The organism is Mesorhizobium sp. P2_E9 (assembly GCF_056403815.1).
The window spans coordinates 1-228,150 of record NZ_JBFUET010000010.1; the positions used below are offsets into that span (position 1 = coordinate 1).

Annotated in this window: 203 protein-coding genes and 3 pseudogenes (1 of these 206 only partly in view); 89 read left to right on the plus strand and 117 right to left on the minus strand. The window is 62.5% G+C overall.

Features of this window, described 5'->3' with window-relative positions; translation table 11 throughout:
• The 4 genes from AC1D05_RS19090 to AC1D05_RS19105 form a co-directional block, all read left to right on the plus strand.
• On the plus strand, positions 1-432 hold a 432-nt coding region (locus AC1D05_RS19090), incomplete at its 5' end, for an aminotransferase class I/II-fold pyridoxal phosphate-dependent enzyme (RefSeq protein ID WP_477442933.1).
• A gap of 119 nt (positions 433-551) precedes the next feature.
• On the plus strand, positions 552-986 hold the full coding sequence (locus AC1D05_RS19095; RefSeq protein ID WP_127280177.1) for a DUF2267 domain-containing protein: 435 nt from the start codon (positions 552-554) through the stop codon (positions 984-986).
• Positions 987-989: 3 nt separating this feature from the next.
• Positions 990-1,676, plus strand: coding sequence for a phosphoribosyltransferase (locus AC1D05_RS19100; RefSeq protein WP_477442935.1), 687 nt, complete (start codon positions 990-992; stop codon positions 1,674-1,676).
• A 19-nt stretch (positions 1,677-1,695) separates the two neighbouring features.
• Positions 1,696-2,142 (plus strand): pyridoxamine 5'-phosphate oxidase family protein, encoded by a 447-nt coding sequence (locus tag AC1D05_RS19105; RefSeq protein ID WP_477442937.1) that lies wholly within the window; start codon positions 1,696-1,698, stop codon positions 2,140-2,142.
• Positions 2,143-2,219: 77 nt separating this feature from the next.
• On the opposite strand, the gene AC1D05_RS19110 is transcribed toward AC1D05_RS19105, so the two are convergent.
• Positions 2,220-3,056, minus strand: coding sequence for a universal stress protein (locus tag AC1D05_RS19110; RefSeq protein WP_477442939.1), 837 nt, complete (start codon positions 3,054-3,056; stop codon positions 2,220-2,222).
• A gap of 175 nt (positions 3,057-3,231) precedes the next feature.
• Between AC1D05_RS19110 and AC1D05_RS19115 the strand changes: the two genes are divergently transcribed.
• The gene (locus AC1D05_RS19115) at positions 3,232-3,630 is read left to right on the plus strand and encodes a c-type cytochrome (RefSeq protein ID WP_477442941.1); all 399 of its coding nucleotides are present in this window, start codon (positions 3,232-3,234) and stop codon (positions 3,628-3,630) included.
• 49 nt (positions 3,631-3,679) lie between these two features.
• Positions 3,680-5,233: a bifunctional aminoglycoside phosphotransferase/ATP-binding protein gene (locus tag AC1D05_RS19120; RefSeq protein WP_477442943.1), complete on the plus strand. Its 1,554-nt coding sequence runs from the start codon at positions 3,680-3,682 to the stop codon at positions 5,231-5,233.
• Positions 5,234-5,253: 20 nt separating this feature from the next.
• Here AC1D05_RS19120 and AC1D05_RS19125 read toward each other — a convergent pair whose 3' ends face one another.
• Entirely contained in the window at positions 5,254-7,935 is a 2,682-nt protein-coding gene (locus AC1D05_RS19125) for a bifunctional acetate--CoA ligase family protein/GNAT family N-acetyltransferase (protein ID WP_477442945.1), read from the minus strand.
• A gap of 166 nt (positions 7,936-8,101) precedes the next feature.
• On the opposite strand from AC1D05_RS19125, the gene AC1D05_RS19130 reads away from it, so the two are divergent.
• The 5 genes from AC1D05_RS19130 (at position 8,102) to AC1D05_RS19150 (ending at position 12,795) form a co-directional block, all read left to right on the plus strand.
• The gene (locus tag AC1D05_RS19130; protein ID WP_477442947.1) at positions 8,102-9,955 is read left to right on the plus strand and encodes a heavy metal translocating P-type ATPase; all 1,854 of its coding nucleotides are present in this window, start codon (positions 8,102-8,104) and stop codon (positions 9,953-9,955) included.
• A 28-nt stretch (positions 9,956-9,983) separates the two neighbouring features.
• The gene (trxC, locus tag AC1D05_RS19135) at positions 9,984-10,433 is read left to right on the plus strand and encodes a thioredoxin TrxC (protein WP_477442949.1); all 450 of its coding nucleotides are present in this window, start codon (positions 9,984-9,986) and stop codon (positions 10,431-10,433) included.
• Between the two features lie 13 nt (positions 10,434-10,446).
• Positions 10,447-11,700, plus strand: a complete 1,254-nt coding sequence (locus AC1D05_RS19140) for an MgtC/SapB family protein (protein ID WP_477443336.1) — start codon at positions 10,447-10,449, stop codon at positions 11,698-11,700.
• An 85-nt stretch (positions 11,701-11,785) separates the two neighbouring features.
• Entirely contained in the window at positions 11,786-12,172 is a 387-nt protein-coding gene (locus tag AC1D05_RS19145; RefSeq protein WP_477442951.1) for a hypothetical protein, read from the plus strand.
• A 32-nt stretch (positions 12,173-12,204) separates the two neighbouring features.
• Positions 12,205-12,795 (plus strand): NAD(P)H-dependent oxidoreductase, encoded by a 591-nt coding sequence (locus AC1D05_RS19150; RefSeq protein ID WP_477442953.1) that lies wholly within the window; start codon positions 12,205-12,207, stop codon positions 12,793-12,795.
• Positions 12,796-12,809: 14 nt separating this feature from the next.
• Here AC1D05_RS19150 and AC1D05_RS19155 read toward each other — a convergent pair whose 3' ends face one another.
• Together AC1D05_RS19155 and AC1D05_RS19160 are read right to left on the minus strand one after the other, a co-directional pair.
• Entirely contained in the window at positions 12,810-13,793 is a 984-nt protein-coding gene (locus AC1D05_RS19155; protein WP_477442955.1) for a zinc-dependent alcohol dehydrogenase family protein, read from the minus strand.
• Between the two features lie 149 nt (positions 13,794-13,942).
• On the minus strand, positions 13,943-14,431 hold the full coding sequence (locus AC1D05_RS19160) for a plastocyanin/azurin family copper-binding protein (protein ID WP_477442957.1): 489 nt from the start codon (positions 14,429-14,431) through the stop codon (positions 13,943-13,945).
• 258 nt (positions 14,432-14,689) lie between these two features.
• Here AC1D05_RS19160 and AC1D05_RS19165 point away from each other — a divergent pair, with 258 nt between their 5' ends.
• The 6 genes from AC1D05_RS19165 to arcC all read left to right on the plus strand — a co-directional run bounded on the left by AC1D05_RS19165 (position 14,690) and on the right by arcC (position 20,487).
• Entirely contained in the window at positions 14,690-14,968 is a 279-nt protein-coding gene (locus tag AC1D05_RS19165) for a PepSY domain-containing protein (RefSeq protein ID WP_056587822.1), read from the plus strand.
• Complete coding sequence (locus AC1D05_RS19170; protein ID WP_477442959.1) at positions 14,946-15,542, plus strand: cytochrome b/b6 domain-containing protein; 597 nt, start codon at positions 14,946-14,948, stop codon at positions 15,540-15,542. Before AC1D05_RS19165 ends, AC1D05_RS19170 begins: the two co-directional genes overlap by 23 nt.
• Before the next feature lie 272 nt (positions 15,543-15,814).
• Positions 15,815-17,281, plus strand: coding sequence for an arginine-ornithine antiporter (arcD, locus tag AC1D05_RS19175; RefSeq protein WP_477442961.1), 1,467 nt, complete (start codon positions 15,815-15,817; stop codon positions 17,279-17,281).
• 14 nt (positions 17,282-17,295) lie between these two features.
• Positions 17,296-18,510, plus strand: a complete 1,215-nt coding sequence (locus tag AC1D05_RS19180) for an arginine deiminase (protein ID WP_477442963.1) — start codon at positions 17,296-17,298, stop codon at positions 18,508-18,510.
• A gap of 17 nt (positions 18,511-18,527) precedes the next feature.
• Positions 18,528-19,529, plus strand: a complete 1,002-nt coding sequence (gene argF, locus AC1D05_RS19185; protein ID WP_477442965.1) for an ornithine carbamoyltransferase — start codon at positions 18,528-18,530, stop codon at positions 19,527-19,529.
• A gap of 1 nt (position 19,530) precedes the next feature.
• Entirely contained in the window at positions 19,531-20,487 is a 957-nt protein-coding gene (gene arcC, locus AC1D05_RS19190) for a carbamate kinase (protein WP_477442967.1), read from the plus strand.
• A 10-nt stretch (positions 20,488-20,497) separates the two neighbouring features.
• Here the strand turns inward: arcC and AC1D05_RS19195 are convergent, their stop codons facing one another.
• The 4 genes from AC1D05_RS19195 to AC1D05_RS19210 all read right to left on the minus strand — a co-directional run bounded on the left by AC1D05_RS19195 (position 20,498) and on the right by AC1D05_RS19210 (position 23,285).
• On the minus strand, positions 20,498-21,904 hold the full coding sequence (locus AC1D05_RS19195) for a protein kinase domain-containing protein (protein ID WP_477442969.1): 1,407 nt from the start codon (positions 21,902-21,904) through the stop codon (positions 20,498-20,500).
• Between the two features lie 13 nt (positions 21,905-21,917).
• Positions 21,918-22,661, minus strand: coding sequence for a metallophosphoesterase family protein (locus AC1D05_RS19200; protein WP_477442971.1), 744 nt, complete (start codon positions 22,659-22,661; stop codon positions 21,918-21,920).
• 88 nt (positions 22,662-22,749) lie between these two features.
• On the minus strand, positions 22,750-22,998 hold the full coding sequence (locus tag AC1D05_RS19205) for a hypothetical protein (protein ID WP_477442973.1): 249 nt from the start codon (positions 22,996-22,998) through the stop codon (positions 22,750-22,752).
• Between the two features lie 125 nt (positions 22,999-23,123).
• On the minus strand, positions 23,124-23,285 hold the full coding sequence (locus AC1D05_RS19210) for a hypothetical protein (RefSeq protein WP_477442975.1): 162 nt from the start codon (positions 23,283-23,285) through the stop codon (positions 23,124-23,126).
• Between the two features lie 213 nt (positions 23,286-23,498).
• Here AC1D05_RS19210 and AC1D05_RS19215 point away from each other — a divergent pair, with 213 nt between their 5' ends.
• Positions 23,499-24,143 carry a helix-turn-helix domain-containing protein gene (locus tag AC1D05_RS19215; protein WP_477442977.1) on the plus strand — a complete coding sequence of 215 codons (645 nt, stop codon included), beginning with the start codon at positions 23,499-23,501 and terminating at the stop codon, positions 24,141-24,143.
• A gap of 105 nt (positions 24,144-24,248) precedes the next feature.
• A complete protein-coding gene (locus AC1D05_RS19220; protein WP_477442979.1) occupies positions 24,249-24,770 on the plus strand; it encodes an N-acetyltransferase family protein in 522 nt (173 codons plus the stop codon).
• A gap of 61 nt (positions 24,771-24,831) precedes the next feature.
• On the opposite strand, the gene AC1D05_RS19225 is transcribed toward AC1D05_RS19220, so the two are convergent.
• The 5 genes from AC1D05_RS19225 to AC1D05_RS19245 form a co-directional block, all read right to left on the minus strand.
• Positions 24,832-26,037, minus strand: coding sequence for an acetate/propionate family kinase (locus AC1D05_RS19225; protein ID WP_477442981.1), 1,206 nt, complete (start codon positions 26,035-26,037; stop codon positions 24,832-24,834).
• A 51-nt stretch (positions 26,038-26,088) separates the two neighbouring features.
• Positions 26,089-28,512 carry a phosphoketolase family protein gene (locus AC1D05_RS19230; RefSeq protein WP_477442983.1) on the minus strand — a complete coding sequence of 808 codons (2,424 nt, stop codon included), beginning with the start codon at positions 28,510-28,512 and terminating at the stop codon, positions 26,089-26,091.
• 276 nt (positions 28,513-28,788) lie between these two features.
• On the minus strand, positions 28,789-28,920 hold the full coding sequence (gene cydX / locus AC1D05_RS19235; protein ID WP_477442985.1) for a cytochrome bd-I oxidase subunit CydX: 132 nt from the start codon (positions 28,918-28,920) through the stop codon (positions 28,789-28,791).
• 24 nt (positions 28,921-28,944) lie between these two features.
• A complete protein-coding gene (gene cydB / locus AC1D05_RS19240) occupies positions 28,945-30,102 on the minus strand; it encodes a cytochrome d ubiquinol oxidase subunit II (RefSeq protein ID WP_477442987.1) in 1,158 nt (385 codons plus the stop codon).
• A gap of 22 nt (positions 30,103-30,124) precedes the next feature.
• A complete protein-coding gene (locus tag AC1D05_RS19245; RefSeq protein WP_477442989.1) occupies positions 30,125-31,699 on the minus strand; it encodes a cytochrome ubiquinol oxidase subunit I in 1,575 nt (524 codons plus the stop codon).
• Between the two features lie 101 nt (positions 31,700-31,800).
• Between AC1D05_RS19245 and AC1D05_RS19250 the strand changes: the two genes are divergently transcribed.
• The 3 genes from AC1D05_RS19250 (at position 31,801) to AC1D05_RS19260 (ending at position 37,442) form a co-directional block, all read left to right on the plus strand.
• A complete protein-coding gene (locus AC1D05_RS19250) occupies positions 31,801-33,456 on the plus strand; it encodes an ATP-binding cassette domain-containing protein (RefSeq protein WP_477442991.1) in 1,656 nt (551 codons plus the stop codon).
• Positions 33,453-35,081: an ATP-binding cassette domain-containing protein gene (locus AC1D05_RS19255; protein WP_477442993.1), complete on the plus strand. Its 1,629-nt coding sequence runs from the start codon at positions 33,453-33,455 to the stop codon at positions 35,079-35,081. The genes AC1D05_RS19250 and AC1D05_RS19255 overlap by 4 nt, the downstream gene beginning before the upstream one ends.
• 1,614 nt (positions 35,082-36,695) lie before the next feature.
• Positions 36,696-37,442: an SDR family oxidoreductase gene (locus AC1D05_RS19260; RefSeq protein WP_477442995.1), complete on the plus strand. Its 747-nt coding sequence runs from the start codon at positions 36,696-36,698 to the stop codon at positions 37,440-37,442.
• Between the two features lie 134 nt (positions 37,443-37,576).
• Here the strand turns inward: AC1D05_RS19260 and AC1D05_RS19265 are convergent, their stop codons facing one another.
• From AC1D05_RS19265 to AC1D05_RS19275, 3 genes and pseudogenes are all read right to left on the minus strand, one after another.
• Positions 37,577-38,479, minus strand: coding sequence for a LysR family transcriptional regulator (locus tag AC1D05_RS19265; protein ID WP_477442997.1), 903 nt, complete (start codon positions 38,477-38,479; stop codon positions 37,577-37,579).
• 951 nt (positions 38,480-39,430) lie between these two features.
• Positions 39,431-39,679, minus strand: a pseudogene (locus tag AC1D05_RS19270) (rhodanese-like domain-containing protein); the annotation flags it as partial.
• 153 nt (positions 39,680-39,832) lie between these two features.
• Positions 39,833-40,168 carry an ArsR/SmtB family transcription factor gene (locus AC1D05_RS19275; RefSeq protein ID WP_477442999.1) on the minus strand — a complete coding sequence of 112 codons (336 nt, stop codon included), beginning with the start codon at positions 40,166-40,168 and terminating at the stop codon, positions 39,833-39,835.
• 123 nt (positions 40,169-40,291) lie between these two features.
• On the opposite strand from AC1D05_RS19275, the gene AC1D05_RS19280 reads away from it, so the two are divergent.
• From AC1D05_RS19280 to AC1D05_RS19320, 9 genes are all read left to right on the plus strand, one after another.
• Positions 40,292-41,584 carry an NAD(P)/FAD-dependent oxidoreductase gene (locus AC1D05_RS19280; RefSeq protein WP_477443001.1) on the plus strand — a complete coding sequence of 431 codons (1,293 nt, stop codon included), beginning with the start codon at positions 40,292-40,294 and terminating at the stop codon, positions 41,582-41,584.
• A gap of 28 nt (positions 41,585-41,612) precedes the next feature.
• Positions 41,613-41,816 carry a YgaP family membrane protein gene (locus AC1D05_RS19285; RefSeq protein WP_127293701.1) on the plus strand — a complete coding sequence of 68 codons (204 nt, stop codon included), beginning with the start codon at positions 41,613-41,615 and terminating at the stop codon, positions 41,814-41,816.
• A gap of 88 nt (positions 41,817-41,904) precedes the next feature.
• Entirely contained in the window at positions 41,905-42,915 is a 1,011-nt protein-coding gene (locus AC1D05_RS19290) for an efflux RND transporter periplasmic adaptor subunit (RefSeq protein WP_477443003.1), read from the plus strand.
• A complete protein-coding gene (locus AC1D05_RS19295; RefSeq protein ID WP_477443005.1) occupies positions 42,912-46,178 on the plus strand; it encodes an efflux RND transporter permease subunit in 3,267 nt (1,088 codons plus the stop codon). The genes AC1D05_RS19290 and AC1D05_RS19295 overlap by 4 nt, the downstream gene beginning before the upstream one ends.
• Positions 46,179-46,196: 18 nt before the next feature.
• On the plus strand, positions 46,197-46,943 hold the full coding sequence (locus AC1D05_RS19300) for an LssY C-terminal domain-containing protein (RefSeq protein WP_477443007.1): 747 nt from the start codon (positions 46,197-46,199) through the stop codon (positions 46,941-46,943).
• Between the two features lie 1,222 nt (positions 46,944-48,165).
• A complete protein-coding gene (locus AC1D05_RS19305; RefSeq protein ID WP_477443337.1) occupies positions 48,166-49,032 on the plus strand; it encodes an ABC transporter substrate-binding protein in 867 nt (288 codons plus the stop codon).
• A gap of 68 nt (positions 49,033-49,100) precedes the next feature.
• Positions 49,101-49,760, plus strand: coding sequence for a L,D-transpeptidase (locus tag AC1D05_RS19310; protein WP_477443339.1), 660 nt, complete (start codon positions 49,101-49,103; stop codon positions 49,758-49,760).
• 130 nt (positions 49,761-49,890) lie between these two features.
• Entirely contained in the window at positions 49,891-50,109 is a 219-nt protein-coding gene (locus AC1D05_RS19315; protein WP_477443009.1) for a hypothetical protein, read from the plus strand.
• A gap of 136 nt (positions 50,110-50,245) precedes the next feature.
• Positions 50,246-52,090: a mechanosensitive ion channel family protein gene (locus AC1D05_RS19320; RefSeq protein ID WP_477443011.1), complete on the plus strand. Its 1,845-nt coding sequence runs from the start codon at positions 50,246-50,248 to the stop codon at positions 52,088-52,090.
• A gap of 459 nt (positions 52,091-52,549) precedes the next feature.
• Here AC1D05_RS19320 and AC1D05_RS19325 read toward each other — a convergent pair whose 3' ends face one another.
• The 4 genes from AC1D05_RS19325 to AC1D05_RS19340 all read right to left on the minus strand — a co-directional run bounded on the left by AC1D05_RS19325 (position 52,550) and on the right by AC1D05_RS19340 (position 56,506).
• Entirely contained in the window at positions 52,550-53,299 is a 750-nt protein-coding gene (locus AC1D05_RS19325) for a carbonic anhydrase (protein ID WP_477443013.1), read from the minus strand.
• Between the two features lie 83 nt (positions 53,300-53,382).
• Positions 53,383-54,171 carry a hypothetical protein gene (locus AC1D05_RS19330; RefSeq protein ID WP_477443015.1) on the minus strand — a complete coding sequence of 263 codons (789 nt, stop codon included), beginning with the start codon at positions 54,169-54,171 and terminating at the stop codon, positions 53,383-53,385.
• A gap of 63 nt (positions 54,172-54,234) precedes the next feature.
• Entirely contained in the window at positions 54,235-54,822 is a 588-nt protein-coding gene (locus tag AC1D05_RS19335) for a DUF502 domain-containing protein (RefSeq protein WP_477443017.1), read from the minus strand.
• Positions 54,823-54,898: 76 nt separating this feature from the next.
• On the minus strand, positions 54,899-56,506 hold the full coding sequence (locus tag AC1D05_RS19340; RefSeq protein WP_477443019.1) for a DUF3604 domain-containing protein: 1,608 nt from the start codon (positions 56,504-56,506) through the stop codon (positions 54,899-54,901).
• 9 nt (positions 56,507-56,515) lie between these two features.
• Here AC1D05_RS19340 and AC1D05_RS19345 point away from each other — a divergent pair.
• Positions 56,516-56,599 (plus strand): annotated as a pseudogene (locus tag AC1D05_RS19345) (DUF3604 domain-containing protein); the annotation flags it as partial.
• 338 nt (positions 56,600-56,937) lie between these two features.
• Here AC1D05_RS19345 and AC1D05_RS19350 read toward each other — a convergent pair.
• Together AC1D05_RS19350 and AC1D05_RS19355 are read right to left on the minus strand one after the other, a co-directional pair.
• Complete coding sequence (locus AC1D05_RS19350; protein WP_477443021.1) at positions 56,938-58,224, minus strand: type II toxin-antitoxin system HipA family toxin; 1,287 nt, start codon at positions 58,222-58,224, stop codon at positions 56,938-56,940.
• Positions 58,221-58,553 carry a hypothetical protein gene (locus AC1D05_RS19355; RefSeq protein ID WP_477443023.1) on the minus strand — a complete coding sequence of 111 codons (333 nt, stop codon included), beginning with the start codon at positions 58,551-58,553 and terminating at the stop codon, positions 58,221-58,223. Before AC1D05_RS19355 ends, AC1D05_RS19350 begins: the two co-directional genes overlap by 4 nt.
• Before the next feature lie 594 nt (positions 58,554-59,147).
• On the opposite strand from AC1D05_RS19355, the gene AC1D05_RS19360 reads away from it, so the two are divergent.
• Positions 59,148-59,921, plus strand: coding sequence for an HAD-IIA family hydrolase (locus AC1D05_RS19360; protein ID WP_477443025.1), 774 nt, complete (start codon positions 59,148-59,150; stop codon positions 59,919-59,921).
• A 119-nt stretch (positions 59,922-60,040) separates the two neighbouring features.
• Here AC1D05_RS19360 and AC1D05_RS19365 read toward each other — a convergent pair whose 3' ends face one another.
• The 4 genes and pseudogenes from AC1D05_RS19365 to AC1D05_RS19380 form a co-directional block, all read right to left on the minus strand.
• Entirely contained in the window at positions 60,041-60,730 is a 690-nt protein-coding gene (locus tag AC1D05_RS19365; RefSeq protein WP_477443027.1) for a substrate-binding domain-containing protein, read from the minus strand.
• 13 nt (positions 60,731-60,743) lie between these two features.
• Positions 60,744-61,562, minus strand: a pseudogene (locus AC1D05_RS19370) (tyrosine-type recombinase/integrase); the annotation flags it as partial.
• 293 nt (positions 61,563-61,855) lie between these two features.
• Complete coding sequence (guaA, locus tag AC1D05_RS19375) at positions 61,856-63,418, minus strand: glutamine-hydrolyzing GMP synthase (RefSeq protein ID WP_477443029.1); 1,563 nt, start codon at positions 63,416-63,418, stop codon at positions 61,856-61,858.
• Positions 63,419-63,474: 56 nt separating this feature from the next.
• Complete coding sequence (locus tag AC1D05_RS19380) at positions 63,475-63,957, minus strand: MarR family winged helix-turn-helix transcriptional regulator (RefSeq protein WP_477443031.1); 483 nt, start codon at positions 63,955-63,957, stop codon at positions 63,475-63,477.
• An 84-nt stretch (positions 63,958-64,041) separates the two neighbouring features.
• Between AC1D05_RS19380 and AC1D05_RS19385 the strand changes: the two genes are divergently transcribed.
• Positions 64,042-64,359: a hypothetical protein gene (locus tag AC1D05_RS19385; RefSeq protein ID WP_477443033.1), complete on the plus strand. Its 318-nt coding sequence runs from the start codon at positions 64,042-64,044 to the stop codon at positions 64,357-64,359.
• A gap of 13 nt (positions 64,360-64,372) precedes the next feature.
• On the opposite strand, the gene AC1D05_RS19390 is transcribed toward AC1D05_RS19385, so the two are convergent.
• From AC1D05_RS19390 to AC1D05_RS19400, 3 genes are all read right to left on the minus strand, one after another.
• A complete protein-coding gene (locus tag AC1D05_RS19390) occupies positions 64,373-65,011 on the minus strand; it encodes a 5'-methylthioadenosine/S-adenosylhomocysteine nucleosidase (protein WP_477443035.1) in 639 nt (212 codons plus the stop codon).
• Positions 65,012-65,158: 147 nt separating this feature from the next.
• On the minus strand, positions 65,159-65,617 hold the full coding sequence (locus tag AC1D05_RS19395; protein ID WP_023686843.1) for a PaaI family thioesterase: 459 nt from the start codon (positions 65,615-65,617) through the stop codon (positions 65,159-65,161).
• Between the two features lie 130 nt (positions 65,618-65,747).
• The gene (locus AC1D05_RS19400) at positions 65,748-67,037 is read right to left on the minus strand and encodes an RsmB/NOP family class I SAM-dependent RNA methyltransferase (protein WP_477443037.1); all 1,290 of its coding nucleotides are present in this window, start codon (positions 67,035-67,037) and stop codon (positions 65,748-65,750) included.
• A gap of 302 nt (positions 67,038-67,339) precedes the next feature.
• Here AC1D05_RS19400 and AC1D05_RS19405 point away from each other — a divergent pair, with 302 nt between their 5' ends.
• A complete protein-coding gene (locus AC1D05_RS19405; RefSeq protein WP_477443039.1) occupies positions 67,340-68,017 on the plus strand; it encodes an MIP family channel protein in 678 nt (225 codons plus the stop codon).
• Between the two features lie 70 nt (positions 68,018-68,087).
• On the opposite strand, the gene katG is transcribed toward AC1D05_RS19405, so the two are convergent.
• Positions 68,088-70,277 (minus strand): catalase/peroxidase HPI, encoded by a 2,190-nt coding sequence (gene katG / locus AC1D05_RS19410; RefSeq protein WP_477443041.1) that lies wholly within the window; start codon positions 70,275-70,277, stop codon positions 68,088-68,090.
• 149 nt (positions 70,278-70,426) lie between these two features.
• Between katG and AC1D05_RS19415 the strand changes: the two genes are divergently transcribed.
• On the plus strand, positions 70,427-71,335 hold the full coding sequence (locus AC1D05_RS19415) for a hydrogen peroxide-inducible genes activator (protein ID WP_477443043.1): 909 nt from the start codon (positions 70,427-70,429) through the stop codon (positions 71,333-71,335).
• Positions 71,336-71,344: 9 nt separating this feature from the next.
• Here the strand turns inward: AC1D05_RS19415 and AC1D05_RS19420 are convergent, their stop codons facing one another.
• From AC1D05_RS19420 to AC1D05_RS19435, 4 genes are read right to left on the minus strand one after another with little or no spacing between them, the layout of a single operon-like run.
• Positions 71,345-72,097 carry an amino acid ABC transporter ATP-binding protein gene (locus tag AC1D05_RS19420; RefSeq protein ID WP_477443341.1) on the minus strand — a complete coding sequence of 251 codons (753 nt, stop codon included), beginning with the start codon at positions 72,095-72,097 and terminating at the stop codon, positions 71,345-71,347.
• Between the two features lie 50 nt (positions 72,098-72,147).
• On the minus strand, positions 72,148-73,089 hold the full coding sequence (locus AC1D05_RS19425) for an amino acid ABC transporter permease (protein ID WP_477443343.1): 942 nt from the start codon (positions 73,087-73,089) through the stop codon (positions 72,148-72,150).
• A 58-nt stretch (positions 73,090-73,147) separates the two neighbouring features.
• A complete protein-coding gene (locus tag AC1D05_RS19430; protein ID WP_477443045.1) occupies positions 73,148-74,005 on the minus strand; it encodes an ABC transporter substrate-binding protein in 858 nt (285 codons plus the stop codon).
• A gap of 31 nt (positions 74,006-74,036) precedes the next feature.
• The gene (locus tag AC1D05_RS19435; protein ID WP_477443047.1) at positions 74,037-75,050 is read right to left on the minus strand and encodes an isopenicillin N synthase family dioxygenase; all 1,014 of its coding nucleotides are present in this window, start codon (positions 75,048-75,050) and stop codon (positions 74,037-74,039) included.
• Positions 75,051-75,153: 103 nt separating this feature from the next.
• Between AC1D05_RS19435 and AC1D05_RS19440 the strand changes: the two genes are divergently transcribed.
• Positions 75,154-76,098 carry a nucleoside hydrolase gene (locus AC1D05_RS19440; RefSeq protein WP_477443049.1) on the plus strand — a complete coding sequence of 315 codons (945 nt, stop codon included), beginning with the start codon at positions 75,154-75,156 and terminating at the stop codon, positions 76,096-76,098.
• 103 nt (positions 76,099-76,201) lie between these two features.
• Positions 76,202-76,888, plus strand: coding sequence for a TetR/AcrR family transcriptional regulator (locus tag AC1D05_RS19445; RefSeq protein WP_477443345.1), 687 nt, complete (start codon positions 76,202-76,204; stop codon positions 76,886-76,888).
• A 65-nt stretch (positions 76,889-76,953) separates the two neighbouring features.
• On the opposite strand, the gene AC1D05_RS19450 is transcribed toward AC1D05_RS19445, so the two are convergent.
• Both AC1D05_RS19450 and AC1D05_RS19455 read right to left on the minus strand, forming a co-directional pair.
• Entirely contained in the window at positions 76,954-77,475 is a 522-nt protein-coding gene (locus AC1D05_RS19450) for a hypothetical protein (RefSeq protein ID WP_477443051.1), read from the minus strand.
• 24 nt (positions 77,476-77,499) lie between these two features.
• Positions 77,500-78,336, minus strand: coding sequence for a class I SAM-dependent methyltransferase (locus AC1D05_RS19455; protein WP_477443053.1), 837 nt, complete (start codon positions 78,334-78,336; stop codon positions 77,500-77,502).
• Between the two features lie 80 nt (positions 78,337-78,416).
• Between AC1D05_RS19455 and AC1D05_RS19460 the strand changes: the two genes are divergently transcribed.
• Positions 78,417-79,325 carry a LysR family transcriptional regulator gene (locus AC1D05_RS19460; RefSeq protein ID WP_477443055.1) on the plus strand — a complete coding sequence of 303 codons (909 nt, stop codon included), beginning with the start codon at positions 78,417-78,419 and terminating at the stop codon, positions 79,323-79,325.
• Positions 79,326-79,370: 45 nt separating this feature from the next.
• Here AC1D05_RS19460 and AC1D05_RS19465 read toward each other — a convergent pair whose 3' ends face one another.
• The 5 genes from AC1D05_RS19465 to hisS form a co-directional block, all read right to left on the minus strand.
• Positions 79,371-80,474: a calcium:cation antiporter gene (locus tag AC1D05_RS19465; protein WP_477443057.1), complete on the minus strand. Its 1,104-nt coding sequence runs from the start codon at positions 80,472-80,474 to the stop codon at positions 79,371-79,373.
• Between the two features lie 214 nt (positions 80,475-80,688).
• A complete protein-coding gene (locus AC1D05_RS19470) occupies positions 80,689-82,461 on the minus strand; it encodes an AMP-binding protein (protein ID WP_477443059.1) in 1,773 nt (590 codons plus the stop codon).
• 189 nt (positions 82,462-82,650) lie between these two features.
• Positions 82,651-83,352: an ATP phosphoribosyltransferase gene (gene hisG, locus AC1D05_RS19475; protein WP_477443061.1), complete on the minus strand. Its 702-nt coding sequence runs from the start codon at positions 83,350-83,352 to the stop codon at positions 82,651-82,653.
• A complete protein-coding gene (locus AC1D05_RS19480) occupies positions 83,349-84,470 on the minus strand; it encodes an ATP phosphoribosyltransferase regulatory subunit (RefSeq protein WP_477443063.1) in 1,122 nt (373 codons plus the stop codon). Before AC1D05_RS19480 ends, hisG begins: the two co-directional genes overlap by 4 nt.
• 11 nt (positions 84,471-84,481) lie before the next feature.
• Positions 84,482-85,975 (minus strand): histidine--tRNA ligase, encoded by a 1,494-nt coding sequence (gene hisS / locus AC1D05_RS19485; RefSeq protein WP_477443065.1) that lies wholly within the window; start codon positions 85,973-85,975, stop codon positions 84,482-84,484.
• Positions 85,976-86,223: 248 nt separating this feature from the next.
• Here hisS and AC1D05_RS19490 point away from each other — a divergent pair, with 248 nt between their 5' ends.
• Together AC1D05_RS19490 and AC1D05_RS19495 are read left to right on the plus strand one after the other, a co-directional pair.
• Positions 86,224-86,475, plus strand: a complete 252-nt coding sequence (locus tag AC1D05_RS19490) for a hypothetical protein (RefSeq protein WP_477443067.1) — start codon at positions 86,224-86,226, stop codon at positions 86,473-86,475.
• A gap of 49 nt (positions 86,476-86,524) precedes the next feature.
• On the plus strand, positions 86,525-86,914 hold the full coding sequence (locus AC1D05_RS19495) for a hypothetical protein (RefSeq protein ID WP_477443069.1): 390 nt from the start codon (positions 86,525-86,527) through the stop codon (positions 86,912-86,914).
• Positions 86,915-86,999: 85 nt separating this feature from the next.
• On the opposite strand, the gene AC1D05_RS19500 is transcribed toward AC1D05_RS19495, so the two are convergent.
• A complete protein-coding gene (locus AC1D05_RS19500) occupies positions 87,000-87,638 on the minus strand; it encodes a DNA-3-methyladenine glycosylase I (RefSeq protein ID WP_477443071.1) in 639 nt (212 codons plus the stop codon).
• 215 nt (positions 87,639-87,853) lie between these two features.
• Between AC1D05_RS19500 and AC1D05_RS19505 the strand changes: the two genes are divergently transcribed.
• Positions 87,854-88,597, plus strand: a complete 744-nt coding sequence (locus AC1D05_RS19505) for a L,D-transpeptidase (RefSeq protein ID WP_477443073.1) — start codon at positions 87,854-87,856, stop codon at positions 88,595-88,597.
• A gap of 261 nt (positions 88,598-88,858) precedes the next feature.
• The gene (locus AC1D05_RS19510; protein ID WP_477443075.1) at positions 88,859-89,779 is read left to right on the plus strand and encodes a bifunctional 5,10-methylenetetrahydrofolate dehydrogenase/5,10-methenyltetrahydrofolate cyclohydrolase; all 921 of its coding nucleotides are present in this window, start codon (positions 88,859-88,861) and stop codon (positions 89,777-89,779) included.
• A gap of 9 nt (positions 89,780-89,788) precedes the next feature.
• Here AC1D05_RS19510 and AC1D05_RS19515 read toward each other — a convergent pair whose 3' ends face one another.
• The 5 genes from AC1D05_RS19515 to AC1D05_RS19535 form a co-directional block, all read right to left on the minus strand.
• Complete coding sequence (locus tag AC1D05_RS19515; protein ID WP_477443367.1) at positions 89,789-90,853, minus strand: hypothetical protein; 1,065 nt, start codon at positions 90,851-90,853, stop codon at positions 89,789-89,791.
• Positions 90,825-92,123 (minus strand): glycolate oxidase subunit GlcF, encoded by a 1,299-nt coding sequence (gene glcF, locus AC1D05_RS19520; protein WP_477443077.1) that lies wholly within the window; start codon positions 92,121-92,123, stop codon positions 90,825-90,827. Before glcF ends, AC1D05_RS19515 begins: the two co-directional genes overlap by 29 nt.
• 10 nt (positions 92,124-92,133) lie before the next feature.
• A complete protein-coding gene (gene glcE / locus AC1D05_RS19525) occupies positions 92,134-93,336 on the minus strand; it encodes a glycolate oxidase subunit GlcE (protein ID WP_477443079.1) in 1,203 nt (400 codons plus the stop codon).
• Between the two features lie 67 nt (positions 93,337-93,403).
• The gene (locus AC1D05_RS19530; protein ID WP_477443081.1) at positions 93,404-94,900 is read right to left on the minus strand and encodes an FAD-linked oxidase C-terminal domain-containing protein; all 1,497 of its coding nucleotides are present in this window, start codon (positions 94,898-94,900) and stop codon (positions 93,404-93,406) included.
• Positions 94,901-95,025: 125 nt separating this feature from the next.
• On the minus strand, positions 95,026-96,348 hold the full coding sequence (locus AC1D05_RS19535) for a DUF3422 family protein (RefSeq protein WP_477443082.1): 1,323 nt from the start codon (positions 96,346-96,348) through the stop codon (positions 95,026-95,028).
• Positions 96,349-96,558: 210 nt separating this feature from the next.
• Between AC1D05_RS19535 and AC1D05_RS19540 the strand changes: the two genes are divergently transcribed.
• The 3 genes from AC1D05_RS19540 to AC1D05_RS19550 all read left to right on the plus strand — a co-directional run bounded on the left by AC1D05_RS19540 (position 96,559) and on the right by AC1D05_RS19550 (position 99,381).
• Positions 96,559-97,362 carry an FCD domain-containing protein gene (locus AC1D05_RS19540; RefSeq protein WP_477443084.1) on the plus strand — a complete coding sequence of 268 codons (804 nt, stop codon included), beginning with the start codon at positions 96,559-96,561 and terminating at the stop codon, positions 97,360-97,362.
• 77 nt (positions 97,363-97,439) lie between these two features.
• Positions 97,440-98,576, plus strand: a complete 1,137-nt coding sequence (locus AC1D05_RS19545) for an alpha-hydroxy acid oxidase (RefSeq protein WP_477443086.1) — start codon at positions 97,440-97,442, stop codon at positions 98,574-98,576.
• A gap of 37 nt (positions 98,577-98,613) precedes the next feature.
• Positions 98,614-99,381 carry a metallophosphoesterase gene (locus tag AC1D05_RS19550; protein WP_477443088.1) on the plus strand — a complete coding sequence of 256 codons (768 nt, stop codon included), beginning with the start codon at positions 98,614-98,616 and terminating at the stop codon, positions 99,379-99,381.
• 169 nt (positions 99,382-99,550) lie between these two features.
• Here AC1D05_RS19550 and AC1D05_RS19555 read toward each other — a convergent pair whose 3' ends face one another.
• Both AC1D05_RS19555 and AC1D05_RS19560 read right to left on the minus strand, forming a co-directional pair.
• Positions 99,551-99,682, minus strand: coding sequence for a hypothetical protein (locus AC1D05_RS19555; RefSeq protein WP_257784452.1), 132 nt, complete (start codon positions 99,680-99,682; stop codon positions 99,551-99,553).
• A 289-nt stretch (positions 99,683-99,971) separates the two neighbouring features.
• Complete coding sequence (locus AC1D05_RS19560) at positions 99,972-100,670, minus strand: type 1 glutamine amidotransferase (protein ID WP_477443090.1); 699 nt, start codon at positions 100,668-100,670, stop codon at positions 99,972-99,974.
• A gap of 88 nt (positions 100,671-100,758) precedes the next feature.
• On the opposite strand from AC1D05_RS19560, the gene AC1D05_RS19565 reads away from it, so the two are divergent.
• From AC1D05_RS19565 to AC1D05_RS19580, 4 genes are all read left to right on the plus strand, one after another.
• Entirely contained in the window at positions 100,759-101,406 is a 648-nt protein-coding gene (locus tag AC1D05_RS19565) for a hypothetical protein (RefSeq protein WP_477443091.1), read from the plus strand.
• A 31-nt stretch (positions 101,407-101,437) separates the two neighbouring features.
• Entirely contained in the window at positions 101,438-102,172 is a 735-nt protein-coding gene (locus tag AC1D05_RS19570) for a 16S rRNA (uracil(1498)-N(3))-methyltransferase (RefSeq protein WP_477443346.1), read from the plus strand.
• Between the two features lie 143 nt (positions 102,173-102,315).
• Entirely contained in the window at positions 102,316-103,689 is a 1,374-nt protein-coding gene (locus AC1D05_RS19575) for a glutamate--cysteine ligase (protein WP_477443093.1), read from the plus strand.
• 89 nt (positions 103,690-103,778) lie between these two features.
• Positions 103,779-104,687: a DUF937 domain-containing protein gene (locus tag AC1D05_RS19580; RefSeq protein WP_477443095.1), complete on the plus strand. Its 909-nt coding sequence runs from the start codon at positions 103,779-103,781 to the stop codon at positions 104,685-104,687.
• Positions 104,688-104,843: 156 nt separating this feature from the next.
• Here AC1D05_RS19580 and AC1D05_RS19585 read toward each other — a convergent pair whose 3' ends face one another.
• Positions 104,844-105,134, minus strand: coding sequence for a DUF1127 domain-containing protein (locus tag AC1D05_RS19585; protein WP_172233599.1), 291 nt, complete (start codon positions 105,132-105,134; stop codon positions 104,844-104,846).
• A 178-nt stretch (positions 105,135-105,312) separates the two neighbouring features.
• Between AC1D05_RS19585 and AC1D05_RS19590 the strand changes: the two genes are divergently transcribed.
• Positions 105,313-106,269, plus strand: coding sequence for a LysR substrate-binding domain-containing protein (locus AC1D05_RS19590; protein ID WP_477443348.1), 957 nt, complete (start codon positions 105,313-105,315; stop codon positions 106,267-106,269).
• 6 nt (positions 106,270-106,275) lie between these two features.
• Here the strand turns inward: AC1D05_RS19590 and AC1D05_RS19595 are convergent, their stop codons facing one another.
• Positions 106,276-108,486 carry a bifunctional diguanylate cyclase/phosphodiesterase gene (locus AC1D05_RS19595; protein WP_477443097.1) on the minus strand — a complete coding sequence of 737 codons (2,211 nt, stop codon included), beginning with the start codon at positions 108,484-108,486 and terminating at the stop codon, positions 106,276-106,278.
• A 119-nt stretch (positions 108,487-108,605) separates the two neighbouring features.
• Here AC1D05_RS19595 and xseA point away from each other — a divergent pair, with 119 nt between their 5' ends.
• A complete protein-coding gene (gene xseA, locus AC1D05_RS19600) occupies positions 108,606-110,171 on the plus strand; it encodes an exodeoxyribonuclease VII large subunit (protein ID WP_477443099.1) in 1,566 nt (521 codons plus the stop codon).
• An 8-nt stretch (positions 110,172-110,179) separates the two neighbouring features.
• Positions 110,180-111,316, plus strand: coding sequence for a DmpA family aminopeptidase (locus AC1D05_RS19605; RefSeq protein WP_477443101.1), 1,137 nt, complete (start codon positions 110,180-110,182; stop codon positions 111,314-111,316).
• Positions 111,317-111,370: 54 nt separating this feature from the next.
• Here the strand turns inward: AC1D05_RS19605 and AC1D05_RS19610 are convergent, their stop codons facing one another.
• Together AC1D05_RS19610 and AC1D05_RS19615 are read right to left on the minus strand one after the other, a co-directional pair.
• Positions 111,371-111,622 (minus strand): hypothetical protein, encoded by a 252-nt coding sequence (locus AC1D05_RS19610; RefSeq protein ID WP_477443103.1) that lies wholly within the window; start codon positions 111,620-111,622, stop codon positions 111,371-111,373.
• 398 nt (positions 111,623-112,020) lie between these two features.
• Positions 112,021-112,710 (minus strand): SDR family NAD(P)-dependent oxidoreductase, encoded by a 690-nt coding sequence (locus tag AC1D05_RS19615; RefSeq protein WP_477443105.1) that lies wholly within the window; start codon positions 112,708-112,710, stop codon positions 112,021-112,023.
• Between the two features lie 62 nt (positions 112,711-112,772).
• On the opposite strand from AC1D05_RS19615, the gene AC1D05_RS19620 reads away from it, so the two are divergent.
• Positions 112,773-112,922: a hypothetical protein gene (locus tag AC1D05_RS19620; RefSeq protein WP_477443106.1), complete on the plus strand. Its 150-nt coding sequence runs from the start codon at positions 112,773-112,775 to the stop codon at positions 112,920-112,922.
• Positions 112,923-113,005: 83 nt separating this feature from the next.
• Here the strand turns inward: AC1D05_RS19620 and AC1D05_RS19625 are convergent, their stop codons facing one another.
• The 7 genes from AC1D05_RS19625 to AC1D05_RS19655 all read right to left on the minus strand — a co-directional run bounded on the left by AC1D05_RS19625 (position 113,006) and on the right by AC1D05_RS19655 (position 120,906).
• Positions 113,006-114,025 (minus strand): isopenicillin N synthase family dioxygenase, encoded by a 1,020-nt coding sequence (locus tag AC1D05_RS19625; protein ID WP_477443108.1) that lies wholly within the window; start codon positions 114,023-114,025, stop codon positions 113,006-113,008.
• Between the two features lie 359 nt (positions 114,026-114,384).
• Positions 114,385-115,014 (minus strand): FMN-binding negative transcriptional regulator, encoded by a 630-nt coding sequence (locus AC1D05_RS19630; RefSeq protein WP_477443110.1) that lies wholly within the window; start codon positions 115,012-115,014, stop codon positions 114,385-114,387.
• A 65-nt stretch (positions 115,015-115,079) separates the two neighbouring features.
• The gene (locus tag AC1D05_RS19635) at positions 115,080-115,961 is read right to left on the minus strand and encodes a branched-chain amino acid ABC transporter permease (RefSeq protein ID WP_140774912.1); all 882 of its coding nucleotides are present in this window, start codon (positions 115,959-115,961) and stop codon (positions 115,080-115,082) included.
• A 5-nt stretch (positions 115,962-115,966) separates the two neighbouring features.
• The gene (locus tag AC1D05_RS19640; RefSeq protein ID WP_477443112.1) at positions 115,967-116,671 is read right to left on the minus strand and encodes an ABC transporter ATP-binding protein; all 705 of its coding nucleotides are present in this window, start codon (positions 116,669-116,671) and stop codon (positions 115,967-115,969) included.
• A gap of 4 nt (positions 116,672-116,675) precedes the next feature.
• On the minus strand, positions 116,676-117,842 hold the full coding sequence (locus AC1D05_RS19645) for an ABC transporter substrate-binding protein (protein WP_477443113.1): 1,167 nt from the start codon (positions 117,840-117,842) through the stop codon (positions 116,676-116,678).
• Between the two features lie 35 nt (positions 117,843-117,877).
• Positions 117,878-119,725 (minus strand): branched-chain amino acid ABC transporter ATP-binding protein/permease, encoded by a 1,848-nt coding sequence (locus AC1D05_RS19650; RefSeq protein ID WP_477443115.1) that lies wholly within the window; start codon positions 119,723-119,725, stop codon positions 117,878-117,880.
• Between the two features lie 14 nt (positions 119,726-119,739).
• A complete protein-coding gene (locus AC1D05_RS19655) occupies positions 119,740-120,906 on the minus strand; it encodes an NAD(P)/FAD-dependent oxidoreductase (protein WP_477443117.1) in 1,167 nt (388 codons plus the stop codon).
• Positions 120,907-121,051: 145 nt separating this feature from the next.
• Between AC1D05_RS19655 and AC1D05_RS19660 the strand changes: the two genes are divergently transcribed.
• The 5 genes from AC1D05_RS19660 to AC1D05_RS19680 are packed head-to-tail and all read left to right on the plus strand — an operon-like array spanning position 121,052 to position 126,063.
• Positions 121,052-121,990: a MurR/RpiR family transcriptional regulator gene (locus tag AC1D05_RS19660; RefSeq protein WP_477443118.1), complete on the plus strand. Its 939-nt coding sequence runs from the start codon at positions 121,052-121,054 to the stop codon at positions 121,988-121,990.
• On the plus strand, positions 121,987-122,649 hold the full coding sequence (locus AC1D05_RS19665; RefSeq protein WP_477443120.1) for a cysteine hydrolase family protein: 663 nt from the start codon (positions 121,987-121,989) through the stop codon (positions 122,647-122,649). The genes AC1D05_RS19660 and AC1D05_RS19665 overlap by 4 nt, the downstream gene beginning before the upstream one ends.
• Positions 122,646-123,968 carry a type I glutamate--ammonia ligase gene (locus AC1D05_RS19670; protein WP_477443122.1) on the plus strand — a complete coding sequence of 441 codons (1,323 nt, stop codon included), beginning with the start codon at positions 122,646-122,648 and terminating at the stop codon, positions 123,966-123,968. The genes AC1D05_RS19665 and AC1D05_RS19670 overlap by 4 nt, the downstream gene beginning before the upstream one ends.
• Entirely contained in the window at positions 123,968-124,750 is a 783-nt protein-coding gene (locus AC1D05_RS19675; RefSeq protein ID WP_477443124.1) for an N-formylglutamate amidohydrolase, read from the plus strand. The genes AC1D05_RS19670 and AC1D05_RS19675 overlap by 1 nt, the downstream gene beginning before the upstream one ends.
• Complete coding sequence (locus AC1D05_RS19680) at positions 124,747-126,063, plus strand: aspartate aminotransferase family protein (protein ID WP_477443126.1); 1,317 nt, start codon at positions 124,747-124,749, stop codon at positions 126,061-126,063. Before AC1D05_RS19675 ends, AC1D05_RS19680 begins: the two co-directional genes overlap by 4 nt.
• 244 nt (positions 126,064-126,307) lie before the next feature.
• Here AC1D05_RS19680 and AC1D05_RS19685 read toward each other — a convergent pair whose 3' ends face one another.
• On the minus strand, positions 126,308-127,747 hold the full coding sequence (locus AC1D05_RS19685) for an FAD-binding oxidoreductase (RefSeq protein WP_477443128.1): 1,440 nt from the start codon (positions 127,745-127,747) through the stop codon (positions 126,308-126,310).
• Positions 127,748-128,027: 280 nt separating this feature from the next.
• Between AC1D05_RS19685 and AC1D05_RS19690 the strand changes: the two genes are divergently transcribed.
• Together AC1D05_RS19690 and AC1D05_RS19695 are read left to right on the plus strand one after the other, a co-directional pair.
• Complete coding sequence (locus tag AC1D05_RS19690) at positions 128,028-128,504, plus strand: carboxymuconolactone decarboxylase family protein (protein ID WP_477443130.1); 477 nt, start codon at positions 128,028-128,030, stop codon at positions 128,502-128,504.
• Positions 128,504-129,361: a sigma-70 family RNA polymerase sigma factor gene (locus AC1D05_RS19695; RefSeq protein WP_477443131.1), complete on the plus strand. Its 858-nt coding sequence runs from the start codon at positions 128,504-128,506 to the stop codon at positions 129,359-129,361. Before AC1D05_RS19690 ends, AC1D05_RS19695 begins: the two co-directional genes overlap by 1 nt.
• Positions 129,362-129,374: 13 nt before the next feature.
• Here the strand turns inward: AC1D05_RS19695 and uxuA are convergent, their stop codons facing one another.
• Entirely contained in the window at positions 129,375-130,559 is a 1,185-nt protein-coding gene (uxuA, locus tag AC1D05_RS19700; RefSeq protein ID WP_477443133.1) for a mannonate dehydratase, read from the minus strand.
• A 104-nt stretch (positions 130,560-130,663) separates the two neighbouring features.
• On the opposite strand from uxuA, the gene AC1D05_RS19705 reads away from it, so the two are divergent.
• Positions 130,664-131,449, plus strand: a complete 786-nt coding sequence (locus tag AC1D05_RS19705) for an SDR family NAD(P)-dependent oxidoreductase (RefSeq protein WP_477443135.1) — start codon at positions 130,664-130,666, stop codon at positions 131,447-131,449.
• A 105-nt stretch (positions 131,450-131,554) separates the two neighbouring features.
• On the opposite strand, the gene AC1D05_RS19710 is transcribed toward AC1D05_RS19705, so the two are convergent.
• From AC1D05_RS19710 to cyoA, 8 genes are all read right to left on the minus strand, one after another.
• Complete coding sequence (locus AC1D05_RS19710; protein WP_477443137.1) at positions 131,555-132,817, minus strand: DUF763 domain-containing protein; 1,263 nt, start codon at positions 132,815-132,817, stop codon at positions 131,555-131,557.
• A 132-nt stretch (positions 132,818-132,949) separates the two neighbouring features.
• Positions 132,950-133,486: a response regulator transcription factor gene (locus AC1D05_RS19715; RefSeq protein ID WP_477443139.1), complete on the minus strand. Its 537-nt coding sequence runs from the start codon at positions 133,484-133,486 to the stop codon at positions 132,950-132,952.
• Positions 133,476-134,825 carry an ATP-binding protein gene (locus AC1D05_RS19720; protein ID WP_477443141.1) on the minus strand — a complete coding sequence of 450 codons (1,350 nt, stop codon included), beginning with the start codon at positions 134,823-134,825 and terminating at the stop codon, positions 133,476-133,478. The genes AC1D05_RS19715 and AC1D05_RS19720 overlap by 11 nt, the downstream gene beginning before the upstream one ends.
• A complete protein-coding gene (locus tag AC1D05_RS19725; protein WP_477443142.1) occupies positions 134,822-135,634 on the minus strand; it encodes an SURF1 family protein in 813 nt (270 codons plus the stop codon). Before AC1D05_RS19725 ends, AC1D05_RS19720 begins: the two co-directional genes overlap by 4 nt.
• Positions 135,631-136,008 carry a cytochrome o ubiquinol oxidase subunit IV gene (gene cyoD / locus AC1D05_RS19730; RefSeq protein WP_477443144.1) on the minus strand — a complete coding sequence of 126 codons (378 nt, stop codon included), beginning with the start codon at positions 136,006-136,008 and terminating at the stop codon, positions 135,631-135,633. Before cyoD ends, AC1D05_RS19725 begins: the two co-directional genes overlap by 4 nt.
• On the minus strand, positions 136,005-136,631 hold the full coding sequence (gene cyoC / locus AC1D05_RS19735) for a cytochrome o ubiquinol oxidase subunit III (RefSeq protein WP_477443146.1): 627 nt from the start codon (positions 136,629-136,631) through the stop codon (positions 136,005-136,007). The genes cyoD and cyoC overlap by 4 nt, the downstream gene beginning before the upstream one ends.
• 9 nt (positions 136,632-136,640) lie before the next feature.
• Positions 136,641-138,638, minus strand: a complete 1,998-nt coding sequence (gene cyoB / locus AC1D05_RS19740; RefSeq protein WP_477443147.1) for a cytochrome o ubiquinol oxidase subunit I — start codon at positions 138,636-138,638, stop codon at positions 136,641-136,643.
• A 10-nt stretch (positions 138,639-138,648) separates the two neighbouring features.
• A complete protein-coding gene (gene cyoA / locus AC1D05_RS19745; RefSeq protein ID WP_477443149.1) occupies positions 138,649-139,830 on the minus strand; it encodes a ubiquinol oxidase subunit II in 1,182 nt (393 codons plus the stop codon).
• Positions 139,831-140,029: 199 nt separating this feature from the next.
• Here cyoA and AC1D05_RS19750 point away from each other — a divergent pair, with 199 nt between their 5' ends.
• Positions 140,030-141,346 (plus strand): MFS transporter, encoded by a 1,317-nt coding sequence (locus tag AC1D05_RS19750; RefSeq protein ID WP_477443151.1) that lies wholly within the window; start codon positions 140,030-140,032, stop codon positions 141,344-141,346.
• Positions 141,347-141,362: 16 nt separating this feature from the next.
• On the opposite strand, the gene AC1D05_RS19755 is transcribed toward AC1D05_RS19750, so the two are convergent.
• The 5 genes from AC1D05_RS19755 to AC1D05_RS19775 all read right to left on the minus strand — a co-directional run bounded on the left by AC1D05_RS19755 (position 141,363) and on the right by AC1D05_RS19775 (position 146,413).
• Positions 141,363-142,382: an NADP-dependent oxidoreductase gene (locus tag AC1D05_RS19755; RefSeq protein WP_477443153.1), complete on the minus strand. Its 1,020-nt coding sequence runs from the start codon at positions 142,380-142,382 to the stop codon at positions 141,363-141,365.
• 68 nt (positions 142,383-142,450) lie between these two features.
• A complete protein-coding gene (locus AC1D05_RS19760; protein ID WP_477443155.1) occupies positions 142,451-143,632 on the minus strand; it encodes a hypothetical protein in 1,182 nt (393 codons plus the stop codon).
• Positions 143,633-143,683: 51 nt separating this feature from the next.
• Positions 143,684-144,694: a succinylglutamate desuccinylase/aspartoacylase family protein gene (locus AC1D05_RS19765; protein WP_477443157.1), complete on the minus strand. Its 1,011-nt coding sequence runs from the start codon at positions 144,692-144,694 to the stop codon at positions 143,684-143,686.
• 3 nt (positions 144,695-144,697) lie between these two features.
• Positions 144,698-145,042, minus strand: coding sequence for a RidA family protein (locus AC1D05_RS19770; RefSeq protein ID WP_095198060.1), 345 nt, complete (start codon positions 145,040-145,042; stop codon positions 144,698-144,700).
• 45 nt (positions 145,043-145,087) lie between these two features.
• Complete coding sequence (locus tag AC1D05_RS19775) at positions 145,088-146,413, minus strand: alanine racemase (protein ID WP_477443159.1); 1,326 nt, start codon at positions 146,411-146,413, stop codon at positions 145,088-145,090.
• A 78-nt stretch (positions 146,414-146,491) separates the two neighbouring features.
• Between AC1D05_RS19775 and AC1D05_RS19780 the strand changes: the two genes are divergently transcribed.
• Positions 146,492-147,433 (plus strand): amidohydrolase family protein, encoded by a 942-nt coding sequence (locus tag AC1D05_RS19780; protein ID WP_477443160.1) that lies wholly within the window; start codon positions 146,492-146,494, stop codon positions 147,431-147,433.
• Here the strand turns inward: AC1D05_RS19780 and AC1D05_RS19785 are convergent.
• Genes AC1D05_RS19785 through AC1D05_RS19800 form a run of 4 tightly spaced genes read right to left on the minus strand, consistent with a single transcriptional unit; the run spans position 147,407 to position 151,916 of the window.
• The gene (locus AC1D05_RS19785; RefSeq protein WP_477443162.1) at positions 147,407-148,378 is read right to left on the minus strand and encodes an ABC transporter permease; all 972 of its coding nucleotides are present in this window, start codon (positions 148,376-148,378) and stop codon (positions 147,407-147,409) included. The genes AC1D05_RS19780 and AC1D05_RS19785 overlap by 27 nt on opposite strands.
• Positions 148,375-149,340, minus strand: a complete 966-nt coding sequence (locus AC1D05_RS19790; RefSeq protein ID WP_477443164.1) for an ABC transporter permease — start codon at positions 149,338-149,340, stop codon at positions 148,375-148,377. The genes AC1D05_RS19785 and AC1D05_RS19790 overlap by 4 nt, the downstream gene beginning before the upstream one ends.
• Positions 149,337-150,836, minus strand: a complete 1,500-nt coding sequence (locus AC1D05_RS19795) for a sugar ABC transporter ATP-binding protein (RefSeq protein WP_477443166.1) — start codon at positions 150,834-150,836, stop codon at positions 149,337-149,339. Before AC1D05_RS19795 ends, AC1D05_RS19790 begins: the two co-directional genes overlap by 4 nt.
• 27 nt (positions 150,837-150,863) lie before the next feature.
• Positions 150,864-151,916 (minus strand): substrate-binding domain-containing protein, encoded by a 1,053-nt coding sequence (locus AC1D05_RS19800; RefSeq protein WP_477443167.1) that lies wholly within the window; start codon positions 151,914-151,916, stop codon positions 150,864-150,866.
• A 235-nt stretch (positions 151,917-152,151) separates the two neighbouring features.
• Between AC1D05_RS19800 and AC1D05_RS19805 the strand changes: the two genes are divergently transcribed.
• Complete coding sequence (locus AC1D05_RS19805) at positions 152,152-152,952, plus strand: IclR family transcriptional regulator (protein ID WP_477443169.1); 801 nt, start codon at positions 152,152-152,154, stop codon at positions 152,950-152,952.
• Positions 152,953-152,997: 45 nt separating this feature from the next.
• Here the strand turns inward: AC1D05_RS19805 and AC1D05_RS19810 are convergent, their stop codons facing one another.
• Positions 152,998-154,527: an MDR family MFS transporter gene (locus tag AC1D05_RS19810; protein WP_477443171.1), complete on the minus strand. Its 1,530-nt coding sequence runs from the start codon at positions 154,525-154,527 to the stop codon at positions 152,998-153,000.
• Positions 154,528-154,644: 117 nt separating this feature from the next.
• On the opposite strand from AC1D05_RS19810, the gene AC1D05_RS19815 reads away from it, so the two are divergent.
• Entirely contained in the window at positions 154,645-155,271 is a 627-nt protein-coding gene (locus AC1D05_RS19815; RefSeq protein ID WP_477443172.1) for a MarR family winged helix-turn-helix transcriptional regulator, read from the plus strand.
• Positions 155,272-155,612: 341 nt separating this feature from the next.
• Here the strand turns inward: AC1D05_RS19815 and AC1D05_RS19820 are convergent, their stop codons facing one another.
• Entirely contained in the window at positions 155,613-156,740 is a 1,128-nt protein-coding gene (locus AC1D05_RS19820; RefSeq protein ID WP_477443174.1) for a serine hydrolase domain-containing protein, read from the minus strand.
• A 112-nt stretch (positions 156,741-156,852) separates the two neighbouring features.
• Positions 156,853-157,893 (minus strand): proline racemase family protein, encoded by a 1,041-nt coding sequence (locus tag AC1D05_RS19825; RefSeq protein WP_477443176.1) that lies wholly within the window; start codon positions 157,891-157,893, stop codon positions 156,853-156,855.
• A 107-nt stretch (positions 157,894-158,000) separates the two neighbouring features.
• Here AC1D05_RS19825 and AC1D05_RS19830 point away from each other — a divergent pair, with 107 nt between their 5' ends.
• Positions 158,001-158,963 (plus strand): dihydrodipicolinate synthase family protein, encoded by a 963-nt coding sequence (locus tag AC1D05_RS19830; protein ID WP_477443178.1) that lies wholly within the window; start codon positions 158,001-158,003, stop codon positions 158,961-158,963.
• Positions 158,964-159,011: 48 nt separating this feature from the next.
• Here AC1D05_RS19830 and pldH read toward each other — a convergent pair whose 3' ends face one another.
• The 7 genes from pldH to AC1D05_RS19865 form a co-directional block, all read right to left on the minus strand.
• Entirely contained in the window at positions 159,012-159,758 is a 747-nt protein-coding gene (gene pldH / locus AC1D05_RS19835; protein ID WP_477443180.1) for a pyridoxal 4-dehydrogenase, SDR-type, read from the minus strand.
• 38 nt (positions 159,759-159,796) lie between these two features.
• The gene (ppaT, locus tag AC1D05_RS19840) at positions 159,797-160,975 is read right to left on the minus strand and encodes a pyridoxamine--pyruvate transaminase (RefSeq protein WP_477443350.1); all 1,179 of its coding nucleotides are present in this window, start codon (positions 160,973-160,975) and stop codon (positions 159,797-159,799) included.
• Positions 160,976-161,000: 25 nt separating this feature from the next.
• Positions 161,001-161,807 (minus strand): 4-pyridoxolactonase, encoded by an 807-nt coding sequence (gene pldA, locus AC1D05_RS19845; RefSeq protein ID WP_477443182.1) that lies wholly within the window; start codon positions 161,805-161,807, stop codon positions 161,001-161,003.
• Positions 161,808-161,855: 48 nt separating this feature from the next.
• On the minus strand, positions 161,856-162,791 hold the full coding sequence (locus tag AC1D05_RS19850; protein WP_172233674.1) for a putative B6 ABC transporter permease subunit 1: 936 nt from the start codon (positions 162,789-162,791) through the stop codon (positions 161,856-161,858).
• Positions 162,792-162,793: 2 nt separating this feature from the next.
• The gene (locus AC1D05_RS19855; RefSeq protein ID WP_477443184.1) at positions 162,794-163,891 is read right to left on the minus strand and encodes a putative B6 ABC transporter permease subunit 2; all 1,098 of its coding nucleotides are present in this window, start codon (positions 163,889-163,891) and stop codon (positions 162,794-162,796) included.
• Positions 163,888-165,456 carry a putative B6 ABC transporter ATP-binding protein gene (locus tag AC1D05_RS19860; protein WP_477443186.1) on the minus strand — a complete coding sequence of 523 codons (1,569 nt, stop codon included), beginning with the start codon at positions 165,454-165,456 and terminating at the stop codon, positions 163,888-163,890. The genes AC1D05_RS19855 and AC1D05_RS19860 overlap by 4 nt, the downstream gene beginning before the upstream one ends.
• A 78-nt stretch (positions 165,457-165,534) precedes the next feature.
• Positions 165,535-166,512, minus strand: coding sequence for a putative B6 ABC transporter substrate-binding protein (locus AC1D05_RS19865; protein ID WP_477443187.1), 978 nt, complete (start codon positions 166,510-166,512; stop codon positions 165,535-165,537).
• 151 nt (positions 166,513-166,663) lie between these two features.
• Here AC1D05_RS19865 and AC1D05_RS19870 point away from each other — a divergent pair, with 151 nt between their 5' ends.
• Positions 166,664-167,089 carry a hypothetical protein gene (locus AC1D05_RS19870; RefSeq protein WP_477443189.1) on the plus strand — a complete coding sequence of 142 codons (426 nt, stop codon included), beginning with the start codon at positions 166,664-166,666 and terminating at the stop codon, positions 167,087-167,089.
• Between the two features lie 38 nt (positions 167,090-167,127).
• Here the strand turns inward: AC1D05_RS19870 and AC1D05_RS19875 are convergent, their stop codons facing one another.
• From AC1D05_RS19875 to AC1D05_RS19920, 10 genes are all read right to left on the minus strand, one after another.
• Positions 167,128-168,138 (minus strand): ABC transporter substrate-binding protein, encoded by a 1,011-nt coding sequence (locus AC1D05_RS19875; protein ID WP_477443191.1) that lies wholly within the window; start codon positions 168,136-168,138, stop codon positions 167,128-167,130.
• A gap of 35 nt (positions 168,139-168,173) precedes the next feature.
• Entirely contained in the window at positions 168,174-169,001 is an 828-nt protein-coding gene (locus tag AC1D05_RS19880; RefSeq protein WP_477443193.1) for an ABC transporter permease, read from the minus strand.
• The gene (locus tag AC1D05_RS19885) at positions 168,998-169,831 is read right to left on the minus strand and encodes an ABC transporter ATP-binding protein (protein WP_477443195.1); all 834 of its coding nucleotides are present in this window, start codon (positions 169,829-169,831) and stop codon (positions 168,998-169,000) included. Before AC1D05_RS19885 ends, AC1D05_RS19880 begins: the two co-directional genes overlap by 4 nt.
• A 2-nt stretch (positions 169,832-169,833) precedes the next feature.
• A complete protein-coding gene (gene fhmpcd1 / locus AC1D05_RS19890; RefSeq protein WP_477443197.1) occupies positions 169,834-170,763 on the minus strand; it encodes a 5-formyl-3-hydroxy-2-methylpyridine 4-carboxylate 5-dehydrogenase in 930 nt (309 codons plus the stop codon).
• Positions 170,760-172,391, minus strand: a complete 1,632-nt coding sequence (locus AC1D05_RS19895) for a GMC family oxidoreductase (RefSeq protein ID WP_477443352.1) — start codon at positions 172,389-172,391, stop codon at positions 170,760-170,762. The genes fhmpcd1 and AC1D05_RS19895 overlap by 4 nt, the downstream gene beginning before the upstream one ends.
• Before the next feature lie 110 nt (positions 172,392-172,501).
• Complete coding sequence (locus AC1D05_RS19900) at positions 172,502-173,224, minus strand: class II aldolase/adducin family protein (RefSeq protein WP_477443198.1); 723 nt, start codon at positions 173,222-173,224, stop codon at positions 172,502-172,504.
• A 70-nt stretch (positions 173,225-173,294) separates the two neighbouring features.
• Positions 173,295-173,753 carry a YbhB/YbcL family Raf kinase inhibitor-like protein gene (locus AC1D05_RS19905; RefSeq protein ID WP_172233707.1) on the minus strand — a complete coding sequence of 153 codons (459 nt, stop codon included), beginning with the start codon at positions 173,751-173,753 and terminating at the stop codon, positions 173,295-173,297.
• A 31-nt stretch (positions 173,754-173,784) separates the two neighbouring features.
• Positions 173,785-174,375 (minus strand): amino acid synthesis family protein, encoded by a 591-nt coding sequence (locus AC1D05_RS19910; protein ID WP_477443200.1) that lies wholly within the window; start codon positions 174,373-174,375, stop codon positions 173,785-173,787.
• 67 nt (positions 174,376-174,442) lie between these two features.
• Positions 174,443-175,582: an FAD-dependent oxidoreductase gene (locus tag AC1D05_RS19915; RefSeq protein WP_477443202.1), complete on the minus strand. Its 1,140-nt coding sequence runs from the start codon at positions 175,580-175,582 to the stop codon at positions 174,443-174,445.
• A 41-nt stretch (positions 175,583-175,623) separates the two neighbouring features.
• Positions 175,624-176,460 (minus strand): 2-(acetamidomethylene)succinate hydrolase, encoded by an 837-nt coding sequence (locus tag AC1D05_RS19920; RefSeq protein ID WP_477443204.1) that lies wholly within the window; start codon positions 176,458-176,460, stop codon positions 175,624-175,626.
• A gap of 65 nt (positions 176,461-176,525) precedes the next feature.
• Here AC1D05_RS19920 and AC1D05_RS19925 point away from each other — a divergent pair, with 65 nt between their 5' ends.
• Both AC1D05_RS19925 and AC1D05_RS19930 read left to right on the plus strand, forming a co-directional pair.
• Entirely contained in the window at positions 176,526-177,314 is a 789-nt protein-coding gene (locus AC1D05_RS19925; protein ID WP_477443206.1) for a GntR family transcriptional regulator, read from the plus strand.
• 158 nt (positions 177,315-177,472) lie between these two features.
• Complete coding sequence (locus AC1D05_RS19930) at positions 177,473-179,017, plus strand: GMC family oxidoreductase (RefSeq protein WP_477443354.1); 1,545 nt, start codon at positions 177,473-177,475, stop codon at positions 179,015-179,017.
• Positions 179,018-179,099: 82 nt separating this feature from the next.
• Here AC1D05_RS19930 and AC1D05_RS19935 read toward each other — a convergent pair whose 3' ends face one another.
• Positions 179,100-180,101, minus strand: a complete 1,002-nt coding sequence (locus tag AC1D05_RS19935; protein ID WP_477443208.1) for a bile acid:sodium symporter family protein — start codon at positions 180,099-180,101, stop codon at positions 179,100-179,102.
• A gap of 92 nt (positions 180,102-180,193) precedes the next feature.
• Between AC1D05_RS19935 and AC1D05_RS19940 the strand changes: the two genes are divergently transcribed.
• Both AC1D05_RS19940 and AC1D05_RS19945 read left to right on the plus strand, forming a co-directional pair.
• Positions 180,194-181,036, plus strand: a complete 843-nt coding sequence (locus AC1D05_RS19940; protein ID WP_477443210.1) for a LysR substrate-binding domain-containing protein — start codon at positions 180,194-180,196, stop codon at positions 181,034-181,036.
• A 398-nt stretch (positions 181,037-181,434) separates the two neighbouring features.
• Positions 181,435-181,890 (plus strand): hypothetical protein, encoded by a 456-nt coding sequence (locus AC1D05_RS19945; protein WP_477443212.1) that lies wholly within the window; start codon positions 181,435-181,437, stop codon positions 181,888-181,890.
• 39 nt (positions 181,891-181,929) lie between these two features.
• Here AC1D05_RS19945 and AC1D05_RS19950 read toward each other — a convergent pair whose 3' ends face one another.
• Both AC1D05_RS19950 and AC1D05_RS19955 read right to left on the minus strand, forming a co-directional pair.
• Complete coding sequence (locus tag AC1D05_RS19950; protein ID WP_477443214.1) at positions 181,930-182,544, minus strand: Crp/Fnr family transcriptional regulator; 615 nt, start codon at positions 182,542-182,544, stop codon at positions 181,930-181,932.
• Positions 182,545-183,163: 619 nt separating this feature from the next.
• Positions 183,164-183,940 (minus strand): hypothetical protein, encoded by a 777-nt coding sequence (locus tag AC1D05_RS19955; protein ID WP_477443215.1) that lies wholly within the window; start codon positions 183,938-183,940, stop codon positions 183,164-183,166.
• Between the two features lie 297 nt (positions 183,941-184,237).
• Between AC1D05_RS19955 and AC1D05_RS19960 the strand changes: the two genes are divergently transcribed.
• The 10 genes from AC1D05_RS19960 to AC1D05_RS20005 all read left to right on the plus strand — a co-directional run bounded on the left by AC1D05_RS19960 (position 184,238) and on the right by AC1D05_RS20005 (position 204,051).
• Positions 184,238-186,334 carry a GumC family protein gene (locus AC1D05_RS19960; RefSeq protein WP_477443217.1) on the plus strand — a complete coding sequence of 699 codons (2,097 nt, stop codon included), beginning with the start codon at positions 184,238-184,240 and terminating at the stop codon, positions 186,332-186,334.
• Between the two features lie 3 nt (positions 186,335-186,337).
• Positions 186,338-186,925 carry a transcription termination/antitermination protein NusG gene (nusG, locus tag AC1D05_RS19965; protein ID WP_477443219.1) on the plus strand — a complete coding sequence of 196 codons (588 nt, stop codon included), beginning with the start codon at positions 186,338-186,340 and terminating at the stop codon, positions 186,923-186,925.
• Positions 186,926-187,322: 397 nt separating this feature from the next.
• Positions 187,323-188,951 carry a hypothetical protein gene (locus AC1D05_RS19970; protein WP_477443221.1) on the plus strand — a complete coding sequence of 543 codons (1,629 nt, stop codon included), beginning with the start codon at positions 187,323-187,325 and terminating at the stop codon, positions 188,949-188,951.
• Between the two features lie 205 nt (positions 188,952-189,156).
• Positions 189,157-190,380, plus strand: coding sequence for a glycosyltransferase (locus AC1D05_RS19975; protein WP_477443222.1), 1,224 nt, complete (start codon positions 189,157-189,159; stop codon positions 190,378-190,380).
• A gap of 216 nt (positions 190,381-190,596) precedes the next feature.
• A complete protein-coding gene (locus tag AC1D05_RS19980; RefSeq protein ID WP_477443224.1) occupies positions 190,597-191,868 on the plus strand; it encodes a polysaccharide biosynthesis/export family protein in 1,272 nt (423 codons plus the stop codon).
• Between the two features lie 186 nt (positions 191,869-192,054).
• A complete protein-coding gene (locus AC1D05_RS19985) occupies positions 192,055-194,130 on the plus strand; it encodes a type I secretion system permease/ATPase (RefSeq protein ID WP_477443226.1) in 2,076 nt (691 codons plus the stop codon).
• Between the two features lie 27 nt (positions 194,131-194,157).
• Positions 194,158-195,477, plus strand: coding sequence for an HlyD family type I secretion periplasmic adaptor subunit (locus AC1D05_RS19990; RefSeq protein WP_477443228.1), 1,320 nt, complete (start codon positions 194,158-194,160; stop codon positions 195,475-195,477).
• A 67-nt stretch (positions 195,478-195,544) separates the two neighbouring features.
• Positions 195,545-196,423, plus strand: a complete 879-nt coding sequence (locus AC1D05_RS19995; protein ID WP_477443230.1) for a sulfotransferase family protein — start codon at positions 195,545-195,547, stop codon at positions 196,421-196,423.
• A 122-nt stretch (positions 196,424-196,545) separates the two neighbouring features.
• Positions 196,546-198,051 carry a lipopolysaccharide biosynthesis protein gene (locus AC1D05_RS20000; RefSeq protein ID WP_477443232.1) on the plus strand — a complete coding sequence of 502 codons (1,506 nt, stop codon included), beginning with the start codon at positions 196,546-196,548 and terminating at the stop codon, positions 198,049-198,051.
• A gap of 189 nt (positions 198,052-198,240) precedes the next feature.
• Positions 198,241-204,051 (plus strand): metallophosphoesterase, encoded by a 5,811-nt coding sequence (locus tag AC1D05_RS20005; protein ID WP_477443234.1) that lies wholly within the window; start codon positions 198,241-198,243, stop codon positions 204,049-204,051.
• A gap of 761 nt (positions 204,052-204,812) precedes the next feature.
• Here AC1D05_RS20005 and AC1D05_RS20010 read toward each other — a convergent pair.
• From AC1D05_RS20010 to AC1D05_RS20045, 8 genes are all read right to left on the minus strand, one after another.
• Positions 204,813-205,808: a nucleotidyltransferase family protein gene (locus AC1D05_RS20010; RefSeq protein ID WP_477443235.1), complete on the minus strand. Its 996-nt coding sequence runs from the start codon at positions 205,806-205,808 to the stop codon at positions 204,813-204,815.
• Positions 205,805-206,956, minus strand: a complete 1,152-nt coding sequence (locus AC1D05_RS20015) for a PqqD family peptide modification chaperone (protein ID WP_477443356.1) — start codon at positions 206,954-206,956, stop codon at positions 205,805-205,807. Before AC1D05_RS20015 ends, AC1D05_RS20010 begins: the two co-directional genes overlap by 4 nt.
• Before the next feature lie 35 nt (positions 206,957-206,991).
• The gene (locus AC1D05_RS20020) at positions 206,992-208,446 is read right to left on the minus strand and encodes a cation:proton antiporter (protein WP_477443237.1); all 1,455 of its coding nucleotides are present in this window, start codon (positions 208,444-208,446) and stop codon (positions 206,992-206,994) included.
• 72 nt (positions 208,447-208,518) lie between these two features.
• Entirely contained in the window at positions 208,519-209,085 is a 567-nt protein-coding gene (locus AC1D05_RS20025) for an adenylyl-sulfate kinase (RefSeq protein WP_477443239.1), read from the minus strand.
• Between the two features lie 10 nt (positions 209,086-209,095).
• Positions 209,096-211,276 carry a pyruvate kinase gene (locus tag AC1D05_RS20030; protein WP_477443241.1) on the minus strand — a complete coding sequence of 727 codons (2,181 nt, stop codon included), beginning with the start codon at positions 211,274-211,276 and terminating at the stop codon, positions 209,096-209,098.
• A gap of 157 nt (positions 211,277-211,433) precedes the next feature.
• Positions 211,434-212,471, minus strand: coding sequence for a hypothetical protein (locus AC1D05_RS20035; protein WP_477443242.1), 1,038 nt, complete (start codon positions 212,469-212,471; stop codon positions 211,434-211,436).
• Entirely contained in the window at positions 212,468-213,301 is an 834-nt protein-coding gene (locus AC1D05_RS20040; RefSeq protein ID WP_477443244.1) for a hypothetical protein, read from the minus strand. Before AC1D05_RS20040 ends, AC1D05_RS20035 begins: the two co-directional genes overlap by 4 nt.
• 5 nt (positions 213,302-213,306) lie before the next feature.
• Positions 213,307-214,656: an O-antigen ligase family protein gene (locus AC1D05_RS20045; RefSeq protein WP_477443246.1), complete on the minus strand. Its 1,350-nt coding sequence runs from the start codon at positions 214,654-214,656 to the stop codon at positions 213,307-213,309.
• A 404-nt stretch (positions 214,657-215,060) separates the two neighbouring features.
• Here AC1D05_RS20045 and AC1D05_RS20050 point away from each other — a divergent pair, with 404 nt between their 5' ends.
• A complete protein-coding gene (locus tag AC1D05_RS20050) occupies positions 215,061-215,309 on the plus strand; it encodes a hypothetical protein (RefSeq protein WP_477443248.1) in 249 nt (82 codons plus the stop codon).
• Positions 215,310-215,523: 214 nt separating this feature from the next.
• Here AC1D05_RS20050 and AC1D05_RS20055 read toward each other — a convergent pair whose 3' ends face one another.
• Positions 215,524-216,279, minus strand: coding sequence for a sugar transferase (locus AC1D05_RS20055; RefSeq protein WP_477443250.1), 756 nt, complete (start codon positions 216,277-216,279; stop codon positions 215,524-215,526).
• A 538-nt stretch (positions 216,280-216,817) separates the two neighbouring features.
• Here AC1D05_RS20055 and AC1D05_RS20060 point away from each other — a divergent pair.
• The gene (locus AC1D05_RS20060; RefSeq protein WP_477443252.1) at positions 216,818-217,834 is read left to right on the plus strand and encodes a hypothetical protein; all 1,017 of its coding nucleotides are present in this window, start codon (positions 216,818-216,820) and stop codon (positions 217,832-217,834) included.
• Between the two features lie 109 nt (positions 217,835-217,943).
• On the opposite strand, the gene AC1D05_RS20065 is transcribed toward AC1D05_RS20060, so the two are convergent.
• Entirely contained in the window at positions 217,944-218,702 is a 759-nt protein-coding gene (locus AC1D05_RS20065) for a LuxR C-terminal-related transcriptional regulator (protein WP_477443358.1), read from the minus strand.
• A gap of 933 nt (positions 218,703-219,635) precedes the next feature.
• Here AC1D05_RS20065 and AC1D05_RS20070 point away from each other — a divergent pair.
• Together AC1D05_RS20070 and AC1D05_RS20075 are read left to right on the plus strand one after the other, a co-directional pair.
• Complete coding sequence (locus AC1D05_RS20070; protein WP_477443359.1) at positions 219,636-219,998, plus strand: hypothetical protein; 363 nt, start codon at positions 219,636-219,638, stop codon at positions 219,996-219,998.
• Entirely contained in the window at positions 219,926-220,153 is a 228-nt protein-coding gene (locus tag AC1D05_RS20075) for a hypothetical protein (RefSeq protein ID WP_477443254.1), read from the plus strand. The genes AC1D05_RS20070 and AC1D05_RS20075 overlap by 73 nt, the downstream gene beginning before the upstream one ends.
• Positions 220,154-220,211: 58 nt before the next feature.
• Here AC1D05_RS20075 and AC1D05_RS20080 read toward each other — a convergent pair whose 3' ends face one another.
• From AC1D05_RS20080 to AC1D05_RS20100, 5 genes are all read right to left on the minus strand, one after another.
• Positions 220,212-221,411 (minus strand): mandelate racemase/muconate lactonizing enzyme family protein, encoded by a 1,200-nt coding sequence (locus AC1D05_RS20080; RefSeq protein WP_477443256.1) that lies wholly within the window; start codon positions 221,409-221,411, stop codon positions 220,212-220,214.
• Between the two features lie 9 nt (positions 221,412-221,420).
• Positions 221,421-221,747 (minus strand): NIPSNAP family protein, encoded by a 327-nt coding sequence (locus tag AC1D05_RS20085; protein ID WP_477443258.1) that lies wholly within the window; start codon positions 221,745-221,747, stop codon positions 221,421-221,423.
• A gap of 104 nt (positions 221,748-221,851) precedes the next feature.
• The gene (locus AC1D05_RS20090) at positions 221,852-223,210 is read right to left on the minus strand and encodes a mandelate racemase/muconate lactonizing enzyme family protein (RefSeq protein WP_477443260.1); all 1,359 of its coding nucleotides are present in this window, start codon (positions 223,208-223,210) and stop codon (positions 221,852-221,854) included.
• A 53-nt stretch (positions 223,211-223,263) separates the two neighbouring features.
• Positions 223,264-224,430 (minus strand): mandelate racemase/muconate lactonizing enzyme family protein, encoded by a 1,167-nt coding sequence (locus AC1D05_RS20095; protein ID WP_477443262.1) that lies wholly within the window; start codon positions 224,428-224,430, stop codon positions 223,264-223,266.
• A gap of 47 nt (positions 224,431-224,477) precedes the next feature.
• Positions 224,478-225,188 (minus strand): GntR family transcriptional regulator, encoded by a 711-nt coding sequence (locus tag AC1D05_RS20100; RefSeq protein ID WP_477443361.1) that lies wholly within the window; start codon positions 225,186-225,188, stop codon positions 224,478-224,480.
• A 214-nt stretch (positions 225,189-225,402) separates the two neighbouring features.
• Here AC1D05_RS20100 and AC1D05_RS20105 point away from each other — a divergent pair, with 214 nt between their 5' ends.
• The 3 genes from AC1D05_RS20105 to AC1D05_RS20115 form a co-directional block, all read left to right on the plus strand.
• A complete protein-coding gene (locus AC1D05_RS20105) occupies positions 225,403-226,884 on the plus strand; it encodes an ABC transporter substrate-binding protein (RefSeq protein WP_477443263.1) in 1,482 nt (493 codons plus the stop codon).
• A 77-nt stretch (positions 226,885-226,961) separates the two neighbouring features.
• Entirely contained in the window at positions 226,962-227,909 is a 948-nt protein-coding gene (locus AC1D05_RS20110) for a carbohydrate ABC transporter permease (protein WP_477443265.1), read from the plus strand.
• Positions 227,906-228,150 carry the beginning of a carbohydrate ABC transporter permease gene (locus AC1D05_RS20115; RefSeq protein WP_477443267.1) on the plus strand. Its footprint extends 646 nt past the window's final position, so only the first 245 of its 891 coding nucleotides appear in the window; it begins with the start codon at positions 227,906-227,908; the stop codon falls past the right edge of the window. The genes AC1D05_RS20110 and AC1D05_RS20115 overlap by 4 nt, the downstream gene beginning before the upstream one ends.

The following is a 228,150-nucleotide window of genomic DNA, read 5'->3' on the forward strand; positions in this document are numbered from 1 at the left end:
CCGCCCGCAGCGGCCACCACCTCGATCCGCCATCTGAAGCGCTCGCAGGCCGAGCGCGACGCGCAGCAGCAGCAAGCGAGCCGGACCAAGCAGATCCTGTCGGCGGCCGGCCTGCCGGTGATGGAGTCGCCAACCCATATCGTGCCGCTGCTGGTCGGCGACCCCGAGCTCTGCAAGATGGCCAGCGATCGCCTGCTTGGCGTGCACGGCATCTACATCCAGCCGATCAACTACCCGACCGTGCCACGCGGCACGGAGCGGCTGCGCATCACGCCGACGCCGTTCCATTCGGACACGCTGATCGCGAGACTGCAGGACGCGCTGGTCGAGACATGGGATGCGCTCGGTATTCCCTACGGTTCCGCCGGCCGGCCCGCTGTCGCGAAGAGCGATCGGATCGTGCCCTTGCTGGTGCAGAAATCCGGCGGCTGAAAGCCGCCGCCTGCCCAAACGGCCTCCATCTCCTTTGCCTATGAGCAGTTTGATCCTGCTCAATGCTCAAAGCCCTTCGATGCCTGAGAATGGGGTTCAAATCTTCGAGGAGCATCGCCATGGGTCATATTTCTCACACGTCCTTCGCTGACTTCACGCACGCTGGCCAGCAGGCGCAACAGTGGGTCAAGGAGCTCGCCAAGGACCTCTGCTGGAGCGAGCCGAGCGCGTGCCGTCTCCTGAGGTCTGTCCTGCACACAGTGCGGGATTGGCTGTCGCCGGCGGAAATGGCCGACCTCTCGGCGCAACTGCCTGTTTTGGTCCGCGGCATCTATTTCGAAGGCTGGAATCCTGCGGTGCCTGCGCATGAGCGCACGAAGCGCGACTTTATTATCAGCGTCAGAAACAGTTTCGGCTATGATGAGGAGATCGACTTCGATGTCGCGATCAGTGCCGTGTTCAAGCTTCTCGACCGTCACATTTCGCATGGTGAGATCGTACAGGTGAGAAACTCGATGAAGAAGTCGCTGCGAAAACTGTGGCCGGTGGATTGACCGATGTTCCGCGACCGGGAAGAGGCTGGAGTGAAGCTTGGCCTGGAACTTAGCAGGCTTCAACTGCACCAGCCCATCGTGCTGGCATTGCCGCGTGGCGGCGTGCCCGTCGCAGTGGAAGTGGCCAGGGCCCTCAACGCTCCTCTTGACCTGCTTATCGTCCGCAAGGTCAGCGCCCCGGGCAATCCCGAGCTGGCTGTTGCCGCAATCGTCGACGGCGACCCTGGCGACGTCGTCTTGAACCGTGAGATTGTCGAAACCTATGCGCTCGACGAAAGCGAACTACGTGTCTTGATTGCAAATGAGCGGCCAGAACTCGAACGCCGGCGCGCTGCCTATCGCGGGAAGACCAAACCGATCTCGATTGCGGGAAAGACCGCGATCATCGTCGATGACGGGGCCGCGACCGGTACGACCATGAAAATCGCGATCCGCGCCCTTAAACGCCGGTCACCGAGGGAAATCATCGTGGCAGTGCCCGTTTCACCGCAAGAGACGGTCGCCGCGCTGGAGCAGGAAGCGGACCGTGTGGTCTGCCTTAGTCAGCCAGGACAGTTCCGGGCCTTGGGCCACCACTATCTGCGATTCCCGCAGCTCTCCGACAACGACGTTGTCTCCGCTATGGACGAGGCTGCCCAACTGTACAAAACTGGCCAGCGGCACGTCTCCGGCCTAGTTCAAAAGCCGTGAAGAACAGGAGATCGCACTGATGCAGATCCGCACGCTTTCTGCTTTGGAATGTACCAAATTGCTGACGGCCAATCGCGTTGGCCACCTGGCATGCGCGAAGGACGGGCAACCCTACATCGTGCCCTTCCACTACGCCCATTCGGACGCTCATCTTTACGCGTTTTCAATGCCGGGGAAAAAGATCGAATGGATGCGGGCCAATCCGCTGGTGTCCGTCCAGGTCGATGAACATGGCCAGGGGCGAGGATGGAGAAGCGTCGTTGCCGACGGCCGATACGAAGAACTGCCTGACCGGATCGGCCACAAGCTTGAGCGGGATCATGCCTGGTCGGTCTTGAGCAAGCACTCCGACTGGTGGGAACCCGGTGCACTCAAGCCCATCGTTCCTCCCACAGCCGACAGTGCACCGCACGTTTTCTTTCGGATCCTGATCGAGCAGGTGTCCGGACGGGAAGCGAGCGAGTAGTCGCCCCATCAAGTCTCGCGAGAAATGAAAAGGGCCGGCGCAATCTGCGCCGGCCCTTTTTTCCAACCGTTGAATTCCTATCGCGCCATCAAGACCGGCAGCAATTGACCCTCAAGCATCGACTTGGTGACCCCGCCGAAAATCCGCTCGCGCAAACGGGAATGACCATAGGCGCCCATGACTATCAGCTCGGCCGCAACGTCGCCGGCATGCTGGCGAAGGACGTCGGCAACCGAATGGTTCGCGCTTGGCAGCCGCTCGACCGTAACCCTGACGCCATGCCGGGCAAGATAGGCCGCGGCATCTGCACCCGGCTCCTCGCCATGATGGAATTCGTTTTCAATGGGATCGACGATGACAAGGCGCACATCTTCGGCGCCTTTCAGCATATCTAGCGACTCGCGGACGGCGCGCGATGACTCAAGACGGGCGTCCCATGCAACGAGGATGCGTTTCGGCGTCAGCGTCGGGTGCGAGCCCTCGGGGACGAGCAGAATGGGCTTTCCTGACGAAAACAGCGTGCCCTCGATGACTTTGTCCTTGAGCGTATGGCTTGCCAGCAGGTCCGGTCCGAGAATGGTCAGATCGGCGTAGCGGGCACGCCTTCCGATGACGTCGTCCGCCCATCCCATGTCGGGATAGTCGTCGCTCAGATCGGCCGATACGGCGGTCTGGGAGAGAAAGCCAGCGACGTCAGAAATTCTCTTCTCCAGCCTTTTCAGTTCGGCCTGGCGTTCCTCCAGCCATGCCGGTGAGACGACAGCGGCATACTCGCCGCCGGAGGGCGGTGCGGCCAGCTCGAGGACGAGCACGGAGAGATGGGCGCCGACCTGTTCGCACAGCGAGGCGGCTAGCTTTAGATCGCCTTCACCCTGGCTCGGCCCGGTAACCGTAAGCAATGTCCTGAAAGTCACGGCGGCAACTCCTGATTTCGATTGAAGGGTCAGTCGTGGTTTCAGTCATTAGCGAGGGCGGTCGGCGCGTTCATTGCGTTGAATCAAACACCGTGACTGCGGCAGCATTTGATCCGCATCAACGCACTGCCAAAGCAAGGCTTTAGATTTCAGCCGAACAATCGGGGAAACACACATGAGATTCCTGATCACAGTGGCTCTGGCAGGATTGGCCTTCAACGCGGCCGGCGCCCAGGAACTCGGCGACGGCAAGGCCGAATACATGAACTCATGCGCCGTCTGCCATGGTCCCGAAGGCAAGGGCGATGGCCCGTTGGGCGACGAGCTGTTGAAGCGGCCGAGCGACCTGACACGCCTCTCCAGGCGCAATGGCGGCGAATTCCCTTACTGGCGCGTTTATGCCGTGATCGACGGTCGCGCCATGGTGCCGGCGCATGGCGAGCGCGACATGCCAGTGTGGGGCAGCCAATTCCTGCCTGCCGACGTGAAGAAATATGGCCCGAACGCAGGCGAAATCGTCACCAGGGAACGCATCCATGAGTTGGCAGGTTATGTCCAGACATTGCAGCAATGAGCGCAGATCGCGGAAACGAATTTCGCAAGACACACTGGGTAGGCCGGCCATGATCGTCGACGACCAGCAAGCCGCTGCCGCGTTTCTGCTTGATCCTGCTACCCATGGCGCTATTGGGCCCGTCGAGGCGATCGAGACTCACATTTCACGTATTTTCCTTGTTGGCCAACGCGCCTACAAGATGAAGCGGGCGGTCAAGCTGCCTTATGTCGATTTCTCGACGCCGGCACTGAGGCTGGCCGCTTGTGAGAAAGAGATAGAACTCAACTCGAAAACCGCTCCCGGCCTCTATCTGAGGGTGCGTCGCATCACGCGGGAAGCCGACGACAAATTGGCTCTTGACGGCACCGGCCAAATGCTCGACGCGGCGATCGAGATGATCCGCTTCGACCAGTCGAAGCTTCTCGATCGAATGGCAACCGCGGGAGAATTGACGCCGGTGCTCATGACCGCCGTAGCACGGATGATCGTAGGATATCATCGCGCAGCTCCGGAGGTCCACAATGGCACTGGCTCGTTCAATTTGATGGGCGTGCTCGACATCAACGAGGCCGGCTTTGGCACCAGCCATGTTTTTACGAAACGGGAGATCGAGACCTTTGCCGGGGCCTTCCGCACCGCGCTTGCCCGGCATGCCGGATTGCTCGACCGCAGGGAGGCCGCGGGCAAGATCCGCCGGTGCCATGGCGATCTGCACCTGCGCAACATCTGCCTTTTCGATGGCGAGCCTCGCCTCTTCGATTGCATCGAATTCAATGACCAGATCGCCAGCATCGATGTTCTGTACGACCTTGCCTTCTTGTTGATGGACCTCTGGCATCGCGGCTTCCCCCAGCTCGCCAATCTCGTGATGAACCGCTATCTCGACGAGGCCGACGATGAAGACGGTTTCATCCTACTGCCGTTTTTCATGGCCGTGCGTGCTGCCGTTCGCGCCCATGTAACCGCAACGCAGGTCGAGGAAGGGAGCGCCGACAGCGACAAGCTGATTGCCGAGGCGAGATCCTATTTCGAACTGGCCCTGACATTTCTCCAGGGGACAGAACCGCGGCTCGTTGCCATCGGCGGCCTCAGTGGTTCCGGCAAGACGACCATTGCCGAGGCGCTCGCTGCCTATGTTGGAGCGCCGCCCGGCGCACGCATTGTCGAAAGCGACCGAATCCGCAAGGCGATGCACGGCGTGGCCGCCGAGACCAGGCTGCCGGACAAGGCCTATCGACCTGAGGTGTCCGAACGGGTCTACAACGAAATGGCATGGCGCGCCGGCCTGATCCTCTCCGAGGGGGGTTCGGTTGTCGCTGATGCGGTTTTCGACAGACCGGCCGATCGTGAGCGGATTGAAAAGGCAGCGCGCGACCGAGGTATCGCATTCTCCGGCTTCTGGCTGGAGGCGGATCCACTCATCCTTTGGCAGCGGGTCAATGAACGCAAGGGCGGCCCCTCGGACGCCACGGTCGATATCCTGTCGCGTCAATTGCAGAGCAATGCCAGCCAGGCCAGTTGGCGCCGGACCGACTCCGATCGACAGCTCGTCGACATCGTCGCCGAATTGAGAAGATGTTGCGCGCACGATGCTTCCGAGATCCTGCGCACAGCGTCCTGACTGGGTGCGTACGATCGATATCAACCGAGTTCGAACTTGGCCTCGACAAGGCCGGGCTCGTTCGGAAGATGCGTGATCGAGAAGCCAAACTCGCGGCACATGGCCAGCATCTTGCTGTTTTCGCTCAGCACGATGCCTTCGATGCAGCGTATGCCATCCGCTTTTGCATAGTCGACGATCTGGCTGAGCAATTCCCAACCCAGGCCATGCCCCTGCAAGTCCGTCCGCACCAGCAAAGCGTATTCTGCTCCGACGTGGTCGGGGTCGCAGGATAGCCGGCTGATGCCCGCCAGCGCGCCAGTGCTCGTGTCCAATGCGACGAAAGCCATGTTGCGGTCGTAGTCGAGCTGGGTAAGCCGCTTCAACATCTGGTCGGTGAAGCTTTTGCGCGGCGACAGGAAACGCAGGCGCAGATCATCGGGCGAAATCCTGGTGAGGAAATCCGGATAGAGCGCGATGTCGGCCGGCTTGATCGGCCGGATATGGTAACGCACGCCGTCGGCCGAAAACTCTTTTTCCCAACCCGACGGATAGGGCCTGATGGTAAGCGCCCGATTCGGACCCGGCTCCTCCACGCGTTCCGGCTCGATCTCGATACGGGCATCGAGCGCAATCACGCCGGCGGAATCGGCGAGCAACGGATTGATGTCCATTGAAACAAGGCACGGAAAGTCGACGATCATCTGTGACAGGCCGTTCAGCGCCGTGATGATCGCCTGCCGATCGGCCGGCTTGCGATCGCGGAATCCGGCCAGCAGGCGGCCGATCCGCGTTTGGTCGATCAAATCACCGGCAAGAACGTCGTCGAGCGGCGGCAATGCAATCGCTGTATCGTCCATCACCTCGACGGAGACGCCGCCGGCTCCAAACAGGATGGCCGGCCCGAAGATCGGATCCCGGCTCATGCCGAGGATGAGTTCCTGCGCCTGTTTCCGCACCACCATTGGCTGAATGGCATAGCCTTCAATGTCGGCTTGCGGTGCGTGTATGCACACGCGCGCCTCGATTGTGCGTGCGGCCTCTCCTGCGGCAGCTGCATCGGCAATGTTGAGCACCACACCGCCAATGTCCGACTTGTGCGAGATCGCCTTGGACAACAGTTTGACGGCGACCTGCTCGGACGTCTTGAGGAGCCGGCTGGCGGCCGCCTCCGCTTCGGCAGGAGATCTGGCTACGATCGTCTCGGGCACCGGGATGCCGTAGGCGGAAATTGCTGCCTTGGCTTCGGGCTCGGTCAGCATTCGCCGCCCTTCCCCCGCGACCTGCCTGAATATGGCGAGCACGGCTTCCCGGTGGCTCGTGATGTCCTCGCCGCGGCTCGACGGGGTGCGCATCAATGCCCGCTGGGCACGCGACCATTCGCTGAGGTAGGAGACCGCCGTTGCGGCATCCGCTGGCGTCTCGAAGCTGGCAATGCCTGCATCCTGAAGAACACGTCGCCCTTCGCGCGCCGTGTGTTCGCCAAGCCAGCAGGTCAGGACAGGTTTGCCGCCAATCTTGCCGTCCTGCGCGAGCGCCGCCGTCGCGCTCGCCGCGGCAAGCGGCGAGCCGAGCCCAGTCGGGCAGTTCATGACCAGGACGACGTCGGTCCCGGCATCGGCCGCGACGGCCTCGATAGCGGCTTGATAGCGCTCTGGCGGGGCGTCGCCGATAATGTCGACCGGATTGGCGCGGGACCATGTGCTCGGCAGGACGGCATCCAGGCGGGCGATTGTTTCCGGCGACAATTCGGCCAGTTCCCCGTTGCCTTCGACGAGTTGATCGACGGCAAGCACGCCGGCGCCGCCGCCATTGGTGACGATGCCGACGCGGGCTCGTTCTAGCGGAACGAAACGAGCGGTCGTTTCGACCGCATCGAACAACTCAGTGAGACCTTTGACACGCAGTATGCCTGCCCGCAGCAGCGCCGCATCGACAACACGGTCGGCCCCCGATAGCGCGCCGGTATGGGTCGCGGCCGCTTTGGCCGATTGCTCGTGCCGACCCGATTTTATCGCGATCACCGGCTTGATCCTCGCCGCCGCACGAGCGGCCGAGATGAACTTGCGCGGATTGGGAATGGTTTCGAGATACATGACGATGGCGCGGGTGTGCGCATCGCCCGCCAGCATGTCGAGACAATCTCCGACGTCGACATCCGCCATGTCGCCGAGCGAGACGATTTGGGAGAACCCGACATTGTTGTCGGCCGCCCAATCGATCAACGATGTGGCGATGGCGCCGGATTGGGACAGCAGCGCGATGTTGCCGGGCTTGGCGGCCATATGCGCAAATCCGGCATTGAGCTTCATCGGCGGGATCATCAGCCCGACCGTGTTCGGCCCGATGATGCGGAAGAGAGTGGGCTTGGCCGCATCGAGCATCGCCTGGCGCAGGCCGTTTTCGCGCGTCAGTCCGGCGGTGATCACGACCGCCGCCCGCGTGCCCTTTTCAGCAAGGTCGCGTACGATGCCGGGGACTGTCTCAGGCGGCGTGACGATGACGCCAAGGTCTGGGACGTCAGGCAGATCGGCCGCTTTGGCATAGCATTGCCGATCGGCGACCTCGGAGTATTTCGGGTTGACCGGCCAAATGTCGCCCTCGAAGCCACCGCTGACGATGTTGTCGAAAACGACACGGCCGACGGAGCCTTCGCGCACCGATGCACCGAAGACAGCAACGGACTTCGGGGCGAACACATGTTCGAGATTTCGGATCGTCACCCCTCATGCCTCCTGTTCGTAGCGATGATCGCCCGTCGATCCTGCCCGTTCGTTGCGTTGGATCAAAGCGTTCTCCGGTTCTCGCTATTAGCTGTTGCCCGAGTTCGACGCGCCCCGTCAGCGCTGGCGAAAATTGGCGAGCATCGATCAAATCGAAAGGCATCGCATGAACGAGTCCACCTTGCGACGCGCATTGCTGGCCATTGCCATACTGGGTCTCGCCGTTGGGATCGGAGTTTGGCGAACCGGGCTCGGCCCGCTTGAAGCCAACACGATCTGGACGGTGGCGACCTTACCCGTGGTGGTGGCTCTCGCCATCTCCATCCTGCGCGATTTCTGGATCGGGCGTTTCGGTGTCGATGCGATTGCGCTGGTGTCGATGTCCGCCGCGCTGCTGCTCGGCCAGCCCTTGGCGGCAGTGGTGGTCGCGATCATGTATGCAGGCGGCACCGCGCTCGAGGATTTCGCTCGTGGCCGCGCGGAACGGAACCTCAAGGCATTGACCGACCGATCGCCGCGTGTCGCCCATCGGACGTCAACGCGAGGGACAGAGACCATCTCTGTCGAAGACGTGGCTGTCGGTGATGAGCTGTTGGTTCGTGCCGGCGAACTGCTTCCCGTTGACGGCATCCTGCTCGATGCTTCGGCCTCTCTCGACGAGTCGGCGGTGAGCGGAGAACCCCTGCCGGAACGACGCAGCGCAGGGGATGTGCTGCGCAGCGGCACCGTCAACGCCGGCGAGACCTTCAACATGCGGGCTTCTGCTCTCTCGGAACAAAGCACTTATGCCGCGATCGTGCGCATGGTGGCTGCAGCGCAGACCGCTAAATCCCCGTTCATTCGCATGGCCGACCGCTTTGCCCTGTTCCTTCTGCCGGTCACTTTGCTGGTCGCTGGTACCGCGTGGTACATCTCCGGAGATCCAATCCGTGCGCTGGCCGTGCTGGTCGTCGCGACACCTTGCCCGCTCATCCTCGCCGCGCCCGTTGCCTTCATCGGTGGCGTATCGCGTGCCGCGCGTGCTGGCATCCTCATGAAAGGCAGCGCGGCTCTGGAGGCGCTTGCGCAAGTTCGGACCGCGATCTTCGACAAGACGGGAACCTTGACCATCGGCGGCGCCGAGCTCATCGAAATCGAAGCTGCACCCGGCCGTGACGCCAACCATCTGCTGCAGTTGTTGGCATCCCTGGAACAAGCCTCGCACCATGTACTCGCCGACTCGATCATCCGGGCGGCGCGCGGCAGGCAGTTGGTGCTTTCGCATCCGCGTGATGTCCGCGAGCATCGCGGTGCGGGCCTGAAGGCCCGGGTCGACAACATGGCGATCGTGGCGGGATCGCGAGCTCTCGTGCTCGCCGACAAGCCGCTGCCCGGCTGGGCGAAAAACGGCGAAGAAAAATACCGGGACGAGCCCGTACTCAGGGTATTTGTAGCACTCGGCGGACGGCTTGCCGGTGTCTTCACTTTCGGCGACGCCCTGCGTCTTGATGCGCATGATACACTCGGCAGACTGCGCTCTGCCGGCATAACGCGCATGGTCATGCTCACGGGCGACGACGGCGCCGCAGCCAAGCGCATCTCCGCCTTGCTCGACCTCGACGCTCTGGTCGCCGATGCGACGCCTGCCGAAAAAGTCGCGACGGTCACAGCCGAGAAAGCCTCGGCACCGACGATGATGGTCGGCGACGGCATCAACGATGCCCCAGCGCTTGCGGCTGCAACGGTCGGCGTCGCGATGGGCGCACGTGGTGCCACCGCTTCCTCCGAGGCGGCGGACGTCATCGTGCTGACCGACAGGCTGCAGCCGGTTGCCGATGCGGTGCGGATTGCACGGCGAACGCGATCGATCGCCTTGCAGAGCATCATCGCCGGGCTGGTGCTGTCCGGGCTGGCAATGATCGCAGCGGCCATGGGGCAGATCACGCCGGTTGCCGGAGCGCTGCTTCAGGAAGGGATCGACGTGGCGGTTATCCTCAACGCGTTGCGCACCCTTGGCGATGGGCATCTGTGGCGCGCATAGTGGTCGAGAACAAAATCGGTGAATGGCTATGGCACAGCAAGATCTGGTGGTTTGCAGCAAGTGCGGTGGGGTCAACCGCCTGCCGCCGGGCCGCAATGCCATGGAGGCGAAATGCGGAAAGTGCGGGAACCGGCTGTTTTCGGGGCATCCTGAAGATGTCGATGCCGCGATCTTCAATAATCAGATCGCGCGCAGCAGCCTGCCCGTTGTCGTCGACATCTGGGCACCGTGGTGTGGCCCCTGCAAGATGATGGCGCCGGCTTACGAAGCCGCGGCAAATGAACTTGAGCCGCATGTTCGCCTGATCAAACTCAATTCCGACAATGAGCAGGCCGTCGCGGCCAGGCTGGGCATTCGCAGCATCCCGACCATGATCCTCTTTCATGGCGGGCGCGAAATCGCGCGCACATCCGGCGCAATGACGGCAGGCCAGATTGTCAGGTGGGTGCGTGACCGTCTGCCAATGGTCGCCGCCTGAAGTCGTCGCGCCGATGGATCCGCTCATCGCCCGGCTTGGACTTGCCCTCGCAATAGGTCTTCTTGTCGGCTTGGAGCGTGGTTGGCAGGAGCGGGATGCGCCCGATCGCAGTCGCACCGCTGGCATCCGGACATTCGGCATATCCGGCCTGCTTGGTGGCGTGCTCGCGGCGCTGGCGAGTGCACTAGGCTCCGTATCGGTGCTGGTCGGCGGCTTCATCGCCTTTGCGGCAATCTTTGCCTGGTACAAGGCGCGCGAGGCTGCCCATGACGAGGATTTCAGTGTCACGAGCGTGATCGCGGGCCTGGGCGTTTTTGCCCTTGGCGCGCTTTCCGTCGCCGGCGATTATCGTGCTGCTGCTGCCGGTGGGGCGGCACTGGCGGCAATCCTGGCCAGCCGCGAGGTCCTGCACGGTCTTTTGAAGCGGCTGACCTGGGTCGAACTCCGGTCGGCGCTGATCCTGGCTGTGATGACGGCGATTGTTCTGCCCCTGCTGCCAAACCGGACTATGGACCCGTGGGGCGGTTTCAACCCTTGGGAAGTCTGGTTCCTGACGGTGCTGATGGCCTCGATTTCGTTCGCCGGCTATGTGAGTGTTCGCATTCTGGGAAATACGCGTGGTCTGCTGGTCAGCTCGCTCGCCGGTGCGATCGTCTCTTCCACCGCCGTGACCTTGGCGCTTGCCCGCAACGCCGCCTCGGCGAGCAATCCGCTACCGCTCGCCGGCGCGGCATCCCTGGCTGCAATGGTTTCGGTGCTCCGCGTCTGCGCCGTGGTTCTGATCATAGAGCCAGGCGTGTTTGCTTCGGTCGCTATCGCGGCGATGGCAGCCGCGCTCGCCTTCGCTGTCTGCGGCGCATTGCTGATGACTCGCGACAGCGGGAATGGAGAAGGCAGCGCTATTGCGCGCAATCCATTCGAGTTGGGTCCCCTGCTGCTGTTCGCACTGCTCTTCGCGGTTGTCGCCACCGCAAGCGCTGCATTGGCAGCCCAATTCGGCGGCCGCGGCTTGCTGGTTACTTCGGCGCTGGCAGGCACGTTCGATGTCGACGTCTCGGTGCTCAGTGCCTTGCGACTGGTCAAGCATTCGGTCCCTGTCGAGACTATCGGCCAGGCGGTGCTGGCGGCACTGGCGGCAAATGCGATCGGTCGCCTGTCATTGGCGGTATTTGCCGGGCCGATCGGGTTCTGGTTGCCGCTGGCCGGCGCAACCTTCGCCGCTGCGACCGCCGGCTACGGCGCCACGTTGTTGCTTGGTCCTGGGTAGAAGCGCGGCGATCGAGCCTTCCTTGATGCGGATCAAGGGCCAGTTCCCGCCACCGATCTATGAGACTCCGTGAAAGGAGTTCGCCATGACCAGTTTGAAGGACCTCACCCCGAAATTCCGCAATGTCCGGCTGCTGCTTGCGCGTGAAAAGGGCCACCCGGAAGGCGACCGCGAAGAAGGCTACGACGTGCTGGCTCCGTTGACCGGCGAAGGCAAGATCGATGCGGAAGAGTGGAAATCGCACAGGGCCTCTTGTCGCGTGCGCCGCTTTCGTACCGGCGAGGAGGATTTGATCGGCCGGCTGAGGCGCAAGCCCGGCGGACAGTGGTTCTTCGACTACGCCGACGGCGATCGCGACGACGAGATCGGCTTTCATCTCGGCGACGAACGGTTTGTGACCGGCGAATACGTGTCGATCGAGCGCAACGGCGCCATGCACACCTATCAGGTGGCGAGGGTGGAGCGGCCCTGACGAGAAAACGTCAGGCTCACTGGGAGTAGACCATGTCGCGACGCATCCTGATTGTGGTCGGCCATCCCGACCCGTCCCCGGACCGCCTCTGCCGCGGTCTCGCCAGGGCCTATGGCGAGGGCGCGGAGAAGGCGGGGCACGCCGTCCGCCGGGTCGATCTGGCGGCGATCGATTTTCCGATGCTGCGGACAATGCAGGAGTTCGAGCACGGTTCGATTCCCGATGAGCTGAAGGACGCAGCCGAAGCGATCGTCTGGGCGGAGCACATTGTCTTTGTCTTTCCGCTGTGGCTTGGGACCATGCCGGCCATGCTCAAGGCATTCCTGGAACAGGTCATGCGGCCGGGAACGGCCTTTGCCTATCCGGACAAGGGTACCGGCTTCACCAAGACATTGCTTCGCGGCCGCTCCGCGCGCGTTGTGGTGACGATGGGCATGCCTTCCGTTCTTTACCGGCTGTGGTTTCTTGGACACGGCATCGCCGGCATGAAGCGAAGCATCCTGCATTTTGTCGGCATCAACCCGGTGCGCGAGACCTTGTTCGGCATGGTCGCCGGCGCCAGCGATGCGACCCGCGCGAAGTGGATCCGACAAATGCGCGATCTGGGAGAACGGGCCAGATAATCCTCAACTGTCAATCACGGCACGAGAACGGCGGCGCCACTCAATCTGCCTTGCCTCAGATCGTCCAATGCCTGATTGGCCAGTTCCAGCGGATAGACCTTGGTGTGCGTGCGCGCCTGCGCGCGCTTGGCGATGGGAAAGAACTCTTCGGCGTCGCGGCGCGTCAGGTTTGCGATCGACACCAGTTCGCGCTCTTCCCAGAGCAATTCGTAGGCCATCGCCGGAATCTCACTCATGTGAATGCCGCCGCAAACCACCCGGCCACCCTTGCGGACGGCACCAAGCGCGATCGGCACCAGGTCGCCCACAGGAGCGAAGATGATCGCGGCATCGAGCTGCCTGGGCGGAAGTTGATCCGAACCGCCCGCCCAGGTTGCTCCGAGCGAGCGCGCGAAATCCTGTGCTTGCTCGTCACCGGGCCGGGTGACAGCGAAAATCTCACGGCCTTGCCAGATCGCGATCTGAGCGACGATATGCGCGGCGGCGCCGAAGCCGTAAATTCCGAGCCGCTTGCCGTCACCGGCCTTCTTCAGGCATCGCCAGCCGATCAGGCCGGCGCAGAGCAACGGCGCCAGCGATACGGGATCGGCATCCTGGTCCAGATCGAAGGCGAATTGCGCGTCGGCAATGACATGGCTGGCAAAGCCGCCATCGCGTGTGTAGCCCGTGAAATCTGGCTCATCGCAAAGATTTTCATGTCCTGTGGCGCAGTAGGGACAATGCCCGCAAGTGTGCCCAAGCCATGGCACACCGACTCTCCGCCCGATCCTGGAACGCGCCACGCCCTTGCCCACGGAATCGACGATGCCGACGATTTCGTGACCGGGAATCAGCGGCAATTTTGGATGACGCAGATCGCCATCAATGACATGCAGATCGGTCCGACAGACAGCGCATGCCTCGACCTTCAACCTGATCTCGCCCACCCCCGGTATGGGGTCGGATCTGTCGACCAGTTTCAAGGGAGTGCCGATGCTTTCGAGCACCATTGCTCTCATGACGCGCTCCATGTTGCCCCGGAAACAAACGAAGCGGATTACGATCCACTCCTCCGCTATAACGACATCAGGCGATGGGATGCGATCCCGCCAAGCTTTCGAAAACTGCGACACGTCACAGGCTTCTTAGCGCTGCCTTGTTCTGGGGTTTATGGATCGACGGTGAACTCGGCCCACATACCGGCTCCAAAGTGACCTGGCACGTTACAGATAAGCAGGTATTTTCCGGCCTTCAGTTCGACAGTCAACGTGCCCGATTTACCGGGATCAAGCTCCGAAACTTCGCCCTTGTCGCCGGCTTTGTCTTCGTCGACCCGGTTCTCGGCCTCAACGTAAGGAAGTGGCTTGCCGGGATCGGCAAGGTACATCACGATCATTTCGTGAACGGTGTCCTTGGAGTCATTCTTCACATTGAATGTGACCTCCCCGGCCTTCACCGCTGCGGGGGAAGCCTTCATGCCCATGGTGGCCTTGGAGAGATCGAGTCCTGGCGTTGCGTAAGTAAGACCCATCGGCATCTCCGTACTCGCGCCCTTGTCCCACAGCGAGATCTGAACAAGCTCAGCAGCGCCAGCATTGCCCGCCATCAGCATTGCGGCCGCAAGCCCGAGCGCCGCTCTCCTCGATATGCCTTTCATGGTGATCCTCTTTCAGGACGGCAGCAGAAGCGCTCTACATCCTGATGGTCATCCTGCTCGCTGCATTACCCGCCGTCCTTGCGCCAGATCAAACCGGCCGGCGCGAGCCCTATCTGCGGCCCCGACCCAACTGTCAGCCAGTTGTCAGGTTGAACGGGCTATTTCGACCAATGACGGTGAAATCGCCGTCTGACAGGACCTATCGAAATCCCACCCGCAGGCGCAACATCGACGCCCAACCTCCCGAATGGAGCCATCATGTATCGCACACTCGTCCTCGCCGCTCTCGCTGGCATGATTGCAGGACCGGCGCTCGCCGCCGGCGGCAGCTGCAGCACCGCCCCGAAATCACAGTTCAAGCCCAAGGCAACGCTCGAGGCGCAATTGACCGGCGAAGGTCTCACCGTCCGCCAGATCAAGGTCGAGAAGGGTTGTTACGAGGTCTATGCGGTCGACAAGGCCGGCAAGAAAGTGAATCTGGCCTACAATGCCGAGACCCTTGAAAAGCTCGACAATGCCGAAGCCGGCGAAAATTGATCCGAACGTTTCGATAGCCACGGACGCGCAGCCATCTCAAGAGATGGTGCGCGTCTGGGACCGGGTCGTGAGGAGTTTCCACTGGGCGCTTGTGCTCAGCTTCGTCACGGCCTGGCTCACCTCCCATTCCTCCGAGGACATTCACCATTGGGCCGGCTACACCGCTGCCGCGCTAGTCGCAATGCGGCTCTTGTGGGGCGTTCTGGGCACGCCCTATGCGCGGTTCTCTCAATTCGTGCGCGACCCGGCGACGGTGCTGCGCTATCTCTCGGCAATACTGAGCGGTCGCGAAGCCCGGTACATCGGCCACAACCCGGCCGGCGGCGCAATGGTGGTCGTGCTGATCGCGGCGATGGGGTCAACCGCACTGACCGGCTGGCTGATGACGACGGACGCTTATTTCGGCGTGTCGTGGGTCGAAACGGCGCACAGTCTGAGCGCGCACGGCTTACTTGTGCTGGTCCTTTTCCATATAGGCGGCATCGCGCTGGCAAGCTTTCGCCATCGCGAAAACCTGGTACGGGCCATGATCACGGGGCGAAAACGCAAAGCCGAGCCGGCGGACATCGCCTGACGACCTACCAATAGACCAAATCCGATTTGCGCCCTGGCCGATTTCGGGGGCGCAAGTCGGTCGCTCCTTGTTCAAAATGGCCCTGGAAGCGCGCAATGCGACATGGGCGGAGCGGACAAAATAAGAGCAGGCATTGGTGCGGCGACCCAGAAACCGGAACACCAACACCACTCGTTTTATTCAGCAACCGCTTATTGACCCGCATCAAAGCTGTCAGTCCTGTCTTCCTGTCTATTGCCTCCCATCAGAGCCTTCAAATTGGGGAGAGCATCATGACTACGGCTGATTTCAACATCCCGGTTCCGAAAGTCGTGACCGCGGTGCCAACGAAACTTCGATTGGGGTCCCTGACCGCATTGGTGATCGGCTCGATGGTCGGCTCCGGCGTGTTCAGCCTGCCGCAGAATATGGCGGCTGGTGCTGGTCCCCTCGCAATCCTGATTGGCTGGGCGATCACCGCGGTCGGCATGCTGGCGCTGGTTTTCGTCTATCAATCGCTTGCGACCCGCAAGCCCGAGCTCGATGCCGGGCCCTATGCCTACGCCAAGGCCGGCTTCGGCCCCTTCATCGGCTTCAACAGCGCCTGGGGCTACTGGATCAGCGCCTGGGTCGGCAACGTCTCCTACGCGGTGATCGTGTTCAGCGCCCTGTCCTATTTCTTTCCGGCTTTTGGCGATGGAAATACCTGGCAGGCGGTGCTCGGCGCATCGATCCTGCTCTGGCTGATCCATGTCCTGGTTCTCGCCGGCATCCGGCAGGCTGCCGTCGTGAACCTCATCGTCACGGTTGCAAAGATTGCTCCGATCGTCCTTTTCGTCGGGGTTGTTGCCGTCGCCTTCAAACTGCAGGTCTGGTCTCTCGACTTCACGGGTCTCGGCAACGCCAGTCTCGGTTCGATCACCGCGCAGGTGAAAAGCACCATGCTGGTGACGCTCTGGGTGTTCATCGGCATCGAGGGCGCCAGCGTCTTTTCCGGCCGTGCGGAGCGCCGCAAGGACATCGCCACGGCGACGGTTCTCGGCTTCTTCACCTGCCTCGCGCTCTATGCCCTGGTGTCGCTGCTGTCGCTCGGCATCCTGAGCCAGCCCGAACTTGCCGCATTGAAGAACCCTTCAATGGCCGGTGTGCTGGAGGCCGTTGTCGGCCCCTGGGGCGCCATCCTCATCAACATCGCGCTCGTGGTGTCGGTGGTCGGCGCCTTCCTGAGCTGGACGCTGCTTGCGGCCGAAATTCCGCATGCCGCCGCAAAGGACGGCACGATGCCCAAATTCTTCGGCCATGAAAGCGAGCGCGGCGTGCCGTCGATCTCGCTTCTGATCACCAATCTGCTCGTCCAGGCCTTCCTGGTGATCACGCTCTTCGCCCAAAGCACCTACCAAGCGCTGTTTTACATTGCGTCGGCCGCAATCCTGGTTCCTTACATCTTTTCCGGAGCCTACGCGGCCAAGCTCGCGTTGACCGGAGAGAGTTACGAGAGTGGCGAGCAGCGCGTCGGGCCGCTTTTTGCCGGGTTGCTGGCGACGGTCTATGGGCTGTGGCTCGTCTACGCGGCCGGGCCTGCCTACCTGTTCATGTGCGCGATCCTCTATGCGCCTGGCATCATCTTCTATATCTGGGCGCGCCGCGAAACCAATCAGCGCGTGTTCCATCCTGCCGAAGCGGCTCTCGCCGGAACCCTCATCGCTGTCGCCATCCTCGCCGTCTACGAGATGTGGACCGGCGCCGTCAGCGCGCTGTGAGAGGATTTGGTTCGATGACGAAGCTGGGTGTCCATTCGGAAGTCGGCCGTCTGCGCGAGGTGATGGTCCATCGTCCTGACCTCAGCCTGCGCAGGCTGACACCGGAAAACTGCAAGGCGCTGCTCTTCGATGACGTGCTGTGGGTCAAGCGAGCCCGCCAGGAACACGATGTCTTTGTCGATGCGTTGCGCGAACGCGGCGTGCTGGTGCATTCCTTCGGTGAGCTCCTGGCTGAGACAATGAGCCTGGCCAAGGCCCGCGACTGGCTTCTCGACCGCCGGGTCCACCCCGGCGTCGTCGGGCTCGACATGGTCGACGAGATGCGTCGATGGCTCAACGAGATGCCGGCGGAGCAATTGTCGTCTTACCTTGTCGGCGGTATTGCCCGGGCCGAGCTTCCGTTCGAACCCAGGGGTCTGACCGGAAGGACGCTCGCGCCCCAGGATTTCGTGCTGCCGCCGCTGCCAAACCAGCTGTTCACCCGCGACAGCTCCTGCTGGATCTACGGCTCAGTCTCGGTCAATCCCATGTACTGGCCCGCGCGGCGCCCGGAAGCGGCCAATGTCGAAGCCGTTTATCGCTTCCATCCCCGCTTTCGCGACAGCGGCATACCTTTCGTGTCGCCGGACCTGGGAACAGGCACCAGCCTGGAAGGCGGCGATGTCATGCCGATCGGGGGTGGAACGGTTCTCGTCGGCATGGGCGAGCGCACTACGCCGCAAGCGGTAGGCGACCTCGCGCGCAACCTGTTTGCGGCCGGTGAGGCGACGCGCGTGATTGCCGCCTTGATGCCCCGCGACCGCAGTTTCATGCATCTCGACACCGTCTTCACCTTCTGCGATCGCGACCTCGTCACCTTGTATCCGCCCGTGGTCGACCGGTTGCGCACTTTCTCGCTGCGGCCGGGCGACGGAGAGGTGTCGGTCGAGGTCACCGATGAGGCAAAACCGTTCACGGCCGTGGTTGCTGAAGCCCTTGGACTGAAATCGCTGCGCATCATCACCACCGGCGGCGACCGATACGAGGCCGAGCGCGAACAATGGGATGACGGCAACAACGTTGTTGCGGTCGAACCCGGCGTGGTCATCGGCTACGACCGCAACGTCTACACCAACACGCTGCTGCGCCGCGCCGGGATTGAAGTCATCACGGTCGAAGGCGCCGAACTCAGCCGCGGTCGCGGCGGCGGGCACTGCATGACTTGTCCGATTGTCCGCGACCCGATCTGACACGAAAGGAATTTTCCATGTCGATCAATCTTCACGGCCGCTCCGTCCTGACCCTGGACGATCTCACGGCCGACGAGATCCGCTTTCTTTTGAAGCTGGCGGCCGATCTCAAGGCGGCCAAGCTCGCCGGGCACGAGATCCCGCGTCTTGTCAGAAAGAACATTGCGCTGATCTTCGAGAAGGATTCGACGCGCACACGCACGGGGTTCGAGGTGGCAGCCTATGACCAGGGAGCTCACGTCACCTATTTCGGCCCCAGTGGCAGCCATATCGGCCATAAGGAATCCATGAAGGACACCGCCCGCGTGCTCGGCCGCATGTATGACGCGATCGAGTATCGCGGCTTTGGCCAGCACCAGGCCGAGTTGCTGGCCGCGCATGCCGGCGTGCCGGTCTACAATGGTCTTACCGACGAGGCGCATCCGACGCAGATCCTCGCCGATTTCATGACCATGCGAGAATTCACGCACAAGCACCTTTCGGATATGACCGTCACCTTCGTCGGTGAGGGTCGGGACAATGTCGCGCTGTCGCTGGCACTTGGAGCAGCCAAGGTCGGCATCGACATGCGCATCGCTTCACCGAAGGAACTCTGGCCGAACGAGGAGTTCTGCGCCCATATTCGCGACCTGGCGGAGCGCAGCGGCGGCCGCTTCCGCCTCGACGAGGATGTGGCGGGCTGCGTCCAGGATGCTGATTTCATTTACACCGATGTCTGGATGTCGATGGGCGAGGACAAATCCGGCTGGACCGAACGTATCCGCCTTTTGACGCCCTACCGGGTCACGAGCGAAGTGATGGCTGCCGCCGGCAACCCCCACGTCAAATTCATGCATTGCCTGCCGGCATTCCACGACACCGATACAGAGATCGGCGCCTTCGTTGCGAAGGAATACGGCATCGACTGCATGGAGGTCACCGACGAGGTGTTCGAGTCGGCTGCGTCCATCGTCTTCGACCAGGCCGAAAACCGGATGCACACGATCAAAGCCCTTCTCGTCGCCACGATCGGCAACTGAGATGCTCATCGTCGTTGCGTTGGGCGGAAACGCACTGCTGCGCCGTGGAGAACCGATGACGGCCGGGAACCAGCGCGCCAACATCGTGCGTGCCGCGGCTGTATTGGCGAATCTGGTCAACGCAGGGCACTCGATTGTAGTCACTCACGGCAACGGTCCGCAGGTGGGACTTCTAGCGTTGCAGGCAGCGACAACTTCGGATGGACGCACATTTCCACTCGACGTGCTTGGCGCCGAGAGCGCCGGCATGATCGGCTACGTGATCGAGCAGGAACTCGGCAACCTCCTCAAAGAGAGGCTTTTCGCGACCCTGCTGACACAGGTGAAGGTGGATCCGCAAGATCCGGCTTTCGCTCACCCGACAAAGCCGATCGGCCCCGTCTACGATGAGGCAACAGCACGCAGACTTGCCAGCGAGCGCGGCTGGCAGATCGCGCCTGACGGTGACAAATGGCGCCGCGTCGTGCCCTCGCCCAAGCCGCTCGTGATCCTGGAAGCTTCGGTGATCTCCTTTCTGGTCGAGCGCGGCGTAATTGTCATCTGCACCGGCGGCGGCGGGGTTCCGGTGATTGCCCGTGACGACGGCAGTCTTTGCGGCGTGGAGGCCGTCATCGACAAGGATCTGGCAAGCTCGCTTCTTGCTCGCCAGTTGAAAGCCGACATGCTGCTCATGTTGACGGATGTCGACGCTGTCTATGTCGACTATGGAACAGCAGCTCCTCGGGCGCTTCGGCGCGTGACCCCCAAGGAGCTATCGGGCCAGAATTTTCCGGCCGGCTCCATGGGGCCGAAGGTCAGTGCTGCAATCGAGTTCACTGAAGCAACGGGTAAACCTACCGCAATCGGCAAGCTCGATGACGCCGTCGAAATTGTCAGGGGGGAACGCGGTACCTGGGTCGACGCGGGCGCTCCTGAGGCCCGATGCGCCGATCCGAGTCAAACGCCCCCTGGATCCTGATCGAAACGCATCAAAGCGGTCGCCCCTGTTCCTCGACTGTCTTCAATCGGACCACCGAAACCGAGCAAAGAGCCTGTGCGACCACTTTGGTCGAGACGCTGCCGAGGTGGCGGCGGATTGCCGAAGATGCCCGGGCTCCAACGACGATGTGGCCGACATCATTGTGCTCGGCATAGTCGAGGATCGCATCGGCAGGGCTGACCGCTTCAAGCACATGATAACTGATGCGGTCCTCCGGCAGATGAAGTGGATGGGCCCAATCCTTCAGCGCCACGAGCCGTTTCAAATAGACCGGGCGCCCGGATTCGTCGACCGCGGGCGTCTCGCCTATGATCTCGGTCCTCAGGACCGTCACGCAGGCCAGCCAGGAATCCTCGCGCGAGGCAAGCACGCGGGCGGTTTCGTTGAGAACCTCGCCTGCCAGCGCATCGCTGCCATTGGCCAGATCGACTGCGGCGAGAACAATTGACGGTCCAGCCTGCGTCCTTGACAAAGTCGGCTTGCCGACAAGCGATCTGTCATCCGTCTTGCGAAACAGCTTCATGATCGCGGCCCATGCCCCCTCGGTCGGGGGCTTACGCCTGGCAACCACCACCTGGTCGGGGTTCCTCAGGTCTGAGAGAACGTGTGCCGCCTCGGCATATCGTCGAGACCTGTCCACTTCCATGCATTTCAGGATTATGGCTTCCAGCCATCGAGGAATGGCATCGTTGATATCTCTCGGCGGCCTTGGCGCGTGATAGAGCCTGCGCTTCATCCCCGCGAAGGTCGCCGGCCGCCCGAACGGCTCTTCGCCCGTAGCCAGCTGATAGAGGATGCAACCCAATGCGAACAAGTCACTTGCAGGATCGGACCGCTCTCCGAGCACCTGTTCCGGGGAGATATAGGCGGCCGTGCCCATCGGCACCGAGCTTTCCGCGCCGAGAAGATCGGGCAGCTCTGCATGCCGGGCAAGCCCGAAATCGAGGAGAACGGCCCCGCGCTCGGCGAGAATGACATTCTCGGGTTTGAGATCGAGATGGACGACCTTCTGCCGGTGCAGGGAAGCAAGTGCCGTCGCGATCTCGGCGCCGATCCTTGCCACCTCGTCCACGGACAGTGGCGCGTTGCTGGCGATATCCGCCAGACCGGTGCCAGCCACGAACTCCATGGCGATAAAGGGAATCTGCGACAAGCTGCCGGCTCCCGCAAAACGCGGCACATGCGGGCCCGTCAGGCGTTTCAGGATCAGCTCCTCCGCCTCAAAACCGAGAATGACGGAAACATCCCCGCCCGGGTCGAGAAACGGTATCTTCAGCACAAGCGGGAAATCATGCAATGGGTTGGTCGCCCGCCAGAGTGAGGCCATGCCGCCGGCGGGCAGCTTTTCGACCAGCTCGAAACCATCGATGACTGTCCCTGCCTCAAACCGTTGCATAGAATACCTCTTCTCAGCGGCCGATCTTCAAACGCATGCCTAGCCACCCGGGCAGACCGGCGGCCCGGATCTTGCGGCCCGTTTCTTCGTGATCATAGGGAACACGAACCATCGTGGCCTCTTGCCGCTGCGTGTCGACAAGAACAAAGCACGCTGCCGGGTTGCCGTCGCGTGGTTGACCAACAGCACCGGCGATCACCACGTGCCGCCTCATCTGCGACAGGGGTGCAGCCACATTGTCGTGCGGCTGAAAATGCATCGGCCGGCGACCGGGCAGCGCGTAGTAGATGGCGGGAATGTGGGTGTGGCCGCAGAAAACGAAGCGGGCGTCGCTTGCCGAGAGGCAGCGTTCCGCTGCATCCACGTCGCGTATATAGGGCCACTTTCCCGGTCGCTCCGCACTGGCGTGCACATACAGACGATCGCCGGATTGCAGCGATAGCGGCAATCGCGCGAGAAAATCGACATGCGCCGACGCGATGCGTTTGCGAGTCCACTGGACGGCGAAACGCGCATTCTCTGTCATGTTGCTCAGGCTCAGCGCCACTGCTTCGTCGTGGTTGCCCAGGATGCAAAGCGCGCCGTCAGCCACCAGGTCGGCGGCCTTCTCAATCACATAGATGGGATCAGGACCGTAGCCGACCAGATCGCCGAGCAAGACCAACTCGTCTGGACTACCGCGTTCGTGAACAGCTTCCAGGACCGCGTCGAACGCCTCGCGATTGGCATGAATGTCGGAAAGGATCGCGATGCGCATTCAACCTTTGTCCCAGAGAATGGCAAAACATGGCAAGGCGCGTGCCGCAATTGATTTGGTTCGGCCGCGTCGCGATCATAGGGGACGGCTAAAGCAACCTGCCGTCTCTTTGGGGTGGCGCAACATGGCTGAGTGACGCCGACTCTGCTTCGGCGGCTGCCGTCGCGCCTTTGGAAACCAGGCGCATGACAAAGACGAAGTATCCGACCTGCAGAACGACCAAGTCGATAATCGCCCAGCCCAGTGCTGTCCAGGCCGAGCCCGTTACCACGTAGGTCCACGCCGCGACGATGGTCGAGGTGACAAACATTCCCACTAGAAACTGCGGAAGATACATCGTCGCGCATCAACCGCCCCGGAACCTGACATGAGTTCGGAACGGCTCCCCATTGTTCTCCAAAGCTAGAGGATCATAGGCATCCGGATTGGCTTTTGGCTTGACGTGGATCAACAGGGCGGGCGTCAGTCGACGGGTTTCTGTTTGATTGTTGCAAATCTGGCCAGTTCTTCGGCCAAAAGCTTTTTGAGCGTGGCGCGGCGTTCAGGGTCCGTTTCGGATATGAGCTTGCGCCTGAAATGCTTGATGTTTTCGTGGTGTATATAGTCGCGATAGGGATCCTGCATGACCGTATCCCTCCGTCAGGGAGACGTATTAACGACGGTAGGCGTCTATTCGGTCCAAGGCTAGCGCAATCGCTTGTTGAGGGCCCTAACCGCATTTGCCACCGCAGATCAGTTCCGTGTTCAACTAGGTAGTTTCCCGTAGGGACATAACCGAATTTCGCGACCCGCGGATTCGCGCGATTGCTGTGTCACGGAACAACCGGGAAAACAGCCATGCACGCCTACACCGCCTCCAGGATTTCATTGCCGTCGCATTCTGTCCAACCAAGCGTGCCGGACGCATTCGACCCGGCGCCGCTGCAGCCGATCAGCTTTTTTTCGGCCGGCGTGGAAATTTATGCCCAGGGCGAGAAGGCCGGGGCCTTCTACCAGGTCGAGTTCGGTGCCGTGCGCATCTACCGGCTGCTCGCCGACGGTCGCCGGCAGATAAGCGCCTTCCACCTCGCCGGTGAGACCTTCGGCTTCGAAGCCGACACGACGCATCATTTCTTCGCCGAAGCGATCAGTGCCACCGGCGTCCGCGTCTTTCGCCTGGCTGCCGCGGACATGTCCCGTCAGTTGTTGCCGTTGGCGCTCAAGGGCCTGACGCGCGCGCAGGAACACCTCCTAGTCCTAGGTCGCCAGAACGCCATCGAACGTGTCGCCGCCTTCCTGGTCGACATGGCGGAGCGGCAAGGTGGATTGCGGCAGGTCGAGCTGCCAATGTCGCGCATGGATATCGGCGACTATCTCGGCCTCACCATCGAGACCGTGTCGCGGGTCTTCACCCGGCTGAAGGACAAGGGCGTCATCCGGCTCCTCAACCTGCGCAGCATCGAAATCGTCAAGCACGACGCGCTCCACTGCATGAGCGAATGACCAGACATCGTCGAACGGTGGCACGGAGATATCCAAAGGAAGCCATATCCACTTGGTTCCGCTGCATCCGGCCATTCAGAACAACCCAGGATTAGAGTTCCACCCATGTCCACGAACAGCGCAATTACCACACGTACTGGATTTCGTTTCGAAGTACGCCTTGCTCGGCCCGAGGACGAGCCAACCCTGGCGGAGTTCTTCACCCATGTGACTCCGGAAGACCTGCGCTTCCGCTTCCTCGGCGCTGTGAAGGAAGTTTCGCATGAACGGCTGGTGGCGATGACGCGTTCAGACGACGCGCATATCCATAATTTTCTGGCCTTCTCGACCGACGGGATGCTGATCGCCGTTGCGACGCTGGCAAGCGATCGAGCCGACCGAACCGGTGAGGTCGCGATCTGCATTCGCGCGGATCGCAAGCATCTGGGCGTTGGCTGGGAGTTGCTCGCCTATATCGCGAAATATGCCGAAGACCTTGGCCTGGAAGCCATCGAGTCGATCGAGAGCCGTGAGAACCGTGCCGCGATCGAGGTCGAGCGCGACATGGGCTTCACCGTCACGACCGATCCCGACGATGCGACGCTGGTCCTGGTTAGGCGGGAGCTGAGGGCGCGATCAGCCGCTTAGAATTGCGTTTAAACAAAGAGTTACAGAGGCAACGTTTCACGGAAACGGCGAGCTTCTGTGACTACCGCGGCCCCTTCCGGGCTGTTGCGGGCGCGGCAGATCGAAAGACGAGCATCTCCGCGGCCACAGCGCTTTCTTCGTCCGCTGGAATGACAAGGACATCGACGCGGGAAGTTGCGTTGCTGACCACTTCCTCGCCCTCTCGGTTTCGCTTCTCGTCGAGACCGACTCCGAGCCAGGCCGCGGCGGCGCTGATCCTCTCCCGGACCAACGGCGCATTTTCGCCAATGCCGGCCGTGAACACCAGCGTGTCCAGTCCTCCCATGGCAGCGGCAAGCGATCCTATTTCGCGTCCGATGCGATAGACGAAGAGGTCGACTGCCTCGGCGGCCGCGGGATCGTCTGAGCCGATCAGGGTCCGCATATCACCAGAGATTCCAGACACACCGAGCAGCCCGGATTGCTCGTAGAGAAGCGTGACCAGTTCATCCCCAGACAGCCGCCGCTCCTGCAATAAATGGAGGATGACTCCCGGGTCGAGCGCGCCGCAACGCGTGCTCATCACCAGGCCGTCCAGGGTCGAAAACCCCATCGTCGTGGCGATGCTTCGTCCAGCGTCCATGGCGCACAGGCTGGCGCCGCTGCCGAGATGCGCGACGATCGCTCGACCACCGGTGCGCGCGCCGTAGCGATCACGGAGCTTCGCAGCGATGTGGCTGTAGGACAGCCCGTGGAAGCCATAAGAAACGATGCCCGTCTCAGTCAGTGCGCGCGGCAGCCCGTAGATTTTGGCGAGCTCCGGCCTGGTCGAATGAAACGCCGTGTCAAAGCACCCGATCTGGAGGGCCTGCGGCAAGAGTTCAGCAGCCAGCGCGACAATGTCGAGATTGATCCGCTGGTGGATGGGCGCCAGCGGCTCGAGCAGGCGCAGTGCCTTGAGCGTGCGTTCGTCGAGCAGCGTCGCCTCAGTGAAGTCACGCCCGCCGTGAACGATCCTGTGCCCTACCCTGTCGATGCGGCGCAGGAGATCGTTTTCGGCGAGCACGGATGCAACCGCCGCGAACGCCTTGCCCATATCGATCGGTGCTTCGCCCAAGCTCTCGTCGATCCTGGACCTGCCGGCCGCGGCCTCGACACGCAGCCGCGGTTGTTGACCGAGAGAGGAGACATTGCCGCGCAGCAGCAGCGGGAGCTCGCCGCGTCGCTCGAAGACGGCGAACTTCAAGCTCGAAGAACCACCGTTCAGGACAAGGATCGCATCGATCATGAAGCCATCCGATATGTTGCCGTTCCCATGCGCCTGCGAACGCGCATGCGCTCAATCTGGACGCTTCGGCCCGGCATCGGCATCCTGTTCCCACTTCCACTCAAGGATTTCCGGCATATCCTGCCCATGGGCGCGAATATAGGCTCGATGTTCAAGCAGCTTGCTGTCCATCGCCTGCTTGAGAGCGACCCGCATGCTCTTCAGTCGCGGAACCCAGTCGACGACGCTTTGGACGATATGAAACCGGTCGAGACCGTTCAGCACCGTCATGTCGAAGGGCGTGGTGGTGGTGCCCTCCTCGTTGTAGCCGCGCACATGGATGTTGTCGTGGTTGGTGCGTCGATAGGTCAGGCGATGGATCGTCCAGGGATAGCCGTGATAGGCAAAGATGACCGGCTTGTCGGTGGTGAACAGCGCATCGAACTCGCGATCCGACAGACCGTGCGGATGGTATTCCTTTGGCTGAAGAGCCATCAGGTCGACGATATTGACCACCCTGATCCTGAGATCAGGCACCTGTTGCCTGAGGATCTGCACGGCGGCCAGCGTCTCGAGAGTCGGGACGTCGCCAGCGCAAGCCATCACCACGTCGGGCTCAGCCCCATCGTCCGTTGACGCCCAGTCCCAGACGCCGATCCCTGCCCTGCAGTGAACGATTGCCTTGTCCATGGACAGCCACTGCCAGGATGGCGGCTTGCCGGCGACGATGACGTTGATGCGGTTCCAGGTCTGCAGCACATGGTCGGTCACGCACAGCAAGGTGTTGGCGTCCGGTGGCAGGTAGACCCGCACGATGTCGGCCTTCTTGTTGAGGGCGACGTCGATGAATCCGGGATCCTGATGGCTGAAACCGTTGTGTTCCTGATGCCAGACATGGCTCGACAACAGATAGTTCAGTGATGCGATCGGCCGCCGCCACGGGATATCGCGGCAGGCATCGAGCCATTTCGCATGCTGGTTGAACATGGAATCGACGATGTGGATGAACGCCTCGTAGCAGGAAAACAGACCGTGGCGCCCGGTGAGCAGGTAGCCTTCCAGCCAGCCCTGGCAGGTATGCTCGGAGAGGATTTCGAGAACCCGGCCATCGCGCCCGAGATGAACGTCTTCGGGCAGGATCTTTTCCATCCAGCCACGCTCGGTCACCTCGAACACGTCCTGAAGGCGGTTCGAGGCTGTCTCGTCCGGCCCGACGATACGAAAATTCTTCGAGGCCTCGTTCAACTGCATGACATCGCGCAGAAAGGTGCCCATGATCCGTGTCGACTCGGCCTTGACGGCGCCTGGGCGCTCGAGCGCAACGGCGTGGTCATGCAACCCGGGCAGTTCGAGGGACCTGCGCAGCAAGCCGCCATTGGCGTGCGGGTTTGCACTCATACGCCGTGTGCCCTGGGGTGCCGTGGCGCGGATCGCGGCGACAGGAGCGCCGGCGGCGTCGAACAATTCTTCCGGTCGATAGCTTTTCAGCCACTCCTCGAGGCGCTTCAGATGCGCTGGGTTTTCCGCAAGGCCTGACAGCGGAACCTGATGAGACCGCCAGAAGCCCTCGGTCTTCAGCCCGTCGACCTCTTTCGGGCCGGTCCAGCCCTTGGGGCTGCGCAGCACGATCATCGGCCATTTTGGTCGTGACGCGGTCGCCGGGGGTCCATTGCGCGCGGCATGCTGGATAGCCTTGATCCGATCGAACGCATCCTCGAGCACGCTCGCCATTCGCTGATGCATCAGGGCCGGCTCATGGCCTTCCACGAACAGCGGTTCGTAGCCGTAGCCGATACACAGCGCGCGCAATTCGTCTTCGGGAATTCGGGCAAGGATGGTTGGGTTGGCGATCTTGTAGCCGTTCAGATGCAGGATCGGCAGGACCGCCCCGTCGCGCGCCGGGTTGAGGAATTTGTTGGAATGCCATGCGGCCGCCAGTGGTCCCGTTTCAGCCTCGCCGTCGCCGACGACGCAGGCGACCACGAGATCCGGATTGTCGAAGGCGGCGCCGTAGGCATGCGAGAGCGAATACCCCAGCTCGCCGCCCTCATGGATCGAACCGGGCACATCCGGTGCTGCATGGCTCGGGATGCCGCCGGGGAATGAGAACTGCCGGAACAGTTTACGCATTCCTTGCTCATCCATCGATATGTCGGGATTGAGCTCACTATACGTACCTTCGAGATAGGTGTTCGCCACCATCGCAGGACCACCGTGTCCCGGGCCGCAGATATAGATCACATTCGTGTCCCTGAGGCGGATGACGCGATTGAGATGCGCATAGATGAAACTCAATCCGGGCGACGTTCCCCAATGGCCGAGCAGGCGCGGCTTGACATGCTCCAGCCGCAACGGTTCGCGCAACAGCGGATTGTCGAGCAGGTAGATCTGGCCGATCGTCAGATAGTTCGCGGCGCGCCAGTAAGCGTCGATGTCGTGCAATTCAGGCTCGGAAAGTTGGCTGGATTGGACAAGTAGAGGGGTGTGTTGGGTCATGTCTGGCTCCATTGCCTCTTGGTGCATCTCGCCGTACAGCGACATGCGCTTTGCCATCGAACTGCAGTGAATGAACACAAACGCTTCCCGGGCCCTTTGGTTCAGGGCCAATCGGCCGCCCACACTGAAGGACTTGCGATAGCTGCTGTTCGCGACATCTGTAGTAGCGCTGGATCGGGCACGCTTTGATCCACCGCAAACAGGCCCCGGATCTCGTCCGGATCCGCGAGCGGCCTGCCTACCTCTTGGACGACACGTGACGGAGCGCAATCAATATCAGGGTGTGTCCAGGTGTTCCGCTCGTGCGGATGGCTGCGCGCGCACCGCACGCAACTCGTACCAAAGGGCATTCAGAATGCCGACTGAAGCGGCCAGTCCAAGGCCAAGAATCCAGGCGAAATACCACATCGTTGCTGTCTCCAGTCGCTGTTTTCAGTATGCCGATGAGCCGGCCCCGCGCACGGAGGCCTCGCTGACCTTGCCCCAGAGCACGTGATAGACCCAGGCCGTGTAAGCGAGAACGATCGGCAGGAAGACCGCGGTCGCGATCAGCATGTTGCGCAGCGTCGCCCGGCTTGAAGACGCGTCGAACACGGCAAGCGAATGGCCTGGGTTGGTGCTCGAAGGCAGGATGATCGGAAACATCGCCAGGCCCACGGTCGCGATGATGCTGATCACGCCCAGCTTCGACGCGAGAAAGGTCAAGCCTTCGCGACGTGCGTTGAAGCCGGCAGCGGCAACCAAGGGCGCGACAATGCCGAGCGCGGGAACCAGGCAAAGGGCCGGCGTGGCGTGGAAGTTGCGCAGCCAGCCACTGGCGTTCGCGATGACGGTCTTGCCAAGCGGATTTGACGGGCCATCCCAGACGATCGTGCTCATCACCTCATAGCCGCCGAGCAGCCCAAGCCTGACAAGCACACCGCCACCGGCAAACAGGAAGGCGGCGGCCAATGCGGCCCTGCCGCCGATGACCCTGGCACGGTCGGCCACCGGCCCTTCGGCCTTGAAGGCCAGCCATGCCGCGCCGTGCATGACGAGCATGGACAGCGAAACCAGGCCGCAATAGAGCGCCGCCGGATTGAGCAGGCCAAACAGGGTGCCCTCATAGGACGGCCGCAAGTCGGTCGAGAAGTGGAATGGCACGCCTCTGAGCGCATTGCCCACCGCCACGCCGAAGATGAGTGCCGGCACGGCGCCGCCGATGAACAGCGCCCAGTCCCAGTTGGAGCGCCAGCGGGCGTCTTCCCGCTTGGAGCGGTATTTGAAGGCGACCGGCCGCAGGATCAGCGCGAGCAGCACCAGGAACATGGCGAGGTAGAAGCCGGAGAAACTCAACGCGTAGAGCGCCGGCCATGCCGCGAAGATCGCTCCGCCGCCCAGGATGAACCAGACCTGGTTGCCTTCCCAGACCGGTCCAATGGTGTTGATGGCAACGCGCCGCTCGATATCGGTTTTTGCGACGAAGGGCAGCAGTGCCCCCACACCCATGTCAAAGCCGTCGGTCACCGCGAAGCCCATCAACAGGACGCCAAGCAGCACCCACCACACGATCCGCAGCGTTTCGTAATTGAAGAGAAAGTCGATCATCATCGTTGTTCCTTGCAGGTCGGGGCTATTGGGCGGCCGCCAGATGGACTCGCATGCCTTCGCCGACGGGAGGCGCGACATCCGCGCCAATGGTCGGACCCTTCGCTATCGCTTGCAGCATCAGCCGCACCTCGATCACGGCGAGCGCCCCATAGACGAGGGTGAAACCCAGGATCGTGATCACAAGATCGGGGATGCCAAGATCGGATGTCGCCAGGAAGGTCGGCAGCATGCCCTCGACGATCCAGGGTTGACGGCCGAATTCCGCCACGAACCAGCCGAGTTCTATGGCAATCCATGGCAATGGCATCGCAATCAATGCCATGCGAAACAGCCAGCGCGGCGCCGGCGTTTCGCGCATCGTGTGCCAGAGCGAGATCGCGAAGACGGCAAGCAGCAGGAAGGCGCAGAGCACCATGATCCGGAAGGTGAAGAAGATCGGCGTCACTTCCGGCACGGTAGACCAGGCTGCCTGCTTGATCTGATCATCGTTTGCGAGGCGCGGATCCTCGATGGTGCGCTTCAGCAACAGCGCGTAGCCAAGATCCTTGCTTGTCGCATCGAAGCTTGCGCGTGCCGCAACGTCGCCATGGTTGATCTTGAGCTTTTCCAGCGCGTCGTAGGCGGTCAGCCCGTTTCGGATGCGTCCCTCGGCCTTCTGGACGAGTTCGAAGATGCCGGGAATTTCCTTGTCGATCGAGCGCGTGCCGATAAGACCCATGACCCAGGGGATATGCACGGCGAAATGGGTCGTGCGATCGCTCATGCTGGGTATGCCGAAGGCAGTGAACGAGGCGGGAGCCGGCTCGGTCTCCCACATCGCCTCCATCGCGGCGAGCTTCATTTTCTGGTTATCGGTGATGGCGTAGCCGCTTTCGTCACCGAGCACGATGACCGACAGCGACGAAGCCATGCCGAAGGCCGCAGCGATGACGAAGGAGCGCTTGGCGAGATCGATGTGGCGCCCGCGCAGCATGTAGAAGGCCGAAACGCCGAGCACGAAGACGGCACCGCAGACATAGCCCGCCGAAACAGTGTGGACGAACTTCGCCTGTGCGACCGGGTTGAAGATGACGGCCATGAAGTCGGTCACTTCCATGCGCATCGTGTCGGGATTGAAGGCCGAGCCGACGGGGTTCTGCATCCAGCCATTGGCGATCAGGATCCACAGCGCCGAGAAGTTGGTGCCGAGCGCGACGAGCCATGTGACAACCAGATGCGCGCGTGCCGAGAGCTTTTCCCAGCCGAAGAAGAACAGGCCGACGAAGGTCGCCTCCAGGAAGAACGCCATCAGCCCTTCGATTGCGAGGGGTGCGCCGAACACGTCACCGACATAGTGCGAGTAATAGGCCCAGTTCATGCCGAACTGGAACTCCATGGTGATGCCGGTGGCGACGCCGAGCGCGAAATTGATGCCGAACAACACGCCCCAGAATTTGACCATGTCGCGCCAGATCGTGCGGCCGGTCATCACATAGACCGTCTCCATCATCGCCAGCATGACGGAGAGGCCGAGCGTCAGCGGGACGAACAGGAAGTGATACATGGCCGTCAGCGCGAATTGCAGACGCGACAGTTCCACAAGCATTGGGCTGGTCATCAGAGATCTCCGAAAAAACGTGCCCTTCGATAGCGTGTTTCGCCGCGGCGCCTTTGACGTGCGTCAATTCCCTCAGGGCTGCGACATGAGATTGAACTGTCATGCTCAAAGCCGCCCTGCATCGCCGCAACAAACGCCCGACGGAGACAAATCCGCTGCATGCGGATGATCAAGGGGCGACCACCCCTGGCAAGACACTCGGCATCGCTCGCGGCCTTGCTGCGCCGGGCCTGCGTTCCGCCCTTGCATTACAAGTGGTGCGCACGGTGCTGCGGCTTGCCTTCATAGGCCTTGCGGCAATGTTCGTCGGCCGCATGGTTGCAGGGAGCGCGAACTGGTCGCTGCTTGGCGCCGCACTGAGCAGTCTGATCCTTGGCTCTGTCGTTGGGCTGGTGGCCGAGCGCGCTGTCGTCCATACGGAGATGAAGGTAGCCAACGGGCTGCTGGAGGCGGTGCGTCGCGCCCTCGCCGCGGCGCCTCCCGGCGACATCCAGGCGATGCCGCTCGGAACATTGATCGCGGGACTGCAGCGCTACCCGCAAGCCGTCGCCGGACTGGTCGTGGGGCATCGCCTCGCTTCGATCATGCTGGGACTGGGCCCATTGACCGCCGCAGCCGCAATCATGGCCGTCTCCTGGGAGGCGGCACTGGCGCTCGTCGTGCTGACTCCCGTGATGGTGGTTTTCTTTATCCTCATCGGTGGTGCGATCCGCAGCGGCGCAGAGGCGCAAGAGAAGGCCTTCGGCCGTCTCGCCGCACAATTCGCCGATCGCATCCGCGCTTTGCCGACAATTCTGGGAAATCATGCACTGGCCCGCGAGAAGCGCAAACTCGCGAAACGGCTGGATATCTATACATCAGGCACGATGAGTGTGCTCAGGATTGCCTTCCTCAACGCCGGCATCATTGACTTCTTCTCGTCTCTTTCGATTGCAATCCTGGCCGTGTTTCTCGGCCTCGGGCATCTCAAGCTGATGAGCATTCCCGGCTTTGCAGGCCTGCAGCTGTGGCAAAGCCTGTTCATCCTCATGATTGCGCCCGAGTATTTCGCGCCGTTCCGCCGCTATGCCGAGCAGTATCACGCCAAGGCCGAAGGTCTCGCCGCTGCCACCGCGCTGGACATGCTCGTTCTGACAGCCAGTCCGCAGTCCACAGCCTTCAAAGACGCAATCCTGACCCGTGACCTCCTCGGTGCCGCATCGCTCCTGCCTCGGACCGGCCTGGTGGCCATAACTGGACCGAGCGGTGCTGGCAAATCCACCTTGCTGCGCCATCTGGCCGGGATCGGGTCAGCGTTGCCGGACCCGTTGGCGCGCGACCGGCCGCAGATCGCCTGGTGTTCCACAGACATTTATGTGCCGGAAGGCACGCTTGGTGACGCCATTGGCTGGGGGACCGAAGCATGCTGCCGGAACCGCCTGCTTCTGGCTGCGGGTAATGTTGGCCTTCTCGATGACGTGCTTCTGCCAGGCGGGCTCGAGGCGTTGATCAGCGCCGGTGGCGAAAACCTTTCCGGCGGGCAACGCGTTCGTATCGGGTTGGCGAGAGCGCTGATTTCGGGCCGTGACGTCTTCGCTGACGAGCCGACCGCCAAACTTGATCCCGCCAATGCCGCGATGGCGCGGCGTGCGCTTGCCGACACGGCGCGCACCCGGCTCGTTCTCGTGGCTACGCATGACAGGAGCCTGGTCATGCTTGCCGATGAAACAATCGACCTCGGGTTGGGCAACAAGCAGACACAGGAGAAAGTCGCGTGAACGCTCCTGCTTCCTCGATTGTCATCCCGCCGGAAATGAACATCCCGAAAGCGGCGCCATGGCGCCTCGCGCTTGTTCTTGCATTTGCCGCACTGGCTGCCGGGATCCTGCTGACAAGCGTATCCGGATGGCTTCTCGGTGCGGTCGCCCTGGCAGGGATGACGCCTGCCGCCTTGACGTTCAACTTTCATACACCGGCCGCATTCATCCGCCTGTTCGCGCTGACCCGCACGGCGGCCAAATATGGCGAGCGCGTCATCGGCCATCGGGCGGCACTCACCGACCAGGTTTTGCGTCGGTCCGGGTTGTTCGCCGCGATGGCGGCCGCCCCTTCGGTTCGCGAGGCTGGCTGGCAACTTGGCAACCAGGATCGCCTTGCCGATTTTCTCGACGACGTCGAGGACGTGGACTACGCGCGCTTACGCGTTACCCTCCCTTCGGCGACCCTGGGCGTCGCAGTTCTTTTGCTTGCCGCAGCGACCCTATGGATGACGCCGCCGGCAATGGTGGCGATCCTGTTCCTCTTCACGGCAAATTCAGTCGGCGCCTTTTCCCTGGCACACCGAGCCAGCGCCGACCTGGCAGCGATGCGCGAAGACAGGCAACACGCCTCCCGCTTGCTGGGTGCCGCGGCGCAGGCCGTCGTTCCGTTGCAAGGTGAACACCGGTGGCAACCAATGCTCAGTGAGCCGTTCGATGGCTATATCACTGCCCAGACACGCGGCGCGATGCTTCGCCGCCGGCAGGCCCTCGTCGACATGCTGGCCGGTTGCGTGGCGCCGTGCGCCATGCTCAGCGTCATGGTGTGCGCCTGGCTGGCGGGCTTGCGCGGCGCGGCCCTGCTGCCGCCTGCCCTGCTGGCATTCGCCTGGTTGGCCATCGGTGAATCCGTTCAGGGCGCGTCAAGGATCCTGGTCGCCTTTGTACGCCAGAGGGCGGCGCAGGACGCCCTGGCGAAATGGCCGGTCGATGTGGACGAACTGCCATATGGGCATGCCCGGGAACGCATTTCGTCGCTGACACTGGACGGATTGCCTCGCCATGCCCCCGATGGGCGGCTAATCGGAGCGCCTGTCACCACGACATTCAAGGCCGGCAGGCCGACGGCCCTGCGTGGTGCCAGCGGCTGCGGCAAGACCTCCCTGCTCAAGCAGATTGCCGGTTGGCTGGATGCCGGTGGCGGACGCATCGCAGGCGATGGCGTTGGGCTCAGTCTGGACGCACGTCGCTCCATGAATTGCTTCTGCCCTCACGACGCGACCATTCTGGCCGACACGGTGCGCGAGAACCTGTTTGCCCCAAGCGCCAGCGACGACGAATTGTGGGCAGCGCTGAATGCCGTGGAACTGAAGGAGCGGATCAGCGCAGCAGGCGGCCTGAACGGTTGGATCACACAAGGTGTGCTGTCGCTTGGGGAGGCACAAAGGCTGAATCTCGCCCGAGCATGGCTTTCCGACAAGCCTATCATCCTTCTGGACGAACCGGCTGAACACCTTGATGCCGACCAGGGCAAACGCATCCTCGAAGCACTGCTGCACAGGCTTCGGCAACGCGTCGTCATCCTATCAAGCCACGAGACCGGGCTGGTGTCCGCAGAATGTCGGCCATTGTTGCTGACAAAATGATCTGCGCTGTCGCGGCAACCGCCTAAGATTGTCCAGGTGTCAATTGGCGGCCCAGGATCGAACGACGTCCAGCCCTGCGGCGCGATGCCGCCGGCAAGTAACATCGAGAGAGGCCTGCGTCAGCCGACTCGCGGGGTCCGCACTTCGCATGCTTGCGAGAGAGCAGCTCGATCTTGCCGTGCTCGGGCCGTCCTCTACGTCGTAAAGCACCGTTCCAGTGCGCGAGCTCAAAGCCGCATCAGGCTTCGAGCGTTGTGCCTTTGGGTGGCCCCCAAAACATGGCACCGACAAGGCCGCATTTCCTTCTTGCGACCAGCGGCCAGCAACTTCGCCATTGGCTTTCCACTTCCGAGGCAGCCGCGCCTCGGAGTGTCTCATTCTAATACAATCCCCGATTGGTAGACTCGTGCGACGGATAGGCAGCTAGTTTCAGCGTTACGCACAAGAGGGGGGAATGTCTCGAACTGGAGGAAGCGATGTCCGTGCAAAAAAATGACTATCGAACCAACAGAGCTGACTACGCGATTGCCGCGACGCATGCTGGAGTGACTGCCGATAATGGCGATCTCGATGAACTCATGGCAAGAAAAAAGAAGTCCCTGTGGCTGAGAGATAGGCGATCCGCCAGATTGGCCGCCTCCCCGTCAGAAAGTTCGCCAGGACCGCAACGCAGGTCGCGCGGTTAGAGGTTCCCACCATGCCCGCCTCAGAAGCCGAGTTCATTCACAAGGCCAACATTGAGCACCTAAGGTCTAAGCTTGAGACTGAGACCGATCTCGCCAGGCTAGAACTTTCGTCGAGCTTCTAGAAGCCCAGCTGGACGCTGCTACAAGATCTGACAAATCGACGAAAGCAGTTTGGCCGATGAGATGAACAAACTAGCAAATCCGGCATGATTAAGCACTTCCATCGGTGCGGAACGAGCGGCGCCAGCATGACGACCCAGATCAATGGCGTTCCGGCGATCTGCTGATCGGCGCGGCGGCCGCACAGCAGCGGTAGTGACAGCTGGCCCACGCCCCGGTGCCACTGCCCCCCGGTGCGGACCCGTGTCTCGAGCCTCGCCCGCGTCCCAGCCTTCGACGATGCCGGAACATGCTAAAGTACCGTCGGCGCGGAAACGTTAGACGGTTTTCTTTATATATTTCAAAATGTTGACCTGAAAAAGCACCGTCAGGCCCTAGAATCCGTGACGGTACTTTTCTCGGACGTTGAGCCACGTATGAAAAGTACCGTCAAAAGTACCGTCAAATTGATCTGCCGCCGCTACGTCGAAAGACGGCCTAGTTTGCACGAGGCCAAAGAAATCAGCGACTTAGATAGTCGAAGGCTCCAATTGATGATGTAAATCCGATAGTGAATGAAATGAACCGCAAATCGTTGCTTTTTCTGCGAAAAACTACGCCGGAGCACTCCAGACTACGCGCGAGCGCCTGGCAGCCCCGGCATCTCGTCGCCTAGTGGTTAAGTGATGCGCGAAGTCCATTAATTCTCCGAGGGAGGCTGTTGGACGCATTCTCCATTTCAGGCGAGGCGATCAACGTCACTCAAATAATCGACTCCGCCGACGCAGTGGCTATGGCGCTCAGCCATAAATTAGATGGATAGATCGAAATGAAGCTGAAGAACAAAGTCGCATTTATCACCGGGGGCACGTCGGGCATCGGCCTAGAAACCGCGAAACTCTTTCAAGCCGAAGGCGCTGACCTAGTCCTGGTCGGCTCGGATGAAGACCGCCTGGCCGCGACCGGCAAGGAACTGAACGGCAAGGCTCTGTTGGTGCGGGCCGACATCCGCAGGGTCGCAGATATCGAGCGAGCCGTGGAAGAGACCCGCGCGAAGTTCGGCCACATCGATGTAGTGTTCGCCAACGCCGGCGCCACCACGGTCGCCCCGCTTGAGTCGGCCACGGAGGATTACGTTGCCGAGAACATCGCCCTGAACTTCACCGGCACCTTCTTCACCATTCAGAAGACCGCGCCACTCATCCCCACAGGCGGCAGCATCATCGTCACCACCTCGTTCCTCAACACTATCGGCTATCCGGGCCTGTCGATTCTCGCTGCAACCAAGGCGGCGACCCGCTCCCTGGTCCGCACCCTGGGTGCGGAGCTGGCGCCCCGGGGCATCCGGGTGAACGCCGTCAGTCCGGGCGCCATCGCGACCCCATTTTACGGTAAGATCGGCTTGCCGGACGCCGCGCTTTCGGAGGTCGCCGCTAGCATCACACAGAAGATCGGACTGAAACGGTTCGGTGAGGCGGCCGAACTTGCCAAGACCGCGCTGTTTTTGGCCAGCGACGACTCGTCCTACACGACGGGCACCGAACTGGTGGTAGATGGCGGCTTGACCCAGTTCTAACCCCAATCGGCGTCACACGACCGGCTGAGGAACATCTTGCCTACCCTGGCCCGCCGTCTCAGTGACACCGAGGAGGCGGGTCGTTCTCGTTGTGAGGAAGGCCTTGGATGTTGGCCGCGGAGAATGGAGCCCCCCTAAATCGACGGGATGCGCCCAAACTCGGCCAGCGCCTCTCGAAGCTTGGGCACCGCAAAATCGATAAAGGAGCGGAGCTTCATCGGCATGATGCTGCGGGAGACATGGACGAGGTGAATCGGGATCGGCTCGACTTCAAACTCAGGCAGTAGGTACTGTAGCTTTCCGGCCTGCGCGGCGGCGTGAACGTCGTGTTCTAAAACGAGGGTCGCGCCAATCCCGTCGATGGCTGCATCTACGGCGGCGTCCGGCGACGACACAATCAGCCTCGGCTCGTTCGCGACGATGAAAACCTGCTGCGTATCAGGGTTGCGAAAACGCCAGGGAAAGAGGTTCGGGCTTTCGAACACGACCCACGGACACCGAGGGAGGTCTTCTGGCTCCATCGGGGTGCCGTGACGATCCAGGAGCTCTTGGCTGGCGACCACGACCACCCGCAGGCTTCCCAAGCGCGTTGCAACTAGGCTGCTGTCGCGCAGCCGGCCAAGGCGGATGGCAACGTCGGCATGAGCGTCGACAAGGTCGATGTTGCTGTCCGACTGCATCAGCCGAATTTTGATCTCAGGGTATTGGGCGAGAAATTGATTGATGACGGGCAAGACACGCAGCCGCGCCACTTGCACCGGGGTTGTCACTACGAGTTCGCCCCGGGGCGCCAGAAATTCGCCGGCGGCGCGCCGTTCCTGCTCTTCCACCTGTTCTAGAATCTGCTTTGCCGAGGTGACGTAGTCGATGCCCGCATCCGTCAGCTCAAGCCTTCGAGTGGTCCTCACCAGAAGTTTCGTACCAACTAGGGTTTCGAGGTCATTGACGTTTCGGGTGAGCGTAGCAACAGGAATGCGCAGCTTCCTCGCACCCGCCGACAGGCTGCCCTCCTCAATAGATGAGACGAGCATCGCCATTGCTTCTAGTCGGTCCAAACAGGCACCATAAATTGCAGGGACAGCCATTCTAGCAGATCGAGCTCGGCAGGAGCGGACCCTTCGCCGGGCGGCCGGTATTTCTCGAACGTAGCGGCCATCGCCCCTCCCGAGGGTTCCTATAATGAAGCCCGCCGGCGTGACCTTTGGGTGTCGAGCGCGCGGATGACCGCTTGCTTACGCCAACTTTTGAAAGCGATCAGTCCGCTAAGTCCTCAATTGCGAACTTCATTCGGAGTCTATTGATACCTTTAAACCGCCAACACTACGTCATGGTATCCCGGACCATCCGAAACTACGCCCCCTCACTCCCACTCGATTGTTTCTAACCCAGCTAGGTCATTAATCTAGCTGGGTTTTTTCTTGCTTGAGGCTTCGAAAACCGACGCATGGTCCGTCAAAAAGCTACGCTTTTGATTTTAAAGGGAAAATCGCCGCAAAAAATAGGTTTCACCAACTATCGGGATCAATCGGGCAATTTTTGCACTTTTCGGCGTTCGACGGCGTGCCCAAGCCGTCTCGAAAAGTACCGTCACCGCTCCAATTAGTACATTTTTTCGTCGCAAAATCAATGGTCATGGTAGGCCCGGAGGACGTATCAAAAGCTTTGATTTTATTGACTTTTTCGTGGGCAAAAATCAGAAATCTTCCCGTATTGTTCCGCATGGTCCCGTGACGCCACACCGACTGAACCTCGCTTTCGAACACTCGGAGCCATGCTCCAGATTGACCACAGTGGGGCCGTTTGCTGACTGAACGCTGCTAGATAGACTGGGACAAAAGCAGACAACGGATCGCACGATAATACCAAGACTCGCTGAACCTCCTGCCGCGACCAAAGAGGCCAAGCACGCACTTGGAAGCACGGTGTGAGGGGAGGATTGATCTCCGGCTGCTGTGAGGTGGTAACCATGGGCCGCGCCATAGCCCGCCTCAGCTTTCCAGAGGAAAGCCATGCGCACGCCAGGCGCCGATGCCGCCACCCAAATGGGTGTCGTGCGGTTCTCCACCTGCCTTGGCAATGGCAATCGCTTGCGAAGAACGACCGCCGGCCTGGCAATAAAACACCACGGGCTTATCGGATGGGATGAGCTCCATCTCTTCACGAAGCCTGCCTAAAGGAATATGAATGGCGCCGGCTATACGCCCGGACGCCCATTCGGCGTTCTCCCTGACATCGACAAGCGTGACTGTCGCCCATCTGACGCACTTGCGTCGGCGTCAGCGTTTTGACCGACGACTGCGCTCCAAATCCAAACATAGCACTTCTCCTGTTACTTCCGGATGCGCCATGCAACACACCGCCTTGAGATTGTAGATCGCAACTGCTTCCCGTCAGGGACAGAAAGCAGCGTGAAGCGCTTCGACGACCGTCAGGACTTCCGGCCGGGTGATGCGGTAGTAGGCAGTCGTGCCATCGCGGCGCGACTCGACCAAGCCGTCAGCACGCAACCGCATGAGTTGCTGTGACATCGGCACTTGGTCGATGCCCAGCAACTCGCGCAGTTCCGCGACGGAGCGCTCATCCTTCCCCAAGGCGCAGAGGACCAAGAGCCGTTGCGGATGGGACAAGCTCCTGAGCAGGTCCGCCGCCTTTCCCGAAGCCGGGATCATCTCTTTTACATTCATACTCTTGAATTTAAAATATTTGAATGTTAATTGCAAGCCCATCGGTAGGCTCGCGAGCGGCGAACCCTACCATCGCGCTCCCTGGCTTGGGAATTGAGCCAGATCAACGCAAGCCCGCAGTCTTGCTGTCAGGTTACTCGAACAAGAAGCATTGGGAGAAACCCTATGTCGCATGTCGTCGTCCTCGGGGCCGGTCTTGGCGGAACCATCATGGCCTATGAAATGCGAGAGAAGCTGCGCCGCGAGGACAGCCTCACCGTGGTCAATCTCGGCACATCCTATTCCTTCGTGCCTTCCAATCCCTGGGTGGCCGTCGGCTGGCGCAAGCGGGACGACATCACAGTCGATCTCGCCGCAACCTTCAAGCGGCGCGACATCGCGCTCAAACCCGAGGGCGCCAAGAAAGTGTATCCGAAGGAAAACCGGATCGAACTCAATGACGGTACGTTCGTCGACTACGACTACCTGATCATCGCGACCGGGCCGGATCTCGCATTCGATGAGGTGTCCGGCCTCGGACCTGCCGGATATACGCAGTCTATTTGTCATATCGACCATGCTACCGACACGAAGGCGAAGGTCGATGAACTCATCCGCAAGCCGGGTCCGGTCATTGTCGGCGCCGTCCAGGGGGCCTCCTGCTATGGCCCGGCCTACGAATTTGCCTTCATCCTCGACACCGCGCTGCGCAGGGCCAAGGTGCGCGACCGGGTACCGATGACCTTCGTGACGCCGGAACCCTATATCGGCCATCTCGGCCTGGATGGCGTCGGCGATACCAAGGGTCTGCTCGAGAGTGCCATGCGCGATCGCCACATCAAGTGGATCACGAACGCCAAGGTGACTTCAGTCGATGCCGGAACCATGCATGTCGAGGAAGTGAACGAGGATGGCGGGCTGAAGGCCAAGCACGACCTACCATTCGCGTTCTCGGTGATGCTTCCGGCCTTCCGCGGCGTGCCGGCGGTGAAGGACGTAGAGGGTCTGGTCAATCCGCGCGGTTTCGTCACGATCGACAAGCATCAGCGAAACCAGGTTTATCCGAACATCTTTTCGATCGGCGTGTGCGTCGCCATTCCCCCCGTCGGTAAGACGCCCCTGCCGGTCGGCGTTCCAAAGACCGGCTTCATGATCGAATCCATGGTCACTGCGACGGCGGAAAACATTGGCGCACTGCTGCGCGGCGGGGAACCGCGAGCTGTTGCGACCTGGAACGCAGTCTGCCTGGCCGACTTCGGCGACGAGGGCATCGCCTTCGTGGCGCAGCCGCAGATCCCGCCACGCAACGTCAACTGGTCATCGCAGGGTAAGTGGGTGCACGCGGCCAAGGTCGGGTTCGAGAAATACTTCCTGCACAAGGTTCGTCAGGGCAAGAGCGAGACCTTCTACGAGGGATTGGCACTCGACTTGCTCGGTATCAAGAAGCTCAAGGCCATTCATATGGAGCCGGCCGAATAGGCACGGCGCAGATTCAGGAGACAAGATTATGACGATTGATAAGGCAGTTCTGATGTTCGCGGGATTCATGGTTCTGATCTCCGTCGCGCTGGGTTATTACTATTCTCCCTACTGGTTCCTGCTGACCGCCTTTGCCGGGCTCAACATGGTGCAGGCTTCGCTTACTGGCTGGTGCCCGGCAGCTATTGTCTTCAAGAAAGTTGGCTGCAAGAGCGGCGTCGCCTTCAAGTAACACCCGACTTTCCAGGATTGGCGTCCGATACGGGAGGTGCCTTCGCGCCTCCCGTCCTTTCAATTCGTTCCGAGAACGGCACATTGCGATGAGATACGTACGATCCATCCTGGCCAACGGGCTTCTGCTGGGCATCACGGTGTTCGCCAGCGGTGGCGCTCTTGCCGGGGACTTCACTGTCGCGGCTGCCACCATCACAGAGATGAAGGCCGTTTTCGGCCAGGTCGAGAGCCGCACGATCGTGCCGGCGCGCGCTCGGCTTTCCGGTACCATCACCGAGGTGCGGGTGACGGAAGGCCAGGTCGTCAAGAAGGGTGATGTGGTCGCTACCGTTGTCGACGACAAAATAGCGCTGCAGCTTCGCGCGGCCGACGCCAAGATCGGCGCCCTCAATTCCCAGATGGAGAATGCGAAGACCGATCTACAGCGCGCCCAGGACTTGCTGGCCAAAGGCGCAGCGACCCAGAGCCGGGTCGATGCGGCTCAGACCCAGTTCGACGTGATCACGGCTCAGTTGGCGGCCGCGGTTGCCGAAAAGGCCGTTACCCAGCAGAGCGCCAAGGAAGGCGATACCCTGGCACCGGCCGATGGTCGGGTGCTGACGGTTCCCGTGACGGCCGGGTCGGTAATCATGGCAGGCGAACCGGTCGCCCGCATCGCCTCGGGTCAATACTATTTGCGACTGTCGCTGCCGGAGCGGCATGCGACAGAGATCACGGAGGGGGCCCAGGTTGATATCGCCGAGCGCGGCGCCGGTGCGGATGGCGGCTTCGTCAAGGCCCGCCAGGGCCGCATCGCCAAGGTCTATCCGGAGATCGAGAACGGCCGCGTCATCGCCGATGTCGAGGTCGCCGACATCGGCAGCTTCTTCGTCAATGAGCGCACGCTGGTGTCGATCCCTGTCGCGAAGCGTACCATTCTCGGCGTGCCGCCGCAGGCGGTCAACACGGTACATGGGATCGACTACGTCACGGTCAATACGGCGGACGGACCGCTCGGCGTGGCTGTCGTGCTCGGCGAGCGGTACCAGGATGGCGGCCAGCCGCGGGTCGAGGTCCTGACCGGGCTCGCCGAAGGCGACAAGGTCGTCGTGCCATGAAACTTGGCATCGCCGGCGGGCTCACCCGCTCGTTCATCGCCTCGCCGCTGACGCCGCTCTTCCTGTTGGCGGCGCTGGCACTCGGGCTTGTCGCCCTCGCCACGCTGCCGCGCGAGGAGGAGCCGCAGATTTCCGTGCCCATGGTGGACATCCATGTCGCGGCCAACGGGCTGAAGGCGGAGGATGCCGTCAAGCTCGTGACCGAGCCGCTGGAAACCATCATCAAGGGCATCGACGGTGTTGAGCACGTCTACTCGCAAACCGTGGACGACGGTGCGCTGGTGACTGCCCGCTTCAAGGTCGGCACCAGTTCCGACGCCGCCGTTTTGCGTGTTCACGACAAGGTGCGCGCCAACCTGGACCGCATCCCGGTCGGCATACCCGAGCCGCTCATCGTCGGGCGTGGCATCGACGATGTTGCGATTGTGGTGGTGACATTGACGCCGACGCCCGAGGCGGCCAGTCGCTATTCTTCGGCCGATCTGACGCGGCTGGCGCACGAACTGCAAGTCGAGGTCGCCAAGCTGCCGGATATTGGCCTGACTTACATCGTAGGCGAACAGCCGGAAGCGATTCAGGTCGAGCCGGACCCGGAAAAACTCTCTCTTTACGGCATCACGCTGCAGCAGTTGACGGCCAAGATCGCCGGGGCCAACAGGTCCTTCCAGATTGGCACACTGCGCGACGAGGGCAAGCAGCGCGTAGTGGTCGCTGGTCAAACCTTGCAGACGCTCGCCGATATCGGCAACCTGCTTCTGACTGCGCGGGATGGGCGGCCGGTTTATGTGCGTGACGTGGCTAAGATGGTGTTGGCAACGTCGCCGGCCGAGAACCGCGTCACCAACATCATCAAGTCCGACAAGGGGCTTGAACGGGCGCCGGCAGTGTCCCTGGCGGTGGCCAAGCGTCCGGGCACCAACGCCGTTGTCATCGCGGATACGATCATCAAGCGCCTTGATCAGGTGCGGGGGGAAATCTTCCCGAAGGACGTCGACATGGTCGTGACCCGCGACTACGGCCAGACCGCAAACGAGAAGGCAAACGAACTGCTCTTCCATCTCGGCCTCGCGACGATCTCCATCGTCGTCCTCGTTGCGGTGGCCATAGGCTGGCGCGAGGCGCTGGTGGTGGCCGTTGTCATCCCGACGACGATTCTGCTTACGCTGTTTGCCTCGCGCATCATGGGCTACACGCTGAACCGCGTCAGCCTGTTCGCGCTTATCTTTTCCATCGGCATCCTCGTCGACGATGCGATCGTGGTGATCGAGAACATTGCCCGGCATTGGGCAATGGATGATGGGCGGTCCCGCAAGCAGGCGGCCATCGACGCCGTAGCCGAGGTGGGCAATCCGACCATCGTGGCGACGCTCACTGTGGTCGCGGCTCTCCTGCCGATGTTGTTCGTCTCTGGTCTGATGGGGCCGTATATGAGCCCGATCCCGGCCAACGCCTCGGCGGCAATGCTGTTTTCCTTCTTCGTCGCGGTGACGCTGACGCCGTGGCTGATGATGAAATTCGGCAAGAAGGGCCACGCCTCGGCGCATGCCCACGACGCCAGCAGCGCCGGCGGCGCGGTCGGTCGCGCCTATATCGCGGTCGCAAGGCCCATCCTGAAGTCGCGGTTTCGGTCGTGGACCTTCCTGCTTATCGTCGGCACCGCCACCATGGCTTCGATGGTGCTCATCTACACCAAGCACGTCACGGTGAAGCTCCTGCCGTTCGATAACAAGACCGAATTGCAGGTGGTTGCTGACCTGCCCAAAGGCTCCTCTGTCGAGGACACCAACCGGCTGTTGCAGGCTGTTGTGAACCGTCTCGCCGACGTGGCCGAGGTGGTCTCGTTCCAGACCTATGCCGGGACAGCAGCGCCGTTCAACTTCAACGGCCTTGTGCGCCATTACTATCTTCGCTCTGGGCCCGAGCAGGGCGACGTCGCAGTCAACTTGGTGGGGAAGGGAGAGCGCAGTCGTCCAAGCCATGCCATTGCCCTCGACCTCCGCGAAAGGCTGAAGGGCATTGCCATGCCAGAAGGCACCGTGCTCAAGGTGGTCGAGCCACCGCCTGGTCCGCCGGTGCTGGGGACATTGCTCGCGGAGGTCTATGGGCCTGACGCCGAGACGCGCCGCGCGGTGGCGGCAAAGGTGCGCGAGACGTTCGCCTCTATTCCGTTCATTGTCGACGTCGACGACAGCTTCCACAACCAGCCGCAGCGCGTGCGTCTGGCGATCGATCAGGATAACCTCGAATACTACAAGGTCGAGCAGTCCGACGTGTACGATACGCTGAACTACCTCTACGGCGGCACGACGGTCGGCTATTCGCATCGCGGCGGCGGCCGCCAGCCGATCCCGATCCGCGTGGCACTCTCGAAGGGCGACGGCGTCGTCGACCAGCGCGCCCTTACGACACCGGTTCCGGCGAACGCGCTGCCTGGCGCACGCGATGTGGTGGAACTCGGCGACGTCGTGCGGGTGACGCGTGAGCCTGCTTCCTACCCCATCTTCCGTCACAACGGCCGGCCCGTGGAGATGGTGATAGGGGAGCTCGCAGGCGCGTTCGAGGCGCCCGTTTATGGCATGCTCGCCGTCGACGATGCGATCGCCAAAGCGGATTGGGGTAACCTGGCGAAACCGACGATCGCGCTGCACGGGCAACCGGACGACGAATCCAAACCGACGCTTCTGTGGGACGGGGAGTGGGAGGTGACGTGGGTCACTTTCCGCGACATGGGTGCGGCCTTCATAGTGGCCATCCTGGGCATCTACATTCTCGTCGTCGCGCAGTTCGGTTCGTTCAGGCTGCCGCTGGTTATCCTGACGCCGATCCCGCTGACCCTGATCGGTATCATGCTCGGCCATTGGGCCTTCAATGCACCGTTCTCGGCCACCTCGATGATAGGCTTCATTGCACTCGCCGGAATCATCGTGCGCAACTCTATCCTGCTGGTGGATTTCATTCGCCATTCCAAGGATACCGACCGGCCGCTAGTCGACGTGTTGCTCGAGGCTGGCGCCATCCGCTTCAAGCCGATCCTGCTCACCGCGATCGCAGCAATGATCGGGGCGGCGGTCATCCTGACCGACCCGATTTTCCAGGGCTTGGCGATTTCGCTGCTGTTTGGCCTCGCCTCGTCGACGCTGCTGACGGTGCTCGTCATCCCCGCCATTTACGTGGCTCTTCGAGGCGGCTCTGAGCCGGGCGCCGAGAGCGACGCTCCGGCAGAGCTCACATCGACCGACGAACCAAGCTCAACTCCCGGCTGAACCAACAAGGACAAGATCATGAGCTACTATTTTTCCAAGACGCTGGACACCAGCTTCGATGCGGCGGTCGAACACACAACGGCCGTTCTGAAGGATGCCGGCTTCGGCATCATTACCGAGATCAGCCCGCCCAGGAACGCACCGATCGACATGCCCGAAACGAACTTCCCGGCGGGGATGTTCGCCTTGGCGCCGCAGTTCAGCGAAGACATAACCGGAAGGCCGATGGAGCCAATCAATGTCATTCTGGTCGGAAGCGAGGCTGATCTGGAGAACGCCTTTGCTCAGGCTGGATGGGAACCGACCGACAGAATCTCATTCGCAAGCAGCTGGCACTTGCTTGTCGCGGAGCTACGCAACCAGCCTCCCCCGCGCGCGCCTGGGCTTCCGACGTTCTGGCGGGGACAGCCCAATCGACGGGGCTTCCAACGCGTGGATCCCGGTCGCTCGGTGCGAGAGCGACACCACTTGCATTTGTGGGACACCGACTATCAGGTTTCTGGCCGCTCGGTTTGGCTCGGCACCGTCCACTTCGACAAGGAAGCCAAGACCAAAAACGGAAGGGGTCTCCTGATCCACCAGGTGGACCCGGACATAGACAAGGAGCGGGAAGCATTGCGCGCCGCCCTCCTTCGGTCGACATGCGCCGGGAAGATAGACGAGGCGGTCGTGACCCAGCCGATGGCGGGCAAAAACGCCATAGGCAATCCATTCTTTACCGACGGCAAAGCCATTGTCGTCTTTTTGGATTGCAGAGAGGGGTAGCCGACGTATCGCAGATCTAGCTTGCCGAAAAAAGGAATGCGCCATGCCGCTGAGTGTTAGGGCCTATTTCGATCCCTGTGACTGGTTATCAGACGTCTCGGGGAATGCGTCGATCCGCAGGCATCCGGAAATGCATCCAACGAAATTGGCGCCGCAAAGAACGATCCGTCGGTGACGATGCCTACGGTCGTATTCTCCATACTCCATCCCACAGGGGCGGGAGTACGATGAACGCTCTCAAGCGCCGGCGCCCATTCAGTGGCAAGCGACTGTTCAATATGGTGGCGCGACCACTTTGGGTAGAAACCAACTTCAAGAAGCAGGCTGCTGCTGCCGGCCCTCGCCTCGCGCAAGACGACAGGCATCAAACTCGGGAACCAGACCAACAGCGCCGAGGCCGCAGCGAAAGGCCGTGCAGTATCGGTCAACGAGGCTGACCGGTTTGCCGAGACGGTGCTGCCGATCATCGCGTCCATCCAGCGGTCCGGCATCACTACCCTGCGTGGCCTGGCAATCGCGTTGAATAACCGTGGCATTCGCACCGCCCGCAATGGCCAATGGCAGTTGTCGAACGTCCGCAACGTTCTCGCACGGCAATCCCCAGGGCAGTTGCTTTTATAGGCGGGATTAATCACACGGCAATAAGGTTCGATTCCCCTTGGGCGTGCCAGAGATTTCAATGAGTTAACTTCAATCCGAGATCTGCGGTCCGATAAGGGGACCCGAAATGCACAGCTGTACGCATGAATGCTCTCGATCGAGGCCGCAACTGACAGCCGCCCTCGCTCTTGCTCACCAAGCCAAAAGCCCGATCGTTGTGGCCAAGCTTGACCGGCCCCGGAAGCTCGACAACCCAACCAATACGACCGAAGCGGCAGCGAAGAATGGTGGGTAGTCGAACGTGCGCGATCCGGTGCGTTATCTCGGAAAAACACAGTGCCGCCACGTAACTTACGTTCCGCTGCTAGCAAGCTTCGTTATTCTTTGATGGCCATCAGAACTGCAAAGTTGATGGAACGCGCGGACCGTCTCACAGTCAAAGAACAGTCTCGGTGGTAGTCGGTTTCAGTCCGAATTTGGCGATCAAGCCGACGAGTAGTCGATCGCACCGAACGAGGAAATGAATATGCCCGCAGCAACCTGGATTTGGCGAATTGCAGTCTCGGCGACTTTCGCGGCAACATCTTGCGCCCCCGCCCTTTCAGCCGATCTGCTCGTGGCAATGCCCAATTGGCCGTCGGGCCAGGCGGCGGCCAATATCATCAAGTACGGCATCAAGCAGAAACTCAACCTCGACGCCGACGTGCGCGAGATGGGTTCCATGACGGCATTCGCCGGAATGGATTCCGGTGAGGTCGACGTCTATCCGGAAGTCTGGCTTCCCAATCTCGATTCACTCGTCAAGAAATACGTCGACGGGCGCAAGACCGTGGACCTCAGCCCCAAGGGTGTGCCGGCCACGCAGGGCATCTGCGTCACGCGCGAGACGGCCGACAAATATGGGGTCAAGGACATTTCAGATCTGGCCGATCCGAAAAAGGCGGCTGTTTTCGATACCGACGGCAACGGCAAGGGCGAAATGTGGATCGGTGCGCTGGGCTGGTCATCGACGAGCATCGAGAAGATCCGGGCAAAGAGCTACGGCTACGACAAAACGATGACTCTCCTTCAAATGCCGGAAGACATGGCAATGGCTGCAGTCGATGCGGCCGCGGCAAGCGGGCAACCGATGGCATTCTACTGCTACACTCCGCACCACATGTTCAAGCTCCATGATATCGTCCAATTGACCGAGCCGAAATACGATCCCGCCAAATGGCACATCGTGATGCCGAGCGACGACCCCGATTGGCTTACGAAATCGGAGGCGCCGGTGGCGTGGGACGCATCACATTTCTACATCGGGTTTGCGTCCTCGACGGCGAAGCGCCTGCCGAAAGTTGCGGCCTTCCTCTCTCATATCGACTTCACCCCAGAGGAGGTCACCGAGATGAGCTACGCATTGCAGGTCGATCGGCAAGATCCCGCCAAGTTCGCGCAGGACTGGGTGGCAAGGCATCAAGACCGGCTCAACGCCTGGTCGAAATAGGGACAGGGACAGACATGACCCTTTCGCTCGCAAACCGGTCCGTCATCCAGAAAAGCAATGATCGAAGAATGGCTGGCCGCCTTCTTGTTCTTGGCGCTGCGCTTGTGATGACCGCGATCGGCGCGACATTAGCGTATGCCGCTCAGACGCAGGTATTCGATCCTCAGACGCATAAGTGGGTCGATTACGACAAGAAGAAAGCGCGAAAATACTACGCCGCCCACAAGGAGGTGCCCGAGGCATTTCGTCCACAGATGGTCAAGTTCCGCACGGCAGAGGTGCCCGGAACGATCATCATCGATGGCAACAAGCATTTTCTCTATCTTGTGCAGTCGGGTCAGCAGGCCATGCGCTACGGCATCGGCGTCGGTCGGGAAGGCTTTGGATGGGCCGGTATCGTGCGCGTCGGCCGGATGGCGGAATGGCCAACCTGGACGCCCCCGGCCGAAATGGTCGCGCGTGATCCGAACGCGGTCAAATATGCGGCAGGCATGCCGGGGGGGCCTGACAATCCGCTCGGTGCCAGAGCGCTTTATCTCTACGAGGGCGATCAGGACACGATCTACCGGATACACGGCACGCCGGAGCCCTGGACGATCGGGCTCGACGTTTCATCAGGGTGTATCCGGATGAGGAACGACGACATCACCGACTTCGCTTCCCGCGTCAAGGTCGGCGCCAAGGTCATCGTTCTCATGCAGGGGGCGGCCCTTTACAAGGGCGTTTAAAACATTCGGAAAGGGACAAGCAATGTCGGAAAAATGTGCAGCGAGAAGATTGATCCTGGCTCCAGCTCTTGGATTCATGGCGCAGTCCTTGATCGCTTGCGTCAGCACGCCGCCGCCGGCTCCGGAGCAAATGTCGAGGACGCAGGTTGAGACGGCTCCGGCGGATCTGCAGCTTCTTTGCGCCAGCTCGGTCGCCAAGGCGAGCGGCGTCGACAGCGCCAAGATCCTTCCGGTCTCCTCGAGCAAGATCGATTCCAAGACCTTTCAGGTCGAGCTCGATGCCGGCGGCAAGAAGACAAGCTGCCTCGTGGACACCGAAGGTAATGTGAAATCCGTTGAACCTATCTGATTGCCATCGGACCCGCGCGAGCAAAGGGCCGGGCAGAAAAGCTTGAATTGTTAGACGGTCGGGCGCTGGATAGCGAGACAGCGGCCGACGAGCAACCGCCGGAACTGGCTTCCAAGTCGCTGAAGGGGGAGAAATCGTGGACGCGACGGCGGAAACGGACGTTACTTCGTTGATTTGGGGCTTCGAACAGCTCGCGGAGCGTTTCGTCGCCGGACTGTTCGCGCGGTTTGCCGCTTTGAGCGACGTCCCCGTCGAGCTTGAAAACCTGAGGGCCTCGCTTGCGGCCGGGGGCACATCTCTCCTTGGTCTCCTGTTCGAGATTGTGTTGGTTGTTGTGCTCGTCGCGGGCGTGTTCATCCTTCTCGCCCGGCGGTTCAAGAAGGCGAGTGCCACAAGTAGTGCATGGCGCAGATTTTTCGCGGGCGTGGCGGCTACTGTGGTGGCGCTGGTGATCGGTTTCATTGCTGCGCGGCTGCTGGCCGGTTCTGGCGTGCCTTTGCAAACCCTTCGCCTTTGGACGGTGGTTACCGTGCTCGGCTTCATCATCCTCGCCGCCGTCAGGTCACTCTTGATGGCATCGCGGCGAAGCGAGTTTGCAGAGCGCTCCGTCCATCTGGCGGCGCTCGTGCGCGACCTCTCGCTTGCCATTGGCTTCGCGATCATCGGCGTTACGCTGATCGCGACGTTGCGGCTCTGGAGCGTCGGGCCGGCCTTGGGGGATCTGCTACGAACAGGCGTGGCAATTCCGATCTACCTTCTGTTTGCATGGGCGGTATGGCGGCACAGGCGCACTATGGCGACCGCCGTCGCCGGTCCGCGCCCAAGAAGCCGCTGGCGCACCCGTCTCGCCAAAATGTGGCCGGCAATCGTGATCGCGTTCCTGATAATCACCTTTCTCAGCACTCAGGCCGCACTGACCCTGGGAGCATCGCTTCGTGGGTCGGCCGTTCTGCTGACCGCGTTGGTTTTTCTCGCCGCGCCGCATCTCGACGCAATGATCGGGAACTGGGCCCAGCGCGGATTGGAGTCTCCCGACATCTCGATCTTGGCAGCTGCAGGGCGACAGACCGCCCGCTTCACCGTTGTGGCCATCATGATTGCCATGCTGGGAACACTGTGGGCGACGCCGCTGGCTGCCGGGTTCGGCATAGATCTGCGAGAGGTCGCCAAGAGCGCATCCGGTGTGGCGCTGATCATGTTGGGGGCGGCGTTTCTGTGGAACGTGGTCGGCACAGGAACGGCTCGCGCCTTGCGCGCGGAGTTACCCGCCCCAGGTGGTGACGAGGAGGTGCCGGGTGCGCCGCGTTCACGGCTGGGCACACTTGTGCCGCTGCTCAGCGCGGTCGGCAAATCGAGCATTGTGGCCTTGGCGCTGCTCTCGATCCTGGTGTCTATCGGGATTAATGTCTGGCCGCTGATCGCCGGCTTGAGCGTGTTCGGGCTGGCCATTGGCTTCGGCTCGCAGACGCTGGTGAAGGACCTCGTCTCCGGGCTGTTTTTTCTGATCGACGATGCATTCCGCTTCGGCGAATATATCGAAACGTCAGGCGCCAAGGGGACCGTAGAAAAAATCTCGGTCCGGTCGGTTTCCTTGCGCCACCAGCGCGGTGCCTTGGCGACAATCCCGTATGGCTCGATTGGCAAGATCCAGAATTTTAGCCGCGACTGGATGATCGAGAAACTGACCTTTCGCGTTGCATTCAACACCGATGTCGACAAAGTCCGCAAGATTTTCAAGAAGATCGGCCAGGATATTTCGGCCAACCCGGAACTTGCTGGAGATCTGCTCGAGCCGTTCAAGAGCCAGGGAATTGCCGAGGTTGAGGACGGCACGCTGGTCATCCGGGCCAAATTCAAGGCCAAAGCGGGCAAACACATCATGATCCGCCGCGCCGCTCTGATCGCCGTGCACCAGGCATTTCAGGAAAACGGCATTCAGGCCGTGGCGAAGCCACTGACCGGATCAGCGGCACCCGGCTGAGCATTCCGCCGAGTCACGGCTACGACGTGCTGATCTATGCTGATCACCTCGGCCGTGTCTGGACCTTCAATGCTGCTAAGGGGCCTTGATAGTGCCAGTAGCGGCGAACATCATCATGTGAACCAGCTGCGCGCGGCTGCGGCGATGCCCAAGCCGCCAAGCAGTGATCCGCCCAGTTCGGCGGCGCGCCCCAGCCGCGAGAATTCGAATGAGCTTGCAAGCGCAGTCAGGACCAGCGAACACACCCGCCGATAATTCGACTGCGGGCATGCTCCAACTGTCCTGTCCCAGACCTTGCGCCCGCTGCAGCCGATCTAGGTCGAACGGTTTCTTCCCGGGTGGCCGTCTCGGTGGAGAGGTTGAACATCCCCGCCTTCGGCATTCAGAAACGACGCTCAGAATGCGCGGGTATTGATCTCAGAGCCGACCGCAAGAATCTTCCAGCGGAACGGAATACTGCTATGACGAGGCTAGGATGAAACGGCGGTTGGCAGCAAGTGCCGGTCGCGCGTTCATCGGATAGAGAGCGGTAAATTTTTCGATGTCGGATGCCGCCACCTCTATCGCCTCCATAGCTACCATCCAATCGACGATCTCGCTGCAAGGCGGCGTCGTCAAAGAGCCTTCATAGGTCCAGTATTTTAGCGTCTTTGGCAACAATTCTCGTGGGTCGACATCGGCCGAAGCTTTTTTGCCTTCCTTGGCTGGAAAAGCCGCGGCAAGCGCAGCGAATCCGGCATTTGTTGCACCTGGTTTGAAGAACACGCCGAGCACGCCCAAGGCGTCGCTCTTGGCCTTGTGGACAAAGTGCACTTCCATCGGGAATGACTTGCCATTGACCAGATGCTCGCTCGGAGCATGGAAATGGAACTGCACCAGCTCGTAAACCTTGTCCCCGCGTTTGAGTATGCTGCCAGCAGGTGGGTTCACTTGAATAGTATGACCATTGTTGACGATTTCGCCGCCACCTTGCTTCCAATCGATCAATATGGCCGGGAGGTCGGACTTGATAGCGCTGACAATGTCGAGCGGCGACTGCTGCCTGCCGGCCGAGCAAACGGCATTCGCCCGACCCAAGTCACCCCAATGAGCAGGTCCGGCTTTACCTTCGTAGCTCCAATGCGCACTCTCGGAAGCAAAGCCGGGCTTGGCGCAGAGAGGGCATAGGCCAAGCAGAGCCAAGCCTTTGACGAAATCACGTCGTTCCATTCTTTCCTCCCGTCAGACCCGTCCAAGCTCTACCGGCCGCCGATCCCCGGAGTCGCAAGAAAGGCGATCTCATATTCTCGATTTTAGAAGCGCCACACGGCGCCGATGATGGGCCCCTGTTGAACGGTGTCGTAAACGAATCCGTTTTTCTCGTAGTCAACCCCCGAGGCGCGATACCCCAGCACCGCAGAGAATTTGTCAGTGAATTGATAGCCTGCGGCGGCCATCACATCCCAGGTCACTTTGGCGGAAACGGCCCCACCCACCAATCCCCAACCGGTAAGGTAAAGCTGCGGGGTGATGGAGTAGCGCGCCTTCAGCCCGATGATGGGATCAGCCCATGTTTTCTGGTCAGAGAGGGAGACGCCGGCGAGCACGCCCGGACCATTGAAATCGAGCTCGTTCTTGAGCGAATAGAGCCGGAAGCCGGCAAAAGCGTCGACACTTGCCTCCGGTGTCTCGACAAACCGATATTCCCCCGCCGCTGTCCACATCAGGCTGTGGACGGTCAGGTCCGCGCTGCTGGCAAGAGCACCGAATGGGGTATCGGAGGACGCCGACAGCCGCACATAGTTGAAGTCGGTAAAGACGCCGAACCGCTCGTATCGCGCCTCCGCCAACCCCATGACCCCAATGTCGAAATTGGAAAGTACGTCCCCGATACTGGCGTCGACATGTGCCGTCCTTCCGCCGGCGCCAACGTTGCCCTTGAGACCAGCAAGCCAACCATATGCGGCAACCGTGAAGGTCCAACCGGAGGCGTCCTTGTATTCGACGCTCTCCGCACCCGGATATATTGGGTCTGCCGCAGCGGCGACGCCGACCGGGCCGAAGGCAAACAAACCGACAGCGAGCAAAATCCGGGTTTTCATAAGTCCCTCTCCTCTGAATTCAGCCTTTGGCATCACGGATTTGCGCCAAAGTCATCGAGCAATTCATGCAGGCTTCCCCAGCGCTGCTCCAGCCAGGTTGATCGCGCCTTCCCCATAATGCGACATGCTGGTGAGCACTTTTCTCAGCGGGATGTCGAGTGGGTGCACTTTGCTGTCCAGCATAATGTGGACGGATCCGGAGGTTGCAGACGGCGCAGATGGGATGAAGATCGTGCTGAACCCGTTTGCCCGCTCGATGATAATGCCAAACGCCAGATTGTCGCCGCTACCGACGAGTGCCGGTTTCACGGCATGGTCGGCACCGCCGCCCGTTACCCCCAGCGTTAAGCCACGGAATAGACCGTAGCCCGGCAGGCTTTCCGCGAGCCGCCTCTCGACCGTGCCCACAAGCCTGCCACCGCTCGCTGTTTGGATGAGCAGGCCTATGGCGAAACACGAGAGGAGGAGCACCAGCGCCGCGATCGCAATGGGCGGCGCAAACGCATGAGTGACATTGTCCGTCAGCGGCTCGATCGCCGACTTGATCTGACCCAGCCCGCGAATGAGCACAAAGCCAACCAACCAGAACGGCAACACGACAACCAGGCCACCGATCAGGGTCGTCTTGAGGAAGGAGAACACTTGTCGCATGTTTGAACTCGCTGTCCTGGCGGGCGGCGCCCGATCCACCTGCCAGTATATTAACCTTGGTAAGCCGTCCGTTTCCTTAGCCGGCCGGTGTATACCAGATCGGGGATGTGTAGGCCCGCTCCTGTGTCGTCATCGGCACGTCTGGTGTCATTTTGATGCCGAAATATTTCGCGTCGTATGCGGTCCACCGCGGCGTCGGGATCTCGATGACGCGGCCGTAATAGAAAGCACGCTGAGCTGGGTCGAAATTTGGATCCTTCCACACGGTGATCAACTCAGGTGCTCCGATCGTGTTTGTCCAGGTGGCATTGGGCACGTCCACGGTATTGCCAACCGGCGGCAGCTTGCCGTCGGCGCCGGGCTTGCGGTCGCCGGACCAGGCGACGTCATAGATCTTTTCATGCACTTCACCGGCCGCATCGAGCCAGCCCTTGATGATCTGATAGCGGTCGAGATTGGCACCGATCGGATCCTTGAGCGCAGCGACGAGGAAGGTCGGCACCTTGCCGGCGGGTGCCTGGGTCAGATCGCCGCCCATCGGCACACCCTTGGTGTAACCGGCGATCGCCGGGCTGCGGGTATTGGCGTCAGCTTCGTCGAAATCGAAGCCGCCGAAGAAGCGAACCACCATGCGTGGCCCGGTCGTCGCATAGGTCTCGCGGCGCTTCATGGCGTCGAAGATCGAGGCGCGTGTGTTCTCCTGCGCCCAGACGGCCGCATAGCCTGACGCGGTCGTCTCCCAGCCCATAATCTTTAGCCCGAGCTTGGGGTTCGCTATGAAGGGATGCGACCAGCGCTCCGCGCTCGGCTCGGACGTCGACACTTTACCGAAGAAATTGTCGTCGTCGGCAGTCGATAGACCCGTATGCGAGTCGGTGCTGCCGACCAGCCCGAACTTGTAGGGGTTGACGCCGAGCTTGGCTTCCAGCTTCAACCCGTTCTTGAGCGCCGAGCGCGTATACTCGAACTCCAGCATGTCTGGCGTCTTCTTCGCGCTGAGGTCAAGATTGCCCTTGTCCCATTTCTCGAAATTGGCGAACTCGTCATTGGGAGAAAGGTAGGGGTGGCTCTCGCCGTCACCCTTCATCTGCGTGGTCTCGTAGAGCACCTCCCAATGGGCGCGCTGCTCGGCGTATTCGCGGTCGATCTCCTTGCCGGTGAAGGATTCGATGATTGGGAACATCGTTCCGTTGCTCAGATTGCCGTTGTGGGCGATGGCAAGCACATCGCCGCCGGTCTTGTCCTCATAGTTCTGCAACCATTTCCACAGGGCGCGCGGATTGTTGCTGCCGATGGGCGGTTGCGTCGTGTATGGCTCGACCTGACCGGCCTTGGCGCCGCCGTCGCGAAAGATGACGTTGCGGTGCAGATTGTTGCCCTTGGCGAGAGACGTCCACTCATAGCCGATGAAAGCGGTGAAGTGTCCCGGATCGTTGGCCTCTTCGGCTGCGGCGATAATGCCCTCCCAAACCGACCGATAAGCCGGCGTACCCGGAGCATATACGAGCTCCTTCGGGAACGTTCCCTGGGAGAAAGACTTAATGATGTCTACCGCAGCCGCGCCGCCCTTTCCTGACTTGAGCATGTCATACCAGACGCGCCCTTGGGCGCTCTCCAGGATTTCGGGTTTTCCAGCTGCGGCATCGAGCGAGAGCGCCGTGTGCAAATGCGTGTCGCCAAACAACGGCCGGGTTCGTCAAGCGGACAGCCAGCCAAACTATCGCGTCCGTTGGATTTCCTGGTCGTCGCCGACCATTCCGACCAGATGGGGTTCTTCATCGAATGAGCGAGGATCGAAACCTCTTTTATGTCAGGATCGCGCGGTGAATCGAGGCTCCCGCCGCCTTTGGCGGTAATCGTGAAATTGCTGTCGTACACGTAGCTCTGCATCGACACCTTAGGGGATCCCGCGGCCGCCATGCTCAGGTCATGGACGACGGAGGCCATCCATCCCGAGAAACCCGCATCCCTGCCGCGCGCGATGGACGACATGAGAGAGACGGCAGACGTGACGGCAGCTACGCCCCATGCGCCTTCCCAGCTGGGGATCCGGGCCAACAGGGTGCAACACTTCTTGCGCGACTCGATCTCAAACAGGAACCACAATCGTCGGCATCATTGCATCGCCCTTTGCGCGGCCTGCCGTTCCCTGTGTTCGAACGCATCGGTGAAGCTATCCAGTTCCTGGGTGGTCATCCCAAGCGCCCGCCCCTCCTCTCGCCATGTGGCGACTGCTCCTTCGACCTCGTTGAGGATCACCTCCGCCCGGTCTTTCGGGATCCGGAAATAAGCAATTACCGACATCAGGCCATCGACAGTCGCCTCAGGCCCGGTGTCCTCGGATATCCAGGTTTTGAGTTCTCGCACACGCTCAGGGAATGGGTTGATGTCGAACGCGGGCGCCAGGCGCCATTGCCCGCGATCGACATGTAGAAAACCGTGATTGTGGAGGTGGTCATCGACATTGGTGACAAGGATCGAGAAGGCGATCCGCCGCCAAAGCTCCTCGATGTTGGCCGCTGGCTGGCTGCCGTGCTGGCGAAGCACATCCACGAGTTCAGTATAGCTATGCTCGCCAGAGTCCCCTGGCTCTGCACCAAGCATCGTGGCGGCCGAAACGTACATCAGTCGATTGCCGTTCGGTGTCCTGTCAAAGCGCCGGATCAGCGCGACGGGGGCGCCGTCGCTGTCGACCAGACGTGCCTCGGCGGCATCGATGCCGGCCTTCCTGGCCAGCATCATGGCGAGCACTTCGCCCTTGGTGACGGAGCGATCATCGGTGACGCTTGGAAACTTGCCGATCGCGAGCCGTCCGTCGTCGTCGACGACAGAACATTTCGGACGAAGGCCACCAAGGGACGTGCCACGTCCACGCAGATAGGCGAGATCCTCGGCAGTCTCGGTGTTTGTCTCAATGGCGTGCGTCGCTGCGAGGAGTTGCCTGATTTCAATGAGCGGCGGCGTAGTGCGCCGACCCTCCTGGCCAGTTCTCTGGTAATGCCCCTCTTCGTCCTGCAGGCGTAGCGCACCAATGCGGCTCATGTCATCTACTGCCAAAAGGTAATCCATCGCGTTGAGGGGCCGCGTCTCAGCCTCGCGTCCTGCCTGGCGCGCCTCCTGGCGACGCCTGGCGTGGTCGCGCAGGATGACGCGCCGGCCCCAGCCGTCCGGCTCTGTGTCGGCGATCGCGTTGTGGAACACGGATCCGTCGCGCGTCTTGCGATGGAATTGAGGTCCTGCGACAAGTGGCAGACCGGGTTCGATCGAGAAGCCTCCCGCCGCGGCCAGCCAGCCAGCGTCATATTCAAACGCGGCGCTCTCGCGTGCACCCTGCTGGTCATATCGCAACGCGCCCAGTGGCATCGCTTCTTCGCCGATGTGAACAGCAATAGAACGTCTCATATTGCGACCGGGGGCTTCCGCGCCCTTATCCTTTTGGGCAAACGTTCGGCGTCGAGGAGCAGGCCCTGTTCATCGCGACGGGCGTCCACGATCTGCGTCAAGGCGTCATCAAAGCCCAGTACGAAAAAAGTCATGGCGTAGGCTCCCATGGCAACCGTCGGGTCTCCTTTTTCGATCTTCAGATAAGTGCTTTTTGCGATACCCAGGCGTTCCGCCATCATCATGACCGTCAGGCTGCGCTTCTTGCGGGCAAGCGCAATGTCCGCGCCGAGCTTGCCGAGCGCCCTCTTGACTCTGGGAGGCAGGGTATCGATCACTGTCGAGCGCATTTGTGTCCCATAAAAAATGCCTTAAAGGTCTTTAGGTCGTTTATATAATACCTTAAGTGCGATCTGTCGAGATGACACCCTCGGCCTTCGGACTTTAGGCTGCATGCCACATTTCTCCGCGAACTGCTCCTGCAGAGGGCAGACGCAGAAGCTGCGAAACTGGCAATTGTCGCTCTCCGGAGCTGGGGCTCGACGGCGCGCCAAGACGTCATCCAGTCTCTCCATTCCTCGGGAAGGTCACCAAGCCGCCTCGACGGTAGATGGGAGGTCGCAGCAGCGAAGGCAGCAGCAATCCGCACTGTCTCCTGACCATTGATATGCATCCTCGACGCAATGGGCAGCGCAGTGCACTCCAGGCAGTGGCACTGAGGTAATGATCTGGGCATTCGGGCAGCCAGATCCCGATTCGCTTCCCGGATCAATTTCGCCTGCTCCTCAATGCCTGCGGTGGCGGCCTTGCATCACCCCTTTTGCACGCCGGAGCATCCGATTTACACGACGGCAGAACTGCGGGCCTTTTCAAGACGGGCCGCCCTTGTCTTATGCCTCCGCTACCGAAGCCGTTTTGTTCTCACTCAATCAAACATCGGAGCCATGATGGAAATCGCCCATCTTCTGGATATGGACGGGGTACTCGTGCGCGGGGGAGCTCCTGTCGAGGGTTCAGCCGACTTTGTCAGGGCCCTGGTGGAAAATAAGCGGGCCTTCCAGATCTTCACGAACAATTCCAGGTACACTCCGGAGGATCACGCGCACCGTCTACGCGGGATGGGTTTTCCCGTTGAACCCAACCACATATACACTTCGGCCCTGGCAACCGCGCGGTTTGTCAGTCAACAGCTTCCGGACGCTTCGGTCTATGCCATCGGCGATCAGGGGCTGATATCGGCGCTGCAGGCAGCGGGCTGTCGCTTTACGGTATTTTCCCCTGACTGTGTCGTACTCGGGGACGCAGACTCGTATCACTACGAGGAGATCGCGACAGGCGCGCAGCTAATTTCTGCAGGAGCGCGGTTCATCGCGACCAGTCCGGACCCCGCCGTGCCAGCCGAAAAGGGGCTGCATCCGGCATGCGGGGCGGTTGCTGCCCTGATTGCCAAAGCAACCGGCGTGAAGCCCTATTTCATCGGCAAGCCGAATTCCTTCATGACCAGATGCGCGATGGAAAGAATGGGGGTCAGCGCAGGGCAGACCGTGCTGGTCGGTGACAGAATGGACACCGATATTCTTGCTGGCCTGGAGTCCGGGATGCGATCGGCACTTGTTCTTACCGGTGCGACCGCGTCAAAGGACTTGGCGCGTTTTCCTTTCAGGCCGAATGTGATCGTCGACCGTCTGGCCGATCTTGCGGGCCATAGATGGGTCTGATGCTACGGTATGAAGAGGCCGAGGGTCGTGACGGTACTTTGAAAAGTCGGAACGAACGTATGCCGGAGGTCCGTCAGACCGGTCGCCGGAGTCAAGCCGATAGCTCTGAGCACGAGATTTCAGGTGGCGCGACGGACCAGGGTCACGTCCAACCGGACCGAGGAGGCGCGTACGCCATCGCGGATTTGCATGAGTTTCTCGACAAGCAGACTGCCTGCGCGGCGGTCATTCTCGCGAATGGTTGTGAGCGGCGGATCGAGAGCTTGAGACTGCGGAACATCATTGTAGCCGACCACAGCGACATCGTCTGGCACAACTAGGCCGATCTCGCGAACCGCTCGAATGGCAGCCATTGCCAGGGTGTCCGTAGCCGCAAATATTCCGTCTACGCGCTTGGGCGTATCTTTGATGCGCTTGAGAACGGCGCGATAGGCTTCTTCGTAGGAGAAGCCAACAGGCAGCGTCTCGATTCTACGATGCTGACCGGCACCGTAGCTTGCGTTGAAGCCATCAAAACGCAGACGAACCTGCTCGGTCTGTGGGTTACCAAGAAGCAAAATCGATTTTCGCTCCCGTGCTTTGAGCTCTTCACCCACGAGTTGGCCGCCGATGAAGTTGTCGCTGCCCACGGCGCAATAGAGGGCCTCAGCCAATACAGCCCCCCAGACGACTATCGGAAAACGCACGGCAAGCGCCTGTAACAGCTCATGTTGCCCGCCCTGCCCGAGGAAGATTGCGCCGCTCGCCCCGATCTCGGTGAACTGCCTCTCGTACCGCTCTACAGAAATCTCGCGGGGACAGAGGCTCACCTCGAAGTCGCGAATAGACGTTGTGCGCCTTCGACCGCTTCATGCGTTCCTTCGGGATCGTCCAGACCGCATTTTCAAAATCGACCTCATCCCACACCGCGTCTTGCAGCTCGCTCTTGCGCACCATAGTGAGCAGATAAAGCCGCATTCCCAAACGGATCGTTGGAAGTGTTGGGATGTGCTCGAGCTGCTTCAGCATTACGCGAATTTCGGAGGGCGAGAGCGAGCGGTCCTTTGGCACGAAAGTCGCAATTGATGCGGGTCCGACTTCATCGGCTGGGTTGGCGACTTTCTCTCCATGCAGGATCGCGAAGCCGTAAATCTGTTTCACGATATCTCGTACGTGAATAGCTGTCGCCGGAGCACCACGTTCGACGATGCTGCCGCATAGGACCCTTAGGTCGTCCGGGGTAATTTCCGTCAGGAGGCGATTGCGCCAAACCGGAAGAAGCTCCCGTTCGAAGATGGCGCGCCGCATGGCGCGCGTGCTGTCGGCCATCGGCGCCGCAGCGAGCCACTTCTCTCCGAACTCACCAAAGCTCTTCGCCTCTTTCAGGCGGCGCTTCTCGCGCTGCTTCTCGATGGCCGGCGATCGTCCCTCGCCAATAGCGCGCTTCGCGTCGAGACACTTCTCTCGGGCGAGGGCAAGTGAGATTCCGTCCCGTCCGTACCTGCCTAGATAGACCGTCTCGCGCCGTCCGTTGAGCCTGTAATCGAGCCGAAACGAGATCGCCCCACTGGGCATGACGCGGACATACATGCCGTCACGGTCCACAATTTTGTAGACTTTCTCCTTTGGTTTCAGTGCCTTAAGGGCGACGTCCGTCAGCATGCCCATTGCCTCCTGAAAAGTACCGTCAGTACAATCTCGAGGCTGCGTGTCAGGAAATTCCTTTTATCTTCAATGCCTTAAGGCACAAAAAAGTACCGTCACGAGCCTCGTTGGCTCTGACGGTACTTGGAAAAATTCGGGTGGGCAATATGGGGAAGGTCCGTCAAGCGATCCGTCAAAGCCAATCTCTGCGTACCGATTGTCGCCGATTGTCTCTGAAAGGATTCATTTTTGTTTTCAGTACGTTACGTCGCAGATTGGCGTATTCTCGGCGGCGTTTGGGTAGGCCTGAATCATTCCCACTCGATTGTGCCAGGCGGCTTCGACGTCACGTCGTAGACGACGCGGTTGATGCCGTGGACCTCGTTGATGATGCGGGTTGCGGCGGCACCCAGGAAGGCCATGTCGTAGTGGTAGAAGTCCGCCGTCATGCCGTCGACCGAGGTGACGGCGCGGAGCGCGCAGACGAATTCGTATGTGCGGCCGTCGCCCATCACGCCGACGGTTTGCACGGGCAGCAGCACGGCGAAGGCCTGCCAGATGGCGTCGTAGAGGCCGGCCTTGCGGATCTCGTCGAGATAGATAGCGTCGGCCTCGCGCAGGATCTCCAGCTTCTCGCGCGTGATGCCGCCCGGGCAGCGTATGGCGAGGCCCGGACCCGGGAATGGGTGGCGGCCGATGAAGCTTTCGGGCAGGCCGAGCTCCTTGCCAAGCGCCCGCACCTCATCCTTGAACAGTTCGCGCAGCGGCTCGACCAGTTGCATGTTCATGCGCTCGGGCAGGCCGCCGACATTGTGGTGCGACTTGATGGTCACCGATGGGCCGCCGGTGAAGGAGACGCTTTCGATGACATCGGGATAGAGCGTGCCTTGCGCCAGGAAATCGGCGCCGCCGAGCTTCTTCGCCTCGTCCTCGAACACTTCGATGAACAGCCGACCGATGGTCTTGCGCTTCTTCTCCGGGTCAACCTCGCCTTCCAGCGCCGAGATGAATTTTTCGGAGGCATCGACCAGGATCAGCGGCAGATTGTAATGCTGGCGGAACATAGCCACCACGCCTGATGCCTCGTCCTTGCGCATCAAGCCATGGTCGACAAGGATGCAGGTGAGCTGGTCGCCGACCGCCTCATGGATCAGCAACGCCGCGACCGAAGAATCCACGCCGCCCGACAGCGCGCAGATGACCTTGCCCTTGCCGACCTGTTTGCGGATCGCCTCGACCGCGTGTTCGCGGTAGGCGCGCATCGTCCAGTCACCTTCGATGCCGGCGATGTTGTGGACGAAGTTCCTGAGCAGCCTGGCGCCGTCCGGCGTGTGCACCACTTCCGGGTGGAACATGATGCCATACATCTTGCGCTCGACATTGCCGAAGATAGCGAAGGGCGAGCTTTCCGACTTGCCGAACACCTGAAAACCCGGCGGCAAGGCGATGACGCGGTCGCCATGGCTCATCCATACCTGATGGCGCTGGCCGGTCGCCCACAGGCCCTCGAACAGCGGGCTGTCCTTCTCGATCTCGACGAAGGCGCGGCCGAATTCGCGATGGTTGGAGCTTTCGGCGACGCCGCCCATCTGCACGCACATGGCCATCTGGCCGTAGCAAATGCCAAGCACCGGCACGCCGGCGTCGAAAACGATCTGCGGCGCGCGCGGGCTGCCTATATCAGACGTCGAGGCCGGGCCGCCCGACAGGATGACGGCTTTCGGATTGATGCGCTTGAACGCGGCTTCGGCCGACTGGAACGGCACGATCTCGGAAAACACGCCGGCCTCGCGAATGCGGCGGGCGATGAGCTGGGTAAACTGGCTGCCGAAATCGACAATCAGGACGGTGTCGGGGTGATTGGCTGTTGTCATGGCGAGCGTTTAGAGAAAGAAACGAGTCGGCGCAATGGGTTACAAAGCCGCGCCGTTCACTGAACGCCGGCCTCTTTATCGCCGGCGTCCGCCTGCCCGGCGTCGAGTGTCCGCAAAGCGTCCATCAGTGCCGCGAACCGCCTCTGGCCAATGCGCTCGACGTAGCCATGCTCGATCTGGAGCTTGATGCGGTCGCCGTCACGCAAGGCATCCAGACCCTTGCGCGTGTAGCCGACAAGCTTGCCGCGCCCGTCCCGCGGGTCGGGCAGACGCTGCACCACGCCCTCCGCCTCCAGACCGTCGAGCAATTGCTGGACCGCCTGCTTGGAGATTGCCGAGCGCTCGATCAGCGCCGCCTGACGAATGCCGCCACGGGGGATATGTCCCAGCAGCCCGGCGCGCGCTTCGGTGAACCAACCGTGGCCGGCGGTGCGCATGGCGACAGCGAATTCGGCCTGCCAGGCACGACTTGCCTGCCACAGGCGCCAGCCGACGTGGTCAGGCAGCGCTTCGGTTTTTTCGTCAAGCTCCTTGACCACTTTATTGCGACTCCATATAGTCAAGGTACTTGACGACTTTGCTTGCGTCGAGCGCTTTCGAACTCAAACCTTTGGACAGGGATAATGACAATTCTGAACAAGGATACGCTGGCCATTATCATGATCGGCACCACGCATGTCGTGGACATGGGCGGCAAAAGCGCCTTCATCCACTACGAAACCGCAGACCAGGCGCATATGCTGCTGCCGGACGGCAGCCGTTTCCATGGGCGTTGGACACTGCAAGACGATGGTTACACGGTCGAATGGCAGGACGGCCCCATCGGCTCCTGGAAACTCGACCACACACAGGGAGCTATCGACTATATCGATGCGACCGGCACTGCGCGCGGGCGCATCTCGCGCATCGATTTCGGCGATCCGGAGAGCCTCGCGGCTTGACCCCTGGTTGCGCTCAGGCGACGAGCAGCCCGTCACTGACCGCCTGTTCGAGCCGCATGACGGCGCCGGCCAGCTTCTCGTCGATGACATGCAGATATTCAGTCCAGTCGCCGACATGCCGCAAATCCGCCGCGCCGTCAGAAATACCGCGCAGCCCGATCAGGGGCACATCGAACAGCTGACAGGCGCGCAGGGAGGCGAAGGTCTCCATGTCGACCATGTCGGCCGCGATCGTGTCATAGGCGGCACCGGTGATGACGGCGCCGCCGGTCGACAACGTCGCCTGCTTGATTTCAGGAATACGAAACGGCAGCGGCACGCTCACCGGCAGGTCGAGAAACGGCGTCGCGCCTTTTTCGAAACCCAGCGGCGAAGCATCGATGTCGCGATAGCTGATCGAGACGGCCTGATAGATTTCGGTCTGTTCCAGGGTCCGGCTGCCGGCTGAGCCGAGCGAGACGACGAGGTCCGGCAAGGCCTTCTCGGATTTCAACCAGGACAGTTCGGCGCCAAGCCGGACACCGGCTTCGACCGGGCCGACGCCCGTCATCAAGGGCGTGAACAGTTTTTGCAGATGCGGGCCATATTCGGCCTGCGCCGCCATGACGAAGAGGACGTCCTTGCCGCCAATTCGCGTAACATTACCGGTCATGACCTACTCCACCCTGCACTACTACCTACGCTGGCGACAAGAGGAGCGGCGTGCCCTCACCGGCGCCCGGCCCTTCGCTATGGCTCCGGGCGTTCGTCGCTCGAAAAACCCATTCGGGGGCTTTTCGTCCGCTACGCGGACCGCTCCTCACCCAGCAATCCCGTCGCGGCCGACCACCGTCATCATCGTCCCGGTCATGGTGGCAATCAGCTTGGCCTCGCCGTCGGCGGCAAAGGCATAGGCCTGGCCGTCGGCGACGATGATGGTGCGGCCGGGCTTCGTTACAGAGCCACGGAACAGGAAACGTTCGCCCCTGCCCGGTGCCAGAAGGTTGACCTTGAACTCGATGGTCAGCACGCCGGAGTTTTCCGGCATCAGCGAGAACGCCGCGTAACCGCAGGCCGAGTCCAGCGCTGTTGAAATGACGCCGGCGTGTAGAAAGCCATGCTGCTGGGTCAGTGCCGCCGAATAGGGCATCTCGATCTCGATGATGCCGGGGGTCACCAATGTCAGTTCGGCGCCGATCGTCGCCATCGCCTGCTGGCGCGCGAAGGATGCCCTGACGCGATCCTCATAGTCGGGAGCCGGTACGATCTTTGCTGCCATCGCAATTGCCTTCGTTTGTCTGGCAAAGCTTATTGCAGAGGGATCGGCGGCAGGCAATCTCAATTGCTGCACTGCAACAATCCGTCTCGGTCGGCCGTCATGGGTCGAGTGGCCGGGGATTCGGCGGATCTCAACTGCTCCGGCGCAGCGCGCAGAAATAAAACCCGTCTGTCCCGCTCAGCAATGGCGACAGTGAGATATCGCCGGCGGCGCCGATCCGTGCGGCCGCCTCATGGCCCGGAAAATGGCCGTCCCACAACGCGCGATGATCGACCGGGGCAAGGCCTTTGTGCCGCTCGCGAAACGCAGCGATCTGCTCGCCATTCTCCTCGTCGAACACCGAACAGGTGATGTAGACCAGCAGGCCGCCGGGTTTGACATACAGCATGGCGGCATCGAGGATTGCCGACTGCTCGCCCTTGCGGGCATCGAGCTGCCTTTGCGTCAGCCGCCATTTGGCGTCGGGACGGCGGCGCCAGGTGCCGCTGCCGGTGCACGGCGCATCGACCAGCACGATGTCCATATGATTGGAGAGGGGGCTGAGTTCAGCCGGCTTGGTGACGACCTGCACGTTGCGGTTTTCCGAGCGGCGGATGCGGTCGAAGATCGGCGCCAGGCGCGCCTTCTCGGCATCATGGGCAAAGATCTGGCCGCGGTTGTCCATCGCTGCCGACAGCGCCAGCGTCTTGCCGCCGGCGCCGGCGCAGAAGTCGAGCACCTGCATGCCGGGTTCGGCGCCGGCAAGCGCGGCCGCTATCTGCGAGCCCTCGTCCTGGACCTCGAACCAGCCTTTCTGAAAGGCCGGCTCGGACTGCACGTTCGGGTGCCTGCCGTCGCCGTCGATGGGCGGAATGCGGATGCCGAGCGGCGCGATCCGCGCGGCCTGCGCCCCGGTCTCGGCCAGTTCCTTGAGGACCTTGGCGCGATCGGCCTGCAGCGTGTTGACCCTGATGTCGAGCGGTGGGCGCGTCGCCAGCGCCGCGCCCTCTTCGACCCATGCCTCGCCAAAGGCCCGTTCGAAAAGCGGTTCGCACCAATCGGGTATGTCGGCCCGCACCGCGGGCGGCGCGTCGGCAAGCCGGCGACCGGCGATCGTCTGCAGCTCAGTGGCGCTGAGCAGCGGCGGGGCGAACTTGTCGCCGTCGAGCGCGTCGTTGAGCGACTGCGCCGTCTGGCCCCATTCGAGCAGCAAAGCGCCGAAGCCGATGGCGCGCGGCGTGTCTTCGCCGAGCAGCCAGCCGGCGGAGCGCTTGTGGCGCAGCGCGTCGTAAACGATGTTGCCGATCGCGGCGCGATCACCGCCACCGGCGAAGCGGTGCGACAGGCCCCAATCCTTCAGCGCATCGGCCACCGGCCGGTGACGCCGGCCAATGTCCTCCAGCACTTCGATGGCCGCAGCCAGCCGTCCGCCCAGTCGCATTCATCATTCCATCAAATCGAGATCTATCGCCTGCTCTTAGAGCCTTTCGCGTCAGGATTGAACCCCGCTCCATCTCGCGACGAAGAGGCAGCCTGAAATCTGTCCGATCCATAAATATCCCTGGCCGGCGACAGCAGATCGATCAATAGATGACAGGTCTCTAATGTTCACAACTGGCGACTGCAAGCACGGCCTGTGGCGCAACCGCTCTGCTTTCCAAGTTTTTGCGTTGGGAATACTCTTCACACCATGATTCGCGGCGCGGAAAACGCGGACTGGCGGATCGCTACGAGGAGAGGGCAATGAAGACTTATCTGGCGGAAGTTCTAGGCACATTTCTGTTGGTGTTCATCGGCACGGCGTCGGTGGTGACAGGCGGCTTCGGTGGCGCGCTGCCGCTCGGCCAGGAAGGCATCGGTCTGGCATTCGGCATCGGCCTCATAGCCGCGGCCTATGCGATCGGCCCGATTTCGGGCGCGCATCTCAATCCGGCGGTGACGCTTGGTGTCTTCCTCGCCGGCCGGCTGCCGGCCAAGGATGTCATCCCCTACTGGATCGCGCAGATCATCGGTGCCATCCTGGCTTCGCTGGCGCTGTGGATCATCGTTTCCGGCCAGGCCGGCGGCCACACCACCGGCTTCGGCGCCAATGGCTGGGACGTGGCGAAATGGGGTATGAGCTCAGCGTTCCTGTGGGAGCTAATCGGCACCTTCACCTTCGTCACGGTGATCCTCGGCGTGACCGCTGAAAAGCACTCGACGGCGTTTGCCGGGCTGGTCATCGGCCTGACGCTGGCCGGCATTCACTTCGCCATGATCCCGGTCACCGGCACCTCGGTCAATCCGGCCCGCTCGATCGGCCCGGCGCTGTTCACTGGCGGTGCCGCGCTCAGCCAGCTCTGGCTGTTCATCGTCGCACCGCTGATCGGTGGCGCCATCGCCGGCGTCGTCGCCAAGGCGCGTGTCTTCGAGAAGGATTGATCTCGAAGCCTGAAATGCAAAAAGGCGCGGGCCAGGGCCCGCGCCTTTTTTATTCGTCCCTGGGCTCGGATCAGCCGGCGATATCGAAGCGATCGGCGTTCATCACCTTGGTCCAGGCGACGACGAAGTCTTTCGCGAACTTCGCCTTGGCGTCCGCCGTCGCATAGACTTCGGCCAGCGCGCGCAGCTGCGAGTGCGAGCCGAAGATCAGGTCGGCGCGGGTGCCGGTCCACTTGACTTCGCCGGTCTTGCGGTCGCGGCCTTCGAACACGTCCTTGGCGTCGGACGTCGCCTTCCACTCCGTGCCCATGTCGAGCAGGTTGACGAAGAAGTCGTTGCTCAGCGTTCCCGGCTTGGTGGTGAAGACGCCGTGCTTCGACTGCCCGGCATTGGCGCCGAGAACGCGCAGGCCGCCGACGAGGACGGTCAGCTCAGGCGCGGTCAGCGTCAGCAACTGTGCACGGTCGACCAACGCCTCCTCTACCGTTTGGCGCTGCGTGCCGCTGACATAGTTGCGGAAGCCGTCAATCGTCGGCTCCAGCGGCGCGAAGGAGTGGATGTCGGTCTGCTCCTGCGAGGCGTCCATGCGGCCCGGCCAGAACGGAACGTCAACGCTGTGGCCGGCGGCCTTCTCGATGGCCGCATTGCCGCCAAGAACGATCAGGTCGGCAAGCGAGACCTTCTTGCTGCCGGTCTGCGAAGCGTTGAAATCCTTGCGGATCGCCTCAAGCTTGTCGAGCACCTTGGCGAGCTCGGCCGGCTGGTTGACGGCCCAGTCCTTTTGCGGGCTGAGGCGGATGCGCGCGCCATTGGCGCCGCCGCGCTTGTCGGAACCACGGAAGGTCGAGGCCGACGCCCACGCCGTCGAGACCAACTGCGACACCGACAGGCCGGAGGCCAGGATCTTGGCCTTGAGCGCTTCGGCGTCCTGCTCGTCGATCAGCACATGATCGACCGCCGGAATGACGTCCTGCCAGGGCAGCTCTTCCTTCGGAACGAGCGGGCCGAGATAGCGGGCGACCGGGCCCATGTCGCGGTGGGTCAGCTTGTACCAGGCGCGGGCGAAGGCGTCGGCGAACTGATCCGGGTTCTCATGGAAACGCCGCGAGATCGTCTCGTAGGACGGATCGAAGCGCAGGGCCAGATCGCTGGTCAGCATTGCGGGCGCATGGCGCTTGGCCGCATTGTGGGCGTCCGGCACGGTGCCGGCGCCAGCACCACCCTTCGGCGTCCACTGGTGGGCGCCGGCCGGGCTCTTGGTCAATTCCCAATCGAAGCCGAACAGGTTGTCGAAGAAGTCGTTGCTCCACTTGGTCGGCGTCGTCGTCCAGGTCACCTCCAGACCACTGCCGATGGCGTCGCCGCCCTTGCCGGTGCCGAACTTGTTGGCCCAGCCGAGGCCCTGCTGCTCGATGTCGGCGCCTTCCGGCTCGACGCCGACCAGTGCCGCATCGCCCGCGCCATGGGTCTTGCCGAAGGTATGGCCGCCGGCGATGAGCGCTACCGTCTCTTCATCGTTCATCGCCATGCGGGCGAAAGTGTCCCTGATATCGCGCGCCGAGGCCAGCGGATCAGGCTTGCCGTTCGGCCCTTCCGGGTTGACGTAGATCAGGCCCATCTGCACGGCGCCGAGGGGGTTCTGCAGGTCGCGGTCGCCGCTGTAGCGCTCGTCGGCCAGCCACTTGCCTTCAGGACCCCAGTAGACGTCCTGCTCGGGCTCCCAAACGTCGGCGCGGCCGCCGGCGAAGCCGAAGGTCTTGAAGCCCATCGATTCCAGCGCGACGTTGCCGGTGAGGATCAGAAGGTCGGCCCAGGAGATCTTGCGGCCATATTTCTGCTTGATCGGCCACAGCAGCCGGCGGGCCTTGTCGAGGTTGACGTTGTCAGGCCAGCTGTTGAGCGGCGCGAAACGCTGCTGGCCGGCTCCCGCGCCGCCGCGACCGTCGGCGATGCGGTAGGTGCCGGCGCTGTGCCACGCCATGCGGATGAACAGCGGACCGTAATGGCCGAAATCGGCCGGCCACCATTCCTGCGAATCCGTCATCAGCGCATGCAGGTCCTTGATGACGGCATCGAGGTCGAGGCTTTTGAATTCCTCGGCATAGTCGAACGCCTCGCCCATCGGGTCGGACAGCGACGACTGCTGGTGCAGGATCTGAACATTCAGCTGGTTCGGCCACCAGTCACGGTTGGTTCGGCCGGTGGATCCATGCGCCACAGGGCATTTGCCCGCGCTGGTGTCGTCGGTTTTCGCGTCCATGTTCGTCTCCGATTTTTTTGCCGAGTTTTGATCTTTGCCAAGATTTCGGGGGCGGCCAGCGACCACACCAATCTGGAATGATTCCAGACTAGGCCGCCTTACCGATAAAGACAAATTGCCTTTCCTGTTTTTTTCGATAGGATTTTCTTATGATAGGATTGACCGTCCGGCAGATGCATTATTTCGAGACGCTGGCGCAGACGCTGCATTTCGGGCGTGCGGCAAGGCTTGCCGGTGTCAGCCAGCCGGCGCTGTCCTCGCAGATCGCGGAGATGGAGCAGCGGTTGAACTGCCGGCTGTTCGAACGCGGCGGCAAGTCGGTCCGCATGACCGACGAAGCGATCGCCCTTTTGCCGCGCATCGAGCGCATCCTGGCCGACATACGTGATGTCGAAACGTCAGCCCGGCGTGGCCGCACGGCCATGGAAGGGCGCTTCCGGCTGGGTATCATTCCAACCGTCGCGCCCTATCTCTTGCCGCGCGCCCTGCCCGAGTTGAAAAGGCATTTTCCTGCCATGCAGCTCGAACTGCGCGAGGCGGTCACCGCTGCCCTGGTCGAGGACATCGCTTCGCGAAAACTCGACGCCTTCATCGCAGCCCTTCCGCTCGATCATCCCGGACTGATTACCGAGGCGCTGTTCCCCGACCGGTTCTTCCTCGCCGTGCCGGCCGGCGATCCGGCCTTCGCCTCACCGCCGGTGCCGCCCGAAAGCCCGGCACTGGAGCGGCTGATGCTGCTCGAGGAAGGCCATTGCCTGCGCGAACAGGCGCTCGCCGTTTGCGGCAACGTGCAGCCGGTGGCGATGGCCAGCTACGGCGCCACCAGCCTGACCACGCTGTTGCAGATGGTGGCGCATGGGCTCGGCGTCACGCTCATCCCCGAAATGGCGACGGGGCCAGCCGGCACCATCCCCGACCTCAAGATCGTGCCGTTCCAGGAGCCGATGCCGCAACGCATGATCTGCCTTGCCTGGCGGCGCAACAATGCAAGGCATGGCGAGTGCGTGGAACTGGCGAAGATTATTCGCGGGCTGGGTGTGGCGATGTTGGCGGCGTGATGACAGGCGTCAGAGAACCCGGGACAGGAATTCGCGGGTTCGTGGCGATTTCGGGTTGGCAATCATCTCGCGCGGCGCGCCGCGTTCGACGATCACACCGCCGTCCATGAAGACGAGCTGATCGCCGATCTCGCGGGCAAAGCCGACCTCGTGGGTGACGACGACCATCGTCATGCCGCTCTCGGCCAGATCGCGCATCACCTGCAGCACCTCGCCGACCAGTTCCGGGTCAAGCGCCGATGTCGGCTCGTCGAACAACAACACCTTCGGCTTCATCGCCATGGCGCGCGCGATCGCCACGCGCTGCTGCTGGCCGCCCGAGAGTTCGCGCGGATAGCGGTCGATCTTGTCGGCGAGGCCGACGCGACGCAGCAGGACTTCCGCCTCGGCCTTCGCCTGGTCGGCCGGGATGCGCCGCACCTGCGTCGGCGCCTCGATCAGGTTCTCCATCACCGTCATGTGCGAGAACAGGTTGAACGACTGGAACAGCATGCCGATCTCGGCCCGGCGCTGGCAGAGCAGATCGTCCTTGACCTCATAAAGTCTGTCGCCCTGGAGGTCGTAGCCGACGAACTGGCTGTCCACCAAGAGGATGCCGCCGCTGAGTTTTTCCAGATGGTTGATGCAACGCAGGAACGTGCTTTTGCCAGATCCCGACGGGCCGATGATGCAGGCGACCGAGCCCTCGGGCACGTCGAAGTCGACGCCCTTGAGAACCTCGAGCGAGCCATACGTTTTGCGCACGCCGCGCGCGAACACCATGGAATCGACCGGTACGCCGAAGCGGGCACGGTTTTCGGCCTTCACGTCGCTCATCGGGCAACGCCACGCAGGCTGATCAAATTGCGCAAGGCGCGCATCGTCAGGGGTTCACGGCGCGTGTCGCTGCGGCCGAAATGGCGCTCCAGGAAATGCTGCCCCACCGATAGGATGCTGACCACGGCGAGGTACCAGAAGGCGACCACGATCAAGAGCGGGATCGTCTCGAAGGTACGCGCATAGATGCTTTGCGCGGTATAGAACAGGTCATCGACCGCAATGAAGGTCACCAGCGAGGTCATCTTCAGGAGGTTGATCGCCTCATTGCCGGTCGGCGGCAGCACGAAGCGCATGGCTTGCGGCAGAGTGATGCGTTTCAGGATCATGCGGTAGGGCATGCCGAGCGCGCTCGCCGCTTCCGATTGGCCCGACGGAACCGACTTGATGCCGGCGCGGATGATCTCGGCCATGTAGCCGGCCTCGCAGAGCGAAAGCGCAACCACGGCAGAGAAGAACGGGGTCATGAAATCATTGGTGCGCACGGAAAACAGCGTGCCCAGGAAAGGCAGAGTGAGCGAGATTTCGCGCACCAGCAGCGACAGGTTGAACCAGAAGATCAGCTGGATCAGGGCCGGGACACCCCGGAAGAACCAGACATAGACACCCGCGAAGGCGCGCAGCACCGGACTTGGCGACACCCGCATGATGGCGACGACGGTGCCGACCACGATCGCCAACACCATGATGATGACGGTGAGCACCAGCGTGTTGCCGAGGCCGCGCATGATCGAGGGATGGAACAGGTAGCCGGCGGCCGTACCCCAGGCGAAGGCGGGGTTGCTGGCGAAAGCGCGGATGATCAGGAACGCCAGCAGCAGGGCGAACGCCGTGCCGACCCAGATGCCATAGCGGCGCTGCGGCACGACGGTCAGTCGTGACACGGCGGCGGCAACGCCGGGCTCGACGCCGATCTCGGTCGGGTGGGCCACGCCCATCAATGGTCTCTCCTGATCGCTGGCCGGCGCCTGACCCAGGATCAGGCGCCGGTAATTCTTATTCGGCGCGAAGCGCGTCCATGGTGCCGACGAAGTAGGGCTCCTTGATCGCGTAGGCGCCCATGCCGTACTTGTCGAGGATAGCCTTGTAAGTGCCGTTCTTGAACAGCTCGGCAAGTGCTGCCACCATCATGTCGGCGGTCTCCTTGTCGTCCTTGGCGATCGCCATGCCGAGTGGCGCGACCTCGTAAAGCGTCGGCAGGACCACCAGCTGACCCTTGCTCGTCACCTCGAAATAGCTCGATGCGGTCGCATCGTCCATGCGGGCGTCGACACGATCGGACAGCACGGCCTGGACGATATCGGTCGAGGAGTTGAAGACCGACTTCTCGATAGCCGCCTGGCCCTTGTCGGTGCACTCCTTGCCGAGCTTGTCGACCAGGAAGTCCGAGGCGCTGCCGGCCGAGACGCCGATGCGCTTGCCGCAGAGCGGCGTGTCGCCGCTGAAGCTCGCCTTCTTGTCGGGCGAGGTCGAGACGGCAAGGCCAGCCTTGAGGAACATGACGAAGTCGACCTGCTTCAGCCGCTCGGGCGTGGCCGAGAACGTCTCCCAGGCAATCTTGAAGCGGCCGGCCGCCAGGCCGGGTATCATCGACGGGAATGGCGTGCGCTGTATATCCAGCTTGGCATCAACGAGCTTGGCCACTTCGCCGGCCAGTTCGATGATGATGCCGGTCTGCTTGCCGTCGGCATCGAGATATTCGAACGGCGCATAGTCCAGCGTGTTGGCGACGGCGAGCGTCCCGCTCTGCTTGACGTCGGTGGATTTCGCAACCTCGGCGGCCCGGGAAACCCCGCCCCAGGCCATTGTGGATATCGCCAGCGCAAGGCCGGTCATTCGCAGATATGCGTTCATTGCTGTTCCCCTTTCTCGTGTTTGTTTGCCGTTATGCGCTGGCCGCTTCCGCCGCCTTCTTCTTGCGATAGTGGTAGTTCTTGTCGATGCGCTCCATCAGATAGTCGCCGTAGAGCACCGGCCCGTATTTCGGCTGCGTGCCGGCCGGCACGCAGACCGGCAGCGCTTCGATCGTCTCGTCCATGGACGGATCGAAGAAGAAGGGCTGCGAATAGCGCTCGCGTCCCGACCGGTTGATGACGCGATGCGGCGTCGAGACGAACTGGTCGTTCGACCAGCGCGCCAGGATGTCACCGACATTCATGACGAAGGAATCCGGAACCGGAGGTGCTGGAACCCAGTCGCCGGCCTTGTTCTTGACCTCGAGGCCGCCGACATTGTCCTGCGCCAGCAAGGTGATGAAACCATAGTCGGTGTGCGGCGCCGAGCCGAAGAGCCCCTCTTCCTGGGGCTGCGTCGGATAGTGCAGCAGCCGCAGGAAGGTCGTCGGCTGCTCGAAATAGCGGTCCAGGCTGTCGGGGGGCAGCCCGAGCGAGAGCGCAATGGCGCGGACCATCTTGCGCGCGAGCGTGCCCATTTCCTGGACATAGCGTTCGATTGTCTCCCTGAAGCCGGCAAGTGCTGCCTCGTCCGGCCACTGGTTGGGGCCTTGCAAGGGTTTGTCGGCCAGAGCCCTTGGATCGTCGGCGCCGACCTCGTGCATGAAGAAGATCGATTCGCTCTGGTTGGGCTTGCTGACGGTGGCCACCGATGAGGTCACGATGGTCGAGCCGGCAAAAGGCAGATAACCGCGGAAATTCCGGTCGATCTTCAGCTTCGTCTTTTCCGCCTCGGGCAAGGCAAAGAAGCGCTTGCTGGCTTCGCGCACGGCCTCGACATCGGCACGGGGAATCGGATGCCCGGTGACATAGAGGAAGCCGATCGTCTCGAGGTAACGGCGCAGCGTCGCCGCCGTTGCCCGGATCGCGCCCTCGTCGTCGCCATAGAGCGCTGACACGTCGAGGATCGGAATTTCGGAAAAATCGCCGCGCTCTTGTGCATCCATTTTCGAACACCCTGTCTTGAACATAAGATACAGTACTGTATTTCTACACATCCGAACGGCCTCATCAATAGGCTTTCGATCGCAAAAGGAAGAGCGCTGAAACATGGCACCACGCAAGATCATCATCGACACCGATCCGGGCCAGGACGACGCCTTCGCCATCCTCTTCGCGCTGGGCTCTCCGGCCGAGCTCGACGTGGTCGGCATCACCACGGTCGGCGGCAACGTGCCGCTTGCCCTGACGTCGAAGAATGCGCTGAAGGTGGTGGAGCTTGCCGGGCGGCCCGATGTGCCGGTCCATGCCGGATGCCCAGCGCCGATGGTGCGCAAGTTGATCACCGCCGAATATGTGCACGGCGAGACCGGCCTCGACGGTGCCGACCTTCCCGAGCCGGTGACGCCGCTGCAGAGCGAACACGCGGTGAATTATCTGGTACGCACGATCATGGATGCGCCAGAGGGCGAACTGACCGTCTGCACGCTCGGGCCGATGACCAATCTCGCCATGGCCATGACCATGGAGCCGAGGATCGTGCCCCGGCTGCGCGAAGTCGTGCTGATGGGCGGCGGCTTCTTCCAGGGCGGCAACGCCACGCCGGCCGCGGAATTCAACATCTTCGTCGACCCGCATGCGGCGCACAAGGTGTTCGACAGCGGCGTGCCCGTGACCATGGCAGGCATAGACTGCACCTACACCGCGCTGATGACGCCCGAATGGCTCGACCGCCTGCGCGCAACCGGCAGCCGTGCCGCGATCGAGGCCGCCAATCTGGCGGACTTCTTCCGCCAGTACGGCACACACAAATTCGAAACGCCGGCGCGCCCCATCCATGATGCCTGCGTCACCGGCTATCTCTTGGCGCCGCAGCTCTATGAACAGCGCCAGTGCGCGGTGACGGTCGACATCGTCTCGCCGGAGACGATCGGCATGACCGTGGTCGACTGGTGGCACGTGACCGGCCGCACCAGGAACTGCAACGTCCTGAGGCGCATCGATCCGGCGCCGTTCTTCGAGCTCATGCTGGAGCGGATCAGCGCATTGCCCTGAGCTTGGCGTTCCGCGATAGATGGATACTCGAAGAATCGCGAAGCGCATCGAAGCCGGCGAACAGGTTGCAGGCGCCGCGCATGGCGATGAAGGTCTTGATCAGATGAAAGCCGAAAGCGCCCCGGCCAGAGCCAAGAGATTCTCGACAGCCGCCCCGCCTGCGAAGGCGGCGCGGCAGACGCTCAGCCGCGAGGCCTGGATCACGGCTGCGCGCAAGGTGTTGGAGAAGCGTGGCATCGGCGAGGTCAAGATCGACCATCTCTCCAAACAGTTGAAGGTCACGCGCGGCAGCTTCTATTTTCACTTCGCCAGCCTGGCCGACCTTCGCGACGGCCTGCTGCAGGAATGGCGCAACACCAACTGCGAGCCGTTCTGGGCGATGCGCGACATCCACGACATCGACGGCCTGCAGTTCTTCACCGACATCGTGCATGTCTGGGTCGATGAGGCGCCGTTCAGCCCGCTGCTTGACCTGGCGGTGCGCGACTGGTCGCGAACGTCGAAGAAGCTGACGCAGGAGGTTAAGGACATGGACGATCTGCGCATCGCGCTCTTGATCCGCTCCTTCCGCGCCATGGGCTATCCCGAGGACGAAAGCCTGGTCAGGGCCCGCATCACCTATTTCCACCAGATCGGCCAGTACGCGCTTTCCTTCAAGGAGGATCCGGCGGTGCGCAGGAGCTACCAGCCGCTGTTTGGCGAGGTGCTGCTCGGACCGCTGGTGCAGGAACCAGGCTCGGCACCGCGGCCGAGCGAGAGCCGGACTGGCCGTCGCCAGCAAGGGGCGTAGCGACCAGCATCCCGCTTTCGCAAGCAGCTATTGCCTCGAAAGTCCCGCAGAGACTCCCAGATAATCTAGGAAGCCGCATTGCCTGTGACGGCACGCGTCGTTTTCTGGTGCGGTCGCGTCAGAAAATAGAATGCGACGACGTGCGTGATCATCAGCAGCGGCACGTAGATGATCGGGATCGCGTAGGTGACGCCCAGTAACCCCGCATGGGCAGGAAGGTCGGCCTGGATGGCTTGGTAATAGTCGACGATGAGGTCGACCATGCCAACGACGTTGAAGGCGACAACGAACGGCAAGAAGAGCTGGCGTATCCGCACTGTCAGCAGCGCCAGCATGGCCAGCACGCCTGTAGCGAAGTCGCCATAGGCGGCAAAGGTGGCGAAGCTTGCGGGCAGATCGGGGCTGACGATACCCGGAAGGATGAAGACGAGGCCGAAGAAGCGGAAGCTGTGCAGTGTGGCGATGGCGCGTTGCGCCGCGGCGCGTTCTATCGATGTGAGCCACGGCCAGATATACGCGCTCAGGCAAAGCAGCCACGCGACATAGCCCAGAACAAGATGGGTCTGAAAAATGACTTCCGCTGACATTCCGCTCTCCCGTCAACTGTTGATCTACGCGGCCTCGAAGACGGCGGTCAGGATGCCGAGCCGACCCTCCATGAGATTTCGTCCCAGATTGGCTGCAAGCTCGGCAAAGTCCGGTCCCATCACCACGCCGAGATTTGGCGCAGGCGGCGGACCCGAGGCACGCAACTGCGTGAACCAGGCCTTGGCGACTTCAGTGTCGTCATGCGAGGCCAGCGTGCTGAAGCCGGCCGGTTCGATCGCCTCACGCGTCGCGTCGACTGTGAGGAGAAAACTCGTCGCCGGCGTTCGCGCCCAGGGAAGCGGATAGTGCGGTTCTCCGCCGCCCAACACGACGTCGAAGGTGGCGAACCTGCCGCCTGATTTCAGCACGCGCCGAATCTCGCGGTAGAGCCGCGCCCGGTCGAAGATGTTCATTGCCACATGCTGCAGCAGCACGATGTCGAAACGTCCGTCGTCAAATGGAAGCTCCAGTGCGTTGGCGGTCTGGAACGACAATTGCCCGCCCTGCCCCGTGCGCTCGGTCAGATATCGCGCGGCATCCACGAAAGGCGCGCTAAGGTCGACGCCGGCAACCCGACAGCCATAGGTCGCAGCGAGAAAGCGCGCCGGCCCACCAATGCCGGAGCCGACGTCCAGAACGGACATGCCCGCGGTGATGCCAGCCAATTGGGCAAGCTCGGCGGTCGCCGCAAGCCCACTGGTGTGAAACTGGTCGAGGGTGCCCAGTTGCTGCGGGGTGAGAAGCTGATCCTCCGGGCCGAGGGCAGCCAGCACCGCCTTCAGCCGCTCGGTCAGGCCGGTCGCGCGATAGTGGTCCCGCACGCCATCAAGTTCATCGGTCATGGCAAGTTCATCGGTCATGGCAAGATGCCTCCTGTCTTTCAGCCTCTTACCTAAGCCCGCTTCCACAACTCGACTATCCGGTATAATCACAACAACCTATGAAGCAGAGCTACACAGTCCGGCGCGGTGCACTGGAGGGCCTCGAGGCGTTCCTGGCTGTCGCCAGGCGCCGTAACTTCCGTCGTGCCGCCGCCGATCTCGGCGTGACGCCATCCGCAGTAAGCCAGGCGGTGCGCGCGCTGGAAGCGCGCATCGGTGCGGCGCTGTTTGTCCGCACGACGCGCAGTGTCGGCCTGACCGAGGCCGGTCAGCGCTTCCTCGACCGTGCCGGCCCTGCCTTCGAGGAGATTGTCGCGGCCGGCGAGGCCGCGCGCGATGTCGGCCGGCGGCCGACCGGCCTGCTGCGCCTGTCGGTGCCGCGCGCCGTCGTGCCGTTGATCCTGGAGCCGGTGATCGCGTCGTTCTGCCAGGCCTATCCCGAAGTCGAACTGGAGATTGCCGCGAGCGACGAGATGGTCGATCTGGCGACCGGCGGGTTCGATGCCGGCATCCGCCTCGGCCAGTTCATTGCCACCGACATGGTGGCGGTGCGGCTGACCCCGTCATTCCCGTTCGTGGTGGTCGGCAGCCCGGACTATCTCGAGCGCCATGGCCGCCCCGAACGCGTCGACGATTTGCGCAATCACGCCTGCTTGCGCCTGCGCCGTTCGAACGGCGCCATTGCGCCATGGACGTTCGTCGACGGCAACGAGGCGATCGAGGCCATGGTCTCAGGCCCATTGATCGCCCACGACTATCCGACGCTAATCGGGGCCGCGATGCGTGGGATCGGGCTGGCGCAGATCCCTCGGCCCGTCGCCGAAGGTCCAATAGGCCAGGGAAAACTCGAGCCGGTGCTGGACGCCATCGCCGCGACGACGCCGGGCGTCTTCCTCTACCATCCCGGCAAGCGCCAGATCCTGCCGAAACTGCGCGCCTTCATCGACCACCTCAAATCAGGGGTTTGAGGCAGCGAAGGATGCCGCCCGTGGCGCTCGCTTACACCAAAGCTCTCATGGTATAAATATCAGAAATACATAGGTAAAAAATACTACAAGATGGACCATTCCGGTCAAGAACGTCGTTCTTTCAGTGCTGAAGCTTACATTGCATATGACAAGTGCCAAGACCAAAAGGACCGCATCAGCAGCCGGCAGCCCCAGGGTCAGTCCTCTCCCGGTCAGCAGGCTGGCGGCTGCTACTCCCGGTATGGTCAGGCCGATCGTGGCGCAAGCCGAACCCATCGCGACATTCAAGCCGCGCTGCAGCTCGTTGTTGAGTGAAGCGCGCACCGCCGAAATGGCCTCCGGCATCAACACCAGCCCCGCGATCATTGCCCCGACAATGCTGTCAGTCTGGGTCACCTGGTAGGCAACGAGCGCATCTTCGACGCTTGCCGCGACCTGCTCGGCGAGCATGACAATTCCGATCAGGCCGGCGATCAGCAACAGAGCGCTGGCAGAGATGTTCTCGTGAGGGGCAGCGCGCACCGAAACGTCGTGTGGTTGTCCCTGGGTAAAGTCTTCCCGGTGCCGGACGGTCTGCGCGAACACGAAGCTTGCATAGAGCAGCACTGAAAGGACGCTGACGAAACCAAGTTGGGCTGCCGAAAACGTGCCGGGATCCGTGGTCTGGGTGTAGGTCGGCAGAATAAGCGTCATGACGGTCAACGCGATCAGAACCGCCAGATAGGCACTGGTCCCTTGCCGCACGATGGCCTGCTTGCGATGACGCCAGCCGCCAAGCGCGAGACACATGCCGACAACGCCGGTGGATGTGATCATCACCGTCGAGAAGACGGACTCCCGTGCCAGCGTCGGGTTGTTCTCTCCATGCAGCATCATGGAAACAATGATCGACACTTCGATTGCCGTGACGGCAAATGTCAGTACCAGCGTGCCGTACGGCTCCCCTACCCTCCGAGCCACCGCCTCGGCGTGGTCGAGCACCACGAAAATGGTGACGAACATGATCGCACACGACAGCGCACCGACAAGGATCCTGGTGCTCGGCGAACCTACGTCTACCGACAGTCCGCTGGCCCTGACCGCGACGGCCATCGCCAGCGCAGCGAGGGGCATCGCGTAGGAAATCGCCGATCGTCCAAAACCAGTCATTCAAGCCCCCATATGTTTCTGCGAACCTTGCGGAAGCCTGTGGGGAGCGCCTCAGCCAATGTCATCGCAAAGCCGGGTCATCGCAAAGCCGGCAAGCCCATCGCCCGGCGTTCGACTCCGGCAAACGACACCGACCTGCGGCTCCTGAAGATGCCGCAAGGTCGCGCGACCTTGGCAATATTGAGCGCAACGACAAAATCGAGGCGCCCACCCCTCACGCCGTCTTCTGCGTCACCAGTCCAAGCTCCTCCACCATCGCTTCGCGCATCAGGAATTTCTGCGGCTTGCCGGTCACCGTCATCGGCAATTCGGTGCGGAAGCGGATGTGGCGGGGGATCTTGTAGTGGGCGATCTGGCCGGCGCAGAAGTTCTTGATCTCCTGCTCGGTGGCGATCTGGTTGGGCTTAAGCACGATCCAGGCGCACAGCTCCTCGCCATATTTGGCATCGGGAATGCCGAACACTTGCACCTCCCTGACCTTGGGATGGCGATAGAGGAATTCCTCGACCTCTCTTGGATAGACGTTCTCGCCACCGCGAATGACCATGTCCTTGACGCGGCCGACGATGTTGCAATAGCCCTCTGCGTCTATGGTGGCGAGGTCGCCGGTGTGCATCCAGCCGTCGCTGTCGATTGCCTCGCGGGTCTTCTCCTCGTCGTCCCAATAGCCCTTCATCACCGAATAGCCGCGCGTGCACAATTCACCCGGCGCGCCGACGGCAACCGTGGCGCCGTCGGCATCGATTGCTTTCACTTCGACATGGGGGTGGACGCGGCCAACCGTAGAGACGCGTTTTTCCAGGGGATCGTCGACGCCGCTCTGGAAGGACACAGGACTGGTCTCGGTCATGCCATAGGCGATGGTCACCTCCGACATATGCATCAGCGACACCACCTTCTTCATCACCTCGATCGGGCACGGCGAGCCGGCCATGATGCCGGTGCGCAAGCTGGAGAGGTCGAAGGTCGCGAAATCCGCATGGTCGAGCATGCCGACGAACATGGTCGGTACACCGTAGAGGCCGGTGCAGCGTTCCTGCGCCACGGCCTTCAGCGTCGCGCCCGGGTCGAAACCCTCGCCCGGGAAAACCATCGTCGCGCCCTTCGACACGCAGCCCATCGTGCCCATCGACATGCCGAAGCAATGATAGAGCGGCACCGGGATGCAGAGCCGGTCGTCGACGGTGAGCTTGATCGCCGAGGTGACGAAATTGCCGTTGTTGACGATGTTGTGGTGCGTCAGCGTCGCGCCTTTGGGCGCGCCCGTCGTGCCCGAGGTGAACTGGATGTTGATCGCGTCGTTCGGCTTCAGTCCCTCGGAGATGCGGTCGAGGCTGTCATGCTCATCGCGGCCGGCCATGGCCAGCACGTCGGCGAAATTGAACATGCCTGGCGAATTGTCCTCGCCCATGCGGATGACGATCTTCAGATCAGGCAATTTTTGCGCCTTGAGCTTGCCGGGGGTCGCGGTGGCGATCTCCGGCGCCAGCGTCTCGATCATGCCGAGATAGTCCGAGGTCTTGAAGCTGGCCGCGGTGACGAGCGCCTTGCAGCCGACCTTGTTCAGCGCATAGTCGAGCTCGGTCAGCCGGTAGGCCGGATTGATGTTGACCAGGATCAGGCCGATGCGGGCGGTGGCGAACTGCGTCACCAGCCATTCCCAGCGGTTGGGCGACCAGATGCCGACGCGGTCGCCTTTTTCGAGGCCCAGCGCCAGGAAACCGGCGGCCAGCGCGTCCACCGTGTCCGACAGTTCGCTCCAGGTGAAACGCTTGTCCTGACCGACAAAGACGGCGGCATCCTGTGTGGCGTATCTGCTGGCGGTGTCGGAGAAAAGCTCGGGAATGGTCTTGTCGAGCAGCGGCACCTTGCGCTCGCCCGAGACATGCGCCCTGCCATCGACGGGTGCGATAAAGACGCTGCCGGCGCGCGCGCCGCGGCCGCGCAGATTGGTGGCGTTCTTCAGCTCGTCGAGATTGACCGGCATCGCTGTTTCCTCCCAGGCGCGCCCGAGTCTATCAGCCCGGCGAGGCAGTGGAAATCCTGTCGATGGTCGATCCCTCCCCCTCGAGGGGAGGGTGCCGAGCGGAGCGAGGCGGGTGGGGTCGTCTGACGTCGAGCACTGCCGCGATGACCCCACCCGTCCATCCGCCTTCGGCGGCTGTCCACCCTCCCCTCAAGGAGGAGGGAGGGCACTCATCTTCGTGATAATGTCGCGCAAGATGGCTTCATCGCCTGCGGCGCGAGCTTTCTTCGACGCCACCAGACAGGCCTGCGACCTCAGCACAACCCCGTCGCCCAGCACCTTGAGGTGGTTTGCGCGCAGCGTCGAGCCGGTGCTGGTGATGTCGACGATGACGTCGGCAAGTCCGGCCGCCGGCGCGCCTTCGGTGGCGCCTAAGCTCTCGACGATGCGATAGACCTGAATGCCGTGCTTCTGCGAGAAAAACTGCTGCGTCAGCCGCCAGTATTTGGTGGCGATCCGCAGCCGCCTTCCGTGGCGCTGACGGAAATCGGCAGCGACGTCGTCGAGATCGGCCATGGTGTCGACATCGAGCCAGATTTCTGGCACCGCGACCACGACATCGGCATGGCCGAAGCCGAGACGGGCAACGATTTCCGCGCGGGCCTCCCAGTCGGCGAGGTTTTCGCGGACCAGATCCTCGCCGGTGATGCCGAGATCGACCGCGCCCTGGCCGATTTCGCCCGATATTTCGGAAGCCGACAGGAAGGCGACCTCGACATTGTCCAGCCCCTCGACCCGGGCGTGATATTTGCGCTCGTCGCCGGGCAGGCTGATGGCGAGGCCGGCTCTGGCCAGCACTTCCAGCGCCTGCTCTTTCAGCCGGCCTTTCGACGGGATCGCCAGCGTGATCATGGTGCCGTCTCCCGCAACGCCTCGATGCGGTCGAGCCAGACGGAAAAACCGACACCGGGAATGGCGGTCTTTGCACCAAGCAGCGTCAGCAGCCGGTCATAGCGGCCGCCACCGGCCAGGGGACGCTCGCCATCCTGCGCCGCGATTTCAAAGACCACACCGGTGTAGTAATCGAGCGGCCGGCCGAAGGCGGCGTCGTAGCGGATTTTTGCTGTTGGCAAGCCATGCGCCTCGATCGCCCTGGCGCGGGCCGCGAATTTTTCCAGCGCGGCACCCAGAGAAAGCCCGGCGCCAACAGCGAAGGTCTCCAGCGCCTCAGCCGCGCCATCGAGTGGCACGTCGATCGCCAGAAAATTCTTCAGTGCAGCAAAGGCTTCGTTGGACAGCCGCACGCTGCGCAATTCGGCTTTCTCGATCAATCGCCGCGCAATGTCTGTGGGCGAGCGCCCGCCGGATGCCGACAGACCGGCTTCCTCCATGCCGCCGGCGATGTGGGTGGAAAGACCTTCGAGATCACCATCGAGGACAAGCGACGCGACCTCGCCGGAAAGCTGGCCGTTGCGCGGCGGATTGGCGAGATCGGCAAGTGCCGCCTGCAACATCGGCGCCGAGCCGAAGGCACGCGCCAACCGCATGCGCCAGCCGCGCGGCAGGCCGAGGGCCGCCAGCACCGCTTCGAAGACGCCTTGGTCGCCGAGCGTGATCGTGAGCGCCTGACCGGGCAGCACCAGCGACAGCAGCGCATGCGCGTCGGCTACCGAGCGGGCATCGGCTTCAGCCGTGTCGCGATCGCCAAGGTCCTCGATGCCGGCCTGAAAGAACTCGTTGCCGCCTTCACGGCGCTGGCGAAACACCTCGCCCAGATAGGAATAACGGCGCGGGGTGCCGGCCTGCGAACTTATGTGGTCGAGGCAGACCGGAATGGTGAATTCCGGCCGCAGGCACAGTGTCTGCCCGGTCTCGCTTTCGGTGAGGAAGATGCGGCGGCGCAAATCCTCGCCGGCCATGTCGAGGAACGGGTCGGCCGGCTGCAATATGGCGACCTCGACCGCATGCGTGTTGCGCGCGGCGAAGAGGCTGATGATGTCGGCTGCGATGGCGGGGTAGCGGGAGGTCACTGGCCGCGCTCTTATTTCGCGCGGTCAGCAGCCTGCGCCGCCAGGATCTTCTTCACCTCGGCGACGAGTTCGCTTTCCGCCACCGTCACCTGAGCCGGGCGCGCGGCTCGCCATTCGGCGTTATCGGTGATTTCCGCCGACATGCGCGCGCCTTCGATCAGATCCTTGATCTGCAGCTCACCCTTGGCGCGCTCGTCACCGCCCTGGATGATTGCGACCGGGCAATTTCGCCGGTCGGCATATTTGAGCTGCGCCTTCATGCCGGCGCCGCCGAGATACATTTCGGACCGGATGCCGGCGGCGCGCAGCTCGCCGACCATCTTCTGGTAGCGACCGAGGCTGTCCGTATCCTTGTCCATGACCAGCACGACGACCGGTGCGATCACATCGGCGCTGTCGAGTTTGCCCAGGTTCTTCAGCGCCGTCATCAGCCTGCTAACGCCGATGGAAAAACCCGTCGCCGGCACCGGCTCGCCACGGAAGCGCGAGACCAGACCATCATAGCGGCCGCCGCCGCCAACCGAACCGAAGCGCACGATCTGGCCGTCCTCATTGGGGATTTCGGCCAAAAGTTCGGCCTCGAGGACGGGGCCAGTGTAGTATTCGAGGCCACGCACAACCGAGCGGTCCATGGCGATGCGGTCTTCGGCATATCCCGCCGCCCTGACCAGCGCTTCGATGATCGCGAGTTCGCTGACGCCTTCCTGATAGGTCGCGTTCCTGACCATGGAATCCTGGCCTGCCTGCGCATTTCTCGCGGTTGCTTGAAGAACCGCCTCGGCTTGCCCATTGTTCAACCCGGCGCCCTTGGCGAAGTCGCCTTCGCCTTCCTTGCCGCCATCCCAACGCCCCGGCCCAAGCAGGAGCTTCACGCCTTCCGGCCCGAGCTTGTCCAGCTTGTCTATCGCGCGCAGCACCGTCAGCCGGCGGCCGGCATTTTCGTCGCCGCCGAGGCCGATCGCCTCCAGCACGCCGTCCAGCACCTTGCGGTTGTTGACGCGGATGACGTAGTCGCCGCGCTTGATGCCGAGCGCTTCCATCACGTCGGCCATCATCATCGCCATTTCGGCATCCGCGGCGACACCCGGCGTGCCGATGGTGTCGGCATCGAACTGCATGAACTGGCGGAAGCGGCCGGGCCCGGGCTTCTCGTTGCGGAACACCCAGCCGGAGCGGTAGCTGCGATAGGGTTTCGGCAGGCGCTCGTAATTCTCGGCGACGAAGCGCGCCGTCGGCGCGGTCAGGTCGTAGCGCAGCGACAGCCACTGCTCGTCATCGTCCTGGAAAGAGAACACGCCTTCGTTCGGCCGGTCCTGGTCGGGCAGGAATTTTCCGAGCGCATCGGTGTATTCGATCAGCGGCTGGTCGGCGGGCTCGAAACCATAAAGCTCATAGACCGAGCGGATCGTCGCCATCATCTTCTCGACGGCGCGGATGTCCTCGGCGCTGCGGTCGGCAAAACCGCGCGGCAATCGCGCTTTCGTCTTTTCCGATTTGTCGGCCATGAGATGAGCACCCGGTGTTTCGTGGCGCTGCGCGGATAGGAATTTCCTATTCGGCAGCGCGCGTTTCCTAACTGATGCGGCCGGGAGCGGCAAGGGTCGGCACCTCGCACCGCGCCCGGTGAGAGCAGGAGGAGTCGAACCCCCTTGAAACAGAAACGCACCGAAAATGAAACAATCCCGCCATGGGCGCGGCATCGTGCCGACACAATCGCGGCCGATATAGCGCAGGACATGAAGGGGTTCGGGACATGACCAGCGCAGTGAAATTCCATGCCAACAGCGATGCCGGCGAATTGCCAGCACGCCTGCGCCCGGCCGGCACCCATGCGCCGAAACTGGTTGGCCAAGCTGCCGGGCCGTTCGATGTACCGGCCGACACCGGCAAGGGGCCTTCCCTGCGGGACGCATTGGTGACCGGCCTGCTGGTGATCTATCCCACGGTAGCTACAGTGGTTGCGATCGTCGCCGGGCTGTTCCTGGCCAGCGTCAACGGCACCTGAAACCGCCCGCTTCGTCGGGTTCCATATTTTCTTGATCGGGGGATTGAGCATGCGACTGGGCTACGCATACGCGCTTGGCTGCGCATTTTTACTCGGGTTGGCCAATCCGGCCAGCGCCGCGGGCTGCAAGCCGGGCGACGCCGGCCTTGCCGGGCACTACTATCTGCGTGGCGTCATGGAGGTCGGCTCCGAACTGCTGCTCAGGAAAGACGGCAGCTTCGAGTTCATGCTGGCCTATGGCGCCAACGACCAGTACGGCAAGGGCTGCTGGGTGAAGAAGGGATCGACCGTCGAGGCCATTCCGGCCGGCCGCAGTTCGGCATCGACGCACCACACGCCCGACGACAGCGGTTTTGGCGGCCTGGTGCTGACCATTTCCGGCCGCAGCCTGGTGTGGGATATCAACGGCAGCGGGCACAGGGGCAAGTTTGAGAAATAGGGGAATGTCAGCGCGAGCATTTGCAGGTTCGCGCCGCCCCTCATGCGCCTGCCGGCACCTTCTCCCCGTGAACGGGCGAAGGAAGCTACTTCGGCCGCTTGAAAGCCTTCCGTTCCTTCTCGACCGCCTTGCGGCAGACACAGCCTTCGAGATGGTCGTTGACCAGGCCCATGGCCTGCATGAAGGCGTAGACCGTGGTCGGGCCGACAAAACTCCAGCCGCGCTTCTTCAGCTCCTTCGATATCCGAACCGAGACCGCCGTGGTCGGGTTGGCGCGCAGGTGGGCGAGATCGACAACCTTGGGCCGCTCGTCCTTGCCGGGTTCGAATTTCCAGAACCAGGCGGCGAGCGAGCCGAACTCGTCGACCATTTCGCGGGCGCGCTTGGCGTTGTTGATGGTCGAGACGATCTTGCCGCGATGGCGGATGATGCCGGCATTGCCAAGCAGGCGCTCGACATCCTTGTCGGTGAAGGCGGCGACCCTGTCGTAGTCGAAGCCGGCGAAGGCCTCGCGAAAATTCTCGCGCTTGCGCAGGATGGTCAGCCACGACAGGCCCGACTGAAACCCTTCGAGACAGATCTTTTCGAACAGCCTGCGATCGTCGGCCATCGGCCGGCCCCATTCATGGTCGTGATAGTGCAGATAATCGGGCAGATTGCCGTGCCAGAAGCAGCGCGCGACACCGTCTGGACCCGCGAGCAGGCCGGTGTTTTCCTTTTCCATAGCCAAAACCCGTTCGTTAATGCGCTTTTGCGCTGCATTTACTGCGGCTTTACCAGATTCCTGAACCCGGCGGTAACCACACCAAAAGGTTTACTGACACTTCCGCATTTTACGCATTCCGATTCATGTTTCGGTTGCTGCTTGCGCGCCAATGATCGCCGAACCGGAGCATTGTTTCCACCCGGTTCTATCAAGACGATCAAGGTGCGTTCCTGATGAAGAGAGTTTTGTTTTCCGTGCTCGGCGCCGTGGCTGCGTTTGCCGGCGTCACGCAAGCAGCCGCTGGCGACCGCTATGCCGACAGGCCGCCCGTGATGGTGAGCCCCGACCTTTCCGCCCCGTGGGTGCTGCAGCTTGGCAATGCGCCCGGCATCGTGCGGCAGAACCGCCAAATCGTGCAGCAGCAGCCGCGCTTGCGCTATGCGCAACCGGCGCAGCAAGACCGCGTGCAGACGGCGGCCGTACAGGCGCCGGCCAAGCGCATGGTCATGCGGCCGCAGATCAACCCGATCTACCTGCCGCAGGAAGTCGCCTATGACGGCCCGCAGAAGCCGGGCACGATCGTCATCGACACAACGCAGAATTTCCTCTTCCTGATCGAGAAGAACGGCAAGGCACGGCGCTACGGCGTCGGCACCGGCAAGCCCGGCTTCGAATGGTCGGGCACGCACAAGATCACCAACAAGCGCGAGTGGCCGGACTGGCGCCCGCCAGCAGAGATGATCAAGCGCGAAGCCGCCAAGGGCCGCTATCTGCCGACCTATCTGGCCGGCGGTATGGAAAACCCGCTCGGCGCGCGCGCGCTCTATCTCGGCACCACCGAATACCGCATCCACGGCACCAACCAGCCCTGGACGATCGGCGGCGCGGTGTCGTCAGGCTGCATCCGCATGCGCAACGAGGACGTGGTCGACCTCTATGAACGGGTCAATGTCGGAACCACGGTCGAGGTGATATGATAGCGAATCACCTCATCGGGAAACACTTGGTTTTCTGAGGTCGGAAGGAATAACGGGGGACGGGCCGTATGGGGATGCGGTCGGTCAAGAAGGGCAGCACGGGAAACCGCGCTGCCCTTCTTTTTTGACCGGCGTCCAAGTGCCTGCGACATGGCCCCGCGTCGTTGCGTCGCGCAGAAGGTATGGCGGTTCGCTTTCGTGCTGCCATTTTCGACGGTCTTTTGCTATGTCGGCGCCAGCGCAAGAAAAAGAGTCCACCCCATGTCCCTGTCCGACGACAGCCGCTATCTCAAGGGCGGCCCGGTAGCCCAGCGCATCATCGCCGCCGTGCGCGAGGATGCGGCAATTGCCAAAGCCGAAGGTTTTCCACCCAAGCTGATCTCGATCACCGTCGGCGATACCGATGCGGTCGACGTCTATGTGCGCAATCAGCGTGCCAAGGCTCAGCTCGCCGGCATCGATTTCGAGGAACGGCGTTTCCCCGCCACCATCACCGCAGGCGAACTGGAAGCGGCCATCCACGGCCTGAACGCCGATCCGCGTGTCACCGGCATCATCATCCAGCGGCCTGTTCCCGCACATATTCCGATCAGGACGCTGCAGGCGGCCGTGCATCCACTCAAGGATGTCGAAGGCATGCATCCGGCCTCGATCGGCAACATCGTATACAACCAGCTCGACCTGGCGCCCTGCACGGCGGCGGCCTCGGTCGAACTGCTCAAGGAAACCGGGCTCGACCTCAAGGGGCTGGAAGTGGTCATCGTCGGCCATTCGGAAATCGTCGGCAAGCCGATCGCCTTCCTGCTGATGAGCGAAGGCGCGACGGTGACGGTCTGCCATCATATGACGCGATCGGTCGCGGCACATGCCCGCCGTGCCGATGCGCTGTTCGTCGCGGTGGGCAAGTCACGGCTGATCAAGGCCGACATGGTCAAGCCCGGTGCCGCCGTCATCGATATCGGCATCAATTCCGAAATTGGGCCTGACGGATCCAGCCGCATCGTCGGCGACGTCGACACCGAAAGCGTGCGCGAGGTTGCCTCCTGGATCACGCCGGTGCCGGGCGGCGTCGGTCCGATCACAGTGGCGATCCTGCTGCGCAACACGATGGTGGCGCTCAGCCGCCAGCGCGCGCTCTATGAGGCCACTTACGGCACCGCGGACAGGCTCGCGGCGGAGTAGCTGCTTGCGTCAGGTGTATTGCGGTACATGGCATGTGATCCGGGATTCCTCATCCCAGAAAACGTAAAGCATGCCACCGCTACCCCAGAAGAAGCCGGCCAATGAATCGAACTGGAGAAGAAATTTCATCTCCCTATCCGTTCCGGGAGCAAGCGGAAATTGCGGCCCCTGAACCCATGACGGCAGCCCGCCAAGCCGAAACAGATTTTGCCTTGAATTGCTGATCCCATACGACTGCCTGAGCCAGCGCTGCGGTGTGGGGGCCAGGCGGACAGTGCTTTCCGCTGTGGCCGGATCCGATGTGAAATCATAGGCGGAATGGAACGGCGCTATCGGTGTCGGCACGCCGGCAGCGTCGTGGGAATAGTAGGTCAGTTCGAGAGAATTCGTACAGGTTTCGATGCGGAGCCTAGGAACAGATATCGTTGTGTCTCCAAAATCCTCCAGGGTAACCAGGTGTGTCAATTTCTGCCGGCAGATCGGGCACGTTGCCGAACCCATGCCTCCGACAGCATATGGCCGTCCGATAGTTGGCAGATGCCAGGTGGGGTGATTGTGGTGCGCGGGAAAGGGCGAGTCGCCCGGAGAGCCGCCTTCGAAGACAAAGTGTTGACAGATTGGCGGTGAACGCGGATCGGCGTGTTCCTGCCAATCTGCGAAATCGTAACTGGTGGCCAGCACACTGTCTGGAAACAAGTCTGGTGCCTGCAGCATGGCATGGGACAACAGGTCTTCAACATCTGTGCCGCGTTTCGCTTCCCCTTGCAGAAAAAATGCCAGGCGGGCCAGATGGGCGTCGTCGAGAAATGAAACGGCGTCGTTAATCAGAGTGATTTGCTGAACATCCGCCTCTACCGCCGCTTTGATCAGTGCAAACAGGAATTCGGACCCGTCCCTAAAATGTCGAGCGATGATTGCTTCGCATTCGGCATAATGGGCTTGGAAAGTCCCGCGCGATCGATCCGACAGCAGCCGAACGATCGTTTCAATTTCCTCGGAGTCTGAGTTGGGCATGCCAGCAGTCCCGCCAATGGGTGTGCCGCAATCAAAGCAATTTTGGCGGCTCACCGCCATAGGCCCAGTCCAGCAGTTTGATCGTGTGCACCACGGGCAGCTTCGCGGCCGACGCGATCTGCGTGATGCAGCCGATATTGCCGGTGGCGACGATCGAAGCGCCTGTCGCCTCGATGTTTTTCACCTTGCGATCGCGCAGTTTGGCCGAAATTTCGGATTGCAGGATGTTGTAGGTGCCGGCCGAGCCGCAGCACAGATGGCCCTCGCGCGGCTCGCGCACGATGAAGCCGGCTTTGGCCAGCAGTTCCTTCGGCTGGCGGATGATCTTCTGGCCGTGCTGCATGGAGCAGGCCGAGTGATAGGCAACGATGGTGCCCGGCTTGCGCACCGGCTCGGGCAAGTCGAAAGCGGCCAGATATTCGGTGATGTCTTTGGCCAACGCCGACACCCGCGCGGCCTTGTCGGCATAGGCCGGATCGAGCCGCAGCATGAAGCCATAATCCTTGATCGTCGTGCCGCAGCCCGACGCGGTGATGATGATGGCATCCAGCCCGCCCTGGTCGATGGCACGTGTCCAGGCATCGATATTTTGCCTGGCCGAGGCCAAGGCGGCTTCCTCGCGGCCCATATGATGAACCAGCGCGCCGCAGCAGCCCTCGCCAGGCGGCACCACGACCTCGACGCCGAGGCGGGTGAGCAGCGAAATCGTCGTGTCGTTGATGGCGGGGTCGAGCACCGACTGCGCGCAGCCGGTGAGGATGGCGACACGGCCTTTTTTTGCCCCCTGCCCGGCATGGACGCCCGGCGAGGCCATCGGCGAGGCTGCCGGGATCGAGGCCGGCGCGAGCTTGAGCATGGCGCCGAGCGGCTTCAACGCCGGCACCTTGTCGAACAGGCCGATGAACGGCTTGCCCAGTCTCGCCAGTTTCAGCGCAGCGCGAAAGCGCGAGGGATAGGGCAGCACGAAGGCCAGCATGGCGCGGGTCAGGCGATCGAGCAGTGGCCGTTTGTAGGTTTCCTGAATATGGGCGCGCGCATGATCGACCAGATGCATGTAATTGACGCCCGACGGGCAGGTGGTCATGCAGGCAAGGCACGACAGGCAGCGGTCGATATGGGTGACGATCTCCTTGTCGGCGGGACGGCCGTTTTCCAGCATGTCCTTGATCAAATAGATGCGCCCGCGCGGTGAATCCAACTCGTTGCCGAGCGTCACATAGGTTGGACAAGTGGCGGTGCAGAAGCCGCAATGCACGCATTTGCGCAGGATCTTTTCCGACTCCGCGACATGCGGATCGGCGAGCTGGGCGGATGAGAAATTAGTCTGCATCGCTGATGTCCTAGGCCATGCGGCCGGGATTGAGGATGTTTTTTGGGTCGAATTCCGTCTTCAGCCGCTGGCTGAGTGCTGCCAGCGCCGGCGGCTGCGGCTCGAAGACAGGCAAAGCGGCGCGATGGGAGGGGGCGGCACGCACCAGCGTCGCATGGCCGCCGCCATGTTTGCGCAACAGGCCGCGCAGCAGGGCGGCTTCCGGGTCGCCCTCTTCCATGCGCAACCATACCAGCCCACCCTGCCAGTCATAGAAGGCGCTGACGGCGGCCTGCATGCGCAGGGTCAGCACCATCTGGTGGCCTTGGGCAGGCGTCATCGAGACGCGCCAGACCGGTTTCTCGCTGCCGTCGGCGAAGGGCCTGATATCGCGCACATCGCGCCAGATCAGCCTTGAAGCCTCGCCCGAAATCTCCTCCAGCAGCCCGGCCTTGCCGAGCAGCGTCTTCAGCGCGGCGATGCGATAGGCGACGGACGGGCCAAAGCCTTCGACGCGCAGCAGCGTCGCGGCATCGCTGCCGAGGGCGCCGGCGACGCGCGCGGCGATGCGCTCCGGCAGATGGGCGGCGCTCGACACTTCAGCACTCGAACCGAGCGCCAGCGCCATCGCTGCGGCGGCCGCATCGTCGAGCAACCCACGGATGGCGAGCGTCACCTCGGTCTCGGCTGATGGCAGCACCTTGAAAGTAACGTCGGTGAAAACGGCCAGTGTGCCCCAGCTGTTGGCCATCAGCTTCGACATGTCGTAGCCGGTGACGTTCTTGACCACCCGGCCGCCGGATTTGAAGGCCTCGCCACGGCCCGACACGACGTTGATGCCGAGGATATGATCGCGCGCCGCACCCGCCTTCAGCCGGCGCGGACCGGAGAGATTGGCGGCAAGCACGCCGCCGATCGTGCCTCTGCCCGGCTCGCCGCCGAGCAGCGGGCCGTAATCCATCGGCTCGAACGCCAGCTGCTGGCCGTTTTCCGCCAGCAGTTTTTGGATCTCGGCCAAAGGCGTGCCGGCCTTTGCCGACAGCACCAGTTCGGCGGGCTCGTAAAGCGTGACGCCAGTGAGTTTCGACAGGTCGAGCGTATGCTCGGTCTGCAGCGGACGGCCGATGCCGCGCTTGGAGCCGTGGCCAAGGATTTCGAGCGGCGCGCCTTCCGCCACCGCCCAGCCGACCGAGGAGAGCACTTCGTCTGACGTGGTCGGGGTGAAGGTGGTCATGTGGCAGAGTCGCCAATCGCAATTGCGGAGCTGCCGTGATCCAACATATCGACCTGAGCCGTCATCCTCAAAACCTCGGAATGTCCGGAAATGGCAGCTTGCCGCCGGAAATGTGCATACGCCCAAGCTCGGCGCAGCGGCGCAATTGCGGGAACACTTTTCCCGGGTTGAGCAGATGGTTGGGATCGAAGGCGCATTTGACGCGCATCTGCTGGTCGAGATCGATCTGGTTGAACATTTCCGGCATCAGGTCGCGCTTCTCGACTCCAACCCCATGTTCGCCGGTCAAGACGCCGCCGACCTTGACGCAGAGCCGCAAAATGTCGGCGCCGAAACTTTCGGCCTTGTCGAGTTCACCCGGCACATTGGCATCGTAGAGGATCAGCGGGTGCAGATTGCCGTCGCCGGCGTGGAAGACATTGGCGACGCCGAGGCCATATTTTTCCGACAGTTCGCGCATGCCGGCCAGCACGCGCGGCAGTTCCTTGCGCGGGATGGTGCCGTCCATGCAGTAATAGTCGGGCGAGATGCGGCCGACCGCGGGGAAGGCCGCTTTGCGGCCGGCCCAGAAGCTCAGCCGCTCCTGCTCGGACTGCGAGATGCGGCAGGTGGTCGAGCCGTTGCGGATGGCGATCGCCTCGACCGCAGTGATGAGATGATCGACCTCGACGCCCGGCCCGTCGAGTTCGACGATCAACAAAGCCTCGACATCGAGGGGATAGCCGGCATGGACAAAATCCTCCGCCGCTTGGATCGCCGGCCGGTCCATCATTTCCATGCCGCCGGGAATGATGCCGGCGCCGATGATGTCGGCGACGCACTGGCCGCCCTGCTCGCTGGTCGGAAAGCCGATCAGCAGCGCGCGCGCCGTCTCCGGTTTCTTCAGGATGCGGACCGTGACCTCGGTGACGACGCCGAGCAGGCCTTCGGAACCCGTCATCACACCAAGCAGATCGTAGCCTTCGGCGTCGAGATGGCTGCCGCCGAGCCGCACCACCTCGCCATTCATCAGCACCATCTCGATACCGAGCACATTGTTGGCGGTGAGGCCGTATTTCAGGCAGTGCACGCCGCCGGAATTTTCCGCGACATTGCCGCCGATCGAGCAGGCGATCTGGGAGGATGGATCGGGGGCGTAGTAGAAGCCCTCCTGCTCGACGGCGGTGGTGATGCCGAGATTGGTGACGCCCGGCTGGGCAACGACGATGCGGTTGGGGAAATCGATCGCCAGGATGCGGTTGAAGCGGCTCATGACCAGCAGCACCGCATCTTCCAGCGGCAGCGCGCCGCCCGACAGCGAGGTGCCGGAGCCGCGTGGCACGACGCGGATGTTGCGGTCGTTGCAGTATTTCAGCACCCGGGAAACCTGCGCCACCGTTTCGGGCAGCACGACGACCAGCGGCAGTTGGCGGTAGGCGGTCAGGCCATCGCTCTCGAAGGCGCGCATCTGATTGGTCGCGTCAACGACGCCCTCGCCCGGCACGATGATGCGCATGTCGGCAACGATCTCGTCGCGCCGGCGCAGCGTGGCTTCGTCTGGTTTCGGCATGGCCAGGCCGGACATCTGCAGCCTCACTTTGCTTGACTGGTCAAAATCTTTTACCAGTGAGGCGCATTCTTTGCAAACGCTACGGTGATGCGGCCTCCGGCATCAAGGTCGGGACAAGCTTCCGCAGCGGCAATCTGCCGCTATTCGCCGGGATGCTTCGCCGGTTCGGAATGCATCCGGCGCACGCGGCGCACGCCCCACCAGACCAGCAGGATGGCGACCGGCACCGACGCGGCGGTGACGACCTCCGGCGCGAAGGCATGGCCGAAGATCGAGGCACCCTTGGCGACATAGCCGATGAGGCCGACGACATAGTAGGAGACGGCGGCGACCGAGAGGCCTTCGACGGTCTGCTGCAGGCGCAGTTGCAGGCGGGCGCGGTTGTTCATCGAGGCGAGCAGGTCGCGGTTCTGCTTCTCGACCTCGACATCGACCCAGGTGCGCAGCAGCGTCGTGGCGCGGGTCAGTTTGCGCGACAGATTGGCCTGCCGCTCCTCGACCGAGCGGCAGGTGCGCATGGCAGGCGCGACGCGGCGCTGCAAAAACCCACCCCAGGTGTCGTAGCCGGGCACAGCCTCTTCCTCGAGCGCTTCCAGCCGCTCGACGACGATGCCGTCATAGGCGCGGCTGGCGCCGAAGCGATACAGGCTGGAGGCGGCGTCTGCTTCCAACTCGGCCGCCAGTTCCGTCAGGTCGGCGAGTAAGGTCTGGCTGTCGCGGGTTTCGGCGACCTTCATTTCCAGCGTGGTCTGGGCGAGCCTGTCCTCGATGCGGCGCGCGCGGCCCGACAAGGTCAGCGCCAGTGGCAGGCCAAGCATGGCCAATGTGCGGTAGGTCTCGATGTCGATCAGCCGCTGCGACAGCGCCCCGGTCCGTGCCGGCGTCAGGCCGCGATCGAGCACCAGGATGCGGGTCATGCCGTCGCCGTCCTGGCGGAAATCGGTGACGATGGCCGCATTGCCGCGCTCGACCAGCGAGTAGCACAGGCTGGTCGGATCGAAAGCCGCGATCAGCCGCTCGCTCGTCTGGGTCCATTTGCGGATTTCCAGGCGGATGCCCGAAATGACGGTGCCCGGCGGCGAAAAGCCGTTGCCGAAGGGGGTATCCTCCTGCGTCCTGCCGCTTTCGGAAAGCGGGCCTTCCCACAGATAGGTCGAGAATTCCGTGTGCCGCTCCCAGCGCAGTGAGCCCTTGCCCCACTTCATGGCATGGTGGCGGGCCTGGCGGTCGGGTGCCGCAATGCCGAGACGCCGCGACAGTTCGGATAGCACGGCATGGTCAACGCCGGAGCCGCCCTCGGTCATGAAGGCGAGCTGCACCAGCACGCGCGGCTTTTCGATCAGCGGATGCGGCCGGGCATGGACCTCGCCCAGCGCACCAGGCCGGCCCTCATGCGCAGGGAAACCCATGACGCTGCCCTTGGCGCGCGGCTGGAACTCGAGATTGGACGGGTCGTCTGACACGGCTTGTCCCCCGGGTTTCTGTGAACCCTCTTGCGTTGGCGTCCCTCTAGAGCCAATAGCCAGATGACGCAAACAGCAAAGTTTAGCCGAAGACGATATAGCTTCGGGCGGCAAAACCGACCCACTTCGACCAATTGGATAAATAATTTGACCAGTTGGCGACGCAGGCTTTATCCTGCGCGACACCGGTTCAATTCCCAGGCACAGCTGTTGAGCGACATTTTTTCCAGGATCGAGCATTCGCGCACCGCCGACGAGGTGGTGCAGCAGATCGAGAGCCTCATCCTCGAAGGCGTGCTGCGCACCGGCGACCGGCTGCCGGGCGAGCGCGAGCTGGCACGCCAGTTCGACGTGTCGCGGCCGATCCTGCGCGACGCGCTGAAGGCGCTGGAAGGGCGTGGGCTGCTGACGACCAAGGCCGGGGGCGGCACGCATGTCGCCGACATTATCGGCCAGCTGTTCACCAAGCCGGTGGCGGACCTGATCTCGATGCATCGCAAGGCGGTGGCCGACTATCTGGAATACCGCCGCGAGATCGAAGGCATAGCCGCCGAATATGCGGCGCGGCGCGCCACGCCGGAGGACCTTGCGCTGCTCAACCGCATCATGGCGCGCATGGACGAGGCGCATCGCACTGGCGATTTCGACGACGAGGCCGAAATCGACGTCGAGTTCCATCACGCGATCTGCGAATGCGCGCACAACATCCTGCTCTTGCACACGCTGCGCTCCTGCTATCGGCTTTTGTCGGAAGGCGTGTTCCAGAACCGGCTGCTGGTGTTCACCGTGCCCGGCGCGCGCGAGGCGCTGCTGGCGCAGCACAAGACAATCCATGCCGCGGTCAAAGCCGGCGATCCGGCTGGCGCCCGACAAGCGGCAATGGACCACATGACCTATGTCGAGCGGTCGATGGCCGAAGCCGAGCGCAGCGGCGACTGGCAACGCGTGTCGCGGCTCAGGCTGCGGCAACGCTCGGAAGCCGGCGACACCGAACCGGCACGCAGACGTTCATAGAGCATGATGTCATCCGAAAACCGCTTCACACTTTTCGGCATCATGCTTTAGTCAATTCGATCCAAGCGGGGACCATCATGAGCGAGATTCTCACCATCGCAGACCTCAAGGACCTCGCCCGCCGGCGCGTGCCCAAGATGTTCTTCGATTATGCCGATTCCGGCGCATGGACCGAGAGCACCTATCGCGCCAATGAGGAAGACTTCCAGAAGATCAAGTTCCGTCAGCGCGTGCTGGTCGACATGAGCAACCGCTCGCTGGAATCGACCATGATCGGTCAAAAGGTGTCGATGCCGGTGGCCTTGGCGCCGACCGGCCTGACTGGCATGCAGCATGCCGATGGCGAGATGCTGGCGGCGCAGGCGGCCGAGGAATTCGGCGTGCCGTTCACCCTGTCGACGATGAGCATCTGCTCGATCGAGGATGTCGCCTCGGTGACGAAGAAGCCGTTCTGGTTCCAGCTTTATGTGCTGCGCGACAAGGATTTCGTGCTCGACCTGATCGACCGGGCGAAGGCGGCGAAATGCTCGGCGCTGGTGCTGACGCTCGACCTGCAGATCCTCGGCCAGCGCCACAAGGACGTGCGCAACGGGCTCTCGGCGCCGCCCAAGATGACGTTGGCCAACATCATCGACCTGGCCAGCAAGCCGCGCTGGTGCCTGGGAATAGCCGGCACCAAGCGCCGCACCTTCCGCAACATCGTCGGCCACGCCAAGGGTGTCGGCGACGTCTCTTCGCTGTCGTCCTGGACGACGGAGCAGTTCGACCCGCAGCTGTCGTGGAAGGATGTCGCCTGGATCAAGGAGCGCTGGGGCGGCAAGCTGATCCTGAAAGGCATCCTCGACAAGGAGGATGCGTTGATGGCGGCCAAGACCGGAGCCGACGCGATCGTGGTTTCCAACCATGGCGGGCGCCAGCTCGATGGCGCGTCGTCCTCGATCATGGCGCTGGAAGAGATCGCGGACGCGGTCGGCGACCAGATCGAAGTGCATATGGACGGTGGTATCCGCTCCGGCCAGGATGTGCTGAAGGCGCTCTGCCTCGGCGCCAAGGGCACTTATATCGGCCGGCCATTTCTTTACGGCCTCGGTGCGCTCGGCAAGGAAGGGGTTACCAAAGCGTTGGAAATCATCCGCAAGGAGATGGACATCACGCTGGCGCTGTGCGGAAAGCGTCTGGTCACCGACATGGGCAAGGACCAGCTCCGGCGCTAGGGTCCGGTGACAGCCTGACCACGGAGACCACGAGGCGTTGGCGGAACCCGGCATCCATTTTCTCGACGCGCATGGGCCGGAGGGTGTGCGTCTTTACGCGATCGGCGACGTGCATGGCCGACTCGACCTGCTGGCCGCCATGCACCAGCGGATCGAGAGCGAGCTGGAATGGAAACCGGCTCGCGACTGGCGGGTGATCCATCTCGGCGACTATGTCGACCGCGGGCCGGACTCCAAAGGCGTCATCGATTTCCTGATCAAGGCCCGAGAACGCGATCCGCGCCATCTGATGCTCGCCGGCAACCATGACATCGGCTTTCTCGATTTTCTGGGAACCCCCGACCCGGAAGGGCTTTTCATGCGCTTTGGCGGCGTCCAGACAGCGCTGTCCTATGGCGTGTCGCTGACCGCCGACGCTAGCTGGTTCGGCAAGATGGAGACGATGAGGCGGGGACATCAGGCCTTGCTCGAGGCCATGCCACCGGGCCATGTCGATTTCCTGCGGTCGCTGCCGTTCTCGGTGACATCAGGCGATTTCTTCTTCTGCCATGCCGGCATCAGGCCAGGCATTCCGCTGGACAAGCAGAACCCGCAGGACCTGATCTGGATCCGCGACGTTTTCCACGATTACACCGGCCTGTTCCCGAAGATCGTGGTGCATGGCCACACACCCGTCCCCGAGGCCGAAGTGATGGCCAACCGCGTCAATGTCGACACGCTTGCCTGGCAATCAGGCATGCTGACCGCCCTCGTCGTCGACGGGGCGGACAAACGCATCCTGGAAATGGCGATAAAGGAAGCTTGAGCCCAGCCGCGTCGCAGGTATGCGTCGCGAGCGGGGCCGGCTTTCAGACCAATTCCAGGAAAAGTGTGAAACGGTTTTCCCGGCAAAAGCGCATAGCGCTTTCCCTTGGGAATTGCGTCAAAACAAAGAGTTAGAGTGGTTCGCCGTTTCTGTGAAACGGTGAACAGCTCTAGCGAAGCGAGGCGGTGACGCCGTAGCCGTCGACGGCGTTGTGGTTGTTGGCCGCATCGGCGGAATAAATACCGAGACCGCACAGCACGATGGCGGACAACATGGCAAAGGACAGAAGCGCTGCTTTCACGGACGTCATCTCTTGTTGAGCTTGCTGCATCTGTGCACCAGGCGGTTACCAATGCGTTGAAACGGAGAATTCGCTTCAAAGTTTCGACGATTTCGCGCTTCTAAGCGCGTTCTGTATCGACGGTGTGTCGCACGGGTCACACAAAAGGTTCATCCCGGTTGCACAGCCAATGCAGAGCGCGCGCCTTCTAGGATGGCGGCCGGACACAAGCCAAGGATGAAAGGGGTTTTCCCCAACCGGTTTCACGGCTGCGTGCCAATTATGCCACGCGGAGCGCGAGGGCAGGCTCTTAGATCGTGGCTACCCAGGCGCGGGCTATGGCCAGACCGGCGGCATCAGCGTCGGGTCCGTTGCGGGCCATTTCGCCATCGAGCTGGCCGGCCCAGTCGGGATGCCGCGCGGCGATGGTGGGTGCGAAGGAGGTGCTCCAGTCCTTCACCATCGGCCGGTCGGCCTCGAAATGGAACTGGAAACCATAAACGGCGCGGCCGACGCGAAACGCCTGGTTTTCGGCGACATCGTTGCCGGCAAGCCGCACGGCGTTTTCCGGCAGCACGAAGGTGTCGTCGTGCCACTGGAAGATCGGGAACTTTTCCGGGAGGGCGCCCAGCACCGGATCGGCCTTGGCGTCCGGCGTCAGCGAAACGCCGTGCCAGCCGAATTCTTTGGCGCCGCCAATGCGGTTCTCGCCGCCGAAGGCGCGGGCGACGAGCTGGCTCCCTAGGCAGATGCCGAGCACGGCGCGGTCCTTGCCGGCAAAATCGCGGGTCAGTTCGAGCAGCGCCGGGAAATAGGGGTATTCATCGTCGGCCAGCGCATTCTGGCCGCCACCGAGCACCACCATCGCATCGTGTCCCGTCGCATCCTCAGGCAGCAGATCGCCCTTGTAGGGCAGGCGCACATCAAGATCTGCACCGGCTTCCGCAAGGGCGGCACCAACCTGACCGAGGCCGGTATTGTCGTAGTTCTGGACCACCAGCACCCGCATCGCAAAACCCTGCTGACATGAAAATGACGGGACGAGCGATATCATGCCGCCCACATTGCAGCCAAGATGCGCGTTCGGAGAGAAAACTATGCCACTGCAGAACCGGGTTGATCCGTTCGGCGCCATCCATGCCGTGCCCGAGCGCGGGCTGTTCACCGGCAATCGCGGCATCATCCATGATCCCGAAACGAAGACGCTGCTGAAAAAGCGCTGGGCGCTGCAGGCCTGGATCATCTGCGTGTGCCAATTCCGCAATGTGCGGCGCGAGCCGATGGGTCGAAACCGCGCCGGCGGCAAGGCCGGCTGGACCGAGCTGTTCTTCCTCGACGAGGTGACGGCATTGGCAGCAGGCCACCGCCCCTGCTTCTTTTGCCAGCGCGAACGGGCCAGGGATTTTGTCGGCCGCTTCGGCAAAGCCTTCGCCATTGCCGAGCCGCGTGCGCCCCAAGTCGACAAACGGCTGCACAAGGAGCGGCTGGCTTCCGGTGGCAAACGTCCTGCTGTGGCAATGGACGAGCTGGCCGACCTGCCAGACGGCGCGGTGATCGCTACTGGCGGCAACGCCTATGCCTTGCGCCACGGCAAGGCATTGCGATGGTCCTTTGCCGGATATCACCCACCCGTCAACCTGGGCCAGTTGGAGGACAAGGCGCTTGTACTGCTGACGCCAGCGACAACGCTCAACGTCCTGCGGCATGGCTTTCGACCGGTGTGGCATCCGTCTGCCGAGGCTTGACGCCGGCGGTCGGCTCGCTCATTCCTCGGCCATGCGCGCCAATTACAAGATGCAACGCCTGTTCGTGCCTGACGATCTCGGTCCGGAGATCGAGTTCGACGCCGGCCAGCAGCAGAGCCACTATCTCCTGCATGTGCTGCGGCTGGGCGAAGGCGCCGAAATCCTGGTGTTCAATGGCCGCGACGGCGAATGGTCGGCGGCCATCGCGGCAAAGACAAAAAGAGCGGTGCGGCTGAAAGTGCTGGTGCTGCAACGGCCGCAGCCGCCACTACCCGACCTCATCTACTGTTTCGCGCCGCTAAAGCAGGGGCGGCTCGACTATCTCGTGCAGAAGACGGTCGAGATGGGGGCGGGCATCCTGCAGCCGGTCATCACCCAGCACACGCAAGTGGCCAAGCCGTCCATCGATCGGCTGCGCGCCAATGTCGTCGAGGCGGCCGAACAATGCGGCATCCTGGCGGTGCCGGAGGTGCGTGAGGCGGAAAAGTTCGAACGCCTGCTGACCGGCTGGGACAAGGACCGCCGGCTGATCTTCTGCGACGAGGACGCCTCGACCAACAATCCGCTGCCTGCCTTGCAGGAGTTAAAGGAAAGGAGGCTGGGGCTGCTGGTTGGGCCGGAGGGTGGCTTTTCCGATGACGAGCGCAAGATGCTGCGAGCCCTGCCCTTCGTGACCGCCATTCCACTCGGCCCACGCATCCTGCGCGCCGATACGGCGGCTGTCGCGGCACTTGCGGTGATCCAGGCAACTGTCGGAGACTGGTAAGAGGTGATTTCTTGCAAGAGGCGGTCCCGATCGTAGCATTCAATTCCTCTTGACCTGTGGCTCAGGATTTTTCGCTTGATCGGCTGCTGACATTTCGTCCATTTACCGCCGGCGGTCGTCCGACCGCCTCTGAGGGCTGAACCATGGCGCGCGACACAACCGATTTCCGGCCGATCGAACACATCGACGAACTCGTCGAGCACCTGGCCGAAGGCAACAAACCGCGCGACAAATGGCGCATCGGCACCGAGCACGAGAAATTCCCCTTCTATGTCGATGGCAATGCGCCGGTGCCTTATGGCGGCGAGCGCGGCATCCGCGCCATCCTCGAAGGCATGCAGCACAAGCTCGGCTGGGATCCGATCATGGACGACGGCCGCATCATCGGCCTGGTCGAGCCGACGGGCCAAGGCGCGATTTCGCTGGAGCCCGGCGGCCAGTTCGAGCTTTCCGGCGCGCCGCTGGAGACCATCCACCAGACCTGCCGCGAGGGCAATGCGCATCTGGCGCAGGTGCGCGAGATCGCCGAGCCGATGGGTATTCGCTTCCTTGGCCTCGGCGGCAGCCCGAAATGGTCGCTGGCCGAGACGCCGAAAATGCCGAAGTCGCGCTACGAGATCATGACCCGCTACATGCCCAAGGTCGGCACCAAGGGCCTCGACATGATGTACCGCACCTGCACGATCCAGGTGAATCTCGACTTCGAGAGCGAGGCCGACATGCGCCGCAAGATGCAGGTGTCGCTGAAGCTGCAGCCGCTGTCGACGGCGCTGTTCGCCAACTCGCCGTTCACCGAGAGCCACCCGAACGGACTGCAGAGCTGGCGCGGCGACATCTGGCGCGACACCGACAACCAGCGCTCCGGCCTGCTCGAATTCTGCTTCTCACCCGATTTCGGTTTCGCCGACTATGTCGAATGGGCGCTCGACGTGCCGATGTATTTCGTCATCCGCGACGGCCACTATCACGATATGACGCACATCACCTTCCGCCAGTTCATGGCCGGAGCCGCGCGCAATGAAGTGCCGGATGGGCTGCCGACCATGGGCGATTGGGCGAACCATCTGTCGACCCTGTTCCCCGATGTGCGGCTGAAGCGTTTCCTCGAAATGCGCGGCGCCGATGGCGGCCCGTGGCGGCGCATCTGCGCGCTGCCGGCTTTCTGGGTCGGGCTGCTCTATGACGAGGCCGCCCTCGACGCTGCCGAGGCGTTGACCGCAAGCTGGACCTACAAGGAAGTGCTGGCCATGCGCAACGCCGTGCCGGAGCTCGGCATTGGCGCGCCCTTCCGCAACACCACGCTGCGCGAGATCGCACGCGACGTCATGACCATTTCGCGCACCGGGCTGAAGAACCGCGGCAAGAAAAACCGCGACGGGTATGACGAAACCTCGTTCCTCAACACTTTGGACGAAGTGGTTGCGCGCGGCACGACCAGCGCCGAGGAGATGCTTTCCGCCTACCACACGCGCTGGGGCGGCTCGATCGAGCCGGTGTTCATGGAATACGCCTATTAACCGCGAGCCATAGCGAGCGGCAAAAGCCGCTTCAATCGAGCGTTGAAACGAATTAGGCTCTCCTCCGAGGAATTCAGGAGGAGAAGCCGATGCCTACCTTGTTCGACATGCTGACGCAGGCCCAGAACGGCAACGGCATGCAGGCGCTTGCCCAACAATATGGGCTTTCGATGCAGCAGACACAGGCGGCTGTGGCAGCACTGCTGCCGGCCTTTTCGCAGGGCTTGCAGCGCAACACCGCCGATCCTTACGGGCTCGGCGCCTTCATGACGGCGATGGCAAGCGGCCAGCACGCCAAATATTTCGAGGACGCGACCCGCGCCTTCTCGCCGCAAGGCGTTGATGAAGGCAACGGCATTCTCGGGCATCTGTTCGGCTCTAAGGACCTGTCGCGCGCCGTCGCCAGCCAGGCAGCGCAAGCAAGCGGCGTCAGCCAGCAGGTCCTGCAGCAGATGCTGCCCGCCATCGCATCGATGGTGATGGGCGGACTGTTCAAGCAGACGACAGGTCAGATGCAGGCCGCTGGCGGCTTCGGCGGTGGTAACAATCCGCTGGGCGAGATCATCGAACAGATGATGCGGCAAGGCGGCATGCAGGCGCCGGCGCCACAACAGCGCCAGGCACCGCCGCAGTCCCCGATGGACAATCCGCTTGGCAAAGTCTTGCAGGACATGTTCGGCGGCGGCACACCGCAGCCGCAAGGCCAGGCTCAACCTCAACAGACGCAAAGCCCCTACGGCGACAACCCGCTTGGGAAAATCTTCGAAGAAATGCTGCGCGGCGGCGGCATGCCCGGCGGCCAGCCGGCGCCGCAACCTCAGGCACCGCAACAGCGCCAGGCGCCGCAGCCGCAGACCAACCCAAGCGGCAGGCCGAGGAACCCGTTCGACGATATTTTCGGCAAGATGTTCGAGACCGGCGCCCAGCAGCGGGACGACTACCAGAAGGGCGTGGAAACGATCTTCGACCAGTTCAAGCGGGACATGGATCGGCGGTAGGCAGGGCCGCACGGCTCCAAAAGAAAAGCCCGGTCCTTGGGAGGACCGGGCAGCGTGCAGGCAGGCCGGCGGGGAACCGGCAGGGAGTGGGGAGCCTGCATAATCCTTGGTCGCGCTGAGCCTTGGAAAGGTTCAACAGAACCGAAACTGAATCAATCAGGCCACCTGGCGGGCGAGATCCTCGATCGTTTCCACGCGATCGCTGGCAATCTGACGCAAGATCACCGTCGGGTCGCGGCCGAACGGCACATCGATGGCGACATGCAGGTCGGCGCGTGTCAGGCCGATATCGGCAAGCTCGGCATCCGACATCTCGCCAAGGCGATAGAAGGCGCGGCGATTTTTCCAGGCGCGGTAAACGTTGGAGACGGTATTGGCCACGCGCGTCGCAACGGCCGGACGCGAGGTGATGCGCGAGGTCTCGGTGGCGAAATCAAACGTGGTCATTGTCGGTCTCCTTTAGACTCGAACGGACAAAACCCGACGATCGGCGCTGGGCACAGCGGCCGTTCCGGCTTCGATTCACATGCCTTCATGTGGACAATGCCAATTTGCCATCAGCCGATTGATTAATCCAACGAATGTTTCTAATCTTTAGCATCAACACTGGTGATGGATCATGCCGATGAAAGCGCCGCTCGATCTCGATCAGTTGCAAACCTTCATCTCGATCGCCGATACCGGCAGCTTCACGCGGGCAGCCGAAGAGGTGCACCGCACCCAGTCGGCGGTGTCGATGCAGATGCGCCGGCTGGAGGAGCGGATCGGCAAGCCGCTGTTCGAGAAGGAGGGGCGCAGCAACCGGCTGACGGAGGAGGGTGACAAGCTGCTCTCCTATGCGCGGCGGCTGCTCTACCTCAACCGCGAGACGCTCGCCGCCTTCGACGACCAGCGGCTCGAAGGCACGATCCGCATCGGCACGCCGGACGACTATGCCGACCGTTTCCTGCCGGAGATCATGGCACGCTTCACCCGCTCCAATCCCCGCGTCGAACTGACTGTCATCTGCGAGCCGACGCCGGGGCTGGTCGAGCATATCAAGCGCGGCAACCTCGACCTGGCGCTGGTGACGCACAACGATGTGCGCGGCCAGTCGGAAGTGGTGCGGCGCGAGCCGCTGCTGTGGGTCAGCTCGGCCAACCATGCGACGCATGAACAGGCGACGCTACCGATGGCCTTTGGCCGGCCGAACTGCATCTGGCGGCGCGCTGCCGTCGATGTGCTGGATCAGCAGAACCGCGACTACCGCATCCTGTTCACCAGTTTCTCGGCGACCGTCATCACCGCTGCCGTGCTTTCGGGCCTGGCGATCTCGGTGCTGCCGGAATGCGCGCTCAGGCCCGGCATGCGGGTGCTGGGCGAGGCCGACGGCTTCGGCGCCCTGCCCGACTGCCGCATCGGCATCATGCGCGGGCAGACCTCACGGCCGGAGATCGTCGATGCGCTTGCCCGCCACATCTCGGAAAGCCTGGACAACATCTCGGTGCCGCTCGGTGAGGAGACGGGAACGTTCGACTTCGCGGCCCTCGCCTTCGCCAAGATGAAGCGGACCAAGCCGAACCAGATCCTGCCGGGCTGGTAGGCAGAGTTACGCGCGCATCGACGCTGGTCCACTCTGAATGGGCGACAGGCCAGGCAAGAGCAGCAACTGGGCAGGCTCGATCGGCGGCGCGAGCAGATAACCCTGCAACTGATGGCAGCCCATGCCGACGAGCAGCGCCTTTTGCTCCTCGGTCTCGACGCCCTCCGCGGTGACTTCGACATCGAGCGCTATCGCCAGGTCGATCAACGCCTTGACGATCGCGGCGGAGCTGGAGTCTTCGTCGAGTAGGCGCACGAAGGAACGGTCGATCTTGAGCTTGTCGATGAGGTGACGGCGCAGGTAATTCAACGATGAATAGCCGGTGCCGAAATCATCGAGCACCACGCCAACGCCCGATCGGCGCAAGGCCTCCAGAGCCGTCCTAGTCGTGTCGCTATTTTCCAGAAGCACGCTTTCGGTGATCTCGAGCTGCAATCGCGCCGGCGGCAGGCCGGTCTCGGCGAGGATCGACGCGACCTGCCCGGCAAAACCTGCGTCGCGCAGCTGCAGCGGTGAGACGTTGACGGCCACCCACGGCAATTGCGTACTGGCTGCGAAGCGGCAGGCCTCGCGCTGCACCCATTGGCCAAGCTCGCCGATCATGCCGCGTTCCTCGGCAATGGCGATGAACTGTTGCGGCGGCAGGGCGCCATGGATCTCATGCGCCCAGCGGATCAGCGCCTCGGCCCCGACGATTGTCCTGCCGTCCGCGGCGAAAATCGGCTGATAGGCCAGCTTGATCTCGGTCCCGCCACGGAGCGCGCGGCGGAGCGCGTTCTCGACCTTGCGCTTGCGCAGCAACAGGTCGTCCATGTCACCGGCGAAGACCTGATAGCGACCGCGGCCATTCTTCTTGGCCTCGTAGAGCGCAATGTCGGCCTTGCGCAGCAGATCGTCGGCATCGACTTTTGGACCCGACGCCAAGGCTATGCCGATGCTGGCGCTGACGAAGACTTGGTCGTCCATCAGCCGGAAAGGCTCCTGCAATTTCCGCAGCAGTCGTTCCGAAATATCCTCGGCTACCCTGGTGTCGCGAATATCGACCAGGATGATCGCGAACTCGTCGCCGCCGAGCCGCGCCACCGTATCGATTTCGCGGATCGTCCTCTGAAGCCTGGCCGCCGTCTGGCGCACGAGTTCGTCGCCGGCGGGATGACCGAGCGTATCGTTGACATGTTTGAAGCGATCGACGTCGAGATAGAGCAGCGCCGTCCTTGCGGTATCGCGCCCGGTCGTGAGCAAGGCCCGTCGCAGCCTATCCTCGAAAAGCGTCCGGTTGGGGAGCCCCGTCAGCGTATCATGAAAAGCGAGATACTGTGCGTCGGCCTGACTTGTCTGCAGCGCCAGCGATGTCCGTCGCAGGCGGCGCAAGAGGAAAGCCAGCGCACCGGCGGCAAGCAGCATGCCGGCGATCAATGCCGGGCCGGCCTTGCGTATCAGTGTCAGACCCGGGCGCTCCTGATCCCAGCCGATATAGCCGAGAATGACACCGCGCGAATCCATCAGCGGAATGGCAGCCGAGCCGACCGATTGCGACAGAGGCAGCAGGTGGGCGCCGTCGAGCAGATATTTTTCGGCGATCTTGCCGATGACGGCAGCGTTGATGAACTCCACCGAGACATGCAGATATTCGCTTCCCGGGGCCTGGGTGACCCGATCCGAACTCGGCACCAGCGGCATGACACTGAGGACGGCCGGTTTCCCGTCAAGCGACACCAGGTCCTCGGCGACCATTTTGGCCGGGCGCCCGGATGCGTTCTCTTTCGGCGGTTGGGCGATCAGCTGGCGCAGCTTCTCGATGGTCGGCAGCAGCGCGGGCTCATCCGCACCATAGACGGAAGCCGGCACCACCTTGCCCTCCTGCATGGCGTGGATCGGACGGTTGACATCATCCAGCACATAGACCCGGTTGTGCCCATAGTAGGAATACATCCAGACGCTGAGGTTTTCGGCCATCCACGCCTGGTTGCCTGATTTGGCATTGGTGACGGAATCGTCCCAGACCGAGACACTTTCCTGCTCGCGCCCGACGGCGGCGATCTGGTCCTGCAAGCCGTTGGCGAAGAAGATCTTTTGGCGCTCCAACGAAACGCGGTCCGCCTGCACGGCGGCATAGAAGCCGAAGCCCACGACCATGACCAGTGCAAAAGCGGCAAGCGCCAGCACGGTCAGCGTGACCTGATACGTCAATGGGCTGCGATGTGCGCGTGCGCTCATGCGTCCTTGGCCAGCTTCGTTGGGCGCCAGTCAACCAAAGCAGCCTTAAGATCGCGTTATAACATTTGGGCAGGCACTGGCGCCTTGACGCGGGGGCCTAACCGTCCCCCAATCGGCCCATGAGCGACGCAGCATCCGAATCACGCACCAACGCCACCGAGTACACGGTGAGCGAGATTTCCGGCGCGCTGAAGCGCACGGTCGAGGACGTCTTCGGCAATGTGCGGGTGCGCGGCGAAATCTCGGGCTATCGCGGCCCGCATTCCTCCGGCCATGCCTATTTCGCGCTGAAGGATGACCGCGCCCGGCTCGACGCCGTGGTGTGGAAAGGCACGATGAGCCGGCTGAAATTCCGCCCCGAGGAAGGGATGGAGGTGATCGCCACCGGCAAGCTTACCACCTATCCCGGAAAGTCCAACTACCAGATCGTCATCGACAATCTGGAACCCGCCGGCGCCGGCGCGCTGATGGCGCTGCTGGAAGAGCGCAAGCGCCGGCTGCAGGCGGAAGGGCTTTTCGATGCCGGCCGCAAACGCCGGCTGCCGTTCATGCCACGCGTCATCGGCGTCGTCACCTCGCCGACCGGTTCCGTCATCCGCGATATCATCCATCGCATCAAGGACCGCTTTCCGCTGCATGTGCTGGTCTGGCCGGTGCGCGTGCAGGGCGAGACGTCAGGCACGGAAGTGACCAACGCCGTCACCGGGTTCAACGCACTGGCCTGGGACGGCGCCATCCAGCGCCCCGATCTCTTGATCGTCGCGCGCGGCGGCGGCAGCCTTGAGGACCTCTGGGGTTTCAACGACGAGGCGCTGGCCCGCGCCGTTGCTGCCTCGGGCATTCCGGTGATCTCGGCGGTCGGCCACGAAACCGACTGGACACTGATCGACCTCGTCGCCGATGTGCGGGCGCCGACACCGACGGGCGCGGCCGAAATCGCCGTGCCGGTGAAGGCCGACCTCGAAGCGACGCTGGCCAGCCTTGGCGCGCGGCTCAAGGCCGCGGTGCTGCGCAATTTCGAACGCAAGCGGCAGGCCGCCCGGGCGGCGGCGCGCGCTTTGCCCTCGCCCGATCAATTGCTGGCGCTGCCGCGCCGACGCCTCGACGAGGCGACATCGAGGCTCGGCCGTGGCCTGTCCGTCAGCGTCGATCGCAAGCGGGCACGGCTCCAAGGCCAAAGGCTGACGCCGGCCACGCTGTCGCGGCGCATAAACGAGGCGCGCACGCTGACCGGCCGCGATCTCGCCCGCGCACAGGCGGCGTTCTTTGCCATCGTGCGCGAACGCCGCGCACGCTTTGCGCGCACCGCGACGCGGCTGTCGCCTGCACCGATCGTACGCAGGCAGAAACTGCAAGGGGACGCGCTGGCGGCGCTCGCCAGGCGGCAGGACCGGGTCATATCGCTGCGGCTCGAACGCCTGCGCGGCCAGTTGAGCCAGGCCGAGCGCCTGCTGACCACGCTTTCGCACAAGGCCGTCCTGGCGCGCGGCTTCGCGCTGGTGAAGGATGCTGACGGCGCCGTCATCAAGCAGGCGGCTGACGTGGCATCGGGGATGGCGCTTTCACTGGAGTTCGCCGACGGCACGGCAGATGCTGTCGCAACCAGTGGCACGGCGCGGCCGAAGCCGGCTGTGAGGCCTGCGACCAAGACCAAGGAACCTGGCAACCAAGGCTCCCTATTCTGAGACGCCCCATGACCGATAGTTCGCATCACCTGAAAACGCCGTCAGGCAAACCGCGCGCCCGAAGCTTCGGCATCGGTTTTGACGGCACGCCAGGCTCGTTTAACGCTATCACCGATGTGCCCGGCGTCGCGGTCGGCTATGCGACGCTGATTTCAGGCGACGGCGCCCTGGTCGTCGGCAAGGGACCGGTGCGCACCGGTGTCACCGCGATCCTGCCCAGGCCACTTGCTGATCTGGCCAGGCCGGTCTTCGCCGGCATTTTCAGCCAGAACGGCAATGGCGAGCTGACCGGCTCGCACATCGTCGAGGAAACCGGCGCTTTCAACTTCCCGATCACCATCACCAACACGCATTCCTGCGGTGTTTCGCGGGACGGCACGCTGCGCTGGATGCAACGTGTGTTGCCGGAGGCGCTCGACAGCGGCTGGGGCCTGCCGGTGGCGGCGGAGACCTATGACGGCTTTCTCAACGACATCAACGGCCACCATTTGACCTTTGAGCACGTGGCCCAGGCGCTTGACGGTGCGGTCAGCGGACCGATCGAGGAAGGCAGCGTCGGCGGCGGCACCGGCATGATCACCTTCGGCTTCAAGGCCGGCTCGGGCACGGCATCGCGCATCGTCGGGTGGCAGGGAAACTCCTACACGGTCGGCGCGTTTGTGCAGTCGAATTTCGGCAAACGGCGCAATTTTACCCTTCGTGGCCTGCGCGCCGGGCTCGAACTCGCGGAGCCGGCGATCCGCGAAGGCACGCCACGCGCCGAAAAGGGTTCGATCATCGCTGTCGTCGCCACCGATGCGCCGTTCCTGCCGCACCAGATGAAGCGGCTGGCCCGCCGCGTACCGCTTGGCGTCGCCATGACCGGCGGCTTCGGCTATCACAGCTCAGGCGACATCTTTATCGCCTTCTCGACCGCCAACCCTGCCGCGGCGCTGGCGCCGTCGGGCCGGATCGCCAATGCCGATTTCATCCCCGACACCGACATCGATCCATTTTTCGATGCCGTGATCCAGGCGGTAGAGGAATCGATCCTCAACGCCCTGGCCGCCAATGATGACATGACCGGGCGCGACGGCAATTTCGTGCCGGCGCTGCCGAAGACTTGGCTGAAAGAAAAGTTCGGGCTGAAAGAAAAGTTCGGCTGAGACGAAAACGCGGGCCGAAGGGCCCGCGCATTCAAACCGAGTGGCCGTTGAAATCTATTCCGCGGCCCTGCTGGAGGCCTGCTGGTGCTCGTCGGCTTCGGCCGCTTCTTCGAGCCGGGACGCAATGAGTTCCTGGATATCGCCGACTTCTTCCTGGATGTCCTCCAGCGGGATGCCGACCTCTGCCGCCTTGGCGGCGCATTCCTTGGCCAATGTCTCGGCCTGCTTGTCGATCCTGGCCTGGGACTGGCAATGGACCTTTTCGCCGATCCATCCCCGCAAGAACTCGATCGCGTGTTCACTCATACTGCTGTTCCCTGGCGGCAAAGCCGGTTGGTAATCATAAACGTCGGCATCCCGTAAAGGATGCATTCTCCCATTCCAGCCGAGTCGCGGCCACCCGGCAAGTCAATGCCGTCCAAGGTCCACAGAGCTGAAGGAAATCGAGGGGTGAAAAACATTTTCTGATTCTGAAGGACTGTACCGTTGGCGGGATCTGGCCCGCTCCGAGCAATTGCTTCTACCTTTTACGGCTTTCAGTCCGTTTAGTAATCTCAATGGCTGTCGCTACAGCCGCCTTTTGACGTTTCGCTTCCAGGCGCGAGCCAGCGAAGCCGCCGGTATATAGTGATATCCTCATCCAATGTCGACTCCTCCCAACGGTGCCCACAGCTTGCACCAAAGTCGCACCCCCGCGCACCCCATCAGAAGGTTTCGACCCAGGGCCTGAGCTCCATTTCCCAGGTCCAGGCGCTGCGGTGCTGGCGGTGGATGGAAAGATAGGCCTCGGCGATCGCATCCGGTGACAAACGGCGATCCGGCGGCCCGGACTCCTGCCCAGACGCGCCAGAAGCGATGCCGCCGTCGATGATGAAATGCGCGACGTGGACGTTCTTCGGCGCCAGCTCACGAGCCATGGACTGGGCCAGCCCGCGCAAGCCGAATTTCGGCATCGCAAAACCGGCCGAGCCGGCGAACCCCTTCACGCTAGCCGTCGCCCCGGTGAAGAGGATCGAACCCGAGCCCAGAGCCACCAGCCGTCGGGCCGCCTGCTGGCCGACCAGGAACCCGCCATAGGCCCCAACCAGCAAAGCCTGCCGGACCGCCTCGGGATCGAGCTCGGCTATCGGCCCACGGGCACGTCCGCTGGCATTGAAAACGGCGAGCGAAAGCGTGCCGGCCTTGTCGGCGACATCGAACAGACGCTCGACCGATGCGGGATCGGAGACATCGGTTGCCACGGCCTGCGCACCGGTCTCGCCCTGCAATGCACCGAGTTTCTCGATGTTGCGCGCGGCCAGAACGACGCTGAACCCTTCCTTCGCGAGAAGGCGCGCCAGCGAGGCGCTCAGGCCGGAGCCCGCACCGGCGATGACGGCGACATTGGATGTCATGAGATTTCTCCTTCTTTCCACGGGACTGCGGTCGATGGCTGGCGAATGAGCGGTATGGAAACTTGCCGGATCAGCACGGCGACGGCAACGCACAAGCCAAGAAAAAGGCCGGGCGCGAAAACGGCCCGGCCAAAAAGAAGGTCGTAACCTTCAGAGGGGAACACCGCTCGGCGAAATGGGAGGAAAACACCGAACGGATTTTTCTATTTTGAACCGATTCTCGGCCAGGTACGACGGATGATTTTCTAAAAATTGGCCAGGATGGCAAAAATCTTGTCCTTTCTTAGCCCAAGGCTCAGCCAACCCGGCTTTCCCTTTCGAGCAGATCGGCATAATGACGCCGCGCGACGTCGGGATGCGAGCGCAGCCGGCTTTTCAGCACATTGGTTCCGACATCGCGAAACAGCGGATTGTCCGGATCGCTGGCGGGTCCGCGCGCCTGCGCCGCCAATTCCTCGGAAAGGCCAAGCAGCGGTATCGTCGCATCGAGCCTTGCGCTGAAGAAGAACGGCACGGAAATGCGCTCGACGCCGGCGGGCGGCGTCACCACACGATGTACGGTTGCGCGCAAAAAGCCATTCGAGGCGAGTTCGAGCAATTCGCCGATGTTGACGACGAGCGTGCCGGGAATGGGGTCCACATCCACCCAGGTACCGTCATAGTCGACTTGCAGTCCCTTATTGTCATCCTGGAGCAGCAAGGTGAGGAAACCGCCATCCTTGTGCGCGCCGACACCCTGGTCGCCGCCAGTCGCATCGCGGCCGGGGTAGCGCACGATCTTCATGCGATGATTGGGCTCTGCGCTGTAGATCGGGTCGAAAGCATCCTCCGGCTGATCGAGCGACAGCGCGAAGGCCTTCAGCAGCCGGATCGCCACGGCCGTCACCTTAGCCTGCCAGCCGAGCAGCGCCGGCTTGAGATCCGGCTGCGCCGCGGGCCACTGGTTCGGTCCCTGCAGCCGCGTCCAGGCGGGAACTCCCGGCCCTTGCGCGATGGGTTGGCGCTCGACGCCAATATCGAGCTGTTCGCGCCAGTCCTCCTTGCCCTTGGTCAGTTCGCCACCGGCGCGGGTGTAGCCGCGGAACTGCGAGGACTTGACCATCTCGATTGCAAGCTTGTCGGCCTCCGGCAAGGCAAAGAACTGGCGCGACGCGGTGAGCACCTCGCTGATCTCCGCCCAGGAGATGCCATGTCCGGCCAGATAGAAAAAGCCGATGTCGCGCGAAGCGGAGCGCAAGTCCGCCAGAAATGTCCGGCGTTCCGACGCGCCTTGCTCAAGACGGCTCAGATCGAGCACAGGCACTATTCTGGGCATATCAGGCTCCTTTCCTGGCGCGTTCAGGGCGTTGCTTGAAATCTCCGCCCGAAAAACCCAGCCGATTGAACATGCAGGCACTTTTTCGCGACCGAAGCCGCCATCAACGTGCGCAAGTCTCATCGACTTCAGATTGCCGGGAAAGAAACGATCAGCCCTTCGTTGCGACCGTGACGAACAATTTTTCCATTCGCATGGGCAAGTGGATGATGATCGCGATCAGACCGGCGCTGGGCGCGCGCGCCCCTCAACCCCATTGGCGCCCTCAGCCCTGCTGGGCCGCCCTCAACAGCATGCCGAAGAGGTCGCGCGGCTCGTCGGGATCGGCCAGCATGTCGAGTTCCTTGCCGACGCGCCGGTCAGGCCTTGCGATGCGCGTTGTGCGCCTTCATCATCGCGGCGAGCGCCGGATCGTTTTGCTCCAACGCACCGATCGCGCCGGCCGTGTCGTAGAGGCGCTCATCCTGCCCCATCTTGAACTTGGCTTCGAGCCGCTCGATCGGCAGGTCCAAGCCAAGAATATGCGGTATGCGCCGCTCCATGCCGCCAGGACCGAGTTCGCGCATGCGCCAGCGGTCGTCGCGATCCTTCTCCAGCACGTCGACCAGCTGCAGCAAATGCCGGGCGGTGCCATGGTCCTCGACGGGCACCGGCCGGCCATGACAATGCACCACGGCAAAATTCCAGGTCGGCGCGCTGTCGCGCACTGGCCTGCGCGGATACCAGGACGGCGAGATGTAGCCATGCGGCCCCTGGAAGATCGCGACCGTTTCCCTGCCCTCCGCAATCAGGGCGCTTTGCGGATTGGCCCTGGCGAGATGCGAAACCAGCGTGCCGTTTTCGCCGCGCGTGCGGTCGAGGACGAACGGCAGATGTGAAACCACGAGCCCTTGCGGTCCCGATGTCACCACCGTTGCAACGGCGGCCGCCTCGATCAGGCCGAACACGTCGTCGCGCGATAGAGGCGCGAATTCCGGCTTGCTGTACATGAGATATCTTCTTGTTTGAGCATGATCTTATCCGAAAACCGGTTCCCACTTTTCGGGATCATGCTCTAGCTACGCTGGACCCGGACCGCCGGGATCAGGCCTTGCGGGCGCAGCAGCAGCACGGCGATGACGCCCGACAGCACGATGGCGTCGCGATAGGGCGCGATCGCCGCCGGCAACGTCGCCTGCAGCAGCACCTCGATGATGCCGAGCAGGAAGCCACCGGCCACCGCACCGGGCAGGCTGCCAAGCCCGCCGACGACGGCGGCGATGAAGGCCTTCAGCACCGGCGTAAAACCCATCAGCGGATCGACCGAGGCGCGCTGCGCCACCCACAGCATCGCCGCCAGCCCCGCCAGCAGCCCTGAGAGCAGGAAGGCGGTCGCGATGATGCGACTGGCCGGAATGCCCATCAGGCGCACGACGTCGAAATCCTCCGCCGCGGCGCGCATCGCCGTGCCGGTCACCGAGCGGCGCAGGAAGACTTCCAGCGCAATCAGCGCCAGCGCCGAGACGACGATGGAGATGCTCGGACCAACGCCGATGGTGAAATCGCCGAAGGAGAAGGCGCCGGTCATCCAGCCGGGCATGGCGACGGCTTGCGGCCGGGCCGAAATGCCGTTCTGGAAGACGACTTTCAAAAGGCTGGATACGGCGAAACTGGTCAACAGAAGACTGGTGACGCTGGCCCCGCGCATCGGCCGGAAGGCGATCCGCTCCATGGCGACGGCGGCAAGCGCGCCGCAGGACACGGCGACAAGCACGGCCACCGGGAAAGGAAAGCCGAGCACCAGCGAAGCCAGAAGCGCATAGCCCGACAGTGTCATCAGCTCGCCATGGGCGAAGTTGATGAGGCCGACGATGGAAAAGACGATTGCCAGGCCGAGCGCCAGCAGCGCATAGACGCCGCCGAGGCTGACCGCATTGATGATCTGCTGCGCGACCATGCTTCTCAAGCTCCCAGATAGGCCTGGCGGACGAGGTCCGACGAGGCGAGTTCCTTGGCCGTGCCCGACAGCACGACCTCGCCATTGGCGAGCACGACGGCGCGGTCGGCGATTTCCAGCGCCAGCGCCACATTCTGCTCGACCAGAAGAATGGTCAGGCCCTTGCGGCGCAATTCGGCGACCAGGTCGAAGACGGTGTCGATCAGTTGCGGTGCAAGGCCGAGCGAGGGTTCGTCGAGCAGGATCATGCGCGGCTTGCCCATCAGCGCCCGGGCAATCGCCAGCATCTGCTGTTCGCCGCCGGACAGGTTGCCGCCCTTGACCCGGTGGTAGCGGCGCAGGATCGGGAACAGCTCCAGCATCTCCTCCTCGCGCACCCTCGCCTCGGCGACGGGCTGGTGCACCGCACCGCCGAGTCGCAGATTGTCGGCCACCGTCAGGCTGGCGAAGATGCGGCGGCCTTCGGGAACCAGCGCGACGCCCTTGCGCGCGATCGCCTCCGGTGTCAGGCCGGTGATGTCGACACCATCGAACACCACCTTGCCGGATGCTGCCGGCACCAGCCCGGCGACGGCGCCGAGCGTCGAGCTCTTGCCAGCGCCATTGGCACCAACCAGCGCGATGATCTCGCCGCTGTCGACCGTGAGATCAACGCGGCGCACCGCCTCGACTTCGCCGTAGCGGATATTCAGGGCTTCGACGCTCAGCATGACATCACGGCACCGGAACGTCGGCGGCGTCGGGGATCAGGGTTTCGACATGCTTGGCCTCGCCACCCTCGTAGCGCATCAGCGCCACGGGCCTGAGCGGCATGCGGTTGGTGCCGGCATAGGTGATCTTGCCGGTGATGCCTTCGAAATCCTTGAGGTTGGCGATGGCGTCGCGGATCGCCTTGTGTTCGCCGGAGCCGGCCGTCTTCACCGCCTGGTCGAGGATCAGCCCGATCTCGTAGCCATTGACTTCATAGGTCGATTCCGGCGCGTGGCCGGCATACTTGGTAAAGGCGGCGTTGAAGGCCTCGAGCTTGCTGCCCGGCTCGGCATAGCCGGCCGCAGTGTAGACGACACCGTCGACCAGCTTGCCCAGTGCCTTGATGGTCGGCGTGCCGATGGCATCGGCGCCATAGACCGGGATGGTGACACCGGCACCGCGCAATTGCTGGATGAAGGCCGGGAAATCCGGCTCATAGGCCGCCGTCATGATCAGGTCCGGCTTGTCGGCCAGGCCCTTGATGTTGGTGATCTCGGCGGAGAAATCGGGCTGGCCCATGCTGAAAGTGCCACGGCCGACAACGGCGCCGCCCTTCTTCTCGAACACCTTGCCGAAATATTCCGGCAGGTTGGCGGTGTAGGTGGAATCCGGCGAGGTCAGCAGGAACACCTTCTTCTTGCCTTCGGAGACGGCGAAATCGGCAACCGCCGTCGCCTGTACATTGTCGGCCGGATAGGTGCCGAACATGACGTCGCCGACGGCACCGGTGAGCACGGGGGCGGAGCCGCACAGCGTCAGGGTCGGAATGCCGAGCGGCTGGGTGAGCTGGCCGGCGGAAATCGAGGGATCGGCATCGCATGGCGTGATCATGATCTTGGCGCCGGCGTCGATCAGCTCCTGCGCGACGGTGGCGGTCTGCGCCGTGTCGGAGCGCGTGTCCTTGATCAGCAATTTGACAGTGTATTTGCCGCCGAGCCCGCCCTTGGCGTTGAGTTCGTCGAGCGACATGCGCAGGCCGGCGAGTGCCGGCTGGTCGTAGGGGGCAAGAACTCCTGTCTGAGCAGTCGCAACACCAATGATGATCTCCTCGGCACTGGCCGTCGAAACGGCGGCAATGCCGAACACCGCCGCGCACAAAGCGGTATGATGGAGGCGATAGAGGCTTGGCATGTCGGTTCTCCTTCTGGATTTGTTATCGTTGCGGTTTATGCGGTCTGGCCTTCGGCTGTTGCGTGCGCGGTCTTGGCGCGTGCCGTGCGGCTGCCGAGATAGGCGGCGATGACGGCTGGATTCTTCTGGACGTCGCCGGGCGTGCCGTCGGCGATGACGCGGCCGTGGTCGATGACGACGATGCGCTCGCAGAGATTCATCACCAGCCGCATATCGTGCTCGATCAGCACGACGCCGATGCGCCGCTCGGCGCGCACCGCCGACAGGATGGAAACGAGTTCGGCGGTCTCGACGGCGTTCATGCCGGCGGCCGGCTCGTCGAGCAGCAGGAAGCGCGGCCTCAGCGCCAGCGCGCGGGCCACCTCCAGCCGCCGCCGCTGGCCATAGGCGAGCCGGGCCGCCGGCTGATCGGCAAATTTCTCCAGCCCCATGCGGGACAGTTCGCGCATGGCCGCAGCCTCTGCGTGGCCGAGATCAGGTTCGACCTGGCGGGCGGCGACGACGACGTTTTCCAGCACGGTCATGTGCGGGAAGACGCGGATGTTCTGGAAAGTGCGGGCGATACCCGATCGGGCAAAGCGGAAGGCCGAGGCCTGCCGCACCACGCCACCGACGGACACGGTCCCGGCACTTGGCTGGACATCGCCGGCCAGCATGTTGAGCAGCGTCGTCTTGCCGGCGCCGTTGGGGCCGATGATGCCGGTGATGCTGTCGGTCTCGAAACTCAGGCTGACGTCGTCCACCGCGACGACGCCGGCATAGCGGCGTGACAGATGGTCGGCCACCAGCCGGTCGGCACCGACCAGCTGCGGCGCGGCGGCCGAAGCCGTCACAGCCTGGCGTCCGGACCGGCGCAGAAGGTTGAGCTCGCGCTCGCCGAACAGGCCGGTCGGCCGCCGCCAGATGACGAGGATCATGGCGATGGCCAGCACGCCCTGGGTCAGGCCGAACAGGACCGGCAGATGCAGGCCAAGCACCTCGCCGCCGCCCTCGAAGCGGCGCACCACCTCGATCACCACGATGGTGACGATGACGCCGGCGAAGGCACCGAGCGACGACGTCATGCCACCGACGATCAGCATGGCGAGCATGGTGAAGCCGAGGTCGAAATAGAAATCGCGCGGCGAAAAGGCCCCAAGGAATTGCGCCATCATCGCGCCGGCGGCCATGGCGGCGACCACGCCCGCCACCCAGGCAGCGAGACGCGCGGTGCGCTGATCGACGCCGACGGCGGCGGCACCACGCTCGTCATTGGCGGCGGCGCGGGTGGCAAGGCCGAAGGAGGTTTCGCGAAACAGCCTTGCCGCTATCAGCGCCACCGAGGCGACGGCGGCGGCGGTCCACAGGCCGACCTCGCGCGGCACGCCGTAGAAAGGTTGGCTGCCGCGCGTGATCTCGCGTCCCGCGACCAGCAGCGTGTAGACGATGATCAGCATGGCGAGCGTGGCGATCGAGGCGCTCGATCCGGTCAGCCTGAGCAGCGGCGTGCCGGTCAACAGACCGACAATGACCGCGAGAACAAGGACGACAGCCAGCGCCGCGAAGAAGGAGAGTTGATAGCCGGCAAGGAAATCCGGCAGGTCGCGCAACGCTGTCCGCTGCAGCGCGGTCGGCATGGTGAGGATGCCGGTAGCGTAGGCGCCAAGCCCGACAAAGGCGGCCTGACCGAACGAGACGATGCCGCTGTTGCCGGAAAAAATCTGCAGGCCAAGCACCGCCGTCAGCATGATCGCGGCATAGGTAACGACGCGCTGCATGGCGGCGCCACCGAAGATGAAGGCGGCAAGCGCCACCAAGAGCAGCACCGCCACCATGCACAGGGCGTCAGCCGCGGCGTAGCGAAACGCGGCCGGCATGAGACCGCGTGGCTTGCTCTCGCTCATCTCCACCGACGCCATCACGCGGCCTTGAAGCGGCTTGGCGAGAATGGCGCCAGGATCGGTTGCGCGCCTTGCGTGACCAGTTTCGCGATTGCCTCGCCTACAGCCGGTCCGGTCTTGAAACCGTGGCCGGAGGAACCCGCCGAAACGACCAGTCCTTCCACACCAGGCATGGCGCCAATGACGGGCAGATCGTCGGGGCTCATGTCGTAGAGCCCGGCATAGCCCGGCCGGATACCAAGCTCGGCCATGGCCGGCACGCGGGTAGCAAAGGTCTCCAGGATCTCGACGGATTCAGACTCTTCGACACCTTCCATGTAGGTGTCGGGATTCTCGACGAAACGCGGCCGGCCGGCATGCTCGTGGCGCAGGCCGGTGCCGCCGCCAGCCCAGGTGCCGGCCAGGATGACGCCGTCATTGTCGGGCCGCGCATAGTTGCAGGAAATGTCGTCGCACCAGGCGAAAGGCATGACCTTGCGCGCCTGACCGGCCGCATCGAGCACCGCCATCGGGTGGCGCTCGACATGCAGCGGCAGATCCAGGCCGATCGTCGCCAGCAAGCGACGGGTCCACGGCCCGGCGGCAAGAACAACCGTATCGGCTTCCAGCACCGTTCCATCAGCCAGGGTGACGCCAGTGATGCGGTCGTCCTGTCGCCGAAGGCTTTCAACCAGCGTGTTCTGCAGGATCTTCGCACCATTGGCCCGGGCGGTGCGAGCGATGGCGTTTGTGGCGCCGAAGGCATCGGCGTAGCCAAATTCCGGCTCCCACAACGCCAGCGCGACATTGTCCAGCGCAAAGCCGGGCGCGGCGTCGGCAAAGGCTTGGGGCGACAAGGTCTCCATCCGCGCGCCCTCGCCGCGGATGCGCTCTGCCGCCACCTTCCAGCTCGTCTCATTGTCGTTGCCGCAGACCCACATCATGCCGATCTCGGTGACAAAGGATCCCTCGCCCGCGATCTCCGGCAGCGACACCAAGATCTCGCGGCCACGGATGGAAAGCTGCGACAGGTCCGGCATCAGGTAGAAGGCGTGCAACAGCGCCGAGGATTTGCCCGACGGCCCGCCGGCTGGATGGGTCTGCTCGATCAGCGCGACATTCACGCCGGCCTTGGCCAGATGATAAGCGGTGCTCGATCCAACAATTCCAGCACCGACGACGATGACGTCGTTTCCGTTTCGCATGGCTGTTCCCCACAGTCTCTTGGCTGCTTTCCGACAAGGTAAGGCCAGCGATCGCACAATGTCAATCTCTCTTCATTGTTGACCGAGTTTTAAATCTCTGTAATAAACTCCACAAAACAAGAGACCACGGATTTCGGGGAGGCCCATGGCGATACGCGATGTTCTGATGCGCGGGGATCTGGCGCTGACGCCGTCGGAAGAGAAGATCGTCCGGCTGCTGTTGACAGACTATCCGACCTCCGGCCTCGGTACCGCCTCGTCGCTCGCCCGGCGCGCCGGCGTCAGCGATCCGACCGTGGTCCGGCTGGTCGTCAAGCTCGGCTATGAAGGGTTTCCGGATTTCCAGGCAAAGCTGCTCGCCGAGGTCGAAGCCAGGCTGCATTCGCCTTTGTTGATGATGGAGGCCAAGCGCCAAAGCGGCTCCAGCGACAGCGCGGTGCTTGCCTATCTCGATTCCGTCACCACGGCCCTGCAGAAAGCCACCGCCGCGACGCCGGTGCAGACCTATGAGCGGGCCGGGCGCCTGCTGATGGAAGCCAAGGGCGAGATCGTGCTGGTTGGTGGCCGGTTCAGCCGCCACATCGCCGGCATGCTGGCCGGATATCTCGTGCAGTTCCGCTCCGGGATCCGCGACGTCGGCGTGCTCTCCCCCCAGACATTCGACACGCTGGCTGACCTCGGCCGCCGCGATGTACTCGTCGTCTTCGACTATCGCCGCTATCAGCTCGACGTGATGGCCTATGCCAGCCAGGCGGCGGCACTCGATGTGCGCATCCTGCTTTTCACCGACCAATGGCTGTCGCCAATTTCAGATTTCGCCGAAGTCACCATCGTCAGCCCGTTGGAAGTTGCCTCGCCCTATGACACGCTGGCGCCGGCGATCGCGCAGATGGAGGCGCTTACCGCCCACATCGTTTCGACGCTGGGCGACGACGCCCGGGCGCGCATCGAGCGGATCGAGAAAGTGCGGCACGCCAATGCGGTAACGCTCGACAGCGACCCGCAAGAGAACGGCGCCCGCCAAGCAACCGGACCCCGCAAGACACCCGGACCCAAATCAGCAAAGCAGGACGACAAAGCATGACCCAAGCCTTATCCAAACAGGCCCTACCCAAGCGAGACGAAGCCTTCCGCGCCGGCGAGACGGCGCTGCTGCTCGTCGACATGCAGCGCATCTGGCTGGAGCCGGGCGCCGATCCCTCGCATCCGGAGCGCGGCCCCGATCATTATTTCTATCGGAAGACATCTTCGCAGACGATTCCCAACCAGGAACGCCTGCTGGCAGCGGCGCGGGCCAATGGCGTCGAAGTGCTGCACACCATCATCCAGAGCCTGACCGAAGACGGCCGCGACCGCTCGCTCGACCACAAGCTGACGCCGATCCATGTCGCGCCGAGCCTCCCCGAGGGCCTGCCGGTTGCATCGCTGGCGCCGGTCGGCGACGAGATCATGCTGCCGAAGACCTCGTCCGGCATCTTCAACTCGACCAATGTCGACTACCTCTTGAAGAACCTCGGCATCCGCTATCTCGTCGTGGTCGGCGTGCTCACCGACCAGTGCGTCGACATGACCGTGCGCGACGGCGCCGACCGCGGCTACCTCGTCACCTGTGTCGCGGACGCCTGCGCCACCATTACCCAAGAGCGCCACGACATCGCGCTGAAAGCCTTCGGCGGTTATTGCTGGGTCGCCGACACCGACACTGTCGTCGACCGTTTCAACGCTCTGGGACAACCTGCATGACATCGTCCGTCGAGCCTCTCGTTGCCGTCGTCACAACCGATCTCTCCGCAGTCACGCGGGGCCGCTTCGTTGTCGAAAGCAGACTGCAGAAAACCGCCACGACCGGTGTCGGCTGGCTGCAGGCCAATCTGTCGATGACGCCGTTCAATTCGATCGTCGACCCCAATCCCTGGGGCTCGTCGGGCGACCTGCGGCTGATCCCCGATCTCAAGGCGCGCTTCCGCACCGAACGGACCGGGTCGCCGACGCCGTTCGACATGGTGGCCGGCGACATTGTCGAGCTCGACGGCAGCCCCTGGCTCGGCTGCACAAGGACCATGCTCAGGGATGCGCTGGCGGAGCTGAAGGCTGCAACCGGTCTTTCCGTCGTCGCCGCCTTCGAGCATGAGTTCCACATTGCCGGCGGCAGCTTCGCGCCGGCGCATTCGATGTCCTTCGCCGCCCTGCGCCGCACCGATCCGTTCGCCCCTAATTTGATGGCGGCACTGGAGGAGGCTGATGTCGGACCCGAAGTGGTCATCGCCGAATTCGGCGACGAGCAGTTCGAGGTGACCCACGAGCCGGCCGATGCGTTGACGGCGGCAGACCGCGCCGTCGCCATCCGCGAGATCACGCGCGAAGTGGCGCGCAATGCCGGCTGGCGCGCAAGCTTCGCGCCGAAAATCGCCGCCAATGCCGTCGGCAATGGCGTGCACATCCATTTCAGCTTCGTCGACGAGGCCGGCAAGCCGGTGACTTACGATCCCGCGCAACCCGGCGGCCTGTCCGCCAAGGCCGGCGCCTTCTGTGCCGGCGTGCTGCGTCATTTGCCAGCAATCACCGCCATGACAGCGTCGAGCGTGGCGTCCTTCTACCGGCTGAAGCCGCACAGCTGGAGTTCGTCCTACACCTGGCTTGCCGACCGCGACCGCGAAGCGTCGCTGCGCATCTGTCCGACGGTGACGATCGGCGGCCGCGATCCGGCACGGCAGTACAATGTCGAATACCGGGCCGCCGACGCCACCGGCAATCCCTATCTGTCGCTGGCGGCGATCATCCGCGCCGGCCTCGAAGGATTGAAGGCGGACCTGCCGTCACCGCCGCTGGTCACCGGGGACCCGACGCTGATGAGCGAGGCGGAACGGTCAAAGCTTGGCCTGGTGCGGCTGCCCGAGACGCTGCCCGCCGCGCTGGACGCGCTTCTCGCCGACAAGACCGTCACGGGATGGTTCGCGCCTGTCTTCATCGAGACCTTTGTCGGGCTCAAGCGACATGAGGCCGAGCGGCTGGCCGGTCTCGATCCGGCTGCCATCTGCGATCTCTACCGGACGCTTTATTGATGACTTTGCAGACTGAAAAAGACTTGCTCGCTCAAAGAGACTGGCCCGACGCCGTCGAGGTTCTCAACGAGCACGGTCTCTCGGATATCGTCCTGTTGTGCGAGCATGCGTCCAACCACATGCCGACTGAGTATCGACAGCTCGGGCTCGATGCCAGCCATCTGCAACGCCATATCGCCTGGGATATCGGCGCCGCCGAGGTGACGCGCCTGTTGTCGACACGGCTCGATGCTCCGGCCTTCCTCAGCGGCTACTCACGTCTGCTGATCGACCTCAACCGGCCACTGGGCACCCCCGGCAGCATTCCGGTGCTGTCGGAAGACACCGGCATTCCCGGCAATGTCGGCATCCATACGGCGGAACGGGACCGACGCGCGGAAATCATGTTTTCGCCATTCCATGAGCGGGTGGCCGCACATCTTGATCGCCGGCTGGTCCAAGGCAGGCCGACCCGGATCGTGACGATGCACTCCTTCACGCCGGTCTTCCTCGGTGTTGCCAGGCCATGGCATGCGGGCGTGCTGCATGCCCATGCGGCTGATCTCGCCGAAGCGATCCTTTCGGGCCTGCGCACGGACGCGGCACTCAATGTCGCGGCCAACGTGCCCTATGTGATCAGCCGCGACGCCGATTACGCCGTGCCCGTTCATGGCGACGATCGCGGCATCCCCGCCGTCCTCGTCGAGATCCGGCAGGACCTTTTGTCGACAAGGTCTGGCATCGAGGAATGGGCGGATCGGCTGGCGGCGGCGTTGCCGGCACAGACGGAAACGGTCTCATGAGCAATCTCAGCCTGCGCGAGCGCGATGCCGCGACCATTGCGCAGATCGGCAAGCTGCGCTTCTCGCCGCTCAGCGTCGTCGGGGGCAAGGGCAATCGATTGATCGAGGAAGGCGGCCGCTCGCTGCTCGACCTGTCGGGATCGGCCGGCCCGGCAGTGCTCGGCTACGGTCATCCGGCCATCGTCGAGGCGGTCGAGGCCTCCGTCCGCAGCATGGCGGGCGCCAGCCTGCTGCTCTATCCGAACGAGCCTGCGGTCTCGCTGGCCGAACGATTGCTCGCGATCACGCCTGGAGAAAGCGAACGGCGCGTCTGGTTCGGCCATTCCGGGTCGGACGCCAATGATTGCGCGGTGCGCGTGCTGCAGGCGGCCACCGGCCGGTCGCGCTTCATCTCCTTCATCGGCTCCTATCACGGCAACCTTTCCGGCTCGATGGGCATCAGCGGCCACACCGCCATGACGCATACGCTGCCGCGGCCGGGCGTGGTGCTATTGCCCTACCCCGATCCGTTCCGGCCAACCTTCAGCGGCGAGGACGTGCTTGCCCTGCTCGACTACCAGTTCGAGACCACCTGCCCGCCGCACCAGGTCGCGGCCGTGTTCATCGAGCCGCTGATGTCGGATGGCGGGTTGATCGTGCCGCCTCCTGGTTTTCTCAAAGCGTTGCAGGAGCGCTGCCGCAAGCACGGCATCAAGATCGTGCTCGACGAGGTCAAGGTCGGGCTCGCCCGCAGCGGCATGATGCACTGCTTCCAGCACGAAGGGCTGACGCCGGACCTCGTCGTGTTTGGCAAGGGCATCGGCGGCGGGCTGCCGCTGTCGGCCGTGGTCGGGCCGAAGGAAATCATGGATCATGCGCCGGCCTTCGCCCTGCAGACCACCGCTGGCAATCCGGTGGCGACATCGGCCGGCAACGCGGTGCTGAAGACGATCGCGAGCGAAGGCCTGGTCGAACGCTCCGCGCGGATCGGCAAACTCTTTTCCGATGCGCTGCGGGGGCTTGCCTCAAAACACGAGATCATCGGCGATGTGCGCGGGCGCGGGCTTGCGATCGGCGTCGACCTGGTCAAGGACCGCGCGACACGCGAGCCAGTGCCTGCCACGAAGACGGCCAAGATCATCTATCGCGGCTATGAGCTGGGGGCTGCCTTCACCTATGTCGGGCTGAAGGCCAATGTGCTCGAATTCATGCCGCCGCTGACATTGACCGAAGACGAAGTGGCCGAGGGCGTCGCCATCGTCGACCAGGCCATCGCCGACGTGAGTGCCGGCAAAGTGTCGGATACGGATGTGGCGTCGTTCATGATGTGGTGATGGGAGAAACGCGCGCTCCATCAATTTGCGCCGGCGGATCGATCCAATCTTTCGAAGCATAAATGGCAATGACCTACCTATTGATCAGCGGCGGCGCTTCCAAGAGGGCGTGGCGCGCAACAGGATCAGCACCTGACGCGGTGGCGGCCCTGTGAGCTGAGCAGCGAAAGAGCAATGACCCATGGCCGAATCCCGCGCCCCTGGCGGAGGCGCGGGATTTTTTTGTCGCTGCCACGCGGGCGGCTCAGGCGGCGCGCTGGCTTTGCCTCGGCCGCAAATTCTGGTTCATGCGGAACAGGTTCAGCGGGTCATAGCGCTGCTTGATCTCCAGAAGCCGCTGGTAATTGCCGCCATAGGCCGCTTCGACCCGGTCGACCTCGTCCTCAGGCATGAAGTTCACATAGGCCGTGCCTGCAGCATAGGGTTTGGCCGCCTCATAGAGGCTGCGCGCCCAACCGATGCAGGCCCTATCCATTGCGGGTTCGCGCCAGCGGGCATGGACATTCATGACGAAGTGCGAGCTGCGTTGTGGAAACGCCGTTGCGTTCTGTGCTACACGGCCCGCCGCACCGCCGACATGGCCGATGAATATCTCGCATTCCGGGCCAGGAAGCTCACGTATCGCTTCGGTGAGGATCTCGGCTGCCCTGTTGGAAAGCTCGGTGAAGTCATGGCTCTTCCAGTAGTTGCGGGCACCGGGGACGAGCAATGGGTCGAATGCCTGCTGCCAGCTGGTGAACGGGTTGGGGCCGACGACATCGGCAATCGGCGAGCCGATGGCGCGAAGCTTCTTCGTAGCCTTTTCACCTGCTTGGAGATCACCGCAATAGCACATGGCCAGCACCAGAACATCCTTGCCATGCCACTCGGCCGGCAGGAAGGGCAGCGGTGGCGCTTGCCGCATGACCACCCAGCAGGTCAGTTCGTCGGGCGCCGTTTCGAGCGCCTTGCGATACTCCCCCAGCACCTTCTCGGCATCGGCGAAAGGATGGACGACAAGCCCCGACAGAACCTGCGGACCCATCTGGTGGAGCTGAAACTCGAATGCAGTGACAATGCCGAAATTGCCGCCGCCGCCACGCAGCGCCCAGAACAGGTCTGGATTTTCCGTCTGGCTGGCGCGCAGTAAATTGCCGTCGGCGGTGACCACATCGGCGGAGACAAGATTGTCGATGGTCAGGCCGAATTTGCGGGTGATCCAGCCAAAGCCACCGCCCAGGGTCAGGCCTGATATGCCGGTGGTCGAATTGATGCCTGTCGGCACCGCCAGCCCAAAGGCCTGCGTTTCGCGGTCGACATCGGCGAGCGTAGCGCCAGGTCCGACCCATGCCCGCCGTGCGGCGGGATCGACCCGCACCGACTTCATCGGCGACAGATCGATCATCAGACCGCCATCGCAGACGGCGCTGCCGGCAATGTTATGGCCGCCGCCGCGCACGGAGACAAGAAGCCTGTTTTCCCTGGCGAAATTCACGGCACGGATGACGTCGGAGGCGCCGACGCAACACACGATCAGCCCGGGCCGCCGGTCGACCGTGGCATTCCAGATGGTGCGGGCTTCGTTGTAGGCAGCGTCTCCCGGCTGAAGCAGTGTGCCGCGCAATTGTGCCGAAAGCGCTTCGATGGCTGCGGCGCCGACTGTCGTCTTGCCGCGATCAAGCGTGGTGAGGCTCATGGTGTTCATGGTTTCCTCCCGATTTGCTTATGAGCCGTTCTCCCTCAAACGCCTTCAATTCTGCTCTTATATTAGACGCCGCGCAAGTTTATGCAGGCCTTGGACCAGAGGGCAGACCGCCGCTTGGCGCGCATCAACGGCGGCAAACGCTCGAAGGTGACTTGGCCGACGCCGAGCATATGCCGGAGCAACTGACGGGAACGGCGGGAGAACAAAAAACCTGGCGTGGATGTCACACCAGCACTTCCTCACTCGTCATGGGATCGGCACCAACAGAAGGAAGCCAACCATGACCGCAAAAATCGACCTCTTCGCCGCCGCCCCTGCGCTGATGAGGAACTGGCAGCGCTCCTCGATCGAGCTCTCCGCCGCCGCCAGTCTCGAGCACAGCCTCACCGAACTGGTGAAGCTGCGTGCCTCGCAGATCAATGGCTGCGCCAACTGCATCAATCTCCATGCCACCGAGGCGCGCGAGAACGGTGAGACCGAGCAGCGCATCTACCTTTTGCCGGCCTGGCGCGAGGCGCCTTGCTACAGCGACCGCGAACGCGCGGCACTCAACTGGACAGAGGCCTTGACCCGTCTGTCGGAAGGTGCTGGCCATGCGAGCGCCTACGAAGAGCTGAAGGCGCATTTCACGGAGGAGGAGCAGATCAAGCTCACCTTGACGATCAACATCATCAACGCCTGGAACCGCATCGCAGTCGGTTTCGGCCTGTATGCCGATCCGGCGGCCGTGAGGGCCGCTCGGGTGGCCGCAGCCTGATGACGAGCACGGCGGACGACGACGCGGCAGCGGGCTTCGGCCCGCTGCGCCCCAAGCTCATGCGCGTCGCCTATCGCATGCTCGGCTCGGTGTCGGACGCCGAGGATGCCGTGCAGGAGGCCTTCATCCGCTGGATGAAGGCCGACCGCAGCGCGGTGCGCGAGCCCGAAGCCTTCCTGCGCCGCACGGTGACGCGGCTGTGCCTCGACCAGCCCAAATCCGCGCGGCACAAACGCGAGACCTATGTCGGCCCCTGGCTTCCCGATCCCGTGGTGGAAGAGGATGAAGTAGAAGACGTTACGTTGCCGCTGATGCTGGCGCTGGAGCGCCTGTCTCCGCTCGAACGGGCGGCCTTTCTGCTGCACGATGTGTTCGGCCTGGGATTTGACGAGGTTTCGGCCGCCGTCGATCGCGACCCGGCGGCCTGCCGCCAGCTGGCGGCTCGGGCGCGCGGCCACGTCCGCGAGGCGCGGCCTCGCTTTGCAGTGGAGAGGCAACACGGCTTCGAGCTTGCCGAAGCCTTCTTCACGGCCTCGCGCAGCGGTGACATGAAGGCGCTCGGCGCCATGTTAACAGCCGATGTCATCGCCCATGCCGATGGTGGCGGCAAGCGTCCGGCGGCCACCGAGCCGGCCCTGGGTTTCGATGCCGTGATGGCGCAGTACGAACGTGTTGCGGCCTGGTTGCGCATGCATGCTTCGAAACTTGTTCGCGTCGGTTTCATCAACGGCTTGCCGGGGTTCGTCACCCTGGAAGCCGATGGCGAACTCCAGACCACCGCACTCGACATCGAGGATGGGAAGATCGCGGCCATCTATGTCGTGCGCAATCCCGACAAGCTCAGGCACCTGCATTGAGGTGCCTGGCTCGTCAGGCCAACCCGAACTTCTCCACGGCGCGCATGATGCCGCGCAGTTCGGCGAGGCCTTTCAGCCGGCCGATCAGCGAGTAGCCGGGATTGATCTTCTTCTTGCCGATATCGTCGGCGAGCAGGTGGCCATGATCCGGCCGCATCGGAATGCGCCAGTCGGCACGGCCATCTTTGCGGCGGCGTGCCTCCTCCTGCATCAGAGCGAGGATGACATGCGCCATGTCGGTGCCGCCCTCGAGATGCTCGGCTTCGTAGAACGAGCCGTCCTCCTCGATGGTGATGTTGCGCAGATGGACGAAATGGATGCGGTCGGCGAATTCCTTGACCATGGCGACAATGTCGTTGTCGGCGCGGGTGCCGTAGGAGCCGGTGCAGAAGGTCAGACCATTGGCCGGACTGTCGACGGCGTCGAGGATGAAACGCGCATCCTGCGCGGTCGAAACGACGCGCGGCAGGCCATAGAGTGAAAAGGGCGGGTCGTCGGGATGGATGCACATGCGCACCCCTTCCTCTTCCGCCACCGGGATGATCTCGCGCAGGAACCAGGCAAGGTTGTCGCGCAATTCCTTCGGCCCGATCCCATCATACTCGGCCAAAGCCTCGCGGAAACTGTCGCGGTCATACTTGCGCTCGGTTGCCGGCAGGCCGGCGATGAGGTTGCGCTCGATCAGATCGATCTGCTCTGCTGTCAGCGCCTTCAGCCGCGTCTCGGCCTCGGCGATCCGCGCCGGGGTATAGCTGGCGGCGCCGTTCTCGCGTTGCAGCACAAAAAGATCATAGGCGGCAAAGTCGATGGCATCGAAACGCAAGGCGTAGCCGGTTGTCGGCAGACGATACATGAGGTCGGTGCGGGTCCAATCCACCACCGGCATGAAATTGTAGCAGACTGTCCTGATGCCGACCTTGGCGAGCGTGCGGATGCTGTCGCGATAGTAGCCGGCATAGCGCTCGCGTTCGGGCGCGCCGATCTTGAAGGAATTGTGGACCGGAATGCTTTCGACCACCGACCATGTCAGGCCGGCGGCCTCGATGATCCGCTTGCGTTCGAGCACATCGGCTTCGGGCCAGGCCCTGCCATCATAGATGTGGTGAAGCGCCGAAACCACGCCGGTGGCGCCAGCCTGCTTGACATGTTCAAGCGTCACCGGATCATCCGGACCATACCAGCGCCAGCACTGTTCCATTGCCACTTTTCCTTCTTGCGAGAGACCGGCAACCTATTGTTTGACGACGATGAGTGTCAAACTCGGAACCAGGTTTTTCGATAGCGCATGAAGGAGCTTCCGCGATGAAGGATTTCGACGGCAAGGTGGCATTGGTGACGGGGACGACCGGCATCGCGCTCGCCACCGCAAGACGGCTGGCGCAGGGGGGTGCGGCGATCATCGCCTGCGGCATCGACCGGGCCGCCAATGCCGCCATGCAGGAGAGCCTTGCCAAGGCCGGAGCGGACGCGCTGGTGCAAACGGTTGACGTCTCCGTTTCCGACCAGGTGCGTGACGCGGTCGCGGCCGGCGTCGCGAAATTCGGCGGCATCGACGTCATCGTCAATTCCGCCGCCGTCCATCCCTACGGAACCGCGACGACGACCGACTGGGAGACCTGGAACCGGGCGATGACGGTCAATGTCGGATCGATCTACCTGACCGCGCATTTCGGTATCCCGGAAATGATCAAGCGCGGCGGCGGTGCCATCGTCAATGTCGCTTCGGTGCAAGGCTTCGCCTGCCAGCAGAACGTCGCCGCCTATGCGACGACCAAGGGCGCCATCCATACGCTGACCCGCTCGCTGGCGCTCGACTACGCGTCGGCCGGCATAAGGGTGAATTCGGTCAGCCCAGGCTCGATCCGTACGCCGATCCTGGAGAAGGCCGCGCGCGGCGACAATGGCAGCGATGCCGATGTCGAGGAGGCCTACCGGCGCTTCGGCGCCGCCCATCCGCTTGGCCGCATCGGCGAGCCGGAGGAAGTGGCGGAGCTCATCGCTTTCCTGTGCTCGTCCAAGGCCGGCTTCTGCACCGGCGCCGATTACAAGATCGATGGCGGGCTGACCGCCGGGATTGGCGTAAAATAGAATCGTAAAGGTTGGTCCGCGGAGTCGTTCACCCCGTACAATTTTCGCTTCGCCCGGCAGGCCGGCGCGACCCACAGACAAGCCGCCGATGACTCCGGCGGCCTGTCATGTCTTCTTGTTCAGCTCCGCTGGCGCCTTGTCCGGCTCCGGTTCCCAGCCAAAGACACTGCGGCCGCCAAGCAGATGCGACTGGTCGAATTCGCCGGCGACGATTTCCTTCAGGCTGGGGCCGGTGACGTATCGCTCGACTTGCCGCGACTGATCGTCGAGCCGCCGCAGCGCGCCGATTTCCTCTTCACGGCCAAGTCTGGCTTTCTGCACGGCGGACTTCAGCACGCCGATCGTCTCGTCATAGACCTTGAGCGGAACAGGGAAAGGGTGCCTGTCCTTGCCGCCATGGGCGAGCGAGAAACGGCCGGGATCGGAAAAACGGCACGGCGCGCCGTGGACGACTTCGGCGACGAGGGCCAATGCGCGCACGGTGCGCGCGCCCACGCCGGGAACCAGCAGAAGCTCGGAAAAGTCCGCCGGGCCACACTCGGCGGCCGCCGCCATGTTTCCATGCAGGCGGCGCATGACGACATCGCTTTCGCGAACATCATGGTGCGCCGGCATGACCAGATGCGGCAGCAGCGGTTGCCCCGGAGCCGAAGCGGTATTGGGATGCAAAGCAGCGAATTCCCGCAGGATGCGGTCCGGGCCAAGGTCCTGCAGCAGGTCCAGTTGTCCCTGGCGCGAGGCCTCGGCGCGGCGGTCGGTCAGGTTGACGATCTCGCCCTGGTTGGCGCCCTCGATGGCGGCGTGCGGCTGATCGACGAAACTCTTCAGACCTTCGGACAGCCAATGGTAGCGGCGTGCCACCTTGCTGTCGCCGTTCATGCCTTGCTGCACCACCACCCAGTCGCCGTCATCGGTGACGATGAAGCCGTGCAGATAGAGGTCGAAGCCATCCTGAACCGCGGCACTGTCGACCTTGGCGACGAGCCGGCTGGCGGTTGCCAGGCGCGCGCCGTCGAAGCCGATGCGCTCGCCGATGGCGGCCAGCTCATGCGGGGTTTTGCGCGAGTGCGCGCCACGGCCGCCGCAGACATGAATGCCGAGTTCGCCCGACAGCGGCGTGAGGCCGCGTTTCAAGGCGCCGACGACGCTCGTCGTGATGCCGGACGAGTGCCAGTCCATGCCCATGACGGCGCCGAAGGACTGGAACCAGAACGGATGCGCCAGCCGCCGCAGCAACTCGGTGCGGCCATAATGATGGATGATCGCCTCGCACATGACGGCGCCAAGGCGCGTCATGCGGTCGCCCAGCCATTTCGGCACACGTCCGCCGTGAAGTGGAAGATCAGCACTGCCCGATCGTTGCGCCAAATCCGTTGCCTGTTCCGGTGTCTGTCCACACAGATAGGCATTCCGGGCCACGCAGGAAAGCTTCGAATGCTCCCGCTCGAATTCGCCGTGGACCAAATCGGTTTCAGCCCGATCGTGGGCGCAGCGCTCCCGCTATCTCACCACGCGTTTCTCGAGCTTGCGGGCCAAAGTGCGCCGGTGCAGGCCAAGCCGGCGCGCCGTTTCGGAGATATTGAAGCCGGTCTCGACGAGCGTCTCGTGGATGCGCTCCCATTCGAGGTTCTTGATCGAGGTGGGACGATTGCTGACGGAAACTGAAACATCGCCCTCGGCCCGACCAAAGGCGGCTTCGATGTCATCGGTGTTGGCGGGCTTCGCCAGGTAATGGCATGCGCCAAGCTTGATCGCCTCGACCGCCGTCGCGATGCTGGCAAAGCCGGTCAGCACGACGATCCTCATCGACGCATCGCGGGCGCTCAAGAGCTTGACGCATTCCAGCCCGGAGCCGCCGGCGCCAAGCTTGAGATCGACGACGGCGTATGCCGGAACCGCTGTTTCGAGCGCGCGAGCCAACTCTTCCCTGCCGGGACAGACGACGACGTCGTAGTCGCGTTTTTCGAAGGAGCGTTTCAGCGTCTTCGCGAAGGTGGCGTCGTCCTCGACGATAAACAGGGATCGATCAGGCCTCATGATCATCTCCATCGGTCAGCGCCGCCAGCGGCAGCGAGAGCGTAACACAGGCCCCCTGCTCCATGTTACGCGCCGAAAAGTCGCCTCCCAGCTTTCGAACCACGTTCACCACGAGGAAAAGGCCAAGGCCACCGCCCGGCCGCCCCTTGCTCGACATATAGGGCTGGCCGAGCGCGGCCAGAATAGTCTCGTCAAAACCAGGCCCGCGGTCGCGCACGGCAATCACCAGTTTCTCGCCTTGCCGCTCGGCAGTGACGCCGACCCAATCGGGCGATGCTTCCTGGGCGTTGTCGAACACGTTGAAGATGACCTGCTTCAGCGCCGTGTCGGAGACGATCTGCTCGTCGGGTTCGAAATCGTTACTGTACTCCAGATTGAGCGGCTGGCGGCTGCCGCGCCACTCCTGGACAAGATCGTCGATGAAATGGCGGATGCTGGTGCGGATCGTGCCTTCGCCCCGCGCCTGCCCCGAAGACATGAGGATGCCCGACACGATGCTTTTGCAGCGCTCGATCTGCGCCTGCATTTCGGCCACGTCCCCGGCCAGCTCGCGATTGCGGGTGACGCTGCGCGTCTGGCGCCAATCGGAGAGGATGACGGAGATGGTCGAAAGCGGCGTGCCCAGTTCATGCGCGGCACCCGAGGCCAACAGGCCCATGCGCACGATGTGGTCCTCCTCGGCCGAGTGCTGGCGCAGATCGGCGAGATAGGCGTCGCGCTCGCGCAGATTGCGGTTGATGCGCGTCATGAAAATCACGATCAGGCCCGCCGCCAGCACGAAGCAGATGAACATGCCCCTGATATGCAAGGCCAACAGGTCGCTGCCGCCATGATGCGGGATGGCGATCGGCTGGAACTGAAAGGTGAGGAAAACGAAGCAGGCGGAAGCGGCCGCCACCAGGCTCCAGGTGGACCAGGGTGTCAGCAGCGGGGCGCCAAGCGTGATCTGTAGGAGGTAGAGCGACACGAACGGGTTCGAGGCACCGCCGCTCAGGTAAAGCTGGGTCGTCAGCGCCGCCATGTCGAAGATGAGCGCGACGAAGAGCTGAACGTTGCTGATCGGGCGCTGGCCGCGCGAAGCGAGCAGACTGAAGATGTTCAGACCGACCAGGAAAACCACCACGCCGGCCATCTCCGCCAGCGGCAGCGGGATGTCGAACCAGTATTCCGTCGCCAGAATGGTGAGCACCTGACCGGCCACTGCCAGCCAACGCAGCTGGATGAGCAGGAGCAGGTTTTTCCTGTTCGCCGCGTCGGGATCCGAGACCGTGCCGCCGTTGCCCGCAAGGGATACCGCGAAGGATTTGTCGTTGCGAAGCGTTTGCGTCGGGGCGCTCATCTTGGCGGTCCTCGCCGCCAGCGGCGGCCGATGATCGGCGCGGCCAGGGCAGCAGTGAGCATCGCAGCGAGCGTGAACCAGGTCAAAGCATAGACGAGGTGGCTGTTGCGGAAAGCCACGACGGTCAGGCCGCCGCGCGGCCAGCCGCCGGATGCCTCCGCATCGACGAAATAGGGGGCGACATCCGTCAGGCCGCGCGTGGTGGCGATTGCCGCGACGTCCCGCGAATACCAGCGATTGCCCGGGGCATCGTTGTTGCGCAGGAAGCCGCCGCCGGGTTCGCTCATACGCAACAGCCCATCGATGACGGTCGACGAAGCGAAGCCGCCGCTCTCTTGTTCGAACTCGGCCTTACGCTCCTGGGGAACGAAGCCGCGGTTGACCAGCACAACGAAGCCACGGTCGGTTCGCATTGGCGTCAGCACCCAATAGCCGCCGCCAAGCTCCGTCACCGCCTGCACCAGCGTGTTCTCGCCATCCAGAAATCGACCGGCCAATCGCACATGGGTGTACTCGTAGCCGGCTGAGGTCATGCCGTTCCAGTTCACTGGGCCGGGCGCATCGGCAACCGGAGCGTGGATGCGCTGGTCGACGCGGGCGATCAGGTCGAGTTTCCAGACGCGCCTTTCCAGCTGCCAGATGCCGAGCCCGAGAAACACCAGCACACCGAGGAGCCCGAGCAGTGCGAGGAAACGCCGCGACGCGGGCGATCTGCCGGCGTCCTTTCGTGGCTCAGCACGCAAGCTGATGCCAGCCTGCCCGATCCGCGCCTCGACAGTGGTCCCCTCCGCGCCCGGCGCCGGGCTCATGGCATCTCGCGCATGTCGTGCAGTCTCGGCATCATGTTGGCGTTGAGATGGTACATCACCCAGAGCGAACCGGTCAGCACGATGACGACCAGGATCAGTGTGAAGATCAGGGCGAGCATCGACCATCCGCCCTCCGAGGCGGTGTTCATATGCAGGAAGAATACCATGTGGACGACGATCTGGACCACGGCAAAGGCCATGATGACGATGGCCGTGGCCTGCTTGTTGTCGATGATGCCGCTCATGACCAGCCAGAACGGGATGGCGGTCAGAATCGCCGACAGGACGAAGCCGATCAGATAGCCCCGGAACGATCCGTGCGGGGCTCCGCCATGCGCATGGCTGTGATCGGCAGCGTGATCATGAGCGCTCATCGCAACATCCCCATCAGATAGACGAAGGTGAAGACGCCGATCCAGACGACGTCGAGGAAATGCCAGAACATGCTGAGGCACATCAGCCGGCGGCGGTTGGGCTCGGTGAGGCCGAACCTTGCGACCTGCGTCATCAGCGTCACCAGCCAGACGATGCCGAAGGTGACATGCAGGCCATGCGTGCCGACCAGGGTGAAGAAGGACGACAGGAAAGCGCTGCGCTGCGGTGTCGCGCCTTCATGGATCATGTGCGAAAATTCGTAGAGTTCAATCGACAGGAAGGCGAGGCCGAACAGGCCGGTCACGGCAAGCCAGGTTTGGGTCGCTGCGACGCGGCCCTTGTCCATGGTCAGCATGGCAAAGCCGTAGGTGATCGAGGAGAAGAGCAGCATGGCGGTGTTGACCGCCACCAGATCGAGGTCGAACAGGTCCTTCGGAGCCGGCCCCGCCGCGTAGTTGCCGCCCAGCACGCCATAGGCCGCGAACAGCATGGCGAAGATCAGGCAGTCGCTCATCAGATAGAGCCAGAAGCCAAGCATGGTGCTGCTGCCTTCGGCATGCGCATGCTCTTCTTCCAGGTGAAACACCGGTTCAGTGCCGGCCGTGGTTGCTATCGAAGCCATGCTGAAACCCTAGCCCTGGGCGGCGAGGAGCGTCGTCCTCGCCTCCTCCGTCTGCGTGACCTCGGCAGCCGGAATGTGGAAGTCTCTGATATAGTTGAAGGTGTGGCCGATCGCGGTGGCGATGAGGCAGACGAAGCTCAGCGCCGCCAGCCACCAGATGTACCAGATCAGGCCGAAGCCGAGCGCCACGCTGAAGGCGGCCAGGATGACGCCTGTGCCGGTGTTGCTTGGCATGTGGATCGGCTTGAAGCCGAAGAGCGGCCTGACGTAGCCGGCCTTCTTCATGTCCCACCAGGCGTCGTTGTCGCGCACGACGGGCGTGAAGGCGAAGTTGTAGGCGGGCGGCGGCGAGGACGTCGACCATTCGAGCGTGCGGCCATCCCACGGATCGCCGGTCGGATCGGTCAGAGCCTCGCGCCTGCGGATGGAGACGAATATCTGGATCAGGAAGGCGGCGATGCCGAAGGCGATCAGCACCGCGCCGAAGGCGGCGATGATGAACCATATCTGCAGTGAAGGGTCGTCGAAGACGCGCATGCGGCGCGTCACGCCCATCAGGCCGAGGACATAGAGCGGCATGAAGGCGAACCAGAAGCCGACCACCCAGCACCAGAACGACACCTTGCCCCAGAACGGATCGAGCTTGAATCCGAAGGCCTTGGGCCACCAGTAGGCGATGCCGGCGAACAGGCCGAACAGCACGCCGCCGATGATGACGTTGTGGAAATGCGCGATCAGGAACAGGCTGTTGTGCAGCACGAAGTCCGCAGGCGGCACGGCAAGCAGCACGCCGGTCATGCCGCCGACGGTGAAGGTGAGCATGAAGGCCATCGTCCACATCATCGGCAGTTCGAAGCGGATGCGGCCGCGATACATTGTGAACAGCCAGTTGAAGATCTTCGCTCCGGTCGGGATCGAGATGATCATCGTGGTGATGCCGAAGAAGGAATTGACGCTGGCGCCGGAGCCCATGGTGAAGAAGTGGTGCAGCCAGACGAGGTAGGACAGGATGGTGATGACCACCGTGGCGTAGACCATCGAGGTGTAGCCGAACAGGCGCTTGCCGGAGAAGGTCGAGGTGACTTCGGAAAAGACGCCGAACAGCGGCAGGATGAGGATGTAGACTTCCGGGTGACCCCATATCCAGATGAGGTTCACATACATCATCGGGTTGCCGCCGAAGTCGTTGGTGAAGAAGTTGGTGCCGACATAGCGGTCGAGCGCCAGCAGCGAGAGCACCGCCGTCAGCACCGGGAAGGACGCCACGATCAGCACGTTGGTGCAGAGCGACGTCCAGGTGAAGACAGGCATGCGCATCATCGTCATGCCGGGCGCGCGCATCTTGATGATCGTGCAGATCAGGTTGATGCCGGACAGCGTTGTGCCAACGCCCGCCACCTGCAGCGCCCAGATGTAATAGTCGACGCCGACGTCGGGACTGTAGCCGATGCCGGAGAGCGGCGGATAGGCGAGCCAACCGGTGCGGGCGAATTCACCGACGAACAGCGACGCCATGACCAGGATGGCGCCGCCGACCGTCATCCAGAAGCTGAAATTGTTGAGGAAGGGGAAGGAGACGTCGCGCGCGCCGATCTGCAGCGGCACGACGAAGTTCATCAGCCCGGTGACGAAGGGCATCGCCACGAAGAAGATCATGATCACGCCGTGCGCCGTGAAGATCTGGTCATAGTGATGCGAATTCAGGTAGCCCTCGGAACCGTTGAAGGCGATGGCCTGCTGCAGGCGCATCATGATGGCGTCGGAGAAGCCGCGCAGCAGCATGACCAGGCCGAGCACCATGTACATGATGCCGATCTTCTTGTGGTCGACGCTGGTGAACCACTCGCGCCAGAGATAGGTCCACAGCTTGAAATAGGTGATCACGCCGAGAAGGGCGATGCCGCCGAGCGCCACCGCGGCGAAGGTGGCCACGACGATCGGCTCATGCAGAGGCAGTGAGTCCCAGGTGAGACGGCCGAAAATGAATTTGGTCAGCGTATCGGGCATCGGCTGTCTCTCACAATTCGCGCCGCAGCAGGCCGAGCGACGGCGTATCCGCCTCGGCGCGACGGCTCTCGGTCCCGGGCCTCAGCAGCCCCGCCCCGCGCAGCGGGGAAAGATTCCTGGCCGGCCAATCCGTCGGCGTGGCATCGCTGGCCGCGCGCGCCGCCGCAGCCGCCTCCTCCGCCGTGCAGATGCTGGCGACATAGGACGGTTCGTTGCCGAACACCGCGCCGCGGCGGGCGAGCTTGTCGTATTGCAACGGCAGCGTGTTGCGCACACCCGCCAGACCGAGGCCGCCCTTGGCGTCGATCGACATCATCTCGTTCATGCACATCTTGCCGCGCTCGACGCACAGATTGAGGATGGCTCCATAGAGGTCGGGATCGACGGAGGCATAGTGGCGGACCGGCTCGTTCTCGCTCGGCTTTTCAAGGTCGAGATAGGTCTCGCGGCTGAGCGTCGCCGATGCGGTCCTGGTCTGCGCCACCCACTGGTCGAAGGCCTGCTCGGACAGGCCGTGGAAAGCGAAGCGCATGCCGGAAAAACCGGCGCCGCTGTAATTGGCCGAAAAGCCGCTATAGGTGCCCGGCCGATTGATGACGGCGTGCAGCTTCGTCTCCATCGCCGGCATCGCATAGATCTGCCCGGCAAGGGCTGGAATGTAGAAGGAATTCATCACCGCCGAGGAGGTGATGCGGAAATCGATCGGCTGGTTGACCGGCGCCGCCAGTTCGTTGACGGAGGCGATGCCATAGTCCGGATAGATGAAGAGCCATTTCCAGTCGAGCGCCACGACTTCGACCCGCAGCGGCTTATGCAGCTCTGTGACCGGCTGGCCGGGCTCGATGCGGTCGATCCGGCGGTAGGGGTCGAGCAGGTGTGTGCCGAGCCAGGTCAAGGCGCCAAGGCATATGATGATCAGCAGAGGCGCTGCCCAGATCACCAGTTCGAGTTTCGTCGAATGATCCCAGTCCGGCGCATAGGTCGCCGAGGCGTTGGATTGCCGGTAGCGCCAGGCGAAAAAGACAGTCAGCGCCATGACCGGCACGATGATGATCAGCATCAGCAAAGTCGAGACCACGAGCAGGTCGCGCTGCTGGGCCGCGACATCGCCGGCGGGCGCGAGCACGACCAGATCGCAGCCGCTCAACAGCCCGGCCAGGGGAAACAGAAGCAAGGCTCCAAATCGTTTCATCAAACGCTGCCCTCGATGGACCGCGGCAACCTTCATGTTGCAGTGCGGTATCGATCAAGGGCTACTGCTCGCGGCGGCGCGGCAACATTGGACAATTTGTCCAATGCCCAGCCGGCATGGCTTTGGCGCAGTGTGCAGTGCACAATGGAATCCCTAGAATTGGATTCCGGACACTTCATTCGCGGTGGCGACGGATAAAATGGCTCAGACTGCCGAAACGAACAGCGAGCTGATCGGCTCGCATCATGGCCAGGTCAGCGCGGGCGATATAGCGGTCGGCGTGATCGTTGGGAGGACGTCGGAATTCTTCGACTTCTTCGTCTACGCGATCGCGTCCGTCATCGTGTTCCCCAAGCTCATATTTCCGACGCACGATCCGCTCGCCGGAACGCTGTATTCCTTCTCGATCTTCGCGCTCGCCTTCGTCGCGCGCCCGTTCGGCTCCGTGCTGTTCATGGCCATCGATCGCGCCTATGGCCGCGGCGCGAAACTGACCATCGCGCTGTTCCTGCTCGGCACGTCGACCGTCGCCATCGCGTTTCTGCCGGCCTATGGCGACATCGGTGCGGTTGCGATCTGGCTGTTGGCGCTTGCCCGCATCGGACAGGGGCTGGCGCTCGGCGGCACATGGGACGGACTGCCTTCGCTGCTGGCGCTGAACGCGCCTGAGAATCGGCGCGGCTTCTATGCCATGATCCCGCAGCTGGGCGCGCCGATCGGCCTCATCGTGGCCAGTGCGCTCTTCGCCTTCTTCGTCGCCAATCTGTCGGCCGACGACTTCCTCGCCTGGGGTTGGCGCTATCCCTTCTTCGTCGCCTTCGCCATCAATGTCGTGGCGCTGTTCGCCAGGCTGCGCATTGTCGTCACGCCCGAATTCTCGAAACTGTACGAGAGCGGTGACCTGCAGCCGACGCGCATAAGGGACACGATAAGGGCCGAGGGCCAAAACGTTGTCGTCGGTGCCTTCGCGCCGTTGGCGAGTTTTGCCTTGTTCCATATGGTGACGGTGTTTCCGCTGTCCTGGGTGTTCCTGTTCACCAATGAGGGGCCGGCACGCTTCCTGGCAATCGAGGCGGTGAGCGCGCTGTTCGGCATTGCGGCCATCGTCGCATCGGGCCCGCTGGCCGATCGCGTCGGACGCCGCGCGCTGCTCGGCGGTTCGGCGATCGCCATCGCCACGTTCAGCGGCTTTGCCCCGCAGCTTCTGGATGGCGGAACCGTCGGCGAAGCGCTGTTCATGGTGCTGGGCTTCATCCTGCTGGGGCTGAGCTTCGGGCAATCGTCGGGCGTCGTCGCCTCGAGCTTTTCCCGGCAGCATCGCTATACCGGCTCGGCGATCACCTCGGATCTGGCCTGGATGTTCGGTGCCGGCTTCGCGCCGCTGGCTGCACTGCTGCTGGCCGGCAATTTCGGCCTCATCGCCGCCGGCGCCTATCTGCTGTCGGGTGCTGCATGCACATTGCTTGCCCTGTGGATCGACGGGCGCCGTCCGGCGGCGGACCGCCAACCCGACTGACTTTCGCCCAACACAATTATAGCGCGACCCGCACGATGAGCTTGCCGAAGTTCTTGCCGTCGAGAAGGCCAAGGAAAGCCTCTGGCGCATTCTCCAGGCCATCCACGATATCTTCCCTGTAGCGGACCTGCCCGGACGCGATCCATCCGGCCATTTGGCGATAGAAGGCCGGACGCTGGTCGACAAATTCGCGCTGGATGAAACCCCTGATCGTCAGGCTGCGGTGGAGCACCTGCTGCATCAGCGTCGGCAGCCGGTCGGTGCCGGAAGCGGCGATGGTGTTGTATTGCGCGATCAAGCCGCAGACCGGCACACGCGCGAACTCGTTCAGCAGGGGAAACACCGCATCCCAGACAGGACCGCCGACATTTTCGAAATAGACGTCGATGCCATCAGGACAGGCCGCCTTCAACTGCTCGGCGAAATTCTCGGCCCGGTGATCGACGACCGCATCGAAGCCGAGCTCGTGGCGCACGAAGGCGCATTTGTCGGCACCGCCGGCGACGCCAACGGCGCGTGCGCCATTGATGCGCGCGATCTGGCCGACGGCCGAGCCGACCGCGCCGCTGGCCGCCGCAACGACTACAGTCTCGCCAGCCTTTGGCTGACCGATCGTGAGCAGGCCCGCATAGGCGGTGAAGCCCGGCATGCCGAGCACGCCAAGCGCGGTCGTAATTGGCGCCGCCGCGGGATCGAGCTTGCGCAGCCCGACACCGTCCGACAGGGCAAAACCGTGCCATCCCGAGTGGGACAGCACGATATCGCCTTCAGCGAAATCGGCATGACGGGATCTGACGACGCGCGCGACGGTGCCGCCTTCCATCACGCCGTCGATCTCGACCGGCTTGGCATAGGATCTGGCGGCGTTCATGCGGCCGCGCATATAGGGATCCAGTGACAGATAGAGGATCTGCAGCAGCAGCTCGCCCTCGCCCGGCTCGGCGATCGCCACGGACTCGATGCGGAAATCGCTCGGCTTCGGCCGGCCTTGCGGCCGTGCCGCCAGCACGATGCGGGTGTTCGTCTCAGTCGACATTGGGTGCTCCTTCGAACAACGTTCTACTCGAAGAACCGATTGGATAGCGAGAAGCATCGGCGATCGGCTCAAGGTCGCCGGGCAGCACCGATCCAGTCGAGCCGCGCGGCGGGAATGAGGCCGTAATTGTAGAAATTGATGCCATCGACATCGGACGCCAGCGCTGGCTTCACCTTGGCCGCAAGGATGTCGGGGCCTGCCATTTCCGGGTAGAACAGCCGATAGCCGGTGCCGAGGAATTTTTCCGCGCCAAGTGCTGCCCGACCCGCCGCCATCAAGCTCGCGACATCGGCGGGCTGCATGTCGTAGGCGCACAGGATCGCCCCGTCGCAGACATTGCCGAGCGCGGCCAGATCGCAGCCGCCGAGCCAACCCTCCTTGAGATCGATGATGACGACGGCCGTCCTGGGGTCAGCAACTTCGCGCAATTCCGCGACCAGGCTGGTCACCGGCTCGAACCGCCAGGTGAGATAGGCGTGAAGTTCCGGCCAGGGCCGGAATGTCTCGAGGCCGCTAGCCGGAAAATCCGGAAACCGCCGTTGCGGCACAGCGCGCTCGCAGGTCTCGGTGATCCATTGCCTGACCAGTTTGCGCGCGGGCTCGCCATCTATTCCCGCGCCGGCGGCACGGGCCAGACAGGACGGGCAGAAGCACAGGGACAGCAGAAAATCGTCTTCCGGCGTCAGCCCGACACCGTCCTTCTCGTGATGATATTCGTGGGCGAAGCCCATGAAGGACGGGCTCTCGAGCTCGATCCGGTCCGGCCTGTAGCTGTGCGAGATGTCGGCGACCAGCGCACGGACATAGGCGCGCGCATCCGGATGCGATGGACAGAGATTGTAGTAGTTGGCATCGCCGAAGGCGTTGTGGGTGACGGCCTGGGGATGCAGCATGCCGAGGCGGGTGTTGTGCAGGCAGACGGTCCAACAGGAAACGCCGAGCCCGCCGGCATCGCGTCTGCGAACCAGATCGCCAAGCACGTCGCCGCCTTCGGTGATTACGTCCGCCACCTTCGGCTGAATGGCAAGGCCGTCCCAGCGCGACGGCGTCGGCTGGAAATAGATCGTGCCGTCCTCGGGAAAGTAGGCCTTGCGGCGCGGGCTGCGCGGCTGCAGGAAGCGGCCGGCATGATACGAGGTCGCGAGGCTGATCATGCTGAGCCCGGCACGCTCGACAAGATCGCGCTCGACCGTCTCCAGGCCCAGGTCTTGAACGTCCCAGGGGTAGGTCCACATGGACAGCTGTTGCATGGACTATCCTCAATCCCGAATGGCGGCACATGGCCGGAAATGGCTTCGTTGTCAGCCGTCGACCGGCTCGGCGACCTGCATGAGGCAGTCACCCGCCTCACACATCGTGTGCAGCCGGCGCGACAGCACGATGCCGGCTTCGGCGAAATGCAGGGCTTCCTCGGTGAGTTCAAGCCGTTCGAGGTCGTGATACCAGCCGGCCAACTGCCCTGAAGTCACGCTGTCGCCCAGCCTGACTGCAGGTTCGAACCAGCCTCGGCGTGTGGCGTAGATGCCCTGACTGTGCCGCGACAGCGAAAGCAGCCGCGTCGGCGCCGAAGGCTTTTCGTCCGCGCCCAGAACCGGCGCGTCGATCACACCCAGCGCCATCATCAGACCGTCGAGCGCACGAGCCGTGATCGCCATCGTATCGACCGTGGCGGTGCCGCCGCCGCCAAATTCGCCGCTGACGCCGATGGCGCCGGCACGCCGTGCCGCGCCCATGGAGGTCGGCGAAGCCTCACCATTGTCGGCGACGAAGCCGTACGGCATGCCGAGCGTGCGCATCAGTTCCACCCCGCGACTATGGCGGCCGGGATCGGTGTTGCGCTCGACAAGGGCGGTCGGCAAATGTTCCATCGAGGTGCCGCCCGAATGGATGTCGAAGACGACGTCATGGCGCGGGAAGAGTTCGCTCTCCAGGAAATGCGCCAGCCGGCTTGTCGGCGTGCCAGACGGGTCGCCAGGAAACGCCCGGTTGAGATTGCCGCCGTCGAGCGGCGAGCAGCGTTTGGCGGCCATTACCGCCGGCACGTTGGCCATCGGCAGGATGGTGACGCGGCCTTTGATCTGCGTCAGATCGAGCCGGCGTATCAGCCTGGCCAGCGACAGCTCGCCCTCATATTCGTCACCGTGATTGCCGGCCATCAGAAGCAGCGACGGGCCGTCGCCGTTGCGGATGAGGCAGATCGGAACCTTGACCTGGTAATAGGGCGAGCGGTCGATCGAGAACGGAATGCTGAGATGGCCCGATATCTTACCATCGCGGTCGAAGTCGAGCGTGTGGGCGAGGCCGGTATGCATGGTTCAGACCGCCGCCACCGCGGTGACTTCGATGCGCAGGTCAGGATCGGCAAGACGTGCTTCGACGCAAGCGCGTGCAGGCAGGCGCTCGGGATCGACCCAGGCATCGTAGATGCTGTTCATGGCATCGAAATCGCCGATCTGCGGCAGGAAGATATTGACGGCCACCAGCTTCGACTTGCTGGTGCCGGCCTCGGCGAGAAGCGCGTCGATCTTGGCCAGCACGTCGCTGGTCTGGGCTTCGATGCCGGCCTTGCGGTTGTCGGGCACCTGCCCGGCTATGTGCACGAGGCCGCCATAGACGACCGCCTGCGACATGCGCGAGCCGGACTGGAAATACTTGATCATATCGCATCCTTTCAGTTTCGTTTTGCCGGGCCGCCGCGGATCCGGTCAGCCGAAATAGGTCGGGAAGGCATGGCGGACATGCCCGGCCTCGTCGAGGCCGAAGATGACGCGGTAGCGGTCGAGGCAGGTGCAGGGGTGCGAAATGCCGAACTCGACGACGTCGCCGACGGCGAACTCGCTGTCCGGCTCCAGCGCCAGGAAGGCGTGCTGATCGTTCAGCTTGACGACCTTCGCGTTCACCCGCGCGCCGGACAGGAACTGGCCGGCGCGATGGATCGCCAGCGGAATGGCAAATCCCTGGTCGAACGAGACGTCGCGCATGCCCATGCCGCAAATCGCCAGGCCTGGTTCCGGCCGCGACAGCACTTCGGCCCACAGCCGTAACGCCGGGCGGAACGATTGCCGCGCGGACGCTTTCTCGCCGCCGATGGAAAACCCCTCACGCGCGTCGAGCACACCAAGCGATCGATCATAGGTTCCGTGGTCATGGAAGAAGATGGCGCCGCTGCGCAGCACCAGCGTCGCATTGCCGTCGCGTGAGACGACAGGCAACAGCGCGGCGACAACCCTGTCGAAGAAGATCGAGCCGCCGGCCGTCACGACCAACGGCACATCGCCGCCAAGGCGGGCACGCAGCCGCAGGAACATGTCGGACGTCCTTGCCAGCAACTCGGCGATCGCCGCATCGGTGCGGCCGGCATCGGGCTGCGCGGCGGCCCCTTCATAGGTCGCGACCCCAGCGATCAGCAGGCGCCCGCCGGTCGCCATCACCGCATCGGCGATCGCCTCGGCTTCGCCCGTGGTGCGCGCGCCTGCCCTGCCCGCTCCGAGTTCGATCAGCACGCGCAAGGGCGCCAGCGATGCATTGGCACGCCAGGCCCCGGCCAGCGCCTTAACGGCGTCGACCGAGTCCGCGAACACGAGAATCTCGGCATCCGGCCAGGCGCCAGCAAGCGTTGCCAGACGGCTTGCGCCACCATTGCCGCCAACCTCGTTGGCGATGATCAACCGGGAAAGACCGGCCTTGAGCATCACCGTCGCCTGCCGGATATCGGCGACCGTCGTGCCCCAGGCACCGGCCTCGACCAGCGAGCGGGCCAGATCGGGCGCCATCGGCGTCTTGGCATGCGGTGCGACCGCGACGCCCTGTTCGCTGATATAGCGCAGGAACAGGTCGCGATTGGCGGCGAAGGCCGCCTCGTCGACGGTCAGCACCGGCAGAGCCATGTGGCCATCGGCCGGATACCAGCCCTGCTGTCCGACGAGGCTGGAGTCCAGCCCGGCCGTGCCGGGCGGCACGCCGCGGATGCGGTCGTCGAGCACAAAATTTTCGCGCACGCCAAGCGGCGGGACTGGTGAGTTTTGCGTCATCCGATGCTACCCCTTTTCGCCGTCGCGAAACGACAGCCGAGCCGACTTCCGGCTCCGGTCATGCCATGAGAGAATTCCGTGCCGAAACCCTATGCCGGACCGATCGTCGATGCCCACCATCATCTCTGGGATCTCGGCCTTGGCCGGCACCCGTGGCTGGCGGCGACCGCCGGCGAGCGCGGCGGCCTGGGCGAACTCGGACCGTTGCGCCGCAACTATCTTCCGCAGGACTATTCGCGCGACGCGGCCAGGCACAATGTCGTTGCCACCGTTCATGTCGAAGCCGGCTGGGCGAGCGATGATTGCGTCGGCGAGACGCGCTGGCTGGAAACGCTCGACAAATCGCGCGGCGTGGCAGCCCGCTATGTCGTCCACGTGCCGCTGGCGAGCCCTGAGGCGCCGGCGCTGATCGAGGCACAGGCCGGCTTCGATCGCACCGTCGGCGTGCGCGACATATTGAGCTGGGACCCCGATCCGGCCCGGCGCTTCGCCGCCCGCGACGGTATCATGGACGAGCCGGCGTGGCGCGCCGGCCTGGCCTTGCTTGGCGCCCACCGGCTCGCCTTCGACCTGATGGTGTTCCCGCGCCAGCTTGCCGATGCCGCACGGCTTGCGGCGGCTTTTCCCGACCAGCAATTCGTCCTCAACCATTGCGGCAGCCCGATCGACCGCGATGCCGATGGAATGCTGCTCTGGCGCGAAGGGTTGCGAAACCTGGCGCGCCACGAGAACGTCGCCATCAAGATTTCCGACCTGGTCGCCTATGATCATCACTGGACGCTCGACAGCCTGGGGCCGGTGGTGCTGCATTGCATCGACTGCTTCGGCAGCGGCCGCGCCATGTTCGGCAGCGATTTTCCGGTCGCCGGCCTGCACGCTTCGTTCGATGACATATATGACGGCTTCAAGACCATTGCGGCGGACCTTTCCGCGGACGAGCAGACAGCCCTGTTCTTCGGCAATGCAAAACGGATCTACCGGCTGGACGAGCTGTCATCGGCGAGCCTGCTCACGTCCTGAAAGCAGCAGCAGGCCGAGGATCAGCGACCCGAACAGGATGCTGCGCCAGCCGGGCGATGCGTTGACGACGGTGATCAGCGCGGTGATCGTAACCAGCAGGACCGCGCCCGGAATAGTGCCGGCATAGGTGCCGAGCCCGCCGAGGATCGAGGTGCCGCCAAGCACCACGGCGGCGATCGAAGCCAGAAGATAGGGATCGCCGATCCCGACATAGCCTTGTCCGTTCATGCCCAGCACGAGCACGCCTGCGAGGCCCGAGGTGAAGCCGCTGATGCCGTAGACGGCGAGCGTCGTCGAAGCCACCGGCACCCCCGACAGCGAAGCGGCGAGCGGATTGGCACCCATGGCGAAGATGCGTGCACCGAACGGCGTCGCATGCATGATCGTCAGCACAATCGCCGAGACGATGACCCACAGGACAATGCCGGCGGGAATGCCGGCCGGCCGCGCATTGCCAAGCCAGTACACCAGGGGATTTTCGGCGGTCACGGCGCTGCCGCCGGCAATGATGATCAGCAGGCCCTGCAGAAAGGTCGCCATGGCCAGCGTCATGATCATCGGATGAACGCGCAGCAACGCCACGCCGAGCCCATTAACCGCGCCGATAACGGTGGTCAGCGCAAGCACCGCGAGGACGGAAGCAAGCCCGGTGGGATCAGCCGGCCACGACAGCAGCGGCAGGCTGATGGCGCTGACGGTGACGATCGCCGCGACCGAAAGGTCGATGCCGCCGGCGATCACGACGAAGGTCTGGCCGGCGGCGACCAGCCCGATGACGGCGCCGAGTTCGACCAGATAGCGCAGATGGCCATAGGCGCCGAAGCCGCGCGAGGCGAAGCTGGCCCCGATCCAGACGGCAGCGACGATGACAACGGTCAGGAACGGCCGGCTGCGCAGGATCGCCAAGGCGCGTTTACCGCCTGCACTCTCATTCCATGCCGTCATTGCTGCACCTTGCGGAATTGCGGGATGGCGACCGCCCCAATGATGATGAGGCCCTGGGCGACATATTGCGCCACCGGGGTGAAGCCGAGGAAGAACATGACGCTGATCATCAGACTGAGCAGCAGGCTGCCGGCGAGCGCGCCACGCATCGTGCCCTGCCCGCCGAGGAAGCCGATGCCGCCGAGCACGGCGGCGGCGATCGAGTTCAGCGTGAAGGCCGCGCCGATGACCGGATCTCCCGATCCCGTCTGCGCGGCGACGAACAGGCCGGCACCCGTCGAGAGCAAGCCGCTGATCGCATAGGCCGCTATCCGCGCGGCATCGACCGGCACGCCGGAGCGATAGGCGCCGACCGGATTTTCGCCGGCGGCATAGAGGCTCAGCCCAAGCGGGGTGGCGAGATAGAGCTTCCACAGAAAGACGATCATCACCAAAAGCATGAAGGCCGCGGGCGTGTTGCCGGCGAGCAGGTCGGACAGCCACGTCGGAATTGCGCCACCGGGCCTCGGCAGGACCAGCAGTGCCGCGCCGCCGATGATGAAGGAACCCGCGAGCGTCACAACGATTGCCGGCAGGCGAAGCCTGACGACGATGAAGCCGGTCGCCGCGCCGATGCCGAGACCGGTCAGCGCCACCGCGGCGGCACCGCCGGCGACACCGAGCGGGCCGGCCATCGTCGTGGCGGCGATGACCGCCCCAAGGCTGACGGTGGCGCCGATCGCCAGGCTGATGCCACCGGTCAGCATGAGGATCGCCTGCGCCATCGCGACCAGGGCCAGCGGGAACCAGCTCTGGGTGAACTTGGCGAAGCCGGAAGCTGAAAACAGGCCCGGGAACAGAACGCCGTAAGCAACGAGAAACGCCAGCACGACGATGAACAGGCTGCGCACGCCGATGTTGCGGCGCATCTGCACTGGCCAGTAGAGCGCGCCAGCTGGCCTTGCGGAGGAAACCGTGCTCATGCCGCGACCTTCCGGTTCTCGGCGCCCATCGCCGCTGAAACGATAGTCTCCTCGCTCAGCGCCCCGCGCTCCAGCGTGGCAACGATGCGCCCGTCACGCACCACGGCGACGCGGTCGCACAGATGCACCAGTTCCGGCGTGTCGGAACTGAGCAGCACGACGGCCTTGCCGGCGGCGGCGAAGGCGCGAAGCATCAGGTAGATTTCGCGCTTGGTCTCGACATCGACGCCGCGCGTCGGGTCGTTGAGGAGAAGCACGAGCGGGTCGTGCGGCATCCATTTCGCCAGCGCCACCTTCTGCTGGTTGCCGCCGGAGAGCGCCTGCGCCGCTCGGGCGAGATCGCCCTTGATGCCGAGCTGGGCGGCAAGGCCCCTGGCCGTCTCGCGCTCGGCCCGGCGGCTGCGCAGCTTCAACGCCGGCAGTCTGGCGAAGGCGGGCAGCATCATGTTGGTGATGATGGGATGGATCAGGTGCAGGCCTTCACGCTTGCGATCGGCCGGCACATAGGCAAGTCCAAGCGCATTGGCTTTCGGCACACCGCCGGGCAGCCCCGGGACGCCGTTGACGCTCGCCGATGCGATCCTGGCTGGAATCGCGCCGTAAAGTCCGAGCAGCAGATCCTCCTGCCCCTGCCCGACCAGGCCGCCAATGCCCAGCACCTGGCCCGTCCTGATGTCGAGATCGACGTCGCGCATCAGGCCGGCCGAAAAATTGCGGACTGAGATGGCGTCGGCCGGAGACCTGGAAGTCTGCCATTGCGGAAAGAGATCGCCGGGGTCGCGGCCGACCATCAGGCGCACCAGCCCGGGGGCATCGGTTCCCGCCAGCGAGCGGTCCGCCGTGCAGATGCCATCCTTGAGGACAGTGACATGCTGGCAGAGCGCCATCACTTCGTTCAACCGATGCGAGATGTAGAGAATGGCGATGCCTTCGCCGCGCAGCCGTTCCAGCAGGTCGGTCAGGATTTTCGTCTCCGTCGACGACAGCGACGAAGTGGGTTCGTCGAGGATGAGCACGCGCGGCTTGCGGTAAAGCGCCTTGGCAATCTCGACCATCTGCCGGCGGCCAAGTGATAGATGCCCGACAGGCGTCGACAGCGGCTCGTGCAGCCCAACCAGTTCACACGCCGCCTTGGCCCTGGCGGCAAGCGCGGTGTAGTCGATCAGGCCGAACCGCCTGGGATAGGCGCCGAGGCCGATGTTTTCGGCAATGGACAGGCTGGCCGTCAGGCTGAGTTCCTGCTGAACGACGGCAATGCCCGCCTGCCGGGCAAGCGCCGGCGTCATGCGCGCCACCGCGTGCCCGTCGACCTCGATTGTCCCGCCGTCCGCGCGCAGAGCGCCGGACAGCAGGTTGATCAGCGTCGACTTTCCCGCGCCGTTCTCGCCGAGCAGCGCATGCACGCGGCCCGGCTGGAGAACGATGGAGACGTCGCGCAGGACGGGGTTGCCGAAGAAGGACTTCGACACCCCCCGCGCCGCGAGCAGCGGAGCCATGGTTGCCAATGCTAAAACCCTTCAGGCTTATTTCTGGGCCAGCAGCTTCTTGAACAGCTCCTCATCGTAGGGCGAATAGATGTAACCGTCAGCCGGGAAATCCTTGGCACGGGCGAGATATTCGTCGATGTTGGAATTGTCGATCACCGGCAGCGGGATCTTGACGAATGCCGGCACATCCTTGCCCTCCAGCGCCTGGACGGCGGTGTAGGTGGCGAAGGCGCCAAGCCAGTTCGGCTGCATGGTGGCCCAGCTCTTGAGGCCCTTTTCCTTCCACAGTTCGAGGAACTGGCGCGCGTTCTCGCCGGTGATCGGCACCTGATCGCGGCCCTGCTTGTCGAGAGCCAGAACCGCACCCGCCGACAGCGCGCCGCCGAGCGACAGAATGCCGTCGATCTCGGGGTTGGCGAAGAGCAGGCTGGTCACGGCTTCCTGGGCAGGCGCGACATTGTAGGGCGTGTTGGTCTCGGCAAGCACCTTCACATCGGGATGGGCCTTCAGTTCGGCATCGGCACCCTTGCGCCGGTCGTCGCTGACCGAGACGCCAGCCGGGCCATTGAGGATCAGGATCTTGCCCTTGCCGCCGATGGCGTCGATCAGGAACTTGGCTGCCTGGTCGCCCCACTGCGAGGAATCGGTGTTGACCTTGGCGGTCACCTTGTCCGTGTCGACGAGGCTGTCGAAATTGATGATGGCGATGCCCTTGGCACAAGCGTCCGCCAGAACGCGCGCCGGCGCGGTCGAGGAGCCGGCGATCAGGATGATGGCGTCGACATTGGAATCGATCATCGACTGGATCTGCTGGATCTGCACATTGGCATCGCCCTGGGCGTCGGTAACGACCAGCTTGTCGACCAGCCCCTGCTTCTTCAGCGTTTCGACCTCGGCTTCGATCGTGCCCTGCGTCTGCTTCATCCAGGTCGGCACCGAATAGATGTTGGCCCAGCCGATCGTGTAGGGGGCCTTGCGGTCGCCCTTGATGCAGTTGGCGGCGGCATTGGCCTGCGAACCCGCGCCCAGGCTCAGCACGAGACCGAGGCAAAGGGCGCTGGCGGATGCGAAAAACGACGATTTCATCATGACTCTTCCCTTCTGAGGTTATGTCCGGACGTGCGGGGTCGGGACGAGCAAACCCGCCGGTCGCCGAGCTCGGAAACCGTCTGTTTTTCGTCAGGACTTTCTGCGTCAGGCTCGTTAGTTTGTCCGGTATTTCAGACATCATACCTGTATATCGGACAAAAGGGATGCTAGACTGAGCCTTGACATCTTTCAAGCGTCTTGAGACGAGGACCGAAATGATTTTTGGACGGCTGGCATGAGCGATGGCGTGGCTGATTTGATCGAGACGGACCCCGGCAAGGATGCGCGCCCCGGCGAGCGGCGGCGCGGCATCGACCGCGTCATCATGCTGCTCGAGGCGCTGCTGAAGCACCGCGCTCCGATGCGTGTCGGCGACATCGCCAAGATGATCGGCGCGCCGCGCTCGACCACCTACGAGATCGTCAACAGCCTTCTCGAGGCCGAGATGCTCGAAAATGTCGGGGCTGAAGGCTACGTCTATTTCGGCCGCTCGATGCATCTGTTCGGCTGGGCCTATTCGCATCACAATGCGCATTACCGCCGCATCATCGAGACCCTCGACCGGTTGGCCGTGGAGACCGGCGAGACCGTCCAGATGTGTGGCCTGCGCGGCAACAAATATGTCGTGCTCGACTGCCGCGACTCGCCAGGCCCGTTCCGCATCTCGAGCGATGTCGGCGTCGAAGTGCCGATCCCCTGGACGGCATCGGGACGGCTTTTGCTCGGCCATATGAGCGAGCAGGAGCTGCGCGATTTCATCCCGCCCGGCGACTACACGCTGCCCGACGGCCGCGTCATCGCGCCGGCCGAGTTCTTCGCCGATGTCGCCACGGCGCACCGGCAGGGTTACAGCGAGACCGCGGCATTGGCCGACCGTTTCACCTGGTGCATGGCCGCGCCCATCCGCGATGGAAACGGCGCCATCAGCAAGACGCTTTGCTTCGTGCTGCCCATCGACACGCCGGAGCCGCGGCGCAACCATCTGCTCGACCTGCTGCGCGAACGCGCCCGCGCGCTGTCGCTGACCGACAACTGATAGTCATCGATGCTCCCGTCCGATGCCGCGCCGGGATGCTCGGGCTCAGCCCCGCTTGGGGATCTGGATATCCTCGAGCAGAAGCGTCAGCGCCATGGCGACGAAGTAGAGCGCCGCCACCCAGAGGAACATGACGTTGAAGCCACTGGAATAGTGGCTGAGCACCACGTCGCGGATCGCAGCCGGCATGCTTGACGCCAGATGCGGGGTCAGTCCGGTCAGGCCGTCCGGCAGCAGCGCGGCGGCATCGGCGGGAAGCTCTGATGTCTGCCGGTTCAGGGCCCAGGTCATCACCGCGCCGTTCAGCGCCAATCCCAGCGATGCCCCGATCGTCCGCGCCTGGGTGATCAGCGAGGTCACCGCGCCGATATCCTGCAGCGGCGCGGCGGCCTGGATCGCCACGATCAGCACCTGGAATTGCAGGCCCATGCTGATGCCGAACAGGCCCATCATCACCGCCAGCACCCAGATCGGCGTGTGCGACGTGATGAAGACAAAACCTATCATCAGCAGCCCGCCAATCCCCATCGCCACCACCGGCATCCATTTGTAGCGACCGGTCGCGGCAATCACCCGCCCGGCCACGATCGAGATGACCATCGAGGTCAGGGAAGCCGGCAGGAACAGGAAGCCGACTTCGGCCGGGCTGAGCCCAGTCAACGTCTGCATATAGAGCGCGAAATAGAAGAACATGCCCAGCGTCACCGATCCGGCGACCACCGACACGCCGGTGACGACGCGGACCGTCGAAATGCCGAACAGCCGCAAGGGCACGATCGGCTCCTGCGCCCGCCGCTCGACCAGGATGAACGAAGCGATTGCCGCCAGCGCGACGATCGGCAGCACGAAGGTGAGCAGATCCGGCCCGGCGGGGTCGAGCACATGATAGCCCCAATAGACGATTGCCGTGGTGCCGATGGCCAGCAGCAAGCCGCCGAGATAGTCGATGCGGTGCCTCTTCTCATTGAACCGGCTGCGCATGGCGAATGCCAGGATCGCCAGCACGACGATGCCGATCGGCAGATTGACCAGGAACACCCAGCGCCAGCCGAACAGGCTGGTGATATAGCCGCCAGCCAAAGGACCGAGGACCGACGACAGCGCGAACACCGCCGAACTGTAGCCTTGATATTTGGCGCGATCGCGCGGCCCGAACAGTTCGCCGATCATGGCGAAGGCCGAGACCATCAGGCCGCCGCCGCCGATACCTTGCAGGACACGCGCGGCGATCAGGCTCTCCATCGACCATGCCATGCCGCAGACCAGAGACCCCAGCAGGAACAAGGTAATCGCCGTCAACACCACGTTCTTGCGGCCATACATGTCGCCGAGCTTGCCGTAGAACGGCGCGACCGCGGCCGTCGACAGCAGATACGCGGCGCCGACCCAGCCGAACAGATGCAGATTGCCGAGTTCGCCGGCAATGGTCGGCAAGGCGGTGACGACGATCTGCATGTCGATGGTGGCCATGAACATGGCAATCAGCGCGCCGAAATAGACGATCAATGTCGTCAAGCCGGGTCCGGCTTCGGCGTCTAACGGCGCCGCATCTGGAAGGGTCGAGTCGAGAGTCATTGATATCTCCGAGACTGGGCGCGGTTTATGTGCCCAGGGCAGATATATGTCAATATCAAATATATGCTATCAGCACATAATTGACATCCGCATATATTTTTGCTAGCGCGCTGGGATATGAGCAGCAACGATACCGAGCCAGGCGATCCGGACCGATTTTCCTCCCTGTGTCAAACGCACGGCGATCAGGACCTCGCGGATCTGGCGCGCGGCAGTGGCCTGTCCGAAGCGGCTGCCGACGCCGTCGCCGCCATCGATGCGGTGATGACCAAGGTGCGCCGCTCGATCCAGCGCCGGGACTTCGGCCGTTTGATCCTGGCCCGCATCGATCCCTCGCTGGAAGTAAGCCATCTCGATGCGATCATCGCACTCAGCGTCGGCGACACTCCACGGGACGAGGTGACGGTCGGCATCATCGCCGAGCGCATGGGGATCGACCCATCCCGCGCCAGCCGCATCTGTGCCGACCTCGTCGAGCGCGGCTACGCCGTCCGCGTCGCATCGCAACTCGATGCCCGACGCATTTGTCTCAAACTCACCGCCAGGAGCGAGCGCCTGGTGACGGCGGTGCGTCAGACCAAATGGCGAATTTTCGCCGGGTCACTGGCGCAATGGGATGAACAGGAATTGGTGACGTTCGCCACCCTGCTGGAACGCTTCGCGGGTTGGGCCACGGACGAAGCAAAGATGAGCAAGGCGGCCGATGCCGTCAAGCAGATGATGGACGAGACGGAACCGGGGTAGACCGGCCGGGTTGCTTCCACCTCTGCGTCAAGGGCGGCGGACCTCCGAGGTATTCATGCGCACAGCGCGCGAAATCAACGCGTCCCTTTTTGGCGATCGTCTTGCCGATATCGGGTGCCGGGTCGCCTGTCGGCACCTGCAAGCTCTTCATCCTCGAAGCGAAACGAATTTGGATCGATAAAATCGAACGGAACGCCGCATCCTGCATCCTCGTACTGAAGGCAGTTACACGGTCGATGGCGGAACACTCGACCTTGGCTACCACATGACGAAGTGGACGGCATTTGCCATAAGCCGCGTCGACGGCGGCGACCCGTAGAAACCTGTTCAAACAAACCCGTTCAGAGCGAGTCGTAAACGGCGTCGATCAATAGCTTGCGGCGCGGGTCCATGTCGTCGAAACCCAGCATGCGGTTGGTGACGTAGCCGAAACCGACGCCGGCACCCGGATCGGCAAAGCCGATCGCGCCGCCCCAGCCGGTGTGGCCGAACGTTTGCGGCGACGCGCGGCCGGCATAGACCGGATCCTCAATCTGATAGCCGGCAGCGACGGCGGCCGGCGCGGCAAAGCTTTCATCCATACCGCGAAAACGCGGTCGCACTGCCGCCTCGATTGCCGCGCGGCCGATCAGAGGTTTGCCCTCCCAAACACCGCCAGCAGCCATCATGCCGTAAATACGCGCCAGTGCGTGCGCCGTCGACTGGCCATTGCCGCCCGGCACTTCGGCAGCGCGCCAGGCGCGGTCGTTGGGGGCCAATGCACGGGGCACTGGATTGTCGCTTGCATGGGGAAATGGCGAGGCGCGGACAAACTCGACCCAGTCCGAAGTTTTCGGACCTTCAATCATCTCGGCGACCCTGAAATCCTCGCGGTCCGGCAGACCGACATGAAAGTCGGCTCCGAGCGGGCCTGCGATCTCTTCCGCGATGAAGCGGCCGATGCTTCGCCCGTCGACGCGTCGCAGCACTTCGCCGGCAAGATGGCCGTAGGTAAGGGCGTGATAGATACAGCGGCTGCCGGGCTCCCATAGTGGCAACATGGCCGCAAGCGCATCGACAAAAGGCGTCCACGCGAGCAGGCCCGCTTCGTCCATCGGCACGGCAAGACCATTCAGCCCGGCCTGGTGCGACATTACCTGATCAAGCGTGATGCGTTCCTTGCCGCCGGCCGCGAATTCCGGCCAGTAACGGGCAATTGGTGCGGCATAGTCCAGTCTACCGCGCTCCACCAACATCGCGATCGCCAGCGCCACGACGCCCTTGGTGGAGGACCAGACATTGATCAGCGTGTCCTGCCGCCACGGGCGGGTGCGTGCGGCATCCGCGTGGCCGCCCCACAGGTCAACGACGGTCTTGCCGTGGACGACGACGGATACACCACCGCCATGTTCCAGCCCTTGGTCGAAACACGCGGCGAATGCCTCGCGCACAGCGCCAAAGCGCGGATCGCAGATACCATCTATGTTCATGCGCGAATTCTCACCAAGTGCGAACGTGACGGATGCCGCCGTTGCGGCCATTCTCGCTGGCGGGAACTCGCCAGTCCAGCGAATTGCCGACGCTTGAGACGGCCGGCTCTGACTACTGCTTTACCGAGGTGGAGGTGCCCCAGGTATCCGACAGCACGTAGCCCTGGGGATAAGGATCGGTCGGATCGAGATAGTAGCTGTGCTCGCCGGTGATCCAGGCCCGGCCGGTGATCTCCGGAACGATCGCCTTGCGGGCACCGATTTCCGTCAGCTCCACGATCCTGCCCGTGAAGCGCGAGCCGATGATCGATTCATGGATCAATACATCGCCTACGCCCATCAAGCCCCGGGCTTGCAGGACGGCCATGCGGGCCGACGTGCCGGTTCCCGTTGGGCTGCGGTCCGAGCGGCCCGGCGAGACGATGCAGGTGTTGCGCGTGACGTTGCCCGGCCCCTGGAACGGCATGGCGAACTGCACGATCGACACGCCGCGCACATGGTCGAATTCGGGATGGACGACATCGAGTTGCTCGCGCGCGGCCCGGCGGACTTTCTCACCGGCCACCGCCAGCTCGCGAGCCTCGTCGGGGACAACCGAGAAGCCGAGCGCCTTGGCATCGACGATGGCGTAGAACATGCCGCCATAGGCGATGTCGACCGTGAGCGTGCCAAGCCCCTCGACCTCGATGGCGGCGTCGAGCCGTTCGGCAAAGGCGGGCGCGTTGCGGAAGGTGATCGAGACGCATCTACCGTCGCGGCATTCGGCGCGCACCTCGATGACGCCGCCCGGCATGTCGAGCTTGAAGCGCGTCTCGGGCTCCTGCATCGGCACCATGCCGGTCTCGAGCAGCACCGTGGCGATGCATATGGTGTTGGAACCGGACATCGGCGGGTATTCCGTCGGCTCCATGATGATGGCGCCGGCGGCGCAATCCTCGCGCGTCGAGGGAACGAGCAGGTTGACGTGACGCGCGACGCTGCCGCGCGGCTCGCAGATCAGCATGCGCCTGATATGGTCATGATCACGTTCCATCGTGATCATCTTCTCCATCATCGTGCGACCCGCCGGCGGCAGGACACCGCCGACGATGACGTCGCCGATTTCACCTTCGGCATGGCAGCCGACGACATGAATGCTGGTTTTGGTGCGCATTGTTGTTCCTGCGTTGATCCCTGTCGGCCACGACTATTTTGCTTGGCAAGCCATGCCGCTCGGGACAAACTGGTCAATCTGCGTGCCAGCCTCAAGGAGAATCCGAAATGACCTCTAATGTTTTTTCCGGCTGCATGCCGGCGTTGATGACACCGTGCACGCAGGACCGCCAGCCCGACTTCGACGCGCTGGTGCGCAAGGGACGCGAGCTGATCGCGGCCGGCATGTCGGCCGTCGTCTATTGCGGCTCGATGGGCGACTGGCCGCTGTTGACCGACGAGCAGCGCATGGAGGGCGTCGAGCGCCTGGTGAAGGCCGGCGTACCGGTGATCGTCGGCACCGGCGCGGTCAACACAGCCAAGGCCGTGGCGCATGCGGCGCACGCCCAGAAGGTCGGCGCCCGGGGCCTGATGGTGATCCCGCGTGTTCTGTCGCGCGGGCCCTCGGTGACGGCGCAGCGCAACCATTTCAAGGCGATCCTGGCGGCCGCGCCCGACCTGCCCGCGGTCATCTACAACAGCCCCTATTACGGCTTTGCCACGCGCGCCGAGCTGTTCTTTGCCCTGCGCGCCGAACATCCGAACCTGGTCGGCTTCAAGGAGTTCGGCGGCCCGTCGGATCTGCGCTACGCGGCGGAAAACATCACCAGCCGCCACGATGAGGTGGCGCTGATGATCGGTGTCGACACCGCCGTCTTCCACGGTTTCGTCAATTGCGGTGCGTCCGGCGCCATCACCGGCATCGGCAACGTCCTGCCGAAGGAGGTGCTGCACCTCGTGGGCTTGAGCCAAGCGGCGGCCAAGGGCGACGTCGAGGCCCGCCAGCGCGCACTGGAACTGGACGCCGCGCTTGGCGTGCTGTCCTCCTTCGACGAAGGCCCCGACCTGGTGCTCTACTTCAAGCATATGATGGTGCTGAAGGGAGCTCCCGAATACGAGTTGCACTTTAACGAAACGGACGTGCTCAGCGACAGCCAGCGCGGTTATGCCGAGGCGCAGCTCAAATTATTCGACAGCTGGTATGCCCAGTGGTCGAGGCAACCAGGCGTGAGTGCCAGATATGCAGCCTGACCCGGCAAGTGCGACAAGGCGGCCATAGTACGGCCGCCGGTCGCATTGTTAGTGCCTGACCATCCCGGCGTCGACATTCAGCGTCTGGCCGGTGATCCAGCGCGCGTCCTCGCTCGCCAGGAACGATACGACATCGGCGATATGTTCCGGCTGGCCCTTGCCCTTCATCGCCTGCAGCATCTCGACGAAGCCGAACGCCTCGTTGTGCGGGCTCGCCTTGACGCCGTCGCTCTCGATCAGGCCAGGCGTCACCGCATTGGCGGTGATGTTGTATTTGCCGAGCTCGGTGGCCAGCGCCCGGGTGAAACCGATGACGCCGCCCTTGGCCGCGACATAGGCGGCCATGTTCGGCGTGCCGGCAAAGAAGGTGTTGGAGGCGATGCTGATCACCCGTCCGGCCTTGCCTGCCGCGCGCATCTGGTCGGTGCCGGCGCGGGTGACAATGAAGGTCCCTGTCAGATTGACGTCGATGATCTTGCGCCAATGGTCAAGGTCGACATCGTCCCAGGCGATGAACGGGACGATGCTGGCATTGTTGACCAGAATATCGATGCCACCGGTCAGCGCCTGGATTTCAGCGAAGAGTGCCTTGACCGATGCCGGATCGGAAATGTCAGCGGCGATCGCGCTGGCCTTTCCGCCGATCGCCGCGGCCGCCGCCTTGGCGCCTTCGGCATTGATGTCGCTGACGATGACGGTTGCCCCGTCGGCGGCAAGCCGCGCGGCGATCGCCTTGCCGATACCCTGCGCGGCACCCGTGACCAGGGCCGTCTTTCCCGCAAGTCGTTCAGTCATGAAAATACTCCCTCAATCCGTGATCCGATGGTGTCTGTTCAGGCGTCGGCGTCGATGACGGCCAGCGCCGCCTCGATGCCCTTGCCGATGGCCAGTTTCTGGCCGGCCGCGTTCATGGCGCCGCCAAGGGCCGTGAGTGCGGCGATCGCATAGATCGGCTGGGCGGTCGGCCCCATATGGCCGATGCGCGTCAGCTTTCCCAATGTCTCGCCGCGGCCCGACGAAAACACCACGCCGTAGCGGGCGCGCGCGGCCTGGCGAAGCGCCTTCTCGTCGATACCGTCGGGCGTGCGCACGGCCGTAGTGCTTGGCGAGGCGATTGTGTCGCTCGCGGCCCAGATCGACAGCCCCATGCCGACGACGCCCGCACGCATGGCCCTTGCCGTCAGAGCGTGACGTGCCCATACAGCCTCAGGTCCCTCGTTGAGATAGAGGTCGAGCGCAACGTCGAGACCATTCACCTCGGCCACCGATGGCGTGAACGGGAACGGCTTGTCCCGCGACCAGGCGTTTTCCCAATCGACGATGCTCAGCACCGACGCGCGGGGGGCTGCCTTGTTGGCTTTCATCTTGGCCCAGGCGCGGTCGCTGACGCCCATGATCGTCAGTGCCGGCGGCGCGCCAAGGCACTTGCCGGGGCCGGTGACATAGATATCGGCCTTGCAATCCTCGGGATGCGTCTTCATCCCGCCAAAGGACGAGACCGCATCGACGATCAGATAGCCGCCATGCGCCGAAACCAGCGCGCCGATGGCGTCGATCGGATTGATGGTGCCGGACGGCGTGTCGTGGTGACAGACGGACACGATGGTGATTTCCGGATGCGCCTTGAGCATGTCGGCGACCGCCTGCGGATCGATCGCCTCGTTGTAGGGCACTTCAATCTCCAGCAGATGCGGCGAGTACCGTTTCGCCCAGTAGCCAAAACCCTTGCCGTAGACACCCGAGGCAAGGTTGAGCACGACGTCGTCCGGTGTGATCAGCGACGCCGCCGCCGCCTCGAGGCCGAGCACCGGTTCACCATGCAGGATGACCGGCTTGTTCGACAGCCGCATCGCCTTCTGCGCCTTGTCGACCACTTTCTCATAGAAGAGCTGGAATGCCGGATCGTAGTCGTAGAGCACCGTACGACCAAGGCCGCGCAGCACTTCTGGATAGGCGTTAACCGGCCCTGCGGTCAGCGTGATGACCGGATCGGCGTGTTCGGGATAGCGCATCATCTTGTCTCCGGATTGGCGGCGGTCAGCCGTAGAATTGCGTGCCGGTCCTGTAGGTCTTGAAGTTGTCCATGTCGTGCGAGTACATCAGCTCGGCGCCGTGGTCCTCGGCCAGCTTCTTCACCTTGCGCATCGAGTTGACGCCTGCCACCGGGTCGATGTGGAAGGCCGCCTGGCACAGCGTTTCAAGGCTCTTCTGGGTGTAGGCGGCGTCGATGGTGAACATGATCGGCTTGCGCTTGGGGAACTCGACCAGCAGGCTGTAATGGCCGATCGAATGGCCGGGCGTCGAGATCAGCCTGACTCCCTTGGCAAGCTCGATGTCGCCGTCGATGCCCTCGAAGGTCGAGTTGGCACGCGTCGTGCCTTCCAGCAGTTGCGCGGTCGCGCCACGCGCTTCGGCCGCCTCCGCCGAGAAGCTCAGGTCGGAATAGCCGAGATGCTCGAAAGGCTGCGGATTGCACGCCTGCGGCACCTCGGTCCGGTGGCAGATCTTCTTGGCGTGTGGAAAATATTTGTTGCCGCCGCAATGGTCGAAATGGAAATGCGAGTTGACGACGACGTCGATATCCCTGGGCTCGAGGCCGAGCAGCGCAAGCGCGCCGGGAATGGTCTGGTGCTTTTCCTGGATCGGCTTCTCGAACGGCAGCACTTTCATGACATGGTCGTAGTCGTAGCCTGTGTCGATCAGGAAACGACCTTCAGCATGTTCGATCAGGATCGAATAGACGGGGAAGCGCACTTCGCCGCCCGGACCGCGGTTCCAGAACACATGATAGCCGTCGAGAACGAGCGAGCCGCCGTCGAGCAGGTAGACCTTGGTATCCGACATTCTTGCCTCCTGTTTTGGCGCGGTTCCCGTCCGCGCATCTGATTGTCGTCAGCGCGCGCCGCGCTCGTATGGAATGCCAAGTGCGGCCGGCAGGCTGGCCCGCCGGCCGAACAGCACCAGCATGATCATCACCGCCAGGAATGGCAGCATCTGGATGATGTCGGTCGGTATGTTGATGCCCGCCACCTGCATGGCCGTCGTCAGCGACAGGCAGACGCCGAACAGCAACGCGCCGAACAGCACCCAGATCGGCCGACCGCGCGCCAGCATGGCCAGCACGATGCCGAGAAAGCCCGCACCATTGGTGATGAACGGTATGAACAGCCCGGCCCCGACATTGGCGAGGTAGGCGCCGCCGAGCCCGGCCAGTGCGCCGGTCGTCAGCACAGCGATGGTCCGGGTCCTGATGACGTCGATACCGGCGACGTCGAGCGCGGCCGGCTTGTCGCCCGCTGCCTGCAAATTGAGGCCGAGCTGCGTGCGCCGATAGAGGTAGCCCATGGCGAACACCAGCGCGACCGCCAGATAGACGATCAGGTGATGCTTGAAGAAGGCGGGTCCGATGACAGGAATATCCGACAGCAGCGGAATGACGGTGGCGTCTGCCGCCGGCAGGCGGGGGTAGCTGCGCGAGAATTGGAAATGGTGGAGCAGCGCCGTCAGGCCTTCGAGACCGAGCGTCAGCGCGATGCCGATGACGATCTGGTTCAGCCCGATGCGCACGCAAAGCAGCGCCATGATCAGCGCCACCGCGACGCCGCCGGCGGCACCGGTGAGGAACCCCAGCCATAGCGACCCGGAATAGAAGGCGCCGACAAAGCCGAGATAGGCACCGGCCAGCATCATGCCTTCGATGCCGATGTTGAGCACGCCGGCTTTTTCCGACATCTGCTCGCCGAGGCCGGCCAGCAGCAGCGGGATCGCCGCGGTAACGGCGCCGAACAGCAGCGCGCTGAGAAAGACTTCGCTGAAGAGCCCGGTCATGCTCAAGCCCTCCGCGACTGGTTGTATCGATGGTCGAAATATTCGGCGAGAGCGAGCACGATCAGCACGATGGAAACCAGCACCAGGGTGAAATGATTGGGCACGCCAAGGCGCCGCGCCGCGCTCTCGCCGCCGATCGACAGCACCGAGAGCAGGAACACGAAGCCGATGGCGGCAAAGCCGTTCATGCGGGCGAGGAACACGGCGGGAATGACGGCAAGCCCGTAGGCGGGGTTCCAGTCGGCGCGGACATTGCCCTGGACGCCGATGATGTCGACGGCGCCGGCAAGGCCGGCGAGCCCGGCGGAAATGGCGAAGACGGCAACCGTCAGGCCAGGCACGCCCAGACCCGCATGAACAGCCGCGCGCGGATTGGCGCCGACGATCCGCAATTTCAGCCCGAACGCGGTGCGCGTCATCACCAGATGCACGATGATGATCGCCGCCAGCCCAAGCAGCAGGCCACTGGTGATGGTCGTTTCGAACAGGCGCGGCAGCCGGTCTTCCACCGGCAGCGTACGGGTCTGCGGGACGGTCGTGCTGGGATCGCGGAACACCAGCTTGACCAGCACATTGGCGAGTGAGGTGCCGAGGAACGTCATCATCAGCGTGGTGATGATCTCGTTGACGCCTTGGTAGGCCCGCAGCAGCGCCGGCACCAGCGACCAGATCATCGCCACCGCCATGGCGATGAGGAACGCGCAGAACAGCGCCAGCCAGGCCGGCATGATCTGCACGAACACGGGAGCGCTGGCTGCCGCCGTCACCGCGCCGAGCAGGAACTGGCCATCGCCGCCGAGATTCCACATGCCGGCGCGAAAGGCCACGATCAGGCCGGCGGCAAGAAACAGCAGCGGCGCCATGCGGGTCAGTGTCTGCTGGATACCGAGCGGCGAGAACAGGCCCTTTTCCAGCACAAAGCCATAATAGGCGAGCGGGTCTACGCCGACGGCAAGCAAGATGCAGCCGGCGATGACGAGTGCGATGAGGATCGGGCCGAGCGTCATCAGCAGCCGATGCAGGATGTCGCGACGCGTCGCCGCCGCGCTCGTGGCATCGAGTGCGGTGGTATTGGCCGTAGGTGCGGTGTCGATGCTCATGCGGCAAGTCCGATCATCAGGCGACCGACCTTGGTGCGGGCGTCATCGGTATTCTCGACGGTGCCGACGAGCGCTCCGTTGGCGATGACGGCGACGCGGTCGCACATGCTGAGCAACTCCTCGAGGTCGGTGGAGATGAGCAGCACCGCAAGGCCGCGGGCCGCCGTATCCCGGATGCGCTGGCGCGACGCCAATGTGTTGGCGAGATCGAGCCCATAGGTCGGCTTGTTGAAGATCACCACCTTGGCGCCTTCGGCCAGTTCGCGTGCCAGAAGCACCTTCTGGATGTTGCCGCCGGAAAGCCGCGCGACCGGCGTCTTCAGGCTTGGCGTGCGCACGTCGTATTCGCGGACGAGCTCCGCGGCGCGCTTGTCGATCTCGCCGCGCTGCTCGACGCCGCTGCGCCAGAAGGGCGCCGCGCCGACCTGCTTGAGGAAGAAGTTGATCGAGACCGGGAAGGTGCCGACAGTGCCTTCGCCGAGCCGGTCGTCGGTCAGGTAGCGCAGACCGCGCCGACGGCGTTCGCCGACGCTCAGCGCCTCGATGGCAACGCCCTCCAGCCGCACCGAACCGCCGGTCGCCGCGCGCKGGCCGGCCCGCGCTTCCGCCAGCTGCTTCTGGCCGTTGCCGTCGATGCCGGCGATGCCCAGGATCTCGCCCGGGCGGATGTCGAAGGAGATCGACGACAGGCCTGGCGCATTGTCGGTCGGCGCGACCGCCAGATCCGCGACTTGAAGCAGCGGAGCGGCATCCGTGCGGACTGTACGGACCGGGCGCTCGACCGCTTCCGGATCGTCCTTCTGCTTGCCGAACATCAATTCCACGATCTCCGAGATGATCGCCTGTTCACCCAGAGCGCGAAACCGCTCGGGCGGAATCTCGCCGACCTTGCGGCCGAGCTTCAGCACCGAAATGCGGTCGCCGAAGGCCGCCGCTTCCTTGAGCTTGTGGGTGATGAAGACGATCGCCAGGCCCTGCTCGACAAGGCGGCGCATCAGCGCGCCCAATTCGTCAATGCCTTTCGGCGTCAGCATCGAGGTGGACTCGTCTAGGATCAGCAACCGGCTGTTGCGCACCATGGCGCGCAGGATTTCGACCTGCTGCTGCTCGCCGAGCGAAAGCTCCGACACCTTGGCATGCAGCTTTACCGTGATGCCTAGGCTGCGCGTTATCTCGGCGACGCGCGCTTCAAGCTCCTCGGTCCTGGGGCGCTGCCACCAGGGTCCGCCAAGCAACAGGTTTTCCGCCACCGTCAGCGTCGGCACCAGCATCATGTGTTGGAACACCGTACCGATGCCCAGCGCCAGCGCATGGCGCGGCGACGTGATCGGGGTCGGTTTGCCGTCGACCAGTATGCGCCCTTCGTCCGGCTGCTGCAGTCCCGACAGCATGCCGATCAATGTCGATTTTCCGGCACCGTTCTCACCGAGCAGCACATGCACTTCGCCGGGACGGATCGACAGATCGACGCTGTCATTGGCGACGATGCCGGGAAACCGTTTGGTCACGCCTTCAAGCGCGACGATGTCGCGCCCGGCAACGGACGATGAAGAAGAACCGCTCATGAAAGCCCAACACACAAAAAGTGGGAATCGGCCGGAGAGGTGAACGGATCACCCCTCCGGCAGCCGACCGTGATCGCCTTACTGAGCGACGCTGGTCATCAATGCCCTGACGGCGGCCGCGTCAAACACCGGATCGACCTTGATCTTGCCGGAAATGACGTCTTCGCGCAGTGCCTGGATTTCCGTCCAGACATTGTCCGGAATGGCCGCGGTCTTCAGCAGCTTCACCGAGTCGTCCTTGAGGCCGATCGTATAGTGCTTGGTGCCGAACGTGTCGGCCTTCAGGTCGGCGATCATCGCCGCATAGACAGGCTCGATGTTCCACACCACCGACGACAGCAGGAAGCCCTTGTCGATCGGCGACTTGTCACCGATGACGTCGATGAAATAGACCTTGCCGCCATCGGCTGCCTTGGTCGTCTCGACCGCCTGCAGCATGCCGAAGCTCGAACCGTTGCCCTGGCCGAAGATGATGTCGGCACCCGACGCGATCACGCTTTCGGTGACGCGCTTGCCGCCGGCCGCGTCGCTGTAGGCGGCCGGGCCGATCACCGCATAGGTGATCTTGACGTCCGGGTTCTCCGCCTTCACGCCTTGCGCGAACGCCGCCGACTGCGAGTTCCATGATGGCGGTTCGCCCGAGACGACGATGCCGACCGACTTGGAACGCGACATCTTGGCGGCAAGACGGCCGGCGAGATAGGCGCCCTGGTGACCACTGAGCGTGTAGTCGGCGACGAGCCCCTTCTCCAGGCCGTTCGGCGTATCGACGATCGCCACCGGAACCTTCAATTCCTTGGCGATTTCAGGCGCCGAGGTGTTGTAGCCGCTGGCGTGGGCGATCAGCAGGCTGGCGCCGTCAGACGCGAGCTCGCGCAAGGTCGGACGAACATCGCCATAGCCGAGCCCCTGGGCTACGACCACTTCGACGCCGGCGGCCTTGCCCGCCGCCTTGGCGGCATTGATGCCCTGCTGGTTCCAGCCGTAATCGGTGCCTTCTTCGGGCGTCAGGATGGCGATCGACTTGACTTCGCCGGCAAACGCACCGCTCAGCAAGACACCACTCAGTATAACTGCACTCACACTGCTCTTAATAAGTTTTAACATTTTACCCTCTCTGGTTGACTGCCAATCATTATTCTTATTGTTATTGCGCGGAAGCGAGATAGACTGCCTGCACAAACCCACCCTACGGAGCTCAGGCAAAGTGAAGAATCGTTATATTCTCCCGGTGATGCTGGCGCTTACGTCTTTCGCCAATGCGGTTGAGTTGCACCATGTCACCGTCCGCACCGGAACTGACGGGCTCAACATGGTGCCATTGACGATTTCGAATGCGGGCAACGAAGGGCTGTCCTGCAATGCCGACTTCGCCCACTGGTATTCGGCCGGAATCGCGACAGTCGAGCCGGGAAAGAGCGCTCGCCTTGAACTCTGGTTCGACCCCAAGACGGGCACGTTCACGATCCTCAACGACAAGCGCGAGAACCTGCCCGTCGAGCGGCTGTGGTGCGGCCTGGCCGGCCGCGCATATGCCACACGCGTGCAGATCACGCTCGACCGCACCGACGCGGCGAAAGGCGAACGCGCCGTGTCCTGCGTCATGGAGCAGGACAGCCTGGTCTGCCGGTAGGCGCTCATCGACTTGCCCCGCCCAACACCGCGCGCCTCCTACTTCTTTGCCAGGAATTTGTCGGTGAAGACATCGTCCGCCGAGGGAGCCGTCTTGAGCACGCCCTGATCGGTGAGCGTCTTCAGCGTTTCCTCCCACTGCGTCTTCGTCATCCAGCCGAGGCCATGTTCCTTGGTGTCGGGGCTGGTGAAGGTCGACGCGATATCGGCGTTGATCTGCGCTAGCAGCACATCCTTCTTGTCGGCGTAACCGGGTGCGGCCTTGGCCGTGATCTCGGCCGCCTCTTCGGGGTGCGCCACGACATAGTCGAATGCCTCGCTGTATGCCTTGACGAAGCGGGCGACGATTTCGGGCTTGTCCTTGATCATGGCCTGAGAGGTGAACAGGCCCGAGCCATAAGCCTTCCAGCCATGGTCCGCGCCCATCATGATGCTGAGCGAACCGGGGCCGCCGGCCTTGGCCTCCAGTTCGGGAACCTCGGCGTCGACATAACCGACCACCGTCTGAACCCGGCCCAGAAGCAGATAGCTTTCATAGGGCGGCGAGACGCTGTTCAGCGTCATGTCCTTTTCGGTCAGGCCATTGGCCGCCAGGAAGCCCTTGAAGAAGATGTAGGTAGAACCGGCAGGATGAATGCCGATGGTGAGACCCTTGAGATCAGCCGGCTTGGTGAGCTTCACCGTCTTGGCCAGCGAGATGATCGCCAGCGGCGAGTGCTGGTTGACGGCGGCCAGTGCCACGACGGGAACATTCTGCGAGCGCGCGACGGCAAGCGTGGGAAGATCACCGAAACCGAAATCCGCGTTCTCATTGCCGACCAGCCGCATGGCGTCCGGCGAGCCGGAGCCTTTGCGGATCTCGGCCAGGTCGATGTCGTTCTTGGCGAAGAAGCCCTTCTCCTTGCCGACGAAGAACATGGCATGGTTGCCGCGCACCACCCAGTCGAGCTGGACGCTGACCTTGTCGGCGGCCAAAGCCGCGTTCGAGAAGCCGAGCACACCGACGGCCGCGGCAACGGCAACTGCCTTGATAAGTGAGCGTCTGAGCATTTTTGTTCCCTTTTTAGTTGGTTGATTGAGCAGGCCTAGGCGTGGCTGAATTTCGGTGCCCATGGCACCATGATGCGTTCGAGAATTTCTGCTGCGTAGTAGAAGGCGATGCCCAGCACCGAAACGAGGAGCAGGGCCGCGAAAACCAGCGCGGTGTCGAGCTGGGTCGAAGCAAACTGGATCACGTAGCCGAGCCCGTCCGAGGCGCCGGCGAATTCGCCAACGATGGCGCCGATGACGCTGAGCGTCGCGGCGATCTTGGTTCCGGCCATCAGGTTCGGCAGCGAGTGCGGGACGCGGATCCTGAACAGGATTTGCGTCGGGCTGGCGCCGACCGAATTCATCAGCGACAGCAGCGAGCGATCGACCGACTGCATGCCCGCCAGCATCGACAATGTCACGGGGAAGAAGGCGATGACCAGGATCAGGCCGATCTTGGGCGCCAGCCCGTAGCCGAACCAGAGGATGAAGATCGGCGCCAGCGCCACCTTGGGCACGTTCTGGAACAGCACCACCAGCGGATAAAGCGCGCGCCCCAGCCAGTCGAAGCGCACGATAACCAGCGCAATGGCAATGCCGACCACGACGGAGACGAGGAATCCGAACAGGATCTCGCCTGCTGTCACCAGTGTCGCCTGCATCAGCGTTGCCCATTGCGCGACCAGCGATTGCGCGATCTCGGACGGGGCGGGAATGATGAAGGCAGATATGGCGAAAATCCGCACCACGGCTTCCCACACCGCGATCGTCGCCAGCAGAAGGATGACCGCTGGAAGCCAGCTGCCTGTCGCCGCACCCCAGCTTGAGGCAAGTCGGGACTCGGGCCGCGACTCGGAGAGATTGGTGACGGGTTGATCGCTCACGGCGTGCCTCCTGGTTGATGGCTGGCGCGCAGCATCATCCGCAGTTGAACCACCAGCCTGACGAACTCCGGATCTTCCGTCACCGACAGATCGCGCGGATAGGGCAGACCAATGTCGAGGCTCTCGGTGATCCGCCCAGGTTTGATCCCCAGCACGTGGACATGGCGCGACAGGTGGATGGCCTCGTCTATCGAATGGGTGACGAGCACAATGGTCTTGCCGGTGCGCTGCCAGATCTCCAGCAGCGACTGGCCCATCGAATCGCGGGTAATAGCGTCGAGCGCGCCGAAAGGCTCGTCCATCAGCAGCACCGCCGGATCGAGCGCCAGGGCCCGCGCGATGGCGACGCGCTGGCGCATGCCGCCGGACAATTCATTGGGGCGTTTGTGGGCGCTGTCACCCAACCCCACCAGTTCCAGCATCTCCTGCCCGCGTGCCCGCAAATCGGCGCGCGAGAGCGATCTGTCGGCGATGCCAAGCAGCATCGAAGCGTTGTCGACGGCATTCTTCCACGGAAGCAAATTGGCGTCCTGGAAGACGAGGCCGATCATGCGCTTGCGCGCCGCTTCGGCCGGCGCAAGTCCGGCGATCGAAACGCTGCCGCTCGTCGGATTGAAAAGCCCGGCCAGAACCTTGAGCAAGGTGCTCTTGCCGCAACCGGAAGGACCAATAAGGGAGACAAACGACCCCTTCGGTATCGACAGATCGATGTTCTGCAGAACCAGCTGGCTGGCCATGACCACCGAAACACCCTTGGCGGAGATCAGGTCGTCATCGTGGCGGATATGGGCTGGCCGACCGCCTGCTGCTCGAATGGGTTCCATGCGCATGGCTACTCCCGGCCCTCCAGGATACGCCGCACCGCTACGAGTTTGCGCGCCCGTTCGCCTTGCAGCGCCTTGGTCTGTTCGGGTGTGTAGGAGAACATGCCCTCGCCCGACTTGATGCCGAGCTTCGACGCGTTCGTCTTTTCCAGCACGATGGGCGCGACATCGTCGCGATTGGAGAGATCCGCGTTGAGGAAGGAGGAGACGGATTTGTAGATATCGAGGCCGGCCATATCGAGCAGCGCCATCGGTCCGATCACGGCGATCTTGTAGCCGATGCCCCAAGACACGCAGGTGTCGAGATCCTCCGGATCGATGACGCCACGCTCGACGAGGTCGACCGCCTCGCGCAGCAGCGCATAGAGCACGCGGTTTTCGACGAAGCCGGGAACGTCCTTCTTCACCACCACCGGCAGCAAGCCGATCGAGCGGATCAGGTCGCGGATCACAGCCACGGTTTGCGGCGCGGTCTTCTCGCCGGCGATCACCTCGATCATCGGGATGATGTGCGGCGGGTTCGACCAGTGCATGCCCACCATCCGCTCGGGATGCGAGATATGCGCCTGCAGCTTGGTGATCGGGATACCCGACGTGTCGGACGCGACGATCGTGTCCGAGGCGATCAGGCCGTCGATCGTGCGATAGACTTCGGCCTTGACCGAAATGTTTTCAGGAACGTTCTCGATGACGAGGTCGGCGCCGGATACCGCATCGCCGATATCATCGGTGAAGCGAACCGTTCCAACGCCGGCCGACGGTGGCGCGATACCCAAGGCGTCGAGAACGCCCTCGGCCACGCCCAGCATGGATCGCGCGCGCTCGATCGCTGCCGGGGCAACATCGTAGGCGACCACCTGGAGGCCGCCTCTGGCGAGCCGGGCAGCCATGCCCGGTCCCATCGTACCCAGACCGATGATGGCGATATTTCGGATCATTGCACTGCCCCGCTTTCTTTCGAGCTCGCGATGAGGTCGGCGGCTTTCTCGGCAATCATGATCACTGCCGCATTGATGTTTCCGCAGACCAGGTCGGGCATGACGGAAGCGTCCACCACTCTCAGCCCCTGGACGCCGCGAACGCGCAATTGCGGATCAACGACCGAGGCTTCATCGGCTCCCATCCGGCAGGTCCCGGCCGGATGATGCACGGTGATGGAGGTCTTGCGGATATGCTCGTCGATCTCGTCGTCGCTCTGGCACTTCGGGCCGGGGAAAAACTCCGCCTCGATGAAGGGCTGCATGGAGGGCTGCGACGCGAGATCCCGCGCCACCCGGAAGCCGGCCCGCAGCGACTCCCAATCCTTCGGCGAGGCGAGGAAATTCTGGTGAATCAGAGGCGCCGCTAAAGGATCGGCCGACGCCAGTTTCACGGCTCCGCGGCTTTCAGGCTGTGTCGCTACAATCCGCGTTGCGAAACCGTCCGCAAACGGCGCCTTGAACGGCTTGAAGTACGGCCATGCGGCGAGTGGCGCCGCCGTGAAGAGGAGTTGCACATCCGGCAACGGCCGTGCCGGGCCGCTCTTCAGGAAGGCGACAACACCGCCAGGCACATCGCCGGAAAACCCGCTTCCGGTGAAGTAGGTCTTGACGAAATCGAGCCCGATCCGATCGGCACGCATGTTGCGCAGGAACGGGCCGCCCGGAGCCCGGCGCCGGTACATGAGAATGACCGAGACGTGATCCTGCAGGTTCTTGCCGACCGCCGGCAGGTCGACCCGCGTCTGGATGCCGTGGGCGGCAAGCTCGTCCTGCGCCCCTATGCCGGACAGCATCATGAGTTGCGGCGTGTTGATCACGCCTCCGGAAAGCAGCACTTCCTTGCGGGCGAGAACCGTGCGTTCGCCGCCGCGATGGCTGATGGTGACGCCGGTGGCGCGCGTACCCTCCAGCACGATCTTCGTAGCGCTCGCTTCCGTCAGAACGGTGAGGTTGGGCCGCTTCAGCGCCGGCCGCAGATAGGCTGTCGCGGTCGAGCTGCGCCGGCCCTTTGAAATCGTCATCTGTAGGCGGCCGAAACCTTCCTGCCGCTCGCCATTGTAATCTTTCGTCTGCTCGTAACCGGCCTGCACGCTGGCTTGCGCAAAGGCGTCGATCAGCGTGTCCTTGTAGCGGCAGAACTGGGTGCTGACCGGACCCTTGCCGCCACGATACTGGCTCTCGCCGCCTTGCCAGCTTTCCTGCTTGCGGAAGTACGGCAGCACCTTGTCATAGGACCAGTCGCTGAGCCCCGCAGCTGCCCAACGATCGTAGTCGCCGTGATTGCCCCGCACATAGGCCATGGCGTTGGTCGACGATGATCCGCCGACCACCTTGCCGCGCGCGCATTCGACCCTGCGTCCGCCGACATTGTCCTCGGGCTCGCAGAAATACATCCAGTCATGGCGCCGCTCGGTCAGGATCTTGCCCCAGCCAAGCGGGATGTGGATCATGGGATCGCGATCCCAGCCGCCGGCTTCCAGCAACAGCACCGAACATTTCGGGTCGGCGCTCAGCCGGTTGGCGAGCACGCAACCGGCCGATCCGGCCCCAACGATGATGTAATCGTAACTTTCCGCGTGCGGCATGGTTCTACTGCTTTCGCCTGACACTCTGGCCCCTCAAAATTTGAGGACCGGGGCCGGATACCTTGGCAGGGACCGAGCCCTTTCCAAGGATGTTCAAAGACGCACTGGCGCTAGGCCAGGCCCTTTTCCCTGAGGCGCTGCGACCAGTGATCCCATCCACGGTCGATCTGGGCGCCGACGAGATTTCCAGCGGCCTTGATTTCGCCCGGCGACAGATACTTGATTGTGCCGATCCGCAGGCCGGCGGTCTGCGCAGCCGCCTCCTGTTCAAGATAGAAAGCCCGGAACACCACCTGCCGGACGGAACTGCCGACATTGACGACGCCGTGCCGCGCCATGAGCACGACGGGATAGTTCCCGAGGCTTTCAGCGATGTCCGCACAGACGCTCCGGCTGCCGCCAAAGAGATCGGTAGCGTCTCCCTGCTTGTCGCGTATCTCGTAGACTGGGACGGCGTCCCCCAGGAAAGCCCCCATATGGGTCACGGGCCGCAGCGGCTGGTCGGTGAAGCAATAAGGCAGAACAGCCGGCGAATGGCTGTGGAGCACGCACTGGACGTCGGGCCGTGCCTTGTAGATCTCGCTGTGGATATAGCGTTCCAGGTAGGACGGCCGGTTGTCCGAGGTCTCGCCATCGAGGTTGAAACGCTGCATGTCACCGGCCGTTATCAGGCTCGGAGCAAGCTTCTGCGCCAGGAAGAAGCTTTCGGGATCCTCGGGGTCACGGGCACTGATGTGCCCGAATGTATCCAGAATACCTTCGTTCAGAAGGATCTTCGTTGCCGTGACGAGTTCCTCGAAGACCTTCTGGCGCGCTGGGCTGTTGTCTGTCATTTCCAAATTCTCCCATTGCGGCGATGGCGACCATTCTTGTTGTTGTTATCGGTCGCCAGGGCCGCGGATTTCACTTGTTTTCGTAGATGCCGACGATCCGGTTCTGCTCGATGATGTTGCCGGCATATTTCTGCAGGAACTCCTCCCGGGTGGGCGTGCCTTCGACCTTCGTGTCGAGTGCATAGACCCAGAAATAGTAGTGATGCTCACCGTGGCCAGCGGGTGGCTGGGGTCCATAGTACTGCTTGCCGCCGGCGCCGTTGGGTCCGACGCGGAACTTCTCCTGCGCGTCCGAAAGGTCGGTGGTCGAGGGATCGATGCCGTAGACCACCCAATGCGTGAAACCGTTGGCGAGCGGCGCGTCCGGATCGTGGCAGATCACCGCGAGTTCTTTCGCCCCTGCCGGGACGCCACTGACGGTAAGCTTGGGCAATACGTTGCCCTTGTCGCCGGCATGTTCGTCGCGCAGTTTCCCGAGCGGCTTGAAATCCGCCGAGGTGATCTTGAGGTCCTTGATGTTCAGGGGCATGGAATTCGTCCTTTCAGAAATTTCGACCGACCTAGACACCGGCCTTGAGGTCAGCGACGGACTTGCCGCCGACGCGCTGATGCACGCGCGGACCCGATGCGACGGCGACGCAGATCAAAAGCTCGTCGGGGCGCGGGGCATCCGGCACGGAAAAAGTGACGGCATCATAGTGGGAACGGATGTAGAGCTCGTCCTTGTGGGCAAGCGGGATATCGATGGTGGTGCCGGCGACGGCGACCTTGCTGACCGACGATATCCAGGCCTTGCCGCCGCCCACCTGCTGCCGCAGCGGATCTCCGAATACCGTGGTGATGCAAGCGACGACATGTTCCTGTTCGCCTGATGTGCCCGCGATACCGCCTTTGCCATAGCTTTCGACCGGCCTGTTGCCGAGCAGCGCCACGGCGCGCTCGCCGAGCGCATGACCGATCGCTGAACTCGGATCTGTCAACTCGGACAGTTCGGCGACGAATTTTCCGGCGAAGGGATTGCGTATGACGACGCCTGTCGCGACCTTGACGAGGGTCTCGCCAGGTGTGCCGCCGTCATGGCGGCTTTCCTGGACGGAGGAGTACCATCCCCTGACATCGTAGTCTCTTTCGACTTCACTGGAATAGTTCATCTTTATCTCCTGAAGGGCGCGCGCTTGCGCATGCACCGATTAATTCGTTGGCCGGCTTGCCCGACGTTTACTGTGGCCATGAGAAGACACGGCGCAGCGGATCGTAGCGGGCAGCTTCCAGCGCCGCTGGCGTGAACATGTTTCCCTTCGAGAGCGAGCGGTTGGCCGCATAGTCGCCGGACAGGGCCTGGCAGCGATCCGTGATCGGGCGAATGCGCGTCTCCCACGCGACGAGTGCATCTTCGACCGAAGAGCCTTCCTCCAGGTCCTGCGACAGGCTGAAGGCGTTGACCATCGCGCAACCGGCACCCTGGGCAAGAGCCGGGCACATTGCATGCGCGGCATCCCCTACGAGGGCGACCTTGCCTCTCGTCCAGCTGTCCAGCTTGGTCGTTTCGTACTTGTCGTACCTGGCGGTTTTCAGCTTGGCCGCTTCGATCAGGCACGGCTCCAGGAAAGGAAACATCTCGACCCAGACTTCGAGATCGATCGGAACGCTTGATCCGCGAGGATCGGCGGCTGGAGCCATCAAGCCCAGATAGAGCTCATTCTCATTGCAGGGCGAGTAGAGAATCCGCTGAACACGCGGCCAGAAGTTCCACATGTCGATGGTATTGTCCCACTCGCCATGACCGAGATCTTTCTTCATGCGCGGGACAATCAGTCGGATAAGACCATCTTTCGAAACCCATCGATCCTGTTTGAAACCGATGGAATCCCTGACCTTGGAGCCAACGCCATCGGCGCCGACGATCAGGTCGGCTTCGAGGACCTCGCCGTTCTGGAGTGTCAGCCGTCCCTCCGGATCGGCGGCGACGGCTTCGGAATTGACGCTTATGTCGACACCCAGGGCACGGGCCCGATTGACCAGGGCATCGTGCAGGTGGCTGCGGGTCATGATGCGCCAGGGCAGACCGTTGAACGTCTCCTTGGAAACCGATTTGTTGTGCATCCAGGTCTCGTAGGTCGGAGGCGTGTGCGAGCCCTGGAGAACCTCGTCCAAGGCGCCCAGCCCTTCGAGCACGCGGAGGCCGTTGTGCCAGAGATAGATGCCCGCGCCGAATGCCCGCAGCTCCGAGCTCTTTTCGTGCAGCCTGACATCCCAACCGTTCTGCCTGAGAGCGATGGCGGCTGTCAGGCCGGCAAAGCCGCCGCCGGCGACCTCGGCACGACGCGTTTTGCCCGGAGTTCTGTTTACGTTGGCCATTTTCTGGATCCTGCTGCGTACAAGAAGACGGCGCTTGGCCGTCAGGCGTCTATGAAGTTGGTGATGGCTTTCAACGTGATCTCGGGAGACACCTCATTGACGTAATGGTCGGCGCCCGGAACGACGACGACCGGCAGATCAGGCCGCAGCCGGCTTGTCTTCGCCAGCGCCGCCGCTGAAACCAATTTGCTCGTCTCGCCTCGAACGATGAGGACCGGCTTGGTCACGTCGCGGTAGGCCGGCACCAGGTCCGCTCGCAGGCCCTTGGCGGTCTGCGCCATGGCCGCGGGCGAGGCCAACGGGCGCAATCCGCCGTCGACCGGCTGATAGCCGCTCTCAGCCCTGATCTTGATGGCGTCGGCGGGAATATTCGGATAGCGGCCGGCGAGGTATGTTTCGACGGCCTTTACATCCTCGAAAAGCTGGCTCCCCGCATTCACGCGCGCTTCCAACGCGTCCAGCGCTTCGGTCTCGATGTACGGCGTAAAGTCGATTGCGATGACCGACCGCACCAAATCCGGGTATTTCGCCGCGGCCGTGACCGAATTTCGAGCGCCAAGCGAATGTCCGACGAGGATGGCAGTGCCTCGATCGAGCGTGCGTATCAGGCCGGCGATGTCTTCCGCGTAGTCATTCGCCTCATAACCGGTTTCCGGCTTGTCGCTGAGGCCATGCCCCCTCTGGTCAACCGCTATGGTCGTGAACCGATCCGACAGCCGAGCCATCAACGGCGCGAAGACCGCCGAGTTGGAGGTGATGCCGTGGAAGAACAGCATCAACGGGCCTTTGCCCTTCTCGCGCACGTTCAAGGTGATGCGGCCAATGTCGATGCGTCGCGAGATAGAGTGGTCGGAAGCTATATCCGCCGCCATGTCCATGATCCTCGCCTCCGCTGCCCGTCTCCTGCAAAAGGATCATATTGGCCGGGGGGCCGTCAAGCGGATTGTCTGACATTCTTGCAATCTTCAGATTTGACAATCTGGCTATCCTGCTGTCAAATTTGCATGGCGTGGCGTATGCTGCTTCAGCTTGCGACTCAAAAGCCCATGAGACGTTATCGATGCCCCCAGATTTGAATTTGCGAATTTCGCCACGGACGGTGCAACGGGAGACCGTCGACAAGTTACGGCTCGCCATCTTCTCCGGATTGTTTCAGCCGGGAAGCCGCCTCATCGAAAGTCAACTGTGCACACAACTCGGCATCAGCCGCCCCTCGCTAAGGGAGGCTTTGCGCAGTCTTGAGGCCGAGCGTCTGATCGAAATCGTACCCAACCGCGGGCCGTCGATACCGGCACTTTCTTGGGAGGTGGCAACCGCCATCTACGAGGTTCGAGAGCTGCTGGAAGTCGAGGCCGCGGGCCGATGCGCGTTGAGGATTTCGCCTGAACAGTTGCGTGAACTCGAGAGATCCCTTTCCGCATTCGAAGAGGCGGCATCCAGCAATGACAGCCTGGCGCAGGTCATGACCGCCGCGGACTTCTATTCGATCATACTCGCAAATTGCGGGAACCCTATCCTGGAGGAAGTCCATCGCGGCCTGGTGGCCAGGATAAGCTTCTTTCGAGGACGATCGATGTCCTTGGAGGGCAGAGCACAAAGCAGCCTGGCGGAGATGAGGGAGATATTCGAATCCATCGCCGCCGGCGACGAGAAGGCCGCCCGCAAAGCCTCGAAGCAGCATGTCTTGAAGGCGAAAGCGGCAGCGAAAGTATCCATGGACAGCGGGATTTGAGGTCTTCGAAAGACTGCAGTTCCGTCTGAAGACGCCAAGTCCTTCATGACGTTTCCGATCAAATATCTGCCTGATGCAGATCAGTGCGCGGGGGTTTTCACCATGTCGGTGTCAGGCATGCCGGCTATCGACGCCAGCAAGTGGCGGATGGAGTGATGATGACCATGGCCAATGTCGAGCGCAAACCGAATTGCGATATCGTCATCGTCGGCGGTGGGTCGGCCGGCAGCCTGCTTGCCGCGCGACTGAGTGAAGAGCCGGACAGACACGTTCTGCTGATCGAGGCGGGCGAAGAGGCGACGGACCCCGACATCTGGAACCCCGCTGCCTGGCCGGCGCTGCAAGGCCGCAGCTACGATTGGGACTATCGCACGGAGCCGCAAGCCGGCACCGCGGGCCGGGTGCATCATTGGGCGCGCGGGCGGTTGATTGGCGGCTCGAGTTGCCTGCACGCGATGGGCTACATGCGCGGTCACCCGTCCGACTTCCAGGCCTGGGTCGACGCGACCGGGGATCGCCGCTGGAGTTGGGATGAATTGCTGCCGGTTTTCCAGACTATCGAAAACCACCCGCTTGGCGGCGACGGCATTCACGGCAAAAGCGGGCCGTTGCCGATCCATTTGCCGGCGGACGAAGTAAGTCCGGTTGCTCGTGCCTTTATCGAGGCAGGCGCATCGCTGGGTCTGCCTCGCCTTCAAGGCCACAACAGCGGCGAGATGATCGGCGTCACCCCGAACTCCTTGAACATCCGCGACGGGCGACGGGTCACTGTGGCGGACGCCTGCCTCACCGGGGCAGTTCGAGAGCGCAAGAACCTGACCATCCTCACGGGATCCCGGGTGCGGCGGCTCAATCTCAGGGGCAATCAGGTCCGCGGCCTCGAGGTCGTAGGGCGACAGGGTTTGGTCGAAATCTTTGCGGATCAAATCGTGCTTTGTGCCGGAGCGCTGGAAAGCCCGGCCTTGCTGATGCGCTCGGGGATCGGCCCGCACGCTGTGCTAGATGCCGCGGGCGTTGGGTGCCTGATCGATATGCCTGAGATCGGTCGAAACCTTCAGGACCACCTGCTTGGTGCCGGCAACCTCTACGCGGCCCGCAAGCCGGTGCCTCCATCGCGCCTCCAACATTCGGAGTCGATGGCCTATATGCGCGCGGACAACTTCACCGCCACCGGCCAGCCTGAAATAGTCGTTGGTTGCGGCATCGCGCCGATCGTGTCCGAATGCTTCCAGGCACCCGCCGCCGGCACGGCCTACTCGCTGCTGTTCGGCATCACCCATCCGACAAGCCGCGGCAGCGTGCGCATAAGTGGTCCTGAGTTCGGTGATCGATTGATCATCGACCCGGCATACCTGCAGACCGATCGGGACCGCACGCTGTTTCGCCAGGCCCTCGAGGCCGCACGGACAATCGGGCATAGGGATGAACTCGCCGGCTGGCGAGAGCGCGAACTCCTGCCAGGCACCCTGAACAGCGTGGCCGAGATCGACGACTTCATCGCGCGGTCGGTCATCACACACCATCATCCCTGCGGTACTTGCAGGATGGGCAAGGATCCGGACGCCGTCGTCGATGCAAATCTACAGTTGAAGGCGCTCGACAATCTGTTTGTCGTGGACGCGTCGATCATGCCCAACCTCACCTCAGGACCGATTCATGCCGCGGTCCTGGCCATCGCCGAGACCTTCGCTCGACGGCACTAAACTCTTTTTTGGCGCAATTCCCTAGGGAAAGCGCTACGCGCTTTTCCCGGGAAAACCGTTTCACACTTTTCCTGGAATTGCTCTAAGCCACCGAGGCCGCCGGCTCGGCTTGCGGGCCGGCGGACCGGTGCGCCGCTCTGGCATATTTCTGGGCGATCATGGCGCAGACCATGAGCTGTATCTGGTGGAACAGCATCAGCGGCAGAACGATCGCGCCGACGCCCTGGCCGGCAAAGATGACGTTGGCCATCGGCACGCCGCTCGCCAGGCTCTTCTTCGAGCCGCAGAAGGTGATCGTGATCCGGTCGGCCTTGTCGAAGCCGAGAAGCCGGCTGCCATAGGTCGTGCACAGAAGCACCAGGCCGAGCAGCACCATGTCGGCGACAACGACCACGGCGATGTCGCGCAGCGTGAACATGTGCCACAGCCCTTCGGCGACCGCGGTGCTGAAGGCCAGATAGACGACCATCAGGATCGAGCCGCGATCGACAGGCATCAGCAATGTCTTGCGAGAGCGTATCCAGTTGCCGATCCGGGGTTCCAGCAACTGTCCGAGTGCAAAGGGCAGGAGCAGTTGCAGCAGGATCTGGCTCACCGCATCCCACGAATACCCGCCGTGCCCACCCATGGAGAAGAGCAGCCCAACGAGCAAGGGTGTCAGGAACATGCCGAAGATGTTGGAGGCGGAAGCCGAGCAGATGGCCGCGGGGACATTGCCACCGGCCATCGAGGTGAACGCGATCGAGGATTGGACCGTCGACGGCAGGACGCAGAGAAACAGAATGCCGAGGTAGAGCGGCTTGGGCAGGATCGAAGCAGGCAGATAGCCAAGCGCCAGACCCAGCAGTGGGAACAGGCCAAAGGTGGTCAGAAGGATCACCAGGTGCAGGCGCCAATGCATCAGGCCGGCAACAACGACATCGCGCGAGAGCCTCGCACCATGCAGGAAGAACAGCAGCGCCACGGCAAAATTGGTCGCGATCGCGAACCATCCCGCAAACGCCCCGGTTGCCGGCGCGACCGACGCAAGCGCGACGGTGCACAACAGGAGGATCAGAAAGGAGTCCGGCAGAAAGCGGCGCATGACATGTTCGCTCCGAGTGGGTTCGACGCCGTCTTTTCGCGCATCGCGAAATGGGATACAATGAATAACAGTTATCGTAATTTGAGATATCAATGCTCGATCTGGTCCAACTTCGCAGCTTCGTCACCGTCCAGCAGATGGGAAGCTTTACCTTCGCGGCCGAGAGGCTGGGGCTCGGACAATCCACCGTCAGCCAGCACATCAGCAAGCTGGAGGCCGTGATTGGCAGGCAGTTGCTGGCCCGGGATACGCACAAGGTGGTGCTGACGCCTGACGGCGAAGCCCTGCTCGGCCATGCCCGGACCATGTTGTCCATAGAGGGGCAAGTACAGGCGCTGTTCACCGCGCAGAGGTTGCGGGGCACCTTGCGGCTCGGCGTATCCGAGGACCTGGTTGCCAGCCGTCTGCCGCTGGTGCTGGAGGATTTCGTCCGGTCTCACCCGTCCGTTGATCTTGAGCTGACCGTCGCGCTGAGCGGCGTGCTCTACCAGATGCAGGACAATGGCGAGCTCGATCTCGTTCTGGCGAAGCGCCGGCTGGGCGACAGCCGTGGTCGGCTCGTCTATCGCGAGCCGCTTGTCTGGCTCGCCCGCGATCCGGAACACGTCCTGTCGCTCGCCGCCTTGCCGTTGATCGCCTTCCCACCGCCGAGCGTCACGCGCAGCATTGCGCTGGAAGTGCTCGAACAGCACCGCATGCCGTGGCGTATCGTCTGCACCTGCGGCAGCCTGAGCGGGCTGACGGCCGCCGCCCGCGCCGGCATGGGGGTTCTGGTGCAACCGCAAAGCATGTCGCCTGCAGGCCTGAAAGAGATCAGCCGCCTGCCGCCGCTGGAGGATGTGGAATTCGTCCTGATCCCCAGCAAAGGAGCCGACCGCGCACTCGTCTCAGCGCTCTCCGACGACATTCTGATCAAGGCGAGAGGCCTGCGCTAGAGCGTTTCACCAGGGGCACCTTGCACACGGATGAGGCTGTCTTGATCTCGCGTGGATCGTCAGGATCCTCGCGCGGCTCGACCGAGATGTGGGGCACCTCGTGGTCGAGATGGATGACGCCGGCGGGCAAGTTCGCAAACTCACTCAGCCGAGCCCTCGTTTCCGCGAAGGCGAGCATGATGCCTCGCGCCTCCTCGTTGAGCGCGGCAAGCGCGCCGGGTGCGAAGATTCTTTCGCGAATCCAGTCGGTCGGGAATGGTGAACAACTGCGCCAATAACGTCGCGAAAGCTGCCGCCCCTAGTTCCTTTGCGTTGCGGGTTCATCCAAGTAGCGGAATGGACTGAAGGCCATATGACGTTGTAGCGCTCTTTTGGGCTCACGGGCTTGGAGAGGCCATATGATGATGGTGTTACGAATCAAAGAGTTGTTGGAAATTGATGCGTACCGGCGAACCATCAGGATGCTCGACTACGCCCATGACGTCGAACTGGCAAAGGCGGGCACGCCTGCGGAGCGGGAGAAGGCTGATTACCGACATCATTGGGAAGCGTTGCTATACCATGAACAGATTGCGGAGATAGAAACGCGGCGACTGCTCCGGAAGGCAGATCATCTCAAAATGCCGATTGCCCAAGCGAGCGACACCAGCCCAATGTGGAGGAAATCCTCCCAGCTCAACAGCTGGATCCTGACGGCACCTGGTTACTCGGAAGTCCAAAATATGATCCGTCAAGAAGGCAAAAACCGCCGCGAGCGCGCCATTGGCTGGGCTAGAGTGATCATCGGCCCACTCACCCGGCTAGGCTGGCGCGCCGGAAGACGCGGGGCAATGCCTCAAGCGAAAGTCGAATAGTCCCGACAATCGGGGAATCGTCCACAGAGCCCCGCGACGTCAGCTCGAAATGTAAGACTGATCAAATCCGGCTGTTTTGATAAGTCCCGCATGGTCATGCAACTCGACCAGGCCATTGCGAAATGAAGCCAAGCCGCTTTCCCGCAATTCCTTCAACACGCGACTTACGTGCACGGCCGAAAGCCCCAACGCGTCGGCCAGTTCGGCCTGGGTCAGCGGGCATTCAAAGCGGTCCGGATAACTCGTTGCCGATCGATGTGCGCGGCAGGCCAGTTCGAGAAGTAAATGGGCAGTGCGCTCCACGGCTCCCCTTCGACTGACCCCTGCCAGATGTTCCACAACCCTTGAGTATCGACTCGCCTCGGCCCGCAGGATGGCCTCGCAAACGGGCTGCGGATAGCGCGAAAAACAAGTATGGATGGGACCGGCCAGTTCGATCGCGGTCACGTCCGATAGAGCTGTTACCGTCTCACCGGCTTCTCCCACGAACTCTATCCGGCTAATTTCGTAAGGAAGCGCAAAATCAACGATCAATCGCGAGCCGTTCGGCAGCGTCTTGGCGAATGCCGCCCACCCGGAAGTGATTATCAGGATGATAGACTTGGCCTGATGCTGGCCTGCAATCGTCGTGTTGGCCGGGTAGAGGCGACGCACAGCTCCCGGCAGTAGAGAAATTCCCTTCTCCCAACTTGCGTCAGCAAGCGTAGGTCCCCGCGCCAATCCAGAAGCCCGCTTTGAAAAGCTCATCTTGCCCTGAATAACCCCAACCGCTGAACGCCCCCGATCAACCTGTAGCTAAAATCATCAACTACACAAAAAGTTCCATCTATCATTTCATCCAAGTGGCTAGCAGTCTACCACCTTCGGGTGCAAACCTACTACCTTGTGCGATCTGAAATTCAGCCGCAGCCGAGGTCGACTTTTAGGGCCGCCGTGGCTCCCGGAACGATATCCCCGTGCAGAACTGGAATGAGCAACTGCATAGCGGCTGGCGGGCCGTCACCATGCAAAAACCAGGATATCGATCTTTGCGAGCGCGGCCGCTTCGCTCCGGCCGGCAGCGAATGTGAGGGCCATCGGCAAGGATCTTGCGAAGGAGGCGGCGGGACTCTATCGAATGCGCGACATTGCCAAACCTAGTTGCCTGTCCATCTCGGCCATGAGCCGGAGCTTGCAACCATCTACCGGATCGGCTTCGGCAACTTTGCCCGTGCGCGTGCCGGCGGCAGACCGATGATCGGCCGTCCTACCGGGATTCGGCCCGGCGATACCGTCACCCTGACTTTTGTGGTCGCTTCAACTTGAAATGGCCCAAACCATCGCCCGCAGAACCGTTCAGCTCGAACGCGGCCTTCTTTGACGTTTTTCTGAAAGCAGGATCGCGTCTTGTCGGTCGAGTAGACACCGGGACCGCTAAGTCCAATCGCGGATCGAGCGCCTGTAGTTCTTGCCAGGGCGGGCCGGGGATCACCTGCGTCTCTCTTCCGGGACTATCCGTTGCGCCAGCCGAGACGATTTGTTCCATTGTTCCGGCCGATGGCTTGCGGCGCGGTTGAAACCGCGAGATCGCAGAATGCTTGGCGCTGTAAGTCTGCCGTCTTTCTTCGGCCACCTCCAGGCCGTCGAGTGCCGCCATGACCAATGCCATGCGATCCTCGATTTGCGTCAAACGTTTCCGGCTGGAAAACAGGGCAACAGAAACCAGGAAACTGTTTGCAAGAACGATCAAGAATGCCCCGGCAAGGCTTTCGGTGCCGAACCAAATTAACATGACAGCCCCGGCAAAGACGGCAAGGGCCCCGAAGCTCAGCGACCGGCCCTCCTTCAGAAGAAGTGCCAATGGCAGGGTTGCTGACATTATCAGAATGGCTCCAGATCTGCTGGCCATCCAATCCACCAACTCCGGAACGATTTCGCTGTAAGTGTCCATGCCCGCCTCAGGCTCGCCGCTTTCTTGTCGTCGGGAGCGCAGGCTCTGCTGCGCATCCCGCCCGAAGTAATCGTTGTTGTAGACCCGCCCGAAGAGAGGGAGGAACGTGTTCGGCAACATCCTTAGAAGCTCTGAAAGGCTGCCGGGTAGACCAGATCGACCTTTAGCCGATTTACTACTCAATAATGGTAATGGCGGGGGTGTCCGTGAAGCTGGTATGTTTTCAGCTGGCCGGTGACGTGATCGGCCTGCGGGCGGAAGAGAGCGATCTGGACATGCCAGATGGCGGGGCACAAACCTTTGCGTTTCATGCGCTTGAGCGCGCTTAACAGCTAACTGCCCGAACCATTTTGACGTGAAGGCCATTCAGCCAACGCTGAAGGGTGGAGTTGTGTTGCTGATCGCAAGGATTCGGAAATGGGAAGTCCAGCTGACAATCCGATCATGACCCGAGAATTGCTTCCGCTCGACGTCAGGGAGATCCTTGATTTTCTTCTCCGTCGATGGAAACTTGTGTGCGCTATTACGGCTATTACCCTCATATTATTTGTCGTCGCCGCATATGTCCTTCCGGCGTCATACACCGGTGTTGCGCAAGTCTTACTTGACGCTCCTAATGACTATATGACTCCCCAAGATTATTCGAATTCCGATTTTGCGGACAATTCAACATTTATCGAAAGTCAGCTTGCGGTCCTGAGGTCGGCCTCACTCCTCGAGAAGGTCGTAGAGAGCGAAAAGCTGACGGAAGACCCCAAGATCGGGCCAGCGGCTTTGCAATGGCTCCAAGGCGCGCTGGGTGTCTCGCGCGTCGGACTGGCGGACGTCATTGAGATTTCCGTGACCGCCCATGACCCGGAAAAAGCAGCATCCCTGGCGAATGCAATTTCCCAGGCCTATGTCGCCGACCGAGTAAGGACCCGCTATGAAGGGGCCAGGAAAGCGTCGACATGGCTCAGTGAGCGGGCCGCATCCCTGCGAGAAGAACTCAGCCGTTCGGAACAAGCTGTCCAAAAGTTTCGGATCGATCACAATCTGTTGGCGACAGCAGCGGGCAGTTTGACTGACCAGCAACTGTCCGAACTGAATATCGCGTTGATCAACGCGCGCGCCGAATTGTCCTCGAAGCGGTCGCAGTATCAGCAAGTTGACAAACTGCTGACCACTGGAGGCGACATCCAGTCGATGCCTGACGTGTTGCAATCCGTCGTGATCAGCGCGCTTCGAGCCCAGCTCTCCGGAGTGACGCGGCGGGAAGCCGACCTTCAATTGAAATACGGGGAACGACATCCCGATGTCATGGCGGCCCAGGCCGAGCGCCGCGATATCGAGGGACAGATTACCGCCGAAGTCCAGCGTCTTATCGGCAATCTGAAGAATGAAGTCGACGCCGCCGAGGCCCGCGAAGCTTCGCTGGCTCGGGCCCTGGACTCGGTATCCAACCGGTCCGAAATTGAAGGCCAGGTAGGCGTCCAGTTGCGCGATCTGGAAAGGATTGCCGCCGCCAACAAGGAACTCTTCGAGACGTTCCTGTCCCGCGCCAAGCTCACCGAGGAAAAGTCCACTCTCCTCAATAGCGGTGTGCGCGTGATCACCGGTGCGGGTGTCCCGGAATCGCCGAGCTTCCCGAACAGGCCTCTTTTTGCGGCTTTGGGTCTGGTCCTCGGCGTCTTTTTCGGGGGCGCGGGCGCCGTTCTTCGTGAACTTTTCGCTTCCGGCTTCATGGCGAAGAAACAGATCGAGGACGAGCTGTCAGTTCCGGTTCTTGCGTCGGTGCCGAGGATGTCGGGCTGGAAGAGAGATGCCCAGTCGCAAGCCCAGCCCGTGGCCTATCTCGAGCGCAGGCCGCTATCCAGATACAGCGAAGCCGTGCGGCGACTCCGCCTAGGCATCGAGGCGACACCGGAACTGAACGGCTCACCGCGCCTGATGCTGGTGACCTCGGCGATGCCCGGTGAAGGAAAAACAACTCTTGTGTTAAGCTTGGCCTGCTCCGCCGTGGCCGATGGCGAACGAGTTCTGGTCATCGATGCGGACTTGCGGCTTTCGGCCACCACGGCCTTCTTCGGCATGGCGGAGAAGGTCGGCTTGGTCGACCTCTTGACTTTGCCGGTGAAGGCCACAAGCGCGATCCATCTGGACGAACGCTCGGGGATTTCCCTGCTGCCCGCCGGCGCAAAGACCCGAAACCCGCCTGCCCTCCTTGCTTCGGCGCGAATGCGCTCGCTGCTCGAGGAGGTTCGAGGGAAATTCGACACGGTGATCATCGACGCACCGCCCGTTGGCCCCGCTGCCGATGCCTCGATCCTGGCGAGGCATGTCGACAAAGTCGTCTTTGTCGTCAAGTGGCGTGAAACCTCACGCGAAGCGGTTGCCGAGGGAATTCGAAATCTTGGCGGTCGGACCAAGATTGCCGGCATCGCTCTGACAATGGTGGACGAACCAAAGCTGCCGAAATACGGCCGTTACACGTCGCTCGAAAGCAGTGTCACGGACAGTTACTATCTCAATTAGAGGATGAAACAATATTTCGCCATGCTGAATGCTGACTCGCACTACAATCAGGCCCCAGGGCCGGCAGGAGAAATTCACGACGGTGAACCTGCGCGTTGGTGCGTGGTTCAGACGCACCAACATTCCGAAAGCCTGGCCGAGCGCCACCTGCTGTCGCAGAACTTCCGAATCTATCTGCCCAAGCGCAGGCGAACTGTCAGACACGCTCGTAGCGTCAAGATGGTTAGCAGTGCGTATTTCGACAGCTATCTTTTCGTCTCACTGGCTGTTCGCAGGCAGAGCTGGTACCCGATCAATTCGACCGTCGGCGTCCGAAAGCTGGTCATGTGCAACGGATTGCCGATACCTGCGCCATACGGTGTCGTTGAGTCCTTGATATCGGCAACCGATGACGACGGCATTTTGCACCCGGACATGCTCTTGCGGCCCGGGCAAACAATCAGGATCATAGACGGACCTTTTGCGGATCAACTTGGGATCCTTGACCATGTTGGAAAGACTGGAGCGGTCAAGATTCTTCTTGATATCATGAACCGAGCGATCCCGATTACTATCGGCAGAGACAAATTGTCAGTAATTTCTCGGAATTAATTTTATACTTTTGTCTAATACTTTATTTCTTGTTCTAAAAGCGCCGAAAACACCCGGCAGCGAGTGATGAGTTGGCACCCAATTCACCCTCGGTGCGGCAGCTTGCAAAGGCGACATCCGAACCTGCAGGCCGCCATGCCGCCATTCAGAACGTTGGCGGTGCGACGTCGCGACGAAGTCGACCGACCAAAGGGTTTAAGTCCACTCAGACGCCAATTCGACGACGCTTCCGGCAGTTACGGGCGAATGATGCTCGCCGCGACAATTACGGGGACACCTCTTGCAACCTTCAGGCAAATCCACCCCAGGAAATTACCGCCCCGCAGGCCCCGGAGAGCTTCGGGATGGGGCGCAGCCGCAACAATATCGGCGCTGGTCGCCAGAAGCCAAGGCAAGGATGCTGGCGGACGCGTTGGCGCCGGCGGCGGATGTTTCAGCGCCGGCCAGGGCGCCTGGCGCGGCCCCGTCAGGCAGCCAAACGGATTCAGGGCCATCTGAAACTGACGGGACCGCCCCTTCCCGCCGCTTCGAAACGGTACCGGCACTGCCGGTTGCCGCCGAACTGTTTCGAGCATTCAATGAAGCCGGTCTGAAGTACGGCATAATTCAGGATCTCGGGTCCTTGCACGGCGGACTGGCCGGCCAGGACGATCTGGATGTCCTCGTGGACAAGCATGACTACGCGGCCTTCTGCTCGATCGTTAGTCAGTTGCACGGCCGTCGCGGCGTGAGCCTGTCCTGCTACGACAATGTCTGTGCCGGGCGAGAGGACTGGTTTGTGCCCGACTTCTCGCATGGCCGATATCTCCATCTCGACATGCATATCGGTGCCCGGATCGGCTGGGAGTTTCGTAAACGCTATCTGGCATTCGACTATGCGGCGATTGCACGATGGGTGCCGATCAATGTCGACGGCGTGTCCGTTCCTGTCGCCTCTCCCGAAGACGAACTTCGGATGACGATTGCCCGTTTCGCCTTTCGGGCCTGGACGCTGCCGTGGAGGCAGTGGATCGCCGTCGGTGATCGTTGGAAGGACCAATTCGCATGCCTGCCATTTCAGCCCGGCGAGCAAGGCTTGCATGTCGTTGAATTCGCGCTTGGCGGGAGAACGGTGAGCTGCAGGTTCCGGCAAAGCGCCGACGGTTTGCTCGCCCACCGCGGAGACCTTGCCAGACTGCGGCGTTCGATCCGGGAAATGAGTGGGTTTACGGGACGCTACGGAATCGCCGATGCAGCGGTCCATCTGGTGCGCAAAACCTCCTATCTTGCTTTGAGGTTCCTTCATCGCCTGATGCCCGGCAGCCTTCCGCCAAAGAGACGACCTATGGCTGGTGGACTTGTGGTGGCGCTAATAGGCCCTGATGGCTTGGGCAAGAGCACCCAGGTCGATCGGCTGGCACAGATATTTCGATGGAAATTCGGGTGCGCGCAAGCCTATGTCGGAACCGGCGATGGCAATGGATGGTGGCTTCGCAAGGCGGTGCAGAGCCTGGTTTTCCCCCATAGACGCCGCCTGAAGTCCTTGGCTCATCACGATGGCAAGGACCTGTCTGGGCGAAATTGGGCCAAGGGGGGAGTTGCCGCTACCGCGTTGGCACTGTGGGCTGTCTTGATCGCGTTTGAACGATACTCCGTTGTCAAGCGTGCGCATCGATGGGCGACGCGCGGCATGATTGTCATTTGTGACAGGTGGCCGCAGTCGATCCGCAGGGGATATCTGGACGGGCCAACCATCCCGCCGCACCTGTTCTCTGTCCCAGGCCTGTCGGCTCTCGCCCGGCTCGAGCAGGAACTCTATCGAAAGATGGCGGACTGCCGGCCGCATCTCACTTTGCACCTCGTTTCCGATTTTGCTGTGTCCGAGCAGCGAAAGCCCGGAGAAATCAGGAAAGAAGCCTTCGATGCGCGGCTGCTGCTGATGGCCGAAATGCGGGCCAAGGACAAGGACATCCGAATTGTTGACGCAAGCGCCGGCGTAGAGACGGTCAGCCGCGAACTGTTCAGGCATATCTGGCTATCTCTGTAAGAGGCAGAGCGGGTGACTCACCCGTTCGACACTCACCACAAAAACAAACACGAACGGGAACTCTTTCCACGGCCTCGCCGAGGCGGGCAGTCCTGGCCCTGCCCGCCCGCGAGAGGACACCGAAGGAACCCACGGACACTCCGACTCGATACACCCGCCCGAATGCTCTGCCCGCCGGATTTCATGTCCCCTGAGGTATAAGCAGATGAAGATCGCGCATGTGCTCACCCGACTGCTCCGGGCAGGCTCCGAAGAAAACACACTGGCTTGTTGTCTCGCCCAGGCGCGACACGGCCACGAGGTTATGTTGGTTCATGGTGAGGAATACGACCCGGCTCTACGGGCATCCGTCGCCGGAACCCTTCGGGTGGTGACCCTGGAAAAGCTCATCAACTCTATTTCGCCATCCCGTGACATCTCTGCATTCGGGCAACTCACTCGCCTTATGCGAGATTGGCGGCCCGACATCGTGCACACACACCAAAGCAAAGCCGGCATCATCGGCCGCCTTGCCGCCAGGGAAGCCGATATCCCTGGCATCATACACGGGGTGCACATTTTACCTTTCGTGCACGTCGGCGCCGCGCAGAGACTGATGTACCTGGCTGCTGAACGCTTGGCCGCGAAGTTCACGCGCGCTTTCATCGATGTCAGCCAGGCGATGCGCGACATTTGCATCGCCAATCATCTGGGCAGCCCCGATCAGCACCATGTCGTCCACTCCGGCTTCGATCTGGCGCGCTTCGCGAACGCGCAATGGCCGCAAGAACCGCATCGGCTTCTTGGGACCGTTGCAGGTGAGCCAAAGCCGCCTGTGGTCCTGATGCTGGCGGCACTGGAACCGAGAAAACGCCACGTCGAGTTCATTGAAGCATTCGGGCAAGTGGTCGACCGAATTCCGAACGTGCGGCTGCTCCTGGCCGGCGAGGGGCCGGCGCGACCCGATATCGAGGCGGCGATTGAACAATCCCCGTTCGCAAACAGGGTTCGCATGATCGGCTACCATGGCGAGCCCGAGCGACTGATCAGCCTGGCCGACGTTTGTGTGCTGACGTCGATGCGAGAAGGATTGCCTCGCGTCATGATGCAGTATCTGGCGGGCGGTCGAGCCAGTGTGGTCTCGCACTTGCCCGGCGTGGAAGAGGTCGTGAAGCATGGCGTGAACGGAATCGTGACGCCGGCTGAAGACGTGGGTGCCGCAGCGGCGGCGGTCGCCGACCTGCTCGAGAACGAGCACTATCGCGCTCGATTGGCTGATGGCGCGACACTCACCGACCTTTCATCCTGGGGGCTGGATTCCATGTGCGACAGGGTCGAGCTGATTTATCAATCCGTCCTGGAGTCAGCCCTTTCAGCCGCCAGGCCGAACGACGCACGAATTCGCGACGGCCTGGCCAAGCAAACCTTGGGACTGCACGGATTTCGATGAGCCGCTCCCTCAACGGAGCGCGCGAGGGCCTTCTCGAACCGACGATTACCCTCCTGTCATGCTCGGCCAACGAATGTCCATTGGCCCCGAAGGCAGGCAAGACAACGGAGTACGACGATGTGTTTGCGTGGTGACCAGCAGCTTCCATCCAAGCCTTTCCGAAGAAGAGATCGGAGCCGACAGCTATTCGCCAAATTGGAACCCGCGGCCAGCCGCATGCTCGCAATGATCGGTGGCCTCGCCATTGCCCTTGTTCTGTTCACCGCGGATGCATCCCGAGCGGATGGATATACGTTCGACACCGGTGACGTCCTGCGCGTGTCCGTGATCGGCGAGGCATCCTACCCGCTGGAAGTCGTGGTCGATGATCGGGGCTCGATTTCACTTCCCATGCTGGGTGATATCCAGGCGCGCGGTCTCACCACCGTTGCCCTTTCGCAAGCCATTGAGCGCGCATTTCAGCAGCAGAAGCTGATCCTCGAGCCATTCGTCAAAGTGGAGATCGGCCAGTACCGGCCATTCTTTATTTCCGGGACGGTGGCTCACCCCGGATCGTACCCGTTTCAACCGGGAATAATGGTTCGACATGCCCTCGCAATAGCAGGCGGCTTTCGGGCTAGCGCCGTGGGAAACATGGAGCCAGCCCTGCAAATCGCCGACCTGCGCAGTGCGCGCTCAAATCTGGCGATCGAAGAATACCGCCTGAAGGTTCGGCTCGCCCGGCTACAGGCGGAAAGTCGACAGGACAAGTCTTTTGTTGCTCCGCCGGATCCGCCGATAGAGTTTGGCGGACACTTGATTGCCGACATCGTTGCGTCCGAACAAGCCCAGTTGGACGCGCGGCTTGCTGCGTACCGGGACGACATTTCCTTCCTCGAGGCCTCGTTGGATCGGACGAAGAAGGAAGCAGATATGGTTGCCGCCACGCGACAGGAACGGGAAAAGACCGCGGACATTCAACTCGAAGAACTGCAGTCCGCCCGGTCGCTGCGGGAAAAGGGGCTGATAACGAACTCGAATGTCATGACGGCGGAAAGAGCACATACCAGCTATCGGGCTGAATTAGCGCAAACCGAGCTTCAGCTCGAGCAGGCGCAGCAGGCGATGCTGAGCTCCGAGAGTGAGTTGCGGAAAAAGCATCAAACTTATGAAATGGACTTGATCGCGCAGACCCAGGACACGCAGATCGAGCTTGGAAAAGTTCAAAGTCAAATGCGCTACGTTGCCGATAAGCTTCTCTTCATATTTACTTATGGCGACCAGAGGACGTTTGATGACCTACAGGGCTCTGTGAAGATTTCGATTTTCAGGCGCGACCAGAAGGTCGCCCACGATCTCGTCGCCGATGAAAATACGGAAGTGAGAGCTGGCGACGTCATCGAGGTCTCCATTGTGGCCAACAAAGGGTTCTACGCTCCGGACTCCGGAACAATCGCTGCCCCAAAGGCTGAAGGTCCGGCCATCCAGCCCAGCATCGTCGGCCAATAGACACGACCACCTGCTCCGCTTCCCCAGGCACCGGCACTTGACGGGTAAGACTCCATCTTCGGATTTTTGACTGTGATCCTTGGCGCAGCACTGACAGCCTTGGGGAGTCGTCTCCACCGGGCGAATTCTCATGTCGAAACGGAGCGGAGGCCGCTGGGCCTTCTGCGCGCAACCGCGCGCCGCAAGATGTCACGCCGCCCCCCACGGCGGCGCGGCGCCATCGTCCGCTGGCGCATTCCCGGTGCGATCCTGCTCCTGCTCGCTCTCGCGCTCCTGGGAATTGAGTTTCTGCCGCGCTTTGTTGATTTCGGAAGGATCTCGCAGACGCGCCCCTGGACCGATCTGGTGGCGGCCTTTTCCGATCCGCTGGCCTTGCTGGCCGGTCCGAACGCTCTCGCAGTTTGGCTGGCGGTCGCAGCCTTGGGCTTGCTCACGGTAGCCGGCCGCAGGGCAAGGCGGAGACGAAGAGGAACCTTGCCACGCGTGTTCGCGAACACCGGTGCCCAATCGCTTGTCAGGGACATTCAGCCACCGCCCGGTTCGGAACTGGGCAACGCGTTGCGCTCATGCAAGGCAGCGTTCGCGGGTGTTGCGGTTTTCAGCGGCGTGAGCAACATCCTCATGCTGACCGGCGCCATGTTCATGTTGCAGGTCTATGATCGCGTGCTGCCGAGCCGCAGCGTTCCGACTCTGGTGGCCATGGCGATATTGGCGGCGGTTCTGTTTCTCGGACAGGCGGTCATCGACCTCGTGCGCGGCCGCATCATGACCCGGATCGGCGCCGAACTGGATGAAGCAGTCGGGGGACGCGTATTCACCGCGGTATCAAGGCTGCCCTTGTACATCGGCCAGCAGGGTGACGGGCTGCAGCCGCAGCGCGATCTCGACAACATCCGCACATTTCTGTCGAGCCCCGGGCCTAGCACGCTTTTCGACTTTCCCTGGATGCCCTTTTATATGGCGATCATCTGGGCCCTTCATCCGACCCTTGGAATCACAGCCATTTGCGGTGCGATCGTGCTGGTGACGCTGACGGCCGCGACCGAGGTCTTTACGCGCAAACCCATGGGTGCCGCTGTTCTGATGGGCGTGCGGCGCAACAGCGTCGCCGAGGCCAGCCGCCGCAACGCGGAGGTTCTCGCGGCAATGGGCATGGGTCAGCGCCTGCACGACCATTGGCGGGAAGCAAGCCGCGAATATCTCACGCAACAGCAGCGTGTCAGCGATATCGTGGGCGGCTTCGGCAGCTTCGCCCGCGCCTTGCGACTGATGCTCCAGTCGGCAATGCTGGGTATCGGCGCCTGGCTGGTGATCCAGGGCGAAGCCACGTCCGGGGTGATCATCGCCGGCTCAATCCTTGCCGGCCGCGCGCTTGCGCCCGTCGATCTCGCCATCGCCCATTGGCGCAACTTCGTGGCCGCACGCCAGAGCTGGAGCAGGCTGAGCAAGTTGCTCGCCCGATTGCCGCAAAACGCTCAGCCGATGGCGCTTCCGGTGCCCGGCTCGAATTTGACGGTAGAGCGAATCGCGATCGGTGCGCCGGGCACACAACGGATCATCGTGCAGGGTGTGGAATTCAGCCTGGACGCGGGCTCCGTGCTCGGCATCATCGGCCCAAGCGGTTCCGGCAAATCGACCCTCGTTCGTGGACTGGTCGGCGCATCGCGACCGCAAGCGGGCCGTATCAAGCTGGATGGCGCAGCGCTCGATCAGTGGTCGTCGGAGCGCCTTGGCCGTTACATAGGTTACCTCCCGCAGGACGTCGAACTGTTCGCGGGAACGGTTGCCGCCAATATCGCCCGCTTCGATCCCGGATCGGACCCGGAGGCCATTGTTGCCGCCGCCCGCGCGGCGGGTGTTCATCAGCTGATCATCAGTCTTCCCAACGGCTACGAGACCCAGATCGGAGAGGGCGGAACCGCGCTTTCAGCCGGACAGCGCCAGCGCGTCGCTCTGGCACGCGCACTCTATTGCGATCCGTTCCTGGTCGTCCTCGACGAACCCAACTCCAATCTCGACATCGAAGGCGAAATGGCGCTTGCCCAGGCCATCCTGGGCATCAAGGCGCGCGGCGGCATTGTGGCGATCGTGGCGCACCGCCCGAACATTCTCACCACCGTCGATTTCGTGCTGATGATGAAAGAAGGTCAGATGCACATGTTCGGCACCAGGGAGTGCGTTCTGGCCAAACTCTTTCCGATGCCACAGGTCAATACCGAGGGCCTGCAGCCGGTTTCAAACTCGCCTCAACTGCCCAATTGACGACGTCCGGGACATGGGAAACGGGCAATGACGGCTGCTATCTTGGACCGATCGCTTTCCAACCGGCGATCCATTCGCCGCAATCTCGTGGGTGGGATGACCGTCGTCGCATTGCTCGTCGGCGGAATGGGAGTCTGGGCCGGCACGGTGGACATTTCGGGCGCGATAATTTCGCGTGGCGCCGTGATCGTCGATTCCAGCGAAAAGAAGGTACAGCACCCGACAGGCGGAGTGGTCGGCAAGATCTTCGTGCGCGATGGGGACCGTGTCCGAGCCGGAGATATTTTGGTCCAGCTTAGCGGCACCATTCCGCGTGCCAGCCTGGCTTACGTGACAAGGAACCTGGACGAACTCTATGCGCGGAAGTCCCGGCTTGAGGCCGAACGCGACGGCAGTGAGCGGATGACGCTTGCTCCGATGCTTGCGGCACGGATGAACGACCCTGAGATTGCGGCCACGGTGGCCAGCGAACAACGACTGTTCGAGCTTCGCCGGGTTGAGGTGTCTGGCAACAAGGCACGCCTGCGCGAACGCATCGATCAGCTCAGGAAACAGATCGAAGGCTATTCGGCTCAGGAATCGGCAAAGAGCAAGGAGATCGAGCTTATCAACGACGAACTGGCCGACATCCGCGGCCTGGTTGAAATGAAGCTCGTGCTCAAGTCGAAACTGACAGAATATGAACGCGAGGCGACACGCATCGAGGGTGAACGGGCTCAGCTTGTGTCGAGCATGGCGCAGGCAAAGGGAGCCATCGCCGAAGTCGAGCTTCAGATCCTGCAACTGGACAAGGAGTTCTCCAGCGAAACCGGAAGCGAGCTGCGCGAAGTCGACTCAAAGATCGACGAGTTCGAGGAGCGAAAGGTCACCGCGGAGGACCAACTGGCACGCATCGATATTCGCGCTCCCGCCAGCGGCACGGTTCATCAATCAACAATCCACACCGTGGGCGGCGTGATCAGCGCCGGGGAGCCAATCATGCTGATCGTGCCCGACACCGACACCCTCACGGTCGAAGTGAAGGCCGCTCCGCAAGACATCGACCAGCTCTTGATCGGCCAACGTGCGCGTCTTCGCTTCACCGCCTTCAACGTGCGCACGACGCCCGAGACTGAGGGCGTGGTGTCCATGATCGCGGCCGATGTAACGCGCGACCAGCACACCAATGAAGTCTACTACGAGGTGCGCATCACGCCCGACCCTAAGGATTTGAAGAAGCTCGGCCCGGTCTCGCTCATTCCCGGCATGCCGGTGGAGGCGTTCATACAGACCGGCGACCGCAAAGTGATCTCCTACCTGATGAAGCCTTTGACGGACCAGATGATGCGCGCTTTCAGGGACCAGTAGCTGCGTGGCGCAGACTGCCGGGCAGATCGATGCAATCCTGGTTCAACCGTAGCGACGGGGACTTGTGATGATGACGACAGAGCTGAAACCTCCGATTTTTCTGATTGGCAACTATCGGTCGGGTACCACCATTGCGCAGAAATTGATCGGGCTGCATCCGGACATCGTCACCTGGTACGAGCCAAGGACATTGTGGCTCTATGCCGATCCGGCGCGGCGTCATGACGAATTTGCCGAGAATGATGCCACTGAAAAGGTCGTTCGTTACATTCGCGACCGGTTCCTCGAGTACCAGTCGCGGCACGGGGGCCGGCGGATCATGGAGAACACGCCCTCCAATGTTCTTCGCGTGCCGTTTGTCCACGAGATCTTCCCGGACGCAATATTTCTATACATTACAAGAAATCCGTTCTCCTGCATAAGCTCGATGGAGCTAAAATGGCAGAAAACAAAGACTTTCAAGGGATTGCGTAGGACATTGGCGGTAACTCCGGTGACGCAGCTTCACTATTACGCAAAAGATTTTATAAAACAGATGATTTTCAAGAAATTGCTGAACAAGAAATACACACCGATCTACGGACCACGTTATAAGGGAATCGACGAGGACTTGAAGGGAACGGAAAAGTTGAGGGTGATCGCACGCCAGTGGGCGCGCGGCAACCGAAAGGCCCGGGAGGATCTCGCCAGGCTGGGGAACGGCCGCGTCTTGTCGTTTCGCTACGAAGATCTGATGCAGGATCCCGAGTCGGTGTTACGACGCATCTATCGACATTGCGGGCTGGACTGTACGGACGATATCGTTGGCACGGCCAAGGAGATGGTCGATCCCGGCCGTCAGCAGAAGTGGCTCCGCCTTGACCCCAAGGAACTGACCGCGATCGTTCCCGAGGTCCGGGACGAGATGGAGTTCTACCGATACGAAGTCCCCCAGGCTCTTAGTTGAGCATTGCACGGCGGCCCGAAGGCCCTCGAACACCGCCGTTGTGATGTTCGTCGCCTACCAAGCGCATTCCGGAAATATACGATGGCTGCCTGCCTGGGCCGGCCAAGTGAGTGGAGAGAGGCGTGAGCGATATTCGGCGCGGGCTGGCGAAACAAAGTGTCGTCGGCATGTTCTGGACGGCACTGTCCATGGGGGCGCTTGCGGTCGCGGAGATTGTCGCCCTCGTCGTCCTGGCCCGGCTGCTCTCTCCCAATGAGTTCGGCCTCTATTCCGCTTCCCTGATCGTCATCAAGTTTTCGGCCATCTTCCAGGGACTTGGCATTACTCCCGCGATCGTGCAGCGACCTGTGCTTGAGGAGCGGCATCTTCGGGCCGGGTTCACCTTGTCGTGCTTCCTCGGGCTTGCTGTGTCCGTACTGGTTTGGATAATGGCGCCCGCCATTGCCGACCTGCTTCGGCTGGCCGATCTGGCGCCGATCGTACGTGCAATCTGCTTCATCTTCCTTTTCCAGGGCGCTTCCATGGTGGCATTGGCCGCGGCCCAGCGCGCGCTGCGATTCCGCTGGCTCGCGCTTATCGACGCCTGCGCCTTTGCCGTCGGCTACGTCGTTGCCGCCCCGGTTCTGGCTTGGCTCGGCTTCGGCATCTGGTCGCTTGTCGCAGCAGTGCTGGTCCAGCAATTCATCCGCATGATCGTGCTGCTCGTCGGCCAGCCGCACCCGATGCGGCCTCTGCTGGAGCGACGCGCCATCCTTGAGCTGCTCTATTTCGGCAGTGGCTTTACCATTGCCCGGGTCTTCAATTACCTCGCAACCCAAGCCGACAGGCTTGTCGTGGGCCGCTGGCTCGGCGCCGACGCGCTCGGCCTGTATGGCCTGTCGTCGCAGCTGATGACGACCCCGGCGGTGATCGTCGGCCAGGTTCTCGATCGCGTCCTGTTCCCGACCATGGCGCTGGTCCAAGAGGAGCCTGCACGACTTGCCCGCGCCTACCGCAGCGCGCTGTCAGGGTGCGCCCTGCTCGTCCTGCCGGCCAGCGTGGTCGTGGCAATCGTCGCGCCCGAGTTGGTTCTGGTGATCCTCGGACGGGGGTGGGAGGGCGTCGTCGGCCCGCTGCAGATCCTGGCGTTCAGCATGCTCTTCCGCACGAGCTACAAGCTCAGCGATTCCGTCTCGCGGGCAACCGGCACGGTCTACGCCCGGGCTTGGCGCCAGGCTGTCTTCACCGTCGGCGTCTTCGTTGGGTCGATCATAGGCCAGCTATGGGGCGTGGAAGGAGTGGCATTCGGCGTAAGCGTGGCGTTCGCGGTCAACTTCTTCCTCATGGCACAGTTGAGCCTCCGCGTAACCAAGATGAGTTGGTCGGAGTTCGCGGGAGTGCACGTGCCTGGCCTCGCGCTCGCAGGCGTCGTCGGATTAGGGGTCTGGGCACCGGTGGAGTGGATGCGACAGCTGCAGCTGCCACCGCTCGCCCTGCTCGTCGATGCCGCCTTGCTGGCGTCAGCCGGGAGCTTGCTGCTGTGCTGGATCCTTCCGTCGCTGTTCCTTGGGCGCGATGGACTATCACTCCTGCGCCTGCTCGCGGCCGTAGCGCCAGCCTGGCCCAGGATGAAGAAGGCAACGGACTGATCAACGGCGGAACTCACAGTTTGTGCCCAACCGCCCAACCACGGATTTCCGGCCACGACTTTAATGCACAACGTCAAAACGTCATTGGCGCGGAGCGCGATCTTGAGGGCAACGACGGCGTGACGTCCGCTTCGGGCATGCCAAGGTTCTGGTCTTGAATCGAGGAAAAGTGCGGGAAGGAGATGCGACATGGCTAAACCGGCTCATGGCAGTGAAAGCAGCGCGAAACTCTTGATGACGGAGTTCGGCATCGACTCGGGCATCAAGGGCGACTGGCTGACGAATGAAACCTGGACCCCGCCGGTCGGAAGGGCGAATGGCAGCGAGACGCCCCCCGAGCTCTCCGATCTCAGCGACCACTCGACCGCCGACAAGGGCAGTCAAGCTCATGGCTTGGATCCAGCCGCGATCAAGCTCGATAACCTCGTCTCCGGCCACGGTATCGCCTTGGCCCAAGCAACCGGTGGCGAACCGAAACTCATCGGGTTGGCCGAGGCCGCAGCCAGACTCGGCATTCATCTCGACAGCACTTTTCTCGACACGCTGGCGGCGAAGGTTTCTGGCATGTGGAACCATGCGGTCGTGGACCATGCCGACAGCGGCGTCATCCACACCGCCGCCACCCCCGATGCGGCTGCTGGGACAGGCACGACCTCGACTGGCGCCACGGTCACCACCGCCAGCCTCTTCGCCGCCAGCTTAAGTGCGATCGACCCGATCTTCGAGACCAGGGTGGCGACCGCCGGCGACGATGTCGAGCAGAAGGGCTCCGGCTCGATTTCGAGCAACATCAACGATCTGGAACTGGGCTATGACGGCACAACCGCCCAGACGGTCGGCCTCCGCTTCACCGGCATCGACATCCCCAAGGGTGCCATCATCACCAGCGCCTATATCCAGTTCCAGGCCAACGAGGTGAAGACCGGTGCGACGTCGCTGACGATTCAGGGCGACAATACCGACGACGCCAGTCCCTTCACCACCGTCAGCTTCAACGTGTCCTCGCTTCCCAGGACGACTGCGTCAACGGCCTGGACGCCCGACCCGTGGACCGCGGTGGGCGACCACGGCCTTGCCGAGCGCACGCCGGATCTGTCGGCGATCGTGCAGGAGATCGTCAACCGCTCCGGCTGGGCTGCGCTCAACGACATGGCATTCCTGGTCACCGGCACCGGCACGCGCACCGCCGATTCCTATGAATACAATCCGGCCAGCGCGCCGCTGCTGCACATCGAATATCTGCTGCCCGCTGGCAGTCCGGTGGCCTTCAATTCGCCGGCCGATGCCGACCCCACCGCCAACCAGATCGCCGAACTCGCAGCGGCCGGCGCCCCTCTCGGCATCACCGCTTCGGCCACGGATCCCGACGCCGGCTCGACCGTCGCCTACAGCATCAACGACTCGCGCTTCGTCATCAACGCAAGCACCGGCGTCATCACGCGCTCGGCCACCGGCACGCTCGACTTCGAGACCCAACCGTCTATCAACCTGACCGTGACGGCAACCTCCTCCGACGGCAGCACCGCCAACCAGACCTTCACCGTCGCTGTCCTCAACAGCCCGGAGCCGGTCGCCTTCAACCCCTCGCCGGACACCGACACCGCCGTCAACCAGATTACCCAGAACGCCGCCGCCGGCACGACGGTCGGCATCACCGCCGCCGCCACGGATCCCGATGCCGGATCGACCGTCACCTACACCATCGATGACACACGCTTCGCCATCAATGCCAGCACCGGCGTCATCACGCGCTCGAGCACCGGCACGCTCAACGCGACTTCGGAGCCGTCGGTCAGCCTGACCGTCACTGCCACCTCGTCCGACGGCAGTATCGATACTCATGTCTTCAGCGTTGGCGTCACGGCCAACCAGCTGCCGGTGACCTTCAACACACCGGCCGATGCCGACCCCACTGTCAACCAGATCGCCGAACTCGCCGCGGCCGGCACGGCCGTCGGCGTCACCGCTTCGGCCACCGATCCCGACGCCGGCTCGACCGTCACCTACAGTATCAACGACTCGCGCTTCGCCATCGACGCCAGCTCCGGCGTCATCACGCGCTCGGCCACCGGCACGCTCGACTTCGAGACCCAGCCCTCGATCAACCTGACAGTGACGGCAACCTCCTCCGACGGAAGCACCGCGAACCAGACCTTCATCGTCGGCGCCCTCGACAGTCCGGAGCCGGTCACCTTCAACCCCTCGCCGGATGCCAACCCCGCCGTCAACCAGATCGCCGAACTCGCTGCAGCGGGCACGGCCGTCGGCGTCACCGCTTCGGCCACGGATCCCGACGCCGGCTCGACCGTCACCTACAGTATCAACGACTCGCGCTTCGCCATCGACGCCAGCTCCGGCGTCATTACACGCTCGGCCACCGGCACGCTCGACTTCGAGACGCAGCCGTCGATCAACCTGACGGTGACGGCAACCTCGTCCGATGGAAGCACCACCAACCAGGCCTTCACCGTCGGCGTTCTCAACAGCCCGGAGCCGGTCGCTTTCAACCCCTCGCCCGATGCTAACCCCGCCGTCAACCAGATTACCCAGAACGCCGCCGCCGGTACGGCGATCGGCATCACCGCCGCGGCCACGGACCCCGACGCCGGCTCGACCGTCACCTACAGCATCAGCGACTCGCGCTTCGCCATCAATGCCGGCACCGGCGTCATCACGCGCTCGAACACCGGCACGCTCAACGCGACGTCGGAGCCGTCGGTCAACTTCAACGTGACCGCGACTTCGTCCGACGGCAGCACCGATACCCACGCCTTCGCCGTCGCTGTCTCCGGGACGGGCAGCACCACACCTGTGATCATCGAAACAAGGGTGGCGACCGCCGGCGACGATGTCGAGCAGAAAAGCACCGGCGCGATTTCGACCAACGTCACCGACCTGGAGTTGGCCTATGACGGCTCCACGGCCCAGACGGTCGGCCTCCGTTTCACCGGTATCAACATCCCTCAGGGCGCCATCATCACCAGCGCCTATGTCCAGTTCCAGGCCAATGAGGTGAAGACCGGCGCGGCGTCGCTGCTGATTCAGGGTGATAATGTTGACGACGCGAGCGTCTTCACCAGCGTCAAGTTCAACGTGTCCTCACTTCCCAAGACGACTGCGTCCACGGCCTGGACCCCGGACCCGTGGACCACGGTGGGCGACCACGGCCTGGCCGAGCGCACGCCGGACCTCACGGCGATCGTGCAGGAGATCGTCAACCGCTCGGGCTGGGCGGCGCTCAACGATATGGCATTCCTGGTCAGCGGCACCGGCACACGCACGGCCGATTCCTACGAATACAATCCGGCCAGCGCGCCGTTGCTGCACATCGAATATCTGCTGCCCGGCCCGGCCGGCTCTCCGGTGGCCTTCAACACGCCGGCCGATTCCAACCTCTCCGCCAACCAGATCGCTGAACTCGCCGCGGCGGGCACGGCTATCGGCATCACCGCCTCGGCCACGGATCCCGATGCCGGATCGACCGTCGCCTACAGTATCAGTGATACACGCTTCGCCATCGACGCCAGCACCGGCGTCATCACACGCTCGGCCACCGGCACGCTCGACTTCGAAACCCAGACGTCGATCAACCTCACGGTGACGGCAACGTCCTCCGATGGAAGCACCGCCAACCAGACCTTCACCGTCGGCGTCCTCGACAGCCAGGAGCCGGTCGCCTTCAACACCCCGTCGGATGCCGACAGCGCCGCCAACCTGATCGCCCAGAACGCCGCCGCCGGCACGGCAACCGGCATCACTGCCTCGGCCAGGGATCCCGATGCCGGATCGACGATCACCTACACCGTGAATGACCCGCGCTTCGCCATCAATTCCAGCACCGGTGTCATTACGCGCTCGGGCACCGGCACGCTCAATGCAGCAACCGAGCCGGCGGCCAACCTGCATGTCACCGCCACCTCCTCCGATGGGAGCACCGCGGGCCAGGACTATGCCGTCAGTGTGTCCACAGGGCCGATCTTCGAGACAAGGGTTGCGTCCAGCGCCGACGACGCCGAACAAGGCCCTACCGGCGGGATGAACCTCACCGGCGGCAATCTCGACATGGTGTTTGACGGCACCAAGGTCCAGACGGTCGGATTGCGCTTCACCAGCGTCAACATTCCGTACGACGCCGTCATCACCAGTGCCTATATTCAGTTCCAGGCGCAAAATACGAGCACCGGCGCTGTGTCGCTCTTGATCCGGGGCGAAAACAGCGACGAATCCACCCCCTTCGAGAGTGAGATAAGCGACCTCACCTTGCGCCCCATGACGAACACCTCGGTGACGTGGACGCCACCCGATTGGACCGTCAACAATGAAGCTGGCCCCGCCGAACGCACGTCGGACATCTCGGCGATTGTGCAGGAGATCATCGGCCGCTCGGGCTGGCTACCGCAGAACGACATGGCATTCATCGTCAGTGGCAGCAGCGGCGAGCGCAGGGCCAATTCCTTCGATGCCAGCAGCACCGGCGCCCCACTTCTGCACATCGAGTACTATGTGCCGACTACCGGTCCGGTCGCCTTCAAGCATCCAGCGGATGCCGACTCTGCCTCCAATCAGATCACTGACAATGCCGTCGCGGGCACCGTGGTTCACATCACAGCCGCAGCCAAGGATCCCGACGTCACCAATACGGTCACCTACAGCCTCAACGACTCGCGCTTCGCCATCGATGCCAATACCGGCGTCATCACGCGCTCCGGCACCGGCACGCTCAATGCGGCAACCGAGGGGTCAATCAACCTCCACGTCACCGCAACCTCGTCCGACGGGAGCACCGCCGCGCACGACTATGCGGTCAGCGTCGTTCCGACGACCGCGCCGCAGACATTATACCGGTTCGCGATCTTTGGTGATTACGGCGACACCGACCTCTCCGGCGAAAAAGCCGTCTCGGCGATGGTCCATGCCTGGAACCCAGACTTCATCCTGACAGTCGGCGACAACGTATATGCACCGCAGACCTTGGACGCCGCCGTCGGCCAACAGTACCATGACTACATCGGCAATTATCAGGGCGCGTACGGCAGCGGCAGCACTATCAACCGCTTCTTTCCCACGCTCGGCAATCACGAATACGACGAAAACAACGTTACCAACTACCTGAATTACTTCACGCTGCCCGACAATGAGCGGTATTACGACTTCCAGATCGGGCCGGTGCACTTCTTCGCTCTCAGCAGCAACAAGCAGGAGCCGGATGGCCGCAGTTCCACCTCCGTGCAGGGCCATTGGATGCAGAATCTTCTCGCGAATTCCGACGCGAGCTTCAACCTGGCATACTATCATCACACGGCATACAACCCGAGCGGCAGCACTGTCACCATGCGGTGGCCCTTCGAGCAATGGGGCGTGAATGCGGTCTTTGCCGGCCACGAGCACAATTACTATCGCGAGAATCGGGACGATAACGGCGACGGCGTCTATCTCCCCTACACGACCACCGGCCTCGGCGGAGCTGGCAAGACTGTTCCCAACGTCGGCGCCAATTTGGTGACGATCACGGACGCGGGCATGCTGATCGAGTTCTACAAGGTGGGCAGCTTCAACGGGACGACCGCTACCCCTGTTCTCACGGATTCCTACTTTGTCCCGACGCCCGCGGGGCGCACGCCGACAATCGTCAACGGGGGTTATGTCCTGAACGGCACCACCGGCGCCGACTATCTGTGGGGTCTGGGGGGCAACGACACGCTGATCGGCGGGCGCGGAAACGACTTGCTGGTTGCCGGTAACCAGCACAATCTGTTCGTGTTCGCCCACGGCGACGGTCAGGACACGGTCATGAATTTCCTGCCCGGCGCCGGTACCGGCGACGTCCTCGATCTCAGGGCCTTTGGCATCTACAACACCAGCCAGTTCCTGCAGGTGGCCACGAACCAGGGCTCGAATGTCGTGGCGTCGCTGGGCGGCGGCGACCAGATCACGCTGACCGGTGTTCATGTGGAGCAGTTCCACAACGACAACTTCCTGAGCAGTCTGCTCCTCGCATAGGGCCACTTTCCGGCATGCTCGAAAGTCCACGGCGAGCCCATCCCGATGAGATCGGGATGGGCTCTTTCTTTTGTTTGAGACGATCTTTCGAACCGGATCAGCGTGGCAAAAACCGGATCCATTTTTGGTGTCGGGATGATGCTCAAATGCAAGCGCGGGCCTAGAGCAGTTCACCGTTTCACGGAAACGGCGAACCGCTCTAACTCTTTGTTTTGACGCAATTCCCTAGGGAAAGCGCTGCGCGCTTTTCCCGGGAAAACCGTTCACACTTTTCCTGGAATTGCTCTAGTCGCTGCCGGCAAGGAAAAGCCCGGACGCTCGCGGCACTTGTGGCGTGCCGTGAGCGTCCGGGCTGTCAAATGACAAACTCAAACGCTATGCTTTCGAACCTACTATTTTCCGTGGCCGGGATGTGCCGGAGGCTCGAATTTATATTTGTCGATCTTGCCCAGCTGGCCGGGAGGGCCGACGTGAATGTGGTTCTTGTCCCCCCAGCCGTTGCCCGGGCGTGACCCGCCCGATTTGGCAATTGCCTTGGAGTTCAAGCTCGTGCCGAGCAGAAGCGTTATAGCCGGCGGCGTTACCGCCGCAAACCGTCCTGCTTTCTTGAGAAAGTCCCGGCGCGCCTGAGCCTCCGAGGCCAAGCCCTCCGGTTTCGGTTCCGGGCGTCTTTTACTTCCGGCTGCCATGTCACAAACCCCTATCTTTCAACAACTTTACTTTATGATCTCCCGGGTAGAGAAACAATTTCTCCAAAAGGCTTAGATTTTCGTGCGGGTATTCAGGAGTGTGCGAGCGACGCGGTGCGCGAAATCGAACGGGCCGCGTCGCGCCAAGCCATCGGCACGTGAAAACCGCCACGTGCCCCACACCAGATTGCCGGCCAGGCGCAAGGGGGCGCCAATGATGGGGTGTGTCGCCGTGAAGATGCGCCTCCAGTGCTGGAAACGGATCATCGGGCGCTGTGCGCATTTTGCCGGGATTCTGATCCCGAAGAAATGGTGCAAGGCCAGCAGCTGTGTGTCGAACGCATTGCGGGCGCTTCGATCCGACACGGACGCACGCAGCGCCGTCCAGTTCACGTGGTCGCTCTCCGCCAATTGTGCCAGATCATGAAGGTGCCTTAGATCTATCCTGCCTCGCCAGTAGTCCCCCTCCTTGAGGAGGTCGTGCACCATCCAGTGCAGGGCGCGAGACGGTGCGGGGGGAATTTTCACACGAAGACCATGTCGCTGGACGAGCTTGGGGGGCTCAAAGCCGTTCGCCCGGCTCGGCCGGAGCTCCAGCATCCCGGCGTCCTGCTGGCGGGCCATGCCTCGCCCGCCCCCCACATCGACGTAGCCGAGCTCTTCAAGGCAGGCCCGGGCGGCCTTCCCCTCGGCTGGCTCCACGGCCAGATCGAGGTCACTTGTCATCCTGCTGGGGACCCGGCCGGCTGGGGAAAGGAATAGCGGAACGGCTCCCTTGAGCAGGAGCGGAGCGATGTCGTGGCGGTTGAGGGCCGCAACGGCTTCACGCAGTTGGGCACGCAAACGAAGGTTCCGTTCCCGGTTGCAGTCGTGAACGAACCGCAGATACTCGCGTACATCCTGCGGGAGCTGGTGGATCTGTCCAGCACGCGCAAGCGACGAGAACAGGTCTGGCGTGAGTAGAGTGTGATTCGCCAGCGCAATCACAGCCTGCCAGTCGGCCCTGTCGGCCGGACAGCCGCGAAGGCCGGCGATCAATGCCTCAAGCGCGTTACCCCTGCGCATCATCGGCACGCTCTCGTGACCAGCTTTACCGCATCATCCAGCCTCGAATAGGTCAGGCAATAGGTCTCAGCCGATCCGACGACCTGAGTCAGCACGTCGAACGCGGTGGCGCTCAGTTCTCGACCGGGCGAAAACGCGCCGTTGAGCAGACCGCGCAATGCGCTCGCTGGGTCGACAGGCTCCAGGCAAGCTTTCGAGTCGCGGCCCCGACGAAGCAGGAGCACAGAGCCGATGGGTACGGGAGACCGCGACAAGGGCACGAACTCCCTGGGCACGGCAAACCGCACACGCCTGCGGTCCGGACGGCGACAGATTGGAACGTCATCGAGACCGGGGCAGTATTTGGCCAGAAGCGGCCATGACCCGGCCTTGACCGCGGGGGCAAACGGAAGGCCCACGCCATATCCCCTTGAATCCAGCAGCGTCACGTCGTCCGCGGCGAAGCCGAATCCTGCATGAACCAACGCCAGGGTCAGCGTCGTCTTGCCCGCGCCCGGATTACCGCAAAGAAGCACGATGCGCTCATTCTTGACCAGCGCCGCCGCATGGAGTGCAAGCTCATAGGTACCGCGGTCGAGAACCTCGGTCAGCAATTGCCCTTTCAACATCACGGGAAGTTCGTCTGGCGAGCACGACAAGACCCAGCCGCAATCCCGAAACAGGTGAATTCGCCCCTCGAGCTCAACCACCTGCAGCAGAACGTCAGCCGTCTCTCTCTGGATCTCGAGATGCCGAAATGCGGTGCTCGCGGGAAAGGCGCACGCTGCTGGATAGATTATACGAACTGTAAGGCCCGCAACGGCGACCACCTGGTTCACAGGCGCTTGCGCCGATGATGAAGGCAACGGCGCACGGGGGCGTATCAGGCTCAACCGCTGCCAATCGCCAAGCGCTGCCTCGACGTGCTTTTTTGCCTCACAACTGTCAACGCCAGCACGCGCAATCTCGGTCGAGATTGCTTCCGGCGGCATGCCCTCGTCCAGAGATCGCCAGATGTCGGCAGCCGTATCGTTGACGGCGAAAATGGCCTGCTGGGATGGGCTGAACAGAATGTTTTGCCCCCCAATGCGCACCAACCGCCCCTGGGTCACAAATGGGACCGTGCCATAATCGGCAGAGCCCCGCGTCATGGCCGCTCCGTTCTGCTTCATCAAGCCGTCGTCCTCTACCAATGCGCTGCGGTGGTCTAAGCTATAGTCGCGGAGCCGGCGCCCGCGATGGGCAAAGCGGAGTGCCCTTTCGGGGAAAGCTCATTGCGCCCTTCATTTCCATCCGGTCCTGGACCCGAGGGCTTGGCAGCGACGTGCCGGTTTCGGCTTGACGGTGACTGGAAAACCCGGGCCAAGAGCGCGGTGGTTGCCGATGCCAAACTTGGCGAGGCGCGCATGCCAGGTGCGGATCTCGTCAAATCGGCAAACAATTCGGGGTCGCGCGCCAGTCGCCAGCGCAGCCAAAGCCCCGTGGCAAAGGAGGTCAGTATCGAAGCGAGCACCAGCGCGGTGAACATGCGCTCGTCGATGATGCCGGCGGCGTATGCCACGCTCGCCAACACGATGCCTGGCCCGCCGCGCGTGTTCATGGCGACGCCGTAGTCGAAGGCCCTGGCCCAGTCGGCCCCGGCTGTCCGGGCGGCAACAGTGCAACTCACCAGCTTGATGGCCGTGCTGGCGACAATGAAGAAGAGGGTGAGCGAGCCGTCGAATTGATGCGCCAGATCGAGCCGCAGGCCGACGAGCGCGAAGTAGATCGGCACGAAAAACCATATCGAGATGTCGGCGATATGTTGTTTCACCGCAGCAAGATGCCGTGAGGGAAACCGCGCCATGACGAGACCCGCCAGAAGCGCGGCGAAGACAATGTTCACTTTCAAGAGGCTCGCGGCTGCGACGAAGACCAGGCACAGCAGCATTGTGTAGCCAGTCAGCGACGCTTCGCTGAACTTGCCGAAGAGCCTTCGACGAACCTCGCGAGCAACGGCCGGCGCGACGAAAAGCGAGGCGAGCACGAAGGCAAGGTTGACGGCAATCACGCGCCCGATGCCTCCCGCATCGGCGGCGTCGCCGTGCTGCACCGCCGTGGCGATGGCAAGCATGCTCCAGAGGATGAGATCCTGAATGGTAGCGGCGCCGATAATATTGCGCGCGAAGGAGCTGTTCATCAGGCCAAGATCGAGGAAGATGCGCGAGATAACCGGGATAGAGGTGACGCCAGCGGCGATACCCATCACCAGCTTGAACGCAAAGACATCGCCCGTCTGAGTGTCCGCAAACAACGGCGCGCCCGCATAGCCACACGCGAACGGAACGACGAGCGCGCCGACCACCAGTGCCAGTATGATGCGGCCAGACCCCCCCGCTCCTTCTGCCTGCATCTTGAAGCCGGCGGTGAACATCAGCAAAATCAGGCCCAGCCAGTAAAAGGCGGAAAGCAGGGCACCCTGGGCGGGGAACCCAGTAAACAACCATTTGTGCGCTTGGGGCGAGACAAGCCCCAGCAGGGACGGACCGAGCGCGATGCCGCCCACGATTTCGCCGATCACGCGCGGCAGCTTCAGCCGCTCGAATATATGTCCGCCGCCCAAAGCGCCGACGAGCAGGAGGACCAGGGACAAAAAGAACCGTGCGAGTTCGGGGTCGCTCATGGCGCCGCCTCAATTGACGCGTTCAGAAGGTGAAGCTCGGATTTCGTCGATCGGCGACGGCCCACGCCTCGGTTAATTCCACACATACGAGGCGACGATCCGCGCCGCGAGTTCATCCAAGGAATGCGCCTCGGTGTCGAGTACGAGGTCCGGGCTGTCTGGCGGCCGATACTCGCTGTTGTAGCCGATGAGGGTATCGATCTCGCCACTTATCGCCTTGCGATACAGGCCCTTCGGATCCCGTTGCGCACAGGTTTCGACCGAGCAGGCGACGTAGCCGATCGTCAGGTTTCTGACGTTCTCACGAACATGTTCGCGAGCGTCCTGCCCTGCGGTCAGCGCGGCGACCACGACGTGCAGGCCAGCATCGGCTGCCTTATTGGCCAGATGCACCAGCACCGAGACCACGCGCAACCGGCTGTCAGTGCCAAATCCGAGGTCGGCGCCGAAGAACCCGCGGACTTCGTCGCCATCAAACAGGATGGCCGGAACCCCGAGCCGTCGCAAGTCCGCAACGACGCGGCTTGCCAGCGTCGTTTTGCCGGCGGAGGTTGGACCAAGCAGCCATAGCACCGTTCCCGGTTCAGGATGTTCGCGGTCCTGCAAGGGCAGCCCGAAATGTTTCATTCCGTTAGCCATCTTTCGCGTCCTATTCCTGGAACACTGCGTGTTTCATCATCACCTCGGCGCGTACCACCTCCTGCACCTCGGATCGCATCATCCAGTTCGGCAGCGCTTCTCCCGCTCGCAGGGCACGTCGAATCTCCGAGCCGCTAATGGGCGTCGCAGCCTTGCAGGCGTTCAGGTCGACATAGCTCTCGGACTGGGTGTCGTAGCCGATGGCATCGAAGAAGATCGGCTCTATGCCTATGTCGCCCAAGTCATCAAACAGTTCCCTGCTCTCGTTGGCGGCGTAGAAACCGCCGACACCTGAGTGGTCGCGTCCGATGATGAAATGGCTGCAGCCCATGTTCTTGCGGCACAGGGCGGTGAAAACCGCTTCGCGAGGACCGGCAAATCGCGGGTAGGTGATGAAGCTCGCGAGCACCACCTTGCCCGGCGGATAAATGCCGTAGTCGAGCATGGCCTGGTAGCCGTCGAGGACAAGATGCGGCATGAAATCTCCGCGCTTGGCAGTTCCCACCACGGGATTGATCAACAGGCCGTCTGCGTAGGTGCGCTCCAGGGCAGCCATCTGGATCACTTCGTGGACGCGATGGACAAGGTTGCGGCTGTGGAAGGCCACCACCCGGGTCCAGCCCTTGTGCGCAAACACCGTACGCAGTTGGGCCGGGGTCAGGTCGTAGCGGCGGTACGGCAAAGGCAGCGGCTGGATGAGGGTGATGCCGCCGGCGAGGAAATGGCCGCCGCGCGCAAGCACGCGGGCGACGCCGGGATGCTCGCGCGAGTCCGTGCCGAACCATTTGCGCGCGAGCAGTTCCGGCTCGAACTCATAGGCTTCGGAGATGTCGAGAACAGAGTGCGACAATCCGCTTTTGCTGCAAAGGAGAACGCGGTCGCCCTTCGAGAACCGGCGCGCGATTTCCTTGGAAACGGCCAGGACAACCGGCATCGTCCAGGCCAGACCGGAGGGAAGCCGGTTGTGTTCAAGCACGCTTTCCAGGGACGCCCTGTCCATGAAGCCGCACAGCGGCGAGAACGTACCGCGGGCAATCTGTTCGACGTCGGTCAATTCGTCATCACCGACCGTGACCGTCGGCAAGTCCTTGATGTCCAGATCTTCCGCCGGTCCCAGCGTCCGGATGACCAGGCGCCCGCCATGCGGCTCGACGCCGCCCAGCAGAGATGACGGACGCACCCGGATGGCGTGCGTGCCGCCGGCCGCATTCCGCCGGAATTGCTCAGCGACCTTGACGACCATCCTGGCACAACTCACCGGGTATTGACCGATGGCCGTTTCCGCCGCCAGGACGAGGCCGTCGGCACCATCCGCCAGGGTGTTGTAGACGTCGTTGACTTCGGCGCGAGTCGGCGTTGGCGAACTCGTCATCGACTCCAGCAGGTTCGTTGCGACATAGACCTTCGCGCCATGCGCCTTCGCATTTCGGATGATCATCTTCTGAATAGCGGGAATCTGCTCGATCGGGACTTCCCGGGACAGGTCGCCGCGGTCGATCAGGATTGCGTCGGACTTCTCGGCTATCGCGGCGAGATGGCGCAAGCCGCTCAGGCATTCAATCTTTGAGATAATGACCGCGCCGGCGCCGGCTTTGGCCCGAATCCCGTCGACGTCCGACGCACGATGCGCAAAGGAAAGCGCGAAATGGCGGATGCCCATCCGGCGGCCAATCGCGATGGCTGCCAGATCCTTTTCGGTCAAGGGCGGCATATCGAGCGTACGCTGCACCGTTACTGCCTTGTTCTGACCGAGCTCTCCGCCGTTCAGGACCCTGAGGATCACCGCGTCGTTGTTTTTCTCCACGACCTGCGTGAGGACGGCGTTGAAATCGATGCTGATGAAATCGCCGACCTGAAGCTTGTCGATGATGTATGCCGGGTAGAAACTGATGCCGAACTGGTCACCCGCCGCCGGCCGGGCTCGGGCGGTCAGGAACCGGTTCTCGCGCACCGTCACCTTGCCGTCGACCAGCGGGCCGGTGCGCACCTGCGCACCTTCGGTATCGAGGCAAATCGGAATATGCGTCCGCTTCTGGATGAAGGTGATGATCCGCTCCAGATCCTCAAGCTTCGTGTGTGACAGATTGAGGCGCAACAGCGAGGTACCAACCCGCTCCAGCCAATGGATCACCTTGTCATTGAGCGACGCCGGACCCAACGTGCACAGCAGTTCGACTTCCCTGGCTTTCATGGCTCCCACCTTTGTTTTCCCCTCTTGTGCAGTACGCTCGATGAAACGAAGAACCGGGACGCGATGTTGCCTATCGTCGGCGGCGCTCAGACCGAGCAAACGCTTCAATGCAACGATGGAAAGGAACGGTCCGGTACTTGCCGACGGGTTCGGCTTCTCACAGAACTTCGTCAGAGAACCGGGCCACGTCTTGATGCGCCGCGACCCACTGGAGATGCGCCTTGTTCCAGTATTCGCGCGCGTCAGCGCCCGTCAGCACCCTGAAGCCGGACGGAGGCAGTGGCAGTTCGAACGGGATTGGCTCATCGGGCAGCCACAGCAACACGTTGTCCCGGCTTTCGATGGTCTTTAGCCACGTGCGTTTCAGGCGATGAAATCCGCGCATGTTTGCCGCTGCCAGCGCGAAAACCGATCCTGTGATCCTCAAGCTGGGCGACACATCGGACGCCTTGACCGGTGCCTGGTGTGTGATTTCACCCTTGGCCAGATAGGCATGCATGCGGATGAGCGATCCGTCGATACGCACGATTTCCTTCGTTCCGTCCCGGTCGTTTTTCGCGGGATCCACGCTAATCCCCGAGAAACATCCGTCGAACAGGCAATCTTCGATGGTGCCGCTGAGCAGATAGTCATTCTCCACCGCATCATCCCTGATTTCGCTGAGCCAGCACCCTTTGAGGTGAAAGCCGCCGGCCTGCTCGGCGAAGCGAATTCCGTCCCAACAGCGGCGTGCGCGTACGCCTTCTATCGTCGCGTTGGTCGATCCGCCCCTGACGAGAAGTGCCGCGCTGTTGCAGTAGGTATCTTGCCAGTCCGACGTCTGCGGCACCTGGCCGTTGATGCGCCCGCCAATGAACCGAACGCCAGGGCAGTCACGGATGACGACCGGATAGCGATTGACCGGCAGCGTCCCCTCATCGCAGCCCATGATCGCGCTCGGATCGCTGTTCCTGCTGTTGGCAACCAAGAAGGTAGCATTGCGAGCATCGATTGTTGCTCCCTCAGGCAGGTTCGGAATTGATAGTTGTTTGTATCCATACTCGCCATTCAGCACGATCGGCTGGCCTTTACCGCTGTCAGTCGCCGGGAGAGAGGCCTGCCCACCTTCCGCCTTTTGCGAGCCTAACAACAGGGCGAAGACGGGACAGGAACCGGCAAGGCCCATGAATGAACGGCGATTCATTTTCGTGCTCATTGTTCTGCCGAATCGCACAAGCGATGTCTGTCGAGGAAGGCTAGCAGGACTGCCTCAAGCGCTCGTTCCGCGACGTCTTTGGGCGATGCCAGGCTGTCGACATCGACCGCCGCCACCAAGCCGGCGTGATCTTCCGCGCGCAGTTCCCTGCCAAGATCCGCTGCGATCTCGCGGCAGGCACGGTCCGCCATGGACCAGAGCTGGAACTCCCTGTCGGGAGATATCTTTTGCATCCGCGAGGACCGATCGCCTCGTGTCCGTAGTCGACCTCGTGCGACACCAGCCTCGCTTCGCAGATGGACAAAAACCATGTCGTACACGCCAATGGCGGACAAGATATCGAGCCAATTCTCGGATGTCGTTCGACGCTTGCTCTTCAGCAGTATGGACCAGAACCCCTGCAACAATCCCTGGTCCATTATGACGATCGAGTTTCTCTCTAGTCGTTCGTTCTCGATGTAGGCGACCAGAACGGAAAGATTCCAGACGACTCTAACCAGGTCGACAACAGAGGTCTGCCCGCTTTCGATGGCAAAGCGTGCGATACGTCCAAACATTGAACGAAACTCGGGGTTCCAGAATCTCGGGATAACAATACCGATCCTGTATAGCTGCCTTCCGATGAATGTTCTCGGTTCCCGAGCCATCCTCACTTCGCCTATCAGCGAGCCGCACTGCCGCAAGCTGTTCGCCAACAAGCTTGAGGTGGTCGTCTTTCCAATCCCGGGGAGACCAAAGAATTCCACAAATCGAACATCTGACCGAAGCAGGCGAGCATTGGTATTTGGCGGCAGGCTTTCCGCCAAGTCACGAACATTGGGCGAAGTCATCGGATTCAGCCGGCGGAGATAGCGCTCGGAAGACCGGTGAGAGCAGGAAAGGGCCCTCGCTCTTCCTCAGTTCCCAAGTGTGCGAATACCGGCGACGCGGTGCCTGTGTACCGCGCTGTATTCTTGGCGCGCTCGGTCTGCGGCAATCGTTGCATGCCGCGGTAGAACATGAGCAGCGCCAACGGCAGCCAGAAGAAAGGCGCGGTCGATGGGCCGAAGGAATCGCTCATCTGATTAGCGACGAGGTAATTCCACACAGAAACCGATGCGCCGAGCACCATCACATTTATCTTTGTCGCGGAACTGCTCGTGTCGTTGCCAATCAAGGTGTGAAGAACTGCGCTCGCCAGGTAAAGTGTAACCAGCAGGGCAATGACCGTCACCAACCCGAGGCCGGGCACTCCCAGCGTCCTGAAATAGTCGATGAACAGGTTGTGACTGTGGGGGGCTATGTCACCTATCCACTGGCCCGCACCCACTCCTAGGAACGGATGCTCCATGCCCAGATCGATCGACATCGACCATAGGCGTTGCCGCGATATCATGGAATGCGCGTCCCCCCCGGAGAGCTGAACGAATAGCAGGCCGTACGCTCGCGGATTGAGGTGCTCCAATAAACGCAAACTCGCTAGGAACAACACTGGAGCTGCAACTATACCAAATATAACAGATACTGGATTCTTTTTTCTTCTTATTAAGAAAATACTGTATAATCCATAAAATGCGCCAAGACCCGCAACACCGACAACAAAATTGGTCTTTGAACCTGATTTCACCAAACCCAGGAGCACCGCCACGAGGCAGCCCACGAGGAGAATTCGATATTTGCGGGAAACGGTCAGCTTCGCGGCAACAAGCGGCAGCCCCGCCGACAGGGCAATTCCCAGTTGGTTCGAATGCTTGAAATATCCTTCGGCCCTGTCGGCAAACCTGGCACCGCCCAGGCCGACTATTACGAGGCAGGATGTTATGAAGCTCATGATGATCATCGCCGTCACAATCCTGTCAACCGCCTCGGAACCCTTGGGTCTCATGGAGATTGCCGCAATGGCCGGGATTATCGCGAAACCAAACACCTGCGCGAAAACCGCGCGTCCAGTCCTGATCGGATTGTCGGCGTAGGTCGTCGATAGGAGGGAAAGAACGATGATGAGACCAGCTACCGCCAGCACTGCAGCCGCCAGGGCCGCTTCGGTCCGATGGAGGCGCCTTGCGGCCTCGCCGTAGGAGGGGACGCTTAGCAAGGCGCAGAACAGGGCTAGCAAGAAGGAAATCGAGCCGTCAGCTCCGCCAATCCGCGCGGCGCCTGGGAACCAGGTCGACGCGATAAGCAGGATAATAGATGCTTGCAGCATAGCTTGGACGTCACACTGAAAGCGTTATGCAGCAACTGCTTGCCGACACGGCCAGCTGCGCAACGTCCAGCGCCCTTTTGCTCTGAACCGCAACGCTGAGAAATAGAGGCTCAGCGCTCCTTTCTGGACAATTCAAGGCATGCTGCCGCACCGCGGGTGAATACTCCGCATACCCATTTGACAAGCAGCGTAGGCCCAGCCGGTGGACAAGGAAATGAGCGAAAAGGGGGCATTGGGACAAGGTGTCCTACGCCTTTTGTGCAGGCGGCGCAGGTGCAGCGATTTCCCGCCGCCTGGTCGACAGCGGCCAGGCCATACGCCCGGATTGAGTGTTGGTACGAATTTGCAGATGTGGGAGACTCGGGGCGCGGCACACTGAGTCTTGCGGACCATAGGAGATCGCCGTGCATTGGGGCCTTGTCATTGTCGGCGCGATCGGCATCTTGCTTGGATTGCGCGTTCGCGCGCCTGCGCTGATCGTCGCGACCGCCGTGACCGTCATGGTCGGTGCCGTTGCAGGTGGCACTGGCAGTTTGTTTGCTTGGCACCGCCTGCTTTCGATCCTGCTCCTGGTCGTCACACTGCAATGCACCTATTTGCTCGGCCTCTTCCTTGGCATCGTGTTGCGTCGTGGCATGTCACGTGAGCAATGACGGACCGCGACCTCTTTTGTCGCGGCTGGCGCCGGACCCGTTTGCCACTGTCGCCAAAGGTACACTGCGGTTTTGGGGCAACGACAGGGATGAGATCAAGAATTTGCGATGGCTCCAGAGCCATTCCACGAAAAAGGCGGTAACGGTTTCCGTTCGGAATTGGGTCGAAACGAAGAGATATTACGCGTTTCCGTGAACCGATGAGCCGCTCTAATCAAGACGCATGGTTGAATTTCATCACGGCGAAGATCGTCCGAACGAGAATGACGACATCAGCCCATATGGACCAGTTTCGCACATAGCTGCTGTCGATTGAGACACGACTGGGATAATCTATTGCGTCTCTGCCCGTTACTTGCCACAGGCCGGTCAATCCCGGCCGGGTTTGAAGATAGTCGATCGCACAGGTTCCATAGCGTTGCAGTTCGTCGGGAACGACCGGTCGAGGGCCGACGCAACTCATTTCGCCGCGCAGCACGTTGATGAGCTGGGGCAACTCATCGAGGCTCGACTTCCTGAGAATGTGCCCCAGGAATGTGATGCGCGGATCGTTCTTGAATTTCCAGTGTTGTCCCCACTCCTTGGCGGCTTCGGGATTGCTCGCAAGATAGTCGGCTAGAACCTGCTCGGAGTTGGCGACCATGGTCCGGAACTTGTAGCAGGCGAAACGCTTGCCGTTGAAGCCAACCCGGCCGTGGGAGAATATCACCGGCCCGCCGTCGGTCACCAATATCAGAAGGGCAACCGCCAGCATAACCGGAGCGGCGAGGACAAGCGCGACCAGTGCGACCGTCACGTCCATCATCCTCTTGCGCCGGCCTCCAAGCGGACGACGGTTTTGGCCGGCACGGATGCCGGGCCTGCGAGAATTTATGTCAAATGCGCTGATTGTCACGATTTTCGCCCACGAGTTTCGCCGAGGAACGCTGATGGCTGTAGCTAAGCGCCCAACTTCATGCCGGCGGGTCATTCTGGACAAGAGCCGCAAAGGAGGTAGCGCCGGACGTGGCGCTGGCTACCCCCTTCGCCTGATCCGCGCGTTGCTGGCGTGGTGTCGATAAGCCTTCTGATCGAACGGCGTATCACCGAGCATCCGTTTGCTGCGGTAGCAGTTCGGGTAGGTTCGGCTGTATTGCGAGGATGACGCATTGGAACTGGTTTCGGTTACCAGGCGGTCGAGTGTGCCAACCCAACTCAGGTCGCCACTCTCCTGGCAAGGATGTCGAGAGAATGTCCGGAACCACGTTCGCCAAATGTGCAACCCCGCAACGGCGGCATCCATCAACACAATGCAGGACATGCACGCGCATCGCGCCCCGACTAGATCCGGCAGGGACTGGTTCTCCTGCGTCAAAGGACATTGCCAGCCTATCTGATAGTGGAGAGTGCGCAACGTGGCGCCCAGCTTGATGCCATCATCACGTGATTTCCCCGCAAGGCCGTTTGCTCGTCATGTTCCCGAGATCGACCGTGCGCGAACTCTCGCTATCGTTCACAGGCAAATAGCCTTGCTTGGTCTCGATCTCTCCGGCCTTACCGTGGTCGTTGGCGCGGCGACAGGATACCAGGCGGCGACAGCGACAGCCGCGGCGCTCGCCAATGCGGCCCATGTCGTTGCGCTTGCTCGCGTCCCCTACAGGCATCCGAGCCTGACAGCAGCCGCGGACGCGACGTCGGCATTTGCTGAATATGCAAAAGTCTCCGAACGCGTGGAAGTGACGGATCGCATCGACAGCCGCAAATGGCAAGAGGTTGACCTCGTCACGAACTGTCTCCAGGTCGGGCCGATTTCGAGGTCTCTCATCGAACTCTTACCCCCTCATGCGGTTGTTTCGCTAATGGCTGAACCGTGGGAGCTTCGGTCAGGCGTTGTGGACTTCGACGCCTGTGACGAGGCCGGTATCAAAGTCGCGGCTCCCAATCTCAGCCATCCGTCCATAGCTCTGCTGCCAGAGTTCGCGCGGTTGTGCCGCGCCTTGCTCGACGATGCAGGTGTCGATCAACCTGCGGCGAGGCTCGCCATCGTCTGTGACACGCCTTGTGCACCATTCCTCGCGTATACGCTTCGCGAGCGTGGGGCGAGAGTAAGCGTATTTTCGCACCCGTCGCTCCTGACCGACAATGTATGGGATGTGATCGTAGTCGCGATGCGACCCTCCGATAGACCGTCAATGGACATCAACAGCCTGGGCCGTATTGCCGGGAACTCGCGTCATACGCTCTTGGTGCAGTTCAGCGGCAAGATCGATCGCTCGGCCGCCAGCTATTTCGGCCTCAGTGTGTGGCCGCCGAAACGGCCTGCAAGTGATCAACTGGGCCTGCCGCTCGACATATTCGGAGCGGATCCGGTAATCCGCAGGCTAACAGGCGGGCTGAAGGCAGCCGAAGCCGCATATCGCGGCGCCGAAATGGGAGGGGAAAGCGTCGGATTTATCGTCAAGGCAGGATTCGCGACAGCTGACTGCCCCCCCAGTCGCGCGTACCCGTTTCGCGACAAGGGCCTGGAAGGGCCGTCCGACTTCTGAACCTCGGACGATAGCGGCCGACATCACGGAGGTCTGGCTCCATATCGATGCAACAACGCCCAGCAGCTTGTCCTCAGGCCGGCCACGCAAGGGGCCGGCCGCGGCAGGCTCAAAGCATCATCTGCCTCAACTTGTAGGCTACCTCCGTACGGTTCGTTGCCTTCAGTTTTTTCATGATGTTGCGGATGTGGACCTTGACGGTGCTCTCGCAGAGGTTGAGCTCGTAGGCGATTATCTTGTTCGCCTTGCCTTTCCTGAGCGCTTCCACAACCGCGGCCTCGCGTGCGGTGAACATGCCGGTGAGCGGGCGGGCTCCGTTTGCGGCCGAATGGATGATCTCGCGGAGCGCCAGCACACAGCTGGCGGGTACGAAGATTCCTCCGGCACGAGCCAGGCCAATGGCCTCGGCAGCGACCCTCACCTTCACACTTGTGGGAATGTAGCCTCGGGCGCCGCATTCGAGAGCCGCGAGAATCTCGCCCGGCTCGTCGGAATCCACCACAACGATGACGGGTACGGCGCCAACCTCGGAAATGAAGTGCACGAGTTCCGTCCGGACGCTCTCGTCGGTGACCTTTCTGGCCCCAAGAATGACGAGGATCGCGGATGGCTCCGCCTCACCAGCAATGCGCCGGATCTCGTCAAGCGATCCTACCGTGCTAACGCGGAAGTTGGGATTGTGCTCGACAAGGCCACGAGCAAGGCATTCGCGCTCGAGTGCTCGCTTGTCGACAATTATGACCAGGCCTTCGCTCGGATGTCCTCCTTCAAGATCGGTCCTGCCAAGGCCATTCGTGTCCGGCAGATGCCCATTAAGCATCGGCCTCGTTGCATCATTCCAAGGTACGGAAATTTGAGGTTGTCCCATCGCCCTACTCCTCTCCGCCGCCGGCTTTGCTTTCACTTGCTTTCTTTGTCTTGTATCCTTCGCAAAGCCTATGAGCGGCATGAACTGAAACGCGTCCACCGTGTATCGGGCTGCCTACATGTCAATTGGATATAGATTCAAGGAGTACGCCATACGTCGTCAAAGGCCCAGATGTATGGCACCCCCGCACCATTGAGGTAATCCAGCCTGACACGCATACTACGATGCTGTGGAAAAGGCGCATTAATCCCGGTTAACAATTTGTTAATTATATCTTAGGTGGCTAATGTACCCAAAAGGATAACAACTTGGAATTGCGCCGACGCATTTCGCACTAAATGGATGAAATTGGGATTGCCTCGATGTGGAGAGGGACCCCTGGCGATTGGTGGGAATAGGCCCACAGCTTTTAGAAAATCCACCGACCTCGGCTGCCCGTGCCCCATCTCACCACTGCGGTCAGGATTGCTTCTCGACCTGTAACAACAGCCTTGTCCGGAGGGCAAAAGGGCGACGTCAGCATCGAATACGGCGTGGACCCGAGAGGTCTCGAACCTGTGGCCTCTATCTGCCGAGGCAAGGCAGCGCTAAAGGCTCGCCCTCCACAAGGCAGGACGTTTCCGTTTTCAGGTGCTACCCATTCCGTATAGATAGGAAATGGCCGGTGCAGTTTGGGCTCATTGGGATGGCGGACCACACCGGCCACCGCGGGAAGAATTCGACGTCCCCCGCACTGCTTTAACTTATGAATATATTAGAAATGGCGCAATTACGCCCTTTGTCGGGTAGTGGGTTAATCGGCAGCGATTTCCATGTGCGGCCGCTCAGCCTCGGTCATTTTTGGCGAACCGCTGCACCGTTTCCGGCGTTTACCACGCACCGCTGCAATCTGCGTCCTCGGTCATGTGCGCCTGAAGAGCGCCGACGCTCGGCATCCGCAAGATCATTACCGCTTCCAGCGAAACGGTCTATGGCGTGTGCTTTGCCGAAGGCGATCGCGATTTCGCATCGTTTCCGGTGGAAGAGGATTACGACGTCGATCCGACCGACAGCTATGGTCTTTCCAAGGTGCTGGGTGAGAAGATTGCGCGTTCTTTCGCCTCCGCACCGGAGCCGACATTTATGCGCTGCGGATCGGCGGCGTCGTCGAACCGCAGGACTATGCCCGCTTCCCCGGTTTCCTGGCTGATCCCGGGAAAAGGCGACGCGACGCCTGGACCTATATGGACGCGCGCGATCTCGGCCAGATCGTCGATCTGTGCATCGAGAAGGATGGCCTGGGGTTCCAGATATTAAACGCCGTCAACGAGAACATCGTGGCTGAGGTGCCGACGGCGGAGTTTCTGGGCAGGCACGTACCCACCATACCGGTCACACGCGCCATGGATACGTTCGAGGGGCCTATCAAACCGCAAGCTGCGCGACGTCCTTGGCTTCCGGCAAGAGTATGACTGGCGCACACAAAAACCCGGTTGATGCCCCGACGGGCAGCGCCATGCAGATGGAGGCTCAGTCGAAGAAGCCTGCATCCTCTTCCCGGAGATATTTCCTGGCCGCTTCGGCGTCGATATCGAGGCCCAGGCCCGGCGCTTCGAGCAGGTCCACCATGCTGTCCTTCACGATCTGCGCCGGCAGGCCGATCACCAAATCCTCCCACCAGGGGTCGGAGGCGCTCGGATACTCGAAGGCGATGTAGTTGGCGGGCAAGGTGGCGCAGACGTTGATCAGCGCGCCGAGGCCAAGGAGGCCATTCGCGGTGCCGTGCGGCGCCATTAGGATCGAGTGCATGTAGGCGTGCTCGGCGACCCATTTGAGCTCGGCGATGCCGCCGATATCGGCGGGATCCGGACCGATGACGCGGACCGCCTGCGTCTCGATCAGTTCCTTGAAATTGTGCCTGAGGTAAATCTGCTCACCGGTATGGATCGGTGTCGAGGTGGAAGTGGTCAGTTCCCGATAGGCCTGCGGATTGACCCACGGCACATAGTCGCCGGTCAGCATGTCCTCGAGCCACATCAAATTGTACTTCTCGACCGCGCGAGCGAATTTGATCGCATCGGGCAGCATCCAGCCCGGGCCGCAGTCGAGTGCCAGGCTGACCTTGTCGCCCAGCACCTCCTTCATCGCGATCACGCAGTCGAGCATGTGATTGAAACCGCGCTCGCTGATCACGCCCTGATCCATGGCGCCGTGATAGCCGGCCTTCTTCTGCGTCACGCCGTAATGGAAGCCCTCGATGCTGTCCTTCATGTTGGAGTGGAACGAGATTCCCTGCTTGACCATGAAGAAATTCTGCGGCTGCTCCATCATCCATTTGACATCAGCGGCATAATCCTCCGGCCGATCGCCCGAGCGCTTCTGGCGGATCGAGCCATTGTAGACGCGCACCTTGTCGCGCACCTTGCCGCCGAGCAGTTTGTAGGCCGGCACGCCCGCCGCCTTGCCGGCAATGTCCCACAGCGCATGCTCGATGGCGCTCACCGCGGCGCCATAGGGCTTGAACGAACCGCGCTGGCGGATCTTCAGCATCACCCGCTCGACGTCGGTCGGGTCCTCGCCGATCAGCGCGTCGCGAAAATGCAGCACAAAGGGCTTGAGATAGGTCTTGGTGAACTCGACCTCGCCAAGGCCGTAGAGACCCTCGTCGGTGACGATGCGGACGATCGGGTGCTTACCGATGACGGCGCAGCGCAGGTCGGTGATCTTCATGGCGCAGTCCTATTTCACAGACGAGAAAGCTGTCGGCGTGAGCAGCTGGCTGCTGATATTGGCAACGATCTGCCCGTCGCGCTCAGACTCGTCCCGGGCCTTGTGCCATGCCGGATCGGTGACGAACGCCGCCCATTTCGCCTCACGCTCGGCCAGCGATTCCCAGGCGAGGAAATAGGTGAGGCGATTGCTTTTTTCACCGATCGCCGTGGTGAAAAACCCGGCTTGGCGGATGCCATGCCTTTCCCAGATGGCCAGCGTTTGCTCGGAAAAGCGCTTGAGCAAAGCCGGCAGCCTGCCCGGCAGGCAGTCATAGATACGCAGTTCGTAGATCATGGTTTCGTCCGTTTCTTTCTTCGCCTCTCCCTGGGGAGAGGTCGCCACGAATGGTCGGTCGTTGGCCCTGTGAGCCTGGGGGGAATGAGGGCAGGGGGTCTGGGCTAACTCCAGGTCCGGTCCCAGCTATATTCATTGTCCCAATGCTCGGTGGATTGCCATATCCCCGTGACACCGGGCTGCAGATGCCGGCTGATCACCTCGTCGACCACGTCGTCTATGCCCAGCCCCGGCCTGTCAGACACGGTGATGAAGCCGTCCTTGACGAGCGGCTTGGGCAGGCCGGTGACGATGTCGTCCCACCAGTCGACATCGGCGGAGTGGTACTCGAGCGCCATGAAGTTCTCGGTCGCGGTGGCGACATGCGCGGCGGCCATGGCGGCGATCGGGCTTTCGGCCATATGGATGGCCATGGCGACGCCGTGGTCCTGCGCCATATCGCCGATCTTCTTGGTCTCGAGGATGCCTCCGCTGGTGAGCAGGTCCGGGTGGATAACAGAGAGGCCGCCACTCCTGAGCAGAGGTTCGAACGCCTCCTTGAGGTAGATGTCCTCGCCAGTGCAGATCGGCACGGAAGTAGCCTGCTGCAACTGCCGGTACTGATCGGTGTGCTGCCATGGGATCACATCCTCCAGCCACGCCGGGACGTATTTCTCGATACGGCGCGCCAGGCGTATGCCGTCCTGCAGCGAGATGTGGCCGACATGGTCGATGGCGAGCGGGATCTCGTATCCGATCACCTCGCGGACCTCGTGGATATACTGCTCGAGCAGGTCGATCCCTTTTTCGGTGAAGTGCAGGCCCGTGAACGGGTGCTGCACGTTCTGCGCGTCATAGGCGAGATTGCGGGCCTTGCGCTCCTCGAGCGTGCCGCCACGGCCGCGCGGGTTAGCGTGAAACCCTTCGAGCGCGCCGGCGGGCGCGGTCACGGCGCCCGGGACATGGGCGATCTGCATCAAGCCCAGATCCATCTTGAGAAAGGTGAAACCGCGGTCCATGCGCTGCTTGAGGCGTTTTCCGGTTTCGGTGCCGCTTGGCTTCTCCGCGTCGGTATCGCAATAGACGCGCACCTGATCGCGGAACTTGCCGCCGAGCATTTGGTAGATCGGAACGCCATAGGCCTTGCCGGCGAGATCCCAGAGCGCGATTTCTACCGCCGAGACGCCACCGCCTTGCCGGCCGTGGCCGCCGAACTGCTTGATGCGGCGAAACAGACGATCGATGTCGCAAGGGTTCTCGCCAAGCAGCCGGCTTTTCAGCATTAGTGCGTAGGTGGCGCTGGCGCCGTCGCGCACCTCGCCAAGCCCGACGATGCCCTGGTTGGTGTAGATCTTGAGCAGCGCCGAGGTGAACGGCGCGCCGACGATTTCGGCCACCCGCATGTCGGTGATGCGTAGGTCGGATGGCTTGGAATTGGTGTTGACCCGATTGAGAGCCTCGCCGGCTCCACCCGTCTTTGGCATGACTTGTCCTCGTTTCAGATCGCCGGGGCTTGTCGCTGGAGCGCAGGGCGCTGCTAGCCCAGCTCAATCTCGTGGGCTTGCAGATAGTCGCGATTCATCTCGACACCGAGACCAGGCTTCGACGTCAGCTTGAGGTTGCCGTTCGAGACGTCGAGCGGTCGGTCGATGAGGTGATCGTATTTGCCCAGGTTCCACTCCGACGTCTCAAGCTTGTAGAAGTTGGGAACGGTCATCATCACCTGCGCCCCCGCAACCACGTTGATCGGTCCCGCTGCGTCATGCGGCGAGACCGGGATGTAGTAGGCTTCGCATAGGGCGGAGATCTTCTTCAGTTCGGTAATGCCACCGGTCCAGGTGACGTCAGGCATGATGTAGTCAGCGAGCTTGTTTTCGAGCACCGGCACGAAATCCCATTTCGTGTGGCCGCGTTCGCCCCACGAGATCGCGGCACTGACCTTATCACGCACCTGCTTGAGCGCGTTCAGGCTCTCCGGCGGACAGGGCTCCTCGAACCAGTCGATCTGGCCGGCTTCCTCGAGGCTCCGGCAGAGGCGAATGGCGGTGGGAACGTCGAAGCGGCCATGCGCATCGATGAGGATGTCGACATCAGGGCCCGCCGTTTCGCGGATCAGCGCCGTGAGTTCAGCCGCTTCGCGTTCATCCTTGCGGGTCATGCTGCCATCGAGATAGCCGTCCCTCCTTTCGCGGGCCTCGCCATCGACGCTAGGACCTTGGTGGGGGAACGGATCGAATTTGAGCCCGGTGTGTCCTGACTCGACGATGTCGCGAATTTCGCGGACCACGGCCTCCTTGCTGGTGAATTTGGCCTGGTTGGGGTGGGTGTAAAGTGCGATTTCCTCGCGCACCGGCCCGCCCAGCAACTCGTAGATCGGCTTGCCGAGGACTTTGCCATGGATATCCCAGAGCGCTATGTCGATGGCGCTCACGCATTCAACGGCGGCGCCGCGGCTGCCCATATAGGTGAAGCTGCGGAAAATCTTGTGCCAGAGGTGCTCGATGCGCGCCGGATCCTCGCCCGTCACGGCGATGCCTATCTGCCGCAGGATCGTGCAGAGCGCGCGGTTGGCCAGCTTTGTGGTGGTGGTGATCTCGCCCCAGCCGCTCACCCCCTCGTCGGTCGTCACTTCGACGAACAGGTATTCTCCCCAATATGAGGCCGGGGATTTGATCAGCCATGGTCGAATGCCCGTGATTTTCATCTCAACTACCTTTGTCTGAATGGCCGGGCAAACGATCGCCGGGCCGGCTATCCAGCCCGGGCCGCGCTACGCGCGCGCATGTGTTCGAGGACATGCCGGCCGGAGCCCTCGACATGGCGCGCAATGAGTTCGGCTGCCTCGTTCGCATTTCCCGCTTTCACATGAGCGATGAGCTCACGGTGCTCGCGAATGATCGCGGCACGGCGGGCGAGCGTGAAATTAAAACGCCGGCTTACGGCGCGCAGCACTTCGCGATGCTTCCACCAAAGCTCGGCGGCATGGCGGTTATAGTGCCGCTGGTACATCACGGTGTGGAAGGCCGTGTCCAGCTCGCTGTGCCTGAACGTGTCGGCAAAGTTGTTCTCTTCGATCAGGCCTTGGAGGCGTTCGAGTTCGGCGATGTCCTCGTCGGTGGCCATGTTCACAAACCATCGCGTTAGCGCCGGCTCGATCAGCACACCGATCTCGTAGATATCCCGGACAAAATCCTGATCTATGGGCCGCACGCGTGCCCCGCGATTGGGGAGAAAGGTGACAAAGCCTTCGCCGCGCAGCAGTTGCAGGGCCTCGCGCACGGGATTGGTCGAGGTGCCGTGACGCCGGGCCAGATCAGTGACCACCAGCCGTTCGTTGGCGGCGAGCCGCCCTTCGATGATGTCCTCCCGGATCTGCTCATAGAGCGAGGCGCCCTCGCTCGAGGCCCCAAGAGGATCGATCCCCTCCGGTGGCTCTGCTTTGAATTCCCGCGTTTCGGCCAAGGCCGACTCCCCCTTCCATGAATACACACCTTTCTCGATATCACGCACGATTTCCATAAACAATGTACGATTTGTTGCGTTGACAGCCAATCTGCGATCTGAAAACGTATAAAGTGCTCTAAGGGATACATTTGAGGAGATGTCCCCGCAACCGACGAGCAAGGCCGCTCGCCTCGATGCAGAGCGGCATGGGAGAGATACCTGGAGGATACCTATGACGAGGATTACACTCGGCGGTGCCGTCCTGCGCGGCACTGTCTCCACTGCGTTAGTGGCATCGTTGATGTCCGCACCGGCGCTGGGTGCGGCGCCGGTCGACTTGAGCAAGTGGTCGCCGGAATATGTGCGCTCCATTGCGGGCACACAGGATTTTGACACGGCAGGCGATTGCGCCAAGGTCACCCCGCTCGACTACAAGGGGCGACTGACGTTTTGGTATCAGGGCGTGTTCGAGGGCGACCCCGACCTCCTGCGCCAGTACTACAAGGATTTCTTCGAGACCTTCCGCAAGACCTATCCGAACATCCAGCTCGAGGACCAGGCCCTCACCTACAACGATCTCCTGGACAAGTTCCGCACGGCGCTGCTTGGCAATGCAGCGCCGATGGCGGTGCGCCTGCAGATCCTGGGTGGTACGGAGTTCGCCTCAAAGGGCTATCTGCAGCCGCTCAAGCCTGAGGACGTGGGATATTCGACCGAGGATTTCTGGCCCGGCGCCATGAAGGCCGTGACTTGGGATGGGGTGACCTATGGCATCCCGACCAACAACGAAACGATGGCCTTCATCTGGAACGCCGACATTTTCAAACGTGCGGGCCTCGATCCGAACAAGGCCCCGGCAACCTGGGACGATGTCGTCAAGTATTCCAAGCAAATCCATGACAAGCTCGGCATCGCCGGGTACGGCCTCGTGGCTCGCAAGAATGCCGGCAATACCCCGTACCGCTTCATGCCTCAGTTGTGGGCCTATGGCGGCGGCGTCTTCGACGAAGCCACGGCGAACCCGACCTATAAGCAGATCGAGCTCGACAGCCCGCAGAGCAAGGCCGCCCTGCAAGCCTCTTACGACATGTATGTTCGCGACAAGTCGGTTCCGGTTTCGGCACTCACCAACCAGCAGGCCGACAACCAGCCGATGTTCCTCGCCGGCCAGCTCGGCATGATGATCTCGCACCCGTCCGACTACAATGTCATGCTCGACCTCCAGAAAAAGGCGACGGGCACCGACAAGGACAAGGCGCAGACGGTTATCGACAACATGCGCTACGGCCTGATCCCGACTGGCCCTGACGGCAAGCGCGCCGTCGTCTTCGGCGGCTCGAACATTCACATCCTGAAGCCCGAATATGTCGAGGGCGGCAAAGTGGACGAACCGGCCGCGAAAGCCATCATCTGCATGTGGACCAGCCCGGAATGGTCGCTGAAGATGGCCTATGCCGGCTCGAATCCGGGCAATCTCAACGGCTTCAAGACCAAATGGATGAAGGAACGTCTCGACAGGATCAAGTTCCTCGATGTCACGACCTCGATGCTGCCATACGGCATCCCGTTCCCGGCGCTGCCGCAATCTCCCGAGATCATGAACATCATCATCCCGGACATGCTGCAGAATGCCCTGACCGGAGCGATGACCGTCGATCAGGCAGCTGACGATGCGGCGAAGAGGGTGAAAGAGCTGATGGGCGGCGGGCTCTAGCCGAAGCCTGAGCTGAGATCTTACCGGTTGCGCCTTGAGCGCAACCGGCCCGTTCCGAAAAATAAGGGCACGCCAAAGTGACGATCCTGACCGGCAAGACCGGGGCTCGGCGAGGATTGCGACCCCTGCTGCGGAAGATCTGGGAGCATCGCGCCGACTACGCGTATGTGCTTCCCGCGATCGCCGTGATGCTGATCGTGATCGCCTATCCGATCTACTACACGGTCGAGCTGTCGTTCTTCAACACGCCGCCCGGCCTGCAGCTTCGCGACAAGATCTTCGTCGGCGTCGACAATTATACGGCGATCCTCAGCAGCGAGATTTTCTGGAAGGTCACCTCGAACACCCTTATCTGGACACTGGCATCCACCTTCATCTCCTTTGCCCTGGGGTTTGCCTGCGCGCTGGCGCTCCATCGCGACTTTGTCGGCCGTGGTGTCCTGCGCGCCATCCTGATCATTCCCTGGGTCATCAGCGCGGTCGCCGCCTCGTATATCTGGAAGTGGATCTACCATTCGGACTTTGGCATCATCGGCGCGGTGCTGGTCCAGCTCGGATTGGCCGACCGGCCGCCGAATTTCATCGACAGCGTCTCAACGGTGCTGCCCTCGCTGATCGTCGTCAACATCTGGCGCGAGTTTCCATTCGCCATGATCATGATGATGGCCGGCCTGCAGACCGTGCCCGACCAGTTGCTGCGCGCTGCAAAAGTCGACGGGGCCAATGCGTGGCAGCGCTTCTGGCATGTCACGTTCCCGCATCTGAGGAACGTCTCGACGGTGACGATCCTGCTGCTGGCTGTTGCCAACTTCAATTCCTTCATCATCCCCTGGATCATGACCGGCGGCGGGCCGTCGAATGCATCGCATATCTGGATCACCCACATCTATGAGCTCGCCTTCGGCCGCCAGCGCTGGGGAGTGGCATCGGCCTATTCGGTGCTGTTGTTCCTCATCCTGATGATGTTCGGTTACTTCTACGTCCGTGCGCTGAGCGGCAACGAGCGGAAGGATGGCAGCGCATGAGCACGACCGCCGAAACCGCCGCTCGAGGCCAGCCCCGCCGCCGCATGCGCGTCGACGGATGGCGGTGGGGCGGGCGCATCTTCCTCGTCTTCATGCTGCTTTACACGGCGTTGCCGATGATCTGGATGCTGCTCACCTCGATCAAGTCCGGCTTTGCAGCGATGCAATTCCCGCCGCAATGGTGGCCTGACGAGCCTACCCTTGCCAGCTACCAGAAGCTGCTCGATCCGCAGAACAGCGT

What these genes read in the sequence shown, in the direction of transcription:
- AC1D05_RS20095 (WP_477443262.1), bottom strand. Translation starts at nt 224,430, where the DNA reads ATGAAAATCACGGGCATTCGACCATGGCTGATCAAATCCCCGGCCTCA.
- AC1D05_RS19935 (WP_477443208.1), bottom strand. Translation starts at nt 180,101, where the DNA reads ATGCGCCGCTTTCTGCCGGACTCCTTTCTGATCCTCCTGTTGTGCACC.
- AC1D05_RS19855 (WP_477443184.1), bottom strand. Translation starts at nt 163,891, where the DNA reads ATGAGCATCGACACCGCACCTACGGCCAATACCACCGCACTCGATGCC.
- AC1D05_RS19830 (WP_477443178.1), top strand. Translation starts at nt 158,001, where the DNA reads ATGACCTCTAATGTTTTTTCCGGCTGCATGCCGGCGTTGATGACACCG.
- AC1D05_RS20035 (WP_477443242.1), bottom strand. Translation starts at nt 212,471, where the DNA reads ATGAGCACGAAAATGAATCGCCGTTCATTCATGGGCCTTGCCGGTTCC.
- AC1D05_RS19305 (WP_477443337.1), top strand. Translation starts at nt 48,166, where the DNA reads ATGCCCAATTGGCCGTCGGGCCAGGCGGCGGCCAATATCATCAAGTAC.
- pldA (WP_477443182.1), bottom strand. Translation starts at nt 161,807, where the DNA reads ATGTCGGATACCAAGGTCTACCTGCTCGACGGCGGCTCGCTCGTTCTC.
- glcF (WP_477443077.1), bottom strand. Translation starts at nt 92,123, where the DNA reads ATGCAGACTAATTTCTCATCCGCCCAGCTCGCCGATCCGCATGTCGCG.
- AC1D05_RS19610 (WP_477443103.1), bottom strand. Translation starts at nt 111,622, where the DNA reads ATGAGTGAACACGCGATCGAGTTCTTGCGGGGATGGATCGGCGAAAAG.
- AC1D05_RS19315 (WP_477443009.1), top strand. Translation starts at nt 49,891, where the DNA reads ATGTCGAGGACGCAGGTTGAGACGGCTCCGGCGGATCTGCAGCTTCTT.
- AC1D05_RS19310 (WP_477443339.1), top strand. Translation starts at nt 49,101, where the DNA reads ATGGCTGGCCGCCTTCTTGTTCTTGGCGCTGCGCTTGTGATGACCGCG.
- AC1D05_RS19645 (WP_477443113.1), bottom strand. Translation starts at nt 117,842, where the DNA reads ATGCCAAGCCTCTATCGCCTCCATCATACCGCTTTGTGCGCGGCGGTG.
- AC1D05_RS19150 (WP_477442953.1), top strand. Translation starts at nt 12,205, where the DNA reads ATGTCGCGACGCATCCTGATTGTGGTCGGCCATCCCGACCCGTCCCCG.
- AC1D05_RS19530 (WP_477443081.1), bottom strand. Translation starts at nt 94,900, where the DNA reads ATGTCCGGCCTGGCCATGCCGAAACCAGACGAAGCCACGCTGCGCCGG.
- AC1D05_RS20085 (WP_477443258.1), bottom strand. Translation starts at nt 221,747, where the DNA reads ATGATCTACGAACTGCGTATCTATGACTGCCTGCCGGGCAGGCTGCCG.
- AC1D05_RS19130 (WP_477442947.1), top strand. Translation starts at nt 8,102, where the DNA reads ATGAACGAGTCCACCTTGCGACGCGCATTGCTGGCCATTGCCATACTG.
- AC1D05_RS19660 (WP_477443118.1), top strand. Translation starts at nt 121,052, where the DNA reads ATGGCGATACGCGATGTTCTGATGCGCGGGGATCTGGCGCTGACGCCG.
- AC1D05_RS19795 (WP_477443166.1), bottom strand. Translation starts at nt 150,836, where the DNA reads ATGGCTCCGCTGCTCGCGGCGCGGGGGGTGTCGAAGTCCTTCTTCGGC.
- AC1D05_RS19505 (WP_477443073.1), top strand. Translation starts at nt 87,854, where the DNA reads ATGAAGAGAGTTTTGTTTTCCGTGCTCGGCGCCGTGGCTGCGTTTGCC.
- AC1D05_RS19250 (WP_477442991.1), top strand. Translation starts at nt 31,801, where the DNA reads ATGCTCAAAGCCGCCCTGCATCGCCGCAACAAACGCCCGACGGAGACA.
- hisG (WP_477443061.1), bottom strand. Translation starts at nt 83,352, where the DNA reads ATGATCACGCTGGCGATCCCGTCGAAAGGCCGGCTGAAAGAGCAGGCG.
- AC1D05_RS19755 (WP_477443153.1), bottom strand. Translation starts at nt 142,382, where the DNA reads ATGTCGACTGAGACGAACACCCGCATCGTGCTGGCGGCACGGCCGCAA.
- AC1D05_RS19205 (WP_477442973.1), bottom strand. Translation starts at nt 22,998, where the DNA reads ATGTATCTTCCGCAGTTTCTAGTGGGAATGTTTGTCACCTCGACCATC.
- fhmpcd1 (WP_477443197.1), bottom strand. Translation starts at nt 170,763, where the DNA reads ATGATCCGAAATATCGCCATCATCGGTCTGGGTACGATGGGACCGGGC.
- glcE (WP_477443079.1), bottom strand. Translation starts at nt 93,336, where the DNA reads ATGACCACCTTCACCCCGACCACGTCAGACGAAGTGCTCTCCTCGGTC.
- AC1D05_RS20025 (WP_477443239.1), bottom strand. Translation starts at nt 209,085, where the DNA reads ATGGCTAACGGAATGAAACATTTCGGGCTGCCCTTGCAGGACCGCGAA.
- AC1D05_RS19820 (WP_477443174.1), bottom strand. Translation starts at nt 156,740, where the DNA reads ATGAACATAGATGGTATCTGCGATCCGCGCTTTGGCGCTGTGCGCGAG.
- AC1D05_RS20105 (WP_477443263.1), top strand. Translation starts at nt 225,403, where the DNA reads ATGACGAGGATTACACTCGGCGGTGCCGTCCTGCGCGGCACTGTCTCC.
- AC1D05_RS19230 (WP_477442983.1), bottom strand. Translation starts at nt 28,512, where the DNA reads ATGACCCAACACACCCCTCTACTTGTCCAATCCAGCCAACTTTCCGAG.
- AC1D05_RS19680 (WP_477443126.1), top strand. Translation starts at nt 124,747, where the DNA reads ATGAGCAATCTCAGCCTGCGCGAGCGCGATGCCGCGACCATTGCGCAG.
- AC1D05_RS19355 (WP_477443023.1), bottom strand. Translation starts at nt 58,553, where the DNA reads ATGCGCTCGACAGTGATCGATACCCTGCCTCCCAGAGTCAAGAGGGCG.
- AC1D05_RS19285 (WP_127293701.1), top strand. Translation starts at nt 41,613, where the DNA reads ATGACGATTGATAAGGCAGTTCTGATGTTCGCGGGATTCATGGTTCTG.
- arcC (WP_477442967.1), top strand. Translation starts at nt 19,531, where the DNA reads ATGCTCATCGTCGTTGCGTTGGGCGGAAACGCACTGCTGCGCCGTGGA.
- AC1D05_RS19215 (WP_477442977.1), top strand. Translation starts at nt 23,499, where the DNA reads ATGCACGCCTACACCGCCTCCAGGATTTCATTGCCGTCGCATTCTGTC.
- cyoC (WP_477443146.1), bottom strand. Translation starts at nt 136,631, where the DNA reads ATGGCTTCGATAGCAACCACGGCCGGCACTGAACCGGTGTTTCACCTG.
- AC1D05_RS19575 (WP_477443093.1), top strand. Translation starts at nt 102,316, where the DNA reads ATGGCGCGCGACACAACCGATTTCCGGCCGATCGAACACATCGACGAA.
- AC1D05_RS20015 (WP_477443356.1), bottom strand. Translation starts at nt 206,956, where the DNA reads ATGAAGCAGAACGGAGCGGCCATGACGCGGGGCTCTGCCGATTATGGC.
- AC1D05_RS19445 (WP_477443345.1), top strand. Translation starts at nt 76,202, where the DNA reads ATGAAAGCCGAAAGCGCCCCGGCCAGAGCCAAGAGATTCTCGACAGCC.
- AC1D05_RS19330 (WP_477443015.1), bottom strand. Translation starts at nt 54,171, where the DNA reads ATGAAAACCCGGATTTTGCTCGCTGTCGGTTTGTTTGCCTTCGGCCCG.
- AC1D05_RS20045 (WP_477443246.1), bottom strand. Translation starts at nt 214,656, where the DNA reads ATGCTGCAAGCATCTATTATCCTGCTTATCGCGTCGACCTGGTTCCCA.
- AC1D05_RS19920 (WP_477443204.1), bottom strand. Translation starts at nt 176,460, where the DNA reads ATGGACATGGCGGCGGATATAGCTTCCGACCACTCTATCTCGCGACGC.
- AC1D05_RS19970 (WP_477443221.1), top strand. Translation starts at nt 187,323, where the DNA reads ATGCTGGCGGACGCGTTGGCGCCGGCGGCGGATGTTTCAGCGCCGGCC.
- xseA (WP_477443099.1), top strand. Translation starts at nt 108,606, where the DNA reads ATGAGCGACGCAGCATCCGAATCACGCACCAACGCCACCGAGTACACG.
- AC1D05_RS19105 (WP_477442937.1), top strand. Translation starts at nt 1,696, where the DNA reads ATGCAGATCCGCACGCTTTCTGCTTTGGAATGTACCAAATTGCTGACG.
- AC1D05_RS19545 (WP_477443086.1), top strand. Translation starts at nt 97,440, where the DNA reads ATGAGCGAGATTCTCACCATCGCAGACCTCAAGGACCTCGCCCGCCGG.
- AC1D05_RS20080 (WP_477443256.1), bottom strand. Translation starts at nt 221,411, where the DNA reads ATGAAGATCACCGACCTGCGCTGCGCCGTCATCGGTAAGCACCCGATC.
- AC1D05_RS19630 (WP_477443110.1), bottom strand. Translation starts at nt 115,014, where the DNA reads ATGTACAGCAAGCCGGAATTCGCGCCTCTATCGCGCGACGACGTGTTC.
- AC1D05_RS19980 (WP_477443224.1), top strand. Translation starts at nt 190,597, where the DNA reads ATGCTCGCAATGATCGGTGGCCTCGCCATTGCCCTTGTTCTGTTCACC.
- AC1D05_RS19295 (WP_477443005.1), top strand. Translation starts at nt 42,912, where the DNA reads ATGAAACTTGGCATCGCCGGCGGGCTCACCCGCTCGTTCATCGCCTCG.
- AC1D05_RS19395 (WP_023686843.1), bottom strand. Translation starts at nt 65,617, where the DNA reads ATGGCAGCAAAGATCGTACCGGCTCCCGACTATGAGGATCGCGTCAGG.
- AC1D05_RS20040 (WP_477443244.1), bottom strand. Translation starts at nt 213,301, where the DNA reads ATGACTTCGCCCAATGTTCGTGACTTGGCGGAAAGCCTGCCGCCAAAT.
- AC1D05_RS19455 (WP_477443053.1), bottom strand. Translation starts at nt 78,336, where the DNA reads ATGACCGATGAACTTGCCATGACCGATGAACTTGATGGCGTGCGGGAC.
- AC1D05_RS19440 (WP_477443049.1), top strand. Translation starts at nt 75,154, where the DNA reads ATGGCACCACGCAAGATCATCATCGACACCGATCCGGGCCAGGACGAC.
- AC1D05_RS19775 (WP_477443159.1), bottom strand. Translation starts at nt 146,413, where the DNA reads ATGACGCAAAACTCACCAGTCCCGCCGCTTGGCGTGCGCGAAAATTTT.
- AC1D05_RS19850 (WP_172233674.1), bottom strand. Translation starts at nt 162,791, where the DNA reads ATGACCGGGCTCTTCAGCGAAGTCTTTCTCAGCGCGCTGCTGTTCGGC.
- arcD (WP_477442961.1), top strand. Translation starts at nt 15,815, where the DNA reads ATGACTACGGCTGATTTCAACATCCCGGTTCCGAAAGTCGTGACCGCG.
- AC1D05_RS19615 (WP_477443105.1), bottom strand. Translation starts at nt 112,710, where the DNA reads ATGACATCCAATGTCGCCGTCATCGCCGGTGCGGGCTCCGGCCTGAGC.
- AC1D05_RS20010 (WP_477443235.1), bottom strand. Translation starts at nt 205,808, where the DNA reads ATGATGCGCAGGGGTAACGCGCTTGAGGCATTGATCGCCGGCCTTCGC.
- AC1D05_RS19785 (WP_477443162.1), bottom strand. Translation starts at nt 148,378, where the DNA reads ATGACGGCATGGAATGAGAGTGCAGGCGGTAAACGCGCCTTGGCGATC.
- argF (WP_477442965.1), top strand. Translation starts at nt 18,528, where the DNA reads ATGTCGATCAATCTTCACGGCCGCTCCGTCCTGACCCTGGACGATCTC.
- AC1D05_RS19385 (WP_477443033.1), top strand. Translation starts at nt 64,042, where the DNA reads ATGACAATTCTGAACAAGGATACGCTGGCCATTATCATGATCGGCACC.
- AC1D05_RS19690 (WP_477443130.1), top strand. Translation starts at nt 128,028, where the DNA reads ATGACCGCAAAAATCGACCTCTTCGCCGCCGCCCCTGCGCTGATGAGG.
- AC1D05_RS19940 (WP_477443210.1), top strand. Translation starts at nt 180,194, where the DNA reads ATGCTCGATCTGGTCCAACTTCGCAGCTTCGTCACCGTCCAGCAGATG.
- AC1D05_RS19495 (WP_477443069.1), top strand. Translation starts at nt 86,525, where the DNA reads ATGCGACTGGGCTACGCATACGCGCTTGGCTGCGCATTTTTACTCGGG.
- AC1D05_RS19465 (WP_477443057.1), bottom strand. Translation starts at nt 80,474, where the DNA reads ATGACTGGTTTTGGACGATCGGCGATTTCCTACGCGATGCCCCTCGCT.
- AC1D05_RS19350 (WP_477443021.1), bottom strand. Translation starts at nt 58,224, where the DNA reads ATGAGACGTTCTATTGCTGTTCACATCGGCGAAGAAGCGATGCCACTG.
- AC1D05_RS19900 (WP_477443198.1), bottom strand. Translation starts at nt 173,224, where the DNA reads ATGACAGACAACAGCCCAGCGCGCCAGAAGGTCTTCGAGGAACTCGTC.
- AC1D05_RS19220 (WP_477442979.1), top strand. Translation starts at nt 24,249, where the DNA reads ATGTCCACGAACAGCGCAATTACCACACGTACTGGATTTCGTTTCGAA.
- AC1D05_RS19160 (WP_477442957.1), bottom strand. Translation starts at nt 14,431, where the DNA reads ATGAAAGGCATATCGAGGAGAGCGGCGCTCGGGCTTGCGGCCGCAATG.
- AC1D05_RS19930 (WP_477443354.1), top strand. Translation starts at nt 177,473, where the DNA reads ATGACCATGGCCAATGTCGAGCGCAAACCGAATTGCGATATCGTCATC.
- AC1D05_RS19435 (WP_477443047.1), bottom strand. Translation starts at nt 75,050, where the DNA reads ATGGATGCACAAGAGCGCGGCGATTTTTCCGAAATTCCGATCCTCGAC.
- AC1D05_RS19225 (WP_477442981.1), bottom strand. Translation starts at nt 26,037, where the DNA reads ATGATCGATGCGATCCTTGTCCTGAACGGTGGTTCTTCGAGCTTGAAG.
- AC1D05_RS19450 (WP_477443051.1), bottom strand. Translation starts at nt 77,475, where the DNA reads ATGTCAGCGGAAGTCATTTTTCAGACCCATCTTGTTCTGGGCTATGTC.
- AC1D05_RS19430 (WP_477443045.1), bottom strand. Translation starts at nt 74,005, where the DNA reads ATGAACGCATATCTGCGAATGACCGGCCTTGCGCTGGCGATATCCACA.
- AC1D05_RS19400 (WP_477443037.1), bottom strand. Translation starts at nt 67,037, where the DNA reads ATGCGACTGGGCGGACGGCTGGCTGCGGCCATCGAAGTGCTGGAGGAC.
- AC1D05_RS19885 (WP_477443195.1), bottom strand. Translation starts at nt 169,831, where the DNA reads ATGCGCATGGAACCCATTCGAGCAGCAGGCGGTCGGCCAGCCCATATC.
- AC1D05_RS19515 (WP_477443367.1), bottom strand. Translation starts at nt 90,853, where the DNA reads ATGGCGGTGAGCCGCCAAAATTGCTTTGATTGCGGCACACCCATTGGC.
- AC1D05_RS19670 (WP_477443122.1), top strand. Translation starts at nt 122,646, where the DNA reads ATGACATCGTCCGTCGAGCCTCTCGTTGCCGTCGTCACAACCGATCTC.
- AC1D05_RS19760 (WP_477443155.1), bottom strand. Translation starts at nt 143,632, where the DNA reads ATGCAACAGCTGTCCATGTGGACCTACCCCTGGGACGTTCAAGACCTG.
- AC1D05_RS19290 (WP_477443003.1), top strand. Translation starts at nt 41,905, where the DNA reads ATGAGATACGTACGATCCATCCTGGCCAACGGGCTTCTGCTGGGCATC.
- AC1D05_RS19500 (WP_477443071.1), bottom strand. Translation starts at nt 87,638, where the DNA reads ATGGAAAAGGAAAACACCGGCCTGCTCGCGGGTCCAGACGGTGTCGCG.
- AC1D05_RS19195 (WP_477442969.1), bottom strand. Translation starts at nt 21,904, where the DNA reads ATGCAACGGTTTGAGGCAGGGACAGTCATCGATGGTTTCGAGCTGGTC.
- AC1D05_RS19145 (WP_477442951.1), top strand. Translation starts at nt 11,786, where the DNA reads ATGACCAGTTTGAAGGACCTCACCCCGAAATTCCGCAATGTCCGGCTG.
- AC1D05_RS19510 (WP_477443075.1), top strand. Translation starts at nt 88,859, where the DNA reads ATGTCCCTGTCCGACGACAGCCGCTATCTCAAGGGCGGCCCGGTAGCC.
- AC1D05_RS19115 (WP_477442941.1), top strand. Translation starts at nt 3,232, where the DNA reads ATGAGATTCCTGATCACAGTGGCTCTGGCAGGATTGGCCTTCAACGCG.
- AC1D05_RS19895 (WP_477443352.1), bottom strand. Translation starts at nt 172,391, where the DNA reads ATGCCGCACGCGGAAAGTTACGATTACATCATCGTTGGGGCCGGATCG.
- AC1D05_RS19800 (WP_477443167.1), bottom strand. Translation starts at nt 151,916, where the DNA reads ATGATGAAATCGTCGTTTTTCGCATCCGCCAGCGCCCTTTGCCTCGGT.
- AC1D05_RS19100 (WP_477442935.1), top strand. Translation starts at nt 990, where the DNA reads ATGTTCCGCGACCGGGAAGAGGCTGGAGTGAAGCTTGGCCTGGAACTT.
- AC1D05_RS19360 (WP_477443025.1), top strand. Translation starts at nt 59,148, where the DNA reads ATGATGGAAATCGCCCATCTTCTGGATATGGACGGGGTACTCGTGCGC.
- AC1D05_RS19095 (WP_127280177.1), top strand. Translation starts at nt 552, where the DNA reads ATGGGTCATATTTCTCACACGTCCTTCGCTGACTTCACGCACGCTGGC.
- AC1D05_RS19635 (WP_140774912.1), bottom strand. Translation starts at nt 115,961, where the DNA reads ATGGTCGCGCAGCAGATCATCAATGCGGTCAGCCTCGGCGGCGTCTAT.
- AC1D05_RS19180 (WP_477442963.1), top strand. Translation starts at nt 17,296, where the DNA reads ATGACGAAGCTGGGTGTCCATTCGGAAGTCGGCCGTCTGCGCGAGGTG.
- cyoB (WP_477443147.1), bottom strand. Translation starts at nt 138,638, where the DNA reads ATGCCCGATACGCTGACCAAATTCATTTTCGGCCGTCTCACCTGGGAC.
- AC1D05_RS19605 (WP_477443101.1), top strand. Translation starts at nt 110,180, where the DNA reads ATGACCGATAGTTCGCATCACCTGAAAACGCCGTCAGGCAAACCGCGC.
- AC1D05_RS19695 (WP_477443131.1), top strand. Translation starts at nt 128,504, where the DNA reads ATGACGAGCACGGCGGACGACGACGCGGCAGCGGGCTTCGGCCCGCTG.
- AC1D05_RS19750 (WP_477443151.1), top strand. Translation starts at nt 140,030, where the DNA reads ATGGCTCAGACTGCCGAAACGAACAGCGAGCTGATCGGCTCGCATCAT.
- AC1D05_RS20020 (WP_477443237.1), bottom strand. Translation starts at nt 208,446, where the DNA reads ATGAGCGACCCCGAACTCGCACGGTTCTTTTTGTCCCTGGTCCTCCTG.
- AC1D05_RS19945 (WP_477443212.1), top strand. Translation starts at nt 181,435, where the DNA reads ATGATGATGGTGTTACGAATCAAAGAGTTGTTGGAAATTGATGCGTAC.
- AC1D05_RS19140 (WP_477443336.1), top strand. Translation starts at nt 10,447, where the DNA reads ATGGATCCGCTCATCGCCCGGCTTGGACTTGCCCTCGCAATAGGTCTT.
- AC1D05_RS19265 (WP_477442997.1), bottom strand. Translation starts at nt 38,479, where the DNA reads ATGGCGATGCTCGTCTCATCTATTGAGGAGGGCAGCCTGTCGGCGGGT.
- AC1D05_RS19665 (WP_477443120.1), top strand. Translation starts at nt 121,987, where the DNA reads ATGACCCAAGCCTTATCCAAACAGGCCCTACCCAAGCGAGACGAAGCC.
- hisS (WP_477443065.1), bottom strand. Translation starts at nt 85,975, where the DNA reads ATGGCCGACAAATCGGAAAAGACGAAAGCGCGATTGCCGCGCGGTTTT.
- AC1D05_RS19590 (WP_477443348.1), top strand. Translation starts at nt 105,313, where the DNA reads ATGAAAGCGCCGCTCGATCTCGATCAGTTGCAAACCTTCATCTCGATC.
- AC1D05_RS19975 (WP_477443222.1), top strand. Translation starts at nt 189,157, where the DNA reads ATGAAGATCGCGCATGTGCTCACCCGACTGCTCCGGGCAGGCTCCGAA.
- AC1D05_RS20065 (WP_477443358.1), bottom strand. Translation starts at nt 218,702, where the DNA reads ATGGGACAACCTCAAATTTCCGTACCTTGGAATGATGCAACGAGGCCG.
- AC1D05_RS19170 (WP_477442959.1), top strand. Translation starts at nt 14,946, where the DNA reads ATGCCGAAGCCGGCGAAAATTGATCCGAACGTTTCGATAGCCACGGAC.
- trxC (WP_477442949.1), top strand. Translation starts at nt 9,984, where the DNA reads ATGGCACAGCAAGATCTGGTGGTTTGCAGCAAGTGCGGTGGGGTCAAC.
- AC1D05_RS19685 (WP_477443128.1), bottom strand. Translation starts at nt 127,747, where the DNA reads ATGAACACCATGAGCCTCACCACGCTTGATCGCGGCAAGACGACAGTC.
- AC1D05_RS19995 (WP_477443230.1), top strand. Translation starts at nt 195,545, where the DNA reads ATGATGACGACAGAGCTGAAACCTCCGATTTTTCTGATTGGCAACTAT.
- AC1D05_RS19640 (WP_477443112.1), bottom strand. Translation starts at nt 116,671, where the DNA reads ATGCTGAGCGTCGAAGCCCTGAATATCCGCTACGGCGAAGTCGAGGCG.
- AC1D05_RS19425 (WP_477443343.1), bottom strand. Translation starts at nt 73,089, where the DNA reads ATGGGCGTGGCCCACCCGACCGAGATCGGCGTCGAGCCCGGCGTTGCC.
- AC1D05_RS19720 (WP_477443141.1), bottom strand. Translation starts at nt 134,825, where the DNA reads ATGAGCGCCCCGACGCAAACGCTTCGCAACGACAAATCCTTCGCGGTA.
- AC1D05_RS20075 (WP_477443254.1), top strand. Translation starts at nt 219,926, where the DNA reads ATGGACGCGCGCGATCTCGGCCAGATCGTCGATCTGTGCATCGAGAAG.
- AC1D05_RS19490 (WP_477443067.1), top strand. Translation starts at nt 86,224, where the DNA reads ATGACCAGCGCAGTGAAATTCCATGCCAACAGCGATGCCGGCGAATTG.
- AC1D05_RS19990 (WP_477443228.1), top strand. Translation starts at nt 194,158, where the DNA reads ATGACGGCTGCTATCTTGGACCGATCGCTTTCCAACCGGCGATCCATT.
- AC1D05_RS19705 (WP_477443135.1), top strand. Translation starts at nt 130,664, where the DNA reads ATGAAGGATTTCGACGGCAAGGTGGCATTGGTGACGGGGACGACCGGC.
- AC1D05_RS19405 (WP_477443039.1), top strand. Translation starts at nt 67,340, where the DNA reads ATGAAGACTTATCTGGCGGAAGTTCTAGGCACATTTCTGTTGGTGTTC.
- AC1D05_RS19650 (WP_477443115.1), bottom strand. Translation starts at nt 119,725, where the DNA reads ATGAGCGAGAGCAAGCCACGCGGTCTCATGCCGGCCGCGTTTCGCTAC.
- katG (WP_477443041.1), bottom strand. Translation starts at nt 70,277, where the DNA reads ATGGACGCGAAAACCGACGACACCAGCGCGGGCAAATGCCCTGTGGCG.
- AC1D05_RS19325 (WP_477443013.1), bottom strand. Translation starts at nt 53,299, where the DNA reads ATGGAACGACGTGATTTCGTCAAAGGCTTGGCTCTGCTTGGCCTATGC.
- AC1D05_RS19155 (WP_477442955.1), bottom strand. Translation starts at nt 13,793, where the DNA reads ATGAGAGCAATGGTGCTCGAAAGCATCGGCACTCCCTTGAAACTGGTC.
- AC1D05_RS19765 (WP_477443157.1), bottom strand. Translation starts at nt 144,694, where the DNA reads ATGCATACCGGCCTCGCCCACACGCTCGACTTCGACCGCGATGGTAAG.
- AC1D05_RS19165 (WP_056587822.1), top strand. Translation starts at nt 14,690, where the DNA reads ATGTATCGCACACTCGTCCTCGCCGCTCTCGCTGGCATGATTGCAGGA.
- pldH (WP_477443180.1), bottom strand. Translation starts at nt 159,758, where the DNA reads ATGACTGAACGACTTGCGGGAAAGACGGCCCTGGTCACGGGTGCCGCG.
- AC1D05_RS19335 (WP_477443017.1), bottom strand. Translation starts at nt 54,822, where the DNA reads ATGCGACAAGTGTTCTCCTTCCTCAAGACGACCCTGATCGGTGGCCTG.
- AC1D05_RS19585 (WP_172233599.1), bottom strand. Translation starts at nt 105,134, where the DNA reads ATGACCACGTTTGATTTCGCCACCGAGACCTCGCGCATCACCTCGCGT.
- cydX (WP_477442985.1), bottom strand. Translation starts at nt 28,920, where the DNA reads ATGTGGTATTTCGCCTGGATTCTTGGCCTTGGACTGGCCGCTTCAGTC.
- AC1D05_RS19625 (WP_477443108.1), bottom strand. Translation starts at nt 114,025, where the DNA reads ATGCCCAGAATAGTGCCTGTGCTCGATCTGAGCCGTCTTGAGCAAGGC.
- AC1D05_RS19560 (WP_477443090.1), bottom strand. Translation starts at nt 100,670, where the DNA reads ATGCGGGTGCTGGTGGTCCAGAACTACGACAATACCGGCCTCGGTCAG.
- AC1D05_RS19580 (WP_477443095.1), top strand. Translation starts at nt 103,779, where the DNA reads ATGCCTACCTTGTTCGACATGCTGACGCAGGCCCAGAACGGCAACGGC.
- AC1D05_RS19875 (WP_477443191.1), bottom strand. Translation starts at nt 168,138, where the DNA reads ATGCTCAGACGCTCACTTATCAAGGCAGTTGCCGTTGCCGCGGCCGTC.
- nusG (WP_477443219.1), top strand. Translation starts at nt 186,338, where the DNA reads ATGAAACAATATTTCGCCATGCTGAATGCTGACTCGCACTACAATCAG.
- AC1D05_RS19675 (WP_477443124.1), top strand. Translation starts at nt 123,968, where the DNA reads ATGACTTTGCAGACTGAAAAAGACTTGCTCGCTCAAAGAGACTGGCCC.
- AC1D05_RS19915 (WP_477443202.1), bottom strand. Translation starts at nt 175,582, where the DNA reads ATGGCCAACGTAAACAGAACTCCGGGCAAAACGCGTCGTGCCGAGGTC.
- cydB (WP_477442987.1), bottom strand. Translation starts at nt 30,102, where the DNA reads ATGATGATCGACTTTCTCTTCAATTACGAAACGCTGCGGATCGTGTGG.
- AC1D05_RS19905 (WP_172233707.1), bottom strand. Translation starts at nt 173,753, where the DNA reads ATGCCCCTGAACATCAAGGACCTCAAGATCACCTCGGCGGATTTCAAG.
- AC1D05_RS19470 (WP_477443059.1), bottom strand. Translation starts at nt 82,461, where the DNA reads ATGCCGGTCAATCTCGACGAGCTGAAGAACGCCACCAATCTGCGCGGC.
- AC1D05_RS19985 (WP_477443226.1), top strand. Translation starts at nt 192,055, where the DNA reads ATGTCACGCCGCCCCCCACGGCGGCGCGGCGCCATCGTCCGCTGGCGC.
- guaA (WP_477443029.1), bottom strand. Translation starts at nt 63,418, where the DNA reads ATGACAACAGCCAATCACCCCGACACCGTCCTGATTGTCGATTTCGGC.
- AC1D05_RS19200 (WP_477442971.1), bottom strand. Translation starts at nt 22,661, where the DNA reads ATGCGCATCGCGATCCTTTCCGACATTCATGCCAATCGCGAGGCGTTC.
- AC1D05_RS19245 (WP_477442989.1), bottom strand. Translation starts at nt 31,699, where the DNA reads ATGACCAGCCCAATGCTTGTGGAACTGTCGCGTCTGCAATTCGCGCTG.
- AC1D05_RS19460 (WP_477443055.1), top strand. Translation starts at nt 78,417, where the DNA reads ATGAAGCAGAGCTACACAGTCCGGCGCGGTGCACTGGAGGGCCTCGAG.
- AC1D05_RS19790 (WP_477443164.1), bottom strand. Translation starts at nt 149,340, where the DNA reads ATGAGCACGGTTTCCTCCGCAAGGCCAGCTGGCGCGCTCTACTGGCCA.
- AC1D05_RS19955 (WP_477443215.1), bottom strand. Translation starts at nt 183,940, where the DNA reads ATGTTGCCGAACACGTTCCTCCCTCTCTTCGGGCGGGTCTACAACAAC.
- cyoA (WP_477443149.1), bottom strand. Translation starts at nt 139,830, where the DNA reads ATGAAACGATTTGGAGCCTTGCTTCTGTTTCCCCTGGCCGGGCTGTTG.
- uxuA (WP_477443133.1), bottom strand. Translation starts at nt 130,559, where the DNA reads ATGGAACAGTGCTGGCGCTGGTATGGTCCGGATGATCCGGTGACGCTT.
- AC1D05_RS19260 (WP_477442995.1), top strand. Translation starts at nt 36,696, where the DNA reads ATGAAGCTGAAGAACAAAGTCGCATTTATCACCGGGGGCACGTCGGGC.
- AC1D05_RS19210 (WP_477442975.1), bottom strand. Translation starts at nt 23,285, where the DNA reads ATGCAGGATCCCTATCGCGACTATATACACCACGAAAACATCAAGCAT.
- AC1D05_RS19960 (WP_477443217.1), top strand. Translation starts at nt 184,238, where the DNA reads ATGGGAAGTCCAGCTGACAATCCGATCATGACCCGAGAATTGCTTCCG.
- AC1D05_RS19300 (WP_477443007.1), top strand. Translation starts at nt 46,197, where the DNA reads ATGAGCTACTATTTTTCCAAGACGCTGGACACCAGCTTCGATGCGGCG.
- cyoD (WP_477443144.1), bottom strand. Translation starts at nt 136,008, where the DNA reads ATGAGCGCTCATGATCACGCTGCCGATCACAGCCATGCGCATGGCGGA.
- AC1D05_RS19565 (WP_477443091.1), top strand. Translation starts at nt 100,759, where the DNA reads ATGCCACTGCAGAACCGGGTTGATCCGTTCGGCGCCATCCATGCCGTG.
- AC1D05_RS19715 (WP_477443139.1), bottom strand. Translation starts at nt 133,486, where the DNA reads ATGAGGCCTGATCGATCCCTGTTTATCGTCGAGGACGACGCCACCTTC.
- AC1D05_RS20005 (WP_477443234.1), top strand. Translation starts at nt 198,241, where the DNA reads ATGGCTAAACCGGCTCATGGCAGTGAAAGCAGCGCGAAACTCTTGATG.
- ppaT (WP_477443350.1), bottom strand. Translation starts at nt 160,975, where the DNA reads ATGCGCTATCCCGAACACGCCGATCCGGTCATCACGCTGACCGCAGGG.
- AC1D05_RS19570 (WP_477443346.1), top strand. Translation starts at nt 101,438, where the DNA reads ATGCGCGCCAATTACAAGATGCAACGCCTGTTCGTGCCTGACGATCTC.
- AC1D05_RS19910 (WP_477443200.1), bottom strand. Translation starts at nt 174,375, where the DNA reads ATGAACTATTCCAGTGAAGTCGAAAGAGACTACGATGTCAGGGGATGG.
- AC1D05_RS19770 (WP_095198060.1), bottom strand. Translation starts at nt 145,042, where the DNA reads ATGATCAAGTATTTCCAGTCCGGCTCGCGCATGTCGCAGGCGGTCGTC.
- AC1D05_RS19275 (WP_477442999.1), bottom strand. Translation starts at nt 40,168, where the DNA reads ATGGGCTTGCAATTAACATTCAAATATTTTAAATTCAAGAGTATGAAT.
- AC1D05_RS20055 (WP_477443250.1), bottom strand. Translation starts at nt 216,279, where the DNA reads ATGACCCGCCGGCATGAAGTTGGGCGCTTAGCTACAGCCATCAGCGTT.
- AC1D05_RS19280 (WP_477443001.1), top strand. Translation starts at nt 40,292, where the DNA reads ATGTCGCATGTCGTCGTCCTCGGGGCCGGTCTTGGCGGAACCATCATG.
- AC1D05_RS19595 (WP_477443097.1), bottom strand. Translation starts at nt 108,486, where the DNA reads ATGAGCGCACGCGCACATCGCAGCCCATTGACGTATCAGGTCACGCTG.
- AC1D05_RS19390 (WP_477443035.1), bottom strand. Translation starts at nt 65,011, where the DNA reads ATGACCGGTAATGTTACGCGAATTGGCGGCAAGGACGTCCTCTTCGTC.
- AC1D05_RS19810 (WP_477443171.1), bottom strand. Translation starts at nt 154,527, where the DNA reads ATGACTCTCGACTCGACCCTTCCAGATGCGGCGCCGTTAGACGCCGAA.
- AC1D05_RS20090 (WP_477443260.1), bottom strand. Translation starts at nt 223,210, where the DNA reads ATGCCAAAGACGGGTGGAGCCGGCGAGGCTCTCAATCGGGTCAACACC.
- AC1D05_RS19725 (WP_477443142.1), bottom strand. Translation starts at nt 135,634, where the DNA reads ATGAGCCCGGCGCCGGGCGCGGAGGGGACCACTGTCGAGGCGCGGATC.
- AC1D05_RS19805 (WP_477443169.1), top strand. Translation starts at nt 152,152, where the DNA reads ATGAGCGATGGCGTGGCTGATTTGATCGAGACGGACCCCGGCAAGGAT.
- AC1D05_RS19815 (WP_477443172.1), top strand. Translation starts at nt 154,645, where the DNA reads ATGAGCAGCAACGATACCGAGCCAGGCGATCCGGACCGATTTTCCTCC.
- AC1D05_RS19120 (WP_477442943.1), top strand. Translation starts at nt 3,680, where the DNA reads ATGATCGTCGACGACCAGCAAGCCGCTGCCGCGTTTCTGCTTGATCCT.
- AC1D05_RS19825 (WP_477443176.1), bottom strand. Translation starts at nt 157,893, where the DNA reads ATGCGCACCAAAACCAGCATTCATGTCGTCGGCTGCCATGCCGAAGGT.
- AC1D05_RS20030 (WP_477443241.1), bottom strand. Translation starts at nt 211,276, where the DNA reads ATGAAAGCCAGGGAAGTCGAACTGCTGTGCACGTTGGGTCCGGCGTCG.
- AC1D05_RS19415 (WP_477443043.1), top strand. Translation starts at nt 70,427, where the DNA reads ATGATAGGATTGACCGTCCGGCAGATGCATTATTTCGAGACGCTGGCG.
- AC1D05_RS19420 (WP_477443341.1), bottom strand. Translation starts at nt 72,097, where the DNA reads ATGGTGTTCGCGCGCGGCGTGCGCAAAACGTATGGCTCGCTCGAGGTT.
- AC1D05_RS19655 (WP_477443117.1), bottom strand. Translation starts at nt 120,906, where the DNA reads ATGCGAAACGGAAACGACGTCATCGTCGTCGGTGCTGGAATTGTTGGA.